The organism is Silvania confinis, from assembly GCF_025564085.1.
GTDB lineage: Bacteria > Pseudomonadota > Gammaproteobacteria > Enterobacterales > Enterobacteriaceae > Enterobacter > Enterobacter confinis.
Map to the genome: position 1 here is coordinate 171019 of NZ_JAMGZJ010000078.1, position 230686 is coordinate 401704.

210 protein-coding genes (2 of these 210 running past the window's edge) are annotated in these 230686 nt (G+C 56.1%); 129 read left to right on the top strand and 81 right to left on the bottom strand.

Annotated elements, in window-relative coordinates:
• The 3 genes from ybiX to mcbA form a co-directional block, all read right to left on the bottom strand.
• Positions 1 to 633: the 5' portion of a PKHD-type hydroxylase YbiX gene (ybiX, locus tag M8013_RS18565; RefSeq protein WP_271269257.1), read on the bottom strand. 45 nt of this gene lie to the left of the window's left edge; 633 of the gene's 678 nt are visible here — the first part of the coding sequence; the start codon lies at positions 631 to 633; its stop codon lies beyond the left edge, outside the window.
• Between the two features lie 41 nt (positions 634 to 674).
• Positions 675 to 2960: a catecholate siderophore receptor Fiu gene (locus tag M8013_RS18570; protein WP_271269258.1), complete on the bottom strand. Its 2286-nt coding sequence runs from the start codon at positions 2958 to 2960 to the stop codon at positions 675 to 677.
• 271 nt (positions 2961 to 3231) lie between these two features.
• A complete protein-coding gene (gene mcbA / locus M8013_RS18575) occupies positions 3232 to 3492 on the bottom strand; it encodes a DUF1471 family periplasmic protein McbA (protein WP_271269259.1) in 261 nt (86 codons plus the stop codon).
• Between the two features lie 241 nt (positions 3493 to 3733).
• Here mcbA and rlmF point away from each other — a divergent pair, with 241 nt between their 5' ends.
• Positions 3734 to 4648, top strand: coding sequence for a 23S rRNA (adenine(1618)-N(6))-methyltransferase RlmF (gene rlmF / locus M8013_RS18580; RefSeq protein WP_271269260.1), 915 nt, complete (start codon positions 3734 to 3736; stop codon positions 4646 to 4648).
• Between the two features lie 34 nt (positions 4649 to 4682).
• Here the strand turns inward: rlmF and ybiO are convergent, their stop codons facing one another.
• From ybiO to rhtA, 6 genes are all read right to left on the bottom strand, one after another.
• A complete protein-coding gene (gene ybiO, locus M8013_RS18585) occupies positions 4683 to 6887 on the bottom strand; it encodes a mechanosensitive channel protein (RefSeq protein WP_271269261.1) in 2205 nt (734 codons plus the stop codon).
• A gap of 141 nt (positions 6888 to 7028) precedes the next feature.
• Positions 7029 to 7751 (bottom strand): glutamine ABC transporter ATP-binding protein GlnQ, encoded by a 723-nt coding sequence (glnQ, locus tag M8013_RS18590; protein ID WP_271269262.1) that lies wholly within the window; start codon positions 7749 to 7751, stop codon positions 7029 to 7031.
• Entirely contained in the window at positions 7748 to 8407 is a 660-nt protein-coding gene (gene glnP, locus M8013_RS18595; protein WP_271269263.1) for a glutamine ABC transporter permease GlnP, read from the bottom strand. Before glnP ends, glnQ begins: the two co-directional genes overlap by 4 nt.
• A gap of 75 nt (positions 8408 to 8482) precedes the next feature.
• Positions 8483 to 9229 (bottom strand): glutamine ABC transporter substrate-binding protein GlnH, encoded by a 747-nt coding sequence (glnH, locus tag M8013_RS18600; protein ID WP_271269264.1) that lies wholly within the window; start codon positions 9227 to 9229, stop codon positions 8483 to 8485.
• Positions 9230 to 9591: 362 nt separating this feature from the next.
• Positions 9592 to 10095, bottom strand: a complete 504-nt coding sequence (dps, locus tag M8013_RS18605) for a DNA starvation/stationary phase protection protein Dps (protein ID WP_271269265.1) — start codon at positions 10093 to 10095, stop codon at positions 9592 to 9594.
• Positions 10096 to 10397: 302 nt separating this feature from the next.
• Positions 10398 to 11285, bottom strand: coding sequence for a threonine/homoserine exporter RhtA (rhtA, locus tag M8013_RS18610; protein ID WP_271269266.1), 888 nt, complete (start codon positions 11283 to 11285; stop codon positions 10398 to 10400).
• A 355-nt stretch (positions 11286 to 11640) separates the two neighbouring features.
• Between rhtA and ompX the strand changes: the two genes are divergently transcribed.
• Positions 11641 to 12159, top strand: coding sequence for an outer membrane protein OmpX (gene ompX / locus M8013_RS18615; protein WP_271269267.1), 519 nt, complete (start codon positions 11641 to 11643; stop codon positions 12157 to 12159).
• A 447-nt stretch (positions 12160 to 12606) separates the two neighbouring features.
• On the opposite strand, the gene M8013_RS18620 is transcribed toward ompX, so the two are convergent.
• Together M8013_RS18620 and mntS are read right to left on the bottom strand one after the other, a co-directional pair.
• Positions 12607 to 14190 carry a phosphoethanolamine transferase gene (locus tag M8013_RS18620; protein ID WP_271269268.1) on the bottom strand — a complete coding sequence of 528 codons (1584 nt, stop codon included), beginning with the start codon at positions 14188 to 14190 and terminating at the stop codon, positions 12607 to 12609.
• Between the two features lie 279 nt (positions 14191 to 14469).
• A complete protein-coding gene (mntS, locus tag M8013_RS18625; RefSeq protein ID WP_271269269.1) occupies positions 14470 to 14598 on the bottom strand; it encodes a manganase accumulation protein MntS in 129 nt (42 codons plus the stop codon).
• A gap of 184 nt (positions 14599 to 14782) precedes the next feature.
• Between mntS and mntR the strand changes: the two genes are divergently transcribed.
• Positions 14783 to 15256 (top strand): manganese-binding transcriptional regulator MntR, encoded by a 474-nt coding sequence (mntR, locus tag M8013_RS18630; protein ID WP_271269270.1) that lies wholly within the window; start codon positions 14783 to 14785, stop codon positions 15254 to 15256.
• Positions 15253 to 16368: an anion transporter gene (locus tag M8013_RS18635; RefSeq protein ID WP_271269271.1), complete on the top strand. Its 1116-nt coding sequence runs from the start codon at positions 15253 to 15255 to the stop codon at positions 16366 to 16368. Before mntR ends, M8013_RS18635 begins: the two co-directional genes overlap by 4 nt.
• A 51-nt stretch (positions 16369 to 16419) precedes the next feature.
• Here M8013_RS18635 and ldtB read toward each other — a convergent pair whose 3' ends face one another.
• A complete protein-coding gene (gene ldtB / locus M8013_RS18640) occupies positions 16420 to 17340 on the bottom strand; it encodes a L,D-transpeptidase (protein WP_271269272.1) in 921 nt (306 codons plus the stop codon).
• Positions 17341 to 17558: 218 nt separating this feature from the next.
• Between ldtB and M8013_RS18645 the strand changes: the two genes are divergently transcribed.
• Positions 17559 to 19154, top strand: coding sequence for an ABC-F family ATPase (locus M8013_RS18645; RefSeq protein ID WP_271269273.1), 1596 nt, complete (start codon positions 17559 to 17561; stop codon positions 19152 to 19154).
• A gap of 62 nt (positions 19155 to 19216) precedes the next feature.
• Here the strand turns inward: M8013_RS18645 and M8013_RS18650 are convergent, their stop codons facing one another.
• A complete protein-coding gene (locus M8013_RS18650; protein ID WP_271269274.1) occupies positions 19217 to 21580 on the bottom strand; it encodes a glycoside hydrolase family 31 protein in 2364 nt (787 codons plus the stop codon).
• A gap of 17 nt (positions 21581 to 21597) precedes the next feature.
• Positions 21598 to 22899, bottom strand: a complete 1302-nt coding sequence (locus M8013_RS18655) for an MFS transporter (protein ID WP_271269275.1) — start codon at positions 22897 to 22899, stop codon at positions 21598 to 21600.
• A 269-nt stretch (positions 22900 to 23168) separates the two neighbouring features.
• On the opposite strand from M8013_RS18655, the gene M8013_RS18660 reads away from it, so the two are divergent.
• Positions 23169 to 24242 (top strand): LacI family DNA-binding transcriptional regulator, encoded by a 1074-nt coding sequence (locus M8013_RS18660; protein ID WP_271269276.1) that lies wholly within the window; start codon positions 23169 to 23171, stop codon positions 24240 to 24242.
• On the opposite strand, the gene M8013_RS18665 is transcribed toward M8013_RS18660, so the two are convergent.
• The 4 genes from M8013_RS18665 to M8013_RS18680 all read right to left on the bottom strand — a co-directional run bounded on the left by M8013_RS18665 (position 24239) and on the right by M8013_RS18680 (position 30111).
• A complete protein-coding gene (locus tag M8013_RS18665) occupies positions 24239 to 25501 on the bottom strand; it encodes a DUF1479 domain-containing protein (RefSeq protein WP_271269277.1) in 1263 nt (420 codons plus the stop codon). The genes M8013_RS18660 and M8013_RS18665 overlap by 4 nt on opposite strands.
• Positions 25502 to 25651: 150 nt before the next feature.
• Positions 25652 to 26467 (bottom strand): Cof-type HAD-IIB family hydrolase, encoded by an 816-nt coding sequence (locus tag M8013_RS18670; RefSeq protein WP_271269278.1) that lies wholly within the window; start codon positions 26465 to 26467, stop codon positions 25652 to 25654.
• Positions 26468 to 26774: 307 nt separating this feature from the next.
• Positions 26775 to 29207 carry a formate C-acetyltransferase/glycerol dehydratase family glycyl radical enzyme gene (locus M8013_RS18675; protein WP_271269279.1) on the bottom strand — a complete coding sequence of 811 codons (2433 nt, stop codon included), beginning with the start codon at positions 29205 to 29207 and terminating at the stop codon, positions 26775 to 26777.
• 4 nt (positions 29208 to 29211) lie between these two features.
• Positions 29212 to 30111 carry a glycyl-radical enzyme activating protein gene (locus M8013_RS18680; protein ID WP_271269280.1) on the bottom strand — a complete coding sequence of 300 codons (900 nt, stop codon included), beginning with the start codon at positions 30109 to 30111 and terminating at the stop codon, positions 29212 to 29214.
• A gap of 127 nt (positions 30112 to 30238) precedes the next feature.
• Between M8013_RS18680 and fsa the strand changes: the two genes are divergently transcribed.
• Positions 30239 to 30901, top strand: coding sequence for a fructose-6-phosphate aldolase (fsa, locus tag M8013_RS18685; RefSeq protein ID WP_271269281.1), 663 nt, complete (start codon positions 30239 to 30241; stop codon positions 30899 to 30901).
• A gap of 131 nt (positions 30902 to 31032) precedes the next feature.
• On the opposite strand, the gene moeB is transcribed toward fsa, so the two are convergent.
• Both moeB and moeA read right to left on the bottom strand, forming a co-directional pair.
• Positions 31033 to 31785, bottom strand: coding sequence for a molybdopterin-synthase adenylyltransferase MoeB (gene moeB / locus M8013_RS18690; protein WP_271269282.1), 753 nt, complete (start codon positions 31783 to 31785; stop codon positions 31033 to 31035).
• A 2-nt stretch (positions 31786 to 31787) separates the two neighbouring features.
• Positions 31788 to 33020, bottom strand: coding sequence for a molybdopterin molybdotransferase MoeA (gene moeA, locus M8013_RS18695; protein ID WP_271269283.1), 1233 nt, complete (start codon positions 33018 to 33020; stop codon positions 31788 to 31790).
• 189 nt (positions 33021 to 33209) lie between these two features.
• Between moeA and iaaA the strand changes: the two genes are divergently transcribed.
• From iaaA to gsiD, 5 genes are read left to right on the top strand one after another with little or no spacing between them, the layout of a single operon-like run.
• Positions 33210 to 34148 (top strand): beta-aspartyl-peptidase, encoded by a 939-nt coding sequence (gene iaaA, locus M8013_RS18700; RefSeq protein WP_271269284.1) that lies wholly within the window; start codon positions 33210 to 33212, stop codon positions 34146 to 34148.
• A 10-nt stretch (positions 34149 to 34158) separates the two neighbouring features.
• Positions 34159 to 36030, top strand: coding sequence for a glutathione ABC transporter ATP-binding protein GsiA (gene gsiA, locus M8013_RS18705; protein WP_271269285.1), 1872 nt, complete (start codon positions 34159 to 34161; stop codon positions 36028 to 36030).
• A 35-nt stretch (positions 36031 to 36065) separates the two neighbouring features.
• Positions 36066 to 37604 carry a glutathione ABC transporter substrate-binding protein GsiB gene (gsiB, locus tag M8013_RS18710; RefSeq protein ID WP_271269286.1) on the top strand — a complete coding sequence of 513 codons (1539 nt, stop codon included), beginning with the start codon at positions 36066 to 36068 and terminating at the stop codon, positions 37602 to 37604.
• Positions 37605 to 37651: 47 nt separating this feature from the next.
• The gene (gene gsiC, locus M8013_RS18715) at positions 37652 to 38572 is read left to right on the top strand and encodes a glutathione ABC transporter permease GsiC (protein ID WP_271269287.1); all 921 of its coding nucleotides are present in this window, start codon (positions 37652 to 37654) and stop codon (positions 38570 to 38572) included.
• Between the two features lies 1 nt (position 38573).
• The gene (gsiD, locus tag M8013_RS18720; RefSeq protein ID WP_271269288.1) at positions 38574 to 39485 is read left to right on the top strand and encodes a glutathione ABC transporter permease GsiD; all 912 of its coding nucleotides are present in this window, start codon (positions 38574 to 38576) and stop codon (positions 39483 to 39485) included.
• A 52-nt stretch (positions 39486 to 39537) separates the two neighbouring features.
• On the opposite strand, the gene M8013_RS18725 is transcribed toward gsiD, so the two are convergent.
• Positions 39538 to 41967 (bottom strand): membrane-bound PQQ-dependent dehydrogenase, glucose/quinate/shikimate family, encoded by a 2430-nt coding sequence (locus M8013_RS18725; RefSeq protein ID WP_271269289.1) that lies wholly within the window; start codon positions 41965 to 41967, stop codon positions 39538 to 39540.
• A gap of 193 nt (positions 41968 to 42160) precedes the next feature.
• Here M8013_RS18725 and M8013_RS18730 point away from each other — a divergent pair, with 193 nt between their 5' ends.
• Entirely contained in the window at positions 42161 to 42598 is a 438-nt protein-coding gene (locus M8013_RS18730) for a GNAT family N-acetyltransferase (protein ID WP_271269290.1), read from the top strand.
• 117 nt (positions 42599 to 42715) lie between these two features.
• Here the strand turns inward: M8013_RS18730 and M8013_RS18735 are convergent, their stop codons facing one another.
• Together M8013_RS18735 and rimO are read right to left on the bottom strand one after the other, a co-directional pair.
• Positions 42716 to 43177, bottom strand: coding sequence for a hypothetical protein (locus M8013_RS18735; protein WP_271269291.1), 462 nt, complete (start codon positions 43175 to 43177; stop codon positions 42716 to 42718).
• A gap of 298 nt (positions 43178 to 43475) precedes the next feature.
• Positions 43476 to 44801 (bottom strand): 30S ribosomal protein S12 methylthiotransferase RimO, encoded by a 1326-nt coding sequence (gene rimO / locus M8013_RS18740; protein ID WP_271269292.1) that lies wholly within the window; start codon positions 44799 to 44801, stop codon positions 43476 to 43478.
• 335 nt (positions 44802 to 45136) lie between these two features.
• Here rimO and M8013_RS18745 point away from each other — a divergent pair, with 335 nt between their 5' ends.
• Positions 45137 to 45277 carry a glycine cleavage system protein T gene (locus tag M8013_RS18745; protein WP_271269293.1) on the top strand — a complete coding sequence of 47 codons (141 nt, stop codon included), beginning with the start codon at positions 45137 to 45139 and terminating at the stop codon, positions 45275 to 45277.
• Positions 45278 to 45283: 6 nt separating this feature from the next.
• Here the strand turns inward: M8013_RS18745 and M8013_RS18750 are convergent, their stop codons facing one another.
• The gene (locus M8013_RS18750) at positions 45284 to 46204 is read right to left on the bottom strand and encodes a LysR family transcriptional regulator (protein WP_271269294.1); all 921 of its coding nucleotides are present in this window, start codon (positions 46202 to 46204) and stop codon (positions 45284 to 45286) included.
• A 246-nt stretch (positions 46205 to 46450) separates the two neighbouring features.
• On the opposite strand from M8013_RS18750, the gene bssR reads away from it, so the two are divergent.
• Both bssR and M8013_RS18760 read left to right on the top strand, forming a co-directional pair.
• Positions 46451 to 46834: a biofilm formation regulator BssR gene (gene bssR, locus M8013_RS18755; RefSeq protein WP_271269295.1), complete on the top strand. Its 384-nt coding sequence runs from the start codon at positions 46451 to 46453 to the stop codon at positions 46832 to 46834.
• 104 nt (positions 46835 to 46938) lie between these two features.
• The gene (locus tag M8013_RS18760; RefSeq protein ID WP_271269296.1) at positions 46939 to 48057 is read left to right on the top strand and encodes a PQQ-dependent sugar dehydrogenase; all 1119 of its coding nucleotides are present in this window, start codon (positions 46939 to 46941) and stop codon (positions 48055 to 48057) included.
• Position 48058: 1 nt separating this feature from the next.
• Here M8013_RS18760 and M8013_RS18765 read toward each other — a convergent pair whose 3' ends face one another.
• On the bottom strand, positions 48059 to 48685 hold the full coding sequence (locus tag M8013_RS18765) for a glutathione S-transferase family protein (RefSeq protein ID WP_271269297.1): 627 nt from the start codon (positions 48683 to 48685) through the stop codon (positions 48059 to 48061).
• Between the two features lie 260 nt (positions 48686 to 48945).
• On the opposite strand from M8013_RS18765, the gene dacC reads away from it, so the two are divergent.
• Entirely contained in the window at positions 48946 to 50151 is a 1206-nt protein-coding gene (dacC, locus tag M8013_RS18770) for a serine-type D-Ala-D-Ala carboxypeptidase (protein ID WP_271269298.1), read from the top strand.
• Positions 50152 to 50428: 277 nt separating this feature from the next.
• Here dacC and M8013_RS18775 read toward each other — a convergent pair whose 3' ends face one another.
• Positions 50429 to 51058: a hypothetical protein gene (locus M8013_RS18775; RefSeq protein ID WP_271269299.1), complete on the bottom strand. Its 630-nt coding sequence runs from the start codon at positions 51056 to 51058 to the stop codon at positions 50429 to 50431.
• A gap of 246 nt (positions 51059 to 51304) precedes the next feature.
• Positions 51305 to 52468 carry an MFS transporter gene (locus M8013_RS18780; RefSeq protein ID WP_271269300.1) on the bottom strand — a complete coding sequence of 388 codons (1164 nt, stop codon included), beginning with the start codon at positions 52466 to 52468 and terminating at the stop codon, positions 51305 to 51307.
• Between the two features lie 177 nt (positions 52469 to 52645).
• Here M8013_RS18780 and M8013_RS18785 point away from each other — a divergent pair, with 177 nt between their 5' ends.
• Positions 52646 to 53557, top strand: a complete 912-nt coding sequence (locus M8013_RS18785; protein WP_271269301.1) for a LysR family transcriptional regulator — start codon at positions 52646 to 52648, stop codon at positions 53555 to 53557.
• A gap of 101 nt (positions 53558 to 53658) precedes the next feature.
• Here M8013_RS18785 and deoR read toward each other — a convergent pair whose 3' ends face one another.
• From deoR to M8013_RS18800, 3 genes are all read right to left on the bottom strand, one after another.
• The gene (deoR, locus tag M8013_RS18790; RefSeq protein WP_271269302.1) at positions 53659 to 54417 is read right to left on the bottom strand and encodes a DNA-binding transcriptional repressor DeoR; all 759 of its coding nucleotides are present in this window, start codon (positions 54415 to 54417) and stop codon (positions 53659 to 53661) included.
• Positions 54418 to 54484: 67 nt separating this feature from the next.
• Positions 54485 to 55093 (bottom strand): undecaprenyl-diphosphate phosphatase, encoded by a 609-nt coding sequence (ybjG, locus tag M8013_RS18795; protein WP_271269303.1) that lies wholly within the window; start codon positions 55091 to 55093, stop codon positions 54485 to 54487.
• A gap of 7 nt (positions 55094 to 55100) precedes the next feature.
• On the bottom strand, positions 55101 to 55829 hold the full coding sequence (locus tag M8013_RS18800; protein ID WP_271269304.1) for a phosphatase PAP2 family protein: 729 nt from the start codon (positions 55827 to 55829) through the stop codon (positions 55101 to 55103).
• A gap of 167 nt (positions 55830 to 55996) precedes the next feature.
• Between M8013_RS18800 and M8013_RS18805 the strand changes: the two genes are divergently transcribed.
• Positions 55997 to 57232 (top strand): MFS transporter, encoded by a 1236-nt coding sequence (locus M8013_RS18805; protein ID WP_271269305.1) that lies wholly within the window; start codon positions 55997 to 55999, stop codon positions 57230 to 57232.
• A gap of 89 nt (positions 57233 to 57321) precedes the next feature.
• On the opposite strand, the gene M8013_RS18810 is transcribed toward M8013_RS18805, so the two are convergent.
• Positions 57322 to 58134 (bottom strand): Cof-type HAD-IIB family hydrolase, encoded by an 813-nt coding sequence (locus M8013_RS18810; protein ID WP_271269306.1) that lies wholly within the window; start codon positions 58132 to 58134, stop codon positions 57322 to 57324.
• Positions 58124 to 59341: an MFS transporter gene (locus M8013_RS18815; protein ID WP_271269307.1), complete on the bottom strand. Its 1218-nt coding sequence runs from the start codon at positions 59339 to 59341 to the stop codon at positions 58124 to 58126. The genes M8013_RS18810 and M8013_RS18815 overlap by 11 nt, the downstream gene beginning before the upstream one ends.
• An 81-nt stretch (positions 59342 to 59422) precedes the next feature.
• On the opposite strand from M8013_RS18815, the gene M8013_RS18820 reads away from it, so the two are divergent.
• The 6 genes from M8013_RS18820 (at position 59423) to crtB (ending at position 65721) form a co-directional block, all read left to right on the top strand.
• Positions 59423 to 59968, top strand: coding sequence for a TetR/AcrR family transcriptional regulator (locus M8013_RS18820; RefSeq protein WP_271269308.1), 546 nt, complete (start codon positions 59423 to 59425; stop codon positions 59966 to 59968).
• A 238-nt stretch (positions 59969 to 60206) separates the two neighbouring features.
• Positions 60207 to 61127: a polyprenyl synthetase family protein gene (locus M8013_RS18825; RefSeq protein WP_271269309.1), complete on the top strand. Its 921-nt coding sequence runs from the start codon at positions 60207 to 60209 to the stop codon at positions 61125 to 61127.
• Positions 61124 to 62152 (top strand): type 2 isopentenyl-diphosphate Delta-isomerase, encoded by a 1029-nt coding sequence (gene fni, locus M8013_RS18830; RefSeq protein ID WP_271269310.1) that lies wholly within the window; start codon positions 61124 to 61126, stop codon positions 62150 to 62152. The genes M8013_RS18825 and fni overlap by 4 nt, the downstream gene beginning before the upstream one ends.
• Entirely contained in the window at positions 62152 to 63327 is a 1176-nt protein-coding gene (gene crtY, locus M8013_RS18835) for a lycopene beta-cyclase CrtY (protein ID WP_271269311.1), read from the top strand. The genes fni and crtY overlap by 1 nt, the downstream gene beginning before the upstream one ends.
• Positions 63320 to 64798: a phytoene desaturase gene (locus M8013_RS18840; RefSeq protein WP_271269312.1), complete on the top strand. Its 1479-nt coding sequence runs from the start codon at positions 63320 to 63322 to the stop codon at positions 64796 to 64798. The genes crtY and M8013_RS18840 overlap by 8 nt, the downstream gene beginning before the upstream one ends.
• Positions 64795 to 65721, top strand: coding sequence for a 15-cis-phytoene synthase CrtB (crtB, locus tag M8013_RS18845; protein WP_271269313.1), 927 nt, complete (start codon positions 64795 to 64797; stop codon positions 65719 to 65721). The genes M8013_RS18840 and crtB overlap by 4 nt, the downstream gene beginning before the upstream one ends.
• Here crtB and M8013_RS18850 read toward each other — a convergent pair.
• From M8013_RS18850 to M8013_RS18875, 5 genes are all read right to left on the bottom strand, one after another.
• The gene (locus M8013_RS18850; RefSeq protein ID WP_271269314.1) at positions 65660 to 66184 is read right to left on the bottom strand and encodes a sterol desaturase family protein; all 525 of its coding nucleotides are present in this window, start codon (positions 66182 to 66184) and stop codon (positions 65660 to 65662) included. The genes crtB and M8013_RS18850 overlap by 62 nt on opposite strands.
• A gap of 182 nt (positions 66185 to 66366) precedes the next feature.
• Positions 66367 to 67419, bottom strand: coding sequence for a phage integrase (locus M8013_RS23550; protein WP_336264385.1), 1053 nt, complete (start codon positions 67417 to 67419; stop codon positions 66367 to 66369).
• 91 nt (positions 67420 to 67510) lie between these two features.
• Complete coding sequence (locus M8013_RS18865; RefSeq protein WP_271269315.1) at positions 67511 to 68116, bottom strand: hypothetical protein; 606 nt, start codon at positions 68114 to 68116, stop codon at positions 67511 to 67513.
• A gap of 1 nt (position 68117) precedes the next feature.
• Entirely contained in the window at positions 68118 to 69170 is a 1053-nt protein-coding gene (locus M8013_RS18870) for a hypothetical protein (RefSeq protein ID WP_271269316.1), read from the bottom strand.
• A 2-nt stretch (positions 69171 to 69172) separates the two neighbouring features.
• Positions 69173 to 69736 (bottom strand): phage repressor protein CI, encoded by a 564-nt coding sequence (locus tag M8013_RS18875; RefSeq protein ID WP_271269317.1) that lies wholly within the window; start codon positions 69734 to 69736, stop codon positions 69173 to 69175.
• A gap of 146 nt (positions 69737 to 69882) precedes the next feature.
• Here M8013_RS18875 and M8013_RS18880 point away from each other — a divergent pair, with 146 nt between their 5' ends.
• The 9 genes from M8013_RS18880 (at position 69883) to M8013_RS18925 (ending at position 78060) form a co-directional block, all read left to right on the top strand.
• Entirely contained in the window at positions 69883 to 70086 is a 204-nt protein-coding gene (locus tag M8013_RS18880) for a regulator (RefSeq protein WP_135719108.1), read from the top strand.
• Between the two features lie 66 nt (positions 70087 to 70152).
• Positions 70153 to 70662 carry a phage regulatory CII family protein gene (locus tag M8013_RS18885; RefSeq protein WP_271269318.1) on the top strand — a complete coding sequence of 170 codons (510 nt, stop codon included), beginning with the start codon at positions 70153 to 70155 and terminating at the stop codon, positions 70660 to 70662.
• A gap of 7 nt (positions 70663 to 70669) precedes the next feature.
• Positions 70670 to 70870, top strand: a complete 201-nt coding sequence (locus tag M8013_RS18890) for a phage filamentation protein Fil family protein (RefSeq protein WP_271269319.1) — start codon at positions 70670 to 70672, stop codon at positions 70868 to 70870.
• A complete protein-coding gene (locus M8013_RS18895) occupies positions 70834 to 71175 on the top strand; it encodes a DUF5347 domain-containing protein (protein WP_007848792.1) in 342 nt (113 codons plus the stop codon). Before M8013_RS18890 ends, M8013_RS18895 begins: the two co-directional genes overlap by 37 nt.
• A 67-nt stretch (positions 71176 to 71242) precedes the next feature.
• Entirely contained in the window at positions 71243 to 71479 is a 237-nt protein-coding gene (locus M8013_RS18900; protein ID WP_271269320.1) for a DUF2732 family protein, read from the top strand.
• Positions 71479 to 71706: a TraR/DksA family transcriptional regulator gene (locus M8013_RS18905; protein ID WP_271269321.1), complete on the top strand. Its 228-nt coding sequence runs from the start codon at positions 71479 to 71481 to the stop codon at positions 71704 to 71706. Before M8013_RS18900 ends, M8013_RS18905 begins: the two co-directional genes overlap by 1 nt.
• 19 nt (positions 71707 to 71725) lie before the next feature.
• Entirely contained in the window at positions 71726 to 74107 is a 2382-nt protein-coding gene (locus tag M8013_RS18910) for a replication endonuclease (RefSeq protein ID WP_271269322.1), read from the top strand.
• 685 nt (positions 74108 to 74792) lie between these two features.
• Positions 74793 to 75875: an AAA family ATPase gene (locus tag M8013_RS18920; RefSeq protein ID WP_271269323.1), complete on the top strand. Its 1083-nt coding sequence runs from the start codon at positions 74793 to 74795 to the stop codon at positions 75873 to 75875.
• Positions 75868 to 78060: a S8 family peptidase gene (locus tag M8013_RS18925; protein ID WP_271269324.1), complete on the top strand. Its 2193-nt coding sequence runs from the start codon at positions 75868 to 75870 to the stop codon at positions 78058 to 78060. Before M8013_RS18920 ends, M8013_RS18925 begins: the two co-directional genes overlap by 8 nt.
• A gap of 48 nt (positions 78061 to 78108) precedes the next feature.
• Here the strand turns inward: M8013_RS18925 and M8013_RS18930 are convergent, their stop codons facing one another.
• Together M8013_RS18930 and M8013_RS18935 are read right to left on the bottom strand one after the other, a co-directional pair.
• The gene (locus M8013_RS18930; RefSeq protein ID WP_271269325.1) at positions 78109 to 79149 is read right to left on the bottom strand and encodes a phage portal protein; all 1041 of its coding nucleotides are present in this window, start codon (positions 79147 to 79149) and stop codon (positions 78109 to 78111) included.
• Positions 79149 to 80915 (bottom strand): terminase ATPase subunit family protein, encoded by a 1767-nt coding sequence (locus tag M8013_RS18935; RefSeq protein WP_271269326.1) that lies wholly within the window; start codon positions 80913 to 80915, stop codon positions 79149 to 79151. The genes M8013_RS18930 and M8013_RS18935 overlap by 1 nt, the downstream gene beginning before the upstream one ends.
• A gap of 139 nt (positions 80916 to 81054) precedes the next feature.
• On the opposite strand from M8013_RS18935, the gene M8013_RS18940 reads away from it, so the two are divergent.
• The 11 genes from M8013_RS18940 (at position 81055) to M8013_RS18990 (ending at position 86487) form a co-directional block, all read left to right on the top strand.
• Positions 81055 to 81888 (top strand): GPO family capsid scaffolding protein, encoded by an 834-nt coding sequence (locus M8013_RS18940; RefSeq protein ID WP_271269327.1) that lies wholly within the window; start codon positions 81055 to 81057, stop codon positions 81886 to 81888.
• A 15-nt stretch (positions 81889 to 81903) separates the two neighbouring features.
• The gene (locus M8013_RS18945; RefSeq protein ID WP_271269328.1) at positions 81904 to 82968 is read left to right on the top strand and encodes a phage major capsid protein, P2 family; all 1065 of its coding nucleotides are present in this window, start codon (positions 81904 to 81906) and stop codon (positions 82966 to 82968) included.
• A gap of 3 nt (positions 82969 to 82971) precedes the next feature.
• Positions 82972 to 83619 carry a phage terminase small subunit gene (locus M8013_RS18950; RefSeq protein ID WP_271269329.1) on the top strand — a complete coding sequence of 216 codons (648 nt, stop codon included), beginning with the start codon at positions 82972 to 82974 and terminating at the stop codon, positions 83617 to 83619.
• A gap of 94 nt (positions 83620 to 83713) precedes the next feature.
• Positions 83714 to 84178, top strand: coding sequence for a head completion/stabilization protein (locus tag M8013_RS18955; protein WP_271269330.1), 465 nt, complete (start codon positions 83714 to 83716; stop codon positions 84176 to 84178).
• Positions 84178 to 84381, top strand: a complete 204-nt coding sequence (locus M8013_RS18960) for a tail protein X (protein ID WP_271269331.1) — start codon at positions 84178 to 84180, stop codon at positions 84379 to 84381. Before M8013_RS18955 ends, M8013_RS18960 begins: the two co-directional genes overlap by 1 nt.
• 3 nt (positions 84382 to 84384) lie before the next feature.
• Positions 84385 to 84600 carry an HP1 family phage holin gene (locus M8013_RS18965; RefSeq protein ID WP_085960066.1) on the top strand — a complete coding sequence of 72 codons (216 nt, stop codon included), beginning with the start codon at positions 84385 to 84387 and terminating at the stop codon, positions 84598 to 84600.
• Complete coding sequence (locus M8013_RS18970) at positions 84581 to 85096, top strand: lysozyme (protein WP_271269332.1); 516 nt, start codon at positions 84581 to 84583, stop codon at positions 85094 to 85096. Before M8013_RS18965 ends, M8013_RS18970 begins: the two co-directional genes overlap by 20 nt.
• Positions 85093 to 85521 carry an Rz-like lysis system protein LysB gene (lysB, locus tag M8013_RS18975; protein WP_271269333.1) on the top strand — a complete coding sequence of 143 codons (429 nt, stop codon included), beginning with the start codon at positions 85093 to 85095 and terminating at the stop codon, positions 85519 to 85521. Before M8013_RS18970 ends, lysB begins: the two co-directional genes overlap by 4 nt.
• Complete coding sequence (gene lysC / locus M8013_RS18980; protein WP_271270157.1) at positions 85406 to 85654, top strand: Rz1-like lysis system protein LysC; 249 nt, start codon at positions 85406 to 85408, stop codon at positions 85652 to 85654. Before lysB ends, lysC begins: the two co-directional genes overlap by 116 nt.
• Positions 85617 to 86048 (top strand): phage tail protein, encoded by a 432-nt coding sequence (locus M8013_RS18985; protein ID WP_271269334.1) that lies wholly within the window; start codon positions 85617 to 85619, stop codon positions 86046 to 86048. Before lysC ends, M8013_RS18985 begins: the two co-directional genes overlap by 38 nt.
• Positions 86041 to 86487, top strand: coding sequence for a phage virion morphogenesis protein (locus tag M8013_RS18990; protein WP_271269335.1), 447 nt, complete (start codon positions 86041 to 86043; stop codon positions 86485 to 86487). Before M8013_RS18985 ends, M8013_RS18990 begins: the two co-directional genes overlap by 8 nt.
• A 2-nt stretch (positions 86488 to 86489) precedes the next feature.
• Here the strand turns inward: M8013_RS18990 and M8013_RS18995 are convergent, their stop codons facing one another.
• A complete protein-coding gene (locus tag M8013_RS18995) occupies positions 86490 to 87008 on the bottom strand; it encodes a hypothetical protein (protein ID WP_271269336.1) in 519 nt (172 codons plus the stop codon).
• A gap of 84 nt (positions 87009 to 87092) precedes the next feature.
• Here M8013_RS18995 and M8013_RS19000 point away from each other — a divergent pair, with 84 nt between their 5' ends.
• The 14 genes from M8013_RS19000 to M8013_RS19065 all read left to right on the top strand — a co-directional run bounded on the left by M8013_RS19000 (position 87093) and on the right by M8013_RS19065 (position 99934).
• Complete coding sequence (locus M8013_RS19000) at positions 87093 to 87671, top strand: phage baseplate assembly protein V (RefSeq protein WP_271269337.1); 579 nt, start codon at positions 87093 to 87095, stop codon at positions 87669 to 87671.
• Positions 87668 to 88027: a GPW/gp25 family protein gene (locus M8013_RS19005; RefSeq protein WP_271269338.1), complete on the top strand. Its 360-nt coding sequence runs from the start codon at positions 87668 to 87670 to the stop codon at positions 88025 to 88027. Before M8013_RS19000 ends, M8013_RS19005 begins: the two co-directional genes overlap by 4 nt.
• Positions 88014 to 88922, top strand: a complete 909-nt coding sequence (locus M8013_RS19010; RefSeq protein WP_271269339.1) for a baseplate assembly protein — start codon at positions 88014 to 88016, stop codon at positions 88920 to 88922. The genes M8013_RS19005 and M8013_RS19010 overlap by 14 nt, the downstream gene beginning before the upstream one ends.
• Positions 88915 to 89436, top strand: a complete 522-nt coding sequence (locus tag M8013_RS19015) for a phage tail protein I (RefSeq protein WP_271269340.1) — start codon at positions 88915 to 88917, stop codon at positions 89434 to 89436. Before M8013_RS19010 ends, M8013_RS19015 begins: the two co-directional genes overlap by 8 nt.
• Positions 89437 to 89438: 2 nt before the next feature.
• Positions 89439 to 92147, top strand: coding sequence for a phage tail-collar fiber domain-containing protein (locus M8013_RS19020; protein ID WP_271270158.1), 2709 nt, complete (start codon positions 89439 to 89441; stop codon positions 92145 to 92147).
• Between the two features lies 1 nt (position 92148).
• Positions 92149 to 92577, top strand: coding sequence for a tail fiber assembly protein (locus M8013_RS19025; RefSeq protein ID WP_271269341.1), 429 nt, complete (start codon positions 92149 to 92151; stop codon positions 92575 to 92577).
• A gap of 155 nt (positions 92578 to 92732) precedes the next feature.
• On the top strand, positions 92733 to 93905 hold the full coding sequence (locus M8013_RS19030; RefSeq protein WP_271269342.1) for a phage tail sheath protein: 1173 nt from the start codon (positions 92733 to 92735) through the stop codon (positions 93903 to 93905).
• A gap of 9 nt (positions 93906 to 93914) precedes the next feature.
• Positions 93915 to 94430: a phage major tail tube protein gene (locus tag M8013_RS19035; protein WP_271269343.1), complete on the top strand. Its 516-nt coding sequence runs from the start codon at positions 93915 to 93917 to the stop codon at positions 94428 to 94430.
• Positions 94431 to 94484: 54 nt separating this feature from the next.
• Positions 94485 to 94787: a phage tail assembly protein gene (locus M8013_RS19040; protein WP_271269344.1), complete on the top strand. Its 303-nt coding sequence runs from the start codon at positions 94485 to 94487 to the stop codon at positions 94785 to 94787.
• A gap of 14 nt (positions 94788 to 94801) precedes the next feature.
• Positions 94802 to 94921, top strand: a complete 120-nt coding sequence (locus tag M8013_RS19045; RefSeq protein ID WP_202694107.1) for a GpE family phage tail protein — start codon at positions 94802 to 94804, stop codon at positions 94919 to 94921.
• Positions 94914 to 98072 carry a phage tail tape measure protein gene (locus M8013_RS19050; RefSeq protein WP_271269345.1) on the top strand — a complete coding sequence of 1053 codons (3159 nt, stop codon included), beginning with the start codon at positions 94914 to 94916 and terminating at the stop codon, positions 98070 to 98072. The genes M8013_RS19045 and M8013_RS19050 overlap by 8 nt, the downstream gene beginning before the upstream one ends.
• Positions 98069 to 98554 carry a phage tail protein gene (locus M8013_RS19055; RefSeq protein WP_271269346.1) on the top strand — a complete coding sequence of 162 codons (486 nt, stop codon included), beginning with the start codon at positions 98069 to 98071 and terminating at the stop codon, positions 98552 to 98554. The genes M8013_RS19050 and M8013_RS19055 overlap by 4 nt, the downstream gene beginning before the upstream one ends.
• Positions 98551 to 99651 (top strand): phage late control D family protein, encoded by a 1101-nt coding sequence (locus M8013_RS19060; protein ID WP_271269347.1) that lies wholly within the window; start codon positions 98551 to 98553, stop codon positions 99649 to 99651. Before M8013_RS19055 ends, M8013_RS19060 begins: the two co-directional genes overlap by 4 nt.
• Positions 99652 to 99718: 67 nt before the next feature.
• Complete coding sequence (locus tag M8013_RS19065) at positions 99719 to 99934, top strand: ogr/Delta-like zinc finger family protein (RefSeq protein ID WP_012016760.1); 216 nt, start codon at positions 99719 to 99721, stop codon at positions 99932 to 99934.
• Between the two features lie 289 nt (positions 99935 to 100223).
• Here the strand turns inward: M8013_RS19065 and M8013_RS19070 are convergent, their stop codons facing one another.
• Positions 100224 to 101909, bottom strand: a complete 1686-nt coding sequence (locus tag M8013_RS19070; RefSeq protein WP_271269348.1) for an aspartate:alanine antiporter — start codon at positions 101907 to 101909, stop codon at positions 100224 to 100226.
• A gap of 272 nt (positions 101910 to 102181) precedes the next feature.
• Between M8013_RS19070 and M8013_RS19075 the strand changes: the two genes are divergently transcribed.
• Positions 102182 to 102577 carry an inner membrane protein YbjM gene (locus M8013_RS19075; protein ID WP_271269349.1) on the top strand — a complete coding sequence of 132 codons (396 nt, stop codon included), beginning with the start codon at positions 102182 to 102184 and terminating at the stop codon, positions 102575 to 102577.
• A 3-nt stretch (positions 102578 to 102580) separates the two neighbouring features.
• Here M8013_RS19075 and M8013_RS19080 read toward each other — a convergent pair whose 3' ends face one another.
• On the bottom strand, positions 102581 to 102850 hold the full coding sequence (locus M8013_RS19080) for a GrxA family glutaredoxin (protein ID WP_271269350.1): 270 nt from the start codon (positions 102848 to 102850) through the stop codon (positions 102581 to 102583).
• 181 nt (positions 102851 to 103031) lie between these two features.
• Here M8013_RS19080 and nfsA point away from each other — a divergent pair, with 181 nt between their 5' ends.
• From nfsA to M8013_RS19135, 11 genes are all read left to right on the top strand, one after another.
• A complete protein-coding gene (gene nfsA, locus M8013_RS19085; RefSeq protein ID WP_271269351.1) occupies positions 103032 to 103754 on the top strand; it encodes an oxygen-insensitive NADPH nitroreductase in 723 nt (240 codons plus the stop codon).
• Positions 103755 to 103827: 73 nt separating this feature from the next.
• Positions 103828 to 104730 (top strand): 30S ribosomal protein S6--L-glutamate ligase, encoded by a 903-nt coding sequence (gene rimK, locus M8013_RS19090; RefSeq protein WP_271269352.1) that lies wholly within the window; start codon positions 103828 to 103830, stop codon positions 104728 to 104730.
• Between the two features lie 61 nt (positions 104731 to 104791).
• Positions 104792 to 105268, top strand: a complete 477-nt coding sequence (locus tag M8013_RS19095; RefSeq protein WP_271269353.1) for a YbjN domain-containing protein — start codon at positions 104792 to 104794, stop codon at positions 105266 to 105268.
• A 349-nt stretch (positions 105269 to 105617) separates the two neighbouring features.
• Positions 105618 to 106730: a spermidine/putrescine ABC transporter substrate-binding protein PotF gene (gene potF / locus M8013_RS19100; RefSeq protein WP_271269354.1), complete on the top strand. Its 1113-nt coding sequence runs from the start codon at positions 105618 to 105620 to the stop codon at positions 106728 to 106730.
• 94 nt (positions 106731 to 106824) lie between these two features.
• Positions 106825 to 107958 carry a putrescine ABC transporter ATP-binding subunit PotG gene (potG, locus tag M8013_RS19105; protein WP_271269355.1) on the top strand — a complete coding sequence of 378 codons (1134 nt, stop codon included), beginning with the start codon at positions 106825 to 106827 and terminating at the stop codon, positions 107956 to 107958.
• A 9-nt stretch (positions 107959 to 107967) separates the two neighbouring features.
• Positions 107968 to 108918 carry a putrescine ABC transporter permease PotH gene (gene potH / locus M8013_RS19110; RefSeq protein ID WP_271269356.1) on the top strand — a complete coding sequence of 317 codons (951 nt, stop codon included), beginning with the start codon at positions 107968 to 107970 and terminating at the stop codon, positions 108916 to 108918.
• Positions 108915 to 109760: a putrescine ABC transporter permease PotI gene (gene potI / locus M8013_RS19115; protein ID WP_271269357.1), complete on the top strand. Its 846-nt coding sequence runs from the start codon at positions 108915 to 108917 to the stop codon at positions 109758 to 109760. The genes potH and potI overlap by 4 nt, the downstream gene beginning before the upstream one ends.
• 65 nt (positions 109761 to 109825) lie before the next feature.
• Positions 109826 to 110299 carry a YbjO family protein gene (locus M8013_RS19120; protein WP_271269358.1) on the top strand — a complete coding sequence of 158 codons (474 nt, stop codon included), beginning with the start codon at positions 109826 to 109828 and terminating at the stop codon, positions 110297 to 110299.
• A gap of 40 nt (positions 110300 to 110339) precedes the next feature.
• Positions 110340 to 111467: a 23S rRNA (uracil(747)-C(5))-methyltransferase RlmC gene (rlmC, locus tag M8013_RS19125; RefSeq protein WP_271269359.1), complete on the top strand. Its 1128-nt coding sequence runs from the start codon at positions 110340 to 110342 to the stop codon at positions 111465 to 111467.
• 170 nt (positions 111468 to 111637) lie between these two features.
• On the top strand, positions 111638 to 112330 hold the full coding sequence (locus tag M8013_RS19130) for a response regulator transcription factor (protein WP_271269360.1): 693 nt from the start codon (positions 111638 to 111640) through the stop codon (positions 112328 to 112330).
• A complete protein-coding gene (locus M8013_RS19135; RefSeq protein WP_271269361.1) occupies positions 112327 to 113796 on the top strand; it encodes a sensor histidine kinase in 1470 nt (489 codons plus the stop codon). The genes M8013_RS19130 and M8013_RS19135 overlap by 4 nt, the downstream gene beginning before the upstream one ends.
• Positions 113797 to 113885: 89 nt before the next feature.
• Here M8013_RS19135 and artJ read toward each other — a convergent pair whose 3' ends face one another.
• The 6 genes from artJ to M8013_RS19165 form a co-directional block, all read right to left on the bottom strand.
• Positions 113886 to 114617, bottom strand: coding sequence for an arginine ABC transporter substrate-binding protein ArtJ (gene artJ / locus M8013_RS19140; protein WP_271269362.1), 732 nt, complete (start codon positions 114615 to 114617; stop codon positions 113886 to 113888).
• 173 nt (positions 114618 to 114790) lie between these two features.
• Positions 114791 to 115459 carry an arginine ABC transporter permease ArtM gene (gene artM / locus M8013_RS19145; protein ID WP_271269363.1) on the bottom strand — a complete coding sequence of 223 codons (669 nt, stop codon included), beginning with the start codon at positions 115457 to 115459 and terminating at the stop codon, positions 114791 to 114793.
• On the bottom strand, positions 115459 to 116175 hold the full coding sequence (artQ, locus tag M8013_RS19150; protein WP_271269364.1) for an arginine ABC transporter permease ArtQ: 717 nt from the start codon (positions 116173 to 116175) through the stop codon (positions 115459 to 115461). The genes artM and artQ overlap by 1 nt, the downstream gene beginning before the upstream one ends.
• Before the next feature lie 6 nt (positions 116176 to 116181).
• Positions 116182 to 116913 (bottom strand): arginine ABC transporter substrate-binding protein ArtI, encoded by a 732-nt coding sequence (gene artI, locus M8013_RS19155; protein WP_271269365.1) that lies wholly within the window; start codon positions 116911 to 116913, stop codon positions 116182 to 116184.
• Positions 116914 to 116932: 19 nt separating this feature from the next.
• Positions 116933 to 117661, bottom strand: coding sequence for an arginine ABC transporter ATP-binding protein ArtP (gene artP, locus M8013_RS19160; protein WP_271269366.1), 729 nt, complete (start codon positions 117659 to 117661; stop codon positions 116933 to 116935).
• Between the two features lie 214 nt (positions 117662 to 117875).
• Positions 117876 to 118394 (bottom strand): lipoprotein, encoded by a 519-nt coding sequence (locus M8013_RS19165; protein ID WP_271269367.1) that lies wholly within the window; start codon positions 118392 to 118394, stop codon positions 117876 to 117878.
• Between the two features lie 117 nt (positions 118395 to 118511).
• Between M8013_RS19165 and M8013_RS19170 the strand changes: the two genes are divergently transcribed.
• The 3 genes from M8013_RS19170 (at position 118512) to M8013_RS19180 (ending at position 120556) form a co-directional block, all read left to right on the top strand.
• On the top strand, positions 118512 to 118835 hold the full coding sequence (locus M8013_RS19170; protein WP_271269368.1) for a heavy metal-binding domain-containing protein: 324 nt from the start codon (positions 118512 to 118514) through the stop codon (positions 118833 to 118835).
• On the top strand, positions 118832 to 119662 hold the full coding sequence (locus tag M8013_RS19175) for an N-acetylmuramoyl-L-alanine amidase (protein WP_271269369.1): 831 nt from the start codon (positions 118832 to 118834) through the stop codon (positions 119660 to 119662). Before M8013_RS19170 ends, M8013_RS19175 begins: the two co-directional genes overlap by 4 nt.
• A 270-nt stretch (positions 119663 to 119932) precedes the next feature.
• On the top strand, positions 119933 to 120556 hold the full coding sequence (locus M8013_RS19180; RefSeq protein WP_271269370.1) for a helix-turn-helix domain-containing protein: 624 nt from the start codon (positions 119933 to 119935) through the stop codon (positions 120554 to 120556).
• On the opposite strand, the gene M8013_RS19185 is transcribed toward M8013_RS19180, so the two are convergent.
• Positions 120550 to 121137 carry a hypothetical protein gene (locus M8013_RS19185; protein ID WP_271269371.1) on the bottom strand — a complete coding sequence of 196 codons (588 nt, stop codon included), beginning with the start codon at positions 121135 to 121137 and terminating at the stop codon, positions 120550 to 120552. The genes M8013_RS19180 and M8013_RS19185 overlap by 7 nt on opposite strands.
• A complete protein-coding gene (locus M8013_RS19190) occupies positions 121137 to 122714 on the bottom strand; it encodes a peptidoglycan-binding protein (protein ID WP_271269372.1) in 1578 nt (525 codons plus the stop codon). Before M8013_RS19190 ends, M8013_RS19185 begins: the two co-directional genes overlap by 1 nt.
• A 303-nt stretch (positions 122715 to 123017) precedes the next feature.
• Here M8013_RS19190 and gspC point away from each other — a divergent pair, with 303 nt between their 5' ends.
• The 14 genes from gspC to iagB all read left to right on the top strand — a co-directional run bounded on the left by gspC (position 123018) and on the right by iagB (position 137081).
• The gene (gene gspC / locus M8013_RS19195; protein WP_271270159.1) at positions 123018 to 123746 is read left to right on the top strand and encodes a type II secretion system protein GspC; all 729 of its coding nucleotides are present in this window, start codon (positions 123018 to 123020) and stop codon (positions 123744 to 123746) included.
• Between the two features lie 13 nt (positions 123747 to 123759).
• A complete protein-coding gene (gene gspD / locus M8013_RS19200) occupies positions 123760 to 125676 on the top strand; it encodes a type II secretion system secretin GspD (protein ID WP_271269373.1) in 1917 nt (638 codons plus the stop codon).
• 12 nt (positions 125677 to 125688) lie between these two features.
• Positions 125689 to 127167: a type II secretion system ATPase GspE gene (gene gspE / locus M8013_RS19205; RefSeq protein ID WP_271269374.1), complete on the top strand. Its 1479-nt coding sequence runs from the start codon at positions 125689 to 125691 to the stop codon at positions 127165 to 127167.
• Complete coding sequence (gene gspF, locus M8013_RS19210; protein ID WP_271269375.1) at positions 127167 to 128375, top strand: type II secretion system inner membrane protein GspF; 1209 nt, start codon at positions 127167 to 127169, stop codon at positions 128373 to 128375. The genes gspE and gspF overlap by 1 nt, the downstream gene beginning before the upstream one ends.
• A gap of 2 nt (positions 128376 to 128377) precedes the next feature.
• On the top strand, positions 128378 to 128821 hold the full coding sequence (gene gspG, locus M8013_RS19215; RefSeq protein ID WP_271269376.1) for a type II secretion system major pseudopilin GspG: 444 nt from the start codon (positions 128378 to 128380) through the stop codon (positions 128819 to 128821).
• Positions 128821 to 129306, top strand: a complete 486-nt coding sequence (gspH, locus tag M8013_RS19220) for a type II secretion system minor pseudopilin GspH (RefSeq protein WP_271269377.1) — start codon at positions 128821 to 128823, stop codon at positions 129304 to 129306. The genes gspG and gspH overlap by 1 nt, the downstream gene beginning before the upstream one ends.
• Positions 129299 to 129673, top strand: coding sequence for a type II secretion system minor pseudopilin GspI (gene gspI / locus M8013_RS19225; protein ID WP_271269378.1), 375 nt, complete (start codon positions 129299 to 129301; stop codon positions 129671 to 129673). The genes gspH and gspI overlap by 8 nt, the downstream gene beginning before the upstream one ends.
• The gene (gene gspJ / locus M8013_RS19230; protein WP_271269379.1) at positions 129670 to 130305 is read left to right on the top strand and encodes a type II secretion system minor pseudopilin GspJ; all 636 of its coding nucleotides are present in this window, start codon (positions 129670 to 129672) and stop codon (positions 130303 to 130305) included. The genes gspI and gspJ overlap by 4 nt, the downstream gene beginning before the upstream one ends.
• Positions 130302 to 131312 carry a type II secretion system minor pseudopilin GspK gene (gene gspK / locus M8013_RS19235; RefSeq protein WP_271269380.1) on the top strand — a complete coding sequence of 337 codons (1011 nt, stop codon included), beginning with the start codon at positions 130302 to 130304 and terminating at the stop codon, positions 131310 to 131312. Before gspJ ends, gspK begins: the two co-directional genes overlap by 4 nt.
• Positions 131313 to 131327: 15 nt before the next feature.
• Entirely contained in the window at positions 131328 to 132458 is a 1131-nt protein-coding gene (gspL, locus tag M8013_RS19240) for a type II secretion system protein GspL (RefSeq protein WP_271269381.1), read from the top strand.
• Positions 132455 to 132940 carry a type II secretion system protein M gene (locus tag M8013_RS19245; RefSeq protein WP_271269382.1) on the top strand — a complete coding sequence of 162 codons (486 nt, stop codon included), beginning with the start codon at positions 132455 to 132457 and terminating at the stop codon, positions 132938 to 132940. The genes gspL and M8013_RS19245 overlap by 4 nt, the downstream gene beginning before the upstream one ends.
• The gene (locus M8013_RS19250; protein ID WP_271269383.1) at positions 132937 to 133734 is read left to right on the top strand and encodes a prepilin peptidase; all 798 of its coding nucleotides are present in this window, start codon (positions 132937 to 132939) and stop codon (positions 133732 to 133734) included. Before M8013_RS19245 ends, M8013_RS19250 begins: the two co-directional genes overlap by 4 nt.
• 166 nt (positions 133735 to 133900) lie before the next feature.
• Positions 133901 to 136573, top strand: a complete 2673-nt coding sequence (locus tag M8013_RS19255; protein WP_271269384.1) for a glycosyl hydrolase family 18 protein — start codon at positions 133901 to 133903, stop codon at positions 136571 to 136573.
• A 67-nt stretch (positions 136574 to 136640) separates the two neighbouring features.
• Positions 136641 to 137081 (top strand): type III secretion system invasion protein IagB, encoded by a 441-nt coding sequence (gene iagB, locus M8013_RS19260; protein ID WP_271269385.1) that lies wholly within the window; start codon positions 136641 to 136643, stop codon positions 137079 to 137081.
• A gap of 16 nt (positions 137082 to 137097) precedes the next feature.
• Here the strand turns inward: iagB and M8013_RS19265 are convergent, their stop codons facing one another.
• The 4 genes from M8013_RS19265 to poxB all read right to left on the bottom strand — a co-directional run bounded on the left by M8013_RS19265 (position 137098) and on the right by poxB (position 142409).
• On the bottom strand, positions 137098 to 138111 hold the full coding sequence (locus M8013_RS19265; protein WP_271269386.1) for an NAD-dependent epimerase/dehydratase family protein: 1014 nt from the start codon (positions 138109 to 138111) through the stop codon (positions 137098 to 137100).
• A gap of 93 nt (positions 138112 to 138204) precedes the next feature.
• Complete coding sequence (locus tag M8013_RS19270; RefSeq protein WP_271269387.1) at positions 138205 to 139641, bottom strand: SDR family oxidoreductase; 1437 nt, start codon at positions 139639 to 139641, stop codon at positions 138205 to 138207.
• Positions 139642 to 139651: 10 nt separating this feature from the next.
• Positions 139652 to 140653: a low-specificity L-threonine aldolase gene (gene ltaE, locus M8013_RS19275; RefSeq protein ID WP_271269388.1), complete on the bottom strand. Its 1002-nt coding sequence runs from the start codon at positions 140651 to 140653 to the stop codon at positions 139652 to 139654.
• A gap of 37 nt (positions 140654 to 140690) precedes the next feature.
• Complete coding sequence (poxB, locus tag M8013_RS19280; protein WP_271269389.1) at positions 140691 to 142409, bottom strand: ubiquinone-dependent pyruvate dehydrogenase; 1719 nt, start codon at positions 142407 to 142409, stop codon at positions 140691 to 140693.
• 156 nt (positions 142410 to 142565) lie between these two features.
• Between poxB and M8013_RS19285 the strand changes: the two genes are divergently transcribed.
• On the top strand, positions 142566 to 143000 hold the full coding sequence (locus tag M8013_RS19285; RefSeq protein ID WP_271269390.1) for a DoxX family protein: 435 nt from the start codon (positions 142566 to 142568) through the stop codon (positions 142998 to 143000).
• A gap of 122 nt (positions 143001 to 143122) precedes the next feature.
• On the opposite strand, the gene hcr is transcribed toward M8013_RS19285, so the two are convergent.
• From hcr to aqpZ, 4 genes are all read right to left on the bottom strand, one after another.
• Positions 143123 to 144091: an NADH oxidoreductase gene (hcr, locus tag M8013_RS19290; RefSeq protein ID WP_271269391.1), complete on the bottom strand. Its 969-nt coding sequence runs from the start codon at positions 144089 to 144091 to the stop codon at positions 143123 to 143125.
• 10 nt (positions 144092 to 144101) lie between these two features.
• A complete protein-coding gene (gene hcp / locus M8013_RS19295; protein WP_271269392.1) occupies positions 144102 to 145754 on the bottom strand; it encodes a hydroxylamine reductase in 1653 nt (550 codons plus the stop codon).
• A 143-nt stretch (positions 145755 to 145897) separates the two neighbouring features.
• Entirely contained in the window at positions 145898 to 146797 is a 900-nt protein-coding gene (locus M8013_RS19300; protein WP_271269393.1) for a LysO family transporter, read from the bottom strand.
• A gap of 136 nt (positions 146798 to 146933) precedes the next feature.
• The gene (aqpZ, locus tag M8013_RS19305; RefSeq protein WP_271269394.1) at positions 146934 to 147665 is read right to left on the bottom strand and encodes an aquaporin Z; all 732 of its coding nucleotides are present in this window, start codon (positions 147663 to 147665) and stop codon (positions 146934 to 146936) included.
• A gap of 368 nt (positions 147666 to 148033) precedes the next feature.
• On the opposite strand from aqpZ, the gene M8013_RS19310 reads away from it, so the two are divergent.
• Positions 148034 to 149692 (top strand): ATP-dependent endonuclease, encoded by a 1659-nt coding sequence (locus M8013_RS19310; RefSeq protein ID WP_271269395.1) that lies wholly within the window; start codon positions 148034 to 148036, stop codon positions 149690 to 149692.
• On the opposite strand, the gene M8013_RS19315 is transcribed toward M8013_RS19310, so the two are convergent.
• A complete protein-coding gene (locus tag M8013_RS19315) occupies positions 149689 to 150636 on the bottom strand; it encodes a VirK/YbjX family protein (protein ID WP_271270160.1) in 948 nt (315 codons plus the stop codon). The genes M8013_RS19310 and M8013_RS19315 overlap by 4 nt on opposite strands.
• Positions 150637 to 150797: 161 nt before the next feature.
• Between M8013_RS19315 and macA the strand changes: the two genes are divergently transcribed.
• On the top strand, positions 150798 to 151913 hold the full coding sequence (macA, locus tag M8013_RS19320) for a macrolide transporter subunit MacA (RefSeq protein ID WP_271269396.1): 1116 nt from the start codon (positions 150798 to 150800) through the stop codon (positions 151911 to 151913).
• Complete coding sequence (gene macB, locus M8013_RS19325) at positions 151910 to 153850, top strand: macrolide ABC transporter ATP-binding protein/permease MacB (protein ID WP_271269397.1); 1941 nt, start codon at positions 151910 to 151912, stop codon at positions 153848 to 153850. The genes macA and macB overlap by 4 nt, the downstream gene beginning before the upstream one ends.
• 85 nt (positions 153851 to 153935) lie before the next feature.
• On the opposite strand, the gene cspD is transcribed toward macB, so the two are convergent.
• Positions 153936 to 154157: a cold shock-like protein CspD gene (gene cspD / locus M8013_RS19330; protein ID WP_271269398.1), complete on the bottom strand. Its 222-nt coding sequence runs from the start codon at positions 154155 to 154157 to the stop codon at positions 153936 to 153938.
• Between the two features lie 321 nt (positions 154158 to 154478).
• Between cspD and clpS the strand changes: the two genes are divergently transcribed.
• The 3 genes from clpS (at position 154479) to M8013_RS19345 (ending at position 158256) form a co-directional block, all read left to right on the top strand.
• Positions 154479 to 154799 carry an ATP-dependent Clp protease adapter ClpS gene (gene clpS, locus M8013_RS19335; protein WP_271269399.1) on the top strand — a complete coding sequence of 107 codons (321 nt, stop codon included), beginning with the start codon at positions 154479 to 154481 and terminating at the stop codon, positions 154797 to 154799.
• Between the two features lie 30 nt (positions 154800 to 154829).
• The gene (gene clpA / locus M8013_RS19340; RefSeq protein WP_271269400.1) at positions 154830 to 157106 is read left to right on the top strand and encodes an ATP-dependent Clp protease ATP-binding subunit ClpA; all 2277 of its coding nucleotides are present in this window, start codon (positions 154830 to 154832) and stop codon (positions 157104 to 157106) included.
• A 721-nt stretch (positions 157107 to 157827) separates the two neighbouring features.
• Positions 157828 to 158256: a hypothetical protein gene (locus tag M8013_RS19345; RefSeq protein WP_418939549.1), complete on the top strand. Its 429-nt coding sequence runs from the start codon at positions 157828 to 157830 to the stop codon at positions 158254 to 158256.
• A gap of 88 nt (positions 158257 to 158344) precedes the next feature.
• Here M8013_RS19345 and infA read toward each other — a convergent pair whose 3' ends face one another.
• The 6 genes from infA to M8013_RS19375 form a co-directional block, all read right to left on the bottom strand.
• Positions 158345 to 158563 (bottom strand): translation initiation factor IF-1, encoded by a 219-nt coding sequence (gene infA / locus M8013_RS19350; protein WP_002211347.1) that lies wholly within the window; start codon positions 158561 to 158563, stop codon positions 158345 to 158347.
• Positions 158564 to 158849: 286 nt separating this feature from the next.
• Entirely contained in the window at positions 158850 to 159554 is a 705-nt protein-coding gene (gene aat / locus M8013_RS19355) for a leucyl/phenylalanyl-tRNA--protein transferase (RefSeq protein WP_271269401.1), read from the bottom strand.
• A gap of 47 nt (positions 159555 to 159601) precedes the next feature.
• A complete protein-coding gene (cydC, locus tag M8013_RS19360) occupies positions 159602 to 161323 on the bottom strand; it encodes a heme ABC transporter ATP-binding protein/permease CydC (protein WP_271269402.1) in 1722 nt (573 codons plus the stop codon).
• A complete protein-coding gene (gene cydD, locus M8013_RS19365) occupies positions 161323 to 163089 on the bottom strand; it encodes a heme ABC transporter permease/ATP-binding protein CydD (RefSeq protein ID WP_271269403.1) in 1767 nt (588 codons plus the stop codon). Before cydD ends, cydC begins: the two co-directional genes overlap by 1 nt.
• 113 nt (positions 163090 to 163202) lie before the next feature.
• Positions 163203 to 164171, bottom strand: coding sequence for a thioredoxin-disulfide reductase (trxB, locus tag M8013_RS19370; RefSeq protein WP_271269404.1), 969 nt, complete (start codon positions 164169 to 164171; stop codon positions 163203 to 163205).
• The gene (locus M8013_RS19375; RefSeq protein ID WP_271269405.1) at positions 164149 to 164580 is read right to left on the bottom strand and encodes a hypothetical protein; all 432 of its coding nucleotides are present in this window, start codon (positions 164578 to 164580) and stop codon (positions 164149 to 164151) included. Before M8013_RS19375 ends, trxB begins: the two co-directional genes overlap by 23 nt.
• A gap of 142 nt (positions 164581 to 164722) precedes the next feature.
• Between M8013_RS19375 and lrp the strand changes: the two genes are divergently transcribed.
• From lrp to M8013_RS19420, 9 genes are all read left to right on the top strand, one after another.
• A complete protein-coding gene (lrp, locus tag M8013_RS19380) occupies positions 164723 to 165217 on the top strand; it encodes a leucine-responsive transcriptional regulator Lrp (protein WP_002439523.1) in 495 nt (164 codons plus the stop codon).
• Positions 165218 to 165350: 133 nt separating this feature from the next.
• On the top strand, positions 165351 to 169103 hold the full coding sequence (gene ftsK, locus M8013_RS19385) for a DNA translocase FtsK (protein ID WP_271269406.1): 3753 nt from the start codon (positions 165351 to 165353) through the stop codon (positions 169101 to 169103).
• 131 nt (positions 169104 to 169234) lie between these two features.
• The gene (gene lolA, locus M8013_RS19390; protein WP_271269407.1) at positions 169235 to 169849 is read left to right on the top strand and encodes an outer membrane lipoprotein periplasmic chaperone LolA; all 615 of its coding nucleotides are present in this window, start codon (positions 169235 to 169237) and stop codon (positions 169847 to 169849) included.
• Between the two features lie 9 nt (positions 169850 to 169858).
• Positions 169859 to 171202: a replication-associated recombination protein RarA gene (gene rarA, locus M8013_RS19395; protein ID WP_271269408.1), complete on the top strand. Its 1344-nt coding sequence runs from the start codon at positions 169859 to 169861 to the stop codon at positions 171200 to 171202.
• A gap of 93 nt (positions 171203 to 171295) precedes the next feature.
• Positions 171296 to 172588 (top strand): serine--tRNA ligase, encoded by a 1293-nt coding sequence (gene serS, locus M8013_RS19400; protein WP_271269409.1) that lies wholly within the window; start codon positions 171296 to 171298, stop codon positions 172586 to 172588.
• 207 nt (positions 172589 to 172795) lie between these two features.
• Positions 172796 to 175240, top strand: coding sequence for a dimethylsulfoxide reductase subunit A (dmsA, locus tag M8013_RS19405; RefSeq protein WP_271269410.1), 2445 nt, complete (start codon positions 172796 to 172798; stop codon positions 175238 to 175240).
• A gap of 10 nt (positions 175241 to 175250) precedes the next feature.
• On the top strand, positions 175251 to 175868 hold the full coding sequence (locus M8013_RS19410) for a DMSO/selenate family reductase complex B subunit (RefSeq protein WP_271269411.1): 618 nt from the start codon (positions 175251 to 175253) through the stop codon (positions 175866 to 175868).
• Between the two features lies 1 nt (position 175869).
• Positions 175870 to 176733 carry a DmsC/YnfH family molybdoenzyme membrane anchor subunit gene (locus M8013_RS19415; RefSeq protein ID WP_271269412.1) on the top strand — a complete coding sequence of 288 codons (864 nt, stop codon included), beginning with the start codon at positions 175870 to 175872 and terminating at the stop codon, positions 176731 to 176733.
• A 274-nt stretch (positions 176734 to 177007) separates the two neighbouring features.
• Positions 177008 to 178156, top strand: a complete 1149-nt coding sequence (locus M8013_RS19420) for an MFS transporter (RefSeq protein WP_271269413.1) — start codon at positions 177008 to 177010, stop codon at positions 178154 to 178156.
• A gap of 38 nt (positions 178157 to 178194) precedes the next feature.
• Here the strand turns inward: M8013_RS19420 and pflA are convergent, their stop codons facing one another.
• The 4 genes from pflA to ycaO form a co-directional block, all read right to left on the bottom strand.
• Complete coding sequence (gene pflA, locus M8013_RS19425) at positions 178195 to 178935, bottom strand: pyruvate formate lyase 1-activating protein (RefSeq protein WP_262663821.1); 741 nt, start codon at positions 178933 to 178935, stop codon at positions 178195 to 178197.
• Positions 178936 to 179138: 203 nt separating this feature from the next.
• Positions 179139 to 181421: a formate C-acetyltransferase gene (gene pflB, locus M8013_RS19430; RefSeq protein WP_271269414.1), complete on the bottom strand. Its 2283-nt coding sequence runs from the start codon at positions 181419 to 181421 to the stop codon at positions 179139 to 179141.
• A gap of 51 nt (positions 181422 to 181472) precedes the next feature.
• On the bottom strand, positions 181473 to 182330 hold the full coding sequence (gene focA, locus M8013_RS19435) for a formate transporter FocA (RefSeq protein ID WP_271269415.1): 858 nt from the start codon (positions 182328 to 182330) through the stop codon (positions 181473 to 181475).
• A 406-nt stretch (positions 182331 to 182736) separates the two neighbouring features.
• Positions 182737 to 184497, bottom strand: coding sequence for a 30S ribosomal protein S12 methylthiotransferase accessory factor YcaO (gene ycaO / locus M8013_RS19440; protein WP_271269416.1), 1761 nt, complete (start codon positions 184495 to 184497; stop codon positions 182737 to 182739).
• A 138-nt stretch (positions 184498 to 184635) separates the two neighbouring features.
• Here ycaO and M8013_RS19445 point away from each other — a divergent pair, with 138 nt between their 5' ends.
• The 13 genes from M8013_RS19445 to M8013_RS19505 all read left to right on the top strand — a co-directional run bounded on the left by M8013_RS19445 (position 184636) and on the right by M8013_RS19505 (position 199489).
• Complete coding sequence (locus M8013_RS19445; RefSeq protein WP_271269417.1) at positions 184636 to 185328, top strand: DUF421 domain-containing protein; 693 nt, start codon at positions 184636 to 184638, stop codon at positions 185326 to 185328.
• 162 nt (positions 185329 to 185490) lie between these two features.
• On the top strand, positions 185491 to 186579 hold the full coding sequence (serC, locus tag M8013_RS19450) for a 3-phosphoserine/phosphohydroxythreonine transaminase (protein ID WP_271269418.1): 1089 nt from the start codon (positions 185491 to 185493) through the stop codon (positions 186577 to 186579).
• Between the two features lie 70 nt (positions 186580 to 186649).
• Positions 186650 to 187933 carry a 3-phosphoshikimate 1-carboxyvinyltransferase gene (aroA, locus tag M8013_RS19455; protein WP_271269419.1) on the top strand — a complete coding sequence of 428 codons (1284 nt, stop codon included), beginning with the start codon at positions 186650 to 186652 and terminating at the stop codon, positions 187931 to 187933.
• A 183-nt stretch (positions 187934 to 188116) separates the two neighbouring features.
• Positions 188117 to 188800 (top strand): (d)CMP kinase, encoded by a 684-nt coding sequence (gene cmk / locus M8013_RS19460; RefSeq protein ID WP_032617356.1) that lies wholly within the window; start codon positions 188117 to 188119, stop codon positions 188798 to 188800.
• Between the two features lie 109 nt (positions 188801 to 188909).
• On the top strand, positions 188910 to 190583 hold the full coding sequence (gene rpsA / locus M8013_RS19465; RefSeq protein ID WP_271269420.1) for a 30S ribosomal protein S1: 1674 nt from the start codon (positions 188910 to 188912) through the stop codon (positions 190581 to 190583).
• A gap of 119 nt (positions 190584 to 190702) precedes the next feature.
• Positions 190703 to 190990 (top strand): integration host factor subunit beta, encoded by a 288-nt coding sequence (gene ihfB / locus M8013_RS19470; RefSeq protein WP_271269421.1) that lies wholly within the window; start codon positions 190703 to 190705, stop codon positions 190988 to 190990.
• 212 nt (positions 190991 to 191202) lie between these two features.
• On the top strand, positions 191203 to 193467 hold the full coding sequence (locus M8013_RS19475) for a ComEC family protein (protein ID WP_271269422.1): 2265 nt from the start codon (positions 191203 to 191205) through the stop codon (positions 193465 to 193467).
• Positions 193468 to 193503: 36 nt separating this feature from the next.
• A complete protein-coding gene (gene msbA / locus M8013_RS19480; protein WP_271269423.1) occupies positions 193504 to 195252 on the top strand; it encodes a lipid A ABC transporter ATP-binding protein/permease MsbA in 1749 nt (582 codons plus the stop codon).
• The gene (gene lpxK, locus M8013_RS19485) at positions 195249 to 196253 is read left to right on the top strand and encodes a tetraacyldisaccharide 4'-kinase (RefSeq protein ID WP_271269424.1); all 1005 of its coding nucleotides are present in this window, start codon (positions 195249 to 195251) and stop codon (positions 196251 to 196253) included. Before msbA ends, lpxK begins: the two co-directional genes overlap by 4 nt.
• 15 nt (positions 196254 to 196268) lie before the next feature.
• On the top strand, positions 196269 to 197498 hold the full coding sequence (locus M8013_RS19490) for a winged helix-turn-helix domain-containing protein (RefSeq protein WP_271269425.1): 1230 nt from the start codon (positions 196269 to 196271) through the stop codon (positions 197496 to 197498).
• 45 nt (positions 197499 to 197543) lie between these two features.
• Positions 197544 to 197726, top strand: coding sequence for a protein YcaR (ycaR, locus tag M8013_RS19495; protein WP_271269426.1), 183 nt, complete (start codon positions 197544 to 197546; stop codon positions 197724 to 197726).
• A complete protein-coding gene (kdsB, locus tag M8013_RS19500; RefSeq protein ID WP_271269427.1) occupies positions 197723 to 198469 on the top strand; it encodes a 3-deoxy-manno-octulosonate cytidylyltransferase in 747 nt (248 codons plus the stop codon). The genes ycaR and kdsB overlap by 4 nt, the downstream gene beginning before the upstream one ends.
• A 126-nt stretch (positions 198470 to 198595) precedes the next feature.
• On the top strand, positions 198596 to 199489 hold the full coding sequence (locus M8013_RS19505; RefSeq protein WP_271269428.1) for a YcbJ family phosphotransferase: 894 nt from the start codon (positions 198596 to 198598) through the stop codon (positions 199487 to 199489).
• Here M8013_RS19505 and elyC read toward each other — a convergent pair.
• Complete coding sequence (gene elyC, locus M8013_RS19510) at positions 199466 to 200245, bottom strand: envelope biogenesis factor ElyC (RefSeq protein ID WP_271269429.1); 780 nt, start codon at positions 200243 to 200245, stop codon at positions 199466 to 199468. The genes M8013_RS19505 and elyC overlap by 24 nt on opposite strands.
• Positions 200246 to 200369: 124 nt before the next feature.
• Between elyC and cmoM the strand changes: the two genes are divergently transcribed.
• The 7 genes from cmoM (at position 200370) to M8013_RS19545 (ending at position 211002) form a co-directional block, all read left to right on the top strand.
• The gene (gene cmoM / locus M8013_RS19515) at positions 200370 to 201143 is read left to right on the top strand and encodes a tRNA uridine 5-oxyacetic acid(34) methyltransferase CmoM (RefSeq protein ID WP_271269430.1); all 774 of its coding nucleotides are present in this window, start codon (positions 200370 to 200372) and stop codon (positions 201141 to 201143) included.
• Between the two features lie 3 nt (positions 201144 to 201146).
• Complete coding sequence (gene mukF / locus M8013_RS19520) at positions 201147 to 202469, top strand: chromosome partition protein MukF (protein ID WP_271269431.1); 1323 nt, start codon at positions 201147 to 201149, stop codon at positions 202467 to 202469.
• A complete protein-coding gene (gene mukE, locus M8013_RS19525; protein ID WP_271269432.1) occupies positions 202450 to 203154 on the top strand; it encodes a chromosome partition protein MukE in 705 nt (234 codons plus the stop codon). The genes mukF and mukE overlap by 20 nt, the downstream gene beginning before the upstream one ends.
• Positions 203154 to 207602, top strand: a complete 4449-nt coding sequence (mukB, locus tag M8013_RS19530; RefSeq protein WP_271269433.1) for a chromosome partition protein MukB — start codon at positions 203154 to 203156, stop codon at positions 207600 to 207602. Before mukE ends, mukB begins: the two co-directional genes overlap by 1 nt.
• Before the next feature lie 183 nt (positions 207603 to 207785).
• Entirely contained in the window at positions 207786 to 209609 is a 1824-nt protein-coding gene (ldtD, locus tag M8013_RS19535) for a L,D-transpeptidase (RefSeq protein ID WP_271269434.1), read from the top strand.
• A gap of 178 nt (positions 209610 to 209787) precedes the next feature.
• Complete coding sequence (mepK, locus tag M8013_RS19540; RefSeq protein WP_271269435.1) at positions 209788 to 210336, top strand: peptidoglycan L,D-endopeptidase MepK; 549 nt, start codon at positions 209788 to 209790, stop codon at positions 210334 to 210336.
• Positions 210337 to 210354: 18 nt separating this feature from the next.
• Complete coding sequence (locus M8013_RS19545) at positions 210355 to 211002, top strand: MBL fold metallo-hydrolase (protein ID WP_271269436.1); 648 nt, start codon at positions 210355 to 210357, stop codon at positions 211000 to 211002.
• A gap of 85 nt (positions 211003 to 211087) precedes the next feature.
• On the opposite strand, the gene M8013_RS19550 is transcribed toward M8013_RS19545, so the two are convergent.
• The 4 genes from M8013_RS19550 to pncB all read right to left on the bottom strand — a co-directional run bounded on the left by M8013_RS19550 (position 211088) and on the right by pncB (position 216921).
• A complete protein-coding gene (locus M8013_RS19550; protein WP_271269437.1) occupies positions 211088 to 212278 on the bottom strand; it encodes an amino acid aminotransferase in 1191 nt (396 codons plus the stop codon).
• A 183-nt stretch (positions 212279 to 212461) separates the two neighbouring features.
• On the bottom strand, positions 212462 to 213544 hold the full coding sequence (locus M8013_RS19555) for a porin (RefSeq protein ID WP_271269438.1): 1083 nt from the start codon (positions 213542 to 213544) through the stop codon (positions 212462 to 212464).
• A 611-nt stretch (positions 213545 to 214155) separates the two neighbouring features.
• Complete coding sequence (gene asnS, locus M8013_RS19560) at positions 214156 to 215556, bottom strand: asparagine--tRNA ligase (protein ID WP_271269439.1); 1401 nt, start codon at positions 215554 to 215556, stop codon at positions 214156 to 214158.
• A 162-nt stretch (positions 215557 to 215718) separates the two neighbouring features.
• Positions 215719 to 216921 (bottom strand): nicotinate phosphoribosyltransferase, encoded by a 1203-nt coding sequence (gene pncB, locus M8013_RS19565; protein WP_271269440.1) that lies wholly within the window; start codon positions 216919 to 216921, stop codon positions 215719 to 215721.
• Between the two features lie 271 nt (positions 216922 to 217192).
• On the opposite strand from pncB, the gene pepN reads away from it, so the two are divergent.
• Entirely contained in the window at positions 217193 to 219805 is a 2613-nt protein-coding gene (gene pepN, locus M8013_RS19570; RefSeq protein WP_271269441.1) for an aminopeptidase N, read from the top strand.
• Between the two features lie 100 nt (positions 219806 to 219905).
• On the opposite strand, the gene ssuB is transcribed toward pepN, so the two are convergent.
• Genes ssuB through ssuE form a run of 5 tightly spaced genes read right to left on the bottom strand, consistent with a single transcriptional unit; the run spans position 219906 to position 224146 of the window.
• Positions 219906 to 220676, bottom strand: coding sequence for an aliphatic sulfonates ABC transporter ATP-binding protein (gene ssuB, locus M8013_RS19575; protein ID WP_271269442.1), 771 nt, complete (start codon positions 220674 to 220676; stop codon positions 219906 to 219908).
• On the bottom strand, positions 220673 to 221464 hold the full coding sequence (ssuC, locus tag M8013_RS19580; protein WP_271269443.1) for an aliphatic sulfonate ABC transporter permease SsuC: 792 nt from the start codon (positions 221462 to 221464) through the stop codon (positions 220673 to 220675). Before ssuC ends, ssuB begins: the two co-directional genes overlap by 4 nt.
• Positions 221465 to 221473: 9 nt before the next feature.
• The gene (ssuD, locus tag M8013_RS19585; protein WP_271269444.1) at positions 221474 to 222619 is read right to left on the bottom strand and encodes an FMNH2-dependent alkanesulfonate monooxygenase; all 1146 of its coding nucleotides are present in this window, start codon (positions 222617 to 222619) and stop codon (positions 221474 to 221476) included.
• A complete protein-coding gene (locus tag M8013_RS19590) occupies positions 222616 to 223578 on the bottom strand; it encodes a sulfonate ABC transporter substrate-binding protein (RefSeq protein ID WP_271269445.1) in 963 nt (320 codons plus the stop codon). Before M8013_RS19590 ends, ssuD begins: the two co-directional genes overlap by 4 nt.
• The gene (ssuE, locus tag M8013_RS19595; RefSeq protein ID WP_271269446.1) at positions 223571 to 224146 is read right to left on the bottom strand and encodes an NADPH-dependent FMN reductase; all 576 of its coding nucleotides are present in this window, start codon (positions 224144 to 224146) and stop codon (positions 223571 to 223573) included. Before ssuE ends, M8013_RS19590 begins: the two co-directional genes overlap by 8 nt.
• Before the next feature lie 249 nt (positions 224147 to 224395).
• Here ssuE and pyrD point away from each other — a divergent pair, with 249 nt between their 5' ends.
• Both pyrD and zapC read left to right on the top strand, forming a co-directional pair.
• Positions 224396 to 225406 carry a quinone-dependent dihydroorotate dehydrogenase gene (gene pyrD, locus M8013_RS19600; protein WP_271269447.1) on the top strand — a complete coding sequence of 337 codons (1011 nt, stop codon included), beginning with the start codon at positions 224396 to 224398 and terminating at the stop codon, positions 225404 to 225406.
• Positions 225407 to 225569: 163 nt separating this feature from the next.
• Positions 225570 to 226112 carry a cell division protein ZapC gene (gene zapC, locus M8013_RS19605; RefSeq protein WP_271269448.1) on the top strand — a complete coding sequence of 181 codons (543 nt, stop codon included), beginning with the start codon at positions 225570 to 225572 and terminating at the stop codon, positions 226110 to 226112.
• On the opposite strand, the gene M8013_RS19610 is transcribed toward zapC, so the two are convergent.
• Entirely contained in the window at positions 226109 to 227218 is a 1110-nt protein-coding gene (locus M8013_RS19610) for a YcbX family protein (RefSeq protein WP_271269449.1), read from the bottom strand. The two genes, zapC and M8013_RS19610, sit on opposite strands and share 4 nt — an antisense overlap.
• Positions 227219 to 227317: 99 nt before the next feature.
• Between M8013_RS19610 and rlmKL the strand changes: the two genes are divergently transcribed.
• Both rlmKL and M8013_RS19620 read left to right on the top strand, forming a co-directional pair.
• Positions 227318 to 229426, top strand: a complete 2109-nt coding sequence (gene rlmKL / locus M8013_RS19615) for a bifunctional 23S rRNA (guanine(2069)-N(7))-methyltransferase RlmK/23S rRNA (guanine(2445)-N(2))-methyltransferase RlmL (RefSeq protein WP_271269450.1) — start codon at positions 227318 to 227320, stop codon at positions 229424 to 229426.
• 12 nt (positions 229427 to 229438) lie between these two features.
• Positions 229439 to 230686, top strand: the 5' portion of a protein-coding gene (locus M8013_RS19620; protein ID WP_271269451.1) for an ABC transporter ATP-binding protein. Its footprint extends 660 nt past the window's final position; only the first 1248 of its 1908 coding nucleotides appear in the window; the start codon lies at positions 229439 to 229441; its stop codon lies off the right edge, out of view.

Consider the following 230686-nt stretch of genomic DNA (forward strand, 5'->3'; position numbering starts at 1 on the left):
CAGCGACAACACCTCGTCGCTTTCGCCATGGCGGCTGCGCAGGGACTGAATATTGCGGTCCAGTTCGAACAGCATGTTGCGTTTTTTGTCGTCGCGGATCATCGACTGGATCCACATAAACGACGCCACGCGCACGCCGCGGGTCACCGGGGTCACGCAGTGAAGGCTACTGGACGGATACAGCACCAGATCGCCCGCCGGGAGCTTAACGCTGTGTTGACCGAAGGTGTCATTCACCACCAGCTCGCCGCCGTCGTAGCTGTCGGGGGCGCTTAAAAAGAGGGTGGCGGAGAGATCGGTGCGCATCCAGCCGGTCTGCGGATGGCTGCGTACTGCGCCGTCAACGTGAAAACCGTAGGTTTCCTGCTGCTGATAGCGGTTAAACAGCGGGCTGGAGATCTGCCGCGGCAGGGCGGCGGCAAAGAACAGCGGATGCTGATTCACCGCCTGCAGTACCGCTGCCTGGAGCGTCGCGTAAACGTCGCTCTGGGTATCCACCTGCTGATTATTTTTGACCTGCGCACCCTGGTTTCCCACGGTGGCTCGCCCGTCAACCCACGGGGCCTGATCCAACTGGGCGCGGAAGTGCGCCACCTCGTCGGCGTTCAGCACGCCCGGAATGTGATACATCATAAAGGATTCCTCAAAAAGTGGGGCCGAAGCCCCACTGTTGATCAGAAGTGCATGTTCGCCGTTAACATAAAGGTGCGTGGTTCGCCCGGATGGTAACGGTAGCCGCTCTTGTTGATGGAGGAGACATAATCTTCATCAAACAGGTTATAGACGTTCAGCTGCATATCGAGGTTGGCGTTGACGCGATAGCCCAGCTTCGTATCCGCCACCCAGTAGCCTTCAGTGAAGGAGGGGGTGCCGACCGCACCGTCGGAACCACGGTGCATACTGCCAATGTAGCGCGCGCCTGCGCCAACGGAGATAGCGTCCGTTGCCTGGTACTGGCTCCACAGGGTAAAGGCATGTTCCGGGGTGTACGGCAGCGATGAGGTACCGTCCTGCGCGACATTATTGCCGGTCTGCACGCTGGCACGCTGCTGGGTGTAGCCGCCAATCACCTGCCAGTTGGCGGTGATATTACCCGCCGCCGACAGCTCATAGCCTTCTACGCGTTTTTTGCCGTACTGGGAGTAAGTGCCATCGTCGTTCTGCTCGACTTCATTTTCGATGTCGGTGCGGAACACGGCGGCCGACAGCAGGAGGCGTTTATCCAGCACTTCCCACTTGGTGCCCAGCTCGCTGGTTTTGGCTTTCTGCGGTTTAAAGTCGGTGCGGTTGGCGCTGTTACCCGTCCCGCCCTGCGCCAGCGCAAAGTTATTGCCGCCCGGCGGTTGCTGGGAGATGGCGTAGTTGACGTACACGTTGCCGTGCTCGGTCAGGTGGTACAGCGCGCCAGCTTTCCAGTTAACCAGATTGCCTGAGGTGGCCGTGTCGACCGTGGTGATCGGCGAGCCTTTGGCCACGCCGGTTGGGCAGGCCACTGCGCCGCGCCCGGTGCCGCCGCAGATGCTGGCGCTGTCATAGTCGGTGTGATACGTGTCGAGACGAATGCCGCCGTTCAGCTCAAAATCACGGGTGACTTGCAGCGTATCGAAAGCGTAGATCCCGAAGGTATCAGTTTGGCCGTTGGCGTTGGCACCGTTGCGGGTCAAGCCGCCAATGCTGACGTTGCTGTTCGGGTGGTAGATATTCACCGGCGGCGGCGTCAGGGCATTCACGCCGTAGTTAGTCTGCGTTTCACGGGTGAATTCCACCCCGGTGCTGATGTCGTGACCCACGCTGCCGGTATAAAATTTGGTCGTCAGGTTGGTCTGGTTGGTCAGGATCTTGTTGCTGACATCTTTGGTGTTGGCGTTGCGCGACCAGGTCCAGGTATCGACGCTGTTGCGATCCGGCTGCGTGATGTTGGTGGCCCCACCCATGATCGCCGTCAGCAGATAGTCCTGCTTGACCCGCGACCAGCGTGTGGTGTTACGCACGGTAGTGGTGTCGTTAATGTCATGCTCAAAACGCATGGTGGCGGTGTCGGCGGTGGAGTCGTCGTAATCAGAATCCGTACCGTAGTAGTTATGGGTATCCACTTTACCGGAGCTGTTCAGCGCGGCGGTGCCTGCTGATGGTGCCGAGTAGCCCGGCAGACCGACAGTCGGGATGCCACCGTCCGGCGTGTTGTGCTGAGTGACATGCAGGTAGTTCAGGTACAGACGGTTTTCTGTTCCCAGACCGAAGGCCAGCGAGGGAGCCACGCCGTAGCGTTCGTTCTGGATATTGTCGCGCCCTTCGTCGTGGGTTTTCTCACCCATCAGGTTCAGACGGAAAGCAGAGGTTTCACCCATCGTCTGGTTGATATCGAGGGTGCCACGGCGCATATACGCGCTGCCGACGCTGGCGGAGGCATCAATGCCGGAGTCCAGACGCGGCTGCTTGCTGATCATATTGATCGAGCCGCTTGGCGCGCTGCGACCATAGTCGCTGCCGGATGGCCCTTTGATCACTTCGACCTGTTCAGTATTGAAGGTATCGCGGGTGGCACTGCTGATGTCGCGAATTCCATCCACATAAATACTGTTTGAGGTGTCCACCCCGCGCATATACACCGAGTCACCGGTGGTGGAGTTGCCGTTTTCACCGGCAAAGAACGCGCCCACGCCGGGGACGTTTTTCAGGGCGTCGGTCAGGTTGGTTGCCCCTTGATCCTTCAGCACCTGGTCAGAGATGACCGTGATAGTGCGAGTGGTATCGGCGACAGGACGGCTGAACTTAGGGTCAGCGGATTTGGCCGGGGCATACAGCGAAGGCTGCTGCGCTTCAACCACCAGCGTGTCGTCAGATTTTTTCTCCGTACTGTCCGCCGCGATAGCTGTCGCCACCGGGGAAAGGCCGATGCACAGGCCTGCAAAAAAGGTCAGTGAGTTGAAGCTGTTCGGAATGTTGCGATTTTTATCCATATTGTTTAGTAACTTATAATTTTTAGAATCAAAATTTCCATTACGTCAGGGCAGGTCTGAGCCCGTCTCCTGTGCCACGCTAATCTTCGTAATGAACCTGCAAATGATAATAATTGCGATAAACATTATCATTTAGCGTGACTTTTTATCATTCCTGTCACGAAAATGAAATACGTAAATTTACATTAACTACAAAAAATCTACACAAAGTGGAGGGCAGCGAAAAAACGAACTGCACCCAAAAGGATGCAGTATGCAGTGCAGGAGGGGATTACTTGTAGATGGTGGCAGTACCAAACATGCGGTCATCGCCGCTGGCAGAGTTAACAACGTAGCCTTTAGCGCCCTGTTCACGCGCTTTTTCAGCCAGTTTATCCTGCAGGTCATCAAGGCTACTAGCGCCAGAAGCCTGAACGGTTCCGGCTGGCCTGAGTTGACCCGTATCGCTGCTGGTGAGTGGTTCAATTGACCATGCCGTAAACGACGCGCCTGCGAGTGTAGCGGCAGCCAGCATTACCAGGTATTTTTTCATGATCACTTCCTCTGAATGGCAACGGGTGATGCACACTAAGTGTAGAACGGGTCAGAGTGTGATTTAGTGCAAAAAACTGATGATGATCTGCTTGTTTTTTGAACAACATATATTGACAATTTTATGACAAATCAGTGACATACAGGTATATGAATTTTCGCGATTTATTCTGCCGTGCAGAGATTTATTTACCCTGACGTCGGCAACGGGTATCTTACGCCGCTGTTTAAAGGAGAACGCCATGACATCCGAGAAGCCGGGGTTGCACCCACGCAACCGCCACCGCAGCCGTTACGACATGAAAGCCTTATGCGAGAGCTGTCCGGCGCTGCGCGAATTTATCACCCAGACGCCTACGGGCGAGCCGACGGTGAACTTTGCCGATCCACTGGCCGTGAAGACGCTGAACAAAGCGCTGCTGGCCCATTACTACGGCGTCGCGCAGTGGGATATCCCGGAGGGCTATCTCTGTCCACCAGTGCCGGGGCGTGCAGACTACATTCACCATCTCGCTGATTTACTGGCCGAAGGTAACGAAGGCACGGTTCCCGCGCAGGCGACTATCCTGGATGTCGGCACGGGCTCCAACCTCATCTATCCGCTGATTGGCGTACATGAATACGGCTGGCGCTTTACCGGCAGCGAAGTGGATCCTGAGGCGTTAGCCAACGCCAATGCCATCGTGAACGGCAATGCCGGGCTGACCCGCGCGATCCGTCTGCGTCGCCAGAAGGACGCCTCTGCGATTTTTACCGGGGTGATCCATAAAAACGAACAGTTTGATGCCACCCTGTGCAACCCACCGTTCCATGACTCTGCCGAATCGGCCCGGGCGGGCAGCGAGCGTAAGCGCCGCAACCTCGGCCAGGCGACCGACGCCGCAGCGAATTTTGGCGGCCAGCAGCAGGAGCTGTGGTGTGAGGGCGGTGAAGTGGCCTTTATCCTTAAGATGATTGCCGAGAGCGCCCAGTACGCTCGTCAGGTGAAGTGGTTTACCACGCTGGTGTCACGTGGCGAAAACCTGCCGCCGCTGTACCGCGCCCTGACAGAAGTCGGCGCGGTCAAAGTGGTGAAAAAAGAGATGGCGCAGGGCCAGAAGCACAGCCGCTTTATCGCCTGGACCTTTATGGACAACGCCAAACGCCGCCAGCGCTAAGCGCCTTTCCCCGGTGGCGCAACGCTTACCGGGGCTACAGGGTGGGTTCTTGCGGCGGCGCTGCGGGGCCCGGCGACGGTAACAGCTGGTACATCTGCACCGGCATTCGCACGTCGGCCAAATCGAAATGTTTTTTCACCATGCTGTCGAGGGCGAAGCGCACCGTCCACTGCTTCAGCGGCTGGGTGGTGAACGACACCCGCAGGGTAAAGGCGGTGCTGGTCAGCCCGACAATCCCGGCAAACGACGGGTCGCCGATAATCAGCCCGCGAATATCCTCTCTTTCCAGCAGCTCATCTACCGCCGCCTTCAGCGCCGCTTTCGCTTTCTCGGCATCCTCATGCCGGTCGACATCGTAATTGGCGACCACCGAGCCGATCCCGCGCACAAAGTTGGCGAAGGTGGTGATCGAAGACCACGGAATGATGTGGTATGCGCCGGTGTCCTGACGTACCCCCACGGATCGGATCGACATCCGCTCTACCGTGCCGGTCAGCGGCCCGATGGTGACCAGATCCCCGGTGTTCATCCCGTTTTCGAACTGGATAAAGACCCCGGTGATGATGTCCTTCACCAGCGTCTGTGAGCCGAACGAAATCGCCAGCCCCAGCGCCCCGGCACCCGCCAGCAGCGGAGCGATATTTACCCCGATTTCCGACAGCACAATCATGATGGTGATGGTGCTGATCACCACCGCCAGCGCGTTACGGAACAGGGTCAGCAGCGTGCGGGCGCGGGCGCTGGGCAGCGGGCGGCCATGAATATCCGAGGCCAGCCGGTTCTCTATCAGGCTTGCCAGCACCGTCCAGCCAACGGCGGAGAAGAACAGGATCAGCGCGATGCGGATCAGAATATCCACCGTTTTCTCGCCCGCGCCGTTGTGCAGCCAGTTCCAGAAATCAAACAGTCCCCAGGCGCTGAGCAGCATCATGATGGCGACACAGACCGTCAGGATGCGGGCCACTTTCAGCGATGCGGAGATCCAGCCGTTCAGGCGCTTTTGCAACTCGGGATAGCTGCGCTGAATCTGCGGCGACAGGGTGACGGTTTTGGCGATCCAGCGCGACAGCAGGCCCGAGATGAAGGCACCGATCCCGACGATCGCCAGGCTGTGGAAGGTCGCGCCCATCATAAACTTCAGGCTGTTTCCCGGATCGAACAGTGAGAAGAAGCACAGCACGATAAAGTAGGCGCAGGCCAGCCAGTGCCACACCAGCGCAAAGGCGCGAATAAACAGACTAAAGAAGGCGAGGGAGCGGTCGGCAAGGTGCAGCAACCCCGCGGTAATGGCATGTTTGTTATGGAAAATCAGGTACAGCGCCCAGACGGTGATGCCCAGCATAATCAACACGTTGGCCAGCGCACCAAACTGCACGTTAATCTGGTTAGAGATAATCGGCACCGCCACCGTCAGACCGTAGCCGATCAGGCCGCTCAGCACGCTCAGGCGTAGCGCCCAGTAGCGCGCCGTGCGATCGTCGATGACAAAGGGGCGCAGGTCGGGCACCCGCGGGCAAAATATCAGCCGCAGAATCGCTTTGAAGAACTCAATCAACGCAAAGGCATTCAGGAACAGCGCCTGCTGGAAGGCGATAGTCGGGTTGCCTGCATTCATGTTTTCACTCAGCACCTGGCCGACAAACAGGGTCAACGCCAGCAGCAGCAGGTCGATAATAAAGGCGCTGGTGATCATCAGCGGCAGGTGGAACCAGCTGCTCCTTTCGCGATTTCTCTTGCGTCCCCAGCTGCCCATTTTGCGATACAGCGGCCAGGCGCACAGACGCACCAGCCAGAAAAAGGCAAACACGGATCCGGCCAGCATTAAAAACTGACGCGCGGCGTGGCTGAAGGTATCCGGGTTGAAGGCTTTATGCGGAGAGCCGATCAGATTGCGGTACAGCTGGGCGAAGCGGGAGGAGAGCGCTTCACCGTAGTGGCGGCTGACGTCGGTGACGTTTTCCAGCACTGTTTTTTGTTCAGCGATCGCCGGCGGAGTAATGGTTGGCACCGGCGCTTCGGGTGGCGTGGCGGCCACGCTGCGCAGCTGGGTGATCAGCTCGTTGCGCGAGGCGTCGTTTTCCAGCACGTCTGCGAGGGCCGAATAGGCGGCTTTCTTCTGCTCTGCGTCAGGCTCAGCGGGCGGCGTGGTTTGCGTCGTGGACGCGGGCATGCCGGGCAGGGCGACGGCCTGGGCAGGCGTGCAAAACAGGCTAAACAGGAGCAGCAGGATCCACGGCACGGCGTCCTCCGGTGACAATATCGCGCAAAATGATAAGTATAGAAGGCTGACAGGGGCGGGAGGATTTTGAGAGGAATCTGGTGAAAATGCCGGGGGGCGGCTTCGCCTTACCCGGCATATAAAACATAAACGGTGCTGCGATTACGACACGTGCTGGAGGAATTCCTGCAAACGCTGGCTTGGCGGATTATCAATCAAGGTTTGCGGGTTACCGTCTTCGGCAATGCGGCCCTTATCGATGAAAATCAGTCGCGAGGCCACTTTTTCGGCAAAGCCGATCTCGTGGGTCACGATAACCATCGTCATCCCTTCTTCCGCCAGATCCTGCATGACCTTCAGCACTTCGTGGCGCAGTTCCGGGTCGAGCGCCGAGGTGGGCTCATCGAACAGCATCATCTTCGGCTTAACCGCCAGCGCACGGGCAATCGCCACGCGCTGCTGCTGGCCGCCGGAGAGCTCTGACGGGTAGTGATGAGAGCGCTCGGCCAGACCGACTTTCGCTAACAGCTCTTTCGCCAGCTTCTCTGCCGCCGCTTTGTTGGCCCCGCGCACGCGCAGCGGGCCAAACATCACGTTTTCCAGCGCCGTCAGGTGCGGGAACAGGTAGAACTGCTGGAACACCATGCCCGCTTCCTGGCGGATCAGGCGTTCGTCGACTTTCGGGTCGTTGACCTTCAGGCCATCGACAATCAGATCGCCGCTGGTAATCTCTTCCAGCTTGTTGATGCAGCGCAGCAGGGTCGATTTACCGGAGCCGGACGGTCCGATGATCACCACCACTTCACCCTGCTGGATGTTCAAATCAATATTGTGCAGCACCTGGGTTGGGCCAAAGTGCTTGGAGACGTTTTTAAATTCAATCACAGGATTTTCATCCTTCTTTCCAGACGACGCAGAACAAAGCTCAGAGCCAGCGTAATAATCAGATAGACCACCGCCACGGCGCTCCAGATTTCCAGTGCGCGGAAGTTACCGGCAATGATCTCCTGGCCCTGGCGGGTCAATTCTGCGACGCCGATAACAATGAACAGCGAGGTATCTTTGATACTGATGATCCACTGGTTACCCAGCGGTGGCAGCATGCGGCGCAGCGCCAGCGGCAGGATCACGTGGCGAATGGTTTCGCGACGCGACAGCCCTAACGCCAGGCCCGCTTCGCTAAAGCCTTTGTGGATCGACAGTACCGCACCGCGAGTGATCTCGGCGATATAAGCGCCGGAGTTGATCATGATGGTGACCACCGCCGCACTGAACGGGTCAATGCGCAGATCGTTAAACGCCATTGGCAGGGCGAAGTAGATAAACATCACCTGCACAACGATCGGCGTTCCGCGGATCACTTCGATGAAGACCAGTGCAACGTGGTTAGCAATCCAGCCGCCGTAGGTGCGGGCAAAACCGGCGACGAGGCCGATAAATAACCCGCCGATCAGACCGAGGACCGAAATCCACAGGGTCATTTTGGCGCCTTCAAGCAAAAGAGGAATGGCGGGCCAGATGGCGCTCCAGTCAAACTCCATGATGTGTTCCTGTATACCGTGGTGAAAATAACAGGGGGCGAAGGACGCCCCCAGGATAATGGCTTAGCTTAATTATTATTTTGGCTCAACGCCGAACCATTTTTTATAAATTTCGTTATAGGTGCCGTTGTCGCGCAGGGTTTTCAGCGCGCCGTTCACCTTGGTACGCAGATCGTCGCTGCCTTTCGGGAACGCGATACCGTATTCCTGCGCTTCCAGAGACTCACCTACTGCTTTGAACTTGCCATTACCGGCAGTTTTGATGAAGTACAGAATGTTTGGCGTGTCGTGCAGCACGGCGTCAGCACGGTTGGTGCCCAGTTCCATGTACGCGTTATCGATGTTCGGGAACTGACGCAGGTCTTTGGTTTTGATGTTGGCTTTCGCGTAATCAACAGAACCGGTGCCGCTCTTCACCGCGACCACTTTGCCGTCGAGATCTTTCGCGCTTTTCACGTCGTTGTTGTCGGCTTTCACCATCACCAGCAGGCCGCTTTTGTAGTAGCCGTCAGAGAAGTCGATAGCTTTTTTACGTGCGTCAGTAATGGTGATACCGGCCAGCGCCACGTCAACGTTTTTGGTTTGCAGTGCCGGGACGATACCGCTGAAGTCCATTGGCTTGAGGTCGTAATCCAGCTTCAGTTCTTTCGCGATGGCCGCCCACAGGTCGACATCAAAACCTACGTACTGGTCGCCTTGTTTAAATTCGAACGGTACGAAGGCGGTGTCGGTGGCGACAATCAGTTTTTTATCCGCAGCCTGAGAAGAAACCGCAAAAGCCAGGGTAAGTGCAGCCAGTGAAACTTTTAATACAGACTTCATAGCATTTCCTTTTATATCCACGGGGCGATCCCCTGCGAGAACGAACGGTTGTATGAAAAAATCGTGCCAACTTTATAACCGGTTGTTTTGCTGAGGGTAACACGCAATTCATTGCACAAAAAGTGTAGCAATAAGGGCTTGTTGCACCATGATGGAGCGCTATTTTGGTGCAATCCACCTTTATCACCAACGGTTATGCTATTTAGCGCAAATATTGACGGGAAAACAATCTTTCGTTAACGATTGTGTGAGGTGATTATTACAAATATTTTACGTTTACGGCGAGGAAGGGGGAAAGGGCTGCACTATAAAAGTGCAACACCCCCGCCGGAGGCGAGGGTGTTATCAACAAGAGTATTGGATTATTCGATATTAGATTCGATAAACCACAGGAACTTGTCGAGGTCGCGAGAGGCCGCAGTCAGGATATCGGCAGTGTCTTCGTCTTTCGCTTCGCCAATCGCTTTACGCACATCGTTGGCAACCACCGCGTAACGATCCGCCAGCTCTTTCAGGTGATCCTGCACGCTGTGAATATCCAGCGGGTAGCTTTTCAGCGCGGTTTTGCTGTTGATGACCTGAGTGGTACCCAGCGCCACGCCGCCGAGCTGCACCGCGCGCTCTGCCATGGTGTCCAGATGCTCGGTCAGCGCAGTACGGAAACCGTCCAGCATTTCATGCACCGCAATAAAGTTGGCGCCGCGCATATTCCAGTGGGCCTGTTTAGTAATCAGTGACAGGTCAATAAACTGGATCACCTGGCGATTCAGCAACTCAATCGTCGCTTTCTTTTCGCTGTCTGAGACATCGTTACGGGTGTAAAGCAGACTTGGTGCTTTGGTTTTGACCAGTTTAGCAGTACTCATAATGTCATATCCTCTTGATGTGTTGTCCCAGTAATTAACGAAATCAAGTATAGCACCGGCATCAGATATTGCGATTGGGTGCTGCCTATCGGTTTAATAGTGAGAAGGTGTTTGAAGTCGTTAAGGCTATGATTTTAAGTTGTAATTTATATTGAAGGGTAAAATTATCTTATTTATATAAGACGGGCTGGGGTGTGAGGAAATATTTCAGAGTGATGACAAATTATGCTGATAAATAAGGTGCTCGGGTATCAAACTGTTATTCTGCACGCGGATAATCCCGCATGCAGAATAACGTGCCGCTAGCGGATATCCACCTCTTCGACCTTGCTCTCCCGGCGCAGGGTGAGCGTTGAGCCCATCGAGGCGGCAATGATTGAACAGAGCGCCAGGGTCTGAGTAAAGGTCAGCGTTTCGCCAAGGAACACCATCCCGGACATTGCCGCAAGCGCAGGCTCCATGCTCATCAACGTGCCGAAAATCCGCGTCGGCAGACGCGTCAGGGCGATCATCTCCAGCGAGTAGGGCAGCGCGGTGGAGAGTATTGCCACGGCCAGCCCCACCGGCAGTATCGACCACTGCCAGATAGACTCCGTCGCCTGGGCCATGCCAAGGGGAACAAATACGATGGCGGCGATCAGCGACCCCAGCGCCACGGTGGCAGGGCCGTGCTCTTCCCCGGCGCGTTGCCCGGTGAGGATATAGACCGCCCAGCAGGCACCCGCCCCCAGCGCCAGCAGCGCGCCGGTTAAATCGATCTGCGAGACGTCCTGGCCCAGCGGCAGCAGGAACCACAGCCCCAGCACCGCCAGTATCACCCAGACAAAATCCACCGCCCGACGGGAGGAGAACAGCGCCACCGCCAGCGGGCCGGTAAACTCCAGCGCCACGGCAATCCCCAGCGGGACGGTCTGAATTGACAGGTAAAAGAGGTAGTTCATCGCCCCCAGCGACAGTCCGTACAGCAGCAGAGGCAAACGCTGCTCTTTCTTAAACCGCAGACGCCAGGGTTTGAAAATCACGATCAGGATCAGCGTACCTAACGCAATACGCAGCGCCGTCACGCCCTGAGCACCTATAACCGGGAAGAGCGATTTCGCCAGCGATGCACCGCTCTGGATTGAGAGCATGGCGATAAGAATAACGACGATAGGCAACCAGACTGGCGCCCTGCGAGACAACCCAGGCATCCTTTCTCCTGTCAATTTATGTCAAAGGGAGTAAAGGGAGGAGTGTAAAGGAAATAACGCCGGGCGGTTGAGACTTTGTTGAAAAAAAAGTCGCCAAGAATCCGTAGAATGGCGGCGGTCAGATGGATAATTCGCCAGACAGATTAGGAATTGTCTGGATGAATGTATCGTCACTGGCGCGCAAAATTAGTGTTTTGAAATATAAATTTAGTGTTTTTTGAAAGAGATAGCTGACAGTGGAAATGTTTAGTTACAGGAAAATCCGCGTTAGACATCACGATCGAGAAAGAGTTTCACCGGTTTATTTGATATATTTAAAACTTACGGATTTACTTGAAGCACATTTGAGGTGGTTATGAAAAAAATTGCATGTCTTTCAGCACTGGCTGCGGTTCTGGCTGTTTCTGCAGGTTCCGCTGTTGCGGCGACCTCTACCGTTTCTGGCGGTTACGCTCAGAGCGATATGCAGGGCGTGATGAATAAAACCAACGGTTTCAACCTGAAATATCGCTACGAGCAGGATAGCAACCCACTGGGTGTTATCGGTTCCTTTACCTACACTGAGAAAGATCGTTCTCACCAGGACGCTTATAACAAATCTCAGTACTACGGCATCACTGCTGGTCCTGCTTACCGTCTGAACGACTGGGCGAGCATCTACGGTGTTGTGGGTGTGGGTTACGGTAAATTCCAGAGCAATGAAAACCAGGCCCTGGCACACACTGAAAGCACCAGTGACTACGGCTTCTCTTACGGCGCAGGTCTGCAGTTCAACCCAATCGAAAACGTTGCGCTGGACTTCTCTTATGAGCAGAGCCGCATCCGTAGCGTTGACGTTGGCACCTGGATCGCTGGCGTAGGCTACCGTTTCTAATCACTTCGGTGAGCCAATTAAAAATCCGCCTCAAGGGGCGGATTTTTTTTTGCACGAACGTCTTCCTCTCCTCTTTGGGGTGTACAGGGAAGAGGGTTGGGGTGAGGGGGAACATGTGACTGAGGTGGCGGTTCCGTTCACTTTACGTTCCTTGCTACTCTGAACGTACCGAACCGGTGAACGTGCCATGGCGGCTCAATCGCCGCCGCCCGGGCTACCGGCAAGAAAATCGCCGCTGCGCGGATTATTCGCCCCATCCATGGGGCTCACCCCTCTCGGCGCGTCCCTGCGCCTCGCCCCGGCCTTACGAAAACGCTTCGGCGATTTACAGCCGGACCAGGGCGTCGCTGTAACCTTTTTGAATGTCTTAACGTTATTCGATTGCTTTAAGAGTAAAAATACTCGGACACTTCAGCCCCATGGGTGGGATTATCAGGTCGCACGACCCTACCGGCTTTTGGTCTCGAACACGTCGGTTCCCAGATGGTTATAGTCAACTTTCTGTAACTTGAAGTTGGTAACATAAACCGGCGGCGCTTTGTCATTCGACATAAACCGATAAGGGGTGTCGATCTCTTTCGCGCGGATCCCCGTCCACTGCGAGAAGAAGCTCAGGAAATCGTTCGCAGAACGGCGCGTTTTGATGATGCGATGCGCTTTGTCATCGCTGGAGAGCACCATAAACGGCACCTGGAAGTTCTGCTGGAAGCCGTCGTCGTGCGCCAGATACTGTACCTCTTTCCCGCGCTCTTTGAAGGCCAGCCCGTGATCGGAAAAATAGACCATCGAGAAGCTGTCGCCCGTGTTCTGCAGCCGGGTATACAGCTTGCTGAGCAGGTCGTCGGTCTGGGTCATGGTCTGCAGATAGCAGGACGTCTCTTTCGACTGCACAAACTCCGCGTATTTCCCCTGAGTGCGATCGCAGGCCTGCGGGTGTGAACCCATCAGGTGCAGCACGATCAGCTGCGGCTGAGTACGCTGGGTGCTGAACACCTGCGCGGTCATTTTCAGCAGCGCTGTATCCTGCGTATTCTTATCCGCTTCAAAATCCCCGCTTTTCAGGAACTGCGCTTCGTCTGCGCGGCGGGCGATACTGGCGATGGCGGTATCGTATTCGCCAATCTGTCCCTGATTAGAGAACCACCAGCTCTGGAATCCGGCGCGGTTGGCCAGGGTCACAAAGTTGTCCTGATACTGCGGCTTGTTGTCCACCACCCGATTAAGGGTCAACCCCAGCGACTTTTGCGTTGAACCGCTGGCGGCAATGTAATCGGTAAACAATGCACCGTTCACTTTGCTGGCAAACGGGGTGTTATCCCAGTGTCCGCCAAAGGCACCCAGCGCATCGCGACGAGCGCTTTCACCGATCACCACCATATAGATGTGGTATTTCGGTTTCACCGCCAGCACGTTCCAGGTGTCCTTGATCTGCGACAGGGCGCTCATCCGCGCCTGTTCATCCAGCACTTCCTGGTTGTTCACCACCACGTCTTTCACAAAGCGAAACACCGGGTAGCCGGTATCTTTCAGCTTGAACACGCCGCCCCAGGCCAGGTTCTGCACCGGCGCGACAAAAAAGGTCGCCACGCTGAACACCAGACACAGGGTATCTAATTTACCCCACACTTTTTTCGGCTGCGGCTTACGTCGCACGGCAATTACGCCAAGGGCAAAGATAAACAGGCCCACCACGTAGTTGTACCACGGGAAAATGGTCAGAATTTCCGTCGACTCTTCCATGTTGGTGGAGTGCATCGCCAACAGGGTATTAAAGTTTGGTGAGCCGTAGGCCTGAGAGAACGGGAAATACAACGCGGCGATCAGCGAGCACAGCCCAATCACGCCTTTCTGCAGGCGCGGTGTGCGCAACCAGAGCAGGTGCAAAATACAGGTGAACGCCACCGCATACAGCAGACTGAACGAATAGCCCGACGCAAAGTTAATCAGCAACGATTGTAAAAAATAGAATCCCGTCCACGGGCTTAAGGCCCGACTGCGGGTAATGAGCGTGTCTTTCAGGGTTAAATTCATAGGTCACTGTCGTGAAAACGCCATGTGCTCACCCTGGCGCCAAGGGTCAAAACCTGCCTGAGAATGCGTAGAAGGGGAAGTGAGGTCCGCGTCTGCGAGCCGCAAATAGTGCAGGGCTGCAAGAAGATAGAGCCAGTGGCGTTCCAGGTCAATAGTTATAAAGTGGGCGATATGAGAAGAGGATTACAATTCCGTAAAAAAGATCGGGGGATAACGTTCAAACGGACAGTTTACAGGGGGTTGATGACAAAAAAATGACGCGGCGTACCGGGACGCCGCTTAGCGTGAAGGTTTGTCGTTCTGCTGAGGTTTGCCGTTAATAATGTCGCAAATCATATTCAGCAGCATTAAGCGTACTTTAAAGGGAGAGTGGCTAAACACGTGCATACACCTCTTGAATTCGTTCATGTGACCTCCTGTTGAGTGATCCCTCCGATCCGTGAAGGGTGACTGCATTACATACAGATATAGCACAGGCTATATTGTATAGCCAAGGCTATTACGTTAATTTTTTGTGCTTGTGTAGTGATGGTTTACAATGGCCGCCCGTGTATTGATTTGCTGGATGCGTCATCCGCAAGAGGAAGCACCAATGAACCGCCGTGCAGGTAAACCAATAACTAAAAAAATGACGCAACTGGTCAATGTTGAAGAGCATGTCGAAGGCTTTCGTCAGGTCCGCGAAGCGCATCGTCGGGAGTTGATCGACGACTACGTTGAGCTGATTTCCGATCTGATCCGCGAAGTGGGCGAGGCCCGTCAGGTGGATATGGCCGCCCGCCTTGGCGTCTCCCAGCCAACGGTGGCAAAAATGCTCAAGCGTCTGGCGACGGTGGGGCTGATCGAACTGATCCCGTGGCGCGGGGTATTTCTGACCGCAGAAGGGGAGAAGCTGGCGCAGGCGAGCCGCGAACGCCATCAGATCGTCGAAAACTTTCTGTTGGTTCTCGGCGTCAGCCCGGATATCGCCCGCCGCGACGCCGAGGGGATGGAACACCACGTCAGCGAAGAGACGCTGCAGCAGTTTCACGCATTTACCCTTAAACACGGATCGTCCGCTGAATGACCCTTCCTGGCTTGCAGGCGCTGGCCCGCGATCGTTTCTTTCATCTTTTACTGGTTATCGGCGTGGGGCTCAGTTTTCTGGTTCCCTTTGCGCCGTCGTTGTGGCCTGCCGCCATCGACTGGCACACCATTATTACCCTCTCCGGGCTGATGATGCTGACCAAAGGGGTCGAGCAGAGCGGCTTCTTTGACGTTTTAGGCCGCAAGCTGGTGCGCCGTTTCGCCACCGAGCGGCGGCTATCGCTGTTTATGGTCTTCTCTGCGGCGCTGCTGTCGACTTTTCTGACTAACGACGTGGCGCTGTTTATCGTGGTACCGCTAACGTTGACGCTGCGTAAGCTGTGCGAGATCCCGGTCAACCGGCTGATCATCTTTGAAGCGCTGGCGGTCAATGCCGGGTCGCTGCTGACGCCGATTGGCAATCCGCAAAATATCCTCCTGTGGGGGCGATCCGGGCTGTCGTTTGCCGCCTTTAGCGGGCAGATGGCGCCGCTGGCGCTGGCCATGATGTTGACGCTGGGGCTGGTGTGCTGGTTTGCTTTTCCGGCAAAAGCGCTCAACTACCATAGCGGCGCGTCCGCGCCGCAGTGGAAACCGCGCCTGATCTGGAGTTGTCTGGTGCTGTATCTGGTCTTTCTGGCCGCCCTTGAGCTGAAGCAGGAACTGTGGGGAGCCTTGCTGGTGGCGGGCGGTTTCTTACTGCTGGCGCGACGGGTGTTGATCAACGTGGACTGGACGCTGCTGCTGGTGTTTATGGCGATGTTTATCGACGTGCATCTGTTGATTCAGGTTCCGGCGCTGCAGGGGCTGTTACACAGCGTCGGTGGGCTCTCGCAGCCGGGGCTGTGGCTGACGGCCATCGGCCTGTCGCAGTTTATCAGCAACGTTCCGGCCACTATTTTACTGCTTAACTACGTGCCGCCAACGGCGATGCTGGCGTGGGCAGTGAATATCGGGGGCTTTGGTTTGCTGCCGGGGTCGCTGGCTAATCTGATTGCCCTCAGGATGGCGAACAATCGCCGCATCTGGTGGCGTTTCCACCTGTGGTCGCTGCCGATGTTGCTCTGGGCGGGGCTGATGGGATACGGATTACACCTTCTTCTGCAGGCGTAAGATAAAAAAAAGCGGGCTATTCAGCCCGCTTTTTTATTGTCTGTAATGCAATTAGTTCAGACGAACCGGCATACCGGAGCGGTTCTGAATCGCCTGATCGACAACCGTGGTGTCCACATCCTGCTGGCTGGTGATGGCCTGCACGTTGCTGGTCAGGGTGACCGGGACGGTAACGTTGTTGTTGATCTGCTCTTCGCTGGTGGACAGCGGGTTATGCACTTCGAGGTAGCGGCTGCCATCCGGCTCGGTTGTCGCTTTCACCGGCTCGTTAATGAACTGCACGCGGGTGCCGACCGGCACGTTCTCGAACAGGAATTTGATATCGTCGTTACGCAGACGCACGCAGCCGTGGCTCACGCGCAGGCCGATACCGAAGTTCGCATTGGTACCGTGAATCGCGTACAGGCGACCGATATACAGCGCGTACAGACCCATAGGGTTATCCGGGCCAGCCGGAACAACGGCAGGCAGCGGCTCGCCTGCAGCGATGTATTCCGCGTGCATTTTGGCGGTTGGCGTCCAGGTTGGACCCGCTTTCTTACGCTCAACTTTGGTGGTCCAGTTCATCGGCGTATCTTTGCCTAACTGACCGATACCGATTGGCAGCACGATGACGGTGTTGGTGCCTTTCGGGTAGTAGTACAGACGCATTTCGGCGCTGTTAATGACGATGCCTTCATGGACAGTGTCCGGCAGGATCAGCTGCTGAGGAATGTTCAGCACCGTGCCGCCTTTTGGCAGGTACGGATCAACGCCAGGGTTGGCTTCCATCAGGTTGGAGAGGCCCAGCTGGTATTCAGCGGCAAAGTACTCAAGCGGCTGAGAATTGCCTTCCTCAATGGTCACGACCTGGTTCTGTCCGACCAGACGGCTACCGTCGGTTGGCAGTGGATAGGTGACAGCAGAAGCGGTCTTGCAAAACCCTACTACGGCAAACGCCACTGCAAAAAGCGATGTTAATTTCATATTCATGGTGTGCGAGGTATCTGTGCCACTACGGCATGTAGTTAAAGGTATGAACGGTTTAGCCGCGCATTATATGTGCATTCACCGCATCATGGAATTCGGATGTGTACTAAATCACACTTTTTTCGATATTAATAACCTTTAGACCCACGTTGTTACACGCGATCTCGTTCTGGAATTGTGGCATAATGCCGGGTTTATCACACTTCTTGCAGGAATTCCCCGTGTTAGTTACCAGCAACATCACTATGCAGTTTGGCAGTAAGCCGCTGTTTGAAAACATTTCCGTCAAATTTGGCGGCGGCAACCGTTACGGCCTGATTGGTGCCAACGGTAGCGGAAAGTCCACCTTCATGAAGATCCTCGGCAACGATTTAGAGCCGTCGCTGGGTAACGTTTCTCTCGATCCGAACGAGCGCATCGGTAAGCTGCGTCAGGATCAGTTTGCTTTTGAAGAGTTCACGGTGCTCGACACGGTGATCATGGGTCACGGCGAACTGTGGGAAGTGAAGCAAGAGCGCGACCGTATCTATGCGCTGGCCGAAATGAGCGAAGAAGACGGCTATAAAGTGGCCGACCTTGAAGTGCTGTACGGTGAGATGGACGGTTACTCTTCTGAATCCCGCGCGGGCGAACTGCTGCTGGGCGTGGGTATCCCCGTTGAGCAGCATTACGGTCTGATGAGCGAAGTCGCGCCGGGCTGGAAACTGCGTGTTCTGCTGGCGCAGGCACTGTTCTCCAATCCAGAAATCCTGCTGCTCGATGAACCGACGAACAACCTGGACATCGATACCATTCGCTGGCTGGAGCAGACGCTGAACGATCGCGACAGCACCATGATCATCATTTCGCACGACCGTCACTTCCTGAACATGGTTTGTACCCACATGGCGGATCTGGACTACGGCGAACTGCGCGTCTATCCGGGCAACTACGACGAATACATGACCGCGGCCACCCAGGCGCGTGAGCGTCTGCTGTCTGATAACGCCAAGAAAAAAGCCCAGATTGCTGACCTGCAATCCTTCGTCAGCCGCTTTAGCGCCAACGCCTCTAAATCGCGTCAGGCAACTTCTCGTGCGCGTCAGATCGATAAGATCAAGCTCGACGAAGTCAAAGCGTCCAGCCGTCAGAACCCGTTCATCCGCTTTGAGCAGGACAAGAAACTGTTCCGTAATGCGCTGACCGTCGAAGAATTGTCGAAAGGTTTCGACAATGGCCCACTGTTTAAAAAATTCAATCTGCTGCTGGAAGTGGGCGAGAAGATTGCCATTCTCGGCGCTAACGGCGTGGGTAAAACCACGATGCTGAAAACGCTGATTGGCGAGCTGGAAGCGGATCACGGTACCGTTAAATGGTCCGAGAATGCGCAGATTGGTTACTACGCTCAGGATCACGCGGACGAGTTTGATAACGATCTGACCGTCTTCGACTGGATGAGCCAGTGGAAGTCAGAAGGCGATGACGAGCAGGTGGTACGCAGCTTCCTCGGTCGCCTGCTGTTCAGCCAGGACGATATCAAAAAGCCGGCGAAAGTACTCTCCGGTGGTGAGAAAGGGCGCATGCTGTTCGGTAAGCTGATGATGCAAAAACCGAACATCCTGGTGATGGACGAACCGACCAACCACCTGGACATGGAATCGATCGAATCGCTGAACATGGCGCTGGAGATGTATCAGGGCACCCTGATCTTCGTCTCTCACGACCGTGAGTTTGTCAGCTCGCTGGCGACCCGCGTGATTGAAGTTACGCCGGAGCGCGTGGTGGACTTCACCGGTAACTACGAAGATTACCTGCGCAGCAAAGGCATCGACAACTAATTTCCCGTCGTCTTTCGCGCTGCAGCCAACCCAGCTGTAGCGCGAAATATTGTGGGATAGGGCTACACCACCCACTCACTCCCTTCAACGCCATTCACCCGCAGCTTGCGTTGTTCACCCGCCGTTAACGACACCTTCAGCGCTTTCCAGGCCGGACGATAATCCCCGCGAGAGGTCACGTTCAGGTTGATGGTTGCGCCATCGCACACCATTTCCCATTCTACCCACAGTGCGTTTCCTTTTTGATAACCCCAGCTTTCGCCGTCATCTTCAAACAGCAGACCAGACGTTGTACCGACGCCTTTCAGCGGGAACAGCTTCAGTTCACGGGCATCATCTTTCTCGGCTGACACATGAGTAATGCGTTCGCTCAGCGGTAAACCCGCCCCGGCACGCACCATTAACGGCAGTTTTTCCAGCGGGGCGTCACGGGTGATCCACTGGCCGCCGGAGAACCACTCATGGCTGTAAAAATCGTACCAGCCGCTTTCATTGTCCGGCAGCCAGATACGGCGTTCGCGCTGGGCGGCCTCGACGACGCTGGCGACTAACACATCGCGGCCCAGCAGGAAATCATCGCACTCTTCGAAGGTCTGCTGGTCATGCTCGTGATCGAGGAAGGTCGGACGCAGCATCGGCTCATCGTCGGCATGCGCTTGCCAGAGCAGGGTATACAGATACGGCAGCAGGCGATAGCGCAGCTCAATCGCACCACGAATGGCAGGGGTGACGCCCGGATACATCCACGGCTCGTTCACTGTGCGATCGTCATTCCACGAGTGAATGGTAAAGCGCGGATGCATCACGCCGTTTTGCACCCAGCGCACGAACAGTTCCGCGTCCGGTTTATCGCCGGAAAAACCGCCGACGTCGTGGCCCACGTTAAACAGACCGGACAGGCTCATACCCAGCCCCATGCGAGTGTTGTAGCGAAGCGTGTCCCAGTTGGTGCGGTTATCGCCGCTCCAGGTCTGCACGTAGCGCTGCATCCCGGCGCAGCCGGAGCGGGAAATCAGGTAAGGACGTTTTTCCGGCGCGAAACGCTGCTGCGCTTCCATCGAGGCACGCATCATCAGCAGCGGCATCACCGGGCGAATGTGCTTGATGGCAATTTCCTGACCAAAGCCGTGGCAGCGCGCTTCGCCATCCCACACTTCAAACTCGTTGTTATCGTTCCAGGTGGAATCGATGCCCATTTCCAGCAGCTGGGTGGTGACGCCGTTCTGCCACCACTCGACGGTTTTGGGATGCGTAAAGTCGAGGTGCGAACCTTCATCATCCCAGAAGCTGGAACGCTCTGGCGCGTCGGTTTCAGAATCGCGAATGAACAGTCCCTGTTCCGCCACTTCGTTGTAGCGCGGATGATCCTGCAGCAGGCACGGCTTGATGTTTGCGGCTAACTTCAAACCCGCATCGTGGAACGCCTGGCTCATCACCTTCGGCTGCGGCACTTTGTCATGGTTCCAGTTAAAGACGTAGCGCTTGCCGTTAATCGAGGTATAGCCGGATGAAAGCTGGAACGAATCGCACGGGATCGCGTGCTCTTCACACAGGCGGATAAAGTTCATCAGCTGGTTCTGTGCATCCGGCGCGTCGGTGTAGTGCATGGTCGAGCCACTGTAACCCAGGCTCCATTTTGGCCCGAACAGCGTTTTGCCAGTCAGACGGACAAAGGCTTTGGTCACATCCAGCACGCGTTTGCCGGTAAAGATATAGTAATCGATATCGCCCGCTTCGGCCTGCCAGCGACGGTAGGCGGTATGGTAGTTGTCGATTTCGTTGCCGAGATCCAGCCAGCAGCTGCTGAGGTTGTCGTAAAACAGGCCGTAGCTCACGTCGTCGCGGCGGGCGATGGTAAACGGAATGTGTTTGTACAGCGGATCGGTGCTGACCGCGTTGTAACCCATCGCATCGAGGTTACGCATCTCAAAGCGCTTGCCGTTACGCTGCAAATCACCCGCTTTCTCGCCCAGACCATAAAAGCGTTCGTCCTTGCGACGGCTCAGGTAGTGCGCCACGCCGTCGCCGTGCGCATTGAGCAGATAGGCGCTGGTGGGGCGGTCGTTAACCAGTTCCTGCCACGCACCGGCTTCATTGCGATACTGCCACTCCAGCCACAGCGGCTGATGGACGGTCACGCGCAGATGTTCAGTGGCGACGGTCAACGTCTCGTCGGTGTGGGTCAGCGTCCAGCAGGGGCAGGTAAAACCGCTGATATCGTCACGAGAACGGCCTTCCCACGGCACATCTTTTTGTGGGGCAATGCTCCAGGTTTTATCCAGTGCCAGCTCGCCTTTGCGCTTAATCAGCACGCGGAACAGGTTCTCTTCCAGCACATACAGGCACAGGCGATGCTGATTATCGACCAGCAGTTCCAGATGGTTCGCCGACTGCTTATCCAGGGTCCAGTTCTTCAGAGTTTTCATACGTCTCACATCCACTATCAGGCGCGCTTGGCGCGACGTTCAGCAATAAATGCCACCAGGAAACATGCGCCAATCAGGTCAAAGAAACCCATGGCAATAAAGAGCGGGTTAAAGCCGATTTTGTCGGCGGTCACACCAATTAACAGGGAGAACAGGAAGCTGGCGATCCACGCTGCCGAGCCGCGCATCCCGTTCACGGTCGCCATCTGGCCTTTGTCAAATGACTCGACGACCAGCGCACTCAGCATGCAGGAGATAATCTGGTGGCCAAAGCCGCCGATCGAGATCAGTGCAATGGTGATATACGGGTCGCGGGTAATGGCCACCGTTGCCAGGGAGATCATCAAAAATGCACCGGTGACGGAGCTGGCGACCACCGAGTTCACGCGGGAGCAGCCGAACAGGCGGGTGTAAAGACGGGTGAGATAACCGCTTGCGACGCTGCCAAGGTCGGCGGCCAGGAACGGCAGCCAGGCAAACATCGCTATCTGTTTCAGGTCCATACCGTGTTCTTTGGCGAGATACAGCGGAACCCAGAAGCTCAGTACGGCCCAGGCGGGTTCGGCCATAAAGGCCGGGATGGCGATACCGTAAAAGCGTTTGTTTTTTGAGACGGTTTTTAGCGCGGTCAGGAAAGGCAGTTTTACGGCAGGCGGCTCGTTATCCTGCTGGATGAAAGCCAGTTCGTCCTTGCCGAGGTTAGGGTGCTGTTCCGGGTTATGGTAGAACGCCCACCACAAAATCACCCACAGCAGAGCCAGTACGCCGGTAAACATAAACGCACCCTGCCAGCCGAAGGAGGCGTGGGCGAAGTAAATAATCGGCGGTGCCAGCATTGCACCAATCGAGAAGCCCACACCCGCCCAGCCAGCGGCGATCGGACGTTCTGATTTCGGGAACCATTCACCAATGGTTTTGGCGTTCGCAGGGGTGGCGGCCGCTTCCGACGCGCCCATAAAGAAGCGCAGGATCGCCAGATGCACCCAGCTGCCTGCACCGGCGTGGAAAATACACATCATTGCCCAGATACCGGCACACACCATAAAGCCAATCTTCAGGCCAATCACATCAATCAGCCACCCGCACAGCGGCTGGAAAATGGTGTAGGCAATCTGGAAGGCACCGACAATCCATGAATATTGTTCGGTGGTGATCCCCATACTCTCTTTCAGCTCGGGGGCGAGGATGCCTAACGAGTTACGGGTGATGTAGTTAACAGTGACGCCCAGCAAAAACAGCACCAGCACATACCAGCGCAGATTTTTAATGACGCGGCGGGTTTTCCCGACCGCGACGGTGTGATTAATGTCCTGACTCATTACTCGGTCTCCACATGACGGACTGCAGGGTACGTAGGTTAAGGTGTCACACCGATTTATCAGTTTTAGGTGTTGTTGCTATACAACTAGTATGGAAGGTGTGTGACCAATTGAACTTAAGACAGAAGATGAGCGAGAAATAGTGGGATTTGTGCAAGTTTTTTCATGAGTCTTAAAAATGATCGCTAATTATGATAATTAAATGAGTTATTACACGGTTTGCATGTTGTGAAAATTTATTCATTTAACATTTGGGGGAAGATCACATAATGGAGAAAAGGCTAAAAATCGCCGAAATCGCCGCCCGAACCCAGCTGTCGATCAGTACCGTTTCCAGGGTGCTGGCAGGGAAGGCGAACACCAGCGAAAAGGCGCGCAAAAAGGTGCTGGAATGTGCGCGCGAGCTGGGGGTGATGGACGGGATGGCCGCCGGGCGTTTGCTGCTCAACAGTTTGATGGTCTTCGCACCGCAGCGGGCGTTTGATGAGCGGTCCGACATCTTTTATTACCGGGTGATCCAGAGCGTGAGTAAAGCGCTGGTATCGCATGAAGTCAGACTGCGTTACTGCGCGCTGGAAGAGAACGACGGCGATGCCCAGCAGTTCCTGGCGCGCATGAACGAAGCAGACACGCAGGCGGCCATCTTGCTGGGGATCGACGATCCGCATATTCACGATCTGGCAGTGGATGTGGGTAAACCCTGCATGCTGATCAACTGTCGGGATCGGCGGATGCGTCTGCCTGCGGTGGCACCCGATCACCGTGCTATCGGCGAACTCGCGGCAGAATACCTGTTTGAAATGGGGCATCGTGAAGTGGTCAATGTGCTCTGCCTGCGCCGTTACACCATGGAGCTGCGTCTGGCGGGCATCCGGGATGCGTGGCAACAGCACAATCTCCGCTTCCAGGATAAACGCGATCTGCTGGTGGTCCCGAGCTTCAGCGCTAAAGAAACCGAGCAACGGGTCAGCGAATGGCTCAGTCAAACCCCGGCGAAAAACCTGCCGACCGCCTTTCTGGTGGGGGGCGATTTTATGGCCGCAGGCACCATCAGCGCGTTACAAAAGCACGGCTTGCGGGTGCCACAGGATGTATCGGTCATGAGCATTGATGGTTTTAATCTGGCGGCGATCCAGGATGTTCCCTTAACAGCTGTCCATGTCCCGCGGGATGAGCTGGGAGGTGAAGCGGTTCATCTGCTCCAGCAGCGGTTTTTGCGCCCGGAAGCGCCGGTCGGGACGTTACTTCTCAACGGCACGCTGGCGGTGCGGGAGTCGGTACGGCGGATACGTCAGGGAAAAAGACGCACCGCCGTTGATCGTGAAGGGCTGTACGACGATTAAGCCATGCCGAGGGCGCGCTTACCGTGGATGTTCAGATCGTCAACGGTAAAGCGTGACTGCCAGTCAGACTCATAATCTTCACGCGGGAAATCGCCCGGTGACGCACCGGTTTCCAGCGCCGCTTTGACCTTCTTCGCATAGGCGAGGTTTTTCTCGCACATTGGGGCCGCCGGAATGTACATCACGTTGCCCCAGCCCTGCTGGTCATCCACCGGTGCCACCGAGTGGATCACATCGCAATGCCACCATACGGAATCACCGGCTTCCAGCGCCGGAATACTGGTTAATGCGTCGATCAGCAGCGGATGCCACTGGGCGGAAATCGGCAGCACGCGACCCGGCGCCACGCCGCACAATTCATCTTCCGGCACATCATCCAGCAGCGGACGCAGCAGAATATAGGCCATCGCTTCCGGGATCGGCACCACGTGCAGCAGGCCCTGATCCGGGATCATGTCCGACAGCGCGGTCCAGCCCTGGAAGGTGCGGAACACCGAGCATTTGGTGGTGTTATCCACGGTGTACTCTTCCACGTCGGTACGGTGCGCGGCGTTCCATGGATCGTACTGATCGACATTGCCATCGAACACCCGGGCAAAGACCTGCTGATAGGCCGGGAGCAGCCAGCGCTCCAGCGCCCCGGAGTCGGTATGCGCCCCGAGCCCTTTGGAGGTGGTTCCCGGCGGGCGGCGGCGAATGCGGTCCGGGTAAATCACGCTGACGTCGGGGTTAAACCACTGCTTGCCGTTGCTCTCAAAGGTCCATAAACGGTTCAGGAACGATTGCACCTGGGCCATCTCTTCGCTCTGGCGCGCTTCCATCTGCGCGTGTGACCAGTAGATCGGGTAGATCTCCGGGCGGGAGGCGGTCAAGCTACCGAAGAAGTTATCCCCCGGGCCTTTATAAACGTCGTCGAAGCGGTTGAGATCCAGATAGTCGAGCATGGCGTTATCCCACGCCAGCGCCTGCTCACGCGGGAAATGACCTTTGATCACCGCGCAACCGCGACGCTTGACGGCCTCGCGCTGCGCCGGGCTGATGTTTCCGCTCTGCACATCGGCAAACGGGATCACCGGCCAGACGGCATCGCCTTTGCTTTTCAGCGCGTTAATCTCTGCCACCCGGCTGGCAATCTTGTCGCTCAGGCGATCAAACACCGCCTGCACGTCGCCAATCTGTGCGCGCAACTCGCGCTTCATCTGACGGATCGCCGCTTTGTGATCGGCAGGCAAGGTTTCACTGGTAAAGGTTACGCTCATAACAGCCTCGCTATCTTTCATTCGAAAGTTAATGTGATTACAAGTGATACTTTAGGTTAAAAATAAGTTAATGCAAGTTGAAAAACTTGATGGGGTGCACAGGCTGAGAAAAGAAAGGGAATAACGCCGGAGGGATCTCCGGCGGGACGATCAGAGGCTGAACGGCGGGGTGTTATCGAGGACGGCCTGAATCACATTCAGCGCGCCCTGCTGGTTGTTGTCGTCGGTCTGGAAGCGGGAAAGGGCTTTGATGCTGTCGCTGGCGTTGCCCATTGCGAACGAGTAGTTCACGAATTTGAGCATTTCAGCGTCGTTGCCGCTGTCGCCAATCGCCACGCAGGCCTGCGGGGAGACTTTCCAGCGTTTCAGCAGGCGACTGATACCGTTGGCTTTGTGCAGGCCGGGGATAATCAGATCGACAAAACCAAACCCGCTGGTGACCGGCTTCATGATCCCGTCGAGGGAGACATGCAGCGCATCGACCAGATTCGGGATATCGCTGTCGGGCAGGTTCAGCGAGAACTTAAACAGCACATCGTCGATCTCGCGGTAGTCGCTGACGCGCTGTAAGCGGTGGTAGTGCTTTGACATCAGCGCGACAAACGACTCCGGCGCTTTATCGCTTATATACGCACTCTCCAGCCCGCAGGCGACGAAGTTCAGCGACGTATCTTTCAGCAGCTCACCAAACACCACCTGCGATTCATGCTGCGTCAGTTCGCCATGGAAAATCTGCTCGCCGTGATCGAACACCAGCGCGCCGTTTTCGGCCACGAAGGAGATCTGCGATTTCAGTTCCGGGAAAAACGAGATCAGCTGGTAATACTGATTGCCGCTGGCGACAACGAATTCAATATTACGCGCCTGAAGTTGCTGGAATTGCGCCTGAAAGCGGTCACGATCGTACTGCTTGGCGTCATTGAGAAAAGTCCCGTCCATGTCTGTGACGATAACTTTAACGGTCATACATTGCGCTCCTGAATCACTGCGTTCGAAACATTCTAATAACAAGGTGACGGGGAGCACAAATTTAATTTCGAATGAAGGTAAAAGCGGGGTGGCGGAGGTAAAAGCAAAACGGCAACATCGTTGCCGTTTTTAGTGTTTGCTCCCTTTCCCTGTGGGAGAGGGCCGGGGTGAGGGCATCGGTGCGCACAGTCCCTCACTCACCCTCTGACCCTACGGGAGAGAGGATTGTTCCGGGCAGCGTTTTACAGAGTATGCACAGTAAATGTAGGCCCGGTAAGCGTAGCGCCACCGGGCATTGTCGAGGTTACAGCGTATGCTCGGTGCGGGCGATGATATCGTCCTGCGCATCCGGGGACAGGGCGGTGAAGAATGCCGAGTAACCCGCAACACGCACCACCAGGTCACGATACTGGTCCGGGTGTTGCTTCGCTTCCAGTAGCGTCTCGCGGGAGACGATGTTGTACTGAATATGCCAGCCTTTATGCTCCTCGAAGAAGGTGCGCAGCAGCACCATCAGCTTCTGCCGGTCGCTGTCGTTATCCAGCGTCGCCGGATTCAGCTTCTGATTCAGCAGTACGCCGCCGAGGATCGCCTCGGTCGGCAGCTTCCCGACCGAACCAATAACCGCTGTCGGGCCCAGATGGTCGGTGCCGGAAGCCGGGCTTGCGCCTTCGGCCAGCGGGGTATGGGCTTTACGCCCGTCCGGCGTCGCCATGGTTGCGGCACCAAACGGCACGTTAGCCGAAATAGACGACGTCCCGGCGTAGTAGTTGCCACCGATCGGGCCGCGGCCGTAGCGCGGGTTATGGTACTGCTTCAGCTCTTCGATGTAGGTCTGGTAAGCCCGGGCCAGCAGCAGATCCACGCTGTCATCGTCGTTGCCGTACTTCGGTGCACCGTTGATCAGACGCTGACGCAGCTGTTCGTGGGTCAGCCCTTCGTAGTCATCCGCCAGCGCGGCCGCCAGCTGTTGCTGACCGATAGCACCCTGCTCGAACACCAGCTTACGCACCGCGGCCAGGCTGTTGCCGAGGTTGGCGATCCCCACCTGCAGGCCAGATACCCAGTCGTACTTCGCGCCGCCCTGTTTGATGCTTTTCGCGCGCTCGATACAGTCATCGACCAGCGCCGAGCACAGGATGTCGTGGACGTTCTCTTCCAGCATGGTATCGACGACGTACTCAATTTCGATCGATTTACGGGTGTAGTACGTAATCTGGCGATCCCAGGCGGCCATCACTTCGTCGAAGTTGGCAAAGTTACCGGCAGAGAGCGCTTTTACCTGCGGCAGGAACACTTTGCCGCTGGTGGCATCGCGGCCGCCTTCCATTGCCGCCAGCATCACGCGGGCAAAGTTAATAAAGCTCATCCCGGTGCAGCGGTAGCTCCACTTGCCGCCGACGGCGGTTTCGATGCAGCCAATCGCCGCGTAATCATAGGCATCGGCTTTTTCGACGCCGAGCTTGATGAACTCTGAAATCACAATCTCATCGTTGTTAAACGCCGGCATCCCGAAGCCGCAGCGGATCACCTGCACGCAGGCATCGAGGAAGTCGTTGCTCATGCCCGCATGGTAACGCACGCTCAGGTTCGGCTGGGTGGAACGCAGGCGGCCGCAGGATTCCAGAATCGCGTAGGAGAGCGGGTTAACCGCGTCCATCGGCACATCGTTCACCAGCATCTGGCCGCCAATGGTGACGTTCTGATACAGCGGGCTCCCGGCAGAGGCTTTTGAGTGCGAACCAGAACGGATCTTGTTCACTTCCAGCAGTTTCAGCCAGCAGCTGTGCAGCAGCTCGATGGCGTGCTCGCGATCCAGAGACTGGCTCAGCTCTACGTCGCGGCGATAGTACGGGTAAAGATACTGGTCCATACGGGCAAACGACACCGAGTGGCCGTTGGATTCAATCTGCAGGATCAGCTGGATGAAGTAGCACAGCTGCAGCGCCTGCCAGAAGGTTTTCGGCGGCTCGTGGGCGATCACATCGCAGTTTTCGGCCATCGCCAGCAGCTCATCGCGGCGGCTTTCGCGGGTTTCGGTTTTCGCCATCTCACGGGCCAGATCGGCAAAACGTTCGATATGCAGGCTCACCGCTTCCAGCACGATATCCACCGCTTTCAGGAACTGGTCGCCGTGCAGATCGTCAAAGCAGGTGAGGTTAATGCGGGTGCGACGCTCATCCACCTTGTGGCGCATGCCGTCGAGGCCTTTTTCCAGCAACAGCGGGAAGTTCACCGCCAGGTGCGCATCACCGGAGGTCATGTTGCCTTCGGCTTTGATAATGCCGGTTTCCAGCAGGCCTTTTTGCTCATCGGTGAACATACCGTAGCAGCGATCCTGGACCGTCTGGCCGCGCCACCACGGGCACAGGGTATGCAGCACGCGCTTGTTCTCTTCGCTGACCGCAAAGCCCGCGCCCGGGCGATCCGCCAGATCGTCAATCTCTTTCTCAATCCACGAGACGGTGTATTCCGGGAAGATTGGCGCGGCGCGCACCTCGCTTGCCTGATTACCGATAATCAGCTCGTCATGTTTGATCCAGATGGTGCGCTCGGTCAGGTGATGGGCCAGCGCCAGCGCGCGACGCACCGGGATCGGCTTATCCATATGCTGCTGGTACATTTCGGTGTAGTGCTGCGCGCGTTCGGTACAGACCGGCGGCTTAACAATGTGGATCAGGGCCGATTTGTGCGCCTGAATGCGATCGCTCAGGGTAGTAAGATTCAGCTGTGTCATAACATTATCCTCGTAAGGTCGCGGTTAACCCTTTTTGGGCGGCATAGTGCCGGGCAAAATCCAGTAAGGCAGGGTTATCGAGCGGTTTATCTGGGGCAGAGTAAGGTTGGCCGAGCAGGTGATATTTGTTCATGCCAAGGGTGTGGTACGGCAGAAAATGGATGTCGTGGACGTTCAGTTCGTCGGCGGCAAAATTGGTGATAGCGGTAATGGAAGCTTCATCGGCGTTAAAGCCCGGGATCAGCGGTACGCGGATGGTGAGCTGTTTTCCGGCGGCGGCAAGGCGCTTGAGGTTGTCCAGCACCCGTTTGGCGGAGCCGTCGGTCCACTGTTTAAAGACCTTGCCGTCGACGTGCTTCAGGTCGGCCAGAAACAGATCGATAAAGGGTAATGAAGGTGCGATAGAGTGCCACGGCACATGCAGGCAGGTTTCTACCGTGGTGTGGATCCCCTGCGCATGGCTGCGCTCAAACAGCGCGCGGGCCAGCTCCGGGTTCATAAAGGGTTCGCCGCCGGAGAGGGTGATCCCGCCGCCGCTGCGGTCGTAAAACGGCTTATCGCGCAGGACGGTGGCCATGATATCCGCCACCTGCTGCTCTTCACCGCAGACGGTCAGCGCCTGCGTCGGGCAACAGTGGGTGAGGGCGTCGAGCCGCGGGGCGTCGAGTTTTTCCCGGTGGATAACCAGACCGGTCAGCGTGCGGTCGATAACCCCCGGCGCGGCCTGTTGGCAGAGGTCGCACCCTTCCAGGCACAGGCGAGCATCAAACAGCACCTCCCGGGCGCGGTCGCGGCTCTCCGGGTTTTGGCACCAGCGGCAGCTCAGCGAGCAGCCTTTCATAAATACAACGGTGCGGATACCCGGGCCGTCATGGGTGGAGTAGCGCTGAATGTTGAAGATCATAATGTCGCCTCTTATTGCGTATGAAGATTAAATTACTTTCGAATGAAAGTTATCTTGATGTGCATCAACTCTGAGGCAGGTTTTGCCGTGATAGGGTTACGGCAGATTCAATTTTGAGGACCACATCATGGAACTGTATCTCGACACATCCGACGTAGTAGCCGTTAAAACCCTGGCCCGCATCTTTCCGCTGGCAGGCGTCACCACTAATCCGAGCATTGTTGCTGCAGGCAAAACGCCGCTGGAGGTGTTACTGCCTCAGCTGCAGGAGGCGATGGGTGGTCAGGGGCGTCTGTTTGCTCAGGTGATGGCCACAACGGCCGAGGGCATGGTAGAAGACGCGCTAAAGCTGCGCGCCATCATTACCGATCTGGTGGTGAAAGTACCGGTGACGGCAGAAGGACTGGCGGCAATCAAAATGCTGAAAGCGCGGGGCGTGCCGACGCTGGGCACGGCGGTGTACAGCGCGGCACAGGGGTTGATGGCAGCGCTGGCGGGCGCGGAATATGTTGCCCCGTACGTTAACCGGGTCGATGCGCAGGGCGGGGATGGGATCCAGACGGTTGCCGAGCTGCAGCAGTTGCTGACGCTCCATGCGCCGCAGTCAAAAGTACTGGCGGCAAGCTTCAAAACCCCGCGTCAGGCGCTGGATTGCCTGCTGGCTGGCTGTGAATCCATCACCCTGCCGCTGGACGTGGCGCAGCAGCTTATCGCCTCTCCGGCGGTTGATGCGGCGATTGCTAAGTTCGAGCAGGACTGGCAGAACGCCTTTGGACGCACCTCAATTTAACGCGGCACCGAACAGTTCCCTCTCCCTTGAGGGAGAGGGAGAAACGTGCGCGCTGTTGCCCTCACCCCGCCCCTCTCCCACCGGGAGAGGGAGAAAACACTAAAAACGCCACCTGGCGGTGCCGTTTTGCTTTAACCTCCGCACACCTCACACCCCGGATTGCGCATCAGCTTCATCTCGCGGAACTGGCAGGTCATCGCGTCGTACATCACGATTTTCCCCGCTGCAGGCGTGCCGTAGTGCGTCAGCACTTTAATCGCCTCCATTGCCTGCAACGAACCGATTACCCCGACCAGCGGGGCCATCACGCCTGCCTCCACGCAGGTGAGGGCATTCTCGCCAAACAGACGGCTCAGGCAGCGGTAGCAGGGCTCGCCTTCGGTCCAGGTGAAGACGCTGATCTGACCTTCCATACGGATTGCGGCCCCGGACACCAGCGGCGTTTTATGGGTAAAGCAGCCCGCGTTGAGCTGATTGCGGATCGCGACGTTGTCGGTGCAGTCGAGCACCAGATCGTGATGGGCAATCTGCGCAAACAGCGAGTTTTCATCGAGCTGCGCATTGAGCAGGGTGAACCTGACGTTAGGGTTGATACGCGCCAGCGACGCATGGGCGGAGACCACTTTCGGCTCGCCGATCGTCGCGTCGCTGTGCAGCGTCTGACGCTGCAAATTGGACAGTGAAACAGTATCGAAGTCGAGCAGCGTCATGCGCCCCACGCCTGTGGCCGCCAGATACTGCGCCGCCGCGCAGCCCAGCCCACCAAGGCCCACCACCAGCACGTTAGCCGCTTTCAGCGCTTCCTGACCGTCAAAATCAAAGCCGCGCAGCACGATCTGACGGTTGTAGCGCAGCATCTCGTTATCGCTCAGTTCCACCGCCATAATTAGCCCCCAAACAGTGCGTTAAACGGCTCAACTTCCACCCATTCCCCGGCGTCGACGTTGCCGCGCTCGCGCTCCAGCACGATAAAGCAGTTGCCCTGGCTGAACGAACTGAAAATGTGTGAACCCTGATGGCCGGTGGTGCTCACCTCCAGCTCGCCGTTGGCGTTACGCGTCAGAATGCCGCGCTGGAAGTCGAGACGCCCCGGCGTTTTTTTCAGCCGGGTGGCTGCGCGCACGCGCTGACGGGCAGGCAGGCTATGGGCCGTATTGCCGGATAATTTCGCCAACAGGGGCTGCACCAGCTGATAGAAGGTAAAGGCCGCCGAGACCGGATTGCCCGGCAGGCCGCAGAACCAGCTGTCGGGCAGTTTGCCGAAAGCAAAGGGTTTACCCGGCTTGATGGCCAGCTTCCAGAAGCCAATTTCGCCCAGCTCATCCAGAATCGTTTTAGTGTAATCCGCTTCACCCACCGATACGCCGCCGGAGCTGAGCACCACGTCCGCCACGCGGTTGCCTTCGATAAATGCGGCGCGCAGCTGCTGGGGATCGTCGGGAATAATACCGAGGTTAGTCACCTCACAGCCGAGCTGCTCCAGCATCAAATGCACCGCCAGGCGGTTGGTGTCGTAGATTTGCCCTTCCGCCAGCGGTTGGCCTGGCAACTGGAGCTCATCGCCGGTTGAGAACAGCGTGACGCGCACTTTGCGGATCACCGCAACCTCAGCGATACCCAGCGAGGCCAGCACCGGCAGTTCAGCAACCGTCAGGCGGGTGCCCGCCGCAAACACGCTGGCGCCCTGGGTGATGTCTTCTCCGCTGCGGCGGATATTCTGGTCTGCCCTGACGCTGACGGTAAAGCGCACGCCGTCGTCAGTCTGTTCGGTCTCTTCCTGCATTACCACCGCGTCGCAACCTGCAGGGATTGGCGCGCCGGTCATAATGCGAATGCAGCTTCCCGCAGGCCATTCACCCTGGAAAGGCTGACCGGCAAAGGCTTTGCCCGCCACCGGCAGCGCCGTGCCTGCCACCAGATCCGCCAGACGCACGGCGTAACCATCCATCGCCGAGTTATCAAAACCCGGCACGTTAAGCGGAGAGACAATATCAGCGGCAGTCACGCGACCAAAACAGCTCAACAGCGGTAATGTTTCCTGTTCTGACAGTGGGGTAATGCTCGCGAGCATCTGGTTGAGAGCCGTCTCAAGCGGCATAAGTCCGGCGGTAAAATCCATGGGTTACTCCAGCGCGGTAGTAGCGAAGGCGCTCATTATGGCAGAAAAGTGCCGTTAACTGTATGACACCATGGGCTTACCCTTTACATCACTCCAGCGTCTTTCTATATTCAAAAATTATCTGAAACTCCTGCAACGATAATGATATTTATAGAAAAAGCGGCATCTCAGCGCGCAAAGGTAAAATGAATGGGTAATGCAGTCATCGCAATTCACGGCGGCGCAGGGGCGATTACCCGGGCGCAGCTCAGTCAGGCGCAAGAGCAGCGCTATATCGAGGCGCTGTCGTCGATAGTGGAAACCGGCCAGCGAATGCTGGAGGCGGGGGAGAGCGCGCTGGATGTGGTGACCGAAGCGGTGCGCCTGCTGGAGGAGTGTCCGCTGTTCAATGCTGGCATTGGCGCGGTGTTTACCCGCGACGGAACCCATGAGCTGGATGCCTGCGTGATGGACGGCATCACCCTGAAAGCCGGTGCCGTGGCGGGGGTCAGCCACCTGCGCAACCCCATCCTGGCCGCGCGGCTGGTGATGGAGCAAAGCCCGCACGTGCTGCTGGTGGGCGAAGGTGCCGAGAAATTTGCCGTTGACCACGGCATGGAATCCGTCTCACCGGATATCTTTTCTACCCCCGAGCGTTACCAGCAGTTGCTGACCGCGCGCGGTGCGAATGACATTGTTCTCGATCACGCGTCCCCGCTGGACGAATCCAGCAAAACGGGCACCGTCGGCGCGGTGGCGCTGGATAAGGCCGGTAACCTGGCGGCGGCGACCTCGACCGGCGGGATGACCAATAAACTGCCGGGACGGGTAGGCGACAGTCCCTTGCCCGGTGCGGGCTGTTATGCCAATAACGCCAACGTGGCGGTGTCCTGTACCGGTACCGGCGAGGTGTTTATTCGCACGCTGGCCGCCTATGACATCGCGGCGCTGATGGACTACGGTAGCTTAAGCCTGGCCGAAGCCTGCGAGCGCGTGGTGATGGAAAAACTCCCGGCACTCGACGGCAGCGGCGGCCTGATTGCCGTCGATCGTGAAGGCAACGTGGCATTACCTTTCAACAGTGAAGGAATGTATCGCGCCTGGGGCTATGCCGGAGATGCACCCAGCATCGGGATCTATCGTGAATAAGGGGAACCGGATGCCGAACAGCGATGCGCTGGACAGCCAGCAGGTGTTGGCCGTCAACAACCTGAATGTGGCCTTTTCTGACGGCAGGGCAGCTGTCCCGGCGGTCAACAATCTCTCTTTTTCGCTGAAGCGCGGCGAAACGCTGGCGATTGTCGGTGAATCCGGCTCCGGGAAGTCAGTTACCGCGCTGTCGCTGATGCGCCTGATTGACCAGTCCGGTGCCCAATTGACATGCGACAGCCTGCTGCTGCGACGTCGCAGCGGTCAGGTCAGCGACCTCACTGCCCTGAATTCGTCGCAGATGCGCAGCGTGCGTGGGGCCGATATCGCGATGATTTTCCAGGAACCGATGACCTCGCTCAACCCGGTATTTCCGGTGGGCGAGCAGATCGCCGAGTCGATTCGCCTGCATCAGGGGCTCAATGGCCCACAGGCGCTGGCTGAAGCTAAACGGATGCTGGAGCAGGTGCGGATCCCGGAGGCCGACGCCATTCTGACCCGCTACCCGCATCAGCTCTCCGGTGGTATGCGCCAGCGGGTGATGATCGCCATGGCGCTCTCATGTCGTCCGGCGGTGCTGATTGCCGATGAGCCGACAACTGCGCTCGACGTCACCATCCAGGCGCAGATCCTGCAGCTGATTAAAGTCCTGCAGGAGGAGATGGAGATGGGGGTGATCTTTATCACTCACGATATGGGCGTGGTGGCGGATATCGCCGATCGGGTGCTGGTGATGTACCAGGGCGAAGCGGTAGAAACCGGCCCGGTTGAACAGATTTTCCACGCGCCGCAGCATCCGTATACCCGGGCGCTACTGGCTGCCGTCCCGCGACTCGGGGCGATGAACGGCAGCGATCTTCCGCGACGTTTTCCGCTGATTTCACCCGCTCAACCGGACTTTCAGGAGGCCGAGACCGAGCAGAATACCGTGGTGCCGGGCGAGCCCATTTTGCAGGTCCGCGACCTGGTGACCCGTTTTGGGCTGCGCGGCGGGCTGCTGAACCGCATCAAGAGCGAAGTGCACGCGGTAGAGCACGTCAGCTTTGATTTGTGGCCCGGCGAAACGCTGTCGCTGGTGGGGGAGTCCGGCAGCGGAAAATCCACCACCGGGCGGGCGCTGCTGCGGCTGGTGGAGTCCCAGGCGGGCACCATCACTTTTAACGGCGAGCGCATCGACACGCTGCCTGCCAGCAAACTCCAGCCGCTGCGCCGTGATATTCAGTTTATCTTTCAGGATCCGTACGCCTCGCTCGATCCCCGCCAGACGGTGGGCTATTCGATCATGGAGCCGCTGCGGGTGCATAACCTGCTGAAAGGGGACGACGCCGAGCGTCGGGTCGCCTGGCTGCTGGAGCGGGTGGGGCTGAAACCAGAACACGCCTGGCGCTATCCGCATGAGTTTTCTGGTGGCCAGCGGCAGCGGATCTGCATTGCCCGCGCGCTGGCGCTCAACCCGAAAGTGGTGATTGCCGATGAGTCTGTCTCGGCGCTGGACGTCTCGATTCGGGCGCAAATCATCAACCTGCTGCTCGATCTGCAGCGGGATATGGGCATCGCGTTTCTGTTTATTTCACACGATATGGCGGTGGTTGAACGTATCAGCCATCGCGTGGCGGTGATGTATCTCGGGCAAATCGTAGAGATTGGCCCGCGCCGCGCGGTGTTCGAAAACCCACAGCACCCGTACACCCGTAAGCTGATGGCCGCCGTGCCGGTCGCTGACCCGGCTCATCGCCACGCCCGGCGGGTGCTGGTGCAGGATGAGCTGCCGGGCAATATTCGCAAGCGGGGAGAGTCTGCCGAGCGCGTGGCGCTTCGGGAGGTCAGCCCCGGTCATTTTGTCGCGCCGCCGCGCCAGGATAATGCGTTTTCACGTTTATAACCAACAACAACAGCAGAGAACAACAGGAGAATACAATGACAAAATTTGTTGCTCGCACATGGCTGTTAGCCGCGAGCGTCACGGCAGCACTGGCTGCCACCCCCGCGTTCGCGGCCAAAGACGTAGTGGTGGCGGTGGCATCGAACTTCACCACTCTCGATCCGTATGACGCCAATGACACCCTGTCGCAGGCGGTGGCCAAGTCGTTTTATCAGGGGCTGTTCGGCCTCGACAAAGAGATGAAGCTGAAAAACGTGCTGGCGGAGAGCTACACCGTTTCGGACGACGGGCTGGTTTATACCGTCAAGTTGCGCAGCGGGATTAAATTCCAGGACGGGACCGACTTCAACGCGGAGGCGGTGAAGGTTAACCTCGACCGCGCCAGCAATCCTGACAACAGCCTCAAACGCTATAACCTGTACAAAAATATCGCCAGCACCGAGGCGATCGATCCCACCACGGTGAAAATCACCCTCAAGGCGCCGTTCTCGGCGTTTATCAATATCCTGGCGCACCCGGCGACGGCGATGATCTCCCCGGAAGCGCTGAAAAAATACGGCAAAGAGATTGGATTCCATCCGGTGGGCACCGGGCCGTACGAGCTGGTGACCTGGAATCAGACCGACTTTGTGAAGGTGAAGAAGTTCGCCGGATACTGGCAGCAGGGGCTGCCGAAGCTGGACAGCATCACCTGGCGTCCGGTGGTGGATAACAACACCCGCGCGGCGATGCTGCAGACCGGTGAAGCGCAGTTTGCCTTCCCGATCCCTTACGAGCAGGCGGCAATCCTCGAGAAGAACAGCAAGCTGGAGCTGGTTGCCAGCCCGTCGATCATGCAGCGCTACATCAGCATGAACGTCACTCAGAAGCCGTTCGACAACCCGAAAGTGCGCGAGGCCATCAACTACGCCATCAACCGCCAGGCGCTGGTGAAGGTGGCTTTTGCCGGTTACGCCACCCCGGCGACCGGGGTGCTGCCGCCGTCGCTGGCGTATGCCCAGAGCTATCAGCCGTGGCCATACGATCCGGCCAAAGCGCGTGAGCTATTGAAAGAGGCCGGGTTCCCGAACGGCTTTAGCACTACGCTGTGGTCGTCGCACAATCACAGCACCGCGCAGAAAGTGCTGCAGTTCACCCAGCAGCAGCTGGCGCAGGTGGGCATTAAGGTGCAGGTGACGGCGATGGATGCCGGTCAGCGTGCGGCCGAAGTAGAAGGCAAAGGGCAGAAAGAGAGTGGGGTGAGAATGTTCTACACCGGCTGGTCTGCCTCGACCGGTGAAGCCGACTGGGCCCTGTCGCCGCTGTTTGCTTCCGGCAACTGGCCGCCAACCCTGTTTAACACCGCGTTTTACAGCAACCCACAGGTGGATAACGATTTAGTGGCGGCGCTAAAAACCACGCAGCCAGAAGAAAAAGCAAAACTGTACAAGGATGCACAGGATACTATCTGGAAGGAGTCACCGTGGGTGCCGCTGGTGGTCGAGAAGCTGGTGTCGGCGCATAACAAGGCGCTGACCGGGTTCTACATCATGCCGGATACCGGCTTTAGTTTTGACGACGCGGATCTGAAATAGAGCACTCATTCCCGCAGGTTTGCGCCTGCGGGATGAGAGGAATGTGCATGCTGAATTATGTGATTAAACGTTTGTTGGGGCTGATCCCGACGCTCTTGATTGTGGCGGTGCTGGTCTTTTTGTTTGTGCATATGCTGCCGGGCGATCCGGCGCGGCTGATTGCTGGCCCGGAAGCCGACGCCACGGTCATTGAGATGGTGCGTAAGCAACTGGGGCTGGATCAACCGCTGTATGTGCAGTTCTGGCACTACATTACCAACGTCCTGCAGGGCGATTTTGGCACCTCGATGGTGTCGCGCAGGCCGGTCTCGGAAGAGATTGCCAGCCGCTTTATGCCCACTTTCTGGCTGACGCTCACCAGCATGGCGTGGGCGGTGCTATTTGGTCTGGTGGCCGGGATTGTCGCCGCCGTCTGGCGCAACCGCTGGCCGGACCGGCTGGGGATGGCGCTGGCGGTCACCGGTATTTCGTTCCCGGCATTTGCGCTGGGGATGCTGCTGATGCAGGTCTTCTCCGTGGAGCTGGGCTGGTTGCCCACCGTGGGGGCCGACAGCTGGCAGCACTATATTCTGCCTTCTCTGACGCTGGGGGCGGCGGTGGCGGCGGTGATGGCGCGCTTTACTCGCGCCTCGTTTGTTGACGTGCTGAACGAAGATTACATGCGCACGGCCCGGGCGAAAGGGGTCAGCGAGAAGTGGGTAATCCTCAAGCACGGGCTGCGCAATGCGCTGATCCCGGTGGTCACCATGATGGGGCTGCAGTTCGGCTTTTTGCTCGGCGGCTCCATCGTGGTGGAAAAGGTCTTTAACTGGCCGGGGTTAGGGCGGCTGCTGGTCGATTCCGTCGACATGCGCGACTACCCGGTTATCCAGGCAGAAGTCCTGCTCTTTTCGCTGGAGTTTATCCTTATCAACTTAGTGGTGGACGTGCTGTACGCCGCCATTAATCCGGCTATCAGGTACAAGTAAGATGCGATTGTTAAACTGGCGGCGACAGGCCATGTTAAAGGCGATGCCGGGGCTTAAGCCGGATCAGATCCGCACCCCGTGGCACGAATTCTGGCGGCGCTTTCGTCGCCAGCCGGTGGCGATGACCGCCGGGCTGTTTGTGCTGCTGCTGATCGTGGTGGCGGTGCTGGCTCCGTGGATCGCGCCTTACGATGCGGCGAACTATTTCGACTATGACCGGCTGAACGAAGGCCCGTCGGCAATGCACTGGTTTGGTGTGGACTCATTGGGGCGCGATATCTTTAGCCGGGTGCTGGTGGGGGCGCAGATCTCGCTGGCGGCGGGGGTGTTTGCGGTACTGATTGGCGCGGCCATCGGCACGGTGCTGGGCCTGCTGGCAGGCTACTACGAAGGCTGGTGGGACCGCATTATCATGCGCATCTGCGACGTGCTGTTTGCCTTTCCCGGCATCCTGCTGGCGATTGCAGTGGTGGCGGTAATGGGCAACGGCATGGCCAACGTGATCATCGCCGTCGCCATCTTCTCGATCCCGGCCTTTGCCCGGCTGGTGCGCGGCAACACCCTGGTGCTTAAGCAGCAGACCTTTATCGAATCGGCGCGCAGCATCGGTGCCAGCGACGCGACCATCCTGTTCAGCCATATTCTGCCGGGAACGGTGTCGTCGATTGTGGTCTATTTCACCATGCGTATCGGGGTGTCGATTATCTCGGCTGCCAGCCTGTCGTTTTTGGGCCTTGGCGCGCAGCCGCCGACCCCGGAATGGGGGGCGATGCTCAACGAGGCGCGGGCTGATATGGTGATCGCCCCGCACGTGGCGCTGTTCCCGAGCATGGCGATTTTCCTCACCGTTCTGGCGTTTAATTTGCTGGGCGATGGGCTGCGCGATGCGCTGGATCCGAAGATTAAGGGCTAAAAAAAACAGCCATTCCCTGCGGAATGGCTGTTTGCCGGGTACTTCAGTCTGATTAAGGCAGCTTATACGCAATCACATAGTCACCGCGATCCGGCGAATTACGCGCCCCGCCCGCGGTGATCAGCAGATACTGCTTCCCATCCACCGGCGATTTGTAGCTGATTGGCGTGCTCTGACTGCCCACCGGCAGGCGGGCTTTCCACACTTCTTTCCCCGTTGACGTATCGAACGCGCGCAGGTAGTAATCCTGCGTTGCAGCGATAAACACCAGGCCGCCCTGGGTCGCCATGGTGCCACCGATGGTCGGCATACCAATCGGGATCGGTAATCCCATCTTCACGCCAAACGGACCGGTATCTTTCACCGTGCCTACCGGCACCTGCCAGGCAACTTTCTGCGTTTTCAGATCCACTGCCGTCAGGGTGCCAAACGGTGGTTTCTGACAAGGGATCTCAATCGGCGACATAAAGCGCACTTTGGCGTTGATGGCGTACGGCGTGCCGGATAACGGTACCGGACGGCTGATGGCAGCGGCTTCGTTGCCGTCATTCTTCGCGCCCTGGATTTCCGGCGAGGCCGGGATTAGCTGCACTTCCAGCCCGACGCGCATGTCGTTAATAAACAGGTACTGATTCACCGGGTCAATCGACAAACCGCCCCAGTTCATACCGCCTAACGAGCCCGGCAGGTTCAGCGACGGGTCATCGCCCGGCGGGGTAAACAGGCCGTTGTAACGCTTGGATTTAAACTCGATACGGCAGATCAGCTGGTCAAACGGCGTGGCACCCCACATGTCGGACTCTTTCAGTACGTCTGCGCCAATGGTCGGCATCCCGACAGAGAAAGGCTGCGTCGGAGAATAGATCTCTTTCGGGATCTGACCCTGGGTGACGTTGCGCTCTTCGACTTTGGTCAGCGGCTGACCGGTGGCGCGATCCAGCACAAAAAGCTGGCCGGATTTGGTGCCAAAAATCAGCGCCGGGGTGGTTTTGCCATCCTTAGCCGGGAAGTCGGTAAAGGTCGGCTGCATCGGGACGTCAAAGTCCCAGAGATCGTTATGAACGGTCTGGTAAACCCATTTCACCTTACCGGTGCTGGCGTCTACGGCCACCATCGAGGCACCAAACTTACGATCCAGGGCGTTGTGCTTCACGCCCCACAGATCCACTGCCGCGCTGCCGGTCGGCATATAGACGGTATTGGACTGCGGATCGTAAGACATCGGCGCCCACACGTTCGGGGTGGAACGGGTGAAGGTCTCGTTACTGGCAGGCGCTTGCTGGTCGTCCGGCTTGCCCGGATCGAAAGCCCAGCGCAGTTCGCCGGTGATCACGTCAAAACCGCGCACCACGCCGCCCGGCATATCGGTGGCGACGTTATCCGCGACGCGACCGCCAATCACCACGGTGGTGCCGGCTAATGTTGGGGCGGAGGTCGGATAGTAGAGGCCGGTATCCGCGCCTTTACCCATCTGCGCGCTCAGGCTGACGCGGCCGTGATTGCCGAAGTCTTCGCAGAACGCACCGGTATCCGCATCCAGGGCAACCAGTTCCGGGGTCACGCTGTTCATGATGATGCGGCGTGTGCACTGGGCATCCGCAGGCATCGAAACAGCGGCCACCGGGGAGGAGCCCGGCAGGGTCGGCTGCTGTAGCGGGGCCTGGGCATCAAAGTAAGCCAGCCCGCGACAGCGCATCCACTTTTTCTGTTTGGCGTTGATCTCGGTTTTCCACCGCTCTTTGCCGGTGGTGGCATCGACCGCAATCACGTTGTTGTGTGGCGTACAGAGGAACAGCGTGTTGCCAATCTGCAATGGTGTCTGCTGATCTTCCGCGCCGCCGCCGTTCGGGCTGACAGGAATATCGCCGGTGCGGTAGGTCCAGGCCACCTGCAGGTCTTTAACGTTATCGCGGGTGATCTGGTCCAGCGCCACAAAGCGTGATGCGCCCGGGGTGTTGCCGTAGTTGGCCCAGTCGCGCTGTTCTTCGCCAGGTTTGACCGGAGTGAGCGGCAACGGCGCGCCCGAGGCGGTGACTGGATCGTGCGGGACAAACATGCCCCCCACGGTGGCGGCAAAGGCAATTGCCAGCACCGCCGCAATCGCGCCTGCACCTTTCCAGCACGGCGTTTTACCGGCGCGGCGTAACAGCGCAGGTAAGGACAGCGCCACCAGAATGCCAATGCCCGCGAGGGTTAACAGACGCGAGACCAGCGGCCAGAAATCGAAGCCGACATCCCACAAGGCCCAGATGGCGGTGCCCACTAACACCACGAAGTAGAGAATGGCACCGCTCAGGCGCTGGCGCAGAAGTTGCACACCGGAGATAACCAGCAGGCAACCGCTGATCAGAAAGTAGGGGCTGCCCTTAACGCTGACCAGCTTCCCACCGTAGTAAGCGAAGAATATCCCCATCGCCAGGATGACGACGCCCAGAATCCCCAGCAGCACGGCTGCGGTTCTGGATAATTTTTGGACGGACATAAATGTTCCCTGATGTTGGCAAAAGTGCTTGAGTGAAATCACTCAAAAGTGATGATTTATAATCTAAGGCGCGCGATTGTACAACAACCAGGTAACAATATATTTACCAGAATTAGCCTTCTCAACGGCCGGGCAGAGAGGCGGCAACCTTGCTATCATCGGGCTATCTCAGGCAGATCAAGGAATAACAGCGATGGTTAACGTGCGTGAAGCAAGGGCGGAGGATTACGACGCATGGCTCGCCCTGTGGAAGGGTTATCTGAGTTTTTACGGCACCGACCTCGAAGCGGCGGTGACCGTCGCGACCTGGCGTCGGGTGTTGTCCGCGGATTCGGGTCTGTTCTGCCGACTGGCTGAAAGCGAGCAGGGCGTGGTGGGTTTCGCGATTTGTGTGCTGCACGAAGGAACCTGGGTGACAACGCCGCTGTGCTATCTGGAAGATTTGTTCGTGGCTGACGCGGCGCGCGGCAAGGGGGCGGGCAGGGCGTTGATTGAAGCAATCATTGAGGAGGCCCGGGAAAAATCATGGTCTAAGGTCTACTGGGTCACGCGGGAAGGCAATCCGGCCCGCGCGCTGTATGACCAGTTGGCGGTTGTGGATGATTACGTTCGCTACCGGGTGACGATTTAATCTTCACACCGAGGGGTGAGGGGGGTTGTAGGCCGGGTAAGGCGTAGCCGCCACCCGGCGATGTCGCACTCCCTTTTTAAAGCGCCGGGCGGCACTGCGTTTGCCCGGCCTACGTGGTTAGTCAATCAACGCATCAATCGCCACGCGGCCGTCCAGCGTTTGCAGCCAGCGCGGGGCGTTCAGCGTGTCAGCGTAGAAGTTCACCAGTTCATACAGCAGTCCTTCCATCACCTTTGCCATATCGCTTGGCAGTGCATTGCTGATGAGCAGCTGCGTGAGCGTCTGACAATACTGCCCAAGCTGCTCGCTTTCTGGTTCAAATGCGGGAAGACGGGAAGGGAGATCGTTAAGAGTGAAACGCTCTACCAGATGCGGCGGAATGGGCTCGTTGAGCGTCGGCTGTAATAAAGCGAGACAGGCAGAAAGACGGGCGCAGAGCGCCAGCTTTTCGGCGGGATCGTCGCTTTCCAGTAGGGTGTGGGCAAAGCGCTCACAGTGATCTGCCAATTCGGTGAAGTCGGTGGTGTGGGAGAACGGGGCGGTAAATAAAGAATGATCAAGGGTGGTGATAGTCGCCATAGTGGCAGCCTCCGATAAAGTAAGTGGATCCTGTGACTTTATCGGGAGGTCAATCCCGGCGCCTGATTTTGCAGGCGCAACAGGAAGATACTGCGGGGAGATCGCAGCGACAAGCCGCAAAAGACATTCCCTGAAGGAGCCTCGCAAAAATTTTGATGCGCTGTTTTCAGACGTTGTAGGCCCGGTAAGGCGAAGCCGCCACCGGGCGCTGCCGCGCTCCTCGCATAAAGCGCCGGGCGGCACTGCGTTTGCCCGGCCTACGGTTTTGTAGGCCTGATAAGCGCAGCGCCATCAGGCGTTAAACCCGCGAACCCCACAGGTCATATTCGTCAGCGTTTTCAACTTTTACGCGCACGATATCACCCGGTTTCACCTTAGTTTCACCGTTCAGGTACACCGCGCCGTCGATTTCCGGGGCATCGGCCATGCTGCGGCCAATTGCGCCTTCTTCGTCCACTTCATCGATGATGACCAGAATTTCGCGGCCCACTTTTTCCTGCAGACGCTCAGCAGAGATCTGCTGTTGCAGCTGCATAAAGCGGTTCCAGCGCTCTTCTTTCACCTCTTCCGGCACCTGATCGGCCAGCTCGTTGGCGGTCGCGCCTTCGACCGGGCTGTACTTGAAGCAGCCCACGCGATCCAGACGCGCTTCGACCAGGAAGTCGAGCAGCATCTGGAAGTCTTCTTCGGTTTCACCCGGGAAGCCGACGATAAAGGTCGAGCGCAGGGTCAGATCCGGGCAGATTTCACGCCATTGCTTAATGCGCGCCAGCTGGCGATCGACAGAGCCAGGACGCTTCATCAGCTTCAGGATACGCGGGCTGGCGTGCTGCAGCGGGATATCCAGATACGGCAGGATCTTGCCTTCGGCCATCAGCGGGATCACGTCGTCGACGTGTGGATACGGATAGACGTAGTGCAGACGGGTCCAGATGCCCAGCTTAGACAGCTGTTCGCACAGGCCGACCATGCTGGTTTTCACCGGCTCGCCGTTGTGGAAACCGGAGCGGTGTTTGACGTCCACGCCGTAAGCAGAGGTGTCCTGGGAGATCACCAGCAGCTCTTTCACGCCCGCATCGGCCAGACGTTTGGCTTCTGCCAGCACTTCACCAATCGGGCGGCTGACCAGATCACCACGCATAGAGGGGATGATGCAGAAGGTGCAGCGATGGTTGCAGCCTTCGGAAATTTTAAGGTAGGCGTAGTGACGCGGGGTCAGCTTCACGCCCTGTTCCGGCACCAGGCTCAGGAATGGGTTGTGCTGTGGTTTTGGCACATAGTGGTGCACATGTTCCAGCACCTGCTCGTAGCTGTGCGGGCCGGTAATTTCCAGCACCTTCGGGTGGACTTCGCGGATTTGATCCACTTTGGCACCCAGGCAGCCAGTGACAATCACTTTGCCGTTTTCGGTGAGGGCTTCACCGATGGCTTCCAGTGACTCCTGAACGGCGCTGTCGATAAAGCCGCAGGTGTTAACGATCACCATGTCGGCGTTTTCGTAGGTGGGTACCACGTCATAGCCTTCGGTGCGCAGTTCCGTCAGGATCCGTTCGGAGTCCACCAGGTTTTTCGGGCAGCCGAGAGAGACGAAGCCGATTTTCGGCTGGTGTGTAACATTGCTCATAGGTTAAAAATTCATCATTTATAGTGTTATCAGGGCGGGATTTTACAGAGTTCCACGGCGGATTTATAGCGATCTGTGCATTGGATGAACCGGAAAGACCTTTACCGGGCAAAATTGCATGCCATAAAAGTGCGATTTACATGTAAGCAGTAAATGCTGTAAAAATTAATAATTTAAAATCAATGTATTATAAGAATATTGGGCGGCTTAGAATTACTTATCCCGGCTTTAAGCCCCCCTTATTGGATAAGCCAAACAGATATTTTATCTTTCACTCCGTCGCTAACCCCTACGAGGTATATATGAGAGATGTTTATCTGCAATCGAAATTAGAAATGGCCAAAACCCTTCATGCGTACGGTGTGGAGTTGTCCTGTATCTCTGTCGCAACAGGTCTGACCCAGCCCAAAATAATGGCTGAATTAAAAATTGTGGCGGAAGATGAGTTTACTAAGCATAAAGTGAAAAAATACTAAATGTATTCAGTGGGATACGTTAACGCTAAAGTCGCCCAGCAAGGCAGAGATGATTTTGTCGATCTCTTTTCTGGCACTGGAGTAAAGGCTGAACTGCGGCAGAGTAAATGGCGTATCCACTCTTTTCAGGCCATACATGTCGGCATAGGTCGAAAAGATCATCTCGGGAATTATCCCTAAGCAGTTGGTCTTTGAGACAATAATCAGTATCGAGGCAAAAGAGGTGGTAAGCAGGCAGCGCTCACTGGAGCGAAATTTTTTATCGACGATGCTGCGGTGATAAATAATCTTTTCGTTTTTGGTGTTGTAGCCCACCAGGTTGGCATTTCTGAATATCTCTTCGCTGATCATATCCGGGTAGTGGGAATGCTCCCGAGAGGCAATAAGCACCAGTTTCATATCATAAATCTTATGGCACACGATATTGCTGTTCTCCACCGAAAACGTCGAAAACACCACATCGGCCTGGCGCATGTTCAACAATTCGGTGATTTTCGCTTCGTTCAGATCCGCTGTGCGGTGCAGCAGGCTGATCTCAGAATTGATGGCGAGGATCTTCTGGGTGAGTTCCGGCACCACCAGAGGCGAAATAAACGCCTCGGTATAAAGCGTCAGCCTTTTCTTTTTGACCAGCGAAGAGAGCGGCTGCAGGGTCGACAGCTTGTCGATAATCGGCAGAATATTATCGTACAGTTCATCTGCATAGACGGTGGGCAGCAGGATGTTGCCGCTGCGCACAAACAAATTATCCCCCATCAGTTCTCGCAGTTTTCGCAGCGACTGGCTGACCGCCGAGGCCGAAATATCCAGCATATCGGCCACTTTCGAGATGCTTCCCACGCTGTAAATCAGACAAAAGAGCGTCAGCAAATTCAGATCGATTTTGGTTAACGAACAGATTTTGTCTGATACCGGGATCGTTGCCATAGGCTCCTCTGACCTGCGCCGTAGTGACCACCTGTAAAAATAGCCGACGGTAACGCCCCACGCGGTGCAAAGAAAGTATGATTTTATCCGACCAGAGGGCTTGCCCCTGCGCTTGCCGCGCCGCTCCTCTGTTGTAACATTGTAAATTATGTTAAGCAGTTACGATTTATTGATGTGAAGCATTAAACTGTACGAAAAATAGACATACTCTGATCTTGTTCAAAGCTGACAAAGGGGGGAAAAAGCATGACCGTTGACAGACTGAAACGCGATCTTCTTAACAAGATGATTAACGCCCGCATCGATCTCGCGGCGTATCTGCAGTTAAGGAAAGCGAAAGGGTATATGTCAGTCAGCGAAAGCGACCATCTGCGTGATAATTTCTTTGAATTGTGTACATATATGCGTGAGAAAGCACCTGTCCTGAGAGAGCATTGCGACGCCGACGAGCAGGCTATCCTGTATCGTGCCGCCGGAGCGCTCACCACCGCAGGTGTTTGCATGATGACGGGTTGTCATGACTGCCCGACATATATCGCCGTCAACGCAGAGAAGCTGGAAAACTGTCTGAATGAATTAACGCTCTGCATCCAGTATCTGAAATCACATACTCCTCTGATTCAGATCTGATCCCGGGGGAGGCAACTCCCCCATCTGCTTAAGCTTTTGTAAAAGTGATATCGCCCCTTCCCTGAATGGCTAACCTTATGCCATACATCGAAAAGGAGTGCGTTATGCGTCGAACCTCGCTTATTTCCCTGCCATTGTTGCTTATTTCCGCCTCGCTGTTTGCCGCGCCTGCCGAGGTTAAGGTCGCGGTTCTGCAAAATAAACTCGATCATCCCTGGGCGCTGGCCTTCCTGCCGCAGGATCAGGGGATGTTGATCACCCTGAAAGGCGGCCAGCTTAAGCGCTGGCAGGCCGGGAAAGGGCTGTCCGAGCCCATTGTGGGGGTGCCTAAAGTGTGGGCCACCGGGCAGGGGGGCTTGCTCGACGTGGCGCTGGCACCAGACTTTGCCACCTCCCGCAAAGTCTGGTTGAGCTATGCCGAAGCAGGCGATGACGGCAAAGCGGGCACCGCGGTCGGCTTCGGTCGTTTGAGCGAGGATAACTCCCGGCTGGAGGCCTTTAAGGTCGTCTTCCGCCAGCAGCCAAAACTCTCTACCGGCAACCACTTTGGCGGCAGGCTGGTGTTCGACGGCAAAGGCTACCTGTTTATTGGCCTCGGCGAAAATAACCAACGGCCGACCGCACAGGATCTGGATAAGCTGCAGGGCAAAGTCGTGCGTCTGACCGAGCAGGGCGCAGTGCCCGACGACAACCCGTTTGTGAACCGCCAGGGCGCACGCCCGGAAATCTGGTCGTACGGTATTCGTAACCCGCAGGGGATGGCGATGAACCCGTGGAGCAACACCCTGTGGCTCAACGAGCACGGGCCGCGCGGCGGGGACGAGATCAACATCCCGGAGAAGGGTAAAAACTACGGCTGGCCACTCGCCACTCACGGCGTTAACTACAGCGGGTTGGCCATACCGGAGGCAAAAGGTGAAACGGCCCCGGGCACCGAGCCGCCGCTGTTCGTCTGGAAAAAATCTCCGGCGGTCAGCGGAATGGCGTTCTATAACAGCGACGTGTTCCCGCAGTGGAAAAACAAATTGTTTATCGGTGCCCTGAAAGAGAAGGATGTGATTGTGCTGAACGTCAGCGGCAATACGGTGACGGAGGAGGGGCGCATTCTCGGCGATCGCGATCAGCGGATCCGCGATGTGCGGGTCGGGCCTGACGGCTATTTATACGTGCTGACCGATGAATCGGACGGGCAGCTGTTAAAAGTCAGCCCGTCCGGGACCTGAATCAGGTGACCGGGATCATCACCACCTGACGGTACGCTGGGCGCTCTGTCAGCAACGCCAGCCAGCGTTGCAGATGTGGGCGCTCGGTCCACTGCAGGTCGACGTTGGTCAGGTTCCAGATTAATGGCGCGATGGCAATATCACCCACGCCAAACTCGTCGCCCGAGAACCACGGCTGGGTTGCCAGCACCGCATCTAACTGCGCGAACAGGGGTTCACAGGCCTCTTTGGCGGCATGAATGGCCGGGTAATTACGCTCGGCTTCCGGGGTGCGGACCAGCCCCATCAGGATCCCGCGATGAGCCGGGGAAAGCGTCTGGCTGGCCCAGTCCATCCACTTATCGCCCTCGGCGCGTTTCGCCGGCGCATCAATCCACAGGCGGCCCTGACCATACTGTGCCGCCAGATAGCGCACGATGGTGTTGGATTCCCACAGCGTAAGGTCGGTTTCATCATCGCGCAGCAGCGGCACCAGCCCGTTCGGGTTCATTGCCAGATAGTCGGCTTCTTTATTCACCCCGTGCTGCAATCCCGCCAGAATCTGCTTGTACGGTAAATCCAGCTCTTCCAGCGTCCAGAGCACCTTCTTAACGTTGGTTGAATTATTCCTGCCCCATAGCGTAATCATAATTACCCCTTATAAGTGAAAGACGAATTCCGGATGTGCGTTCGCGCATGTGGCTCACATGGTGGGATAAACCTAACAATTACGCAACAGATGAGAAAAAAATCGACCTGGTCAAAGCGTATCGGGTTGTTATTGCATAAACTTTAAAAACTTTACGTGGTTAAGGTTTTTTTAAGTTCATTAGTACGTTATTACTCTTCGCTTCTTGCGACACGGTAATGGTGTGGCGTGATTTTTGGAAAGGACATTCGGGTGGCTTTATGATGCGAAAAACAACTTCTTTACGTGGTCTGGTGGCGGGTTCTGCGCTGCTGGTCCTTTTTGCACCTTCGCTGTACGCAGCGGAAACGGCGGCACCAGAAGCCCCGCCCGTTGATGCGCGCGCCTGGATATTGATGGACTACGCCAGCGGCAAAGTGCTGGCAGAAGGTAATGCGGATGAAAAACTCGATCCGGCCAGCCTGACCAAAATCATGACCAGCTATGTCGTGGGGCAGTCGCTGAAGGCGGGCAAGATCAAGCTCACGGACATGGTGACGATCGGTAAAGACGCGTGGGCGACCGGCAACCCGGCGCTGCGCGGTTCGTCGGTGATGTTCCTCAAGCCTGGCGATCAGGTTGCCGTTTCTGACCTCAATAAAGGGGTGATTATTCAGTCGGGCAATGACGCCTGTATCGCGCTCGCGGACTATGTCGCCGGCAGCCAGGACTCCTTCATTGGTTTGATGAATGGCTACGCACAGAAGTTAGGGCTGACCAACACTACCTTTAAAACCGTCCACGGGCTGGACGCGCCGGGCCAGTTCAGTACTGCCCGCGATATGGCGCTGCTGGGCCGGGCGTTGATTCATGACGTGCCGGAAGAGTACGCCATCCACAAAGAGAAAGAATTTACCTTCAACAAGATCCGTCAGCAGAACCGCAACCGTCTGCTGTGGAGCAGCAACGTCAACGTCGACGGGATGAAAACCGGCACCACCGCAGGGGCAGGGTATAACCTCGTAGCCTCCGCGACGCAGGGCGATATGCGTCTGATCTCGGTGGTGCTGGGCACCAAAACCGACAGGATCCGCTTTAACGAATCGGAAAAACTGCTGACGTGGGGCTTCCGCTTCTTCGAAACCGTCACGCCGATTAAACCGGATGCCACCTTTATCAGCCAGCGCGTGTGGTTTGGCGACAAGAGCGAAGTTAATCTTGGCGCGGGCGAAGCGGGCTCGGTCACCATTCCGCGCGGCCAGCTTAAAAACCTGAAAGCCAGCTTCACCCTGACCGACAAGCAACTGACTGCGCCGCTGAAAAAAGGCCAGGTGGTTGGCACGATCGACTTCCAGCTGAACGGTAAATCTATTGAGCAGCGTCCGTTGATGGTGATGGAAGCGGTCGAAGAGGGCGGGTTCTTTAGCCGGATGTGGGATTACGTGCTGATGAAATTCCACGGCTGGTTTGGAAGCTGGTTCTCGTAAAAAATGAAAAACGGCAACGTCGGTTGCCGTATCATTGTGTGCGTGGGTTATCCCGCTTAAAAATTAAAATCGCGGTAGACGTCTGGGATGATGAACCCGTCTCCGCGCATGCGTAGCATCAGGTTAATCAACGCATGATTGAACATATAAAGTCGTCCATCTGCCCCATCTTCTACCTGCGTAAGATTGTCGATCATCCAACTGATGGCTGACTTGTTTTCGTAGCAAGCCGAAGGTTCAAAAAGCTTATGTGCATGCCCAGCCTCACCCAGCATCGTTAGCGCATAGGCCAAAGTGTAGGGGCGGTTGATTTCATCTTCCCCTTTAATGAGGTTAGCGCCTCGTTCAACTCCTTTTCCCTGCCTCGTAACGCGATGACATAATAGAGTTCAGAAACCAAAGCCTGTTCTTTAAACGTCGAGGGGTAATAATCAATGATGGCCTGGCTGAAAGGGTCGTCATAACTTTCTGATGCGAGCAAAATATACGGGGTGAAAAAATTAGCGTTTTTTACGCCGTCACCAATGCTTAACGCGCCGCTGGCCACTGCGGCGTTAATCATGCCGAAACTCTCTCCACCGTACGCAATAAACTGAATATGCTGATTTTGCTGTTGCGCCTCGGCATAAAATCGGGCTGCCAGGGCGAGATTATGGGTGAGGAAGCTGGCACCGATAAACCCCTGTCGTTCCATTTTACCTTCAGGTAGTGTTTCCGGCGTAATCAGCATCTTTCTGGGCTGGTCTCCGTACCCCATTGCTACCGCCGCGTCACGGTATATTTTCTCGATGACTTTATTTCCTGTTTGCAGCAGACTATCGCCAATATCCTGATAACCCGCTCGACTTCCTAAATCCGGAAAAAAACCTACTATATTATTTCCGTTTGTCACATACTTTTCATTCATTTTTAAACACCCCGTGTATATTACAGATTAGCATTGACCTTCTATAAGGAAGGTGCATTTCCGTCAGCCAAAACCAGAATGTAGATAAAGCATGGAATAAAAATACTGTTATAATGTTCTATCGTGCGTTATGTATTAAAATGTTGTTAAGCAGGTGAGGGTTGTTATTTTACTCTCACCCGATTTATAGAGTTGCGGGGACTAATTATCCAAATAAAGCATTATCAGGTGGGCTGCCCGTAAAATTTAGCCTTTTACCTGGCTGGTTTTCAGAACGCTACTAAAGCTGCCAAGAATAACCACCATCAATGCAATCAAACTCAGCAACGCGCCTACCCATAACGGTGAGACAAAACCATAACCTTTATCCAGAGCCATGCCGCCAAGCCAGGCACCGAGGGCGTTACCGATATTAAACGCGGCAATGTTGGTTCCGGAGGCAACCGTCGGCGCATCGCTGGCATACTTCATCATGCGCAGTTGCAGCCCCGGCGCGGTGGCTAATCCAACGGTTCCCATCATCAACAACAGGATGACGGTCATTATTTGGCTCTGGGCAAACAGAGCGAACGCCGCCATCACCAGTGTGAGAAGCAGTAGAATGGTACCGAGCGATTTGTTCAGCGATTTGTCTGCGGCTTTGCCGCCATAGATATTCCCCACAAAGGTTCCTAAGCCAAACAGAACCAGCAGCCACGGCACCATCTGCGCGGTAAAACCAGAAACCTGCGTCAGAGTAAAAGCAATGTAAGTAAATCCACCGATGACACCGCCGAAAGACAGCACACTTAGCAGGGCGGAAACCCACACCTGCGGACGATTGAAGACGGCGAACTCGCGGCCCAGGTTAGTATCACGATGGGCAGGCATAACCGGTATTAACGTCCGGATACCGACTATGGTTATTAGACCAATGATCGCCAGTGCCCAAAAGGTCGTGCGCCAGCCTAGTTGCAGTCCGACGAAGGTTCCCAACGGGACGCCTACAATATTGGAGACGGTTAGTCCCGCAAACATTAGTGAAATAGCCGCACCTTTTTTATCGGCCGCTACCATGTCAGAGGCCACCACCGCACCGATACTGAAGAAGGCACCGTGACACAGTGCCGCTACAACTCGGCCAAGGAGCAGCGTTTCGTAACTGGCAGAGAGTGCGGAAATAAGATTACCAACAATAAATAAGCCGCTTAAAAGCAACAACGTTAAGCGGCGCTCCATGCGGATCATCACTGCGGTTAACAGAATGGCACCTAGCGCTACACTGATTGCATAACCGGAGACTAAATATCCCGCTACTTGCTCAGTGACATTAAACTCAGCGGCAATTTGCGGCAGTAAACCTACAATACCAAACTCTGTCAGACCGATCCCAAACGCACCAAGCGCTAAGGCAAAAAGTCCCGTAGGCATTTTTCTACTCCTGTTTTTTAGGTGGTAATTTAAATAAGGATGAATAATTCAGGCCACTATTTAACTGGCTTTAAAATAATGGTGTCGCTTACGCTTCTCATTAGGGCTAAGGAAGAATGAATATTATGAATTTGTTAGGTATAGTAGAAATTAATTATTATAATAGCTGGTATTACAATGGATAATCTTAAGAGACTGGATTTGAATCTGCTGTTGACGCTGGATGCTTTACTAAAAGATCCGAACGTCACGCATGTAGCCCGCAAACTGAATCTTTCACAGCCCACCATCAGCGTGCAACTGGCGAAGCTGCGTAAAAGTCTTGACGATCCGCTGTTTTTACCGGGCCCACGAGGTATGCGTCCTACCGCTCGGGCTGAACTGTTGCGCGCGCCGCTCGGCCAGGCACTGGCGCTGCTTGATAAAGCGATCTCTTCTCCCGGTCCATTTATTCCCGGCGAAGCTCTCAATACCTGGCAGGTGATTGCGGCGGATTATTGTGAAAATACAGTACTGCTGCCAGTGCTGAAAAATTTACGTTTTGAAGCCCCAGGCACCCGGCTGGCCGTGTTGGAAAATGCCAATTCACAGATTGCTCAGGTTGCCGGTCAGGATAAGGTCGATCTGTTCTTTCATATTCGGGAGGAGTCACCGCAGGGTCTGCGCTGTCGAATGCTATTTAGCGAACGCTACGTGCTGGTTAGCCGGGCCGGTCATCCATGGCTAAAATCAACACCTTCGCTCAGGCAATTTCTCGAACTGGATTTTGTGATGATTTCACCCGATGGCGGCGGTTTTTGGGGAAACACCGATATCGTGCTGTCGCAGATGGGATTAAGCAGGAAAGTGGTGCTGTCGGTTCCGCATTTTATGTTTGCGTTATTTACCATCGCCACCACGGACCTGGTCGGTATGTTACCGTTACGGTTGGTCAGAGATAATCCGCAGCTACAATACTTCGCTCCGCCGGTCGACATTCCAGGCTTTGAGATGAATATGCTCTGGCACGAACATCTGCATCGTGAACCTGCGCATAAGTGGCTGCGGGAGCTGGTGGTGCGGTCTCTGCAAGAGAGCGAAAATGGATGAAGTGCGATCGGCAGCATTGCCGGGTGGCGGCTCCGCCTTGCCCGGCCTACAAAACCCTGTAGGCCCGTGCAAGCGTAGCGCCGCCGGGTAATAAACCGCACTCAGTACATCAATTTAATCTGCTGCGCCTTCGCGTAGGTCACCATTTCCTCATCCGGGCGGCAGTCGCTGACGATCGCATCAAAGTGCGAGAGATCGCCCATTCGTGCCGGGCGCACTTTGCCGATCTTGCTGTGATCGACCACCAGTACATGATACTGCGCCATGCTCATTGCCCACTGTTTTACCGGCAGCTCATCCAGATTGAAGCAGGTCGCACCCTGGCGGACATGCACGCCCGCCGCCGAATAAAAAGCGATATCGGGGCACAGGTTATTGAGCGTGTCCTGCAGGTTGAGCGGTTTGAAAATAGCGTTGCTGGCATGGAATTCGCCGCCGCAGAGAATAACCCGGCACTCGGGCTTTTCCTGCAGGGCGAGAAAGGTGTTCAGGGAGTAACAGACCCCGGTAAACGGCAGGTCGCTATCAATGGCTTCGATGATCCACGGCGTGGTGGTGCCGCAGTCAAAAAACAGCGTCTGATGGGGCTGCACCAGCCCGGCGGCCAGACGCGCCGCTTTGCGCTTCTCTTCTACCAGACGGGTCTTTTGATCGCTCAGTAGATAGTGGCCGGCGCTGCGTGGCTCAAGGACAATATAGCCCCCAAGCAGCACAACCGGCCCACTCTCACTGTTGAGGTCGCGACGAATAGTCATTTCCGAGACACCCAGCAGCGCGGCGGCTTCTTTCAGGTGCAGTTTATCGCTGCGCTTGAGCGCATTTATCAGTTGCGTCAGGCGTTCGTCGCGTCGTGTTTCCATAGTTCCTCGGAGCAGTATATGAACCCCCGCTGCGCAGGGGGCTCAAGTGTAACCTGCGGGACCCGATTTAGTCACGTATCCACCCTTTGCGGATCGGCAGCGCAAAGCAGATACGATACAGCTGTGACAGCCGCTGATAGAGGGCGTTGCCGCAGACATTCCACAGGATCTGCGCGCTCAGACAGCCCAGCAGCCCGACCATCATTCCGCCCAGCATATCCATCGGCCAATGGACCCCAAGATAGACGCGGGACCAGGCGATAGTGCAGGCAACCATCATCAGTAGAATGCCTGACCACACCCGATGCCAGAACAAAAACGCCAGCGCAAAGGTAAAAATGACGGTGCCATGATCGCTCGGGAAGGAGTCGTCCGCAGCGTGATGCAGGAAGTTATAGCCTACGTGATCGACAAACGGCCGGTCGTGAGGGAACAGGTGCCCCAACAGCCACGAGGCCAGCAGGCTTATCGCTAACGCCATCGCAATTTTAATCACCAGTTGGCGCTGGGCGGCAACCTGCCTGCGTGGCCCCCACAGCCAGAGGATCACCACCAGCGCAGGCACGATGGTGATCAGATCTTTGGCAATAAAAATCGCCAGTCTGATACCCCATTCGGGCGACGCCGGGGTGGCGTTAATCAGATTAAACAGTCCGTAGTTGAGATTCTCTAACATAGCCTCGTCACTTTTTTGCAAACCAGGTGGAGATCAGGCCGTAGGCCACCACCTGAGAAAACCAAACCCACCAACCTGCCCACAGGTTATGGGAGAAAAAATGCGCCCCGCGCATCACCTGGCCATAGCCCATCACCAGGCCAAGCACCACACCGGCCGCCACCATGCACCACGCCAGACGCGGACGCTCGCGCCAGAAGGCGAAAAACAGCCCCATCACTATAAAGCCGCTGGAGGAGTGCCCGCCGGGGAAACAACGACCCGGGCCGCTGTGCTCGGGTACCGCGCCAAACAGGGGATACGACACCGCGTCACCGCCGTACTCGAGCAAATCCCAGGGGCAGCTGTGATGGCTAACCGCCTTCAATGCGCCGACAACCAGCGCCCCGAGCCCCATCAGCAGAGCGGCGGTGACCAGCCGGGCATTGCGTCGGTACGCCCCGTATAGCAGCGTGCAGGCCGCCACGGCGATGATCAGATATTTCGCCAGGCGATGGTTTATCAGATCCAGCAGGGCATTATTCTTCAGCGGAAAGTGCAGGCTCGCGGCGTCAAACCAGTATCCGGTCAGCAGCCTGTCAAAGCCCTCATCCCGCGATAGCCAGCTGAAAACGGCCGCCAGCAGCACCAGCGTGAGCAGCTGAACACCATAAAAACGCAGCGGCAAAGGGTAAAGCGATTTTGTCTTAATTGTCTTTAACTTAGACAATTCTGAAGCGGAAGCCATTTGTGTCATAATCAGGGTCGACGACGGGAAAAACCCAAGCATACGGATGCCAACTTAAGGAAACCTTAAACGACGGCGATTTGTGCGTTATTTCTGAAGGCCCGCGCGAATCTGCTATCGCTGGCTCAGCCATTTCATTACACTCTGCGCGATTTTTTATCGGATATTGAGACTCCATGCAAAACCGTTCTTCTGCCGGCACTCGCCTTGGGCGCCAGGCGTTGTTGTTCCCCCTGTGTCTGGTGCTTTACGAATTCTCCACCTATATCGGCAACGATATGATCCAGCCCGGTATGCTGGCAGTCGTAGCGCAGTACAACGCCGGGATCGAGTGGGTGCCGACGTCGATGACCGCCTACCTGGCGGGGGGCATGTTTTTACAGTGGCTGCTCGGGCCGCTGTCGGATCGTATTGGCCGCCGTCCGGTGATGCTGACCGGGGTGGTGTGGTTTATCGTCACCTGCCTGGCAACCCTGCTGGCGCAGTCGATCGAACAGTTTATGGTGCTGCGATTCTTGCAGGGCGTCAGCCTGTGCTTTATCGGCGCAGTCGGTTACGCCGCAATCCAGGAGTCTTTCGAAGAGGCGGTGTGCATCAAAATCACCGCCCTGATGGCCAACGTGGCGCTGATTGCGCCGCTGCTGGGCCCGCTGGTGGGGGCGGCGTGGGTTCACGTTGCGCCGTGGGAGGGGATGTTTGTGCTGTTCGCGGCGCTGGCGGCGATCTCGTTTTATGGCCTGTACCGCGCGATGCCTGAAACCGCTACCCGCCTCGGTGAAAAACTGTCGATGCAGGAGCTGGGACGCGACTATAAAGCGGTGCTGAAAAACGTCCGTTTTGTGGCGGGCGCGCTGGCGATCGGCTTTGTCTGCCTGCCACTGCTGGCGTGGATTGCCCAGTCGCCGGTGATCATCATCAGTGGCGAGAAGCTCAGCAGCTACGAATACGGCCTGCTGCAGGTGCCGATTTTTGGCGCACTGATTATTGGCAACGTGGTGCTGGCTCGCCTGACCTCGCGGCGGACCGTGCGCTCGTTAATCATCATGGGCGGCTGGCCGATTATGATCGGGCTGGCGGTAGCGGCGGTGGCGACGGTCGTGTCGTCCCACGCGTATCTGTGGATGACTGCCGGGCTGAGTATCTATGCGTTCGGGATTGGGCTGGCGAATGCCGGGCTGGTGCGTCTGACGCTGTTTGCCAGCGATATGAGTAAAGGCACGGTGTCGGCGGCGATGGGCATGTTGCAGATGCTGATCTTCACCGTAGGAATTGAAGTGAGCAAACACGCCTTCAGCAGCGGCGGCAACGGCCTGTTCAGCCTGTTTAATCTGGTAAACGGCATCCTGTGGCTGGGGCTGATGTTTGTGTTCCTGAAAGACAAGCAGGTGGGCGGGTCGTTACAGCCGGAGTAAGTCGACGTTTTGCCGGGTGGCGGCTTCGCCTTACCCGGCCTACGCAACCCGTAGGCCTGTGCAAGCAACGCGCCGCCAGGCACTGCTCCTTAGTTGAACGGGGCTTCGCGTTTCAACACTTTATCTATCACCGCCAGCACCCCTTCGTCATTGTTGTGCGGCGCTTCATAGCGGGCGACCGCTTTGATATGATCCCGGGCATTGGCCATGGCAAAGCCAAACCCGGCCTGGCCCAGCATTTCAATGTCGTTACCGCTGTCGCCAAAGGCGACCACTTCGTGGTCTTCAATCCCCCACAGCTGTTGCAGCAGACGCAGGCCATTGGCCTTATGCACGCCCGGCAGGATCAGGTCGATACTGCCGTACCCGGTGGCTACCGGCACCATAATGTCACTCAGCTTCTCGTGAATCATGGCCTGGATACGCGGGATCTCGTCGTCGGGCACGTTCAGCCCAAACTTGAAGAAGATGTCGTTGAAGTGCTCGAAGTTATCCACCTTTTCCAGCCGGTGATAATACTTCGCCGCGATATCGTGGAACGCGTCGTCATAGGTTTTCAGGGTGTAGGCACTGCCTTTACCGCAGGCGATCACTTCCACTTCCGGTATGGAGCAGAGGAATGCTGATACGGTGTTGAACTGCGCCTGGGTCAGCTCGCCGTTGAAAACATCTTCCCCGGCATTGACCACCCAGCCGCCATTTTCGGCGACAAAAGCGATTTCATGCGCGATCTCCGGGAAAAAGGAGATCAGCTGGTAGTACTGGTTGCCGCTGGCGACCACAAACCGTATGCCCTGTTCCTTCATCTGCGCGTACTGACGCAGAAAACGCGCGCGATTGTACGCTTTCGCGTCGTTCAGGAAGGTACCATCCATATCAACTGCAATCAGTTTAACGCTCATATCCATTCTCCATGGCAGATTTAGCCTGCGAATCCGGTTTGGCAACCGCTCTGGCGACCAGGGCGGCAATCATCACTAATCCTAATACCACTAACATGGCGCTGCGCAGCCCGTAATGTTCGCCGAGGAAGCCCAGCAGCGGCGGGCCAACCAGGAAGGCGAGATAGCCGGTGGTGGCCACTACGCTGACGCGGGTTGGCGCATCCGGGCCGGTATCGCTGGCGGCGGAGATGGTCAGCGGGAACCCGAGCGAAGCACCCAGCCCCCACAGAATTACCGACACGCCCGCCACCCAGTCGACATCGACAAAGATGATTAACGCAATTCCCAGCCCGCCCATCAGGGCACTGGCGCGCACCACCGCAACCCGGCTATAGCGGTCAATAAACCAGCCGCCGGTAAAGCGACCTACGGTCATGCCAAGCGTAAACCCGGCGTAAATCAGCGAGCCGGAGGTCGGGCTAAAGCCGTGGCCGTCCACCATCAGCAGCGGCAGCCAGTCGTTGGCAGAGCCTTCGGCAAAGGCCATCGCCAGCACCACCACGCCAATCAGCATCAGCTGCATATCGCGATAAAACGGTAATCCTTTCTCACCGGCCTGGGCCTCATCCACCGGGTTTTTGCCGGTGCCGTCCGGAATGTAGACGATCCCCAGCAGGACAGGGGCAAGACAGACCAGACCCGCCAGCAAAATATGGATATTGGCGGCGATGCCTGAAGCCGTCAGCGCCATGCCGACGCCCGCGCCCGCCAGCGTACCGAGGCTGTAAAAACCGTGCATCATCGGCAGCACGGTTTTGTTCATCTCGCGCTCGATGGTGGCACCTTCAACGTTAATCGCCACTTCGGCGGCACCAAAGCTACCGCCGAATACCGTCAGCCCGAGAGCAAAAATCAGCGGCGAGGCCATCCACAGTGCGGCGCTGAGAATAATCATACCGACTATCGCGCAGCACATGGTGGTGCGAATCACTTTCCGCGTGCCGTAGCGCTTAACCAGCCACGCCGAACAGAGGATGCCACTCATCGAACCGACAGACAGGCCAAATAATACGATGCCCATTTCCGCCGTTGAGACCGACAGAATATCGCGAATAGCGGGGGTACGCGTGGCCCAGGAGGCCATTAACAGACCGGGGATAAAGAAGAACATAAACAGCGCCCACAGGCGGCGCTGCAGGATTTTGCGCGATGAGATGACGGTCATGATTTCAGCACCAGAAGGAAAACACTGGCGACAACACTAGCAAGTTTGTGTACATTTGTACATAAATGCGCTGAGGTAAAAATGAACAGAAGACCTAACGATCCGCTGCGGCGGGAAAGGATCCTGCAGGCCACGCTGGACACCATCGCCGAACACGGCCTGAACGCCGTCACCCATCGCAAAATCGCCAGCTGTGCCGGCGTACCGCTGGGATCGATGACCTACTATTTTACCGGGATGGATGCGCTGCTCGAAGAGGCTTTCACGTGGTTTACCCGGCAGATGTCGGTTCAGTATCGTGAGTTTTTTGCCGGCGTCAGCGGCCCGGAAATGGCCTGCGATTCTATCACCACTCTGATTTATAGCTCTGAAGTTACCACCCCGCGCAGCATGGAGCTGATGTATCAGCTTTACGCCTTTATGAACCGTAGCGCGTCGTTAAAAGCCGTGATGCAGGACTGGATGAAAACCAGCCAGACCACGCTGGAGCAGTGGTTTGACCCGGTCACCGCCCGGGCGCTGGATGCCTTTATCGAGGGGATGACGCTGCATTTTGTCACCGACCGACAACCGCTCACGCGGGAGGAGTTAAGGGCGATGGTGGGGCGGATTGCGGGCGAGGGATAGTTGTCACGGGAAGGGCTGCCCAAAAAAAAATCTCCACAAATGTAAATTTCTGTGCAATTTATCGCTGCGGACTATTTTCAATCCTCTGATTTTTCTGCATTAAAAATCCACTTCAGGTTTCTCTTCTCCCGGCAGGCAACAAAACGCAGAGGGATACGCTACGCTTTTTAAAACCACCCTGCGGCAAGCGTTTTTACCTCTTCTGCGGAAGTCGCGACCCTAACACCGGGAAGTCCCTATGACCCAAAGTCATGAAGATGATGTAAAAGTGCTGCTGTCGGCGTTTGAACGGCGTCTTGAACAACTGTTGCCCGAGGGGCAGCAAGAGGGCCTGGTCTACGCCGCCATGCGTGACGCCACGCTGGTCGCCGGCAAGCGAATGCGCCCCTTGTTGCTGCTGCTGGCAGCGACGGATATGGGCTACAAAACCGAGCAAACGGGCCTGCTGGATCTGGCCTGCGCCATTGAGATGGTGCACGTAGCTTCCCTGATTCTGGATGACATGCCCTGCATGGACAATGCGATGCTCAGACGCGGGCGTCCGACGGTGCATTGTCAGTATGGTGAACACGTCGCGATCCTCGCGGCGATCGCGCTGCTGAGCCACGCTTTTTGCGTCATCTCACGCGCGCCTGCGCTGACGGCCGAGGCAAAAGCGCGGGCTATTGCTGAACTCTCGGCGTCGGTGGGCCACATGGGGCTGGTGCAGGGCCAATTTCGCGATCTGAATGGCGGCCGGCAGAGCCAGAATCCCGATGAGATACTGCTGACCAATGAGTTGAAAACCAGCAGTCTGTTCAACGCGACCCTCCAGCTGGCGGCCATTGCGGCCGACGCCTCGCCTCAGGTCAGCGAGCGCCTGCGCTTTTTCGCCCGCGATCTCGGTCAGGCTTTCCAGCTAATTGATGACCTGACGGACGGCTCCACGGCCACCGGCAAAGACCCCAATCAGGATAAAGATAAATCGACGCTGGTCGCGGTGCTCGGAGCGGAAAGCGTTTTTCTGCAACTGCGAGAGCATGTGCGCAGCGCCGACCAGCATATCGCTAGCGCCTGTCAGCCGGGAAATACCACCCGGCACTTTGTTCACGCCTGGTTTGAAAAACAGCTCACGCTTATCAGTCAGAGCCTGTCGTTATCCCTGTCGGAGTGCCAATGAGCAGCCTGTCGCAACGTAAAAGCGATCATCTCGATATCGTCCTGAACAGCGCACCCGGCGCAAAAAAGTGTACTAACGGCTTTGAAAAATGGCGCTTTGGACACTGTGCCCTGCCCGAACTGCATCTTGATGATATCGATCTCTCGACCTCGCTGTTTGGCCGAACCCTTAACGCGCCGCTGCTGATAAGTTCTATGACTGGCGGCACCCGGCGAGCGAGCCAGATCAACCAGCATCTGGCCCTTGCCGCTCAGGCGCTGGGGCTGGCGATGGGGGTAGGCTCTCAGCGCGTGGCGCTGGAGAGTGAAACGAATTATGGCCTGACGCGCGAACTGCGCGCTTTTGCGCCGGACGTGGTGCTAATGGCCAACCTCGGCGCGGCGCAAATCGCCGGTCGACAGGGCATCGACTACGCGCAACGTGCCGTTGAGACGCTGACGGCAGATGCGCTGATTATCCACCTCAACCCGCTGCAGGAGGCGCTCCAGCACGGGGGCGATCGCAACTGGAGCGGGGTGATCGATGCCATTCAACGTACCGTCGAGGCGCTGCATGTCCCGGTGGTGATTAAAGAGGTGGGCAGCGGGCTGTCGGTGCCGGTTGCCCGCCAGCTGGCGGCGGCAGGCGTGGCGATGCTGGATGTCGCCGGGGCGGGCGGTACCAGTTGGGCGGCGGTCGAGGGTGAACGCGCTGTTAACGCGCACGACCGGGCGGTGGCGATGGCCTTTGCCGACTGGGGGATGCCGACCGCGACGGCATTACAGGATCTGCACCAGGCGCTGCCCGATATGCCGCTGGTGGCCTCGGGCGGCATCGTCGACGGTATTGAGGTGGCCAAAGCGATCCGCTTAGGTGCCAGCGTGGTGGGGCAGGCGGCCGGGGTGCTGCAAAGCGCGTTAACCTCCAGCGAGGCGGTCATTGACCACTTTCAGGTGATCATCGCCCAGCTGCGCGTCGCCTGTTTCTGCACCGGTAGCGCCAACCTGGCGCAGCTGCGTCAGGCCACGCTGATGGCGCAATCGTAATGGCGCAAGTGTGGGACATTATTTTAGCCGGCGGCGGGCTGGCCAACGGGCTGATCGCGTTACGCTTGCGCCAGCAGCGCCCGGAACTGCGCGTCCTGCTTCTTGAAGCCGACAGCCAGCCCGGAGGGAATCACACCTGGTCGTTTCATCAGGGCGACATTACCCCCGCGCAGCAGCAGTGGATTGCGCCGCTGGTCGTGCATCGCTGGCCGGGATACGACGTCCGTTTTCCTGGCCTGAACCGGACGCTCGCCGGGGAGTATTGTAGCGTCACGTCCGCGCGGTTTGCCGCCGTCCTGACCGAAGCCATCGGCATCAACCTGCACACCCACGCCGTGATCACTGCGCTCACCCCGGAAAGCGTCACGCTCGTCGACGGCACACAGCTGCAGGCCCGGGCGGTGATCGATGGCCGGGGCTACACGCCGGACAGGCATCTCACCATCGGCAGCCAGTCATTCCTCGGCCAGCAGTGGAATCTGAGCCAGCCTCACGGCCTGACGCGGCCGATACTGATGGACGCCAGGGTCGATCAGCAGGGCGGGTATCGTTTTGTCTATACGCTTCCGCTTTCTGCCAATGAACTGCTGATCGAAGATACGCACTACCTTGACGCCGCCCGGCTGGATCTCAGCGCTGCGCGGCACAACATTGCGGATTATGCCCGCCAGCAGGGCTGGTGCCTGGAGAGCCTGGTCCGCGAAGAGCAGGGCCATCTGCCGATAATGCTGGCGGGAGATTTCCCGGCGTACTGGGATGCGCGGGATAAGCAGCCGTGCAGCGGCCTGCGCGCGGGGCTGTTTCACGCCACCACCGGCTATTCGTTGCCGCACGCGGTGGCGCTGGCCGATGCCATTGCTGCAAGCGAAGACATCAACGCCGCCGCACTCTTTTCGGTGATTCATCTTTACGCTCTGCGCCAGTGGTACACCCAGCGCTTTTTCCGCACCCTGAACCGGATGCTCTTCCTGGCGGGAAAGCCCGATCGGCGCTGGCGGGTGATGCAGCGTTTTTACACGCTTAACGCCGGGCTGATTGCCCGCTTTTACGCCGGACAGCTGACGCTGGTCGATAAAGCGCGGATCCTCGCCGGTAAGCCCCCGGTTCCTGTCGGCGAAGCGATACTCGCCATCCTCAAACTCACTCCCCGGCTGCGAGCGTTTCACCATGAATAAAACAGTGATTATTGGTGCCGGTTTTGGCGGATTAGCGCTGGCCATCCGACTGCAGGCGCAGGGCATCGCCACGCTCCTGCTGGAGCAGCGGGATAAGCCCGGCGGACGGGCGTATGTTTATCACGATCAAGGGTTCACCTTTGACGCCGGGCCGACGGTCATCACCGATCCCAGCGCCATCGAAGAGTTATTTACCCTGGCGGGAAAGCGGATGAAGGATTACGTCGAACTGCTGCCGGTGACCCCGTTTTATCGCTTGTGCTGGGAGACGGGCGAAGTCTTTGATTACGATAATGTTCAGGCGCGGCTCGAAGAGCAGATCGGCCGCTTTAATCCGCGCGACGTGGAAGGCTACCGTAAGTTTCACGCCTACTCGCGGAAGGTGTTTAAAGAGGGGTATCTCAAGCTCGGCACGGTGCCGTTCCTCTCTTTTCGCGATATGCTCCGCGCCGGGCCGCAGCTTACCCGCCTGCAGGCCTGGCGCAGCGTCTACAGTATGGTCTCGCGCTTTATCGAGAACGAACAGCTGCGCCAGGCGTTCTCTTTTCATTCCCTGCTGGTGGGCGGCAATCCGTTTGCCACCTCGTCGATTTATACCCTGATCCACGCCCTTGAGCGTGAGTGGGGGGTCTGGTTTGCCCGCGGCGGCACCGGGGCGCTGGTGCAGGGACTGGTTAAGCTCTATCAGGATCTGGGCGGCGAGCTGCAGCTGAATGCACAAGTGACCCGGCTGGTGGCCGAGGGCGAGCGCATCAGCGCCGTGGAGTTAAACGACGGCCAGACCATCCCGACCGCGGCGGTCGCCTCAAACGCCGACGTGGTGCATACCTATGAAAAGCTGCTGGGGCATCATCCGGTGGGGGCGTCGCGCGCGGCGTCGCTCAAGCGCAAGCGCATGAGCAATTCATTGTTTGTGCTCTATTTTGGTCTTAATAAGCAGCATGACCTTGCGCACCACACGGTCTGTTTCGGGCCGCGTTATAAAGAACTGATCGACGATATTTTTCATAAGAATGCGCTGGCGGAGGATTTTTCGCTCTACCTGCATGCCCCCTGCGTCACCGATCCGTCCCTGGCTCCGCCGGGCTGCGGCAGCTATTACGTATTAGCGCCGGTGCCACACTTAGGCACGGCGGATCTCGACTGGAACACAGAAGGGCCGCGCCTGCGCGACCGAATTTTTGCTTATCTTGAAGCCCATTACATGCCGGGGCTGCGCAGCCAGCTGGTGACCCATCGCATGTTCACGCCTTTTGATTTTCGCGACCAGCTGGGGGCCCATCTGGGCTCTGCTTTTTCGATCGAACCGATCCTGCGCCAGAGCGCCTGGTTCCGACCGCACAATCGCGACAGTCGGATCCCCAATCTTTACCTCGTCGGGGCCGGAACCCATCCGGGAGCCGGTATTCCCGGCGTGATCGGTTCGGCCAAAGCGACCGCAGGATTAATGCTGGAGGCACTTTCCCGATGAACACCACCCTGATGGATCACGCGACCGACACCATAACCGTAGGGTCGAAAAGCTTTGCCACCGCTGCGAAGCTCTTTGACCCGGCGACGCGACGCAGCGTGCTGATGCTCTACGCCTGGTGCCGCTACTGCGACGACGTTATCGATGGCCAGCAGTTGGGGTTTAATGCCGCCCCGGTGGACAGCGTTCAGGCCGAGCTGCGCCTGGATATGCTTAAAATTCAGACCCAGCGCGCGTGGGAGGGGGCCGAGATGCGCGAGCCCGCCTTTGCCGCCTTTCAGGAGGTGGCGCTGGGCCACAGCATCCCGCTCCAGTTGGCTTACGATCATCTTGATGGCTTTGCCATGGACGTGCGCGAAACGCGATACCACACCTTTGATGACACCCTGCAATATTGCTATCGCGTGGCGGGAGTGGTGGGGTTGATGATGGCCAGAGTGATGGGCGTGCGCGATGAAGCGGTGCTCGACCGCGCCTGTGATTTGGGTCTGGCGTTTCAGCTGACCAATATCGCCAGGGATATCGTCGAGGACGCCCGGGTTGGCCGCTGTTATCTGCCCGCGCAATGGCTGGCCGAGGCCAACATCAACCCGCAGGCACTGGCCGAACCCACGATGCGCGAGCCGCTCGCGGGACTTGCCCGGCGGCTGGTGGCAGAAGCTGAGCCTTACTATGCCTCGGCCCGACAAGGTCTGGCCGGACTGCCGCTGCGATCTGCCTGGGCGATAGCTTCGGCGCACGGGGTGTATCGCGAGATTGGCGTGAAGGTGAGCGCAGCAGGTCCTCGCGCCTGGGATAAACGGCAGGGAACCAGCGGTGTTGAGAAGGCGGGATTGCTGTTAAAAGGGGCCAGGCTGGCGCTTACTTCTCGTTTTGCGACACAGTCTCCGCGCCCGCCTGAGCTCTGGCAGCGACCGCGCTAGCCTTGCGCTGGCGCAACGTGGCCTGCAATTTTTCGATCGACGGCGCATAGAGGAACCCAAAGGAGACGCAGTCCTCTTTGCCCCGCACCGCGTGGTGCAGTCGGTGCGCCAGATACAGCCGCTTGAGATATCCCCGGCGCGGGATGTAGCGAAACGGCCAGCGCTGGTGCACCAGCCCATCATGGACCATAAAATAGAGCGCGCCGTACAGCGTCATCCCGGCCCCAATCCACTGTAGCGGCCAGATGCCCCACGTCCCCAGCGCAATCAGCGCAATCGCCAGTACGGCAAACACCATCGCGTACAGGTCGTTCACCTCAAACCAGCTCGTGCGCGGCTCGTGGTGGGACTCATGCCATCCCCAACCCCAGCCGTGCATGACGTACTTGTGCGCAAGGGCGGCGACTAACTCCATGGCGGCAACGGTTAAAAGCACGATTACGGTGTTGTATAGGGCGAGCATGGGGGGCCTTTGGGTGGGTGGTTTCAGGTATTAAGCGTAACAGGTAATTGGGGGGGGAGGGATGGAGTGGGGGATTTAATGCTGAACAGCAGAAAACAAAAAACCCATTTATGTAAACGGGTTAGTGAAAACAATGACTTGCAAGATAATCAATAAGTTAGGTTAGTGGTAAGGAGTGGCGATTACGGGGCAATGCCAACCGCTGCCGCCACTTTGTCGCCACTTGGCAGGGTCGCTAACGGGTTGAAGCGCAGGGCAGTTTCAAGGTGATCAGGAGCCAGGTGAGCATAGCGCATGGTCATTTTGATGTCGTGGTGACCGAGAATTTTTTGTAGGGCAAGAATGTTTCCGCCCGACATCATAAAATGCGCTGCAAATGTGTGGCGCAGAACGTGGGTAAGCTGGCCGCGCGGAAGCACAATGGAGGTTTTGTCCATCACTGACAAGAACTGGAAGTAGCAATCCGTAAAGAACTTGAAGCCGTCCAGGGCAATGATTTCCTCGTAAAGCTCTTTGCTAATCGGAATGCTTCGGTTCTTTTTGCCTTTGGTCCTGACGAATGTGATTCGGTATTTTGTGACCTGAGAACGGGTCAGATTCACAGCTTCACGCCAGCGTGCCCCTGTGCTTAAGCATATTTTAACAACCAGAGCGAGCAGGGGGTTTTGGTGATTGCAGTCGTACAAAAGCTCAGTAATTTGTTCATGCGTTAGCCAGGCCATCTCCTTTTCTGCGATGGTGAACTTGCGCATGTTCTCCAGTGGGTTCGGTGCTGTCCATTCTCCGAGTCGGGCCAGCTCGCTAAAAACACCGCTCAGATAGCTTTGTTCAAGGTTGATTGTTACCGGGCTGGCACCTTTCTTCCACTTCTCACTGAAATAGATTTCACCCGTTAGGCGTTTGTCACGGTAATGCGCGAACAATTTCGAGCTGAGATCAGTAGCAAGAGGGTTTCCGAGTGCATCGACCATCAGGACCAGCTTGTCGTAAACATGTTCACCAGCGGTAAGAGATTTGCCGTGCAGTTTGAACCAGAGTTCAACCACGTCTTTCAGAGTCCGACGGTCTACCGATTCACCTAGCCAGGGCTTAGCCTCTGCCTCATCCATCGTGTGACGCTCAAAGGACAATGCTTCGCCTTTGGTGGCGAACTGCTTGCGTACACGACGCCCGCTGCGCCCGGCGGGGTAGCATTCACAAATCCATTTTCCTGTGTCGAGTTTTCGTACTGCCATAAAAAAAGCCCTCATGTCTGAGGGCTAAATTTAACTGTATGTTTGGACAGGGGTCAATGTTTGATATATTTTTTGTATACATCGTATATTTTTACTTCTGCATTTCCCATCTCAGCGACTGCATCAACATTGTATAAATGTTAAATAAAAATGTTTTTAAGGTGAGAACAAGAAAAACAGCACTGCTGCCAACTATTATATACACTATTTTAACTCCAATTATTTTTTCACAATGAGGGATCATTAGCGCTTTAAGTATTTTTGTAATTAAACCATTTTCCTGTCCAAACATGAGAATGATTAAGTAAATAATAGACCATGTGATAAAATGGATGAAAACTCGCATGAAAACGCCATAAACATATTTCAAATAACTAAGGTTGTATTTAGGGTGCTTAACTTCCATTAGAGCAAGGAAAAGTTCGGGTTTGTTTATTGTAGCAAAAATAGTAAATCCTGTTATCAGAAAGCCAAGGGTTGTAGTGGTGAAACCAAATATTAAAGGAGCCCATTGTCTTACTGATGATATTAACTCTACAGATGAAGAAAGCCAGAACGCATTGAAAATTAATGCCAAAGATAATGCTAATGTAAAATAGAAATCAAAGGTATTTATTTTTATTTCTCTTGTTAGTCTATATACATCAAACAAAGATGTCTCTTTAACTAACTCATTTGGGTCAAATGTATATTTCATGCTAGAGCCACCTATTAATGATAGATGTTATCTTTGATATAATATTAGCACGATCTGGACGATTAGGCACAATAATATCCCCCTCTTCCTTTAATTCATTAAATGAGATATACGCCTCTCTAGACGCTTTTTCTAAATCTGAATCTAAATCAGGTTTAGGTGTTTTGAGAGTAAAGCTCTCATTATTCCCAGAGAGTGTAGCACCATTTTCATCTTTCCCTGAGATAACAACTTTTGAATTTGCCATTTGTGTTGCGCTTGTTGTTTTTTCGACAACTGCACTTGAGTTTAATCCATCTTCTGTTCTGTTTGTATATACCAATTGAGCCTTATTACTGTTCAGGTCCTCTTTTTCTCTTTCAATTTTACGCCAAAAATCATCAAGAGATATATTTTCACTATTTGTAGGAAGAAGTTCTATGGATAATCTATTTACGACTGAAAAGAGTTCCACGAAGTTATTTAAAGTTCTAGGATCAGTCAATGGTGTTACACGTAGTTTTGGTACCCCAAGTTTTTCATAAATATCTTTCTTGTAAATTCTTTTAACATGAGGTTTTTTCTTTCTGGTTCTTTTATTTTTAAGAATCTCATAGTCAACGAAAGAGTTGTAGCGTTTTGCTAAACAGTGTTTACTCGTATTTTCAAACTCTTCAAGAGTTGGTGCGCCAGCAACTTCTTTGCATAGCATTAATCTATGGTCATTAAGAATTAGGATGAATATTGAGCTGGGATGGCTTTCAAGTGTTTGGTGATCTTGAATTATCACACCATCTCGGAATATTTGATCACGTTTTAATGTGGTTTTTTTTATTATTCTTCCGCAAATGGCAATTGTAGGAAAAGGCAATGGGCCTTCAAACTGAGCATCAATAGTGTCTAAAGAGATTAAGCGTGTTTCTGTAAAGAAATACTCTGTATCTTTAAATTTCCTAATGTATTTTTCATCTGAGAATGAAGGTAAAACTATGCTTTCAAAAGCATCCAATAGTACTTTATCTGTACCAAAATTCAATGTGTAGTTAGCAAATTCAATTGTTTTTGTGAAACTCATGCTTAAACCCTTCTTTTTATTATGCCTTTAATGTGGTTATTAATTTCTATATCAGCTGCACCACACTCAAAACTATATTTTTCATTTTCAACTCGGATGCGATTGTTTGGTAGTTTGTAAACACTTCTTAAACTAAATTGACCATCAATCGATATTAACCATAGTCCATCAACGAGATTATACTCTTTACTTATAATATAAGATTCGTAATTGTCATTAACAATATAAGGCTGGTTTAGGATCTCAGGTAAAAGCTCTCGAGAAATAGAACGCTGTTGAATATTGATTAGTTCTCCATCATGCAGGTCAAAGGAGTCTAGTGTGATGAGTTCAGTGGTGCTGATTTGATTCAGCACGCCCTTACCTGATGTTAACCATTCGAGTGAAACACCGGTTTCCAATGAGCATCTTATAACCCAGTCAGCGGGGAATATATCTCGCATGTAGCGAGTAGCCATAGTGCTCTTAGATACGCCTAAATGGTCACATAGAGCTTGACGGGTTGAGAACCCGTATGCCTCAACCAGACGTTCAATTGCTTTCTTTCCGCCGGAATTGAAATCCAAAAGTCCTCCAAAACAATCTGAATTGCATTGACAGATTCCAAAAGCGATCTTAAAGTTGAACTCGAAGTGTTCTTTTGGAGCCTTCACAACTAATCACGATAAACAACGGCTCGCCACAAGCCGAACTAAAGAAGGAATGTTGCACCATGACCCCAAACATTTCAATCACTCTGAATACACCGCACGTCACAATTGAGCGCTATAGCGAACTTACAGGCCTGCCAGTCGATACGATCAATGACATGTTGGCTGATGGTCGCCTTCCGCGCCATCGTCTCCGTAAAGATAAAAAGCGCGAAAAAGTCATGATTAACATTGCTGCTCTGACTGTGGATGCACTATCGGCTTAAGAAATTTTTTGCTTATCGCACTCATCTTTAAGGTTCGATATTGCGATAAGTACGGAGATGAAAACTATGTTTGATTATAAAGTTTCCAAACACGGACACTTTGATGAAGCTTGCCGCACCTTCGCTCTACACCACAACATGGCGAAGCTGGCAGAACGTGCAGGTATGAACGTTCAGACCCTGCGTAACAAGCTCAACCCGGAGCAACCGCATCAGCTCACAGCGCCCGATATTTGGCTGTTAACCGATCTCACCGAAGATTCAACGCTGGTTGATGGATTTCTGGCGCAGATTCATTGCCTGCCATGCGTACCTACCAATGAAGTCGCACGGGACAAAATGCCGCAGTACGTCCTGAAAGCCACCGCCGAGATCGGTCGTGTAGCTGCAAGTGCGGTTTCTGGTGTTCAGCTAAATGCGACCACCCGCCGGCAGGTCGTCGAAAGCGTCAATTCTGTTACTCGTCTAATGGCACTTACCGCTATTTCTCTGCAGGCTCGTTTACAGGCTAATCCTGCAATGGCCAGTGTCGTCGATACCGTGACGGGCCTTGGTTCTTCGTTTGGGCTGAGCTGAGGTGTTTATGCTGAACAATGAACCCTCATTTGCGTCTCTTCTAGTTAAGCAAAGCTCGGCAATGCACTGCGGCCATGGCTGGATCATGGGGAAAGATGGTAAGCGCTGGCATCCGTGCCGCTCGCAGGATGCACTGTTGGCCGACCTGTCCACTATCCAACAGGGGAAACCATGGCTATTGAAGGTCCTGCAGCGACTGTTCCACTGAGTACCGGTCAGCGCCTGAATGGGCTGAACCACATCGCGGAGCTGAGAGCAAAAGTGTTTGGTCTGAATATTGAGCGAGAGCTGGAACGGTTTATTAATGAGATGCGCGATCCCCGCGACATTAACCACAAACAAAACGAGAGGGCACTGGCCGCCATATTCTTCATGGCAAAAATTCCGGCAGAACGTCACAGCGTCAATATTAATGAGCTGACCACTGACGAAACGCGGGAGCTGATTAAAGCAATGAATCATTTTCGTGCAGTGGTGAGCTTATTTCCCAAACGGCTAACCATGCCGAATTAACCCAAAACAGAAATTAATGGCGTAAACCCGCCGGGCATTCTTTTGCCCTAATTCAGGAGAATTGATTATGCGAAATAGTGAAACCCGCACCACCAAAACCGGACCGGATGATGCTGGTTTATTCCAGCTGTTTAACGAGACTCGCCTGGATGAGCGTAAAAGCTGCGCCTTTGCCTTTTCCATCCGCATGGAGGCACTGGCGCTTCACATCCTACAGAAGGAAATGAATGGAGTGGAGGCAGCGGAATTACTGCGCCGTGAAGTTGCCCGTTATGAAGCTGAATCACGCGGGGACTGGCACTGATGGCTGATTCCATGGATCTCGTACAGCAGCGCGTCGAAGAAAACCTGCAGCGCCATATTCATAACGCCCGCACCAGAAAGCCAGGCATTGCTCGCGTTCTTTGCATCGACTGTGACGCGCAAATACCAACGGCTCGCAGACAAGCCATTCCGGGCGTGCAGTGTTGCGTGACGTGTCAGGAAATCGCAGAACTGAAAGGCAAGCACTACACCCGAGGCGTGCTGTGAGCTTCGGAGCCTGTCAGTGATGCCTGAGTTAACAAAAGACAAAGGTGGCCCTACAGAGGCCGCCGGGGTTTTCCCATGGAACGCCCCGAAAAAAGCAGTAAACCCCTATCTGGACCCGGCGGAAGTTGCGCCGGTGTCTGCGCTTTCAAACCTGATCACTCTTTACGCTGCGGACAACGAGCAGAAACAGCTGCGCCGCGAGGCGCTGAGTGATGAGGTCTGGGAACGCTATTTCTTCAATGAATCCCGTGATCCTGTTCAGCGTGAAATGGAACAGGACCAGCTCATCAGTCGCGCCAAAATGGCCCGCGAGCAGCAGTGCTTTAATTCCGATTTAATCATTCTGGCCAACGTCAGCGCCGAACCCGCCCACGTCAGCAAACCGCTACTGGAAAGGATTAAATTCTTCCAGGGCTTAGGAAGGCAAAAAGCATATTCCCGCTATCTGCGTGAAACCATCAGGCCTTGTCTTGAGCGACTGGAGTGTGTGCGTGAAAGTCAGGTGTCTGCCTCGTTTCGTTTTATGGCGAGTCATGAAGGACTTGAGGGCCTGCTGGTTCTGCCTGAAATGAACCAGGAGCAGGTCAAGCGTCTGTCTACGCTGGTTGCGGCACATATGAGCATGTGTCTCGATGCTGCCTGCAGCGATCTGTTTGTGACTGATGACGTCAAGCCGGAACAAATCCGCCAGTCATGGGAAAAGGTGGCCGCTGAGGCTATGCGCCTTGATGTGATTCCTCCCGCCTTTGAGCAGCTGCGCCGCAAGAAACGCCGTCGTAAGCCGGTGCCCTATGACCTTATTCCGGGTTCGCTGGCACGTATGCTGTGTGCAGACTGGTGGTATCGCAAGCTGTGGCAGATGCGCTGTGAGTGGCGGGAAGAACAGCTGCGCGCTGTTTGCCTTGTCAACAGGAAAGCGTCCCCATATGTCAGCTATGAAGCCGTGATCCACAAACGCGAGCAGCGCCGCAAATCGCTGGAGTTTTTCCAGTCGCATGAGCTGGTCAATGCCGACGGTGACACGCTGGATATGGAAGACGTGGTGAACGCCAGCAGCAGTAATCCTGCGCACCGCCGTAATGAAATGATGGCCTGCGTAAAAGGTCTGGAGCTGATCGCAGAAATGCGCGGCGACTGCGCTGTGTTTTATACCATCACCTGCCCGTCACGCTTCCATGCGACCCTCAATAACGGCAGGCCCAATCCGAAGTGGACCAGCGAAACGGTCCGGCAGAGCAGTGACTATCTGGTCGATACATTCGCGGCATTCCGCAAAGCCATGCACAAAGCCGGGCTGCGCTGGTATGGCGTGCGCGTTGCCGAGCCGCATCACGACGGCACAGTGCACTGGCATCTGCTGTGCTTTATGCGCAAGAAAGACCGCCGCACCCTCACTGCGCTGCTACGTAAATTCGCCATTCGTGAAGACCGCGCCGAGCTGGGCCACAATACCGGCCCGCGATTCAAGTCTGAACTCATCAATCCACGTAAAGGCACGCCGACCAGCTACATCGCCAAATACATCAGCAAGAACATCGACGGGCGCGGACTGGCAAAAGAGATCAGCAAGGAAACCGGCAAATCACTGCGCGACAGTGCCGAGCACGTCAGCGCCTGGGCATCGCTTCACCGTGTTCAACAATTCCGTTTCTTTGGTATTCCAGGACGTCAGGCATACCGCGAGCTGCGACTGCTGGCCGGGCAGGCCGCGAGAGCGCAGGGTGACAAAAAAGCCGGCGCGCCGGTTCTGGAAAATCCGCGACTCGATGCCGTGTTGGCCGCCGCTGATGTGGGCTGTTTTGCCACCTACATCATGAAGCAGGGCGGCGTTCTGGTTCCCCGTAAAAATCACCTTATCCGAACCGCATACGAGCTTAACGACGAACCAGGCACCTACGGCGATCACGGCATCCGCATCTATGGCATCTGGTCCCCGATTGTTGAGGGCACGATCTGCACGCACGCGATGAAGTGGAAAATGGTTCGTAAGGCCGTTGACCTTCGGGAGGCGACAGCCGACCAGGGCGCTCGCGCCCCTTGGACTCGTGGCAATAACTGTCCCCCTGTTGAAAAAATGTACCAAACAGGGGGCGAAATACCGGGCAGCGAAGAACCTGCAGCGCTGCCAGACTTCGAGAACATGAGCAAAAAGGAACTGCGCGAGCTAACGGCCAGGCTGAGACTGGTCAAACCGAAGCGGCGGAAAGGGTACAAACAGGAAATTACAGAATACCAACGGCTGCAGCTCGAAGCGGAGCTGAGGTCGCGAGGGTTTGACGCCAGCGAAACGGAAGTGGATCTGCTCCTGCGTGGCGGAAGTATTCCCTCCGGGGCGGGGCTGCGTCTTTTCTATCGGAATCAACGTCTACAGGAAGATGACAAATGGCGTCAGTGGTACTGAGAAAGACAGGATTGAGGCTATCTATTAATCAAAGGGTTAGCTGAGTAAAAAACCATTTCAGCTTTAAATACATATGTTGTACTGTATATATAAACAGTAACAAGGGGAGGGAGTTGTGAACGATTTGTTCATGGAGTCACTTGCATTGCAGCGGATAGAACTTATGGCCCGGCTGGTCGCCAGCTCAGATTGTAGCGATGACGACAAGGAGGTTGCGATTTCGTGGCTTTCGGAGCTGACGAGCGATCTGGTTACCAGGCTGAATGAGTATGGAGTGAGGCAAGATGAAAGTACGCATTAGTGATTTTGCACCGTGGGAAGCTCCCTCCCGTACGGCAATCCGCTGCACGACGATGCTGTGCATGCCTATGGTGCATGGATTCGCATGATCCAAATATGATCTCTACGGGCTGGAGCCGCCAGAACTGGCGCGCTTTTCGGCCCGTCATGCACCTGCATGAAAACCACTACACAAAGCGGGCAGGCGTGGCGGGGATACGAGCGCGCGGTGGTGGTGGTAATTGCGTGCAATTTTCAAACCATTCTCGAGGTATCTGTGATGTGGTTCGATTTTTGGTCAAACTGGTTCAATTATTCGGTTTTTGGGTCTGTTGTGGCTGCTATTTAGCATTATTGGTGTATGATTGTTTTCATTGTGGTTGGCGTTTGCCGTAAAGGTGGTTGAATGATTAATGTTACGAATGAAATGCTCATTGATGTAGTCAGTGATGCACTTGCAGGGAAGAGAGAAAGCCTTCTCATGCGACTGAGAGTTATGGCAAAAAAACTCAAGAAAGAATCTCCTGAGTTAGCGAACAAACTTGAAAGCCTGCTTCTGCATACCAGCGGTGCTGTCGCTGTTGAGCGCGCCCAGCCTCTGATACCTAAAGCAGCTCCAGTTGATGCTGACAGTAGGCAAAAGTTGTTAGTTGAAACTTATCCTGTGGTTATTGATGTAGAACCTGTTTGGCCTAGCAAAACTGATGTGCAATTAAATCGATTTGTGATCGAATGGGAAATGAAAGAACGTCTTTATAAGGAGGGGCTTCACCCTTCCAGGTCTCTTCTTATGGGGGGACCTCCGGGAGTTGGAAAGACGTTAGCTGCAAAATGGTTGGCTAGTAAGCTTGATATGCCGCTTCTTACACTGGATCTTGCGAGTGTAATGAGCAGCTATTTAGGTAAAACCGGAAATAACATAAAAGCGGTTCTTAATTATGCTTCGTCATTTCCATGTGTGCTGTTACTTGATGAATTTGATGCAATTGCTAAAAAAAGAGATGATGCAACGGATGTAGGAGAACTCAAGCGATTAGTTACTGTGCTTTTACAAGCTATTGATGAGTGGCCTAATACCTCTGTACTAATTGCTGCTACAAACCATTCAGAATTACTCGATCCTGCTGCATGGAGACGATTTGATAGGGTGATTGATTTTGACTATCCAACAAAAGATCTAATTCAAAAATATTTAATATCTAAAGATATTGGCGATAATTTGGCTGGGTATATTTCGGCTAGATTGGATAAGGTATCTTATGCTGTAATTGAAAGAGCTATCAATCAGGCTAAGCGTAATTCTATTATAGAAAACTCTCCGTTAAGTTCATCGTTGATTGATGAGTTATTAGAAGGGGAGTCTATTGAAGATGTTATTAGAACAATGTTAGCTGAAAATGTTGCGCAAAGGAAAATTTCACGCGACCTAGGCATACCTAGAACTCAGGTCAGTAAATTTGTGAAGACAGAGGACGAAGGAAATGAATGACAAGAATATGTTGTTAGGATATGGGGAAACTCTAACTGGTTCAATAAAATTGAATCGGGGTGGCGGTGGTAAAAATAAGCCTTATACCTACTCTGAAAATAAACCTGTTATTTCCGAGCAATTGAGTGAGTTAATTTCTGAAATCAATAAAATTCCGCTTTCAGCAATGCCTGAGGGCAAGGCTGTGGCGAAATTTGTACTGCATCCAACATTTCTAGCTAAAAGCTATTTCCCTGTAGGACTGCTGGATAGATTTTCTCTTGGTAGTATCGGTAGTAAAGCTATTAAAATTAAGCCTAGAAAGGATATCAAAAAGAAAGGCCGGAAAGATGAATATACAACGGCCTGTATTTATGTTTCCGGTAAGCAGGAAAGCTTTCAGCAATTTCTTGATGCTGTCAATAAAGATGCGCTAACGAAAGGACAGCAGGATGACTTTATTACGCTGGAAAGCATTTCAATGCTTGAAGTGTCTGATAAAGTAAAATCAATCAATAATCATGAAATGATGAATATTGAGGTGGCTCTTCATACTCCAGAAAACACCTCAAACGTAATTGATTCTTTTGAATCCTTCGCTTTGCAAAATGGTGCTTTCATTGATACAGCAAGAAGTATAAAAGTTAAAGGCTTAACCTTTATGCCAATTAAGGCAAGTAAAGATGTTGCTTTAAAATTGGCTGAGTTTTCTTTCCTTAGAACGCTTAGAGAACTTCCTGAATTAAGATTAAGCGAACCAGTTATATCGCGCTCTGTGTCACAAACTTCGCATCTTAGTTTGCCTACTGAGGGGGCTGTGAATCCACATTTAAAGGTAGCTATATTCGACGGTGGCCTAGGTGTGGATGATTTCAGCCCATGGGTTACTGAGTACACCTTTAATGGCAACTCTGCCACAAGTGCTAAGCTGCTTTCTCACGGTCAGGATGTAACGTCCACAGTTCTGTTTGGCGTTCTGGGTATGGACACCGAGAAATTGATGGTGCCCTTTTGCAATATAGATCATTACCGTGTTTTGGATTCGAATATTAATAATACGGATGTTGATCTCTTTGATGTTTTGATTCGAATTAAAAGTGTTTTAGAACAAAATCATTATGATTATGTGAATTTAAGTTTAGGGCCAAGATTACCAGTTGATGATGATGATGTTCATGTGTGGACTTCTACGCTAGAGGAAATTCTTGCAACTGGTGAAACGCTTTGCACTATTGCAGTAGGCAATGATGGTCATCTCCCTGCTCAATTAAACAGAATCCAGCCTCCAGCAGACTTGGTTAATGGGTTGTCTGTCGGTGCGGCGACATCTTTATCTGAAGACTGGGAGCGGTGCTCCTACAGTTGCATTGGGCCAGGACGAAGCCCCGGTTTTGTAAAACCAGATGGGGTCGCATTTGGTGGGAATGAGGATGAACCTTTTCAGGTATACAGTCCAATGCTTAATGGGCTTGCTAGCACTGCCGGAACGAGTTTTTCAGCACCGTTGGTGTTGCGACAGGCTATAGCGTTAAGTTCATCGCTGCAATATAACATCACGCCTCTGACTGCTAAGGCACTTCTTATACATCACGCTGAATGTAAAAAAATTAACCGCCACGAGGTAGGTTGGGGTCGTTTCCCTCATGAGCTGAGTGAAGTGATATTCTGCGGGGATGATGAGGTAAAAGTTATCTATCAAGGAAAACTGAAGCCATCCCAACACATGCGAGCGCTTATTCCTGTTCCCGAAATTCTGATGAAAGGCCGAGTGAATTTGAGGGCAACATTCTGCTTCTCAAGTCCAGTAGATGCTGAGCATCCTTTAAACTACACCAGAAGTGGATTGGAAGTGACTATGCGTAAGGGCATATCGGATAGTGATGGACTAACGTTCCCTCTTTTCAACCTGAAAAATGTTTATGCTGATGAAAATGAGCAGCGCATTGATGCCCATAAATGGGAGACGACGCTAAGAAGCGAACATACCTTTAAAGAAGGTGAGTTAACTAATCCTTGCTTTGACATCGCTTATTATGGTCGCGATTGCGGGATGCCTGTTGATGTGGATGAGTTAGATGAATTGCCTTATGTTCTTATTGTAACTTTATCAGCTGAGGAAATGCCTGATTTATATAACCTGATAAGGCAAAAATATCAGACATTGCAGCCTATCCAGGTTCAGCAGCAAATTATTTTGCGTGCTTAATGTAAAAGGGGCTTATGCCCCTCTTTTTTTAATGTCGACTGTTTTTTATCATTCGCTCTGAATGTCCAAGGTATAAGGCTCAAAGCGGAGTAGCTCCTCCCCAATCCAGTCATTCAGCCCCTGCAGCCGTTTCTGTAATGGCATCAGCTCGTTGCGGACAAAGACGAGGCTGGCCTTCTCCACATCCCCAAACCCCCCAACATTGCTTGGCATGATCCCCATCATCTGCGGCGGTACGCGGTGCGCTGCCATCATGTCGTCCCGGCTCACGTTCTTGATATTCAGAAACTCATCCTTTGCCGCCACCTCTGACAGAGGGATGATCTGAATACCGTCCTTTTTGCCGTTGGGCGAGTACATAAACAAGTTGCGGAAGTTGCCCGGCCCTTTGGCGCTTTTCATCGCTTGGCGGATGTTGTTCACATCCTCCTGATTCTGCGCTGCATCGGTCATATACATGATGAACCCTGCATGACTGCCGTTGATGTAATACTTGCGGCGAAACAGCGTGGCGGACTCATTCAGCAGGGCGGAGGGAATGGCGGACAGGTATTCCGGCAGGCCGTATATCTCCTGGTTCAGGTCAGGCTCCATCAGGTGAAAAATGCTGCCTTTGGTGAACTCGTACGGCTGCGTGGTCATCCCGTATTGTACAAACCAGTAGGTATCCAGATCCACGCCACGCCGGGTGTATTTCGCCAGCGAAGGCTCCAGCGACAGAATGCCGCCGAGGCGGTTGGTGCGCTTCTCAAGATAGGCGTTTCCGAATACCAGATAGTCCTGCACAAACCGGCTGAACGCCTGCTGGCTGAGCAACGAGTGCGGGATAAAGGTGCTGGTCAGAATGTTGCGCTTCACTGCAATCGGTGAACTGTGATGCACGGCGGCGCGATAGGTGCGCGCCAGCCCGTCAAAGCTGACCGGCGGCTCATACCAGCGGTCCATCTGCACACACTCCACATAATCCAGTAGCTCGCGGCGGTCCAGCACCGGGATCGGGTCGCCAAAGCTGAATGCTTCTGCCGATGCGCCGCTGCTGTGCTGAACGCTTTGCGCCGCTGCAGCGCGGTTTTTCTTACTCTTGCCCATCAAAAAATCTCCACAATATTGCTGGTATTGGCGGATTCGCCCTGCAGCGGTTCGTTAAACAGTGCGTGCATCGTCGCCCACGCCAGATCGGCATGGCTGGCTTCTTCGCTGCGGCTGGCTTCGTAGGTAGGGCGGTTACCGCTGGCGGTGGTCGCCCTGCGGATTGCCATGAATGACTGCGCGATGTCGGTGTGTCCGGCGTCAAACTCCAGACGGCGGTGGCTGATAATGTCGTACGCCTTGAGCACCAAGGCGTTTTTGACGTTAGGGTTGTAGACGAACTCACGCACGGCCGGGAAGAACGCCTTCACGTTCTCATACACGCCGTGTCCGACGCCGGTGGAATCGATGCCGATATAGGTCACGTTGTACTGCTGCGTCAGCTTCTTGATGGCGTCCGCCTGGGCGCGGAAGTCCATCCCGCGCCACTGATGGCGCTCCAGAATGCGGAATTTACCGCCCGGCACCGTCGGCGGAGCCATGACCACGCAGCCTGCGCTGTCACCGTTCTGCGTACCTTTCGCCGGATCGTAACCAATCCACACTTCGCGCCAGCCAAACGGACGCAGCGCCAGCGCGTGAAAATCGGACCAGACCTCCCAGCTGTCCACCATGCACGCCTGCAGCTCGCTGAGCGGAAACACGGACGCCAGATCGTCGATAAACTCGCACATCAGCAGGTTCTGGTATTCGTCCGGGCTGTACTCCATGCGCAGCTGGTCGATGTCGAACAAATTACAGCCGCCGCGCACCGCATCTTCCACGGTGACAATCTGGCGATATTGTCCGTCCGGGCAGAGCAGACCAGGGGCGAGACTGCCGTGGGTCAGGTCAATATCCACCTTGTCCGTTTTGGCGCGGCCCCGGTTGAACAGGGCACCGGACCAGAACGGATAGGCGCTGTGGGTCAGGCTGGACGGCGTTGAGAAGTAAGTCTGTCGCCATTTTTTGTGAATGGCCATCCCGGAAGCGACTTTGCGCAGCTCCTGGAATTTCGGGATCCAGAAATATTCATCCAGGTAAAGGTTGCCGTGGTAGCTCTGCGCGGTGCGGGCGTTAGTGCCGAGGAAGTAAAGACACGCACCGTTGCTGAGCGTCATCGGGTCGCCTTTCAGCTCCACGTCGACCTCTTTGGCAAAGTCGATGATGTATTGCTTAAAGACGTGCGCCTGCGCTTTGCTGGCGGAAAGGAAAATCTGGTTGCGCCCGGTGGTGATGGCGTCAATCAGCGCCTCACGGGCAAAGAAGTAGGTCGCCCCAATCTGGCGCGACTTAAGCAGATTGCGAATACGGTGGCGGTTGCCGGCCTCCCACCAGTGGCGTTGGTAGGCAAACATCGAGTCGTGGAAAACCTCATGCAGTTTTTCGATCTGCTCGTCGGTAAACAGGTTCTTTTCCGGTGGTTTGCGCGGGCCTTTGTTGCGGTTCGCCACGTTAGGGTTGAGGTCGGCTTCGTTGCCGCCATCGTTGAATTTGCCGATGCGGGCGTGTCGCTCGGACTGGCGCGCCAGCAGGTCAATCTCCTTGAAGTCTTTCCCTTCTTTCTGCTCCTTCATGATGAGCTGGCAGTAGCGCGCGGCGGTGGTGAGCTGCATCTGATCCAGCGGCCCGTACTCGCCCCATTTGTCGCGTTTCTTCCAGCTGTGAACGGTTGCAACTTTCTCGCCCAGCATTTCAGCAATGCGGGCTACGCGGTATCCCTGAAAGTACAGCAGCATAGCCTGCCGACGGGGATCGAGATCTGCGGGGGTCAGTGTCATATCCATGACACAAGCCTACGGGCTTGAATGACCTCTTTCTTCGGCTTCGTTTTGTATGGCGAAAGGCACAAGCGCCGCGCGTTGTCTCACTCCTCCCATCCCGCAACCATAAGGCTCCAGACAGTTTTCTAACGGAGCACGGCTCATGACAGTGAAAGCAAAGCGTTTCCGCATCGGGGTGGAAGGTGCCACCACCGACGGACGCGAAATCCAGCGTGAATGGCTGGAACAGATGGCGGCGAGCTACAACCCGACGGTCTACACCGCGCTCATTAACCTTGAGCACATCAAATCTTATTCCCCGGACAGCGCTTTTAACCGTTACGGCCAGGTGACAGCGCTGGTTGCCGGAGAAATCAAGGACGGTCCGCTGGCAGGCAAAATGGCGTTGTACGCTGACGTGGAGCCGACCAGCTCCCTGGTGGAACTGGTCAAAAAAGGCCAGAAGCTGTTCACCTCCATGGAGGTCAGCCCGAAATTTGCCGACACCGGCAAAGCCTATCTTGTCGGGCTTGCCGCGACGGACGATCCGGCGAGCCTCGGCACGGAAATGCTGGCGTTCAGCGCCAGTGCAGCCCACAACCCGCTGGCGAACCGCAAGCAGAAACCGGACAACCTGTTTTCTGCCGCCGAAGAAACCCTTATCGAGCTGGAAGAAATGCAGGACGACAAACCCTCCCTGTTTGCCCGCGTTTCCGCGCTGTTCACCAAAAAAGAGCAGACCGACGACGCGCGATTTTCTGACGTGCATCAGGCCGTGGAACTGGTCGCTACCGAGCAGCAAAACCTGAGCGAGCGCACCGCTAAAACCCTGACCGAAAACGGAGAACGTCTGTCCGTGCTGGAGTCCTCCCTGCAGGAACAGCAAGCCGCCTTTGCCGAGCTGGAACAGAAGCTGAACCGCGAAGACAGCCGCCGGGACTACCGCCAGCGCGCGCCGGGCGGTGACGCCCCGGCAGGCACCGTGACCAATTGCTGAGGAGCAAAAACACCAATGAAACAGAAAACCCGCTTTGCCTTTAACGCCTACCTGCAGCAGCTGGCGCGCCTGAACGGTGTGGCCGTGACCGAGCTTGCCAGCAAGTTCACCGTGGAGCCGACGGTGTCGCAGACGCTGGAAGATGAAATTCAGCAGTCCGCCGCGTTTCTGACGCTGGTTAACGTGATGGGCGTGGCTGAACAGTCCGGCCAGCTGCTGGGGCTGGGCGTCGGCAGCACCATTGCCGGCACCACCGACACCACCACTAAAGAGCGCGAGCCAACCGATCCGACGCTGATGCCCGACGTGGAATACAAATGCGAGCAGACCAACTTTGACACGGTGCTGACTTACGCGAAGCTGGACCTGTGGGCGAAGTTCCAGGACTTCCAGGTGCGTATCCGCAACGCCATCGTCAAGCGCCAGGCACTGGACCGTATCATGATCGGCTTTAACGGTGTGAAGCGCGCCAAAACGTCTAATCGTGCCGAGAACGTCCTGCTGCAGGACGTGAACAAAGGCTGGCTGCAGAAAATTCGCGAAGACGCACCGGACAACGTGCTGGGCATTAAAACGGCAGGCGACGGCACCGTGACCATCGAACCGGTGAAAGTAGGTAAAGGCGGTCTGTACGCCAACCTGGACGCGCTGGTGATGGATGCGGTCAACGAGCTTATCGATCCGATTTTCCAGGACGATGATGAGCTGGTTGTGGTCTGCGGCCGCGAGCTGCTGTCCGACAAGTATTTCCCGCTGGTCAACAAAGAGCAGGAGAACAGCGAGAAAATCGCCGCCGATCTGATCATCAGCCAGAAACGCATGGGCGGCCTGCAGGCCGTGCGTGCGCCTTACTTCCCGGCGAACGCTGTGCTGATCACCCGTCTGGATAACCTGTCCATCTACTGGCAGGAAGATACCCGACGCCGCTCGGTTATCGATAACCCGAAACGTGACCGCATCGAAAACTTCGAATCGGTGAACGAGGCCTATGTGGTCGAGGACTACCGCTGCGCCGCCCTGGTGGAAAACATCACTATTGGTGATTTCAGCGCACCTGCTGCGCCGGAAGCAGGGGAGTAACGCATGAGCCTGAGTCCCGCACGGCAGCACCGCCTGCGCATTCAGGCTGAGCAGGCCGCCCGCGAGGGCGGCAGTGTTCGCCATGCGTCGGGTTATGACCTGATGCTGCTCCAGCTGGCAGAAGATCGTCGCCGCCTCAAGGGCATCCAGTCCACGGTGAAAAAGGCGCAAATCAAGGTGGAATTATTACCGCGATACACCGCCTGGGCGGATGGCGTGCTGGCCGCTGGCGGCGCGCAGCAGGATGACGTGCTGATGTACGTGATGCTGTGGCGTATTGATGCCGGTGATTATGCAGGTGCGCTGAAAATCGGGCGTCATGCCCTGCGCCATGGCTGGGTGATGCCGCTCGGCAACCGCAACGTGCAGACCGTTCTGGCCGAGGAAATGGCCGACGCGGCACAAAGCGCGATGCTTGCCGCTGCTCCTTTCGATGCCGATCCACTGCTGCAGACGCTGGACCTGACCACCGGGCAGGATATGCCGGACCAGTCACGGGCGCGTCTGCACAAAGCCATCGGCGCAGTGCTGAGCGAGAACCATCCAGCCTCAGCCCTGAATCACCTCACTCATGCGCTCCAGCTGGACGCCCGCTGCGGTGTGAAGAAAGACAAAGAGCGGCTGGAGCGCAGACTGCGCAACGACCGCTGACGGAACGTGCCCCGCGCACGGGCGGCACGGGATGGCGACAGGCGCTGCCTTATCAAAATCCCGTCCACCGCCCACTTATTCAGGAGAACACCGCATGAAGTTTGTTGCGCCCGAACCGGCACCGGAACAGGCGGAGGTCATAAAAAACACGCCGTTCTGGCCGGATGTGGACCTGTCGGAATTTCGCAGTGTGATGCGTACTGACGGCACGGTGACGCAGCCGCGCTTAAAGCAGGTGCTGCTGACCGCCATTTCAGAGGTGAACGCAGAGCTGTTCGACTTCCGTAACCGCCAGCGAATGCTGGGTTATCAGGCGCTGGCAGAGGTGCCAGCGGATGTGCTCGACGGCAAAAGCGAGCGTATCCGGCATTACCACAACGCTGTCTATTGCTGGGCGCGCGCCGTGCTCAATGAGCGTTATCAGGACTATGACGCCACGGCGTCCGGCGTGAAACGCGGGGAGGAGCTGGCGGAAGCAAGCGGTGACCTGTGGCGCGATGCGCGCTGGGCCATCAGCCGGGTGCAGGATGCGCCGCACTGCACGGTGGAGCTTATCTGATGAAAGTGCGTGCGCACCAGTATGACACGGTGGACGCGCTGTGCTGGCGTCACTACGGGCGCACGCAGGGTGTCACGGAGCAGGTATTACGTGCCAATCCGGGGCTGGCTGAACACGGCCCCTTTTTACCGCACGGGCTGCAGGTGGAGCTGCCGGATATTACGACAGCGACCACCGTGCAGACCGTCCAGCTATGGGACTGAATGATGACGCTCGAACGACTCAGCGCCTTTATCACTTACTGCATCGCCGTGCTGCTGGCCTGGCTGGGCGACCTGTCGCTCAAGGATGCGTCCACGGTCGGCGGCGTGCTGATTGGCGTACTGATGCTGGCGATCAACTGGTACTACAAACACCAGTCTTTCAAACTGCTGCGCGGCGGCAAAATCTCGCGGGGGGAGTATGAGTCCTTCAATCGTTAAGCGCTGCCTGGTCGGGGCGGTACTGGCTGTTGCCGCCACGCTGCCCGGCTTTCAGTCGCTGCATACCTCCGTGGAAGGACTGAAACTGATTGCCGATTACGAAGGCTGCCGCCTTCAGCCGTACCAGTGCAGCGCAGGCGTATGGACTGACGGCATCGGTAACACGTCCGGCGTCACGCCCGGCAAAACTATTACCGAACGGCAGGCGGCGCAGGGGTTGATCAGCAACGTGCTGACGGTGGAGCGGGCGCTGGAAAAATGCGTTGTGCCGCCGGTGCCGCAAAAGGTCTATGACGCGGTGGTGTCGTTTGCCTTTAACGTTGGCACCGGCAATGCCTGCAACTCCACGCTGGTGAAACTGCTCAATCAAAAGCGCATGGCAGAAGCTTGCCGACAGTTGCCGCGTTGGGTTTACGTCAAAGGCGTGTTTAATCAGGGGCTGGATAACCGCCGCGTGCGTGAAATGGCCTGGTGTCTTAAAGGGGCTGGGGTATGACGCGCACGCTGGCGATAGTGCTGGCGCTGATTATTGCGGCGCTGGGCTGGCAGTCGTGGCGGCTGAACAATGCCCGCCACACCATCGAGTCGCAGGGTACTGCGCTGGAGGTTAAAGCGCAGGAGCTGTCGAAGAAAAACAGCCAGCTCATCGGCCTGTACATTCTGACTGAAACGAACAGCCGGGAGCAGATGCGGCTTTATGCGGCTGCGGAGCAAACCACAATTCTGCTGCGCAACCGGCAGCACCGGATAGAGGATTTAAAACGTGAAAACGAGGATTTACGCCGCTGGGCTGACACTCCTTTGCCTGCTGACATTATCCGGCTGCGGGCGCGTCCGGCCCTCGCCGGAGGTGCAGCTTACCGTCAATGGCTGTCCCAGAGTGACGCCGTGCAGCCTGAACCCGTCAGCGCTGCGCACTAACGGCGACCTGAACGTGGTACTGGATGAAACCGAGGCCGCCTGGGCGGTCTGTGCCGACAAAGTGGACACGATAGTGACGTGTCAGGAGCGAAACAGTGAACAAGCCGCAGTCCTTACGCCGCGCCCTGAATAAGGCGGTGCCTTATGTCCGCGATAACCCGGACAAGCTGCATCTGTTTGTGGATAACGGCTCCCTGGTGGCAACCGGTGCGCGGTCCATGTCGTGGGAATACCGCTACACCCTCAACGTGGTGATCGAGGATTTCAGCGGCGACCAGAATCTGCTGATGGCCCCGGTGCTGCTGTGGCTGAAAGCCAATCAGACGGATGCCATCAACAACCCAGACCTGCGCGAAAAGCTGTTCACCTTTGAGGTGGATATTCTGCGCAACGACGTGTGTGATATCAGTCTGAACCTGCAGCTGACGGAGCGAGTGCTGGTCAGCACTGATGGCGGTATCTCAACGGTTGAGGCGGAGCCAGAACCTGACGAGCCAGAAGAAATGTGGACGGTGAAACGTGGATAATCTGCATAAGGTCGATGAGTGGCTGGCAGCACTGCTGGCGAATCTGGAGCCTGCCGCACGTCAGCGCATGTTGCGGGAGCTGGCGCAGGAGCTGCGCCGCAGGCAGCAGCAGAATATCCGGCTGCAGCGCAACCCTGACGGCAGAGGATACGAGCCGCGAAAAGTGACTGCCCGGACTAAAAAGGGGCGCATTAAGCGGCAGATGTTCTCGAAACTGCGCACGGCTAAATATCTGAAAACTGCAGCCAGTGCGGATTCTGCCAGCGTGCAGTTTGAGGGTAAGGTGCAGCGTATTGCCCGTGTTCACCACTACGGCCTGCGTGACCGTGTCAGCCGCAAAGGCTTGGATGTCCGCTACTCACAGCGCCGCCTTCTGGGTTTGAATGACGAGGAGGAAAATATGATCCATAACACCATGATGCGCTGGCTTATGGAGTAGCTTCATTTTTTTCTTCTTTTGCTTGACTGAGTTTTAATTTTTTTAGGCTCTTTAATCGGTTTTACTAAAGCTGATGCCTCAAGTGGCAGTGTTTTCATTATTGGCGCCTTGAAAATTTCTGCTACAGAGTATCCCGCTCTTGCTACACAAATAATGCTAAAGAAAATTATGGTTAAAATAAAAACTTCACTGTTATCTACTGACCATTGCGCAAAAGGTAATTTAATTTGTGATGCAGTGTTGGAATACTCCAAAACAACATACATTCCATAGAGAAACGTAGCTGCTGTTTCTATATTCCATAAGGCGTTGAGAATGTTTTTATAAATCTCAAACTTACCCATTCTTATAAGCAATGCTCCCTGCACTATTGAGAGTGCAAGCATGAAACCTATGTAATTTATCAAGTCTTTCGTATCTGTAGCGTCTACGTTGTCCCAAATGTAAGTTGCAATTATGAGAAGGACCAAAATGGATGCGTATATACCCCATGGCAAATTTAAGCCAAATTTAAACTTCATCGAATCTCTCTTTTTCACATTGTGCGATTTGCTAAACAATGTTCAAAACATGCCTCAATTTGCTTAGGCTGGCAAATTAAAAACATGAACGCACAACTTACAGAAATCATGCGCCTTATCACCAACCTGATCCGCACCGGCACCGTGACCGAAGTGGACCGGGAGAACTGGCTGTGCCGGGTAAAGGTGGGCGACCTCGAAACCAACTGGATTAACTGGCTGACACTACGTGCCGGGGGCGGTCGCACCTGGTGGTGCCCGTCGCCGGATGAACAGGTGGTGGTGCTGAGCCTGGGCGGCAATCTGGAAACCGCTTTTGCACTTCCCGCTATTTACTCCAATCAGTTTGCGCCGCCATCGGATTCAGTGGACGGCAGCGTGACGGAATACCCTGACGGGGGCTGGTTTGAGTACGAACCCGCCACCGGGCGCTGGCACGTCAGGGGTATTAAATCCATGGTTATCGAGGCTGCTGACAATATCACCTTCAAAACCCCGGAGTTTGTCGTGGAGGCCGGCACCACACGCATCAACAGCGAAGTGGTGATAAACGGCGGCGTCACCCAGGGCGGCGGCGCGATGAGTTCCAACGGGATCGTGGTGGATAAACACGGTCACATCAGCGTTAAGTCCGGCGGCGACACGTCAGGAGGCCCTGTATGACGCTGTATATCGGCATGAGTCAGAGCAACGGCAGGGCTATCACTGATACGGACCATCTGCGCCAGTCGGTGCGCGATATTCTGCTGACGCCACAGGGGAGCCGTATTGCCCGCCGGGAATACGGCTCCCTGCTCTCTGCCCTGATAGACCAGCCCCAAAACCCGGCGCTGCGCCTGCAGATCATGTCTGCGGTCTATGTGGCCCTGAGCCGATGGGAGCCACGTCTTACGCTGGAATCCATCACTATCAGCAGCAGCTTTGACGGCTCAATGGTGGTTGAGCTAACCGGGAAGCGCAATAACGGCGCGCCTGTTTCCCTTTCAGTACCAACAGGAGCAGATAATGGCGGTCATTGACCTTTCCCAGCTCCCGGCACCGCAGATCGTTGAGGTGCCGGACTTTGAGGCGCTGCTTGCTGAGCGTAAGGCAGCTTTTGTGGCCCTTTATCCTGCAGATGAACAGTACGCGGTGCGGCGCACGCTTGAGCTGGAATCTGAACCCATCACCAAATTGCTGCAGGAAAACACATACCGGGAAATTCTGCTGCGCCAGCGAATTAATGAGGCCGCGCAGGCGGTCATGGTGGCTTATGCCATTGGCGGCGATCTCGATCAGCTGGCGGCCATCAATAACGTACCACGACTGATGATCATCCCTGATGACCCGACGGCGGTTCCGCCGGTTGAAGCGGTGATGGAGTCTGATACTGATCTGCGCCAGCGCATTCCTGCAGCCATGGAGGGATTGAGTGTTGCAGGCCCGTCTGCGGCCTATGAATTTCACGCGCGCAGTGCTGATGGCCGTGTGGCTGATGCATCAGCTGTCAGTCCGTCACCGGCAAATGTCACCGTTACCATACTATCCCGCGAAGGAGATGGAACGGCAGCAACAGACCTGCTCGCTGTGGTGGCTGCCGCGCTTAACGATGAAAGTGTGCGGCCAGTGGCTGACCGTGTATTGGTGCAGTCTGCCTCCATCGTGAATTACACCATTAACGCAAAGCTCTATCTCTATCCGGGGCCGGAGGCGGAACCTGTTAAAGCGGCCGCGATTGACCGACTGGAGACCTACATTAAAGCCCAGGCACGGCTGGGGCGTGATATACGCAAATCCGCCATTTACGGTGCACTGCATGTGGAAGGGGTTCAGCGCGTAGAACTCATCGCGCCTGTAGTTGATGTGGTGCTGGATAAATCAAAGGCGGCTTACTGCACAGCGTCAACAGTAACTATCGGGGGAACGGATGAATAGCCTGCTCCCGCCGGGATCGTCTGCCCTTGAGCGTCGCCTGGCGCAGGCCTGCAGCGATATCAGCAATCTCGACGTGCCGCTGCGCGACCTGTGGAATCCGTGGAAATGCCCTGTGAAGTTTTTGCCGTATCTGGCCTGGGCGTTTTCGGTTGACCGTTGGGATGAAGCCTGGGCCGAGAACGTGAAACGAAAGGCTGTCAGCGATGCCTTTTTCATCCACAGCCGCAAAGGCACCCTGGCTGCTATCCGCAGTGCCGTTGGTCCACTTGGCCGCATTATCGGTATTACAGAGTGGTGGGAAAACAACGCCACGCCAGGCACGTTCGAACTGGATATCGGGGTGCCTGATAGTGGCATGACGCCGGACATGAACACGGAAATGGACAGGCTGATCAGTGATGCCAGACCCGTCAGTCGTCACTGTTCCATCAACATCGTGCAGGAGGTGCCGGGTTATCTGTATACCGGCGGCATCGTTTATGACGGCGACATTATTACGGTTTACCCAGGGTAATTATCATGGCGAAATTTAAAACTATTATCACCACTGCAGGAGCCGCAAAAATCGCGGCGGTTCTGGCTGGTACTGCCAGCATTGTTCTGGACAATACCGCAAAAATGGCCGTGGGTGACGGTAACGGCACGTTGCCCACCCCATCACCGGCCCAGACAAAGCTGGTTAAAGAGGTGCATCGTGCCCCGATAAACCGCGCGAGTATTGACGCCAGCGACCCGAAAAATATCGTAGCCGAACTGGTGATCCCGCCGGAAACGGGCGGTTTCTGGATCCGGGAAATGGCGCTCTATGATGCGGCAGGAACGCTGCTTGCCGTCGGTAACATGGCCGAAACCTACAAACCTTCACTGAGTGAAGGGGCCGGGCGCAAAATGGTCATTCGCATGGTGATCGCGGTCAGCGAGGTGTCTGCGATTACCATTACCATGGACACTACCACGGTGATGGCTACTCAGGATTATGTCGACAGTGAAATCGACAAGCATGCTAAATCCCGCAGTCACCCGGACGCCACTCTGACCGCCAAAGGGTTTACGCAGCTCAACAGCGCCACGAACAGCGCGTCAGAAGCGCAGGCCGCCACGCCTAAGGCGGTTAAAACCGTCATGGATGCGACCAATCTTAAAGCGCCGATAGCCAGTCCGGCGCTGACCGGAAAACCAACAGCACCAACAGCAGCGCAGACGGTGAGCGATACCCAGATTGCCACCACCGCCTACGTAAAAGCCGCTGTGGCGGCGCTGATTAACTCTTCGCCGGATGTGCTGGATACCCTGGGAGAACTGGCAGCGGCGCTGGGCAATGATGCAAACTTTGCCACCACCATGACCAACCAGCTTGCGCTGAAAGCTCCATTGGCCAGCCCAGGACTCACCGGGTTACCGACAGCGCCAACAGCGGCCGCGGGAACCAACACAAAGCAGCTTTCCACAACGGAATTTGTGCAGTCTGCCATTGCTGTACTGAATGCCGCTGTCACCTCAGCTCTGGCATTAAAAGCCCCTCTTGCGAGTCCAGCCTTAACTGGTGCACCGACGGCACCGACGGCAGCGCAGACGGTTAATAACACGCAGATCGCCACCACGGCCTTTGTGAAAGCTGCTGTCACTGCGCTTGTTAACAGTTCACCCGCTGCACTGGATACACTGAAAGAATTAGCTGATGCGCTCGGCAACGATGCAAACTTTGCCACCACGATGACCAACCAGCTGGCGCTGAAAGCGCCGCTTGCCAGCCCGGTACTGACCGGTGCACCGACTGCCCCAACGGCGGCGGCAGGAAACAATACTACCCAGCTCGCAACCACTGAGTTTGTAAGCCGTGCAGTGTCACCTGCATTGCTTATGCGCGGAGATCTTCCGGCAAATGCCAACCTTAACAATTATGGCCCAACCCCGGATTTCATCGGTAAATGGGGAAAATACAGCTCAGTAGGTGCAACTATTGCTAATGGATTTCCCGAAGATGGCGCGGTTGGGGATGTGGAGATTTTGCCTTATAACCAGTTTGGTGGAGGCCAGCGTTATACGGTGCGCGGTGGGAGAATGTATCTCCGTAACCTGACGGGTGTCTGGAACGGCCTTGATGGGCCATGGTCTGACTGGTTCGAGATTGGCGGGCTGAGTTCGAATAAGGTTTTACCCGGCACAGTAACGAGCCTGTCTGACGCAGCCTGGTTCGCTCAAAATACTACATATATTTTGTCTGGCGCCCGTGGTGATGGGCCTGTTGGACTCACTGCTGGACAGAGCAATGCTGTTATTCTTTCATTGCGTCGATCAGGTGGCACCATCATGGGCCTTTGCCAACTGATGTTTACCCCGGCTGGAACCTATGAGCGTCGAGGAGAGCCTAATGCTGCCGCGAAGTGGACAGCAGTTACATGGTATCCGGGCGGTGATGCTAACGGCTGGCGTCTGGTTGGTGCGGATGCGATGGCGGCGATTGGACAGGGTATTTCAAGCCAAAATTACACAACCCTCGATTGGCAGCAGTTCGATTTTGTATCTGGCCAAAATATTATGGTCAACGTTTCACAGTGGGCGAATGCTCCTGCGGGTTTACCGTATGTAGCAGGAGATATCGTAACTGTTGAATGTATTATTGCGCGCAATAACGCTGACCGCTACGTAGTCAACGTTACCTCACAGTCCACTGGGAATGGTAACCGCAAAGACTATCGTGTGGTTATTTATGGAGCAAAAGGCTCTCGCGCATTTGGAGTAGATCAGTTATTCACCAGTGATTCATCAACTGTCATTCCCATTATAAATGGCGGTACGGGCGGCAAAACAGCTGCTGAGGCGCGAACCAACCTTGAGCTAAAAACGGCAGCATTACGGGATGTCGGTATCGGGGCAAACCAGATACCCGACATGTCGTTTTTTACAGGGGTAAAAGCCGATACCGGATACCAGAAGCTGCCATCCGGGATCATCATCCAGTGGGGCCTCGCGGCTGCGACTATCGGTGTTCTGAGTCAGAAAGCCTATCCAGTCGCATTTCCAAATGCAGCCCTGCACGTTTTCCTCACCCACAACGTGCCAAACGATGTGGCCGGTGTTGGCCTTAGCGGCGCGAGAACGCAGGGTTCAACGACGCTCTTCGATTACCAGATACAGTCGCTTAAGGTAAACGGAACGGATGTTACAGCGGCGGCATCAGGCTCTGCGGCGATGTCCATGCACTTCTTAGCTATCGGGTATTAACATGAGCAAAATTTATTTTAGTGCAGCAACTTCCGGTTTTTATCCAGAAGAACTGAAAGAGAACTATGAAGAGGGCACCGGATGGCCGGATGATGCTGTTGAGATTACGCACGAACAATGGACTGAGTTTACAGGCGCGACCCCGGCAGGATATTGCCTTGCGGCAGGGAGTGATGGATTTCCATACTGGAAGGCAATCCCGCCGCTTACAGCAGAAGAGCTGATCGCGCTGGCAGAAATTGAGAAACAATCACGGCTGCAATATGCGAATTCTTTAACAGCTGACTGGCGTACAGAATTGTCACTGGGCATCATCAGTGATGAAGAGAAGGAGAAGCTCATTTTATGGATGAATTATATCAAAGAGGTTAAAGCGGTCGAAACAACAGACCCGAACCACATCGACTGGCCTGCAACGCCTGTTATGTAGGTAAACGGAATCGCACCCATTTTATCGAACCAGCACGGCCTCCGAAGCGAGGCCTTTTATGGTTGCTGTGTGGGGCGTGATACAACGGGCAACAAGTGAACGCGAAATAAAATGCCAGCACCATGTAGCGGAAACCTCATGAGGAGAACCGCTACATGACTCAGGATTATCACCACGGGGTGCGCGTTGTTGAAATCAACGAAGGCACCCGATCCATTACCACGATGAGCACCGCCATCGTGGGCATGGTCTGCACCGGCGATGATGCCGATGCGTCCATGTTCCCCCTTAATAAGCCTGTTTTATTGACCGACGTGCTGACTGCCAGCGGAAAAGCGGGTGAGTCCGGCACGCTGGCCCGCTCGCTGGATGCGATTGCAGACCAGGCAAAACCTGTGACGGTTGTCGTACGCGTGGCGCAGGGCGAAACCGAAGCGGAAACCACCTCCAACATTATCGGCGGCGTAACCGCTGACGGTAAAAAAACCGGCATGAAAGCCCTGCTTTCGGCGCAGTCGCAGCTCGGCGTCAAGCCGCGCATTCTTGGCGTGCCCGGCCATGACACGCAGGCGGTGGCCACTGAGCTGCTCAGTGTGGCGCAGAGCCTGCGCGGGTTTGCCTACCTGTCTGCCTACGGCTGCAAAACGGTGGAGGAAGCTATTGCCTACCGCGATAACTTCAGCCAGCGCGAAGGGATGCTGATCTGGCCTGATTTCATCAACTTTGACACCGTGCTGAATGCCGATGCGACGGCTTACGCCTCCGCCCGCGCGCTCGGTCTGCGCGCCAAAATTGACGAGCAGACCGGCTGGCACAAAACCCTGTCCAACGTTGGCGTCAACGGCGTCACCGGCGTTTCTGCTGATGTGTTCTGGGATCTGCAGGACCCGGCCACCGATGCGGGACTGCTTAACAAGAACGATGTGACCACGCTGATCCGCAAAGACGGCTTCCGCTTCTGGGGTTCCCGTTGCCTCAGTGACGATCCGCTGTTTGCCTTTGAAAACTACACCCGCACGGCGCAGGTGCTGGCCGACACCATCGCAGAGGCGCACATGTGGGCGGTGGATGGCACGCTCAACCCGTCGCTGGCGCGTGACATTATCGAAGGTATCCGCGCCAAACTGCGCAACCTGAAAACACAGGGCTACATCATCGGCGCAGACTGCTGGCTGGATGAATCCGTGAACGATAAGGACTCCCTGAAGGCCGGGAAACTCACTATCGACTACGACTACACGCCGGTGCCACCGCTTGAAAACCTGATGCTGCGCCAGCGCATCACCGATCAATACCTGCTGGATTTCTCCAGCCGTGTTAGCGCGTAAGGGGACCCCATGGCTTTACCACGCAAGTTAAAACACCTGAACCTGTTTAACGACGGGAACAACTGGCAGGGGATCGTCGAGTCGCTCACCCTGCCGAAATTCACCCGCAAGTTTGAGAAGTATCGTGGTGGCGGGATGCCTGGCGCGGTGGATGTGGATATGGGGCTGGATGACGGCGCTATTGATACTGAGTTTTCCATCGGGGGCACCGAGCTGCTGCTGTTCAGACAGATGGGCAAAACCACGGTGGATGCCATCCAGTTGCGCTTTACCGGTTCCATTCAGCGCGATGACACCGGCGAAGTGCAGGCGGTGGAGCTGGTTGTGCGCGGGCGTCACAAGGAACTGGACTCCGGCGAGTGGAAAACGGGCGAGAGCAGCACCACCAAAGTCACCAGCACCAACAGCTACGCGAAGCTGACCATTAACGGCGAAGTGCTGTATGAGGTCGATCTGGTCAACATGATTGAAATCGTGGGCGGCGTGGACCTGATGGAAGCGCACCGTAACGCCCTCGGCCTCTGATTCACATCAACGGCGCGGGCAGCCGCGCCAGTACCCCACTAACAGGACACGAACATGAGCGATAAACCAACCGAAAAGGCCGTACAGCTGGATACTCCGATCAAGCGCGGTACAACCGAAATCACCGAAATCATTCTGCGAAAGCCTCAGTCAGGCGCGCTGCGAGGCACCCGCCTGCAGGCCATCATGGATATGGATGTGGGCGCGATGATGACCGTTATCCCACGTATCTCCACGCCGACCCTGACCGCGCAGGAAATGGCCGAGCTGGACCCCGCCGATCTCACCGCGCTGTCGGTTGAGGTGGTCACTTTTTTATTGAAGAAGTCGGTGCTTGCCGGTTTGCCGACAGCCTGACGGTTGATGATCTGGTGGCGGACATTGCCACCATCTTTCACTGGTCGCCGTCCGTCACTGACGTTATGCCGCTAACGGATGTGCTGGAGTGGCGACATAAAGCCATTCTGCGAAGCGGGGCCAGCGATGAGTGACAAAAACCTGCGCCTGCAGGTGATTCTGAATGCGGTTGATAGGCTCACCCGCCCCTTCCGTTCCGCGCAGGCCAGCTCGAAAGAGCTGGCAGCGGCCGTCCAGCAAAGCCGCGCCCGCCTTAAAGAGTTAGATACCCAGGCGGGAAAAATTGAGGGTTTTCGCAAGGCCAGCGCGCAGCTGGCAGTCACCGGCAACAGTCTTAAAGCCGCACGCGAAGAAGCGGCGAAACTCGCCACGCAGTTTAACGCCACCAGTCGCCCGACAGCAGCGCAGACCCGACTCCTTGAGCAGGCAAAAAGCCGCGTAACGGATCTGCAGGGCAAATACAACGGCCTGCGCCAGTCGGTCCAGCGTCAGCGTCTTGCGCTGAATGAAGCCGGGCTGGACACGAAAAAGCTCAGCAGCGCGCAGCGTGAACTCCGGCAGAACGCCGACGAAACCCGCCAGGCGCTGGACCGTCAGATGAAATCCCTGAAACGCCTGGGCGAACAGCAGGCGCGGATGAATGCGGTCCGCGATCAGTATTCCCGCCGTCTCGAAGTGCGGGACAGGATTGCCGGTGCCGGGGCCACAACAACCGCAGCCGGGCTGGCGATGGGCGCGCCGGTGATGGCGGCGGTGAAAAGCTACGCCAGCATGGAAGATGCCATGAAAGGCGTGGCGAAGCAGGTCAACGGCTTGCGTGATGACAACGGCAACCGCACCGCCCGGTTCTATGAAATGCAGGACGCCATCAAGGCTGCCAGTGAACAGCTGCCGATGGAAAACGGCGCGGTGGATTATGCCGCGCTGGTTGAAGGCGGGGCACGCATGAACGTGGCGAACCCGAATGATTCCTGGGCGGATCAGAAGCGCGACCTGCTGGCGTTTGCCAGCACGGCGGCTAAGGCATCTACGGCGTTTGAACTGCCGGCCGATGAGCTGTCCGAGGGGCTGGGGAAAATCGCCAGTCTGTATAAGGTGCCGACCCGCAACATTGAACAGCTGGGTGATGCACTGAACTATCTGGACGATAACGCCATGTCCAAAGGGGCAGACATTATCGACGTGCTGCAGCGTATGGGGGGCGTGGCTGACCGTCTCGACTATCGCAAGGCCGCCGCGCTCGGCTCCACGTTCCTGTCTTTAGGTGCTGCGCCGGAAATCGCTGCCAGTGCGTCAAACGCCATGGTGCGTGAGTTGTCCATTGCCACTATGCAGAGTAAGCGCTTCTTCGAAGGCATGGACCTGCTGAAGCTCAATCCGGCAGAGATTGAAAAGCAGATGACCACCGACGCCATCGGCACCATCCAGCGCGTGCTGGAAAAGGTTAACCGTCTGCCGCAGGACAAACGCCTGTCTGCCATGACCATGTTATTTGGCAAAGAGTTTGGCGATGATGCGGCGAAGCTCGCCAATAACCTGCCGGAGCTGCAGCGCCAGCTCAGACTCACCTCCGGCGGGAGTGCGAACGGCTCCATGCAGAAAGAATCCGATATCAACAAGGATTCATTATCCGCGCAATGGTTGCTGGTTAAGACGGGGGCGGCCAATACGCTCAGCAGCCTGGGAGAAACCCTGCGTGCGCCACTGATGGAAATCATGGACGCAGTTAAGCGCGTGACGGGTGTAATGCGTCGTTGGGTTGAAGCCAACCCGGAACTGGCGGGCCGGTTAATGAAGATTGCCGCCGTTGTGGCGTCGGTAACGCTTGCCCTGGGCACGCTTGCTATCGCCATGGCCGCCGTTCTGGGACCGATAGCCCTACTCCGCTTTGGTATGAAGTCACTCGCTATTACCGGGCTGGGCAGGCTCAGTCCTTTGCTGGGGCGTCTGAGCCAGGTATTAACATCCTTCGCGCCGGGGCTTTTTAGCTCTGGCGAGGCATTTAAAAAGTTATTCGCATTGTTCTCAGGAAACGATGCCGGCGATACCGTCAGCTGGATAGGACGTATCCGCGAAGCACTCAGCGGTGGCGGTAATGATGACGATGGGGGCGGGATCCTTGATGCTTTTCGTGATGGCGCTCTGGACAAAATTAAGGAACATGCCCAGCAGGCGGGGGAAGTTCTGGTCTCGTCTTTCCGTAACCCTGGCGAAGCCGTTCGACAGCTTTCAACCCGAATCAGTGGGTTAGCCAGTGCAGCCTTCGCTCCGTTGATAGCCTCGGTTCGGGGGGCGGGTGGCGTGCTCAGGTGGCTGGTCATGTCGCCGTTTGCGCTATTGCGTGCGGCTATCATCGGCATTGGTAGCCTGTTGGGCGTATTGCTAAGCCCTGTAGGACTTGTTATCGCAGCGCTTGCCGGGGTGGCACTGGTTGTCTGGAAATACTGGCAGCCTATCAGCGCATTTTTGGGTGGCGTGGTGGAAGGATTCAAAGCCGCTGCTGCGCCCATCAGCGCTGCCTTTGAGCCGCTCAGGCCTGTGTTTCAGTGGATAGGTGACAAGGTGCAGGCGCTGTGGGGATGGTTCACGGATTTGTTAGCGCCGGTAAAAGCGACCTCCGAGGAACTGAGCAGCGCGGCGGCGATGGGGCGACGGTTTGGTGAAACGCTGGCGGAAGGTCTCAGTATGGTGATGCACCCCCTTGAGTCGCTGAAATCTGGCGTGTCGTGGCTGCTGGATAAGCTCGGTATTGTCAGCCAGGAAGCGGCAAAAGCCAGACTGCCTGAGCAGGTCACTCGCCAGCTTCCCGCCACGGTGAATGCTGACGGCAAGGTCATGCTGCCGCCTGGCGGATTTCCGTCAATGGGCTTTGCGGGTATGTACGACAACGGCGGAGCCATTCCTCGCGGCCAGTTTGGCATCGTGGGGGAGAACGGCCCGGAAATCGTAAACGGACCGGCCAGTGTGACCAGCAGGCGGCGCACGGCGGCGCTGGCGTCCGTGGTGGCCGGAGCGATGGGTGTGGCGGCTGCACCTGCAGAGGCGGCACCGTTGCACCCGTTCAGCCTGCCAGTCAGGGCATATCAGGTGCAGCCGGTGAAGGCTGAAAGCCCGCAACCGGTGATCCGCTATGAGATTAACGCGCCGATTCATATCACCACTCAGCCCGGACAAAGTGCGCAGGACATTGCGCGTGAAGTAGCACGGCAGCTTGATGAGCGCGAACGGCGGGGCAGAGCGAAAGCGCGCAGCAATTACAGCGATCAGGGGGGATACGATTCATGATGATGGTGTTTGGTTTGTATGTGTTTATGCTGCGCACCGTGCCGTATCAGGAGCTGCAGTACCAGCGCAGTTGGCGGCACGCGGCTAACAACCGGGTGAACCGCCGTCCGTCCACGCAGTTTCTTGGCCCGGATAACGACTCACTGACGCTTTCCGGCGTGCTGCTGCCGGAAGTCACCGGCGGCAGGCTGTCACTGCTGGCGCTGGAGCAGATGGCGGAGCTGGGCAAAGCGTGGCCCCTGATTGAGGGCAGCGGCACTATCTACGGCATGTATGTAATCGAAAGTCTGAGTCAGACCAAAACGGAGTTTTTTGAAAGCGGGATGCCGCGCCGAATTGAGTTCACGCTGACTCTGAAACGGGTGGATGAGTCGCTGTCGGAGATGTTTGGCAGCCTGAGCGACCAGCTTAGCAACCTGCAGGACACGGCAGCGTCTGCCATTGGCAAAGTGAAAAATATGGCGGGAGGGTTGCTCTCATGACTCTGAGTAGCCGTCTCCAGAATCTGACCAGCAAAAGCCCGGCGTTCAGCATCACCATCGAAGGCAAAGACGTGACGACGGTGATGGACGCGCGCCTGATGAGCCTGACATTGACCGATAACCGGGGCTTTGAAGCGGACCAGCTCGATCTGGAGCTGGACGACGCCGACGGCCTGGTTGCCCTGCCGCGTCGCGGAGCGGTGATCCATCTGGCGCTGGGCTGGAAAGGCCAGCCGCTGTTCCCGAAAGGGGCATTCACCGTGGATGAGATTGAGCATTCCGGCGCACCTGACCGGCTGACTATCCGTGCGCGCAGCGCTGACTTTCGCGAAACCCTGAACACCCGCCGTGAAAAGTCCTGGCATCAGACCACGGTGGGCGAGGTGGTGAAGGACATTGCCGTACGCCACAAGCTGAAACTGGCGCTGGGCAAGGACCTGACAGAGAAAGCGCTGGACCATCTGGATCAGACCAATGAAAGCGACGCGAGTTTCCTGATGAAGCTGGCGCGCCAGTACGGGGCGATTGCGTCCGTGAAAGACGGGAACCTGCTGTTTATCCGACAGGGGCAGGGCAGAACGGCCAGCGGCAAACAGCTGCCGGTTATCACCATCACCCGCCAGGCTGGCGACGGTCATCGGTTTAGCCTGTCTGACCGTGGTGCTTATACCGGCGTTATTGCCAGCTGGCTGCATACCCGTGAGCCGAAGAAGAAAGAGACCATGCAGGTAAAGCGACGGCGAAAGAAAACCGCCGCACCCAAAAAGCCGGAGGCGAAGCAGGGGGATTATCTGGTGGGCACGGATGAAAATGTGCTGGTTCTGAACCGCACCTATGCCAACCGCAGCAATGCAGAACGTGCAGCAAAGATGCAGTGGGAGCGTCTGCAGCGCGGGGTGGCGTCGTTCTCCCTGCAGCTCGCAGAAGGGCGGGCGGATCTCTATACCGAAATGCCGGTGAAGGTCAGCGGATTCAAGCAGCCGATTGATGATGCGGAGTGGACTATCGCCACACTGACGCATACGGTCAATCCGGATAGTGGATTTACGACCAGTCTGGATCTCGAAGTGAAAATTGATGAGTTCGAAATTGAATGATTAGTTCCAAATTGAGAACAGTAATGTATCATTATTGCGAACTGGTTAAGAGTGAGGGCTGAACGAAATGATGAATTGTCCGATGTGCGGCCAGGCCGCGCATACACGCAGTAGCTTTCAGGTTTCCAGTGAAACCAAAGAACGATACAACCAGTGCACCAATATTGAGTGCGGGCATACATTCGTGACACATGAGACTTTTGTGCGATCTGTCTGCCGACCGCAAAAAATCAGCGCCGCACCGCCTCATCCGAAAGGAATGCAGGAACAATTAGCTTACTGATACTGACCCGCCGCTGGCGGGTTTTTTATTACCTGTTGCCGCCATGGCAAAAGCGCTGCCGCCACTTTGTCGCCACACAGGAAAGAGTGACGACATAAGTGATTGATTTTACGGAGTATGAATTTCAGGCAACAAAAAACCCATCAACCTTGAACCAAAAATGGCGGGGTTGATGGGCTCCACAAATTGGGGGACATCAAAGAAAAGCAGTGGCAATAGTTATGACTGACGTATGAACGAAAAGTTCTGCGCATCACGAATTTTTTTTCGTCACGCGCGCGGCTCTTCGTTACCCCAACCCTGGCCAGATGATGATGATTAAGGTCCCCGCCAGCGTTAACAGCACGTTAGCGATAGCATAGGTGCCTGCGTACCCCAGCGCCGGAATGTTGCTGCGCGCGGTGTCGCTGATGATTTCCATCGCTGGCGCACAGGTGCGCGCGCCCATCATCGCGCCAAACAGCATGGCGCGGTTCATGCGCAGCACGTAAGCGCCAAACAGGAAACAGATCACTACCGGCACCAGACTGACGATCAGCCCGGCCACCAGCATCTGCCAGCCGACGGCACCCAGGCTGTGGCTGATGCCGCTGCCCGCGCTTAAGCCTACGCCCGCCATAAACACCATCAGGCCAAACTCTTTCACCATATTCAGCGCACCCTGGGGGATATAGCCGAAGGTCGGGTGGTTAGCACGCAGGAAGCCGAGCATGATCCCGGCGAACAGCAGGCCCGCGGCGTTACCGATACCGAAGCTAAAGTTGCTGAACTGGAATGTGATCATCCCAATCATCAGGCCGACGATAAAGAAGGCGCAGAAAGCCAGCAGATCGGTCACCTGACTGTGGATGGAGATAAAGCCGATGCGGTCGGCGACGGTTTTAACGCGGCGCGTGTCGCCGCTCACCTGCAGCACATCACCCTTGTTCAGCACGATGTTGTCGTCGATTGGCATCTCAATCTGGCTGCGGATCACCCGGTTTAAGAAACAGCCGTGATCGGTCAGCTTAAGCTGTCCCAGGCGGCGGCCGACGGCGTTGTGGTTCTTGACCACGATCTCTTCGGTGACGATGCGCATGTCCAGCAGGTCGCGGTCGAACACCTCTTTACCGTTACGGAAGCTCGGGTCGAGGCGCGCGTGTGCATCCGGGTAGCCCACCAGCGCAATATCGTCGCCCATCTGCAATACCGCGTCGCCATCCGGGTTCGCCAGGATGCCGTTACGGCGAATACGTTCGATGTAGCAGCCGGTCTGACGATAAATGCCCAACTCGCGCAGGTTTTTACCGTCGGCCCAGGCCACCAGCTCTGGCCCCACGCGATAGGCGCGGATCACCGGGAGATACACTTTGCGTTTGCTGTCGGTGTCCAGGCCGCGCTCGCGGGCGATTTGCTGGGCGCTGGTCTGCAGATCCTGGTGCTGGAGTTTGGGTAAATAACGCGCGCCAACAATCAAGCTGACGAGGCCAATCAGATAGGTCAGGGCATAGCCCAGGCTTAAGTGGTCCAGCGCCAGCGACAATTGGGCATCACTCAGGCCGAGATGGCGTAGCGTATCTCCCGCGCCCACCAGCACCGGCGTCGAGGTCATCGAACCGGCCAGCATGCCCGCCGTTAATCCGATATCCCAGCCAAACAGTTTGCCTAAGCCAAGCGCAATAAGCAGGGCGCTGCCGACCATAACCAGCGCCAGCATCAGATAATTCTTACCGTCGCGGAAAAAAATAGAAAAAAAGTTGGGGCCGGCTTCAACACCTACGCAAAAAATAAACAGCATAAAACCGAGGTTCAGGGCGTCGGTGTTAATACTGAAATGCTGCTGGCCTAATAATAACGAAACCACTAAAACGCCAATGGAATTACCGAGTTGGATCGATCCCAGACGTAATTTCCCCAGGCAAAGACCCAGAGCCAGTACCACAAATAATAACAGGATGTAATTCCCGTTTAACAATTCTGCGACGTTTATGTTCACGGAGGATAACTTTTCGTTTACCAGTAAGTGGTTGAATGAATGGACTATTTAGGCTATGTTTTCGCTGTAGGGAGAGCAGGCTACACCTGATCGCGCATTATAGTTAGCTCACAAAAAAATATCAAATAATTAGTTTATTTTTAACAGTTCCCGGTATTCGATGGCGATGAAATCATCACCGGCTGTTTCAGGCATGGAATGCCGCTTTACTCATCTAATTGGATGTCTACGTGAAGAAAAATGTATTTGCCTGACAGGGCAGGAGGGAGAGTTTGAATATTAAACGTAACTGGCCGGGGATCGCGTGCTGCTTTTTAGTGTTTACGGCGGTGTGTATCGGCCTGACATTCAATATGCAAGGCGCATTTATCGCCTCCGGACATCCTGAGCTGGGTCTGCTGTTCTTTACCCTGCCGGGGATTGCGGCAAGCGTTGTGTCGCGCGGTGGAGAAGTGGTCAGATCGCTGGTTGGGGCGATTCTTGCTGCACCAATATGCCTGGTGGTGATGCGTCTGGTGTTTAACCCCTCGCGCACGATAGTGCAGGAGCTGGCGTGGCTGTTGAGCGGGGTATTCTGGTGTGCGCTAGGGGCGCTGTTCTTTCTGTTTGTACGCCGGGTGTTCGAGCATCGTCGCGAAAACAAAAACGCCCTCCGGGGAGGGCGCTAACAGCTACTGGGCAGCGAACAGCCCCAGGTGCTCTTTGGCGTAGGCTTCAAAATCGGTAAAGCCGCCGATGTGGGTCTGGTCGAGGAAGATCTGCGGCACGGTTTCAACCGGTTTACCCACGGTCTTCTCCAGGTCGGCTTTGGAAATGCCTTCCGCGTGAATGTCCACGTAGCGGTAGTTAAAATCTTCACGCTCGGCGGTCAGTTTTTCTGCCAGATCTTTAGCGCGCACACAGTAAGGGCAACCCGGACGTCCAAAAATTACTGCAAACATTTCTCTCTCCTGAATCTAAGCCTGACGGCGAATGCTGCCTATATTGCCGATAACACCCGGTAATGAAAAGCAGGTTCTGCCTGTTGCATTGATATCTACAGGCTATATTTGGCCAATTACAGCGCCGTTATCTTTGCCTATACTGGCCAATATTGTCAGTTAAGCCGTAAAGAGAGACCCGATGACGCCAGTAATAGATTTGCTTCGTTCCCACCGCTCGATCCGCCATTACACCGACCAACCTATCAGCGATGCTCAGCGCGAGGCGATTATTGCCAGCGCGCAAGGCACCTCCAGCTCCAGCTTTTTACAGTGCAGCTCGATCATTCGGGTAACCGACCCGGCGATGCGTGAACAGCTAGTGACGCTCACCGGCGGGCAACAGCACGTGGCGCAGGCAGCAGAATTTTGGGTGTTCTGTGCCGATTTTAATCGTCATCTGCAGATTTGCCCTGAGGCCCAGCTCGGCCTGGCAGAACAGCTGCTGCTCGGCGTGGTGGATACCGCCATGCTGGCGCAAAACGCGCTGACGGCAGCAGAGTCACTGGGGCTGGGTGGGGTCTATATCGGCGGGATTCGTAACAGCATCGAGGCGGTGACCGACCTGCTGCAACTGCCAAAACACGTTCTGCCGCTGTTCGGTCTGTGTCTGGGCTGGCCGGCAGATAACCCGGACGTTAAGCCACGCCTGCCTGCAGCGATGGCGGTGCATGAAAACCACTACCAGCCGGTCGATCCCGCCGTGCTGGCGCAGTACGACGAGGAGCTGGCGAACTACTATCTCGCCCGCGCGACCAATAATCGTCGCGATACCTGGAGCGATCATATCCAGCGCACCATCATTAAAGAGAACCGCCCGTTTATTCTTGATTATTTGCATAAACAGGGCTGGGCGACGCGATAAGTCCATTTTTCCTGCGCCTGCCTGCGTGTATGATACGCAGGCTTTTGACCAGATCTTATCTGAGAGGTGCAGGGTGAAAATTGCCATATTGTCCCGGGATGGAACGCTCTATTCGTGTAAGCGCCTGCGTGAGGCAGGACATAAACGCGGCCATCTGGTAGAAGTTCTCGATCCGCTGTCGTGCTATATGAATATCAGCCCGGCGGCCTCCTCCATTCATTATAAAGGCCGCCAGCTGCCGCATTTCGACGCGGTCATTCCGCGCATTGGTTCGGCAATCACCTTTTACGGCACTGCTGCACTGCGCCAGTTCGAGCTGCTGGGCAGTTATCCCCTGAATGAATCCGTTGCTATTACCCGCGCGCGCGACAAGCTGCGCTCCCTGCAGCTGCTGGCTCGCCAGGGAATTGACCTGCCGATCACCGGCATTGCCCACTCCCCCGACGACACCAGCGACCTGATCGAGATGGTAGGGGGGGCGCCGCTGGTGGTGAAGCTGGTGGAAGGCACCCAGGGGATCGGCGTGGTACTGGCCGAAACGCGGCAGGCGGCAGAGAGCGTAGTCGACGCTTTTCGTGGCCTGAATGCGCATATCCTGGTGCAGGAGTACATTCAGGAGGCCAAAGGGCGCGACATTCGCTGTCTGGTGGTGGGCGACGAAGTGGTCGCTGCCATTGAGCGTCAGGCAAAAGAGGGCGATTTTCGCTCCAACCTGCATCGCGGCGGCGTGGCGCGGGTGGCGGAAATCACCGGGCGCGAACGTGAAATCGCACTGCTTTCGGCCCGCACCCTGGGGCTCGATATTGCCGGTGTCGATATTTTACGTGCCGATCGCGGGCCGCTGGTGATGGAAGTCAACGCCTCGCCGGGTCTCGAAGGCATCGAAAATACCACCGGGGTTGATGTCGCCGGGAAGATGATCGACTGGATTGAACGTCATGCCACGCCGGAGTTTTGCCTGAAAACGGGCGGATAAATGGTATGACGCACACTTTTTGCGTAAGCTAGCGGATTAATTCTTAAGGGGCTCCACGGTTATGGATTCACTCGTCGTACCGACACTTGATACGTTACGCCAATGGCTCGACGATATGAGCATCAGCTTTTTTGAATGCGATACCTGTCAGGCGTTGCACCTGCCGCACATGCAAAATTTTGACGGTGTGTTCGATGCCAAGCTCGATGTGATTAATGACGTCATTCTTTTTTCTGCCCTGGCGGAGGTCAAACCCTCAGCGCTGCTGGCGTTAGCATCGGATCTGTCGGCTATCAATGCCAGTTCTTTGACGGTAAAAGCATTTCTCGATATACAGGATGATAATCTGCCAAAACTGGTCGTTTGCCAGTCTTTGTACGCTGCCACCGGCTTAACGTATGAGCAGTTTGCGGGCTTTTTCCAGCAGAGCGAAGAGCAGATTTCGATGGTGATGCTGGAAGCCAGCGCACATCATCTGCTGTATAGCACCGAAGACGAGCCCGAAAATCCTGACGCTGCCACCTCTTTTCTGCACTGATCTCGTCTGACATTCAGGCAGTCGCTGTCGCGGCGGCTGCATAACTCCCGCGTTTGTGCTGCATTTAACCTTTCTTTAAAGAATTATTCACCGCCTTCCTCGCATTTCGGCTTATCACATAGACAAAACCTGCATAAAAAATTGATAAAAGGCGTTTTTTAATCTGGGCTATAGCCGCGAAGACAAGCTACAGTTTATTCTTGCGACGCTGTTAATTGCGAGCAGATACTGCCAACAGAGCAATATCTTCTGCTGCTGGCAGAGTGATAAATTATGCACGATTCTTGCATAGACTAAGAGTGTTCATTTTTAGTGCGTTTGTTAACGCGCTTTCAGAAGGATTAACGCTATGATCGCTTTAAAAAAAACCTGGGTCGCAGGGCTGATTGCGGGTGCTCTGATGGCTGTCTCTGCTGGTACGCTCGCTGCGGAACAAAAAACGCTGCATATCTATAACTGGTCTGATTATATTGCGCCGGACACCGTCGCTAATTTTGAAAAAGAGACCGGCATTAAAGTCGTTTATGACGTCTTTGATTCCAACGAAGTGCTGGAAGGCAAACTGATGGCGGGCAGCACCGGCTTTGATCTGGTGGTGCCGTCGGCCAGTTTCCTTGAGCGTCAGCTCTCGGCCGGTGTCTTCCAGCCGCTGGATAAAAGCAAACTTCCGGGCTGGAAAAACCTCGATCCCGAGCTGCTGAAACTGATTGCGAAACACGACCCGGACAACAAATACGCGCTGCCGTACATGTGGGCGACCACCGGTATTGGTTATAACGTCGAGAAAGTGAAAAAAGCGCTCGGTACCGATGCACCGGTGAACAGCTGGGATCTGGTGCTGAAGCCAGAAAACCTCGAAAAACTGAAGAGCTGCGGCGTCTCGTTCCTTGATGCGCCAGAAGAGATTTTTGCCACCGTGCTGAACTACCTCGGTAAAGATCCGAACAGCAGCAAAGCGGATGACTACACTGGCCCGGCGACCGATCTGCTGCTGAAGCTGCGCCCCAACATCCGTTACTTCCACTCCTCCCAGTACATTAACGACCTGGCAAATGGCGACACCTGCGTAGCGATCGGCTGGGCAGGGGATATTCTGCAGGCCTCTAACCGTGCGAAAGAAGCCAAAAATGGCGTGAATATTGCCTATTCAATCCCGAAAGAGGGGGCGCTGGCCTTCTTCGACGTCTTCGCGATGCCTGCGGATGCGAAGAACAAAGACGAAGCCTACCAGTTCCTGAACTATCTGCTGCGCCCGGAGGTGATTGCCCATATCTCGGATCACATCTTCTACGCCAACGGCAACAAAGAAGCCACTGCGCTGGTGAGCGCCGAAGTGCGTGACAATCCGGGCATTTACCCGCCGGCTGACGTGCGCGCCAAAATGTTCACCCTCAGCGTGCAGGAACCGAAAATCGACCGCGTGCGTACCCGTGCGTGGACCAAAGTGAAAAGCGGTAAATAACAAGAAACAGGCCGGGCAGTTGCACTGTCGCCCGGCATCAGGCGCACCGTAATGGTGCGTCTGCACCCGTTTGATCAATGCCGGAGAGCACCCCGTGAACGACGCGATCCCCCGCCCGCAGGCGAAAGTCCGTAAAGCGCTAACCCCGCTTCTTGAAATCCGCAACCTGACTAAATCCTTCGACGGGCAACATGCCGTGGATGATGTCAGCCTGACTATCTACAAAGGCGAAATCTTTGCCCTGCTCGGCGCGTCCGGCTGCGGGAAATCGACGTTGCTGCGTATGCTCGCCGGGTTTGAACAGCCTACCGCCGGGCAGATTGTGCTCGATGGCGTGGATTTGTCACAGGTGCCGCCTTATCAGCGGCCGATCAATATGATGTTCCAGTCTTACGCGTTGTTCCCGCACATGACCGTCGAGCAGAACATCGCCTTTGGTCTGAAGCAGGACAAGCTGCCAAAAGCCGAAATCAGCGCGCGGGTTGCTGAAATGCTGAGCCTGGTGCATATGCAGGAGTTCGCAAAGCGTAAGCCGCACCAGCTTTCTGGCGGTCAGCGTCAGCGCGTGGCGCTGGCCCGCAGCCTGGCCAAGCGGCCAAAACTGCTGCTGCTGGATGAGCCGATGGGGGCGCTGGATAAAAAGCTGCGCGACCGCATGCAGCTCGAAGTGCTGGATATTCTTGAACGTGTCGGCGCGACCTGCGTAATGGTCACCCACGATCAGGAAGAGGCGATGACCATGGCCGGACGGATAGCGATCATGAATCGCGGCAAGTTCGTGCAGATTGGCGAGCCTGAAGAGATTTATGAGCATCCGACCACCCGCTACAGCGCAGAATTTATTGGCTCGATGAATGTGTTCGAAGGGCTGCTGAAAGCGCGCGAAGAAGACGGACTGGTGATTGACTCCCCGGGTCTTATTCATCCGCTGAAAGTGGCCGTCGATAACTCGGTGGTGGATAACGTGCCGGTGTACGTGGCGCTGCGCCCGGAAAAAATCACCCTCTGTGATGCGCCGCCTGCCGATGGCTATAACTTTGCCGTGGGCGAAGTGGTGCATATCGCCTATCTCGGCGACCTCTCCATCTATCACATCCGCCTGAAAAGCGGGCAGATGATCAGCGCCCAGTTGCAGAACACCGATCGCTATCGTAAAGGGCTCCCAACCTGGGGCGACGAAGTGCGTCTGTGCTGGGATGCGGACAGCTGCGTTGTGCTGACGGTATAAGGAAGGGCGATGAACAAACCTGAACCTGCGGCCCGCACCCAAACGGGCACGGAAACTCGCTGGCTGACCCGGATGCAGATGGCGCACGGGCGCAAGCTGGTGATTAGCCTGCCGTACCTGTGGCTGATCCTGCTGTTCCTGCTGCCGTTCCTGATTGTGTTTAAAATCAGCTTCTCGGAGATGGCGCGCGCGATCCCGCCGTACAGCGATCTGATGGAGTGGGCCGACGCCCAGCTGTCGGTGACCCTTAATCTGGGCAACTACCTGCAGCTGACCGACGATCCGCTCTATTTCGAGGCCTATTTGCAGTCGCTGCAGGTGGCGGGCGTGGCGACCCTTTGCTGCCTGCTGCTCGGCTACCCGCTGGCCTGGGCCGTGGCGCACAGTAAGCCGTCGACGCGCAATATCCTGCTGCTGCTGGTGATTTTACCGTCGTGGACCTCGTTCCTGATCCGCGTGTATGCCTGGATGGGGATCCTTAAAAACAACGGCGTGCTGAATAACTTTTTGCTCTGGCTGGGGGTTATCGATCAGCCGCTGACCATCCTGCACACCAATCTGGCGGTCTATATCGGGATTGTGTACGCCTACCTGCCGTTTATGGTGCTACCGATTTATACCGCCCTGACGCGCATTGACTACTCACTGGTTGAGGCGGCGCTCGATCTCGGTGCCCGTCCGCTGAAAACCTTTTTCAGCGTGATTGTCCCGCTGACCAAAGGCGGGATTATCGCCGGGTCGATGCTGGTGTTTATTCCGGCGGTCGGGGAGTTTGTGATCCCGGAACTGCTCGGTGGCCCGGACAGCATCATGATTGGCCGCGTGCTGTGGCAGGAGTTCTTTAATAACCGTGACTGGCCGGTGGCCTCGGCGGTGGCGATCGTGATGTTGCTGCTGCTGATCGTGCCGATCATGTGGTTCCACAAATATCAGCAGAAACAGATGGGAGATAACGGATGAACAACTTACCGGTAGTTCGCTCTCCGTGGCGGATCCTGATCCTGGTGATCGGCTTTACCTTCCTGTATGCGCCGATGCTGATGCTGGTGATCTACTCGTTCAACAGCTCCAAACTGGTGACAGTCTGGGCAGGCTGGTCCACGCGCTGGTACGGGGAGCTGTTTCGCGATGACGCGATGATGAGCGCCGTCGGCTTAAGCCTGACCATTGCCGCCTGTGCCGCAACGATGGCGGTCATTCTCGGCACCATCGCGGCGGTGGTGATGGTGCGTTTTGGCCGTTTTCGTGGTGCTAACGGCTTTGCCTTTATGATCACCGCCCCGTTGGTGATGCCCGATGTGATCACCGGTCTGTCGCTGCTGCTGCTGTTTGTCGCCATGGGGCACGCCATTGGCTGGCCGTCGGATCGCGGGATGCTGACCATCTGGCTGGCGCACGTCACCTTCTGTACCGCCTACGTGGCGGTGGTGATCTCGTCCAGGCTGCGCGAGCTGGACCACTCGATTGAAGAAGCGGCGATGGATCTGGGCGCTACGCCGGTTAAAGTATTCTTTATCATCACCTTACCGATGATCATGCCGGCGGTGGTTTCCGGCTGGCTGCTGGCGTTTACCCTGTCGCTCGACGATCTGGTGATCGCCAGCTTCGTCTCCGGCCCGGGGGCTACCACGCTGCCGATGCTGGTCTTCTCCAGCGTCAGAATGGGGGTCAATCCGGAGATCAACGCCCTGGCATCGCTGATTCTTGGCGTGGTGGGGATTATCGGTCTTATCGCCTGGTATCTGATGGCGCGTTCTGAAAAGCAGCGCGTGCGTGATATCCAACGTGCAAGGCGTCACTGAAACGATTAAAATTTCCAGTGAAGTGCCGCGCTTGTCGCGGCACTGTTTTTCAGGGAAGTTAAACATTGGGATTCTTTAAAAAAACACGTCATACCCATGCCCGACTGAACGTCCCTGCCCTGGTGCAGGTGGCGGCGCTCGCCATTATTTTGATCCGCTGCCTCGATATGGTGATGATTTTCAGCACCCTCGGGGTGCACGGCATCAGCGAATTCATTCACCGCAGCGTGCAGAGCTGGAACTTAACGCTGGTCTTTTTAAGCAGCCTGCTGCTGGTTTTTGCCGAGATCTACTGTGCGTTTTCGCTGGTCAAGGGACGTAACTGGGCGCGCTGGGTCTATATGCTGATCCACGCGATCACCACCGCGTACCTGTGGGCTTCGTCGCTGGGTTACGGCTATCCCGAGCTTTTCAGCATCCCCGGGGAGACGAAACAGGAAATTTTCCGCACCCTGATGATGCAAAAACTGCCCGATGTACTGGTGCTGGCCCTGCTGTTTATTCCGCCTTCCAGCCGACGGTTTTTCCGTCTGCAATAACGTGTATAATCGCTGCCCCCAGACGTATTAAGGTTTTGTTATGCAGTGCGCACTCTATGACGCCGGTCGCTGCCGCTCCTGTCAGTGGATTGAACAGCCGGTCTCTTCTCAGCTTTCCGCCAAAATGTCCGACCTGCAGACGCTCCTGTCTGGCTTGCCGGTGGCGGAGTGGTGCGCGCCTGTCGGCGGGCCGGAGCAGGCTTTTCGTAATAAAGCCAAAATGGTAGTCAGCGGCAGCGTCGAAAAACCGCTGTTCGGGATGCTGCACCGTGACGGCACCCCCGTCGATCTGACCGACTGTCCGCTTTATCCGTCCTCTTTCGCGCCGGTCTTTGCCGCCCTGAAACCCTTTATCGCCCGCGCGGGTCTGACGCCTTACAGCGTCGAGCGCAAGCGCGGTGAGCTGAAATACCTGTTGCTGACCGAAAGCCAGCAGGATGGCGGGATGATGCTGCGATTTGTGCTGCGCTCCGAGGCCAAGCTGGCGCAGCTGCGCGCAGCCCTGCCGTGGCTGCAGGAACAGCTGCCGCAGCTGAAGGTCATCACCGCAAACATTCAGCCGGTGCATATGGCGATCATGGAAGGCGAAGAAGAGATTTTTCTGACCGACGCTCAGGCGCTGGCCGAGCGCTTCAACGACGTGCCGCTGTGGATCCGCCCGAAAAGCTTTTTCCAGACCAACCCGACGGTGGCCAGCCAACTGTACGCCACGGCGCGCGACTGGGTACGCCTGCTGCCGGTGAATCATATGTGGGATCTGTTTTGCGGCGTCGGCGGCTTTGGTCTGCACTGCGCCACCCCGCAGATGCGCCTGACCGGGATCGAAATCTCCGCCGAGGCGATTGCCTGTGCGACGCAATCGGCGAGCGAGCTGGGGCTAACCAATCTGCATTTCCAGGCGCTGGATTCAACCCGGTTTGCCACCGCCCAGCAGGATGTGCCGGATCTGGTGCTGGTTAATCCGCCGCGTCGCGGGATTGGTCGCGCATTGTGCGACTACCTCAGCCAGATGGCCCCGCCGTTTATTATTTATTCCAGCTGTAATGCTCAGACGATGGCCAACGATCTCCGGGATCTGCCCGGCTATCGCATTGCCCGCGTGCAGCTGTTCGATATGTTCCCGCATACCGCGCACTACGAAGTGCTGACCCTGTTAGTTAAGTCCTGACAACATTGCCCGGCGGCGCTGCGCTTGCACGGGCCTATGGATCCCGTAGGCCGGGTCAGGCGCAGCCGCCACCCGGCAAAACCCCCCTCCCAATGTTAAACAAAATGTGAACGTTTCCGCTGCCCAAAATCAGGTAAGCTTTATCTAACTGGGCTGGAGACGATTGACCGATGAAACACATTTTACTGGTGGAGGACGACGGCGATATTGCCGCGCTGCTGCGCCTGAACTTAGAGGACGAGGGCTACCAGATAACCCACGAGGCGGACGGGGGCAGGGCGCAGCATCTGCTCGGACAAGCCCACTGGGATGCGGTGATCCTCGACCTGATGCTGCCCAACGTTGACGGGCTGACCCTCTGCCGGGCGATCCGGGCACGTGACCACTACCTGCCGGTGATTATTATCAGCGCCCGCAGCAGCGAAACCGAACGCATTCTCGGGCTCGAAACCGGGGCCGATGATTACCTCGCCAAACCCTTCTCGGTGCAGGAACTGTTGGCGCGCATCCGGGCGCTGTTCCGCCGTCAGCAGGCGATGGGCCAGCAGACCGTCGGGCTGATTACCGCCCACGGCCTGACCATCGACCCGCTGGCCCGCAGCGTCCTGCTGCGTGGCGAAGTTATCGATCTGACACCGCGTGAATTCGATCTGCTCTACTTCTTTGCCCGCCATCCCGGGGAAGTGTTCTCCCGGCTGGCGCTGCTCGAAAAGGTGTGGGGATACCAGCACGAAGGCTACGAACATACCGTCAACACCCACATCAACCGTCTGCGGGTCAAGATTGAAGCCGACGCCGCCGAGCCGCAGGTCATTCGCACCGTCTGGGGGAAAGGCTATCTCTTCGCGGAGCGCCCGCTATGATCCGCCGTCTTACCCTCAGCCAGCGCCTGACGCTGCTGTTTATCGCTCTGCTGAGCCTGTGCGCCATCGTCGCCTGTGGCGTGCAGCTGTGGGCCAGCAACCAGTACGGCAATGCGATGGTGCAGCGGCTTTCCGGCGGGCTGGCGCAGCACATCGTCCAGCGCGAGCCGCTGCTGGATAAGCAGGGGAAAGTTGAGCGCAGTGCGCTCCAGCCGCTGTTTAATCGCCTGATGACCTTCAACCCCAGCGTCGAGCTGTACGTCCTCTCCCCGCAGGGTGAGCTGCTGGCCGATGCCGCGCCGCCGGGGCATATTAAACGCCAAAGCGTCTCTATTGCGCCGGTTTTGCAGGCGCTGAACGGGGCCACGATGCCGGTTTACGGCGACGATCCGCGCAGCGATAAGCAGAAGGTGTTCAGCGTTGCCCCCCTGCGCCAGAACGGTGAGTTACGCGGATATCTGTATATCATTCTGCAGGGGGAAGAGCTGAATGCGCTGGCGGATCAAGCGTGGCAGAAAACCCTGTGGAGCACGGTGCTGTGGTCCCTGCTGCTGGTGGCGCTGTTTGGTGCGCTGGCCGGGGGGCTGGTCTGGTACTGGGTCACGCGCCCGGTCAGGCTGCTGACGCACGAGGTCAGCGGCCTGGAGCAGGACAGTATCAGCGCCATCAAACAGCTGGCCGCTCAGCCGCTTGAGCCGCAGCCCGCGGGTGAAGTGGCGCTGCTGCGCAATACCTTTATTGAGCTGGCGCAAAAGATTGCCAGCCAGTGGGATCAACTGGCCGACAGCGACCGTCAGCGACGGGAGTTTATCGCCAATATCTCCCACGACCTGCGTACCCCCCTGACCGCGCTGCTCGGGTATCTGGAAACCCTGTCGCTAAAATCTGCCACCTTGTCCGCAGAGGAGAGCCAGCATTACCTGGCGATTGCGCTGCGCCAGGGGCATAAGGTCCGCCACCTGTCGCAGCAGCTGTTTGAGCTGGCGCGACTCGAACACGGCAGCATCAAACCGCAGCGCGAGCGTTTTGCCATTGGCGAGCTTATCTCCGACGTGGCGCAGAAGTTTGACCTGGCCGTCGAAACCCGTCAGTTAAAGCTGCATATTGAGGTGCCACGCCCGCTGCCGATGATCAACGCCGATCTGTCGATGATCGAGCGGGTGGTGACCAATCTGCTGGATAACGCCATTCGTCATACCCCGCCTGGCGGTGAGATTGGCCTGAAGGTGTGGCAGGAGGGCGAGCAGCTGCAGGTGGAGGTAAACGACAGCGGACCGGGGATAGATAAGCCTCTGCGCGAGACGCTTTTCCAGCGGCCATCGGCGCTTAACCTGCAGGCGTCACGGGATAATCGGGGCGGACTGGGGTTGTTGATTGTGAAACGGATGCTGGAACTGCATGGGGGCGAGATCAGGTTGATGGAGGTGGCGAGAGGGGCGAGTTTTCGTTTTTATGTGCCACTGTGAGAGTGCCAGGCGGCGCTCATGATTACCTGGCCTACAAAATCCCCACCCTGTAGGCCGGGTACGGCGAAGCCGCCACCCGGCAAAAAATCTTACTGTGGGAACCACTTATCGCTGATTTTCTGATAGGTGCCGTCAGCTTTAATCGCTTTCAGCGCGCCGTTCAGTTTCTCCAGCAGGGCTTTGTTATCCGGACGAACGGCAATGCCCAGACCGGTGCCGAAGTATTGCGGATCGGTCACTTTTTCGGTGGCGGTACCCAGCTGCGGGTTGGTTTTCAGCCACTCGTTGACCACCGCCGTGTCACCAAACACGCCGTCGATACGGCCATTTTTCAGGTCGATAATCGCGTTCTGGTAGCTATCGTACGCAACGGTTTTCACTTCGGTATGCTTATCCTGCAGATACTTCTGGTGCGTGGTGCCGTTTTCCATGCCGATGCGCTTGCCTTTCAGCTGGTCAAAAGAGGTGTACGCCCCTTTTTTGGCGATCACCACCGCCGAGTTAGCGTAGTACGGCTCGGTGAAGGAGACCTGCTTGCTACGCTCCGGGGTGATATCCATACCGGAGATCACCGCGTCATATTTCTTGAATTTCAGCGCCGGGATCAGGCTGTCAAACGCGTGGTTAGTAAAGGTGCAATCGGCCTGCATCTGGGTACAGAGCGCTTTCGCCAGGTCAATATCAAAACCGACGATCTGGTTGCTGGCATCCAGCGATTCGAACGGCGGATACGTAGCAGAAACGCCAAAGCTGATTTTATCGGCGGCGGTGGCGCCCGCGGCGAAGGTTGCCAGTAATGCGGCCAGAACTAACTTTTTCATTGTGAAGCTCCCGTCTGTCAATCTTGTCATTATATGCCGTGTCTGCGGCTGGGGGTTACAATGCCACTTAATGAATTTGTATGCAATAAAAATGATTAACTATTGTTTATGGATTAAAAAAAAGCGGACAGTCGTTAGACTTGTCCGCCTTTAATGCATTGGTTTATGCAGTTCTAGTTGCGACGCTCAAACGCCAGCGCTTTGCGCTCAACCACACGCATCAGCAGCGTCAGCAGGCCGTTCACCACCAGGTAAATCAACCCCGCCGCACCAAACACCATCACGTCGTAGGTACGTCCGTACAGCAGCTGTCCATGACCCATGACTTCCATCAGGGTGATGGTATAGGCCAGCGAGGTACTTTTGAACACCAGCACCACTTCGTTGGAGTACGACGAGAGCGCGCGCTTGAAGGCGTACGGCAACAGGATCGCCAGGGTGTCTTTCTTGCTCATCCCCAGCGCACCGCAGGATTGCCACTGTCCTTCCGGGATAGCGCGGATCGCCCCATAGAACAGTTGGGTAGTATACGCGGCACTGTTCAGCGACAGGGCCAGCAGTGCGCACAGCCACGGCTCAGAGAGCAGATGCCACAGCACCGGATATTCCTGCAGTGACGGGAACTGACCCGGGCCGTAATAAATCAGGAAGATCTGCACCAGCAGCGGCGTGCCGGTAAACAGGGTGATGTAGCCGCGCACGATCCACACCACTACCGGCGTTTTCAACGTCAGCACGACGGTGAAAATCAGCGCCAGCACCAGCGCCACGAGGATCGAGGCCACCGTCAGCGTCAGGCTGGTGTGCAGCCCTTTCATCAGTTCGGGTAAATACTCCAGCATCAGCCTGGTCTCCGTTCAAAGCGCGTTGCACGCAGGTCAATACGCTTGAGGATGTACTGACTGAGCAACGTGATCACCAGGTAGATGGCCGCCGCCACGATGTACCAGGTAAACGGCTCCTGGGTACGCGTAGCAATGCTTTTGGTCTGCAACATCAGGTCGTTGACGCTGATTAAGCTCACCAGCGCGGTATCTTTCAGCAGCACCAGCCACTGGTTACCCAGCCCCGGAAGGGCATGACGCCACATCTGCGGCATCACCAGACGGAAGAAAATCGCCGTTTTCGACAGTCCCAGCGCCTGACCCGATTCCCACTGTCCAATCGGCACCGCTTTCAGCGCCCCGCGCAGCGTTTGCGACGCGTAGGCGGAATAGAGCAGGGAGAGGGCAATCACGCCGCACAGGAACGGACTGACGTCGAAGTTTTCGATCTGCATCTGAATCGGGATTTGCACCACGCCCAGATTGAGCGTAAAGCCGTCCGACAGCATCAGCAGCAGCTGTGACGAGCCGAAATAGATAAACAGCACCACCAGGATTTCCGGCAGGCCGCGAAGGAGGGTCACCAGTGCAGAGCCGGTCCAGGCGACAGGGCGCCACTTAGCCGACTCCCAGACCGCAAAGACCATCGCCAGCACCAGGCCGATGATCAGCGCACAAACGGCAAGGCCGACGGTCATCCCGGCGGCGCTTGCTAATGGAAAAAATTCGTTCATCAGGTCTTACTTCTGAAACCATTTTTTGTAGATGGAATCGTACGTGCCATCTTTCTTCACTTTTTCCAGCGCAGCGTTGAATTTCTGCTGCAGCTCGGTGTTGCCCTGGCGGACCGCGATACCCAGGCCGGTGCCAAAGTAGTCTTTATCGGTCACTTTGTCGCCGACGGACGCCAGCTTGTCGTTGGCTTTCAGCCACTCGGTCACGACCGCGTTGTCGCCAAATACCGCGTCAATACGGCCATTCTGCAGATCCAGACGGGCGTTTTGATAGCTGTCATACGGCACGGTGGTGATTTCCGGGTGCTTATCCATAATGAATTTCTGGTGAGTGGTGCCGTTCTGCACGCCCACTTTTTTGCCTTTCAGCGCGTCAATCGAGGCGATTTTGCCTTTCTGACCGATGAACAGGGCCGAGTTCTCATAGTACGGGGTGCTGAACAGAACCTGCTTTTCACGCTCAGGGGTAATGTCCATCCCGGCCATGACTGCATCAATACGGCGGAATTTAAGGCTTGGGATCAGGCTGTCGAAAGACTGATTAGTAAAGGTACAGGTGGCGTCGATCTCTTTGCACAATGCGTTCGCCAGGTCCACGTCGAAGCCGACAATCTTGTTGTTGGCGTCGATAGACTCAAATGGAGGATAAGACGCTTCCGTAGCAAAACGAATGGTCTGAGCGGCTGTTGCAGAAAGGCTAATGCTGGCAAGCAGCGCGGCAATCACTATTTTTTTCATTGTCGTTCTCTCGATTCGATTAGTGAGACAGATAATTTCTGAACGCGTCGGTCTGCGGCTGAGTAAAGCAGCTCGCATCGCCTTGCTCGACGATATAACCGTTTTCCATATACACCACGCGGCTGGCGGTTTTACGCGCCACTTCCACTTCGTGGGTCACGATAACCTGCGTAATCTTCGTTTCAGCCAGCTCACGAATGATGCTGACGATTTGGGCGGTGATTTCTGGATCCAGCGCGGCGGTCGGTTCGTCAAACAGCAGCACGGCAGGCTCCATCATCAGGGCGCGGGCAATCGCCACACGCTGCTGCTGGCCGCCGGAGAGGTGCAGCGGATAGCGATCGCTGTACGGTTTCAGGCGCAGACGTTCCAGCAGCTTCTCAGCACGGGCCAGCGCTTTCTCTTTCGACAGACCCAGCACCCGGCACGGGGCTTCAATCAGGTTTTGCTGTACGGTCAGGTGCGGCCAGAGATTGTACTGTTGGAAGACCATGCCGACGTTCTGACGCAGATCGCGGATCGCTTTTTCAGACGGCGATTTGGCAAAATCAAAGTGATTGCCAGCAATATCCAGCGTACCGGAGCGGGGCATTTCAAGCAGATTGAGGACGCGAAGCAGCGAGCTTTTGCCGGCGCCGCTGGGGCCAAGCAGGACCAGCGTTTCGCCCTCAGGGCAATTTAAGGTGATATCGAACAGCGCCTGGTGTGCGCCGTAGAAGCAGTTAATGCCGTTTAGTTGAATACTCATCGGGGCAGTCTTTACTCATCCAGGCTGTTTATAGCTATTGAGGCCGCAAATAGTACCGTCGGCAGAATAGTTATGCAATATTTCTGCGTTAAAAGTTAAATATAAACCGTGGGAATACCTAAACATAGCACAAAATAGCGAGCGGGAAGGGCGGTGAGAATAAATGTCGGCATTCCTCACGAAATGCCAGACATTTTGCGGGGTTTTTACCTGCTTAACGGTTCTCTATCGACTGGCGCAGGGTGCCTGCCGGGGCATGAACGCTGCCGCCGAGGTAGCGCACATCGTCAATTGCCCAGCACTGACCCTCACGGATCATCAGCACTTCATCCTGCCAGCTCTGGCTACCCTGAGTCAGTTTGACGCGCAGCGGGATATTGCGCGCATCGGTATTCGGGATCGTCGAGGCGCTGGCGACTTCCGCTTTTTGCGGGGCGGTGGTCCGGCTGGAGAACGGATCGTCTTTCAGCAGGTTTTTATGCTGCGGATCGCGGCTGGCATCGGTCAGCAGCTGCGCCAGCCCGTCGCTCAGATACGGGCGCAGGGCGGTCATGTCATTGCTGCGGTGGCTGATGCGGTAGTCGTAGAACTGTTGAGCCACGGCATCCGGGCCGCCGACAATGCAGCTGCCGCTGCGGGTTCCGATATCCTTAAAAGCCGGGGTGACGGGGGTGGTGCAGGCGCTGAGCAGCAGCGCGCACGGCACTAAAAGCGTCAAAGCAGAATAGCGCATGTTGATTTCCTTATTGGGCTGCAATAATTAACTAACCTTTAAATGATAGCGTAACGATCCGATAATGGTTTTGTTCTTATACGCTTAGCCCCACCACGCACCATTAAGGAGAAGCAGATGCAATTTTCAACCACCCCAACCCTGGAAGGGCAGCCAATCAGCGAATACTGCGGTGTAGTCACCGGAGAAGCCATTCTCGGCGCCAATATCTTCCGTGACTTTTTTGCCGGTATCCGCGACATCGTCGGCGGCCGCTCCGGTGCCTATGAAAAAGAGCTGCGAAAAGCCCGAGAGATCGCTTTTAAAGAGCTGGGCGAGCAGGCCAAGGCGCTGGGTGCCGACGCGGTGGTCGGTATCGATATCGATTATGAAACTGTCGGCAAAGACGCCAGCATGCTGATGGTCAGCGTCAGCGGCACCGCGGTGAAAACGCGCCGATGAAGCGTGCGCTTTCGCTAAGCCTGCTGGCGCTGTTGCTGGCAGGCTGCGCCGCCGAAAAGGGCATTGTCGATAAAGGGGCCTATGAGCTGGACGCCCGGCGCCAGGCACAGGCGGCGTATCCGCGCATCAAAGTGCTGGTGATTCACTATACCGCCGACGATTTTGACAGCTCGCTCGCCACCCTGACCGATAAAAACGTCAGTTCACACTATTTGATCCCGGCGATCCCGCCTCTGCACCAGGGCAAACCGCGGATCTGGCAGCTGGTGCCGGAGAACGCGCTGGCCTGGCACGCGGGGGTCAGCTTCTGGCGCGGTGCCACGCGCATCAATGACACCTCGATTGGCATTGAGCTGGAAAACCGTGGCTGGCAGAACAGCGGCGGTCAGAAACGCTTTGCGCCGTTCGAACCGGCGCAGATTGCGGCGCTGATCCCGCTGGCGAAGGACATTATCCAGCGTTACGACATCAAGCCGCAGAACGTGGTCGCCCATGCCGATATCGCCCCACAGCGTAAGGACGATCCGGGGCCGCTGTTTCCGTGGCAAACGCTGGCGCTGCAGGGGATAGGGGCCTGGCCAGATGCCGCCCGGGTGGCTTTTTATCTGAATGGAAAGCCACCTTCTCAGCCTGCGGATACGCCAACCCTTCTCGATCTATTATCGCGCTACGGCTACAACGTCCCGGAGAACATATCGTCCGCGCAGCAAAAGCGGGTGATTATGGCCTTTCAGATGCATTTCAGGCCGCAGCGCTGGGACGGCGTAGCGGATAACGAAACGCAGGCAATCGCTGAAGCATTGCTCGAAAAGTATGGCCAGGGGTGAAGCCAATCACCCCGCTTTTCAACCGCTTGAATTAAAGTGCTTAAGATTAATCTTAAGTACATCTCCAATGAATCTTTACTTAATTGACTTAAAATTATCTGTATTTAATATGTACACATAGCTTGCTAAGCATTTAGGAAGGTTAACGCACCGTTTTCAGCTGATTTCCTTAGCGTCTTATCATCATTTAATTTAGTGGTGTCATTTTCACTATGCGGCATTTCTGCTGCACTCAAAAATTTAATAATAATCGATAACAGGCATAGACAAATGTTAAGTATTTACGCAAATAAACTGCGACCGCAGCGGGAGCTTGACGCCATTAATGAGGCGACCCGTCACTGTCCGGAAAAAACATTGAAGAAATGGCAGAAAATTACCACCCATGATTGCGACCATGTTTATTTCATCCTGAATGGCGTGGTTGAAGTGCGCCGCAATTCCGATGAGTTGTGCATGTTCACCTCGCGAAGTCAGAGCATTTTTGGTTTGGCCGGACTCTTTTACGATACCAGTCACATCTACGGCATCGCCCGTACAGATACGCAAGTTCGCATTATCCCGAAAGAGGACTTTCTGCGTATTATCAATGAACAAAGCCTGTGGCCAGAAATCACCAAAATATTTTCCTGGTACATCTGCATGTTAAACAAACGTGATGACATCCTGATCGCGCGCAGCGCTTACTCCGTAGTGCTTGAATTCTTACTCGAAATCAATGAGCTTATCGTCCACCAGAATCGTGATATTAATGTTTATGACTATATTCAGGAATACACCAACCTGGCGCGTAGCACCATTATTAAAATTCTCTCCGACCTGAAAAAAGGCAAATATATTGTGGTGGAGAAAGGACGGCTAATAAATATCAGTGCCCTGCCAGAACGCTACTGAGTATCAAATCTAAGGTCTCCATTGGTCATCGCCCGTGGAGGCTTTTTCACGTCTACAGTCTCATCCACCGGATCGTCCGGCACTTTCCCCTGCGAATAATCCTGCTGCTGTTCCTGTAACGCCTGCATAAAGCGCGCTTTTAACGACACGGTTTGTTCGTTACGGGTTTCTGCCTCTGCGCCGGGAAGGGGTTCACCGGAGAGATCGCCATCCGGCGCCTGCTGCCAGTCAGCATCGTTATCCATAATCGGCCGTTCCGCCAGCGGCGGCAGCGGGTCGGGGTGAACCGGTGCCGCGGGTTTCGGCTGCGGGAACGGTTTAGACACATAGACGTAGTGCATATCAGAAATCTGGGTATCGGGCTTCACTACGTGGGCCGGATCCGGTTTGGGTTCAGGCTGCGGATGGCGAAGATCCCAGTAAATGTGCGCATACATCCCGGCGATCGCCAGCGCGCACAAACAGACAACGGCTGCCAGCGCGCGGGTCAGGATCCGCTTTAGCGAGGGAAGGCGGTACGAAAACCAGACCGCCTCGCCGGTCTGATAGCTGCGCTGGGCAGCCAGACAAATCGTGGACATTAGTTATGCTTCCCTTCAGCCTGCGCCTGAGAGGCAGGATCGGCAACCGGCGTCAAAATCGCCGGCGTGGTGTTATTGAACCGCATCAGCTGCATCACGGTCTCTTCCCCCGCCATCCCATCGACGGACAGTCGGGCCAGCGTCTGGAACTGGCGGGTGCGCTTCACCAGCTCCGGGGTCCAGGTTTTGGCATGGGTTTCGGGTTCGTGCAGCGCCTGGCTGAGCTGGGTATCGATCCAGTTCAGATCCTGGCTGCTGCTGGCGGCGCTGATGCCATCTTTACCCGTCGGGGTCAGGCGGTGCAGCAGGGTGAAGTGGCCGGTGGCATGGTCGGTAAACCAGCTGCGTTTAACCTGCCAGGTACGATTGTTCATCAGTAAGTCGAGGGAGTCCGCGCCGACGCGGGCCACCACGGCATAATTAAGATGGTTGCCGGTTTTGAGTTCGCTCACCCACGGGTAGCCCTCTTTTTCCAGCTCGGGCAGCGTCGCGCTCCCCTGCTGACAGCTCAGGTTGACGCGGCTGGCATTCTGGCACAGCGCCTCTTCTGCCGAGGCATCGTATCCCCATATGGTATACAGCTGATGCATGGCATCCGGCTGATTCACCACCTCGCGATCAATCGCCGGCTGCAGCGCGACTGCTGGCGTGTGCATCACCTGTTTCCAGCGGGCGGGCACCGGCGGTGGCACCGGGAGCCTGGTGGTGATGGCGGCAGAAAAATACCAACCGCAGGCGGAAAATAGCACGCTGGCGAACAGGCCCACCGCCGCCAGGCGCTTGCCGTGGCGTTTGCGCGGCACCACTTCGCCGGCGGCGAGGCGTAAGTGGCGCGGGCCCACCACGGGGGCGCGTTCGGTCCATGTCGCCAGCAGCGACAGGTGCGCCAGCGCGTTCAGTTGGCTAATGCACCCGCGGGTCAGGCGGTGCATCCGACGGATGCGGGCGAGGCTAAACGGGCAAACCTCTGCGCCGTGATCCTGCGTCTGGGTCTGGACATAGCCCAGAGACTCGCGGCAGGTCAGGGCACGCAGGGTATGGCGGGTATGAACCCGCGACGCCAGCCCGGAGTGCTGCATCAGGCGCGGCTCCTGATCGGGCGTACCGGTCAGCACCAGCGTCAGCGGCAGGGCAAACTCCTGAGCGCGGGTCAGCAGCATGCCCAGCACTTCCCAGCCGCTGTCCCGCATTGCCTGAACGGCGCTGATGCACAGCACCAGTCCGTGCGTTTTGCAGGAAGGATAACTTTCCAGCCAGTGGTGCAGGACGGTATCAACGGCATGCAGGCGCTGTTTCGAATCCTGGGTTGCGGCGCAAAGCTTGTACAGCAGCGCGTTGGCGTTCAGCTTCGGGAATGCGTTGATGGCCGTCGCCGCAGGCGATGCGGTCTGCAGCGCGGCGGTGAACGCGTTAAGCAACTCTTCGTCATCCGAGAACAGCGCGGCAATACCGGCCACTTTCGACGTCTGCATCAGCATGCCGTAGACATCCTGATGGTATGCCACGCAAAAGTCGCCTGACGGGCGGATCACGCTCCTGAAAGGCTGGCGGGTAAATTTAAAATGACTTAAGTACATAACGCTTCACCGTAGTAATTCATAAACCGACATTCAGCGCCAAAAAATAGGGGAAGCCCCCCGGTGGGTCAATTTATCCGCAGGAGAAAAATAACCTGAGCTTGTCGGCTAACACTGCTTATTTTCACGGTCAATATTTTTGTTCATTAAAGTTAATGGCAAATCACGTGGAGGACGCAGAGGGGTCTTATTACTATTTGCCGGTGTTTTGGGGCAGCAACAGGCTGCACATTTCTGCATTTGCAAAAAGGCCAGTCGATAATGAGGATGCAGCTCTATTCCCGGTTCATTGCACCCTGTGTAATGTTTGTGCTGCTGATATTCAGCGGCCAGCAGGGGTACGTTGTCTTTAAAGAATATAAGAAGGCTACCCGCCCGGCGCCCTCTGATACCCATGAGACAGCCCGCTCGCTGGAGGACCAGCCATTCGCGCTTTTCCAGCCGGCCGTTTATCACACTGCGCCGCAGCAGGTGGCGACAAAACCGATGGTCGCCGAGGTAGAAGGCATCATCAGCAGCGATGAAGCCTGGATGTCATTTGCGGTGATTAAAACCCCCTCCGGCCAGCAGAGCTACCGGGAAGGCGAGAGTCTGCAGGGCTATTCCGACGCCTGGATAGACGAGATCAACCGCGACAGCGTGGTGATTAACTACCAGGGGGCGCCCCAGACGCTGGCGATTAAACGCCCGGATTATTTTAAAAACGATGTGAATGCCCCGCCGGTTGCCAGACCGCTGGCCGACGCGGGGTTAGATAATTTACATCTCAATGACTATTTCGTGCTGAAACCCTGGTTCGACAACGGCCATCTCGAGGGATATCAAATTAAGCCGAAAAATGCGTCTGCCTTTTTTAGCCAGAGTGGGCTGAAAAAAGGCGATGTGGTTGTGCAAGTGAATTCCGTCGATATGACGAAACAAGAACAGGCGAAAAAGATTATCGCCAGCTGGTCGAACATGAGAGAAGCGGAAGTTGTCGTCAGACGTCACGCTCACCTTGAAAATATTCGGGTTAATGTTTTAAACAATTAACAAGTGTAAAACCATGAAGAAAGTTCCCTGGGCGTGTATCGCGCTGACAGCTGCGTCATTGATTTCCAACTCCGTGATGGCGGCCAATTTTAGCGCCAGTTTTAAAAACACCGACATTCGAGAATTTATCGACACGGTGGGCCGCAATCTGAATAAAACCATTCTGGTCGATCCGTCCGTACAGGGCATCGTTTCTGTCCGAACCTACAACGTGCTCACCGAGGACGAGTATTACCAGTTTTTCCTCAGCGTGCTGGACGTGTACGGTCTGTCGGTGATCCCGATGGATAACGGGATGGTGAAAGTGGTGCGTTCCGCCGTGGCGCGCACCGCTGGCGTGCCGGTGGCCGACAGCAAGCACCCCGGCAAGGGCGATGAAATCATCACCCGCGTGGTGCGCATGGAAAATGTGCCAGTGCGCGAGCTGGCCCCGCTGCTGCGCCAGCTGAACGACGCCTCCGGGATCGGTAACGTGGTGCACTTTGAGCCGTCCAACGTCCTGCTGTTGACCGGGCGCGCCTCGGTGGTCAACCGGCTGGTGGATCTGGTCGAGCGGGTCGATCGCTCCGGGATGCAGCGCCGGGAAATTGTCCCCCTGCGCTATGCCTCCGCCAAAGGGCTGGCCGAGATGTTGAACAATCTCAACAACGAAGAGCAGAAAGGGCAGAACGCGCCGCAGCTGGCCACCAAAGTGGTGGCCGATGACGAAACCAACAGCCTGATCATCAGCGGGTCGGAAGAGGCCCGCGGGCGGACCCGATCGCTGATTGGCCAGCTCGATCGCGAACAGAATAACGAGGGCAACACCCGCGTCTTCTACCTGAAATACGCCAACGCCAGCAAAGTGGTGCCGGTGCTGACCGGCATCGGCGAGCAGCTGAAAGACAAAGCCGGCGCGGCGAAAAGCAAAACCACCTCAGCCAGCAATGACCTGAATATTACCGCCGACGAAGCCACCAACTCGCTGGTGATCACCGCCCAGCCTAACGTCATGAACTCGCTAGAAAAAGTGATCGACAAGCTCGATATCCGCCGCCCGCAGGTGCTGGTCGAAGCGATCATTGCGGAAGTGCAGGACGGCAACGGCCTCGATCTGGGCGTGCAGTGGAGCGGCAAGCACGGCGGCGTGCAGTTTGGCGCAACCGGCCTGCCAATCAGCCAGGTGAAGAACGGGACGACGAAAGGTACCAGCTTCACCGGCCTGGCAACCGGCTTCTTTAACGGCGACTTTGGCGCACTGATGACCGCGCTCTCCACCGACGGCAAAAACGACATTCTGTCGACGCCAAGCGTGGTGACGCTGGATAACAAAGAGGCGTCGTTTAACGTCGGCCAGGATGTGCCGGTGCTGTCGGGTTCCCAGACCACCAGCGGCGACAACGTCTTTAACTCGGTGGAGCGCAAAACCGTCGGCACCAAGCTGAAAATTGTTCCGCAGATCAACGACGGGGACATTATTCACCTCAAGATTGAGCAGGAAGTCTCCAGCGTGGACGCCAGCGCCACCGAAGATGCCAGCCTCGGCCCGACCTTCAACACCCGCACCATCAATAACGAAGTGATGGTACACAGCGGGCAGACGGTGGTACTCGGCGGCCTGATGGAGAATGTCACCAAACAGAACGTTTCGAAAGTGCCGCTACTGGGGGATATTCCGCTGGTGGGACAGCTGTTCCGCTACACCTCGCAGGACACGTCAAAGCGTAACCTGATGGTCTTTATTCACACCACCGTGCTGCGCGATGACGATACCTACAGCGCCTCGTCGAAAGAGAAATACGACCAGATCCGCGCCCGTCAGCAGCAGCGCATGGAAGAGAAAAAACTGGGGATTGTTGAGAACAGCGAGACGCCCGTTCTGCCGGTTTATCCGTCTGCGACAGCCTCTGCGAAGCCGTCGGCGGCGACGCGCAATCCGTTTAAACAATAGGGCGGGTGGAGCATGGACGAACTTAGCAACTACCTATGCACCAGCAGCTACGCCAAAGATCACGGAGTGCTGTTGTATCAGGACCAGGTCTTTATCCGCGATAACACCCCGGCATTTGCCCTGCTGGAGATGCGCCGGGTGCTGGGGCGCGCTTTTACCCCGAGCGTCCTGACGGCCGACGCCTTTGACGAGCTGCTGACCAAAGTCTGGCAGCAGAACAGCGGCGTTTCCCAGCAGCTGGTGGACGACATGGATGCCGACATCGATCTGCTGGCGTTAACCGAGGAGATCCCCGACAACGAGGATCTGCTGGATAACGACGAAAACTCGCCGGTGATCCGCCTGATCAACGCCATTCTCGGCGAGGCGGTGAAAGAGGGCGCCTCGGATATTCATATCGAAACCTTCGAGCGCTCCCTGAGCATTCGCTTTCGCGTCGACGGCGTGCTGCGCCCGGTGCTGCAACCGGCGCGCAAGCTCGCGCCGCTGCTGGTGTCGAGGATCAAGGTGATGTCGAAGCTTGATATTGCCGAAAAGCGTTTACCGCAGGATGGGCGTATCTCGCTGCGCATCGGACGCAAGGCTATCGACGTGCGCGTCTCCACCATTCCCTCCCAGTATGGCGAGCGGGTGGTGATGCGTCTGCTCGACAAAAGCAACCTCCAGCCGGACATCAACAAGCTTGGGCTGATCGACGACGAGCTGACGCAGCTGAAAGCGCTGATCGCCCGTCCGCACGGCATCATCCTGGTGACCGGCCCGACCGGGTCCGGGAAAAGTACCACTCTGTACGCCATTCTGTCGGCGCTGAACGGTCACGAGCGCAATATTCTCACCGTCGAAGATCCGATCGAGTACGAGCTGGAAGGGGTCGGCCAGACCCAGGTCAACCCGCGCGTGGACATGACCTTCGCCCGCGGCCTGCGCGCCATTTTGCGTCAGGATCCGGATGTGGTGATGATCGGTGAGATCCGCGACGGTGAAACCGCGCAGATCGCGGTGCAGGCCTCGCTGACCGGGCACCTGGTGATGTCGACCCTGCACACCAACAGCGCCGCCGGGGCCATCACCCGCCTGCGCGATATGGGGCTGGAGTCCTTTTTAATCGGATCATCGCTGCTGGGGGTCATTGCCCAGCGTCTGGTGCGTCGGCTGTGCCCGCACTGCCGCACCACCAGCCCGCTGGATGACAATGAACGGCAGCTCTTCAGCTTTATGGCGACCCCGCCTGCGGCCCTCTACCGCGCCGTCGGCTGCGAAAAATGCCGCCAGGGCGGCTATCAGGGACGCGCCGGTATTCATGAATTCCTGGTGGTCGACAGCGGTATGCGTCGCGCCATCCACGAAGATAAAGATGAGATGTCGATTGAGACCCAGCTGTTTAAGCAGGCCTACAGCCTGCGGGAAAACGGCCTGATGAAAGTGATTGACGGCGTAACGTCGCTGGAAGAGGTGATGCGCGTCACCGCCGAACGCGGAGGGGATGAATAATGGCCTGGTATGCGTGGACGGCAACCAACCCCGCGGGTAAAACCCAGCGCGGTACGCTGCAGGCCGAGGGGCAAAAGCAGGTGCGCCAGGCGCTGCGAGAGCAAAAGCTGATGCCGCTGAGCATTACGCTCACCCGCGAAGCCAGCGCCGTCGGGAGCGCGCAAAAAGGGATCAAACTCACTACCCCGGTGCTGTCGATGTTTACCCGCCAGCTGTCGACGCTGGTCAACGCCGCGCTGCCGCTGGAGAGCGCCCTGAAGGCGATTTCAAAGCAGTCGGAAGACAAAAAGCTGGCGGCAATGGTGACCGAGATCCGCGACAAAGTGGTGGAAGGGCACACCCTGTTCGACGCCTTTAGCCAGTTCCCGCGCACCTTTGACAAGCTGTACTGCACCCTGGTGATGGCCGGGGAAAAAACCGGCCACCTCGGCGAGGTGCTGGAAAAACTGGCCGAATACAACGAGCAGCGCCAGAAGATGAAAAGCAAGCTCACCCAGGCGATGGTCTATCCGATCACCCTGACGGTGGTAGCGACCGCGGTGATCTGCATTCTGTTGGTGGCGGTGGTTCCGCAGGTGATCGAGCAGTTCACCCATATGAAACAGCAGCTGCCGATGACGACCCGCACGCTGATTGCGGTGAGTGACTTTCTGCAGGCGTACGGCGTGTTTATCGGCGGCGGGCTGGTGGCCGGTTTTATCGGCTTTAAAAGCTGGCTCAAAAAAACGCGCAACCGCTTTATCTGGAACCGCTGGCTGGTGAACGGTTCGCCTGTCAAAAAGCTGGTCTGCGCCATCAACAGCGCGCGCTATATCCGCACGTTGAGCATTTTGCAGGCCAGTAGCGTTCCGCTGCTGGAAGGGATGTATATCGCGATGGACGGGATCGAAAACCTGTATGCCCGCCAGGTGCTGGAGCAGGCGGCCGATACCGTGCGCCAGGGGGCGTCATTATATGCTGCGCTGGAGCAGGCGAAATTATTCCCGCCCACCATGCTGTATATGATCGCCTCCGGCGAAGAGAGCGGGGAATTAGGCAGTTTAATGGATCGGGCGGCTGAAAATCAGGAGTCGGCATTACAGCATCGCATTACCTTAACGCTGTCGGTATTTGAACCGGCGCTGGTGGTGTCAATGGCGACCATTGTTTTATTCATTGTGATGTCAATATTACAACCGCTTCTGCAACTTAATAACATGGTAGGTTAATTATGGCTATGAAACGAAATACCCTGGCGCGCCAGGGGGGCTTTACGCTGCTCGAATTAATGGTGGTGATTGTTATTCTCGGCGTACTGGCGAGTATGGTGGTGCCGAATTTAATGGGCAATAAAGAGAAAGCAGACACCCAGAAAGCGACCAGCGATATCGTGGCTCTGGAAGGGTCGCTGGATATGTACAAGCTGGATAACCACCGCTATCCGACCACCGATCAGGGCCTGCAGGCGCTGGTCACCAAACCTGAAATCGCCCCGATCCCGAACGGCTACCGCGCCGACGGCTATATTCGCCGCCTGCCGCAGGATCCGTGGAGCAATGATTATATTCTGGTCAGCCCTGGCGAGCATGGCGCTATCGATGTGTTTTCTGCCGGCCCGGATGGCGAAGCCAATACCGCCGATGATATTACCAACTGGTCGCTCGATAAAAAATAATGACGAAACAACGCGGCTTTACTTTGCTGGAAATTATTCTCGCGCTGGTGATATTCGCCAGCTGCGCCATGATGGTGGTCTCAACGATACCGTCGCGCAGCGGCGCGGATATATTTGGCCAGCAGCTTAAAGCTCTTGTTGAATACGGTTCCGATCGCGCGGTGATGGACGGCAATATTGTCGGCCTGACGATCGCCCCGGAGCAATATCAGCTGGTGACCGTCGAAGAGAAAGACGGCAAACGTCGCTGGGTGCCGTTAACCGCCGGGCGCATTACGACCCACGGCGCGTTCCCGGAGGCGATGCATGTCTCGCTGTCGCCGCAGCGGCTGGCGGCCACCGTCGACTGTGAACCGCAAATCCTCTTTTTACCGGATGGTGAAATCAGCCGTTTTACCCTTGCGCTGCAAAGCGACGATAAACAGCACATCTTCCGGGTGGTCTCCCAGGGCGCGTCCCCGGTAACGGTAGAAAACAATGGCTAAAGCGCAGCAACAGGGCATGACGCTGCTGGAGGTGATGGTCGCGCTGGTGATCTTCTCCACCGCCGCGCTGGCGCTGATGAACTCCGTCTCGCTGAACGTGCGCTTTACCTACGGTCTGGCCGATACCCTGCAGGCCAGCTGGGTGGCTGAAAACCAGCTGGCAGAAGCCCAACTGACGCAAAGCGACTTCCCCGATGCCGAAGAAGAGGGCAGCGAAACCCAGGGCGGGCGCAGCTGGACCTGGCATAAGCAGCGGGTGAAAAGCGCCGAACACGGAGAGATTAACAGGATCCAGGTGTGGGCCGAAGGCGACGACAGCCAGCCAGTCATCACCCTGTCTGTCGTGCCGCCAGGAGAGAAAAAGTGAAGCACACCCGGCATCAGCAGGGCTTTACCCTGCTGGAAATCATGATTGCCCTGACCATCTTCGCGGTGATCAGCACCCTGGCGTGGCAAATTCTCGACGGGGCGATGCGCACCAGCGCCGCCACCGATGCCAGTGCGGCGAAACTCAACCAGCTCCAGCGCGCCTGGAATCTGCTGGAGCGTGACTTTTTTCAGCTGCAGGCGCGTGCGCCGCGCCACGGGAGCGATCGCTTTCACTTTAACGATCGGGGGCTGGAATTTACCACCCTGAACGGCGTCAGCGGCCAGATCCAACTGGAGCGCGTGCGCTGGCGGCTGGACGGTGGACGCCTGTGGCGCGACGTCTGGCCCGCCATCGATGGCCCGGCAAAGGTCAAGCCGGACGAAGTGCCGATCGTCAGTGACGTCAAAGCGGTGCAGTGGCGCTTCTGGCAGGGCGAGTGGCAGAAGGACTGGACCGACACCGACCAGCAGCCGGACGGCGTTGAACTGACGCTGACCATGGAAAGCGGCGAGACCTGGCGCTGGGTCTTTATCACTCCGGGCGATCTGCCGCCGGTCGAGGCGGCTCCGGCTGCGGTGGAACCACCGGCAGCAGACGCCGCACCCGCTGGCGCAGAGGCCCAGCCATGAGCCGGGTTGGCAAACAGCAGGGCGTGGCGCTGCTGGTGGTGCTGATCCTGCTGGTGTTGATGTCGGCGCTGGCGGCGAAAATCAGCCAGCAGTTCTGCCGTAATTTGCAGAAAACCCACTACCAGGTGAGCCAACAGCAGCTGCGCTGGGCGATGCAGGCCCAGGAGACGGCGATTAAGGCACGTCTTCTGACGGCGACCCGCGGTGAAAACAACGTGCTGACGCTGGACGGCGACTGGCACCAGCCGCTGGAAACCCAGGGCGATGACTACACGGTCATCGGCCAGGTCGAGGATGCGCAGGACTGTTTTAACGTCAACAACCTGCTGGCGGCACCCGCTGAGGCGGAAAAGACCGACGCGCCTGCGGTGAGCGAAAAGCCGCGCCAGCAGCAGATCCTGGAGCAAATTTTTACCGACAGCGGGCTGAGCAGCACCCGCGCGGAAGAACTCTATAGCCAGCTGGTGGACTCTCTCGATGAAGACACCGTCACGGCAAAAGACGGCCAGGAGGACGATGCCTGGGCAGGCCTGCAGCCCGCGCGCCTGCCCGCCAACCAGTTAATGCAAACCCTGAGCGAAATCAGACAGCTACCGGCGTTCCCCGCGGCCGCTTGGCCGACGGTGAGTGCGCTGCTGTGCGCTCTGCCAACCACGGCCAGTAAGGTTAACGTCAACACGTTGACGGCGAAACAGGCGCGGCTGCTGGCGGCCTTGTTCCCCGGAAAGCTGAGCGAAGAAGAGGCGAAGCGGATCATTGAATCGCGCCCGGAAGCGGGCTGGGAGAGCGTGGCGACCTTCAGCGAGACGCTGGAGCGTGATGCCCCGCAGCTAAAAGACGACCTGAAAATGGCGGGCGAGCAGCTCGCCGTCACCAGCCGCTATTTCCGCGTGAATTATACCGGCAATACCGATGCGCTCACGCTGCGCGTGGTCAGCCAGCTGCGGGCAGAAAGCGAAACGGGCGCGATCCGAACGTGGCAGCGCCGTTACCGAATGATTGAATAACACAAGTCTGAGGCTATGAAACAGGTAATTTTTGTGCGTCCCGACACTCGCGAGGATGCAAAGGTATGGTGGTGTGAATCGGGCAGTCAGCAGGTGATGATCCTGGACGGGCATCAGGCCCTGAGCGCGCTGGCAGAACACCCGCTGGCGGCGCGGGTGTGTCTGCTCTTGCCCGCCAGCGAGATGATTTTCCGTCACTTCACGCTGGCGAAAAAGAGCCAGGCGACGCCGTTCTCGTGGATGGCGGAAGAGACGCTGATCGGCGACGTGGACGACCTCCACTGGACGGTGCTGCACAAAGCCGGCTGCGAGGTGGATGCCGTCGCCATCGACAGCGCGCGTCTTCAGCAGTGGCTGGCACGCTTTAATGCGGCGGGCCTGACGGTGACCCAAATACTGCCGGATGCCTGGCTGCTGCCCGGCGAGCCCGACAGCAGTACCCTGGTGGCCGTGGAGGATCAGGTCTGGCTGCGCGGCCCCGAGGTGGGGGCCTGCAACGTGGACGCGGCGATGCTGCCGCTGCTGCTGGCAAACGATGCCGGAACCGTCTGCTGCTACGGCGACGCGCCCGACGGCGTAACCTGCACGGAAACACTCCCCTGGCAGCATCCGCTGACGTTAATCCAACCGCGCTGGAAAAGCGTGCGCGTCAATCTGCTGCACGGTGACTTCAGCGCGCGGGCCAACGGCGGGGCGGCGAAAACACTCCGACGGGCAACGGCCGCGATGGCGCTGCTCTGCGTGGGGCTGTTGACCGGGCCGCGCGTGGCGACGGCGTGGATGCTGGTGCAGGAACAGAACCAGATGCAGCAGGCGATCGTGCAGATTTACCAGCACCATTTCCCCAGCCTGCGCCAGCAGAGCAACATCAAATACCATTTTGGTCAGAACCTAAAAAAACAGCGGAAAGGGCTTTTTCAGCAAATTGATGAGCTGGAAGCGATCCGGCGCAGCGTGCCGGGGATCGAAATCGAGCGCGTCGAATATGACGGGACGCAAAACAGCCTGATCCTGAGCGTTAAAACGCAGGATCAGCCGCAGCTTCAGCAGTTCGTGCAGCAGGCGAACAGCCGTTTTGCCTTTGTCTTACAGCCGGTTTCCACGGCTGCGCCTTATACCGCCATGGTGACAGGGAAATATAAATGAAAGTAAAGGTCGCGCAGTTAAAAGCCCGCTATCAACAGTACAGCGCCCGCGAACGCAATCTGATCGCACTGTGCAGCGCCGCACTGTGCTGCGCCGGGCTGTATTACGCTGCCCTGATGCCGCTGGATACCATGATCGCCAGCAGCCAGTCTACGCTGGCCCGCCAACAAGAGACGCTGCGATGGATGCGCGACGAAATTCAGAAAAACCACCTGCAGGTACAGCAGTTGAAAACCAGTAATCCGCGCAGCGCGGTGGAAAACAGCGCCCACGAAATTAACCTGACCCTGAATGACGTGCGCCAGGAGGGTCAGTCCCTGCACTTTGCTATCAATCGGGTGAATGTGTATGTGCTTAAAAACTGGCTGCGCGAAATGAACCTGACCACCGGCGTGCGGCTGGAGAAGATGACCATGACCCCGGCGGATCACGTCAGCGATGTCAAAGTGGAGATCCAGCTCACCTGGAAAACCGGGGTATGAATGCCCTGACCGTGCTGCATGCGCAGGCTCTGCCGGGGTTATGTGCCGCCAGCATGCTGCTGGGGGCGATTTTTGGCAGCTTTCTCGGGGTGGTGGCCGAGCGGCTGCCCGCGTGGGTTCGCGAGGAAGCGGGCGCGGGGAACCTGCTTTATCCGCCGTCGCACTGCCCGGCCTGCCAGCACAGGCTAAGCGCGTGGGAGAACATTCCGCTGCTCAGCTGGCTGTGGCTGCGCGGACGCTGCCGCCATTGCCGGACGCCCATTCCTCTGCGTCTGCTGATGCTGGAGCTGCTGAGCGCGCTCTTTTTTGCCCTCAGCGCCGGGTTGGCCCCATCCGTCGGCATGATGCTGTGCCTGTGGGTGCTGTGGTGCGGCCTGCTGCCGCTGGCGCTTATCGATCTGCGTGAGCAACTCCTGCCCGACTGCCTGACCCAGCCGCTGTTGTGGGTTGGGCTCCTGATAAACCTGCACCTGCACTTTCTACCGCTGGCCGACGCCCTGTACGGGGCGGTGGCAGGCTATCTGGCGCTGTGGCTGGTCTACTGGGGCCATCGGCTGGCGACCGGGCGGGAAGGGCTGGGCTACGGTGACTTTAAGCTGCTGGCGGCGCTCGGGGCCTGGTGCGGCTGGCAGGCGCTGCCGTCAATCCTGCTGCTGGCGGCGCTGGGCGGCATCGTCGGCTGGGCGCTTTTTTTCCAGCGCCAGGACAGGGACCACGCGATCCCCTTCGGGCCTTTTCTCGCCTTCGCCGGTTTAACAATCTTTATTCTGCAGCACCTGTTCTTCACTTTTTAATTCGCCAGGTCAAGTTATTCCTGAGCTTTTTTCGTGAAAGGGAAAGCGCGAAAAATAACGCGGCGAACGATATCGTAATTCCGGGTTAATAAACCGTACCCTTTTTTTCCATGCCGTATGGAACGCATGGGCTTTTTATGTTCACGTTTATCTAAAGGAATGATTAATGAAAATTATGCAGCCGAAATATTTGGCTTTATTTGTCGCTGCGGCGGTCAGTCCGGTATTTGCCGCCGCGCCGGCAAAACCGAGCCTCACGAACGGAAATGACAAATTTGCCATTGTGGAGGTGGATCAGTCCGCACAGGAATATAACTCGCTGATCAAGGTCAAAGACGGCGTGGATGTGACCGTTGAGTGGAATGTCTGGAGCGGCGATGCCCCAACCTCGGCCAACGTGCTGCTGGACGGCAAGGTTGTGTGGAGCGGGGCGGGGAGCGCCGCCGGTAAGGCCACCTTCAAGGTCAATAAAGGTGGACGCTACCAGGAGCAGGTGCAGCTGTGTAACGACAGCGGCTGTAGCACCAGCGACAGCAAACTGGTGATTGTGGCTGATACCGACGGTAGCCATCTGCTGCCGCTGAGCACCCCAATGCTGGAAAATAATAAATCCTATGCCAAACACTCTGACAAAGTGGTGGCAGCGTATTACCCGGAGTGGGGCGTATACGATCGTCAATTCAGCATTGATAAAATTCCTGCCGATAACGTGAACCATATTATTTATGGCTTTATTCCGATCTGCGGCGACGATATTAACGCCAGTGCCGGAAATGCACTGGAAGCGCTGAAAAAAGCCTGTAAAGGTCGTGAAGATTATACCGTGGCCATCCACGATCCCTGGGCTGCGCTGCAAATGCCGCAGAAGGGCGTGGCAAATTACGATGATGCCTATAAAGGCACCTACGGCCAGATGATGGCGCTGAAAAAAGCGCATCCGGGCCTGAAAATTCTGCCGTCGATTGGCGGCTGGACGCTCTCCGATCCGTTCTTCCGCATGCACGATAACGTGCTGCGCGCGCGCTTTGTCTCCTCGGTGAAAGAGTTCCTGCAAACCTGGAAGTTCTACGACGGTGTCGATATCGACTGGGAATTCCCGGGCGGCGGCGGCGAAAACCCCGCCCTCGGCAACCCGGCGGTGGATAAAGAAACCTATACCCTGCTGATGCACGATCTGCGCGCGATGCTCAACGAGCTGTCTGCCCAGACCGGCCGCACCTATGAGTTAACCTCCGCCATCGGCGCGGGCCCGGCTAAAATCGCCAATGTCGATTACAACGCGGCGCAGAAGTACATGGATTACATCTTCCTGATGAGCTATGACTTCTACGGCTCCTGGAGCATGTCCGATCTTGGCCACCAGACCGGGGTGTATGCGCCTTCCTGGAAACCGGACAGCATCAACACCGACGGCAGCGTCAACGCGATGCTGGCCCAGGGCGTCCAGCCGGGCAAAATTGTCGTCGGCGCCGCAATGTACGGCCGCGGCTGGACCGGCGTCCACGGTTATACCGGCAACAATCCGTTCACCGGCACCGCCACCGGCGCGATCCCGGGCACCTGGGAGAGCGGCATCGTTGACTATCGTCAGATTGTCAACAAATACAAAGGTCAGCCGGGCTGGGAATATCATTACGACACCGAAGCCGAAGCGCCATACCTGTTCAACAAGAGCAGCGGCATGCTGATCACCTATGACGATGCCCGTTCCGTAGCGGCGAAAGGCCAGTACGTGCTGAACAAAAACCTTGGTGGCCTGTTTGCCTGGTCGATGGAGTCCGATAACGGCGACATCCTCAATGCGATGAACGAAAGCCTGGTTAACGGCACGTCCGGCAGTGATGAGCCAGTGGTGACCAACCGTGCGCCAGTGGCCTCCGCCAGCGATCTGTCGGTGACCGGTCCGGCGACCGTGACCCTTGATGGTTCGGCCTCAACCGATCCCGACGGCGACGCGCTGAGCTGGAAATGGACGCAGACTTCCGGTGCGACCGTAACGCTGGCTAACAGCACCCGCGCCAAAGCCACCTTCCCGGTTGCCGCCGTTGCCAGCAATCAGACGCTGGGCTTCCGCCTGACGGTGACTGACAGCAAAGGCCTGAGCAGCACCGCTGACGTGCAGGTGGTGAATCATGCGCCAAAAGCCAACCAGGCTCCGGTGATCAACACCCTCGCACCGGTTTCGCTTGAAGCGGGCCAAACCCTGTCGCTGCATGCCCAGGCGGTTGATCCGGATGGCGATACCCTGTCCTACGCCTGGAGTGTACCGGGCGACATGAACGCCAGCGGCCTGAATACGGCTAACCTCAACATTACCGCCCCGGATGTCAGCAGCGAGACGGCGTACACCCTGAGCGTGGTGGTGAGTGACGGTAACACCAGCGTGCAGTCTAACGTGCAGGTCACGGTGACGCCAAAAGCGGTGGTGCCTGACGAGGCGGGGGTACCGGATGACGAAACCCCGGCTGCCGACGATGAAACGTCCCCGGCAGACGACGCGGCAACCGGCAGCTGTGACAGCACTCCGGTCGATGTGACCGCCGGTCAGTATCCGTCCTGGAGCAGCAGCAAGGTGTACACCGGCGGCAATATCGTGAGCTTCGATAATCTGGTGTGGAAAGCGAAGTACTGGACGCAGGGCAACCAGCCGGGCTTCGGTGTGGATGCCTGGGATCTGGTGAGCAAGGTCCAGCTTGGCTGGCAGCCGACCATAGTCTACAACGGCGGTGACACCACCACCTTTGAAGGCAATAGCTACCGCGCACAGTGGTGGACAAAAGGTGATAAACCTGGCCAGAACAACGTCTGGGTGAAAACCGGCACGGCTGACTGCCAGTAATCGCTGATGCTTGACTCGTGACCACGCCCGCAACGGCGTGGTCACGGTCATTTCTGGAACGTGCAACATGAAACGCTTACTTCTTCTGTGGCTGCTGCTCAGTCAGGGCGCACTGGCAAACTGCTGGGACAGCGCCGGACACCGCTATCACGTCGACCCGTATTTGCTGTTTGCGATTGCGAAAGTGGAGTCGGGGATGAACCCCCACGCGGTAGGCTGGAATCGGGATGGCACCCGGGATGTCGGGCTGATGCAAATTAACAGTATCCACTTTCCCGAGCTGCAGCGTGCCGGTATCGATGAGGCGCGTCTGATGAGCGAACCCTGCACCTCAATCCGGGTCGGGGCATCGATTCTGTCGGGAATGATCAACGTGTACGGCAATAACTGGGAGGCGGTGGGGGCCTATAACGCGGGCCTGAAAAAAGAGAACTATCCGCAGCGCATGGTTTACGCCCGCAAGGTGTGGCAGACCTATCAGCACATCAAAACCCGTCCAGCATACTGACGGGCCTGATATTCCTTCAGCGATGCAGCTTGCCGTGATCCCGCAGCCACGCCGCGGTGCGCACAATGCCGTCATCCAGCGTCACCACCGGCTTATAGCCCAGCTCACTCTCTGCGCGCTGCGTATTAAGGGTAAAGTCAAAATTGAGTTTCGACACCCCGTAGTGGGTCAGCGCAGGCTCTTTTGCTGCTTTATTGCCTAACCGCTCCATGCTGCGGGCAATGATATCCAGCATCGGATAGGGCACCGAGCGGATCCGGCAGTGAATATTCAACTCGTCGATCAGCCGCTGCACAATGCTGCGCAGCGAGCGCGGTTCGCCGTTGGTGATGTTATACGCCCGACCGGACGGCAGGCCGTCGCAGCCGCTCTGGCTGGCCAGCCACATGGCGTGAATGGCATTGTCGAAGTAGGTCATGTCCACCAGCGCATCGCCGCCGCGCGGCAGCAGCACGCTGCCGTAGTGGTGCATCATCTGCGCCAGGCGCGGAATAAACACTTTGTCGTGCGGGCCAAACAGGCTTTGCGGGCGCAGCACCGTAAAACGGGTGTGCGGATTCGACTGAGCCAGCAGATCGATAACCTCTTCGCTGGCGGCTTTGCTGCGGGCAAACTCGCAGGCGAAGCGCGTCGGGCGGAAATCTTCCTGAATATCGCGATGGTGGTGATAGTCAAAATAGAGCGACGGGGAGGAGATATGCACGAAGTTACGCACCCCCCAGGCCACGGCCCACTCGCCCAGACGGCGGGTGGCGCGGACGTTCGCCAGATCGAAGGCCTGCTGGGTTCCCCACGGCGAGGTAAAGCTCGAGCAGTGCCACAGCGTATCGATCCCGGCGAGCATCGCTTTTGCCTGAGAAGAGACCAGTTCCGTCAGGTCGGCATGGACAAACTCTACGCCCATTTTTTGCAGCAATTTACCCACCGCTTCATTACGGCCGGTGGCTCGGACGCTGATGCCTTTATTGCGCAAAAACTCCACCGCATTGCGGCCTAAGCCGCTGGTGGCGCCGGTAACCAGTACCTTCATATCGATCCACTGTGTAGATAAAGAATTTCGTGCGCATTCTTCCGTGAATTACGCCTGCATGCAATGGGAAACGTGAAAGATTCGGAGTTTTAATTAGACTTTTTCTGTCTTTTGTTCTGCCTGAAGAGCAATACGCCGCGCCATCCCCCGGAAGATAAACAGGTGCGCCGGGATCATCAGCAGCCAGTAGAACAGACCCGGCATTCCGTGCGGATGCCACCACGCGCGCACGTCCAGCTCCCGATGGGTGCCTTTATCCTTTAGCGTAAAGCACAGCCGCCCGAGGCCGGGGGCTTTCATGCCGAACAGCATCGCCAGCTGTTTCTCCGGCTCGACGATGATCACCTTCCAGCTGTCGACCGTATCGCCGGTTTGCAGATACGGCGCTTCCGGGCGGCCTTTCGCCAGCTTATGCCCGACCAGCAGATCCATCATTGCCCGGGTCTGCCACAGGGCGTTGCCAAAGAAGTAGCCCTCTTTGCCGCCAATCTGATTTACCACCTGCCACAGCGCGCTGAGGCTGGCGGAGGTTTTCACCGTACAGCCCGCCTGCTTCGGGTAATAGCCGTACTCCGGTCGCCAGCGGGCGAAGGCCTGCGCGTCGTAGCCCCAGTCGCTGGAGTTCACCAGCTTCTCTTCTTCTTTTAGCGTGTTGCGCACCGCGTCGTCGAAGCGGATCAAATCCTGCGGGATCAGCGCCCGGAGCTCGCGGTCGTCCGCCAGCAGATCGTGCTTCAGCCCCTGGATTAACGCTTTGGCGGTGGTGGGGGGTACCGAGGTGATGACGTTTAAAAACCACACCGAGATCCAGCGAGTCGGGAAGGGGATCGGAACCAGCCAGCGGCGGCGACCGCTGACCTGCATAAAGTGTTCGAACTGTTGCTGGTAGCTCAACACTTCGGGCCCGGCGGCCTCCAGCACCCGGTGCTGGTCGGTCGGATGGTTGAGCAACTCCACCAGATAGTGAAGCAGATTTTCCAGCGCAATCGGCGTGGTGCGCGAGCGCACCCAGCGTGGCGGGGTCAGCACCGGCAGGTTATAGACCATGTCGCGCATCACTTCGAAGGCGGCAGATCCTGCCCCGACGATGATCCCGGCCCGCAGCTCGGTGAGTGGAATACCGGCGCTGCGCAGCGTCTCGGCGGTCAGCTGGCGGGCGCGCAGATGGTCGGATTGTTCATGCTCCGGTGCCTGCAGGGAGCTGAGGAATATTACCTGTTTAACCGGATGCGCCAGCAGCACGTCGCGCACGTTCATTGCCACCTGGCGCTCGTGAGCAATAAAATCGCCCCCTTCGCCCATGCTGTGCACCAGATAATAGAGGGTGTCGACGCCTTCAAGCAGGGCTGCCAGATCCTGCGGCCAGTTGAGATCGATGGCGTGGCAGGTGACGTTGGGCAGATCCAGCTTCTGCAAGCGTTCAACGTTGCGTGCCGCCGCCAGCACCTGATGCCCACGCTGACTCAGCGCCGTCACCAGATGCTGACCGATATACCCGCTGGCACCCAGCACCAGAATACGTTGCGGCACGTTTTGCTCCTTAGCGCTGTAAAAACGCCTGCCAGTGGGTCACCACTTCGGCAAGCTGGTTACGGTTGGCGTCCAGATGCATCACCAGGCGTACCACCGGAGAGGCGTTAATCAGTACGCCACGGGCTTTCATAAATTCACCCAGCGCGGCGGCGTTGTCGTCACCGACGCGGATAAACAGCATGTTGGTGTCGTGACGCATCACATCGGCGCCCACTTCACGAAGCTGGGTGGCCATCCACGCGGCGTTGTCGTGATCGTCCTTCAGACGCGACACATTATTTTTCAGGGCATACAGACCCGCCGCGGCGAGGATCCCGGCCTGGCGCATGCCGCCGCCGGTCATTTTACGCCAGCGGTTGGCGCGCTTGATGTAGTCGGCATCGCCCACCAGCAGGGAGCCAACCGGCGTGCCCAGCCCTTTGGAGAGGCAGATAGTGAACGAGTCGCAGTACTGAGTGATTTCTTTGAGCTCGCAGCCATACTCCACCACGGCGTTAAAGATACGCGCCCCGTCAACGTGCAGTCCCAGCTTGCGCTCGCGGGTGAAATCCCACGCTGATTTCAGGTACTCACGCGGCAGCACTTTGCCGTTATGGGTATTTTCCAGACTCAGCAATTTGGTGCGGGCGAAGTGAATATCGTCGGCTTTGATTTTGGCGGCCACTTTATCCAGCGGCAGGGATCCGTCCGGGGCTGCATCGATGGGCTGCGGCTGAATGCTGCCGAGCACCGCTGCGCCACCCGCTTCGTACAGGTAGTTATGCGCCCCCTGGCCGACAATGTACTCTTCGCCGCGCTCGCAGTGGCTGAGCAGCGCCACCAGGTTGGCCTGGGTTCCGGTCGGCAGGAACAATGCCGCCTCTTTGCCGCTTAACTCAGCGGCATAGCGCTGGAGTTCATTGACGGTCGGATCGTCGCCGTACACGTCGTCCCCGACCGGCGCGGCCATCATTTCATTGAGCATGGCCTGCGTCGGGCGAGTAACGGTGTCGCTGCGTAAATCAATCATGGCATTTCCTTATTTATTAAAGGCGATGCCGATTGTTTTACCTGAGCCAGTTGGTTTTTGCCAGCTCCAGAACTTCGTCGCCGCGTCCGCTGATAATCGCGCGCAGCATATACAGGCTAAAGCCCTTCGCCTGCTCGAGCTTGATTTGCGGCGGAATAGCCAGTTCATCTTTGGCGACCACCACGTCCACCAGCACCGGACCATCGGTGGCAAAGGCCCGCTGCAGCGCCCCGTCCACCTCGGACGCTTTCTCCACCCGAATGCCGGTGATGCCGCAGGCTTCGGCTATTCTCGCGAAGTTGGTGTCGTGCAGGTCAGTGCCGTCGGTCAGATAACCCCCGGCTTTCATCTCCATCGCCACAAATCCCAGCACGCTGTTATTAAAAACGATAATTTTGATTGGCAGTTTCATCTGCACCACCGACAGGAAATCACCCATCAGCATGCTGAATCCCCCGTCGCCGCACATCGCCACCACCTGCCTGTCCGGGGCGGTGGCCTTGGCCCCCAGCGCCTGCGGCATGGCGTTGGCCATTGAGCCGTGGTTAAACGAACCCAGCAGGCGGCGCTTGCCGTTCATTTTCAGGTAGCGGGCGGCCCACACGGTGGGTGTGCCCACGTCGCAGGTAAAGATCGCGTCTTCGTCGGCGTAGTGGCTGATTTGCTGCGCCAGATACTGCGGGTGCAGGGCTTTGTCGCCAGGTTTGGCGAGATCGTCCAGCCCTTTGCGCGCATCGCGATAGTCGCTGAGCGCTTTATCGAGGAACTTACGCTCGGTTTTCTCCTCCAGCAGCGGCAGCAGGGCGCTCAGTGTGGATTTGATGTCGCCCACCAGCGCCATGTCCACTTTGCTGTGCGCGCCGATGCTGGCGGGATTGATGTCGATCTGAATGATTTTGGCGTCGGTAGGGTAGAACGCGCGATACGGGAACTGGGTGCCGAGCAGCACCAGCGTGTCGGCGTTCATCATGGTGTGGAACCCGGACGAGAAGCCGATAAGCCCGGTCATCCCCACGTCAAAGGGGTTATCGTATTCCACGTGCTCTTTGCCGCGCAGGGCGTGAACAATCGGCGCTTTCAGGGTACTGGCAAATTCCAGCAGCTCGTCATGCGCGCCTGCACAGCCGCTACCGCACATCAGGGCGATATTGCTGGAGTAGCGCAGCAGCTGGGCCAGTTTTTTTAGCTCGGCATGCGTGGGGGTGACCACCGGCTGCGGGGCCGGATACCAGTGGCTGCTGGCGCTTTCTGGAGCAGGCTGAAGCGCCACGTCGCCGGGCAGCACAATCACCGACACACCGCGGTTCAGAATAGCGTTGCGCAGCGCCAGCGCCAGCACCTGGGGGATCTGCTCCGGCGTGGAGACCAGTTCGCAATAGTGGCTGCATTCACGAAACAGCTCCTGAGGGTGCGTCTCCTGAAAATAGCCGCTGCCGATCTCGCTCGACGGAATGTGGGCCGCAATCGCCAGCACCGGGACATGGTTGCGATGGCAATCAAACAGGCCGTTGATCAGATGCAGGTTGCCCGGCCCGCAGGAGCCTGCGCAGACTGCCAGCTCGCCGGTTAACTGCGCTTCTGCCCCGGCGGCAAAGGCGGCGACCTCTTCATGGCGGGTGGGCATCCAGTCGATGGTGCCCATCCGGTTCAGGCTGTCGCTCAGGCCGTTGAGCGAATCGCCGGTCACGCCCCAGATCCGTTTTACGCCGACCTGTTCGAGCATTTTCGCAATGTAGTTTGCCACGGTTTGTTTCATGGTTGTCCGTCTCCTGATTGTGATCACGCTAACAAGCTTAGATGAAACTCACCGCTGTGCCCGCGAAAGGCTCCCCCCTCATTAATAGCTGCTTTCATTGAGCAACATTTCGTCATATTGTGATGCGACACAGGATAAAAACAGGAATCAATTCAAATGGTTAAATCATTGTTAATGGCTGTTAATAAAACGCTAACGAACGACGATTTCGGTAAGCTGTTGTTACGTCTGGCGGTTGGGGGATTGATGCTGTTTCACGGCATGCATAAAGCCATCGATGGGGTCGGTGGTATTGCCGGAATGCTGGCGGCGAAAGGGCTGCCGGGCTTTATTGCTTACGGGGTGCTGGTGGGTGAAGTGCTGGCCCCGATCCTGATTATCCTCGGGATCCTCACGCGTCCGTCGGCGCTGGTGCTGGCCTTTACCATGGTGGTCGCCTGGTTGATGGTCGGAACGGGTAAAACCTTCGCGCTGGATGCGGTAGGGGCGTGGGCGATTGAAAGCCTGGTTTACTTCTTCGTGGGCGCGCTGGCGGTGGCGTTCTTAGGGGCGGGGCGGTATTCGGTAGTGAGCGATCCTGTCTGGAAGTAACGCCGGGCGGCACTGCGTTTGCCCGGCCTACAAGACCCGTAGGCCCGGTAAGCGAAGCGCCACCGGGCAGTAGAGCACGGACTTTTAGGCCCGGTAAGCGCGAGCGCCACCGGGCTTTTTTATCAGGCCAGAACCAGATCGCCCTGCGGATGGCAGGAGCACGCCAGCACGTAACCTTCGGCAATTTCGGCATCGGTCAGCGTCATGGTGCTGCTGACTGTGTAGTTGCCGTCGACCACTTTCGTTTTGCAGCAACCGCACACGCCTGCACGACAGGCGGCCACGATCGGCACGTCATTGCTTTCCAGCGCTTCCAGCAGGGTGCTGCCGACGCGGCCAAAGAAGGTCTTCGCCGGCTGCAACTTAGTGAACTTAAGCCCGCTGGTGGCCGCCTCCGCTACGGGGGTAAAGAACTGCTCTTTAAAGAAGCGGCTCACGCCCAGGGCTTTCACCTCTTCTTCAACGATGTCCATATACGGTGCCGGGCCACAGGTCATGACGGTGCGCGCGGCGATATCCGGCACGCGCTGCAGCAGCTCGCGGTTCAGACGACCGGCCACAAAGCCGTCGGTAGCGTTGTTTTCAGCGACCAGCGTCACCGGGTAATTACGCCATTCGTCAGCAAAAATCACATCCTCTGGCGAACGCACGCTGAAGATCACTTCCACGTCGGCCTGCGGACGGTTTTTTGCCAGCCAGCGACGCATCGACATCACCGGCGTCACGCCACAGCCGGCGGCCAGCAGCAGGAATTTATCTTCCGGCTTGTCGTCACAGGTGAAATCACCCTGTGCGTCGGAAAGCCAGATGTAATCCCCACGCTTCACGTCACCGGTCAGCCACTGCGAACCTGCCCCCTCATCAATGCGACGGATGGTCAGCGTAATGTACTCGCTGATGCCTGGCGTTGAGGAGATCGTATACGCACGCAGCGTCTCGGCTGAGTTGCGTACGCTGACCAGCGCATACTGCCCGGCACGGTAGGGATAATAGTCGTGACACAGCAACGAAATCGTCCAGACATCCGGCGTTTCCTGATGGATGTGATGAACCTGCATCCGCCACGGGCACTGATGGGTTGGCATTGTCATTACAGGCTCCTTACGCGCTCAGCAGTTGCTTCATGTCTTCTTCAACGGTGGTCACGGAACGCAGACCAAATTTCTCGTTGAGGATGGCCAGCAGATCCGGCGTAAAGAAGCCTGGTGCCGTTGGACCGGTGACGATGTTTTTCACGCCCAGCGACAGCAGGGTCAGCAGGATCACAATCGCTTTCTGTTCGAACCAGGAGAGCACCAGCGACAGCGGCAGGTCGTTCACGCCACAGCCCAGTTTTTCTGCCAGGGTAACGGCCAGAATGATCGCCGAGTAAGCATCGTTACACTGACCGGCATCCACCAGACGCGGCAGGCCTTCGATATCCCCGAAATCGAGTTTGTTGAAACGGTATTTACCGCAGGCCAGGGTCAGGATCAGGCAGTCGTCCGGGACGCTGGTGGCGAAATCGGTGAAGTAGTTACGTTCGCCGCGCGCGCCGTCACAGCCGCCGATCAGGAAGATGTGGCGCAGTTTTTCGCGGCTCACCAGGTCAATCAGGGAATCGGCTGCGCCCAGCAGGGTCTCACGGCCGAACCCGACGGTGATCAGGTGCGGGATTTCGCTGTACGGGAAGCCAGCCATCTGCTGTGCCTGGGCAATCACTGGCGCAAAGTCGTCGCCTTCGAGGTGACTCACGTCCGGCCAGCCGACGATGCTGCGGGTCCAGATGCGGTCATCGTAAGCACCCACGGTAGGGTCGATGATGCAGTTAGAGGTCATTACGATTGGGCCAGGGAAACGGGCAAACTCAACCTGCTGGTTCTGCCAGCCGCTGCCGTAGTTACCGATCAGGTGTTTGAATTTACGCAGCTCCGGGTAGCCGTGGGCGGGCAGCATTTCGCCGTGGGTATAGATGTTAACGCCGGTGCCTTCGGTTTGTACCAGCAGGTTGTACAGATCTTTCAGGTCATGGCCGGAGATCAGGATGCACTTCCCTTCGGTGGCTTTGACGTTCACCTGCGTTGGGGTCGGGTGGCCGTATTTGTTGGTTTCACCGGCGTCCAGAATGCTCATCACTTTGAAGTTCATCTGGCCGATTTCCATGGAACACTCCAGCAGAGCGTTCATATCGGACGGCCAGGTGCCCAGCCACGCCATAATTTTGTGGTACTGGGCGTAGATGTCGTTGTCGTACTGATCAAGAACGTGGGCGTGTTCCATGTAGGCCGCCGCACCTTTAAGACCGTACAGGCACAGCAGGCGCAAGCCGAGAATGTTCTCGCCAATCGCGGCTTTGTCTTTGTTCGGGGTAAAGTCTGCCGCCTGACGCTGCAGGTCGCCCAGATCGTCGCTGACCAGCTGCAGGTCTGCCATTGGGTTATCGACGGTGGCGTTAGCATCCATGTTCAGAGACTGCGCTTTCAGCGCTTCACGCAGGGCGATGGCTTCGCGCGCGTAGCCGACGATACGGGGGGAATCGAAGTTAACGTTAGTCAGGGTGGAGAAAAACGCGCGTGGCGCGAAATTGTCTACGTAGTGGTCGACAATGCCGTATTCACGGGCTTTTACCGCCCAGGCAGATAAACCCTGCAGGGAGGCGATCAGCAGATCCTGCAGATCGGAGGTTTGTGCGGTTTTACCGCACATACCCTGCGCGTAAGAGCAGCCGTTGCCGACCGGGGTACGGATGGTTTGTTCACATTGCACACAAAACATAATCACACCTGTTAAAGTTATATTTTAAATACATGTTCAAGATTATGCTGGTGCCAGAGCGGAGGGAAGGTCTTTCTGCTACAAAATAGAGGGAGATTGATTTAGCGCAATTTTGGCGGTAGCAGGCTACCGCCGAAGAAGTATCAGGCCGAGAAGAACGCCATCATTACCGGGACCAGCAGGCTTAAAATAAAGCCGTGGACGATGGCGGCAGGCACCATTTCCAGCCCGCCTGAACGCTGCAGGACCGGCAGGGTAAAGTCCATCGAGGTGGCCCCGCACAGACCCAGCGCCGTGGAGCGACTGCGGCGCACCAGCCCGGGGATCAGCATAATGGCGATCAGCTCGCGTCCCAGGTCATTAAAGAAGGCGGCGCTGCCAATCACCGGACCAAAGGATTCGGTTAACAGAATGCCGGACAGAGAATACCAGCCAAAACCGGAGGCCATCGCCAGCGCGGTGTTCAGCGGCAGGTCGAGAATAAAGGCATTGATCACGCCGCCTACCATTGAACTGCCCACCACGACGACGGCGACCATCATTCCCCGACGGTTGAGCACGATCTGTTTTAAGGTCATGCCGTTATTACGCAGCTGAATACCAATCAGGAACAGCAGGAAGATGAGGGTATATTCGCTGGCCTCGGTGGCGTGTTGTAAAAAATCCAGCCCGCTGAGCCCCAGCAAAAAGCCAATCAGCACCACGCCGCACAGTTTTAATGACTCCAGCGCCATCGCGATACGCGAGGGTAATTTTTCCTGCTGATGGTGGTTTTTCCACGGAATAGTGCGCTCCAGCCAGAACAGGGCCGCAATATTGCACAGCAAAATAACCACAATAGTAATAATGGAATAATGCAGGATAGCCAACAGGTTGCTCGCCAGATTATCGAGGAAGGCGAGGCTTATCCCCATGAAAAACAAAATGACGTAGACAATCCAGCTCAGGAAGCGATTGATGAGTTTTAACGCTGATAGCTGGCGAAGAGGAATGAGATAGCCCACGATCAGCGGGATCAGAATGATTAAGAGTCCTGAAAACATGAACAACCGGGTCCTTTTTTTGAGTGGCGCAATAGCGGCAGAGACACTACCCAATTAAGGCTGTTCAGTAAAGGTGCAAAATAAAAGCCGGGTAGCGTTAACGCTGACCCGGCCTGGTATTTTTTATTTGGATACGTTATGCGTTATCTGACACCGTGTCACCCGAACGGGACGTCGCTCTTTTTTCGAGCAGGATGCGATACAGCAGGCCGCCAATAATACCGCCTACAATCGGCATCACCCAGAACAGCCACAGCTGCTGCAGTGCCCAGCCACCCTGGAAAATGGCCACCGCGGTGCTGCGCGCCGGGTTAACCGAAGTGTTGGTCACTGGAATGCTGATCAGGTGGATCAGGGTCAGCGCCAGGCCAATCGCAATCGGGGCAAAACCGGCAGGGGCGTGTTTGTCGGTTGCGCCGTGGATCACCAGCAGGAAGCCCGCTGTCAGCACAATTTCAATCACGATAGCAGACAGCATTGAGAAGCCGCCCGGGGAGTGTTCGCCAAAACCATTCGACGCAAAGCCGCTGGCCGCCGCGTCAAAGCCGGCTTTACCGCTGGCAACGACGTACAGAATGGCGGCGGCGATAATCCCGCCGATCACCTGGGCGATGATATAGCCAAGCACCTCTTTCGCCGGGAAACGACCGCCCGCCCACAGGCCGAGGGTCACCGCCGGGTTGAAATGACCGCCGGAAATATGGCCCACGGCATAGGCCATGGTTAACACGGTTAAGCCAAATGCCAGTGACACACCGACAAAGCCAATACCTAACTCTGGAAAACCTGCTGCCAGAACGGCGCTACCGCAGCCACCAAATACAAGCCAGAACGTACCAAAACATTCAGCTGCTAGCTTTCTGAACATAACCACCTCAATAAAATAGCGCTTACCTGCGCAAGAATTGTTTATCGCCAAAATAGGGCGACGATATTTAAAGCGTCACTATTCTAAAAATGCGGCACCTTGCTAACCAGTTAAATAAATAAGGTAAGTTTGATTTAGGGCAATGAGTTGCTGAACCTTTTTTACAAAGTCAGTCGAAAAAGCATAGTGCATTTTTGACAGGTCCGACATTTACCTCTTTTTATTTATTTCAAGTGAAAGCGGCTGATAAAAATCTTAATTTTCGCGGGTACTGTTCACTATTCGACAGACATCGCGTGTCGCTTGCGTGGGCTGGCGCTATACTCCTGATAACTTGAAGGAAAAAGTTGATCTCTCCCGGAGGGTACATGCTGCTTGAACGTGTGGAAATCGTCGGGTTTCGCGGCATTAATCGTTTGTCGCTGATGCTCGAGCAAAACAACGTCCTAATCGGTGAAAACGCCTGGGGCAAGTCCAGCCTGTTGGATGCGCTGACCCTGCTGCTGTCACCGGAATCCGACCTGTATCATTTTGTCCGTGACGACTTCTGGTTCCCGCCCGGCGATGTGCAGGGACGCGAACACCATCTGCATATCCTGTTGACCTTTTGCGAATCGGAGCCTGGCCGCCATCATGTCCGGCGCTATCGCCCGCTGGCCGACTGCTGGGCGAAATGTCCGGACAACCTTCACCGTATTTTTTATCGCCTCGAAGGCTCGCTGGCCGATGATGACAGCGTCCTGACCCTGCGCGAGTTTCTGGATGCCGAGGGTAACCCGCTGTCGCTCTCGACGATCGACGACCTGGCGAGCCATCTGGTGCGGCTGATGCCGGTTTTGCGCCTGCGCGATGCCCGCTTTATGCGGCGGATCCGCAACGGTACGGTGCCGCACATGCCCGACGTGGAGGTCACCGCCCGCGAGCTGGACTACCTGGCCCGTGAGCTGGTGGCCCGTCCGCAAAACTTAACCGACGGGCAGATCCGCCAGGGGCTGTCGGCGATGGTGCAGCTGCTGGAGCACTATTTCTCCGAGCAGGGCACTTCCCCGGTTCGCAACCGGCTGATGCGGCGCCGCTCGCACGATGAACAGCGCAGCTGGCGCTATCTCGACATCATTAACCGGATGATCGATAAGCCCGGCGGCCGTTCGCACCGGGTGATCCTGCTGGGACTGTTTTCCACCTTGCTGCAGGCGAAAGGCACCGTCCGGCTGGATCGCGATGCCCGTCCGCTGCTGCTGGTGGAAGATCCCGAGACCCGCCTGCACCCGATCATGCTGTCGGTGGCGTGGCATTTGCTCAACTTGCTTCCTTTACAGCGCATTACCACCACCAACTCCGGGGAGCTGCTGTCGTTAACGCCCGTAGAACACGTCTGCAGGCTGGTGCGTGAATCGTCCCGCGTCACCGCATACCGCCTTGGACCAGGAGGAATGAGTGCCGAAGACAGCCGCCGGATCGCCTTTCATATTCGCTTTAACCGCGCGTCGTCGCTGTTTGCCCGCTGCTGGCTGCTGGTGGAAGGGGAGACCGAAACCTGGGTCATCAACGAACTGGCCCGTCAGTGCGGTCATCACTTCGACGCCGAGGGTATAAAGGTGATTGAGTTCGCCCAGTCGGGCTTAAAACCGCTGGTGAAATTTGCCCGGCGAATGGGTATCGAGTGGCATGTGCTGGTGGACGGCGACGAGGCGGGCAAGAAATATGCCGCCACCGTGCGTGGGCTGCTTAACAATGATCGGGAAGAGGAGCGCGAACATCTGACGATATTGCCCGCCATGGACATGGAGCATTTCATGTACCGGCAGGGGTTTTCCGACGTGTTCCACCGGGTGGCGATGCTGCCGGAAAATATTCCGATGAACATCCGCCGGGTCATCATCAAGGCTATCCACCGTTCGTCTAAACCGGATCTGGCGATTGAGGTGGCGATGGAGGCCGGGCGCAGAGGGGTGGATTCCGTTCCCACCCTGCTGCGCAAAATGTTCTCCCGCGTGCTGTGGCTGGCGCGCGGCAGAGCGGATTAACGAAACAGCCCGGACATTTGCGCCGGGATCGTATCCAGCAGCTGATGGCGGCGGCGATACTCCGCGCGTTTTTTGCTGGCGATCTCGGCCTCGTTTTTACGCGCGACGGTGCCGGGAATATGGAAATAGCCGTCGGTATCGCACTCACCGCCGACGGTCTCCCAGAAGCTGCTATAGTCGGCGTGAATCTGTTCTTTTTTATCGCGGTAGCGCAGGCTGCGATAGATATGCGTTTCGTTGCTCACCGCCAGGATCTGCGTGACCCCGAAGCGGGCGGCAAACTGGCAAACCGCCTCCATTACCAGACGTTTCGGGAACAGCCCGTGGCAGGCTTTGGTCGCCTTCTGGATCTCCTCATGCGGCAACTCGCGTTTGCCGCCCTGCAAACCGCCAATAAATAACGTCGCCTGGTTCTGGTACTGACAGAGCGTGAAGGTCATTTCCGCCAGCGTTTCGCCCTCCTCATTACGCATCAGGATCGTGCTTTCCCCTTCTTTATCCAAGGTGATCATCATGGTGAGTTCGAGGGTGTATTTTTCGCCGTTTTTGCCTTCCAGCTGCGACAGCATTAACTCGCTGCCCCTCAGGTAGCCGCGCAGCTCCTCAGGCGTCAGGGTGTCATACAGCCGGCTGTAGTGGTAGCGGATGGCCTCCAGCAGCTGCTTGCGGTCAAGATTGACGGCCAGATAGGGGCGATGCAGACGCACGGGCAAGCGGGGCTGGCGGATCAACAGCTCGTTGAGATCCGGAAACTGCGCCAGCTCTGTCATCCATGCCAGGCTTAAGCGCGGCATCAGCAATGAGCGCAGCAGGAATTTCAACCGGAAGCTGCGACGGTGCCAGAACTCACCTGGACGCCATTTACCGCTAAACAGATTGAAGAACAATCCCAGACGGGTCATGGAGCGGGGCGGGATAAACGCGTGGTCGGTAAGCTGTGACATAGTGAAACCATCCAGTAGAATTGATGTATTCATTTCACCACCCGTATACTTAACCAAATATCAATAAGTCTGATACTCTCATCACCTTTCAAATTTTGTTTAACCGCAGTTGAAGTTATCCTTCTCATTTTGATGGATCACACGAAGGACTCAGGATCGCTATGAATATCAGGAAAAAGCTGAAAAAACGGTATGTGATAGCCGCGCTTATCATTATCGTTGCGCTGATTACCGCCTGGAGAACGCTGAATGCGCCGGTGCCGCACTATACGACGCTGATTGTCCGTCCGGGCGAACTGCAGCAGAACGTGCTGGCGACTGGCAAGCTGGACGCGCTCCGTAAAGTTGATGTCGGCGCACAGGTCAGCGGGCAGTTGAAAACGCTGTCGGTTGAAATTGGCGATAAGGTCAAAAAAGGGCAGCTGCTGGGGGTTATTGACCCGGAGCAGGCTGAAAACCAGATCAAAGAAGTGGAAGCGACACTGATGGAGCTGCGCGCGCAGCGTAGCCAGGCCGAGGCTGAGCGCAAGCTGGCACAGGTGACGCTGAACCGTCAGCGCAAGCTGGCCACCACTCAGGCTATCTCGCAGCAGGAGCTGGATACCGCGGCCACCGAGCTGGCGGTAAAACAGGCGCAGATTGGCACCATCGATGCGCAGATTAAACGCAATCAGGCCACGCTGGACAGCGCTAAAACCAACTTCGATTACACCCGCATTGTGGCCCCGATGGGCGGAGAAGTGACGCAAATCACCACCCTGCAGGGCCAGACGGTGATTGCGGCTCAGCAGGCGCCAAATATTCTGACGCTCGCGGACATGAGCACCATGCTGGTGAAGGCGCAGGTGTCGGAAGCCGACGTTATCCATCTTAAGCCGGGGCAAAAAGCCTGGTTTACGGTGCTGGGCGATCCGCAGACCCGCTACGAAGGCGTGCTGAAAGACATTCTGCCGACGCCGGAAAAAGTCAACGACGCCATTTTCTACCATGCCCGCTTTGAAGTGCCTAACCCGCAAGGGGTGCTGCGTCTGGAGATGACGGCCCAGGTGCATATCCAACTGACCGGAGTGAAGAACGTGCTCACCATTCCGCTGGCGGCGCTGGGCGAATCCGCAGGCGACAACCGCTATAAAGTGAAAGTGCTGCGCAATGGGGAGACCCGCGAGCGCGAAGTCAGCCTCGGTGCGCGCAACGACACCGACGTAGTGGTGGTAAAAGGGCTGGAAGAGGGTGAAGAAGTGGTCACCAGCGAGAGCCTGCCTGGGGCGGCGAAATGACCGCACTGCTTGAACTGAATGACATTCGCCGCAGCTATCCCTCCGGGGATGGACCGGTGGAGGTGCTGAAAGGCATTACCCTGCGGGTGGAAGCGGGGGAAATGGTGGCGATTATCGGTGCCTCGGGCTCCGGTAAATCGACGCTGATGAATATCCTCGGCTGCCTGGATAAACCCACCAGCGGCACCTATCGCGTCGCCGGAACCGATATCGCCACGCTGGACAGCGACGCGCTGGCGAAACTGCGCCGGGAGCATTTCGGCTTTATCTTCCAGCGCTACCATTTGCTGTCGCATCTTAGCGCCGTGCAAAACGTCGAAGTGCCTGCGGTGTACGCGGGCGTGGAGCGCAAAAAGCGCCTTGAACGCGCCCAGGCGCTGTTAACCCGGCTGGGGCTGGGCGAGCGGGTGGATTACCAACCTTCGCAGCTCTCCGGCGGGCAGCAGCAGCGCGTGAGTATCGCCAGGGCGTTGATGAACGGCGGCCAGGTGATCCTCGCCGATGAACCGACCGGGGCGCTGGACAGCCACTCCGGCGAAGAGGTGATGGCGATCCTTCACCAGCTGCGCGATCAGGGGCACACGGTGATCATCGTGACCCACGATCCGCAGGTCGCAGCGCAGGCCGGGCGGATCGTCGAGATCCACGACGGTGAATTAGTCAGTAATCCCCCGCCCAACAGCAACGCCACCCGGCGACAGGACGTTGTGCTACCGCCGCCGTCCGGCTGGGGGCAGTTCGTCAGCAGCTTTCGCGAGGCGCTGACCATGGCGTGGCTGGCGATGGCCGCCAACAAGATGCGTACCCTGCTGACGATGCTGGGGATCATTATCGGCATCGCCTCGGTGGTGTCGATTGTGGTGGTGGGCGATGCCGCTAAACAGCTGGTGCTGGCGGACATTCGCGCCATCGGCACCAATACTATCGATGTTTATCCCGGCAAAGATTTTGGCGACGACGAGCCGCAGTTTCAGCAGGCGCTGAAATATGACGATCTCGCCGCCATCCAGAAGCAGCCGTGGGTTAACTCCGCCACGCCTGCGGTGTCGCAGAGCCTGCGGCTGCGCTACGGGAACATTGACGTGGCGGCCAGCGCGAACGGCGTCAGCGGCGACTATTTTAACGTCTACGGCATGACCTTCAGCCAGGGAACCACCTTTAACGCCGAGCAGCTGTCAGGCCGGGCGCAGGTGGTGGTGCTGGATGCCAACTCCCGGCGGCAGTTGTTCCCCAACAAAGCCAATGTCGTGGGGGAGATTATCCTGGTGGGGAACATGCCTGCGACGGTGATCGGGGTGGCAGAAGAGAAGCAGTCGATGTTTGGCAGCAGCAAAATTTTGCGCGTCTGGCTGCCTTACTCGACCATTTCCGGGCGCATTATGGGCCAGTCGTGGCTGAACTCGATCACCGTCCGGGTGAAGGAGGGCTACGACAGTACGCTGGCGGAACAGCAGCTCGAACGGATGCTGTTGCTGCGCCACGGCAAGAAAGATTTCTTCACCTGGAACATGGACGGTCTCTTGAAAACGGCTGAAAAGACCACACGTACTTTACAGCTCTTTCTCACGCTGGTGGCGATCATCTCCCTGCTGGTGGGGGGCATTGGGGTGATGAATATCATGCTGGTGTCAGTGACCGAGCGCACGCGTGAAATCGGCATCCGCATGGCGGTCGGGGCCCGGGCCAGCGACGTGCTGCAGCAGTTTTTAATCGAAGCGGTGCTGGTGTGTCTGGTGGGCGGTGCGTTGGGGATTTCGCTCTCGCTGATGATCGCCTTTACGCTGCAGCTGTTTTTACCCGGCTGGGAAATTGGCTTCTCGCCGATGGCGTTGCTGACCGCGTTCCTCTGTTCAACCTTTACCGGGGTATTGTTCGGCTGGCTACCGGCGCGCAATGCGGCGCGACTGGATCCGGTGGACGCACTAGCCCGGGAGTGAGTTTTTGCCGGACAAGATGGCAATAAAAATGCCAGCCGATCGGGCTGGCATTTTGAGTGCAGGGTGTACACAATAAAACAGAGAGCTAAGCCACCGCTTCTGCTTCGAAAGGCACAATGACGCTGGCATGATTGCCTTTTGGCCCCAGGTGCACATCGAACCGGACGGCTTGCCCGGCTTTTAACGTTCTGTAACCATCCATCTGAATGGTGGAGTAATGGGCGAAGATATCTTCGCCGCCGCCTTCAGGGCAAATGAAACCAAACCCTTTGGCGTTGTTGAACCACTTAACAGTACCCGTTTCCATGCTTCGACATCCTTCGAAATCTTATTAGTAAGATGTAATGAACCGGTGGTGGAGCGGGAGTTGGTCAAAACCTCGCCAACTCACGCCTGTACAATTTAGATAAACCAAATAGATCGTCAAGCATTTGCCGGGTTTGTGAGGGTAAAAATGAATCAAAATTTGAAGCAGTTAACGCTATTGGCAGGTATTGTGACAGATATCGCGGATGACAATAATCGATGTGAGTTATCTGACATCTGAGGTAGATTCAAGGTATGCATAGCCTTCGAACAGTGTCAGAGCACGCCACCGAAGACCATAAATCGATGATGACGACAGACAATGGGTAAGACGAACGACTGGCTGGATTTTGACAAGCTGGCGGAAGATAAAGTGCGCGACGCGCTAAAACCGCCATCTATGTATAAAGTTATGTTAATGAACGATGACTACACGCCGATGGAATTTGTTATTGACGTGCTACAAAAGTTCTTTTCTTATGATGTAGAACGTGCAACGCAACTGATGCTTACGGTTCACTATCACGGCAAAGCGATCTGCGGTGTTTTTACAGCAGAAGTCGCCGAAACCAAAGTGGCGATGGTGAACGAGTACGCGAGGGAGAACGAGCATCCGTTGCTGTGTACGCTGGAAAAAGCCTGAATAAGGCAATGAAAATTGGGGGAGGTGCCTATGCTCAATCAAGAACTGGAACTCAGTTTAAACATGGCTTTCGCCAGAGCGCGTGAGCACCGACATGAATTTATGACGGTCGAGCACTTGCTGCTTGCACTGCTTAGCAATCCATCCGCCCGTGAAGCGCTGGAAGCGTGCTCGGTTGATCTTGTCGCATTGCGCCAGGAGCTCGAAGCCTTCATCGAACAAACCACACCGGTGCTGCCTGAAAGCGGTGAGGAGCGCGACACTCAGCCGACGCTCAGCTTCCAGCGCGTCCTGCAGCGCGCGGTATTCCACGTCCAGTCTTCAGGACGTAGCGAAGTCACCGGCGCGAACGTGCTGGTTGCCATCTTTAGCGAGCAGGAGTCACAGGCCGCGTATCTGCTGCGCAAACACGAAGTCAGCCGCCTCGACGTGGTGAACTTCATCTCTCACGGAACACGTAAAGACGAGCCGAATCAGGCCTCGGATTCCAGCAGTCAGGTCAACAGCGAAGAGCAAGCAGGCGGGGAGGAACGTATGGAAAACTTCACCACCAATCTCAATCAGCTTGCCCGTGTCGGCGGTATCGATCCGCTGATTGGCCGCGATAAAGAGCTGGAACGGGCGATTCAGGTACTGTGCCGCCGCCGCAAGAACAACCCGCTGCTGGTGGGTGAATCGGGTGTCGGTAAAACGGCCATCGCCGAAGGCCTGGCCTGGCGTATCGTGCAGGGCGACGTGCCGGAAGTGATCGCCGATTGCACCATTTACTCGCTCGATATTGGCTCTCTGCTGGCCGGCACCAAATACCGCGGTGATTTTGAAAAACGCTTCAAAGCGCTGCTCAAGCAGCTGGAGCAGGACACCAGCAGCATCCTGTTTATTGATGAGATCCATACCATCATTGGTGCCGGTGCGGCATCGGGTGGCCAGGTCGATGCTGCCAACCTGATCAAACCGCTGCTCTCCAGCGGCAAGATCCGTGTGATGGGCTCGACCACCTATCAGGAGTTCAGCAACATTTTCGAGAAAGACCGTGCGCTGGCACGTCGCTTCCAGAAAATCGACATTACTGAGCCTTCTGTTGAAGAGACTGTCCAGATAATCAACGGCCTGAAACCTAAGTACGAAGCGCACCACGACGTGCGTTATACCGCAAAAGCGGTCCGTGCGGCGGTGGAGCTGGCGGTGAAATACATCAACGACCGTCATCTGCCGGATAAAGCGATTGATGTGATCGACGAAGCGGGCGCGCGTGCGCGTCTGATGCCGGTCAGCAAGCGTAAAAAAACGGTCAACGTGGCGGATATCGAATCTGTGGTAGCGCGTATCGCGCGTATCCCTGAGAAGAGCGTTTCTCAGAGCGACCGCGACACGCTGAAAAACCTCAGCGATCGTCTGAAAATGCTGGTCTTTGGTCAGGGCAAAGCCATCGAGGCGTTAACCGAAGCCATTAAGATGGCCCGCGCCGGGCTGGGGCACGATCATAAACCTGTGGGGTCTTTCCTGTTTGCCGGTCCGACCGGGGTAGGGAAAACCGAGGTTACGGTGCAGCTCTCCAAAGCGCTGGGCATTGAGCTGCTGCGTTTTGATATGTCGGAGTATATGGAGCGTCACACCGTCAGTCGTCTGATTGGTGCGCCTCCAGGATATGTTGGCTTTGACCAGGGCGGTCTGCTCACCGATGCGGTGATCAAGCATCCTCACGCGGTTCTGCTGCTCGATGAAATCGAGAAAGCGCACCCGGACGTCTTTAACCTGCTGCTGCAGGTGATGGACAACGGCACGCTGACCGACAACAACGGGCGCAAGGCGGACTTCCGCAACGTGGTGATGGTGATGACCACCAACGCCGGGGTGCGTGAAACCGAGCGTAAATCCATTGGCCTGATCCACCAGGATAACAGCACCGATGCGATGGAAGAGATCAAGAAGGTCTTTACGCCGGAGTTCCGTAACCGTCTGGACAACATTATCTGGTTCGATCACCTTTCTACCGAGGTGATCCATCAGGTAGTGGACAAGTTCATCGTCGAGTTGCAGGTTCAGCTGGATCAGAAAGGCGTGTCGCTGGAAGTGAGTCAGGAAGCGCGCGACTGGCTGGCAGAGAAAGGCTACGACCGTGCAATGGGTGCCCGTCCGATGACGCGTGTGATTCAGGATAACCTGAAGAAACCGCTGGCCAACGAGCTGCTGTTTGGCTCACTGGTGGACGGCGGCCAGGTGACGGTTGCGCTGAACCCGGAGAAGGGCGAGCTGACGTACGATTTCCAGAGCGCGCAGAAACATAAGCCGGAAGCGGCTCACTAAGATTTTGTATTGATGGTAAAAACCGGGCGCAAGCCCGGTTTTTTTATGCCTGTTGATACCTAAAGCAAAACGAATATTAAAAACACCTTACAGCGTTACAGCGGCTCCCTGGTCCGGCTGAAAATCGCCGAAGCGTTTCCGTAAGGCCGGGGCGAGGCGCAGGGACGCGCCGAGAGGGCATAGCCTGCAGGGATGCAGGCTGGTGCCCGACCCGATAGCCTGAAGGAATAAGCTGAGGGAACCGCGCAGCGACGATTTTCTTGCCGGTAGCCCGGGTTGCCAGGATGGTGGCGATTGAGCCACCCTGGCACGTTCACCGGTTCGGTGATTTCAGAGTAGCAAGGAACGCAAAGTGAACGGAATCACCTCATTTGCCACATATTTCATAAACCACGTCAAAACTTTGCGAGGCGTTATCCAGAGCTAAAATAAAGATATTGCTGGATAAAATCACAGTAATAAAATGGCGGCGCACCTGCAAAATCAGGTGTCAGGATTGGCGTTCTGAATTACATATATGGGAATGATGTTGCCATAGGCAGCAGCACCACAGGTTTCGTTCACACTTTTGAAAGTTGCGAATATAATAGGCTTCTTCAATTATGGTGGGCTGAACCGGGGCTTCTTTTGAAGCGCCGATTTCCATATTGTCGGTACGCCAATCCGGTTCAGTCTGCCACCCGAAGTTGGCGTTTCTGGTGGTGGTTTTTCAGCATTTAATATGGAAATTATGAATATGGAAAATCAAAATCTTCTCCAGCTTTACAGCGAACTCGAACTCAACACCCCCGATCTCGCCACCCTTGCAGCGCGCTGCAACCTGCTGACTGAAATCCTGGTCGATTGCGACTCGCTGCCGCAGACGCAGCCCATCGCCCGCTGCCTTGCCGCATATCTTGACGCATTCAACGCTGAGCTCGAAAAATCGATGACCGATTTTCGCGTGCTTGATGACGATGAATTACAACCATTGCCGAGAAAAGAGTGGCTGCTGGACAGCACAGAAACCCAGTGCGATTACTGCCGGGCCTTAAATCATGTGTTGCTGGTGTCGCATTTCGATCGCGATCAGCTCCCGCATCTCACCGGCCTGCTGCACGATATTACCCATACTATGCTGGCGGATATGACGGTGCTACGCATTCACTGATGCCTGAAGCAGGCCGTTTTGTAAAAAACAAAAGGCCGGGAAAACCCGGCCTTTATTATTCTCTGTACGCCATCACCGGCGAAAACTCTTAGCGACTACGGAAGACAATGCGGCCTTTGCTCAGGTCGTACGGGGTCAGCTCAACAGTCACTTTGTCGCCCGTCAGAATACGGATATAGTTTTTACGCATTTTACCGGAGATATGCGCGGTAACGACGTGACCGTTTTCCAGTTCTACGCGAAACATGGTGTTAGGTAACGTATCAAGTACGGTACCCTGCATTTCAATATTGTCTTCTTTGGCCATCTAATCCTCTGGGGTATCACTACCAAGTTTTGAACCGGCAAGATAATGCCGAAATTCATCAATTAAGTAAAGATTTGTGCGTTCAAAACGCAACAAAGCAGTTTCAGCGTATTACCCGGACGTCACGGTTCGACCGTACGAAAAGCGCATACGTAAAGGGGAGGTGGCAGGATAAACGGAAGGGCGTTATCGGATGCGAACTATTCCCAAACGGCGGCGGGGCAACAGGCAGAAGCTACTCTGCGGCACAATTATAGCATCATAGGGAAAAATATGCGGAAAACATTTACCCCTGCGGTATAAATAACGTTGTGGGTACCCAGAAGTTTTGCGGTAATTTTTGTACTCGCAGGCTATCCAGATGCTCAAGATATTCGCGTCGCGAGATTTCCATCGCACCCAGTGAGGCGGTATGTTCGTTCAGGACCTGGCAATCAACCAGTTTGCCGCCGCTCTCAGCAAAGCGGGCGCAAAAGACCAGCAGGGCAGTTTTAGAGGCATTCACGGCGCGACTGAACATCGACTCGCCACAAAACAACGCCCCCTGTGCAACCCCGTACATGCCGCCAACCAGCCGATCGTTTTCCCACACTTCTATCGAGTGCGCGTACCCCAGTTCATGCAACCGGTGATAAGCGGCAATGACTTCAGGCGTAACCCAGGTACCCTCGGTGCGATCGTCGGCGCACCCTTCAATCACCTGACCAAAGGCGTGATTAAGGGTAACGCGATACGGAGAGCGGGCGTGAAAGCGCTTCATGCTGCGGCTAACGTGAAAATGCGCGGGCCACAGGATGGCTCGGGGGTCGGGCGACCACCATAAAATCGGGTCGCCGGGAGAAAACCATGGAAAGATGCCGCGCTGGTAAGCCATCAGTAAACGCGATGGGCTCAGGTCGCCGCCCAGGGCCAGCAAACCATTAGGTTCACGCAGCGCCCCTTCCGGAGAAGGGAACGCCAGAGAATGACGAGAAAGCTGGACCAGGCGCATGACAACAAAACTCCAGTACGCGAAGCAGGGATCGGTTCAAATATAGACTACAGACGTTGTTTAAACTGGTAGTAGCGGCCCTGTTTCGCCAACAGCTCTGCATGACTACCTTGCTCAATAATTTTTCCGTTGTCCATCACAATAATTTGATCGAAATCCGCCAGCCCGCGCAGACGGTGCGTCACCATCAGCAGCGTTTTGCCCTGCATCTCTTTCGCCAGTAAATCAAGGATTTGTCGCTCAGTTGTTGCATCCAGACCCTCGGTAGGTTCATCCAGCAGCATTAGCGGCGCATCATGCAGCAACGCGCGTGCAATCGCCAGCCGACGCAGTTCACCGCCAGAAAGCTGACGTCCGCCTTCGCCGAGCCAGCTGTTCAAACCTTCGTCTTCCAGCAGCTTGTGTAAACCCACTTTGGCGAGCATCGCGCTTAATTCGCTATCCGCTGCGCCGGGGGCAGCTAACAGCAGGTTATCGCGCAGGGTCGCGCTGAAAAGATGCACGCGCTGCGGCACTACGCTCACCGACTGACGCAAAGCCTGTTCGCCGATCTGCATCAGCGGTGTGTCGTTGAAGTGAATCTGGCCCTGCGCAGGGTCCCAGGCGCGGGTCAGCAGCTGTAACAGCGTCGATTTGCCACAGCCGGTACGTCCTAACACCGCGACGTGTGCGCCAGCGGGGATCGTCAGATTAACGTTGTCCAACGCCTGCTGCGTCTGACCTTCGTAGGCAAAGCTGACGTCCGTCAGTTGCAGCGCCAGTCGCTCAGGCACGTCGGAGGAGGTGGTGCTGAACTGCACTTCTGGTTGCTGGCTGGTGATTTGCGTGATGCGCAATGCAGACGCCACGACCTGCCCCAGATGCTGAAACGAACCGGTAACGGGCGCGAGGGCTTCAAATGCGGCCAAAGCACAGAACACAAACAAGGCGATCAAAGCACCCGGTTGCGCATTCCCACCCACGCCACCAGAGGCCATCCACAGCATAGCGATCACCGCAAAACCACCAATCAACAGCATCAAAGCCTGGGAGAGGGCGCTCAGTTCTGACTGCTTACGCTGAGCCTCGTGCCAGCTCATCTCGATATTTTCCATCTGCGCACGATAGCGGCGGCTGGCACCGAAAATCGTCAGCTCCGCCTGACCCTGCAACCAGGAGGTGAGCTGCTGGCGGTATTCGCCACGCAGACGGGTCAGATTTTCTCCGGTCGATTTCCCGGCGCGATAAAACAGCGGCGGCAGTAAAAACAGGGTCAACAGCATGATCCCGCCGAGCGCCAGTGCAAGGGTAGCATCCAGCATGCTGAGCCCCAGCGTGACCACCACGATCACCACAAACGCGCCCACCAGTGGGGAGATCACGCGCAGGTATAGGTGATCGAGCGTATCCACATCCGCGACCACGCGGTTCAGCAGTTCGCCCTGGCGATAGCGCGCTAGCCCGGCAGGGGAGAGGGGCAGCAGATTGCTGAAAGTGGTGATGCGCAGATGCTGTAGCACCCGGAATGTGGCGTCATGGCTGACCACTCGCTCGAAATAACGCCCGGCAGTACGGGTTATCGCCGTTCCGCGTACGCCTGCAGCAGGCAGCATATAGTTGAAGCTGTAAAGCCCGGCAAACCCGGCCACCGCGGAGGCCGACAGGAACCAGCCGGAGAGCGTCAGCAGGCTGATACTGGCCAGTAGCGTAATGATTGCCAGCACGATGCCGAGGGTGAGCATCCATTTGTGGCGCATATACAGCGCCAGGTAAGGCAGTAAGGCACGCATCAGATGTCCTCCTGACGGTTGGCCAACAGGGCAGCAAAAGGCCCCTGCGCCGCAGCGAGCGTTGCGTAGTCACCCTGCTCGACGAGGCGACCATTCTCCATCACCCAGATCTGATCCCAGTGGGCGATGCCTTCCAGCTGGTGAGTTACCATGAGCGTGGTTTGCTGCCGGGATGCTTCATCCAGCGCCAGCATCACGCGCTGTTCACTGTGCGCATCCAGGCTGGCGGCGGGCTCATCCAGCAGTAACAGCTGGCAAGGGTTAAGCAGGGCGCGGGCGAGGGCGATACGCTGCGCCTGACCCACGGACAGACCGGCGGCCTGATCGCCGACCACCGTATCGACGCCTTTCGGCAGCAGGGGTAGAAATTCGCTGACCCAGGCACGGTCAAGGACCGACTGCAGTTCGTCGTCTCGTGCATCCGGGCGCGCCAGCAGCACGTTTTCGCGCAGGGTTGACGCCGGAAGCTGCGGGTTCTGGCCGACCCAGCTCAGGTGCTTGCGCCATTCATCAGGATCCAGAGCCGACAGCTCGGTCTGATTAATGCGCAGCGAGCCGCTGTAGGCCATAAAGCCGGATAACGCATTCAGCAGGGAGCTTTTGCCCGATCCGCTGGTGCCGACCAGCACCACGCGTTGACCTGCAGAAAGGGTAAAATTAAGCGGCCCGGCCAGCACTTTACCTTCTGGCGACAGGACGCAAAAATCCTCTGCTTCAACGCTGACCGGACTGTTGGCGTTCAGCGTCACGTCGCCACGCTGCGGATGGGCGAGGGGCGTTTCAAGGAACGTTTTGAGGCTATCCGCGGCGCCAACCGCCTGCGCTTTAGCATGGTAAAAGGTGCCTAAATCGCGTAGCGGCTGGAAAAACTCCGGTGCGAGGATCAGCGTCAGGAAACCTGCAGAAAGGGTGACCGCCGTGCCGTAGTGGCCAAAATCAAAGGCTCCCAGATAGGAGAAGCCGAAATAAACCGCTACCAGGGCTATACACAGTGAGGTGAAGAACTCCAGCACCCCGGAAGATAAGAAGGCCAGACGCAGCACTTCCATGGTGCGCTGACGAAAATCCTGCGACGCCTGACGAATGTTCTCAGTTTCGGCTTCACCGCGACCGAAGATGCGCAGCGTGTCCATCCCGCGCAGGCGGTCGAGGAAGTGGCCGCTGAGACGACCCAGCGCCAGGAAGTTGCGGCGGTTAGCATCTGCGGCACCCATCCCGACCATCGCCATAAACATCGGGATCAGCGGGGCGGTCCCGAGCAGGATCAGCGCGGCAACCCAGTTGTAAGGCAAGATGGCGAGCACGATCAGCACTGGCACAAACACCGCCAGTGCCATCTGTGGCAGATAGCGGGCATAGTAATCATGCATATCATCGATTTGCTCGAGAATAAGCGTTGCCCAGCTTCCGGCAGGTTTGCCCTGAATCCAGGCGGGCCCTGCATCATGCAGCCTGTCGAGCACCTGGCGGCGGATTTCGTAGCGGATATTTTGTCCGGCGTGGAAGCCCACGTGCTCACGCAGCCAGACCACCCAGGCACGCAGGATAAACACCAGGATCAGCACGATAAACGGCAGGAGCAACGCTTCTCGCGGAATATTTTCCATGATCATGTGATTAAGAATGCGGGCCAGAAGCCAGGCCTGACCGACAATCAACAGGCCGCTGATAAACCCCAAAAGGCGGGAGATATTCAGCCAGCGGCGGGAAAGTACACTTTGCTGCTTGAGCCAGCGAGTCAGCTCTTGTTGACGGGTTTTTTCCATTGCGTGCTTAGCAGGTGACGTTATTAGGTATTGGGCACGGCAATGTTACAACGCAGAGACAATAAAGGCGACTTATCGCCGCCTTTTTTACGTTTGTAGCTGACTTGTAAAGATTATTTACGTTGGTCGGCTAATCCGTCGAGATAACGTTCGGCATCCAGCGCCGCCATACAGCCGGTTCCGGCAGAGGTGATTGCCTGACGGTAAATATGGTCCATCACATCGCCTGCGGCGAAAACGCCAGGGATGCTGGTCTGGGTGGCGTTGCCATGGATCCCGGACTGCACTTTGATGTAGCCGTTTTCCAGTTCCAACTGACCGTCAAAAATCCCGGTATTCGGGCTGTGGCCGATGGCAACAAACAGACCGGCAACTTCCAGGGTCTCGACGTTGTCCGTGTTTTGCGTGTCACGAATACGCAGACCCGCCACGCCCATCTGATCGCCGGTGACTTCTTCCAGCGTGCGGTGGGTGTGCAGCACAATGTTGCCGCTGGCCACTTTATCCATCAGACGTTTGATCAGGATTTTTTCAGCGCGGAAAGTATCGCGGCGGTGGATCAGGTGCACTTCAGAGGCGATGTTCGCCAGATAAAGCGCTTCTTCAACCGCGGTGTTGCCGCCGCCGATGACCGCCACTTTCTGATTGCGGTAGAAGAAACCGTCACAGGTCGCACAGGCAGAAACGCCACGGCCTTTGAACGCCTCTTCGGAAGGCAGACCCAGGTAACGGGCAGAAGCGCCGGTGGCAATGATCAGCGCGTCACAGGTGTACTCTGCGTTGTCGCCGATCAGGCGGAACGGACGGTTCTGCAGATCGACCTTGTTGATGTGGTCAAAAATGATTTCGGTATCAAATTTGGCAGCGTGCTCATGCATACGTTCCATCAGCAGCGGCCCGGTCAGGCCTTCAGGATCGCCTGGCCAGTTTTCTACTTCAGTGGTGGTGGTCAACTGACCGCCTTTTTCCATGCCCGTAATCAGTACCGGTTGCAGGTTAGCGCGTGCAGCATAGACCGCTGCGGTATATCCCGCAGGTCCAGAACCAAGGATGAGCAGTTTACTGTGTTTGGCCGTGACCATGAGATCCCCATTGTTGTTTGCAGATATTTTCACGGATTGTAGGGAATTTGTTGCCGTAAAAAAAGAGCACTGCGATTTTGTTAACGATGGTTGTAATAGAGGAGGGCAATGAGTCGCTGTTGAGAGGTGGTGATTTTATCGCCAGCCCCGCCGGGCAATCGGTCGAAACGTCGTCGATAAGGTGAGGATTAATCGCCGGTCGCAATGAATATCCGGCATGTTGTACTAAAATTCGATGTTTTGCTTTGACAATCCCCTGCGCTTTTGCGAAAACATTGAAGGAAGAAAAAAAAGCGGTCTTTGTGTAACGCATAGTCATGCACAAAATCACCATTTTTACCGGGTCAGCGAAATCTACGCATGGTGTGGACAGATGCCATACGTGATGTTGATGGCTGCCTTTGGGCACGGTCTTCTTACCACATAACCCCAATCGACATCGCGCAAACTAAAACACAGGTGATGCGATTAATAACGGGGAAAGACTCTGAACAGTGAAGTGCACAGGGTCCTGGCAGGAGTTAGGGAAGGAATACAGAGAGACAATAATAATGGTAGATAGCAAGAAGCGCCCTGGCAAAGATCTCGACCGCATCGATCGTAACATTCTTAATGAGTTGCAAAAGGATGGGCGTATTTCCAACGTCGAGCTTTCAAAACGTGTGGGACTTTCCCCGACGCCGTGCCTTGAGCGTGTGCGCCGACTGGAAAGACAGGGTTTTATTCAGGGCTATACAGCTCTGCTGAACCCGCATTATCTGGATGCCTCACTTCTGGTATTTGTTGAGATTACTCTGAATCGTGGCGCCCCGGATGTGTTTGAGCAATTTAACTCCGCTGTGCAAAAACTTGAAGAAATTCAAGAGTGTCATCTGGTTTCCGGCGATTTCGACTACCTGTTGAAAACCCGTGTACCTGATATGTCCGCTTATCGTAAGCTGCTGGGTGAAACCCTGCTGCGACTGCCTGGCGTGAACGACACCCGTACCTATGTGGTAATGGAAGAAGTCAAACAGAGCAATCGTCTGGTTATTAAGACGCGCTAACACGGAACAGGTGCAATATGAGCGTACTTTGATTACACTCCTGTTAATCCATACAGCAACAGTGTCGGGATCCCGGCACTGTTGTCCGTTTTAGCACTCAGGCCGGAAATGCCTGATACCTGGAGAGCCTTTCTTGAGCCAGGAATACACCGAAGACAAAGAAGTCAATTTAACCAAACTGAGCAGTGGACGCCGACTCCTTGAGGCGTTATTGCTGCTTGTTGCCCTGTTTGCCGTCTGGCTGATGGCGGCCTTACTCAGTTTCAATCCTTCCGATCCCAGCTGGTCGCAAACCGCATGGCATGAGCCTATCCATAATCTGGGTGGCGTTCCTGGTGCCTGGCTTGCCGATACGCTGTTCTTTATTTTTGGCGTGATGGCCTACACCCTGCCGGTGATCATTATCGGCGGCTGCTGGTTTGCCTGGCGCCATCGTCAGAACGATGACTATATCGACTATTTTGCCGTCTCGCTGCGCCTGATTGGTGCGCTGGCATTGCTTCTGACTTCCTGCGGCCTGGCGGCAATTAACGCCGACGATATCTGGTATTTCGCCTCGGGTGGCGTGATCGGCAGCCTGCTGAGTACCGCGCTGCAGCCGATGCTGCACAGTAGCGGCGGTACCATTGCACTGCTATGCGTCTGGGGCGCAGGGTTGACGCTGTTCACCGGCTGGTCCTGGGTCAGCATTGCCGAAAAGCTCGGCAGCGTGATCCTCAATATCCTGACCTTTGCGAGTAATCGCACCCGTCGTGATGACACCTGGGTCAACGACGAAGAGTATGAAGATGACTACGATGAAGATGAGCCGGCCGTTGAGCACCGGGAATCTCGTCGTGCCCGCATTCTGCGTGGCGCGCTGGCGCGCCGTAAAAGCGTGGCCGAGAAATTTTCCAATCCATTAGGTCGCAAAACGGATGCCGCGCTGTTTTCCGGTAAACGTATGGACGACGACGAGGTGGCGTACAGCGCCCGTGGCGTCGCGGCCGATCCGGATGACGTGCTGTTTTCCGGCAACCGCGCGCTGACGTCTGACTATGATGAGTACGATCCGCTTCTGAACGGCCACTCGGTCGCTGAACCGATCGCGGCCGCTGCTGCCGCAACTGCGGCCACCCAGGTGTATGCCGCACCGGTAGATCCGGTGATCCCTGCGCCGAGTATTCCTGATGCACCATTGCAATCGCCGGTGGTTGAATGGCAAACCGTCCCTGGGGTGCCTGTCTCTGACGCGGTCATTGCGCCCGAGCCAGAGCAGTGGCAGCCACCTTACCAGCCTGAGCCGGTTTACCAGCCAGAGCCGGTATATACACAGTACGAACCGCTGCAGCCCGAGCCCGTTATGGCTCCGCCGACGGTGGAAGAACCGCCTGTCGAAGAGGTGAAAGCGACCCGTCCGCCGCTCTACTACTTTGAAGAAGTGGAAGAAAAGCGCGCCCGCGAGCGCGAACAGCTGGCGGCCTGGTATCAGCCGATTCCCGAGCCGGCTCAGGAACCTGCCGTGGTAAAACCGGCTGAGATCCCTTCTGTTCCTGTACCGGCGTTTGATCCGGTATCTGCCGCTGCTGCGGTGGCACCTGTGGCCGCAAGCGTGCAGCAGGCGACCGCTGCGGCAAGCGCCGCCGCGCCGTTATTTAACCTGGCGTCAAGTGGCGCACCGCGTCCGCAGGTCAAAGAGGGCATTGGCCCGCAGCTGCCGCGCCCTAACCGTGTGCGCGTCCCGACTCGCCGTGAGCTGGCCTCTTTTGGCATTAAACTGCCTTCGCAGCGCATGGCTGAAGAGGAGAAAGCACGTGAGGAGGGGCGTCAGCAGTACGACGACGACCAGTACAATGATGATGCGGATGAGATGCAGCAGGATGAGCTGGCGCGCCAGTTTGCCCAGCAGCAACAGCAGCGTTATGGCGAAGAGTCTCAGCCTGAGCCAAAGCATTATCAGCAGGAAGAAGATGACGACGCCGCAGAGCAGGCGCTGGCGCGACAGTTCGCCGCGACGCAGCAGCAGCGCTATGCCGGGGAACAGCCCAAAGGGGCGAGTCCGTTCTCGCTGGCAGACTTCGAATTTTCACCCATGAAAGATCTGGTGGATGATACCCCAAGTGAACCGCTGTTCACTCCGGGCGTGATGCCAGACGCCGAGCCGCCGCGCCAGGCTTATACGCCACCGCAGCCTGCCGTGGCCGCGCCGCCGGTGCAGCAACCGCAGCAATATGCGCAGCCGCAGCCATTCGCTCAGCCGCAACAAGTCACACAACCGCAGCAGCCTGTGCAGATGCCGCAGCCGCAGGTTCAGCCACCGCAGCCGCAGGTTCAGCCACCGCAGCCGCAGGTTCAGCCGCAGCAGAGCCTGATTCACCCGCTGCTGATGCGTAACGGTGACAGTCGTCCGCTTCAGAGACCGACCACGCCGCTGCCGTCGTTTGATCTGCTTACGCCGCCGCCGACGGAAGTCGAACCGGTTGATACCTTTGCACTGGATCAGATGGCACGTCTGGTTGAGCTACGTCTTGCCGACTTCCGTATTAAAGCGGACGTGGTGAACTACTCTCCGGGCCCGGTGATCACCCGCTTTGAGCTGAACCTTGCGCCAGGTGTTAAAGCCGCGCGTATTTCAAACCTCTCCCGTGACCTGGCGCGTTCGCTGTCGACCGTTGCCGTGCGCGTGGTCGAGGTCATTCCAGGTAAACCGTATGTGGGACTGGAACTACCGAATAAAAAGCGCCAGACCGTTTACCTGCGTGAAGTCCTCGATAACGCCAAATTCCGTGATAACCCATCGCCGTTGAGCGTGGTGCTGGGTAAAGATATTGCCGGTGAACCGGTGATTGCGGATCTGGCAAAAATGCCGCACCTGCTGGTGGCCGGTACCACGGGTTCCGGTAAGTCTGTCGGCGTGAACGCCATGATCCTCAGCATTCTGTACAAAGCCCAGCCGGAAGATGTGCGTTTCATCATGATCGACCCGAAAATGCTGGAACTGTCGGTTTATGAAGGGATCCCGCATCTGCTGACCGAAGTGGTCACCGATATGAAAGATGCGGCCAACGCCCTGCGCTGGAGCGTCAACGAGATGGAACGCCGCTACAAGCTGATGTCGGCACTGGGCGTGCGTAACCTCGCAGGCTATAACGATATTATTGCGGAAGCGGCCAAGATGGGACGTCCAATCCCGGATCCGTACTGGAAACCGGGTGACAGCATGGATGCCCAGCATCCGGTGCTGGAAAAACTGCCGTATATCGTGGTGCTGGTGGATGAATTTGCCGACCTGATGATGACTGTCGGCAAGAAAGTGGAAGAGTTGATTGCCCGACTGGCGCAAAAAGCGCGTGCGGCAGGGATCCACCTGGTGCTGGCGACGCAGCGTCCGTCTGTAGACGTGATCACGGGTCTGATTAAAGCCAACATCCCGACCCGTATCGCCTTTACCGTATCGAGCAAAATCGACTCCCGCACCATCCTCGATCAGTCCGGTGCGGAATCACTGCTCGGCATGGGGGACATGCTCTATTCCGGGCCGAACTCCACCTCGCCGGTGCGTGTTCACGGCGCGTTTGTCCGTGACCAGGAAGTGCATGCCGTGGTGCAGGACTGGAAGGCACGTGGCCGTCCACAGTACGTTGATGGCATCACCTCTGACAGCGAAAGCGAAGGTGGCAGTGGCGGCGGTGTTGACGGCGGTGAAGATCTCGATCCGTTGTTCGACCAGGCCGTCAATTTCGTCACCGAAAAACGCAAAGCGTCGATCTCCGGGGTCCAGCGCCAGTTCCGCATCGGCTACAACCGTGCGGCGCGTATTATCGAGCAGATGGAAGCGCAGGGGATCGTCAGCGAGCAGGGCCATAACGGTAACCGTGAAGTGCTGGCACCGCCACCGTTTGAGTGATTCGCCCGCGATTGCAAAGATGGGTAAATCAGCAAAATTTAAGCATTTTCTTCTGTCGCCTGCCTGCGGGCAGGTCCAGAATAGTTGACAGAAAGCTCCCATATCGGGATGACGTCTTGTAAGGAATAACAATGAAAAAAATCGCTATCACCTGTGCATTACTGACCAGCCTCGTGGCAAGCAGCGTCTGGGCTGATGCCGCCAGCGATCTGAAAAGCCGTCTGGATAAAGTCAGCAGCTTCCACGCCAGCTTCACTCAGAAAGTGACTGACGGCAGCGGTAACGCTGTGCAAGAAGGTCAGGGCGATCTGTGGGTTAAACGTCCGAATCTGTTCAACTGGCATATGACGCAGCCGGATGAAAGCATTCTCGTCTCTGACGGACAAACCCTGTGGTTCTTTAACCCGTTTGTTGAGCAGGCTACGGCGACCTGGCTGAAAGATGCCACCAGCAACACCCCGTTTATGCTGATCGCCCGTAATCAGACCAGCGACTGGCAGCAGTACAACATTAAACAGAATGGCGATGACTTTATCCTGACGCCAAAAGGCGGCAGCGGCAACCTGAAGCAGTTCACCATCAACGTTAGCGCGAATGGCACCATCAATCAGTTCAGCGCCGTTGAGCAGGACGAACAGCGCAGCAGTTATCAGCTGAAATCACAGCAAAACGGTGCCATTGATGCATCAAAATTCACCTTTACTCCGCCGAAGGGCGTAACGGTGGATGACCAACGTAACAAGTAAGAGGCGTGAGTGGGTAACCTGTCGCTCGATTTTTCAGATAATGCGTTTCAACCTCTGGCCGCCCGTATGAGGCCAGAAAATTTAGCGCAATACATCGGCCAGCAGCATCTGCTGGCTGCGGGCAAACCCTTGCCGCGTGCTATAGAGGCCGGGCATCTGCATTCGATGATCCTGTGGGGGCCGCCGGGTACCGGTAAGACCACGTTGGCCGAAGTCATCGCCCGCTATGCGGATGCTGACGTCGAGCGCATTTCTGCCGTCACTTCCGGGGTGAAAGAGATCCGTGAAGCGATTGAACGTGCGCGCCAAAGCCGCAATGCCGGTCGCCGCACAATCCTCTTTGTCGACGAAGTCCACCGCTTCAATAAGAGCCAGCAGGATGCATTCCTGCCGCATATCGAAGACGGCACCATCACCTTTATCGGCGCCACCACCGAAAATCCCTCGTTTGAACTGAACTCTGCGCTGTTGTCACGCGCCCGCGTGTACCTGCTTAAATCGCTCACTGCCGAAGACATTGAACGAGTGTTAACGCAGGCGATGGACGATAAAGCGCGCGGCTACGGCGGGCAAGATATCGTTCTGCCTGACGAAACCCGCCGCGCTATCGCGGAGCTGGTCAACGGCGATGCACGTCGGGCGCTGAACACGCTGGAGATGATGGCCGACATGGCCGAGTCTGATACCAGTGGCAAGCGTGTGCTACTACCGGCCCTGCTCACTGAAATCGCCGGGGAGCGCAGCGCGCGTTTTGACAATAAAGGCGACCGTTTCTACGACCTGATCTCCGCGCTGCATAAATCGGTGCGCGGCAGTTCACCTGATGCCGCCCTGTACTGGTATGCGCGCATTATTACCGCCGGGGGCGATCCGCTGTACGTTGCGCGCCGCTGTCTGGCTATTGCCTCGGAAGATGTCGGTAACGCCGATCCGCGCGCCATGCAGGTGGCGATATCCGCCTGGGACTGTTTTACCCGGGTAGGGCCTGCGGAAGGTGAACGCGCCATTGCGCAGGCGATTGTTTATCTGGCCTGTGCGCCAAAAAGTAATGCCGTTTATACCGCATTCAAGGCCGCGATGTCCGACGCCCGCGAGCGGCCTGACTACGACGTGCCGGTCCATCTGCGCAATGCCCCGACCAAACTGATGAAAGAGATGGGGTACGGTCAGGAGTATCGCTACGCGCATGATGAACCCAACGCGTATGCTGCCGGAGAAGCCTATTTTCCGCAGGAAATGGCACAAACGCGTTATTATCATCCATCAAACAGGGGGCTTGAGGGCAAGATTGGCGAAAAGCTCGCCTGGTTGGCCGGACAGGATCAAAATAGCCCTATAAAACGCTACCGTTAGGGCAATCGTTGCGGTAATGTTGGTAACCTATCGGATGATCGCAGGCTGCGGTCATTTCCTCCTATTTTTTAATTCGATAAGCACAGGATAAGCATGCTCGATCCCAATCTGTTGCGTAACGAGCCAGACGCAGTCGCTGAAAAACTGGCACGCCGGGGCTTTAAGCTGGATGTAGATAAGCTGGGCGCTCTCGAAGAGCGTCGTAAAGTTTTGCAGGTACAAACCGAAAACTTGCAGGCAGAGCGTAACTCTCGATCGAAATCCATCGGCCAGGCAAAAGCGCGCGGGGAAGACATTGAGCCATTGCGTCTGGAAGTGAACAAACTCGGTGAAGAGCTGGACCAGGCGAAGGCTGAGCTGGAAGAACTGCTCGCGGAAATCCGCAACATCGCGCTGGCTATCCCGAACACCCCTGACGACAGTGTGCCTGTCGGTAAAGACGAAAATGACAACGTCGAAGTGAAACGCTGGGGCACGCCTCGCGAGTTCGATTTTGACGTGCGCGACCATGTCACCCTCGGCGAAATGCACGCAGGCCTCGATTTTGCCGCGGGTGTTAAGCTGACCGGTTCCCGTTTTGTAGTGATGAAAGGGCAGATTGCCCACCTGCATCGCGCGCTGGCCCAGTTCATGCTGGATCTGCACACCGAGCAGCACGGCTACAGCGAAACTTACGTTCCGTATCTGGTTAACCACGATACGCTGTACGGCACAGGCCAGCTGCCGAAATTTGCCGGCGATCTGTTCCACACCCGTCCGCTGGATGAAGAAGCCGACAGCAGCAACTATGCGTTGATCCCAACCGCAGAAGTGCCGCTGACCAACCTTGTTCGCGACGAAATCATCGACGAAGACGATCTGCCGATCAAACTGACTGCACACTCACCGTGCTTCCGTTCTGAAGCGGGTTCCTATGGTCGCGATACCCGTGGTCTGATCCGTATGCACCAGTTCGACAAAGTCGAAATGGTCCAGATCGTACGCCCGGAAGAGTCTATGGCTGCGCTGGAAGAGATGACCGGTCATGCTGAAAAAGTGCTGGAGCTGCTGGGTCTGCCATACCGCCGCCTGGCGCTGTGTACTGGTGACATGGGCTTTAGCGCCTGCAAAACCTTCGACCTGGAAGTCTGGGTTCCGGCGCAGGGCACCTACCGTGAAATCTCCTCCTGTTCCAACGTCGGGGATTTCCAGGCTCGCCGTATGCAATCGCGTTGCCGCAACAAGTCTGACAAGAAAATCCGTCTGGTTCATACTCTGAACGGTTCGGGTCTGGCTGTTGGACGTACGCTGGTAGCGGTGCTGGAAAACTATCAGCAGGCTGACGGACGCATCGAAATTCCTGAAGTACTGCGCCCTTACATGAAAGGCCAACAGTACATCGGTTAATCTGCTTTAACGAAAAAAGCGCCTGCGGGCGCTTTTTTTATGCCCCGCTTTTGACATCAGGCAATACCGCTTACTTCCAAAGTAGTAATACTTCCCCCGCAGAGTATTAGCACAATTCACTGCTAACGCTCTCATTCATTATATAAATAACTATATAGCGGTTACTGCCGCACATTTGATCTTTGTGAGCAATCAAAGTGAGAGCCTATGAAACTGAAAACGCCTGAAGCCTTGCTGGCTGCCGAGGTGAGCCGTCGCGGGCTAATGAAAACGACCGCGATTGGCGGCCTGGCAGTGGCCAGCAGCGCATTCACATTGCCTTTTTCACGTCTGGTTTCGGCCACTGATATCGTACCGGCGGTAAAACCGGCTGAAAAAGTGGTCTGGAGTGCCTGCACGGTAAACTGCGGCAGCCGCTGCCCGCTGCGGATGCATGTCGTCGACGGTGAAATTAAGTACGTTGAGACGGACAACACCGGGGATGATAATTACGACGGGCTGCACCAGGTCCGGGCCTGCCTGCGCGGGCGTTCAATGCGCCGTCGCGTTTACAACCCTGACCGCCTGAAATACCCGATGAAGCGCGTAGGCAAACGCGGTGAAGGCAAGTTCGCGCGCATCAGCTGGGATGAAGCCTTTGAGACCATCGCCAGCAATATGCAGCGTTTGATTAAAGATTACGGTAACGAATCGATCTATCTGAACTACGGCACCGGCACCCTTGGCGGCACCATGACACGCTCCTGGCCGCCGGGAAAAACGCTCATTGCCCGTCTGATGAATTGCTGCGGGGGTTACCTTAACCACTACGGCGATTACTCCACTGCGCAAATTGCCGCTGGCCTGAACTACACCTACGGTGGCTGGGCGGATGGCAATAGCCCGTCGGATATCGAAAACAGTCAGTTAGTCGTGCTGTTCGGTAACAACCCCGGTGAAACCCGCATGAGCGGTGGAGGCGTGACGTACTACATTGAACAGGCGCGACAAAAATCCAATGCCCGGATGATCATCATTGACCCACGCTATACCGACACTGGAGCGGGGCGAGAAGATGAGTGGATCCCGATCCGTCCCGGTACCGATGCGGCGCTGATCTCTGCGCTGGCGTGGGTGATGATCCGCGAAGATCTTGTTGACCAGCCGTTCCTTGATAAATATTGCGTCGGCTACGACGAAAAAACGCTGCCGGAAGGTGCACCTGCCAACGGCCACTATAAAGCCTATATCCTCGGTCAGGGCAATGACGGTATCGCCAAAACCCCGGCATGGGCGGCGGCCATCACCGGTATTCCCGAGGCGCGTATTGTGCAACTGGCACGGGAAATTGCCAGCGCAAGACCGGCCTTTATTTCGCAAGGCTGGGGCCCGCAGCGTCATGCTAACGGCGAACTGGTATCCCGGGCGATCTCCATGCTGGCGATTTTGACCGGCAACGTGGGCATCAATGGCGGTAACAGCGGCGCACGAGAAGGCTCATATTCTCTGCCGTTTGTCCGCATGCCAACCCTGGAAAACCCGGTTCAGACCAGTATCTCTATGTTTATGTGGACCGATGCTATCGAGCGTGGCCCGCAGATGACCGCCACCCGTGACGGCGTGCGCGGTAAAGACAAGCTCGACGTGCCGATCAAGATGGTCTGGAACTACGCGGGTAACTGCTTGATCAACCAGCACTCTCAGATCAACCGCACCCATGACATCCTGCAGGATGACAAAAAATGCGAGTTGATTGTGGTGGTGGATTGCCATATGACCTCGTCAGCGAAATATGCCGATATCCTGCTGCCGGACTGCACCGCCTCTGAGCAGATGGACTTCGCGCTGGATGCCTCCTGCGGCAACATGGCGTATGTGATTTTTGCCGATCAGGCGATCACCCCACGCTTCGAATGCAAAACCATCTATGAGATGACCTCCGAGCTGGCAAAACGGATGGGTGTGGAGCAGCAGTTCACCGAAGGCCGCACCCAGGAAGGGTGGATGCGCCATCTGTATGAACAGTCACGCGCGGCTATTCCTGAGCTGCTGCCGTTTGATGAATTCCGCCAGCACGGCATGTTCAAACAATGCGATCCTGAAGGGCATCACGTGGCTTATAAAGCCTTCCGCGCCGATCCGCTCGCTAACCCGCTCACCACGCCGTCCGGCAAAATCGAAATCTACTCCGCGCAGCTGGCGCAGATTGCCGCCAGCTGGGAGCTGGAGCAGGGCGATGTGATCGATCCGCTTCCGGTTTACAGTCCGGGCTTTGAAAACTACGACGATCCGCAGAGTAAAGACTATCCGCTGCAGATGACCGGCTTTCACTACAAAGCGCGTACCCACTCGACTTACGGCAATGTGGATGTGTTGCAGGCGGCCTGCCGCCAGGAGATCTGGATCAATCCGCTGGACGCGCAAAAGCGCGGGATTAAAAACGGCGAACGGGTGCGGATCTTCAATGGTCGCGGGGAAGTGCACATTGAAGCCAAGGTGACGCCGCGTATTCTGCCTGGCGTTGTCGCCTTAGGCGAAGGAGCCTGGTACAACCCGGATGCCAGCCGTGTCGATCAGGCAGGTTGCATTAACGTGTTGACCACGCAACGCCCGTCGCCGCTGGCGAAAGGCAACCCGTCCCACAGTAACCTGGTTCAGGTTGAAAAGGCATAAGGAGTAGCCAATGACCACTCAGTATGGATTTTTTATTGATTCCAGCCGCTGCACCGGGTGTAAAACCTGCGAGCTGGCGTGCAAGGATTACAAAGACCTGACCCCGGACGTCAGCTTCCGCCGCATTTACGAGTACGCGGGCGGCGACTGGCAGGAAGATAATGGCGTCTGGCAGCAGAACGTCTTTGCCTACTACCTGTCGATTGCCTGCAACCACTGCGAGGATCCGGCCTGTACCAAGGTCTGCCCGAGCGGGGCAATGCACAAGCGTGACGACGGCTTTGTGGTGGTAAACGAAGAGGTCTGTATCGGCTGCCGCTACTGCCATATGGCCTGTCCGTACGGCGCGCCGCAGTACAACGCTGCCAAAGGCCATATGACCAAGTGCGACGGCTGCCACGACCGGGTGGCCGACGGCAACAAGCCAATTTGCGTCGAATCCTGCCCGCTGCGGGCGCTGGACTTTGGCCCGATTGACGAGCTGCGCAAAAAGCACGGCAAGCTGGCCGCCGTTGCGCCGCTGCCGTCCGCGCACTTCACTAAGCCAAGTATCGTGATTAAACCCAATGCCAACAGCCGACCGACGGGTGATACCACCGGCTATCTGGCCAATCCAAAGGAGGTGTGAGATGGGGAGTGGATGGCATGAATGGCCGCTGATGATTTTCACGGTCTTTGGGCAGTGCGTTGTGGGTGGTTTTATGGTGCTCGCCCTGGCGCTGTTCAAAGGGGATCTGTCGCGCGATAAGCAGCAGCGCCTGCTTATCAGTATGCTGGTGCTGTGGGTGCTGATGGGGGTGGGTTTTGTCGCCTCCACGCTGCATCTCGGTTCGCCGCTGCGCGCCTTTAACTCGCTTAATCGCGTGGGGGAGTCCGCGCTGAGCAACGAAATTGCCAGCGGCGCGCTGTTCTTCGCCGTTGGCGGACTGGGCTGGCTGCTGGCGATACTCGGGAGAATGCCTGCGGGGTTACGCTCCCTGTGGCTGATGGTGACCATGGTACTGGGCGTCATCTTTGTCTGGATGATGGTCCGGGTTTACAACACTATCGACACCGTGCCGACCTGGTACAGTATCTGGACGCCGCTAAGCTTCTTCCTGACGATGTTTATTGGCGGGCCGCTGCTCGGCTATTTACTGCTGCGCGTAGCAGGTATTGAGGGCTGGGCGATGCGCCTGCTGCCGGTGGTGACGCTGTTGGCATTGACCGTTAGCGTGGTGGTGGCGCTGATGCAGGGTGCGGAGCTGGCGACAATTTCCAGTTCTCTCCAGCAGGCGTCTAGCCTGGTGCCAGATTACGGTTCGTTAATGGCCTGGCGCGTGGTGTTGCTGGTGGCTGCGCTGGCGTGCTGGATCGTACCGCAACTGAAGGGCCATCGCCCGGCGTTACCGCTGCTGTCGCTGGCGTTAGTACTGATGCTGGCGGGCGAACTGATCGGTCGCGGCGTGTTTTACGGGCTGCATATGACGGTGGGTGTGGCCGTGGCCAGCTAAGCGCGTATTACGTTATAACCAGCCGGGACAATGTGCCCGGCTTTTCATTTGCCAATCATGAAATTTTTCAACTGAACCTTTGGCTCTGGTTTAATTTTATATCAATAAAAACAGACAGATATTAAATGTGTGTCGTGCCGCTAAGCGAAGCAGGATAAGTTTTTCAAATCGATAGCGTGCAAATCGTGCGAGCGGCGTAAGTGGATGGATTGACTTTGTTTTTGCCAGTGGCATGATGCGCACGAAATCTGAACATCCTCACGGTTTTTAATCCATGTCTACCTATTCCCGCCCAGTGCAGCTGTTGCTCTGTGGCCTGCTTTTGCTGACCCTGGCGATCGCGGTGTTAAACACCCTGGTCCCGCTTTGGCTCGCCCATGAAAACATGCCTACCTGGCAGGTTGGCATGATTGGCTCGTCCTATTTTACCGGCAACTTGCTGGGCACGGTGATCGCCGGTAAGATGATTAAGCGCCTGGGCTTTAATCGCTGCTATTACCTGGCGTCGCTGATTTTCGCCGTCGGCTGTGTCGGTCTGGGGCTGATGATGGGCTTCTGGAGCTGGATGAGTATGCGCTTCGTTGCCGGAGTAGGCTGCGCGATGATCTGGGTGGTGGTTGAAAGCGCCCTGATGTGCAGCGGGACGGCGCATAACCGCGGGCGCCTGCTGGCCGCTTATATGATGGTTTACTACGTGGGTACCGTACTCGGTCAGGTGATGGTCAGTAAATTACCGACCGATCTGATGAGCGTGCTGCCGTGGGTCACCGGTCTGGTACTGGCTGCGATCCTGCCGCTGCTGTTCACCCGTATTCTCAATCAACACAATGACCATCAGGAACCGGCTCGCGTCTGGCCAATGTTCCGCCTTCGCCAGGCCCGTCTTGGTGTGAACGGCTGCATTATTTCCGGGATTGTGCTCGGGTCACTGTATGGCCTGATGCCGCTCTACCTGAACCACCAGGGCGTCAGCGATGCCGGGATTGGTTTCTGGATGGCGGTGATGGTGAGCGCCGGGATCGTCGGGCAATGGCCGATTGGCCGTCTTGCCGACAAATTTGGCCGTCTGCTGGTACTGCGCGTTCAGGTATTTGTGGTGATCATGGGCTGTATGGCAATGCTTGGTAACGCGTCGATGGCACCTGCGCTGTTCATCCTCGGTGCGGCGGGCTTTACGCTCTATCCGGTGGCGATGGCCTGGGCTTGCGAAAAAGTGGAACAGCATCAGCTGGTGGCGATGAACCAGGCGCTGCTGTTGAGCTATACCATCGGCAGCCTGCTGGGGCCGACATTGACGGCGATGCTGATGCAGAACTATTCCGACAATCTGCTGTTTGTCATGATTGCCAGCGTGTCGTTTATCTATCTGTTAATGCTGCTGCGTAAAGCGGGGGAACATCCTACGCCCGTGGCACATGCCTGATGCCAAAAAAAGCCCGGCTGAATGAGCCGGGCTTTTTGTTAATACATCACTTTGTGACCGTACTGCTCCAGAATGCCTTTCACCCGCTCCATGGTCTCTTTCTTCGGCGGCTTAACGCCATCGAGCTTGTACTCCTCGCCCATTGCCACCCACTTGTGTTTGCCCAACTCGTGATACGGCAGCAGTTCGATCTTTTCAACGTTGCCCATGTCGCGGGTGAACTCACCCAGGCGGTGCGCGGAGTCGTCATCGTCTGACCAGCCCGGAACCACCACGTAGCGGATCCAGGTTTTGATGCCTTTACCCGAAATGTATTTCGCGAACTCAAGGGTACGGTGGTTAGACACGCCCACCAGGTTCTGGTGGATTTCGTCGTTCATCTGTTTGAGATCCAGCATCACCAGGTCGGTCACTTCCAGCAGTTCATCAATCACCGGATCGTAACGACGCACAAAGCCGTTGGTATCCAGGCAAGTATGAATACTCTCTTTACGACAGGCGCGGAACCAGTCGCGCACAAATTCGGCCTGCAGGATTGCTTCACCACCTGATGCGGTCACGCCGCCGCCGGAAGCATTCATAAAGTGGCGGTAGGTCACCACCTCTTTCATTAATTCATCAACGGTGACTTCTTTGCCGCCGTGGGTATCCCAGGTATCGCGGTTATGGCAGTACAGGCAGCGCATCAGGCAGCCCTGGAAGAAGGTAATGAAGCGGATGCCCGGGCCATCGACGGTGCCACAGGACTCAAAGGAGTGAATGCGACCAATAGTTGACATTGCGGTGATATCTCCAGATTCGGCCCGTCCGGGGCCTGTTTATGTGCACAACTCAAACGGCTGTGTCGAGTCTGTTTTGGCTGTTATCCATTCAGTATAGATAGCGGACAAAAGAGACTGTGGGGCGGGGGGTGTTAAAAAGGCCCCACTTGTGTGGAGCCTTTATTGTACGCTTTTTACTGCGTGATTTCAGTCAAATCCAATTACATGGATTGAGTGAAAGTACGGGTAATAACGTCTTTCTGCTGTTCTTTAGTCAGCGAGTTGAAACGTACTGCGTAGCCAGATACACGAATGGTCAGCTGCGGATATTTTTCCGGATGTTCCATCGCATCGAGCAGCATTTCACGGTTCATGACGTTCACGTTCAGGTGCTGACCACCTTCGATGGACGCTTCGTGATGGAAGTAACCGTCCATCAGACCCGCGAGGTTGGTTTTACGCACTTCGTCGTCTTTACCCAGCGCGTTCGGCACGATAGAGAAGGTATAAGAGATACCATCTTTTGCGTAAGCAAACGGCAGTTTAGCCACGGAGGTCAGAGAGGCAACAGCACCTTTCTGGTCACGACCGTGCATTGGGTTAGCACCTGGTCCGAATGGCGCGCCAGCACGACGACCGTCTGGGGTGTTACCGGTTTTCTTACCATACACAACGTTAGAGGTGATGGTCAGAACAGACTGAGTCGGGATTGCATCACGGTAGGTAGTCAGTTTCTGAATTTTCTTCATGAAACGTTCAACCAGGTCAACCGCCATGTCATCAACGCGAGAGTCGTTGTTACCAAACTGCGGGTATTCGCCTTCGATTTCGAAGTCGATAGCCAGACCGTCTTCGTCACGAATCGGTTTAACTTTCGCATATTTAATAGCAGACAGGGAGTCAGCTGCAACGGACAGACCTGCGATACCACATGCCATGGTGCGAACCACGTCACGGTCGTGCAGAGCCATCAGAGAGGCTTCGTAGCTGTACTTGTCGTGCATGAAGTGAATGACGTTCAGTGCGGTGACGTACTGTTTAGCCAACCAGTCCATGAAGTGATCCATGCTGTCCATCACTTCGTTGAAGTCCAGCACGTCGCTTTTGATTGGTTCAGACTTAGGACCAACCTGGATTTTCAGTTTTTCATCAACGCCGCCGTTGATAGCATACAGCATGGTTTTCGCGAGGTTAGCGCGAGCACCGAAGAACTGCATTTGCTTACCAACAATCATCGGGCTAACGCAGCAAGCGATAGCGTAATCGTCGTTGTTGAAGTCAGGACGCATCAGGTCATCGTTCTCGTACTGCAGAGAAGAGGTGTCGATGGACACTTTAGCGGCATATTTTTTGAAGTTCAGTGGCAGTTTTTCAGACCACAGAATGGTGATGTTCGGCTCTGGAGACGGCCCCATGGTGTACAGGGTGTTCAGGAAGCGGAAGCTGCTTTTGGTCACCAGAGTACGGCCATCTACACCCATACCGGCGATAGATTCTGTTGCCCAGATTGGGTCACCAGAGAACAGCTCATCGTATTCTGGGGTACGCAGGAAGCGAACCATACGCAGTTTCATGACCAGGTGGTCAATCATTTCCTGTGCGTCGATTTCAGTGATTTTGCCTGCTTTCAGGTCACGTTCGATGTAAGCATCCAGGAAGGTGGATACGCGACCGAAGGACATTGCTGCACCGTTCTGAGACTTAACAGCGGCCAGGTAGCCGAAGTAGGTCCACTGAATAGCTTCCTGAGCGTTGGTTGCTGGAGCAGAGATATCGCAACCGTATTTAGCCGCCATCTCTTTGATCTGACCGAGTGCACGATACTGCTCGGAGATCTCTTCACGCAGACGGATAGTCGCTTCCAGGTTTACGCCGTTTTCCATGTCAGACTGCAGAGACAGGAACTGTGCGTATTTGTCTTTCATCAGGTAGTCGATACCGTACAGCGCGACGCGACGGTAGTCACCGATGATACGGCCACGGCCATAAGCATCTGGCAGACCGGTCAGCACGCCAGATTTACGGCAGTTCAGGATGTCTTTGGTGTAAACGTCAAACACGCCCTGGTTGTGGGTTTTGCGGTATTCGCTGAAGATTTTTTTCAGCATTGGGTCCAGTTCGCGATTGTACGCTTTGCATGAACCTTCAACCATTTTGATGCCACCGAACGGAATAATGGCACGTTTCAGTGGAGCTTCAGTCTGCAGACCAACGATCTTCTCGAGGGACTTCTGGATATAGCCCGCGTCGTGAGAAGTGATGGTAGAGGCAATGGAGGTGTCGAAATCAACAGGCGCGTGAGTGCGGTTTTCCTGTTTAACACCTTCCATAACGTTGTCCCACAGGGTCGTGGTTGCGTCGGTTGCACCGGCCAGGAAGGATTCGTCACCTTCATATGGAGTGTAGTTTTTCTGGATAAAGTCACGGACGTTGACTTCGTTCTGCCAATCACCTTTGGCAAAACCTTCCCAGGCTGTGGCTAACTTTTCATTAAGCTCGGACATGTGATACCTACCTTCTTAAGTGGATTTTTTATTTACTGCCTGAGATAACCATTAATGATGGCTATCGCCACGCAGGTAAATGACCCAGTATGTCAACCCAACCAGCAGACCCCCGCCGATAATGTTCCCGATTGTGACTGGGATCAGATTATCAGTGATGAAGTTCATAACGGTTAAGTGAGAGAAATTTTCCGGGCTGGAACCAACTGCGGTCCAGAATTCCGGGCTGGCAAAGTCGCGGATTACGATACCGAAAGGGATCATAAACATGTTTGCGATACTGTGCTCAAAGCCGCTGGCAACGAACATACCGACAGGCAGAACCATAATCATGGCCTTGTCCATCAGGCTGCGTCCGGAGTAGCTCATCCAGACGGCCAGGCAAACCATCAGGTTGGCGAGGATGCCCAGAGCGACGGCTTCGATAAAGGTGTGATGTACTTTATGGTCAGCGGTTTGCAGGACGTTCAGTCCCCATGCGCCGTTGGCGGTCATGTATTCACCCGACAACCACATCAACAGGACAAACAGCAGGCAGCCAATCAGGTTTCCAACGTAAACGTTGAGCCAGTTTTTTGCCAGTTGACCCCAGGTAATCCTACCGCTGGCTTTCGCCACCACGATGAGCACCGTCGAGGTAAAGAGGTCGGCACCGCAAATGACGCATAGAATCAGACCCAGCGAGAAACAGATACCGCCAATCAGCTTAGCGATGCCGAAAGGCATCCCGGCAGTGCCGGTGGTGGCGGTGATATAGAACACAAACGCAATGGAGATGAACACACCGGCGGTTATCGCCAGGAAGAACGTCGTCAGCGGTTGTTTCGTAGCTTTATAGACACCCGCTTCTTCGGCCACTTTGGCCATTGCAGCTGGGAGTAAAAGATCAAAAGGGTTGTCAGCTTTCACACTAACTCTCTCTTTATTAAGTCGGCGACGAGATACTAACAAAGCATTATAGAAGAGAAATTGATGTAGATCATATCTCGCCTGGCTTATAGGCCCGCACAGTGCGTGGTTTTCCAGCAAAAGCAGGGTAAGTGTTTGATTATCCGTATAAAAATAAATTTTAAAAGTTACAAAATGATTTGATTTTTTTCTCCCGACTCCCTCCAGGCCAGTTAATTACTATGGAGTATTTAACATGAAAAGTAACAATAAGCCTCAGGCAGCCATTATTGTAGTCACTCTTCCTTAACTTAATTATTACATTTGAATTTTATTGCCAAAGAAATAAAAAAACGGGGCAATTAAATTGCCCCGTAATATAACGTAGGTGATTGTATACGCCTACAGTTTGTAATACTAATCGCCGCTATTTTGCCCAGTAAACGCTTTTCGCTTTCTGCAGTTTCTCATAGGCTTTCAGCAGTGACTGGTGAGCAGGGAAGGCTTTAAGATCGCTATCAACAGCCTGCAAGCCGTGGAAAGGTGCTTCGCCGCTCAGGGCCGCGCTGGCGGTGTCCACGGCTTCTGCACCGTACATACGCACAAATGCGTTGAGATACTGCAGCGGTTGACGCTCTTCTTCCTGGGCCAGTAACAGCAGCGTTTGCAGGCAACGGTAGTAATTTGCGCGTTCTGCACTGAAGATAGAGGCGTTAAATTCGATGGTCCATTCGGTCCAGATCAGCGCCTGTTCCAGATCGCCACCCGCCAGCGCCAGCATCGCCTTCAGCTCGCCAATGCGCAGGGTGTACCAGCCGTTATCTTTGCCTGTTGCCAGACCCAGCAGCTCACGCACGCGCGTAAAGTCGTCGTGGCCTTCGTCATCCAGTTGGGTGATAAGGTTCAGGTAATCCTCTTTCTCCCAGCTGCTTTCAGGCAGGGCCAGCAGCGTTTCGCGCAGATGGGCGCCCATGCTGTTATTGGCGAGCCACAGATCTTCTACCGGATAGATGTCGGACATGCCCGGCACCAGAATACGGCACGCGTAAACGCTCAGGTGCTCGTAATCGGCGATGTACACTTCCTGATCTTCTGCAGCGAAGATTGCCATCAGCGTAGCGAACTCTTCTTCGGTGGTGCCTGAGAAGCTCCAGTCAACAAACGGATAATCCGCATCCTGCTTGAACATATCCCAGGAAATGGAACCGCTGGAATCGATGAAGTGGGTTTCCAGGTTGGCATGCTCACCCACTTCTTCATCATCGAAGGTAGGGGCAGTAAAGACGTCGAGATCTTTCAGGCTACGGCCCTGCAGCAGCTCGGTGACGGTACGCTCCAGCGCCACGCCAAAGTCCGGGTGCGCGCCAAACGAGGCGAAACAGGTACCGTTAGCTGGGTTGAACAGCACGACGCAGATGACCGGATAGTTGCCGCCCAGCGAGCCATCATAAGCAAAGATCGGGAAGCCTTCGGCTTCGAGTTTTGCGATGGACTCCACTACGCCAGGGTAACGCGCCAGCACATCGGCTGGGATTTCCGGCAGGCTAATGGATTCGGCGATAATACGGTTTTTGATGTAGCGTTCGAAGACTTCAGACAGGCCCTGAACACGCGCTTCGTTGCGGGTGTTGCCTGCTGACATGCCGTTGGAGACATACAGGTTGCCGATGATATTCATCGGGATATACACCGTTTGCTCATCAGACTGACGGGTAAACGGCAGGGCGCAGATACCACGCTCATCGTTACCTGACTGCAGATCCACCAGCATGCCGGCGGTCAGCTGGTTGTCCAGATCGTAAAACGCACGCAGACGATCGTCGAGAATGCCTTCCGGCAGCTCGTCATCTTCGGTCAGTGGGAACCATTTTTCATTCGGATAGTGAACAAACGGGCCATTTGCCACGGTGTCACCCAGCCAGAAATCAGCAAAGAAATAGTTGGTGGACAGACGTTCAAAATATTCACCCAGCGCGGAGGCCAGCGCCGCTTTTTTGGTGGCGCCTTTACCATTGGTAAAGCACAGCGCGCACTCTTTATCGCGGATATGAACTGACCAGACGTGAGGAACCGGGTTGAGCCAGGAGGCTTCTTCGATGTTAAAGCCCAGGTCGGTCAGTTTTTGCTGGAAGCGAGCGATGGAATATTCCAGGGCGGCGTCTTTGCCGGGGATAAACGTTTGAGTCATGGCATTCACTTATATCGTACGGAAAGCGCGCAATGATACGGGTTTTGCATGACAGGCGCTATCCTCCCGGCGGTTTCAACGAAAATAAAAGCCTCGTCTATGCTTACTGGCAGTAACCTACTGTTAAGGCATAAAAAAATGAAAGCGTTCGATCTGCACCGAATGGCATTTGATAAGGTCCCGCCCGACTTTTTATGGGAAGTAGCGCTGCGCAGCCTGTACACCTTTGTTTTGGTCTTTCTGTTCCTCAAAATTACCGGTCGTCGTGGCGTGCGGCAAATGTCGCTGTTCGAGGTGCTGATTATTCTGACGCTGGGCTCGGCAGCCGGGGACGTTGCCTTTTATGATGACGTACCGATGCTCCCGGTGCTGATCGTGTTTGTTACCCTGGGCCTGCTGTACCGGCTGGTGATGTGGCTGATGTCGAAAAGCGAAAAGCTGGAAGATTTGTTAGAAGGCAAACCCGTGGTCATCGTGGAAGGTGGCCAGCTTGCCTGGGAAGAACTAAACCACGCCAATATGACGGAGTTCGAATTCTTTATGGAGCTCCGCCTGAACAGCGTCGAACAGCTGGGGCAGGTGCGGCTGGCGATTATGGAGACCAACGGGCAAATCAGCGTCTATTACTATATTGACGACGAGGTAAAACCGGGGCTGTGCATTTTGCCCGACAAGTGCATTGAGCGCTTTGTGCGTGTACCGGATGAGGGGGAATATGCCTGCATTCGCTGTAGCCACGTCCTGACCCTGTCCGCCGGGGAGCAACGTTTATGCCCACGCTGCAAACACCCGCAGTGGACAAAGGCCAGCCGGGCGAAACGCATCACCTGATAGCCATTATGTCGGTTTTGTTACCGCTGCACGGTGGAATGTGTTGTGTGAAGCAGCGCACATTTTACTGCTCGTCAGTTTTAGTCATTGCGGCGCGTGTGACTGAATGATAAAACCGATATCCACAGTTATAACTTATGGCTTTTAGCGTGGTGAGGGGAAATGGCTCAGGTCTTTAATTTTAGTTCAGGTCCGGCAATGTTACCGGCAGAGGTGCTCAAACAGGCTCAACAGGAGCTGTGTGACTGGAACGGTCTGGGCACGTCGGTGATGGAAGTCAGCCACCGTGGTAAAGAGTTTATTCAGGTGGCGGAAGAGGCAGAAGCGGATTTTCGTTTTCTGCTGAATATCCCCTCAAACTACAAAGTTTTGTTCTGCCACGGCGGCGGTCGCGGCCAGTTCGCAGGGCTCCCGCTGAACCTGCTGGGTGACAAAACCACCGCAGACTATGTGGACGCCGGCTACTGGGCGGCAAGCGCAGTGAAAGAGGCCCACAAATACTGTTCACCGAATGTCATTGACGCTAAAACCACGGTTGACGGTTTGCGTGCCGTGAAACCGATGAACGAATGGCAGTTATCCCGCGATGCGGCATATCTGCACTACTGCCCGAATGAAACCATCGACGGTATTGCGATCCACGAAACGCCAGACTTTGGCAACGACGTGGTGGTCGCGGCCGATTTCTCGTCGACCATCCTCTCTGGCCCGCTTGATGTTAGCCGCTTTGGCGTGATTTACGCCGGCGCGCAGAAAAACATCGGCCCGGCTGGTCTGACGCTGGTGATTGTGCGTGAAGACCTGCTGGGTAAAGCCCATAAAGCCTGCCCGTCGATTCTCGATTACAGCGTTCTGAATGAGAACGATTCGATGTTCAACACCCCGCCGACGTTTGCCTGGTATCTTTCTGGTCTGGTCTTTAAATGGCTGCGTAATAACGGTGGTGTGGCGCAGATGGATAAGATCAACCAGCAGAAAGCTGAGCTGCTGTATGGCACGATCGACGCCAGCGACTTCTATCGCAATGACGTGGCCAAAGCGAACCGTTCACGCATGAACGTGCCATTCCAGCTGGCAGACAGCAATCTGGATAAGCTGTTCCTCGAAGAGTCGTTTGCTGCAGGCCTGCATGCGCTGAAAGGCCACCGCGTTGTGGGCGGTATGCGTGCTTCTATTTATAACGCTATGCCGCTCGAAGGCGTTCAGGCTCTGACCGCGTTCATGACAGACTTCGAACGTCGCCACGGTTAAGCCCGCCCGTGTTCACCCCCGTAGCTCGGCTGCGGGGTTTTTTATTATGTTGAGTTGAGAGTTAAGCTTCATGGAATCCCTGACGTTACAACCTATCGCGCGGGTAGATGGCACCATTAATCTGCCTGGTTCAAAAAGTGTCTCGAACCGCGCCTTGCTGCTGGCAGCGCTGGCAAACGGTACCACTGTCCTCACCAATCTGCTGGACAGCGATGACGTTCGCCATATGCTCAATGCGCTGAAAGCGTTGGGCGTTCAGTTTACCCTGTCTGCCGACCGTACCCGTTGTGAAGTGACCGGTAATGCCGGTGCGCTGCAGTCAGCCGACGCGCTGGAGCTGTTCCTCGGTAACGCCGGTACGGCGATGCGTCCGCTGGCGGCGGCACTGTGTCTGGGCAGCAATGATATCGTGCTGACCGGTGAGCCGCGGATGAAAGAGCGTCCAATCGGCCATCTGGTGGATGCCCTGCGTCAGGGTGGCGCACAGATTGATTATCTGGAGCAAGAAAATTACCCGCCGCTGCGCCTGCGCGGTGGCTTTACCGGTGGCGACGTGGCGGTAGACGGTAGCGTCTCCAGCCAGTTTCTGACCGCGCTACTGATGACCGCGCCACTGGCTCCGCAGGATACCGTCATCACCATCAAAGGTGAGCTGGTATCGAAACCGTATATCGACATCACGCTGCATCTGATGAATACCTTCGGCGTCGAGGTCGAAAACCAGAACTACCAGCGCTTTGTGGTACGCGGTGCGCAGCAGTATCAGACCCCGGGCAACTATCTGGTAGAAGGCGATGCCTCGTCTGCGTCCTACTTCCTTGCGGCAGGCGCCATTAAAGGTGGCACTGTCAAAGTCACCGGGATCGGTCGCAACAGCGTGCAGGGCGACATTCGCTTTGCTGATGTGCTGGAAAAGATGGGCGCGGTTGTCACCTGGGGCGATGACTTCATCTCCTGTACTCACGGCGAGATGAATGCTATCGATATGGACATGAACCATATCCCTGATGCGGCAATGACCATTGCTACGGCGGCGCTGTTTGCCAAAGGGACCACGACCCTGCGCAACATCTATAACTGGCGCGTGAAAGAGACTGACCGCCTGTTCGCGATGGCAACGGAATTGCGTAAAGTGGGTGCAGAAGTGGAAGAGGGTGAGGATTACATTCGCGTGACCCCACCTGCCCACCTGCAGGTGGCTGAAATCGGCACCTACAACGATCACCGTATGGCAATGTGCTTCTCGCTGGTGGCGCTGTCGGATACCCCGGTCACTATTCTTGATCCGAAATGCACCGCGAAAACCTTCCCGGACTATTTCGAACAGCTGGCGCGCATCAGTACGCTTGCCTGATGAACCTGTGCCGCATCGCCCGATGCGGCCTTTCCTTACGCTTCCTGACGTTGTCATCGTCCATTTCTTCTACACTCAGCTTCATTCATTCTGCAATTTGCACGCAAAGGTAACAGTTGTGCGGTCAGGCGCGTATAATGCGCGGCGTTCATACATCAGTATGCCTACATTAAGGAGATAAAGATGACGGCAATTGCCCCGGTAATTACCATTGACGGGCCGAGTGGTGCGGGTAAAGGCACGCTGTGCAAAGCGATGGCGGAAGCATTGCAATGGCATCTTTTAGATTCGGGAGCAATCTATCGCGTGCTGGCACTGGCCGCGTTGCACCATCACGTGGATGTGGCGTCGGAAGAGGCCCTTGTGCCGCTGGCGGCCCACCTGGATGTGCGCTTTGTCTCCACCAATGGCAATCTTGAAGTGATCCTGGAAGGGGAAGACGTTAGCGGAGAAATTCGCACCCAGGACGTGGCCAATGCGGCCTCTCAGGTGGCGGCATTCCCGCGCGTTCGCGAGGCACTGTTACGTCGCCAGCGTGCGTTCCGCGATGCACCAGGCCTGATCGCCGATGGACGCGATATGGGGACCGTTGTTTTTCCTGATGCGCCGGTAAAAATCTTCCTTGATGCCTCTTCGGAAGAGCGTGCGCAACGCCGCATGCTACAGTTGCAGGAAAAAGGCTTTAGTGTTAACTTTGAACGTCTTTTGTCCGAGATAAAAGAACGTGACGATCGCGACAGAAATCGCGCCGTTGCGCCGCTTGTTCCAGCAGATGATGCATTAGTTCTGGATTCTACCAGTTTAACTATTGAGCAAGTGATTGAAAAAGCGCTACAATACGCGCGCCAAAAACTGGCAATCGCGTAACCGCGACAGATTTGAAGTACCCCCGCTGCAATGGATTGTCGGCGGGTATGTGAAACAACCCCATCCGGCATGGAGCTGCGTGGACGTTATATTAACCTGAAGATTAAACATGACTGAATCTTTTGCTCAACTATTTGAAGAATCCTTAAAAACAATCGAAACCCGTCCGGGTTCCATCGTTCGTGGTGTTGTTGTTGCTATCGACAAAGATATCGTACTGGTTGACGCCGGTCTGAAATCTGAGTCTGCCATTCCGGCAGAGCAGTTCAAAAACGCCCAGGGCGAGCTGGAAATCCAGGTTGGTGACGAAGTTGACGTTGCTCTGGATGCAGTAGAAGACGGCTTCGGTGAAACCTTGCTGTCCCGTGAAAAAGCTAAACGTCACGAAGCTTGGATCACGCTGGAAAAAGCTTACGAAGAAGCTGAAACTGTAGTCGGTGTTATCAACGGCAAAGTTAAAGGTGGCTTCACTGTTGAGCTGAATGGTATTCGCGCGTTCCTGCCAGGTTCACTGGTAGACGTTCGTCCAGTCCGTGACACCCTGCACCTCGAAGGCAAAGAGCTTGAGTTCAAAGTCATCAAGCTTGACCAGAAGCGTAACAACGTTGTTGTTTCCCGTCGTGCTGTTATCGAATCCGAAAACAGTGCAGAACGCGATCAGCTGCTGGAAAACCTGCAGGAAGGCATGGAAGTCAAAGGTATCGTTAAGAACCTCACTGACTACGGCGCATTCGTTGATCTGGGTGGCGTTGATGGCCTGCTGCACATCACCGACATGGCGTGGAAACGCGTTAAGCACCCAAGCGAAATCGTGAACGTTGGCGACGAAATCACTGTTAAAGTGCTGAAGTTCGACCGCGAGCGTACTCGTGTGTCCCTGGGCCTGAAACAGCTGGGCGAAGATCCATGGGTCGCTATCGCTAAGCGTTACCCAGAAGGTACCAAACTGACTGGCCGCGTGACCAACCTGACTGACTACGGCTGCTTCGTTGAAATCGAAGAAGGCGTTGAAGGCCTGGTGCACGTTTCCGAAATGGACTGGACCAACAAAAACATCCACCCATCCAAAGTTGTTAACGTTGGTGACGTAGTGGAAGTTATGGTTCTGGATATCGACGAAGAACGTCGTCGTATCTCCCTGGGCCTGAAGCAGTGCAAAAACAACCCATGGCAGCAGTTCGCGGAAACCCACAACAAGGGCGACCGTGTTGAAGGTAAAATCAAGTCAATCACTGACTTCGGTATCTTCATCGGCCTGGACGGCGGCATCGACGGCCTGGTTCACCTGTCTGACATCTCCTGGAACGTTACAGGCGAAGAAGCAGTACGTGAATTCAAAAAAGGCGACGAAATCGCAGCTGTTGTTCTGCAGGTTGACGCAGAGCGTGAGCGTATCTCCCTGGGCGTTAAACAGCTCGCAGAAGATCCGTTCAACAACTGGGTTGCAGTGAACAAGAAAGGCGCAATCGTAAACGGTAAAGTCACTGCAGTTGACGCTAAAGGCGCAACCGTAGAACTGGCTGATGGCGTTGAAGGTTACCTGCGTGCTTCCGAAGCTTCCCGTGACCGCGTTGAAGATGCAACTCTGGTTCTGAGCGTAGGCGACGACGTTGAAGCTAAATTCACCGGCGTTGATCGTAAGAACCGTGCAATCAGCCTGTCTGTTCGTGCTAAAGACGAAGCTGATGAGAAAGATGCAATCGCAACTGTTAACAAACAGGAAGATGTAGGTTTCTCCAACAACGCAATGGCTGAAGCTTTCAAAGCAGCTAAAGGCGAGTAAGTTACTCTCTGAGTGACTTGACAGATTGCAGGATTCGTCCTGTAATCAATAACAAAGGGCGGCTACGGCCGCCCTTGTTTAAGCTGTTTAGCTCATTTGTTGAAGGAACCGGAGGAATCATGACCAAGTCAGAATTGATTGAGAGACTTGCCAGTCAGCAATCGCATATCCCTGCTAAAGCAGTGGAAGATGCGGTAAAAGAGATGTTGGAGCATATGGCCACCACTCTTGCACAGGGCGAGCGCATTGAAATCCGCGGTTTCGGTAGTTTCTCTCTGCACTATCGTGCTCCACGTACCGGGCGTAACCCGAAGACTGGCGATAAAGTCGAGCTGGAAGGTAAGTACGTTCCACACTTTAAGCCGGGTAAAGAACTGCGCGATCGCGCCAACATTTACGAAGACTGAGTTTTCCCTTCGGGTAAAACTGAGTTGTCAAAAGAAAGCACCTGCGGGTGCTTTTTTTGTGGCTGTTTTACTATCCTGACGTTACGCTGCAATTCTTGTCTGCGATTGCTGCAAACCAATAAACACTCGCCAGCCTTCCTCGTACTCTTGCATTTTCCAGCCTGACACTCCGTATCCGAAGCCGCACACTTGCCCGAAACAGGGAGGTGTGAATGAATTTGTCTGCCCTGGCGACATGTCTGATTCTCGCCATTTTGCCGCTACTGTGGTTGCCCGCGCTGCCCGAACTGCCCGTCATTCACGCTACTGTTTTCGTTGGGGCGGTGCTGGCCTTGACGTGTGGGAAAGCCGCTCGCTGTACCGGCCTCTGGCTGCTCTTTTTTGCCTGGGGAGCACTGGCTGCGCTGAGTGCCGTCTGGCCGATGCAGCATCTGACCACGGGGCCGCAGAAGGCAGAGGTGGAGATCATCACCAGTGATGGCGCGACGGAGCATCAGGCGAGGATCGTTCGACTCAACGGTAAGAGGATGATACCGGCGCTGGGTCTCACCTTGTATGGCAATGCTTTGCCGCAGGTGGGATGTGCCGGGCAACGCTGGAACATGACCTTATCGCTACGGGCCGTTCACGGTCAGCTCAACGAGGGAGGATTCGATTCTCAGCGCTTTGCCCTGGCGCAGCATCAACCCTTGACCGGGCGTTTTACCCAGGCTGAGGTGAAGCAGAGCCGCTGCAGCCTGCGCGCGCGTTATCTCGCATCGCTAACGACGACGCTCGCCCCCTATAGTTGGGGGCCGGTGTTGCTGGGACTGGGCATGGGGGAGCGCCTGGCGGTGACGCCGGAGATTAAAAATCTGATGCGCGAGACCGGTACCGCACATCTGATGGCAATCTCGGGTTTGCATATCGCACTGGCCGCCTCGGTTATTTGGTTGGTGGTGCGGGGCATTCAGTTTTTTTTGCCCAGTCGCTGGGTGGGCTGGCGCATGCCGCTGGTGGCGGGATTTTGCTTTGCGGCCTTTTACGCCTGGCTAACGGGTATGCAGCCGCCGGCGTTGCGCACGGTGGTCTCCCTGGCGGTGTATCTGGCGCTGCGACTGAGCGGTCGCCGCTGGTCATCGTGGCAGGTCTGGCGGGTTTGCGTTGCGGCGATTTTGCTGGTCGATCCGCTGGCGGTGCTCTCACAGAGCCTTTTGCTTTCTGCCTTTGCAGTGGCGGCGCTGATTTTCTGGTATCAGTGGGTGCCAAAACAACGCTGGTCATTGCCGTGGATCCTCCGTGCAGGGGTTAACCTGTTGCATCTGCAGCTCGGGATGCTGCTGCTATTGCTGCCGGTGCAGGTGGTGGTCTTTCATGGGTTTAGCCTGTCTTCGCTGGTGGCGAACTTGATTGCGGTCCCGCTGGTGACCTTTATCTCGGTGCCGCTTATTTTGTTGGGGATGTGGCTGCACCTCTGGCCATTCCCTGGTGTGGAAAACGCAGTCTGGATGCTCGCTGACCGCTCCCTGTCGCTGCTGTTTAGTTTTTTAACCACGCTGCCAGACGGCTGGATAACGGTCGATAAACGCTGGCTGTGGCTGACTTTACTGCCCTGGGTGGCGATCATTGGCTGGCGAATGCGCGTCGTCCGGGTCTACCCGATAGTCTGCCTTTCAACCCTGATAATGCTTACCTTCCCGCTATGGCACAGCAGTAAAACGGAGGGATGGGCCGTACATATGCTTGATGTCGGCCAGGGGTTGGCGATAGTTATCGAACGACAGGGCAGGGTAATTTTGTATGATACCGGTCCCGCATGGCCCGGCGGTGATAGCGCCCAGCAGCAGATTATCCCCTGGCTGCGCTGGCATCACTTGCGTCCGGAGGGTGTGATTGTCAGCCATGAGCATCTGGACCATATCGGTGGGCTGGATTCATTACGCAAAGCGTGGCCGAAAATGTGGATACGCAGTCCGCTGGGTTGGCCCGGTCATGATCCCTGCTTTCGCGGTCAGCGCTGGCAGTGGCAGGGGCTGACGTTCACTGCGCATTGGCCCATTGCCGCCTCAGCGCAGCGCGGTAACAACGGCTCCTGCGTGGTCAAAATTGAGGATGGCGTGCACAGCGTGTTGTTAACTGGCGATATTGAAGCACAGGGCGAAAAAGCGCTGCTCAGTCGTCACTGGCAATATCTTGCGTCTACACTTATCCAGGTGCCGCACCATGGCAGCAATACCTCGTCGTCACTGCCGCTGGTACAGCGTGCGGGCGGGCAGATTGCGCTGGTGTCAGCCTCCCGCTATAACGCCTGGCGGTTGCCTTCGGTAAAGGTGGCCCGACGTTACAAAAATGAGGGATACCTTTGGCTTACAACCCCCCGATATGGACAAATAACGGTGACGTTTTCACAACAAGGCTGGCAAATCCGACGCTTACGGGAACAAATTTTACCTCGTTGGTATCATCAGTGGTTTGGCGTGCCCGGAGATAACGGGTAGAATATGCGGCTATTTCAACAAATGCTGGTTTTTTGAATGCATAACGACAAAGATCTTTCCACGTGGCAGACCTTCCGGCGACTCTGGCCGGTGATTGTTCCTTACAGAACGGGGCTTATCGTGGCAGCCGTAGCGTTAGTCCTGAACGCAGCCAGCGATACCTTCATGTTATCGCTCCTCAAACCGTTACTGGATGATGGTTTTGGTAAAACGGATCGCTCGGTATTGCTTTGGATGCCTCTGGTGGTTATTGGTCTGATGGTCGTTCGCGGCATCACCAGCTACATTTCCAGCTATTGCCTCTCCTGGGTTTCGGGCAAAGTGGTGATGACTATTCGTCGCCGCCTGTTCAGCCATATGATGGGCATGCCTGTCGCTTTCTTCGATAAGCAGTCAACCGGGACCTTACTGTCGCGTATTACTTACGATTCCGAGCAGGTGGCTGCGTCGTCATCTAATGCGCTGATTACCGTGGTACGTGAAGGGGCTTCCATCATTGGCCTGTTCATTCTGATGTTCTGGTACAGCTGGCAGCTGTCGCTGATCCTTATCGTGCTGGCCCCGGTGGTGTCGATTGCTATTCGCGTGGTCTCCAGGCGTTTTCGTAACATCAGTAAGAACATGCAGAATACGATGGGGCAGGTGACCACCAGCGCCGAGCAGATGCTGAAAGGGCACAAAGAAGTGCTGATTTTTGGTGGCCAGGAAGTTGAAACTCAACGCTTCGATAAGGTCAGCAACAAAATGCGTCTGCAGGGTATGAAGCTGGTTTCAGCCTCTTCTATCTCTGACCCGATCATTCAGCTTATCGCCTCCCTGGCGCTGGCGTTTGTGCTTTATGCTGCCAGCTTCCCAAGCGTCATGGAAACCTTAACCGCCGGTACCATCACCGTCGTCTTCTCGTCCATGATCGCACTGATGCGCCCGCTGAAGTCGCTGACCAACGTGAATGCCCAGTTCCAGCGTGGGATGGCAGCCTGCCAGACGCTGTTCGCGATCCTCGATTCCGAGCAGGAAAAAGATGACGGTAAACGCGTGATTGAGCGTGCAACCGGTGATATCGAATTCCGCAACGTGACCTTTACCTACCCTGGCCGCGACACCCCTGCGCTGCGCAACATCAACCTGACCATTCCGGCAGGGAAAACTGTCGCGCTGGTGGGCCGTTCGGGCTCGGGTAAATCCACTATCGCCAGCCTGATCACCCGTTTCTACGACATTGACGAAGGTCAGATCCTGATCGACGGACACGACTTGCGTGAATATTCCCTGCGGTCGCTGCGTAATCAGGTCGCACTGGTGTCTCAGAATGTGCATCTGTTCAATGATACGGTTGCCAATAACATCGCCTACGCCCGTACGGAAGAGTACAGCCGCGAGCAGATCGAAAATGCCGCGCGGATGGCCTATGCGATGGACTTTATTAATAAGATGGATAACGGCCTGGACACCCTGGTGGGTGAGAATGGCGTGCTGCTTTCCGGCGGTCAGCGTCAGCGTATCGCCATTGCGCGCGCACTGCTGCGTGACAGCCCGATCCTGATCCTTGATGAAGCCACCTCTGCGCTGGATACCGAATCTGAACGTGCGATCCAATCCGCTCTGGACGAACTACAAAAGAACCGCACTTCACTGGTCATTGCGCACCGCCTGTCGACAATCGAAAAAGCCGACGAAATTGTGGTGGTGGAAGATGGTTATATCGTCGAACGGGGCAGCCATGAGGATCTGCTGGCCCATCGCGGTGTATATGCGCAGCTTCATAAGATGCAGTTTGGCGAATGATTGCCCGCATCTGGTCCGGTGAGTCTCCGCTCTGGCTGCTGCTGTTGCCGCTCTCCTGGCTGTATGGCCTGGTCAGCGGCTTGATCCGCCTCAGCTATAAAGTGGGGATCAAGCGGGCCTGGCGTGCACCGGTGCCGGTCGTGGTGGTGGGTAATCTTACCGCAGGCGGTAACGGTAAAACGCCGGTGGTGATTTGGCTGGTAGAACAGTTGCAAAAGCGCGGAATTCGCGTGGGAGTGGTCTCACGCGGGTACGGCGGTAAGGCGGATAAATATCCGCTGCTGCTAACTGCGGATACCACCACGGCACAGGCGGGGGACGAGCCGGTACTGATCTTTCAGCGCACGGGTGCGCCCGTCGCAGTTTCCCCCGTGCGCAGCGAAGCGGTACAGGCGTTGTTGACGCAGGCGCAGGTGCAAATCGTCATTACTGATGACGGCCTGCAGCACTACGCGCTGGCGCGGGACAAAGAGATTGTGGTGATTGATGGTGTGCGTCGCTTCGGCAATGGCTGGTGGCTACCTGCTGGTCCCATGCGTGAGCGCGCTGCCCGTCTGCGTTCCGTCGATGCCATTATTGTTAACGGCGGCACGGCGCAGCCGGGGGAAATCCCGATGCAGCTGCGTCCATCGCAGGCCGTCAATCTGCTGACCGGCGAACGCCGGGACGTTACGCAACTGAATAATCTGGTGGCGATGGCCGGTATTGGCCATCCACCGCGCTTTTTTAGCACGCTGGAAGTCTGTGGGGCCCGGCTAATTAACACGATTGCACTGGCCGATCATCAGGCGCTGAGCCTGGAACAGGTTTCGGCATTAACTGAGCCGGGTCAGACGCTGATCATGACCGAAAAAGATGCGGTGAAGTGCCGGACATTTGCCCGCGAGAGCTGGTGGTATCTGCCGGTTGACGCCCAACTGCAGGGCGAACAGCCAGAAATACTCCTCCAGGAACTGATTGCGCTGGTGGGGCAGGTCGATAAGGTTTCCCCCGCGCACTAACTGACAGGAACAGGCATGGCTTTACCGCAACTCACGCTTAAGGCCGCACGTCATCTCCATCTTGCCGCACAGGGGCTGTTAAAAAAGCCCCGTCGCCGCGCCCGGCCCGCCGATATTCTTCCCACCATCCAGCGCATGTCGCTGCTGCAAATTGACACCATCAATATTGTCGCCCGCAGTCCGTATCTGGTGCTGTTTAGCCGGCTTGGCCACTATCAGCCCGAGTGGCTGGATAATGCCCTTCGCCACGGGGAACTGATGGAATACTGGGCGCACGAAGCCTGCTTCCTGCCGCGCAGCGATTTTGCGCTGGTGCGCCACAGAATGCTCTCCCCGGATAACATGGGCTGGAAATACCGCCAGGCGTGGATGCAGGAACATGCGGTGGAGATTGATCGACTGATCGCGCATATCCAGCACCATGGCCCTGTCCGTTCCGCCGATTTTGCCCATCCTCAAAAAGGGACCAGCGGCTGGTGGGAATGGAAGCCGCATAAACGCCACCTCGAAGGGCTTTTTACCGCCGGTAAAGTGATGGTCGTCGAACGGCGTAATTTTCAGCGCGTTTACGATCTCACGCACCGGGTCATGCCTGAATGGGACGACAGCCTGGATACGCTGACCCAGGCGGCGGCAGAAGAGATGATGCTGGAAAACAGCGCCCGCAGTCTGGGCATTTTCCGCCCGCAGTGGTTAGCCGATTATTACCGCTTACGTCAGCCTGCGTTGGCAGTGCTGCTTGAGCGCTGGCAGACGCAGCAGCGGGTGGTTCGCGTTGAGGTCGAGACCCTGGGTGAGATGTGGCTGCATACCGATCTGCTTGTGCTGCTGGCAGAGGCGCAGGAAGGCAAACTCACCGCCAGCCACAGCGCGGTGCTCTCGCCGTTTGATCCGGTGGTCTGGGATCGCAAGCGTGCGGAGCAGCTGTTTAACTTCAGCTATCGGCTGGAATGCTACACCCCGGCACCGAAGCGTCAGTACGGTTATTTCGTCCTGCCGCTGCTGCATAAAGGTCAGTTGGTAGGAAGAATGGATGCCAAAATGCACCGCAAAAATGGCGAGCTGGAAATTATTGCCTTGTACCTGGAAGAGGGTGTGAAGGTCAGCGCCGGGCTGGAAAAAGGGCTCTACAGCGCGATAAGCGATTTTGCGGGCTGGCAGGGGGCAGCACAGATCCGCCTGGGACATCTTCCTGACGCACTTTTCGCCACCTGTCGACAGGGCTGGGAAATAGGCGCGGCCTGAAAAAGGAATATGGTAAACTTGAATCATTATTTGTACGGAGGAACTATGGATCACCGTTTACTTGAAATTATTGCCTGCCCGGTGTGCAACGGCAAACTCTACTACAGCCAGGATAAGCAGGAACTGATCTGCAAACTGGACAGCCTGGCCTTTCCACTGCGTGAAGGGATCCCCGTTCTGCTGGAAACTGAAGCCCGCTCGCTGGCCCCAGAAGAGAGCAAACCATGAGTTTTGTGGTCATTATTCCCGCGCGCTACGCGTCCACCCGTTTGCCGGGCAAACCGTTGGTGGATATCAACGGTAAGCCGATGATTGTGCATGTCCTTGAACGTGCGCGTGAGTCAGGTGCCGATCGGGTGATTGTCGCGACCGATTATGAAGAGGTTGCCCGTGCAGTCGAAGCCGCTGGCGGTGAAGTCTGTATGACCCGCGCCGATCACCAGTCCGGCACCGAACGTCTGGCGGAAGTGGTAGAAAAATGCGGCTTTAGCGACGACACCGTAATTGTTAACGTGCAGGGCGATGAGCCGATGATCCCGGCGGTTATCATTCGCCAGGTAGCTGAAAACCTGGCCCAGCGTCAGGTGGGCATGGCAACGCTGGCGGTGCCGATTCACAGTGCAGAAGAGGCATTTAACCCCAACGCGGTAAAAGTGGTGCTGGATGCCGAAGGCTATGCGCTTTATTTCTCGCGCGCCACCATCCCGTGGGATCGCGATCGTTTTGCCGCGTCCCGGGAGAACATCGGCGATAATATCCTGCGCCATCTGGGTATTTACGGCTACCGTGCCGGCTTTATTCGCCGTTACGTGACCTGGCAGCCAAGCCCGCTGGAAAATATCGAAATGCTCGAGCAGCTTCGCGTGCTGTGGTATGGCGAGAAAATTCACGTCGCCGTGGCGCAGCAGGTGCCGGGCACGGGCGTTGATACGCCAGAAGATCTTGAGCGCGTTCGCGCTGAGCTTCGCTAATCCCCGCTATCCCCTCCGCTGAGGGGATTTTTTTTGCCTATCTCATACAGATTCGTCTCATAAGAGTGACATCCGCCTGCCAGACGCTCATTATAAAAACAGCATTCTTAATGGGGGTAATGTCAAATGGAACAGCTGCGAGTCGAGCTCAGCCATCTGCTGGGCGAAAAACTGAGCCGTGTGGAATGTGTGCATGAAAAGGCCGATACCACGCTGTGGTCGTTATACGACAGTCAGGGAAACCCCATGCCGCTGCTGGCGCGAAGCTTCTCGACACCGGATGTTGCCCGACAGCTGGCGTGGAAAATCTCGATGCTTGCCCGTAGCGGCACGGTAAGAATGCCAACCGTGTACGGTGTGATGACTCATGAAGAGCATCCCGGTCCTGACGTGTTGCTGATTGAGCGCCTGCGCGGCGTCTCAGTTGAAGCGCCGGCGCGCACCCCGGATCGCTGGGCGCAGCTAAAAGATCAGATTGTCGAGTCTCTGCTGGCCTGGCATCGGATGGACAGCGGTGGGCTGGTGGGGGCCGTGGATAACACCCAGGAGAATCTCTGGCCGCTCTGGTATCGCCAGCGAGTGGAAGTGCTGTGGGGAACCCTCAATCAGTACCGCAATACTGGCCTGACCATGCAGGACAAACGGATCCTGTTTCGCACCCGAGAGTGCCTGCCCGCGTTGTTCGAGGGGTTTAACGATAACAGCGTGCTGATCCACGGCAGCTTCACCTTACGCAGTATGCTCAAAGATCCGCGTAGCGATCAGCTGCTGGCGATGGTGGGCCCAGGGGTGATGTTATGGGCCCCGCGTGAGTATGAACTGTTTCGCCTGAGTGAGAGTGGACTGGCGGAGGATTTGCTCTGGCACTATTTACAGCGCGCGCCGGTTTCAGAATCGTTCCTCTGGCGGCGCTGGCTATACCTGCTGTGGGATGAAGTGGCCCAGTTAGTGAATACCGGGCGTTTTAACCGGGCCAACTTCGATCTGGCGTCGAAATCACTGCTCCCCTGGCTCGTCTGAGGGGCCTTTCAGCCACTGCCAGACGCGTCCGAGCGTCTCGTACCCCACGCGATCGCTGTGCATCAGCCATACCGGGGACGGAATAATCCGTTCCCAGGGGTTGAGCGGCGCGGTGATGGCCAGCTGATTGGCGGGCGCAGGTAACGGGTGTAAGCCTGCCTGCTCAAAGAAGATCATCGCCCGCGGCAGATGTGAGGCCGATGTCACCAACAGGAACGGCGCGTCACCAATGGCCTGCTTCACCGCTGCGGCTTCCTCTTCGGTATCTTTTGGGCTGTCGAGGGTAATGATCACCTCAGGCGGAACCCCCAGCGACTGGGCCACGCGCGCCCCGGCTTCTGCGGTACTCACCGGATTGGTTTTTGCCGCCGCACCCGTGAAGATCATCTTCGACCCCGGATTGGCGAGCCACAGCCGGATGCCTTCATTGAGACGCGGCAGGCTGTTGTTAATCAGGTTTGAGCTTGGCGCCCACTGCGGATCCCAGGTATAGCCCCCGCCAAGCACCACAATGTACGCCACCTTCTGATTTCCCTGCCAGGTCGGGTACTTATCTTCAATCGGGCGCAACAACCCGTCGGCGACCGGTTGCAGGCTCAGCAACAGCAGTATCAGCCAGCCTGCGCTGGTGATGATTCTACCGGTTTTCTGAAAGCGGCTGAACCAAAGCAACCCCAGGCCCAGCGCGATAAACAGCAGCAGGAGAGGGAGAGGCAGCATCATGCCGCCAATATATTTTTTTAGGGTAAAAAGCATCCTTCCTGGTTCCTTTTTTGAGCATACAGCTGACGAATACTCGCGATATTACACCAGAGAGGTTCATTCTCCGCCCGGCTGTGACAAAATAGCGGTTTTGCCGTAAGTGGCTGGAGCTCTCCCAATGCGGGATCGCAATTTTGATGACATCGCGGAAAAGTTTTCCCGCAACATCTATGGCACGACCAAGGGGCAGCTGCGTCAGACGATCCTCTGGCAGGATTTGGATATCCTGCTCGCCCGCTTCGGGACGCAAAAACTGCGCGTGCTCGATGCCGGAGGCGGTGAAGGTCAAACGGCGATAAAAATGGCCCAGCTCGGTCATCATGTCATTCTGTGCGACCTGTCGGCAGAGATGATCGTCCGGGCAGAACAGGCTGCGGTAGAAAAAGGTGTGAGCGATAACATGCAATTTATACATTGCGCCGCTCAGGACATCGCCCAACATTTGGAAAGCCCGGTTGATCTGATATTGTCTCATGCGGTGCTGGAGTGGGTGGCCGATCCGCAGGCGCTGTTGCAGACGCTGTGGTCAATACTGTGCCCCGGCGGCGCGCTGTCGCTGATGTTCTACAATGCTAACGGCCTGCTGATGCGTAACGTGCTGGTGGGTAATTTTGGTTATGTGCAGCAGGGTATGTATAAAAAGAAACGGCGCACGCTTTCACCGGACTTTCCGCGCGATCCTCAGCAAGTCTATGGCTGGCTGGAGGCGATCGGCTGGCAGATTACCGGGAAAACCGGCATAAGGGTGTTTCATGATTATCTGCGTGATAAGCAAAAACAGCATGACTGTCTGGATGCCCTGACAGAAATAGAAACGCGGTATTGCCGCCAGGAGCCGTATATCAGCCTTGGCCGTTATATACACGTCACCGCGCAAAAGCCGCAAGGATAACCTATGAGTGAATTTTCCCAGACAGTCCCCGAACTGGTTGCCTGGGCCCGAAAAAACGATTTCTCCCTCTCACTGCCGGTAGACAGACTCTCTTTTCTGCTGGCGGTTGCCACGCTGAACGGCGAACGGCTGGATGGAGAAATGAGCGAGGGCGAACTGGTGGATGCGTTCCGCCATGTCAGTGATGCGTTTGAGCAAACCAGCGAAACCATTAACGTGCGTGCCAATAACGCGATCAACGATATGGTGCGTCAACGTCTGCTGAACCGCTTTACCAGCGAACTGGCGGAAGGGAATGCCATCTATCGCCTGACGCCGCTCGGTATCGGGATCACCGACTATTACATTCGCCAGCGTGAATTCTCGACGCTGCGCCTCTCAATGCAGCTCTCGATTGTGGCGGGCGAGCTAAAGCGTGCGGCCGATGCCGCAGATGAAGGCGGCGACGAATTCCACTGGCATCGCAACGTCTATGCGCCATTGAAGTACTCGGTGGCCGAAATTTTCGACAGTATCGATCTGACTCAGCGCATCATGGATGAGCAGCAACAGCTGGTGAAAGATGATATCGGCCAGCTGTTGAACAAAGACTGGCGCGCAGCGATTTCCAGCTGTGAAATGCTGTTATCAGAAACATCCGGAACACTGCGTGAACTGCAGGATACGCTGGAAGCTGCAGGCGATAAGCTGCAGGCTAATCTGCTGCGTATTCAGGATGCGACCTTGAGCCACGACGACCTGCATTTCGTTGACCGTCTGGTGTTCGATCTGCAAAGCAAACTCGACCGTATTATCAGTTGGGGGCAGCAGGCGATCGATCTGTGGATCGGTTACGACCGCCACGTGCACAAGTTTATCCGTACCGCGATCGATATGGATAAGAACCGCGTGTTTGCGCAGCGTTTACGCCAGTCTGTCCAGACCTACTTCGATGCGCCGTGGGCGCTGACCTACGCCAGTGCCGACCGTCTGCTCGATATGCGTGACGAAGAGATGAGCCTGCGTGACGAAGAGGTGACCGGTGAACTGCCGGAAGACCTGGAATATGAAGAATTTAACGAGATTCGGGAACAGCTCGCCGCGATGATCGAGGCGCAACTGGCGGTGTATAAAGCCCATCAGACACCGCTCGATCTCGGCCTTGTGGTACGCGACTACCTCGCGCAATACCCGCGCGCGCGACATTTCGATATCGCCCGCATTGTGGTCGATCAGGCGGTACGCCTGGGCGTCGCGCAAGCAGATTTCTCCGGCCTGCCGCCGCAATGGCAGCCGATTAACGATTACGGAGCCAAGGTACAGGCGCATGTCATTGACAAATATTGAACACGTGATGCCCGTTAAGCTGGCCCAGGCGCTGGCAAATCCGATCTTTCCGGCGCTGGACAGCCAGCTGCGTGCCGGTCGTCATGTCAGTCTCGACGAGCTGGATAATCACGCTTTTTTGATGGATTTTCAGGAATACCTGGAAGAGTTTTATGCCCGCTATAACGTGGAGCTGATCCGCGCCCCGGAAGGCTTCTTCTACCTGCGTCCGCGCTCCACCACGCTTATTCCGCGCTCGGTGCTTTCTGAGCTGGATATGATGGTCGGTAAGATCCTGTGCTACCTGTATCTCAGCCCCGAACGTCTGGCTAATGAAGGCATCTTCACCCAGCAGGAGCTGTACGATGAGCTGCTATCGCTGGCGGATGAAAGCAAACTGCTGAAGCTGGTGAATAACCGCTCCACCGGTTCAGACGTGGATCGCCAGAAGCTGCAGGATAAAGTTCGCTCTTCACTGAACCGCCTGCGCCGTCTGGGGATGGTCTGGTTTATGGGTCACGACAGCAGCAAATTCCGTATCACTGAATCCGTCTTCCGCTTTGGCGCCGACGTGCGTGCTGGCGATGATGCGCGTGAAGCCCAGCTGCGGATGATCCGTGATGGCGAAGCGATGCCGGTAGAAAACAATTTGCAGCTCAATGACGAGCATGAAGACAATCAGCCGGATAGCGGGGAGGAAGAATAATGATTGAACGCGGTAAATTTCGCTCACTGACGCTGATTAACTGGAACGGTTTCTTTGCCCGCACCTTCGATCTTGATGAGCTGGTCACCACGCTCTCGGGCGGTAACGGGGCAGGGAAGTCCACCACCATGGCGGCGTTCGTCACGGCGCTGATCCCCGATTTGACGCTGCTGCACTTTCGTAACACCACCGAAGCGGGTGCCACAAGCGGCTCGCGCGACAAAGGTCTGCACGGCAAGCTGAAAGCCGGGGTCTGTTATTCCGTGCTGGACGTGATCAACTCCCGTCATCAGCGCGTGGTCGTTGGTGTGCGCTTACAGCAGATTGCCGGGCGCGATCGTAAAGTGGACATCAAACCGTTCGCCATTCAGGGCCTGCCGACCTCCGTACAGCCGACCTCGCTGTTAACGGAAACCCTGAACGATCGCCAGGCGCGCGTGTTGACTCTCCAGGAATTGAAAGAAAAACTGGAAGGCATCGAAGGCGTGCAGTTCAAGCAGTTCAACTCTATTACCGATTACCACTCGCTGATGTTCGATCTGGGCGTGGTGGCACGACGTCTGCGTTCCGCGTCGGATCGCAGTAAATACTATCGTCTGATTGAGGCCTCGCTGTACGGCGGGATCTCCAGCGCAATCACCCGTTCTCTGCGCGACTATCTGTTGCCGGAGAACAGCGGCGTGCGTAAGGCCTTCCAGGATATGGAAGCCGCGCTGCGCGAAAACCGCATGACGCTGGAAGCGATTCGCGTGACCCAGTCCGATCGCGATCTGTTTAAACACCTGATCAGCGAAGCGACCAACTACGTGGCGGCGGACTATATGCGCCACGCCAATGAGCGACGTATCCATCTCGATCAGTCGCTGGAGTATCGCCGCGAGCTGTTTACCTCACGCCAGCAGCTGTCATCTGAGCAGTATAAGCACGTTGAGATGGCGCGCGAGCTGGGTGAGCAAAACGGTGCTGAAGGGGATCTGGAGGCCGATTATCAGGCCGCCAGCGATCACCTGAACCTGGTGCAAACCGCCCTGCGTCAGCAGGAAAAAATTGAGCGCTATGAAGCGGATCTCGATGAACTGCAAATTCGTCTGGAAGAGCAGAACGAAGTGGTGGCCGAAGCCACCGATAAGCAGGAAGAGAACGAGGCCCGTGCCGAAGCCACCGAGCTGGAAGTGGATGAGCTGAAAAGCCAGCTTGCCGACTACCAGCAGGCGCTGGACGTCCAGCAAACTCGCGCCATTCAGTACACCCAAGCGCTGCAGGCGTTAAACCGTGCGAAAGAGCTGTGTCATCTGCCGGATTTAACCCCGGAAAGCGCCGATGAGTGGCTGGAAACCTTCCAGGCCAAAGAGCAAGAAGCCACCGAAAAACTGCTGAATCTCGATCAGAAAATGAGCGTGGCGCAAAGTGCGCACAGCCAGTTTGAGCAGGCATACCAGCTGGTGGCGGCGATTAACGGCCCGCTGGCGCGTGCTGAAGCGTGGGGCGTGGCGCGCGAACTGCTACGTGACGGCGTTAACCAGCGCCATCAGGCGGAGCAGGTCCAGCCGCTGCGCATGCGTCTGAACGAACTGGAACAGCGTCTGCGCGAACAGCAGGAAGCTGAACGCTTACTGGCGGAGTTCTGTAAACGCCACGGCAAACGGGTTGATATCGACGATCTGGAAGCCCTGCATCAGGAGCTGGAAGCGCGTATCGCCTCGCTCTCTGACAGCGTCTCCAGTGCCAGCGAGCAGCGCATGCAGCTGCGTCAGGAGCTGGAACAGCTGCAGTCGCGTGTTCAGACCCTGATGAAACGCGCGCCTGTCTGGCTGGCGGCACAAAGCAGCCTTAGCCAGCTCAGCGAGCAGTGCGGCGAAGAGTTTGAATCCAGCCAGGACGTCACGGAATATCTGCAGCAGTTGCTGGAGCGCGAGCGCGAAGCGATTGTTGAACGTGATGAAGTGGGCGCCCGTAAACGGGCCGTCGACGAAGAAATTGAACGCTTAAGCCAGCCGGGCGGTGCGGAAGACGCACGCCTGAATACCCTGGCTGAACGCTTTGGCGGCGTGTTGCTGTCAGAAATTTATGACGATGTCAGCCTTGAAGATGCGCCGTACTACTCCGCGCTGTACGGCCCGTCGCGCCATGCGATCGTGGTCCCGGATCTGTCACTGATTGCCGACCAGCTCGCCGGGCTGGAAGATTGCCCGGAAGATCTCTACCTGATCGAAGGCGATCCGCAGTCGTTCGATGACAGCGTTTTCGGCGTCGACGAGCTGGAAAAAGCGGTGGTGGTGAAGATTGCCGATCGTCAGTGGCGTTACTCGCGCTTCCCGACGCTGCCGCTGTTTGGCCGCGCCGCGCGTGAGAGCCGCATCGAAAGTCTGCATACCGAGCGTGAATCCCTGTCTGAGCGCTTTGCCACGCTGTCGTTTGACGTGCAAAAAACCCAGCGTCTGCATCAGGCGTTCAGCCGCTTTATTGGCAGCCATCTGTCCGTGGCCTTTGATGCTGACCCGGAAGCAGAGATCCGCCAGCTCACCACTCGCCGTGGCGAACTGGAACGTGCGCTCTCGAATCACGAGAACGACAACCAGCAGAGCCGCGTGCAGTTCGAGCAGGCAAAAGAGGGCGTGTCGGCGCTTAACCGCATTCTGCCGCGCCTCAATCTGCTGGCGGATGACACGCTCGCCGATCGCGTCGATGAAATTCAGGAACGTCTGGATGAAGCGCAGGAAGCCGCACGCTTTGTTCAGCAGCATGGCAATCAGCTGGCGAAACTCGAGCCGCTGCTTTCGGTCCTGCAAAGCGACCCGGAGCAGTTTGAACAGCTGAAAGAAGATTATGCCTGGTCGCAGCAGGTGCAGCGTGAAGCGCGTCAGCAGGCGTTTGCCCTGACGGAAGTTGCCCAGCGTCGCGTGCACTTTAGCTATTCCGATTCGGCAGAAATGCTTAACGGCAACAGCGATCTGAACGAAAAACTGCGCCAGCGCCTGGAACAGGCGGAGATGGAACGGACCCGCGCCCGTGAAATGCTGCGCAGCCATGCCGCGCAGCTCGGCCAGTACAATCAGGTGCAGGCGTCGCTGAAGAGCTCGTACGACACCAAGAAAGAGCTGCTAACCGACCTGCATAAAGAGCTGCAGGATATCGGCGTGCGTGCCGACAGCGGGGCAGAAGAGCGGGCGCGCATTCGTCGTGACGAACTGCATGCCCAGCTCAGCAACAACCGTGCGCGCCGTAATCAGCTGGAAAAAGCGCTGACCTTCTGCGAAGCGGAGATGGATAACCTGACCCGTCGCCTGCGCAAGCTGGAACGCGATTACCACGAGAAGCGCGAGCAGGTTGTTACCGCCAAAGCGGGCTGGTGTGCAGTGATGCGGATGGTGAAAGATAACGGCGTTGAGCGTCGTCTGCATCGTCGCGAGCTGGCCTACCTCTCCGGCGATGAACTGCGTTCGATGTCGGATAAGGCGCTGGGTGCGCTGCGTCTGGCGGTGGCGGATAACGAACATCTGCGCGATGTACTGCGGGTGTCGGAAGATCCCAAACGTCCTGAGCGCAAAATTCAGTTCTTCGTGGCGGTGTATCAGCATCTGCGGGAACGTATTCGTCAGGATATTATTCGCACCGACGACCCGGTCGAAGCCATCGAGCAGATGGAGATTGAGCTGGGCCGTCTGACGGAAGAGTTAACCTCCCGTGAGCAGAAGCTGGCGATCAGCTCCCGCAGCGTGGCCAATATTATCCGTAAGACCATTCAGCGCGAACAGAACCGTATCCGCCAGCTCAACCAGGGCTTGCAGAACGTGTCATTCGGTCAGGTCAACAGCGTGCGCCTGAACGTCAATGTCCGTGAAGCCCACGCCACCCTGCTGGATGTGCTGGCAGAGCAGCACGAACAGCATCAGGATCTGTTTAACAGCAATCGCCTGACCTTCTCGGAAGCGCTGGCGAAGCTGTATCAGCGTCTGAATCCGCAGATCGACATGGGGCAGCGTACGCCGCAAACCATCGGCGAAGAGCTGCTGGACTACCGCAACTATCTCGAGATGGAAGTCGAAGTTAACCGGGGTTCCGACGGCTGGTTGCGTGCGGAATCCGGCGCGCTGTCGACCGGTGAAGCGATCGGTACCGGGATGTCGATTCTGGTGATGGTGGTGCAGAGCTGGGAAGACGAATCCCGCCGTCTGCGTGGCAAAGACATTTCGCCATGCCGTCTGCTGTTCCTCGACGAAGCGGCGCGTCTTGATGCCCGATCTATCGCCACGCTGTTTGAGCTGTGCGATCGTCTGGATATGCAGCTCATCATTGCGGCACCGGAAAACATCAGCCCTGAAAAAGGGACGACCTATAAGCTGGTGCGTAAGGTGTACCAGAATAGCGAGCATGTTCACGTTGTCGGGCTGCGCGGATTTGCGCCACAGCCGCCAGAATCCTTTCCCGGAACGGCTGATGCCTCCTGAGGAATCTGAAAAATAGCAAAAGCGGCCGTTGTGCCGCTTTTTTTATCTCTTGAACGTGTACGTGCGGCTGCGTTAACTTTAAAATTCTTTATATAAGGTAACGCTACCGCTTGCCTTACTTTCTATACTGAAGAGAAGCCCCGGATGATAAGGGCGCGACAAATAGCAAACAGGGGGCAAGGGATGTTGCTAAATAAAATGTATGGTCGTCAGCTGTCAGTGCTGAGTTTATGCCTGGCCGCGATTGTTGCTCCACTGTTTAGTGCGCAGGCAGATGAGCCCGAGCTGGTGCCGATTGACGGTTCTGCCAGTGTGGGCGAACAGCCTACGGCGCTGTCGCAACCGCTGGCTCAATCGCCAGCAACCGCCATGATGGCCGGTATTCTACCGCTGCCTGCCGATGTCAACGCCGAACAACGCCGCCAGCAGTTGCTGTCAGCGCTGCCTGCGGGGTACACGCCGGCTTATCTTAATCAACTTACGCTGCTGTATGCCGCCCGCGACATGAAACCCATGTGGGAGGATCGCGATGCCGTGCGCGCGTTTCAGCAGCAGCTGGCCGAAGTCGCCATTGCAGGCTTTCAGCCGCAATTCACCGCCTGGGTTGAACTGCTGACCCAGCCTGAGGTGAGCGGGATGGCGCGTGATGTGATCCTGTCTGATGCGATGATGGGTTACCTGCAGTTCGTGGCCGGGATCCCGGTTAACGGCAACCGCTGGCTCTACAGCAATAAGCCGTACAAGCTGGCCACGCCGCCGCTGTCGGTCATTAACCAGTGGCAGCTGGCGCTCGACAACGGCACGGTGCCGCGTTTTGTTGCGAGCCTTGCGCCTGCACATCCGCAGTATCCTGCCATGCATCAGTCGATGCTGACGCTGGTGGCTGATACCCAACCCTGGCCACAGATGCAGGGAACCGCGACTTTGCGCCCGGGTCAGTGGAGCAGTGATGTTCCTGCGCTGCGGGAGATCCTGAAACGCTCCGGCGTGCTGGACGGCGGGCCAAAAATTGCCCTGCCGGGTGACGATCCGCAGAGCGTGGTGGTCAGCCCGTCGGCACCTGCTGTTGAGAAGAAAGCAAAATCTGTCGTCGGTAAACCGGCGGCGTATGAACGTGGGCTGGTTGATGCCGTCAAAGCCTTCCAGACCACCCAGGGGCTGGCCGCCGATGGCGTCATTGGCCAGTCGACGCGAGACTGGCTGAATGTGACGCCAGGACAGCGTGCCGGGGTACTGGCGCTGAATATCCAGCGTCTGCGCCTGCTGCCGGGAACGCTCTCCACCGGTATTATGGTCAATATTCCGGCCTTTTCGCTGGTCTATTACCAGAATGGCAGCGAAGTATTGGCTTCAAGGGTGATCGTCGGGCGTCCGGATCGCAAAACGCCGATGATGAGCAGCGCGCTGAATAACGTGGTGGTCAATCCGCCGTGGAACGTACCGCCAACTCTGGCCCGTAAAGATATCCTGCCTAAGGTGTGGGACGATCCGGGTTATCTGGAACGTCACAACTATACGGTGCTGCGGGGCTGGAACAGCAAAGAGGCGATTGACCCCTGGCGTGTAGACTGGGCGACCATCACGCCATCCAATTTACCGTTCCGCTTCCAGCAGGCGCCAGGTGCGCATAACTCGCTGGGTCGCTACAAATTTAATATGCCAAGCTCTGACGCAATCTATCTGCACGATACGCCTAACCACAACCTGTTCCAGAAGGATGGTCGCGCACTTAGCTCCGGCTGCGTGCGTGTGAATAAGGCGTCTGAACTGGCGAATATGTTATTACAGGATGCGGGCTGGAATGACACACGTATTTCCGATGCCCTTAAGCAGGGCGATACGCGATATGTGAATATCCGCCATAACATTCCGGTTAATCTGTACTATCTCACCGCGTTTGTGGGTGAGGATGGACGGACGCAGTATCGTACAGATATTTACAATTACGATGAGACTGCGCGATCGGGCGCACAAATCCTGGCGAAAGCCGAGCAATTGATCAGGTAAATGAAGCAGTTCTGGAAATTCAGTTGTCGTAACTGAGGGAGAAAACGGGGCGTTGCTGCTGCAAGCCCCGTCTTTCCTGGGTTTGGGTGCCTTGACGTTGGCGGTTTTGCCCGGTAATGTGCCCATCGTGCGCTGAAGTGCATACTTACGATAACATTGACCTGTAGACTTGATCATAATGGACAAATTCGACGCTAATCGCCGCAAGTTGTTGGCATTAGGGGGTATTGCGCTGGGCGCTGCCATTATTCCAACGCCAGCGTTTGCCACCCTCTCGACCCCTCGACCACGTATTTTGACACTGAATAACCTGCATACCGGTGAATCGCTTAAAGCCGAGTTTTTTGATGGCAAAGGCTATATTCAGGATGAGTTAGCCAGGCTGAACCATTTTTTCCGTGATTTCCGCGCGAATAAAATCAAAGCCATCGATCCAGGATTATTTGACCAGCTTTTCCGTCTGCAAGGCCTTCTGGGAACCCGCAAACCGGTACAGCTCGTCTCAGGGTATCGTTCCCTGGACACCAATAATGAACTGCGTGCCCACAGCCGCGGGGTAGCCAAAAAAAGCTACCACACTAAAGGGCAGGCAATGGATTTTCATATTGAAGGCGTTTCGTTAGCCAATGTTCGCAAAGCTGCGTTATCTATGCGCGCAGGTGGTGTAGGATATTACCCACGTAGCAACTTTGTGCATATTGATACCGGGCCGACGCGGCACTGGTAATAACAAATCAGGAGCAGTATGAACCATCGTATTATTCCGGTCACCGCCTTCGCCCAGAACTGTTCGCTTATCTGGTGTGAGCAAACCAAACTCGCCGCCCTGGTCGATCCAGGTGGCGATGCCGAGAAAATCAAACAGGAAGTCGCTGCCTCAGGCGTGACCTTAATGCAGATTTTACTGACCCACGGTCATCTCGACCATGTGGGTGCGGCGGCAGAGCTGGCGCAACATTTTGGTGTGCCGGTGATTGGCCCGGAAAAAGAAGATGAGTTCTGGCTGCAAGGATTGCCTTCCCAAAGCCGCATGTTCGGTCTTGATGAGTGTCTCCCCCTGACGCCCGATCGCTGGCTGAATGAAGGCGAGAGCGTTAGCGTTGGGAATGTAACGTTGCAGGTATTGCATTGTCCGGGACATACGCCTGGTCATATCGTCTTCTTTGATAACCAGTCGCGTCTGCTGATCTCCGGCGACGTGATCTTCAAAGGTGGGGTAGGGCGTAGCGATTTCCCGCGCGGCGACCATGGTCAGCTGATTCGCTCAATTAAAGAGAAGTTGTTGCCGCTCGGCGATGATGTGACGTTCCTGCCGGGGCATGGCCCCATGTCGACGCTGGGGCATGAGCGTTTGCACAACCCTTTCCTGCAGGATGAAATGCCGGTCTGGTAAAAACCAATTAAAAAAGCCTGCTTTGAGCAGGCTTTTTTTTGCCCGGCGGCGCTAACGCTTGCACGGGCCTACGCTACAGGTCGCCTTACAGTACGGCGACAATCGCTTCGCACAGTGGCGCCATGTTATCTGGCGTCATGCCTGCCACGTTAACACGACCGGATGCGACCGCATACACGCCAAACTCTTCACGCAGACGCAGAACCTGTTCTTTAGTCAGGCCGCTGAATGAGAACATGCCGTTCTGTTTGATGATAAAGCTAAAGTCGCGATCTGCGCCTTTCTCCGCCAGGGTGTTCACGAACAGCAGACGCATACGCTGAATGCGCTGACGCATGTCGTTCAGTTCCTGTTCCCAGATGGCGCGCAGGGCGTCGTTGCTGAGGATGGTGGCAACCACTGACGCGCCGTGTGCTGGCGGGTTGGAGTAGTTAGCACGAATGACGGATTTCATCTGGCTGAAAGCGCGGTCAACGGTTTGTTCGTCAGACGCGACCAGCGTACAGGCACCTACGCGCTCATTGTACAGACCGAAGTTCTTGGAGTAGGAGCTGGCAACGATCAGTTCTTTGTGCAGCGCGGCAAACGCGCGCAGGCCTTCTGCATCTTCTTCCAGGCCACGGGCAAATCCCTGATAGGCGAAGTCGAACAGCGGCAGCCAGCCTTTCTCAACGGAGAGCTTCGCCAGCTGTTCCCACTGTTCCAGTGTTGGATCGATACCGGTTGGGTTATGGCAGCAGCCGTGGAACAGGACCACATCACCCGCCTGCGCTTCGCTCAGGCTGGCCAGCAGGCCGTCAAAGTCCAGAGAGTGGTTCGCCGCGTCGTAGTAGGCGTATTCACGCACTTCCAGACCCGCTGAGTTGAAGACGCTTTTGTGGTTAGGCCAGCTTGGATTGCTCACCCAGACGGTTTTAACGTCAGTATTTTTAGCCAGGAAATCCGCCGCAACGCGCAGTGCGCCGGTACCGCCAGGGGTCTGTGCTGTACGGGCACGCTTATCATTAATGATCGGGTTGCCTTTGCCAAACAGCAGCTCCTGCGTGCAATGACCAAATTCCGGAATACCGTCGATGCCAAGGTAGTTTTTTGTGTTTTCATTTTCCAGCAAGAATTGCTCGGCTTTTTTCACGCTGGTCAGCACCGGGGTTTTGCCGGTTTCATCTTTATAGACACCAATACCCAGGTTGATTTTACTTGGGCGGTCATCGACACGAAACAGATCGGCCAGGCCCAGAATTGGGTCGGCAGGGGCGGCAGTAATGTTCTCAAACATGACGAAGTTCCATTGTGGTTACAGAAGTGAAATCCGCTATCAGGTTAACGATAGTTATACAAAATGCCAACCGTTTGCGACGAAAAGCGTGCGGCTTTTCAAAAGTCGCCACTTTTTGCTTTCAGACATAAAAAAACAGGGCCGAAGCCCTGTTTTTAAACATTTAACAAAGTGCTGTACTGATTAGAACTGGTATACCAGACCCAGAACGTAGGTGTCGTCAGTTGCCAGCTCAACGCTGCGGCTGTAGTTGTTCTCATCCAGCAGGTTGAAGCGGTATGCACCGTACACGTTCATGTTCTTGTTGAAGTAGTACCAGGTACCCACTTCTACGTATTTAACCAGGTCAGCATCGCCGCCGGTGAAGGTGCCGCGTGCTTCCAGGTCTTTACCTTTGGACTGCACGTAACCCACGGATGGACGCAGACCGAAATCGAACTGGTACTGAACTACAGCTTCGAAGTTCTGCGTTTTGTTAGCGAAGGTATCGTCGTTTTCACGAGTCATGTTGTTTGATTCGCCGTACATTACTGCAGCGTAAACGTTGTTGGCATCATACTTAGCAGAAGTTGCCCAACCTTCAGCGCGAGAACCTTTACCATCAGTTTCCTGAGCGTTAGTACGGTCAGAGTTGGTGTAAGCCGCGGTAACGTTGAAGCCTTCCAGGAAGTCATAGCCTAAAGAGTAGCTGTTGCCGTCGCCGTTCTGGCGCTCAGTGCCGTGACCGCTAACGTTTTTGCCCTGGTACTGCAGACCCAGAGACAGGCCATCAACCAGGCCGAAGAGGTTAGAGTTACGATAGGTCGCAACGCCAGTGGTACGGCAGGTCATGAAGTTGTCGGTCTGGCACAGGGTGTCGCCGCCGTATTCAACCAGCATATCGGTAGATGCCAGCGCATCATAGAACACGCCATAGTTACGGCCGTAATCGAATGAGCCGTAGTCGCCCGCTTTCAGACCTGCGAAGGCCAGACGGGTTCTGGTGTCCTGAGAACCTTCAGCTTTGCTTGCGTTCAGGTTGTATTCCCACTGGCCGTAACCGGTCAGCTGGTCGTTAACCTGAGTTTCGCCTTTGAAACCAATACGTGCATAGGAGTCGTCAGCACTGTTGCTGTCGCCGCCAGATTTGTCCCAAACGTGTTTACCAACAACTTTGCCGTACAGATCCAGCTTGTTAGCGTTTTTGTTGTAGATCTCTGCAGCGTTAGCTGCACCGGCTACCAGCAGAGCAGGGATAACCACTGCCAGGATATTGCGCTTCATCATTATTTATTACCCTCATTTGTTTTTTTATGACACTCGCCACTGCCGCCAATAAATTCTGTCAATAAATATTTCCGGAACTATTGATGAGAGTTTGGTGTCTTTATGTGTCTGACAGGCATCTTTCCATTCAAACTACCGTTTCGCTAGCCTGAAAGTGCTACAAACATCAAGAATGAGTTACAAAAAGAAAATATGTGTAACTAAGTGTGTATTTTGCGGAACTTTGTGAACTATCTCAAAGTTCAGAGTTGAGTGGCGATAATTAAACCTCCTCCTTTTCTATCTATATGAATTGCTTATCATAATTTTATCTAACACCTTTTTTTATGCCGCGAAGCATTTGCACCCGGTTTTTCTTATTGTTAAAGATGGACTTCTGGATAGCCATGTGGTTGGTGGGAAAGTATGCTAAAGCATAAGAAAAATAGTAGTCGCAATAAAAATACGGTTTATTTTTTATTCAGAGATATTTCGTGGAAACAATACGTAACAGAGGAGTGGATCTGGCGGGGTTGCACTTTAAGGATGCTGACTTTCAACTGACATTAGTTGACAGTGCAGAATAAAATAATGGCCAGCAAGTGCTGGCCATGACATCCGGTTGGGACAAATCAGAATGTAGCGCTGCGCGGGGTACGCGGGAACGGAATAACGTCACGCACGTTCTGCACGCCGGTCACATAGGCGATCAGACGCTCAAAACCGAGCCCGAAGCCTGAGTGAGGTACGGTGCCGTAACGACGTAAATCGCGATACCACCAGTAGTCCTCTTTGTTCAGGCCCATTTCAGCCATACGGGCATCCAGTACATCCAGACGCTCTTCACGCTGAGAACCCCCGATAATTTCACCGATGCCCGGCGCAAGCACGTCCATCGCCGCAACGGTTTTACCGTCTTCGTTAAGGCGCATATAGAACGCCTTAATGTCTTTCGGATAGTTTTTCACGACCACTGGCGCTTTGAAGTGCTTCTCGGCCAGGTAGCGTTCGTGCTCGGAGGAGAGGTCAACACCCCAGTAAACCGGGTTCTCGAATGTCTGACCGCAGTTTTCGAGGATCGCCACCGCATCGGTGTAGTCCACCTGCGCAAAGTCAGCCGAAACGAAACGTTCCAGACGGGAGATGGCATCGCTGTCGACGCGTTCTGCGAAGAACTTCATGTCGTCTGCGCGCTCGGTCAGGACGGCATTAAAGGCATACTTCAGCATCGCTTCTGCCAGACCTGCAACGTCGTCGAGGTTAGCAAAGGCCACTTCCGGCTCCAGCATCCAGAATTCCGCCAGGTGACGGCTGGTGTTGGAGTTCTCTGCACGGAAGGTTGGACCAAAGGTATAGACTTTGGACAGCGCGCACGCATAGGTTTCGCCGTTCAGCTGACCCGAAACGGTCAGGAAGGACTCTTTACCAAAGAAATCTTTGTCGAAGTCCACTTTGCCTTCTGGCGTGCGCGGCAGGTTTTCCAGGTCCAGCGTGGAAACGCGGAACATTTCACCCGCGCCTTCGGTATCGGAGGCGGTGATCAGCGGAGTAGAGACCCAGAAATAGCCCTGCTCGTGGAAGAAGCGATGCAGCGCCTGGGCGAGGGTATGACGCACGCGCGCGACGGCACCAATCATGTTGGTACGCGGACGCAGGTGGGCGACTTCGCGCAGATACTCAATACTGTGGCGTTTTGCCGCCATCGGATAGGTATCTGGATCTTCAACCCAGCCTGTCACTTCAATTGATGACGCCTGCAGTTCAAAGCTCTGGCCCTGACCCTGAGACGCCACAACTTTGCCGGTGACAACCACAGAACAGCCCGTCGTCAGACGCAGCACTTCCTGATTGTAATTGGGCAGAGAATTATTAATGACGGCCTGTACAGGATCAAAGCAGGAACCGTCATAGACGGCCAGGAAAGAAAAGCCAGCTTTTGAATCTCGGCGGGTACGCACCCATCCGCGCACGGTGACTTGGCTGTCAACGGCTACGCGGCCCTGGAGTACGTCGGCTACAGGCACAACGCTCATAATAGTCTCTCTATGTAGTCCAAAAATAAAATCTGTATCCCCTTCAATGGGGGATATCTATGTTACCTGGCATCTGCCATCAGACAAGCAGATTTCGCAATGATAAGGGAAGAAATAAGAAATAAATAAAAGGAAGGGAGCGCGAACGGCTCCCTTAGACGATCAACTGGCGATTTTTATCTGCGGCAGGTCGAAGGCTTTTCGCAGCGCGCGTACGAAAGCTTTGTCATGGCAAATGGTTTTGCCCGGACTGTCGGAAAGTTTCGCGACCGGCTTGCCGTTACATTCCACCAGTTTAATCACGATATTCAGTGGTTTTACCTGGGGGATATCGCAGGTCAGGCGGGTGCCAATGCCAAAACTCAGGTTAACCCGCGAGGAGAAATGCCGGTATAAGGCTACTGCTTTTGGCAGGTCCAGATTATCGGAAAAGACCAGCACTTTGCTCTGCGGGTCGATGCCCAGCTGTTGATAGTGGGCGATAGCTTTCTCACCCCACTCCTGCGGATCCCCGGAGTCATGACGCAGCCCCTGATAAACCGTGGCGAATTCCGGCCCGAAATCGCGCAGGAAGGCGTCCATGGTAATGCAGTCGGTTAAGGCGATGCCGAGCTGAGTAGGATACTCGGTTAGCCAGGCGGCGAGCGCTGCACGCTGGCTGGTGGCAAGCTCTGGGCTGATCTGCTGGTGCGCCTGGAACCATTCGTGTGCCTGGGTGCCCATTGGGGTCAGATCCAGGCGGCGGGCCAGGTCGTAATTGCTGGTGCCGACAAACCACGGCTCCTGCTGCAGACGTTCGACGATGGCCTGCTGCACCTCGCGGGAAAAACGCCGCCGGGTGCCAAAATCCATCAGATGAAAACGCGACATATCCAGCGAATCGGTCAGACGCGAGAACGCAACGAGTTTGCACTCCAGCGTTTCCAGAGCCTGCTCGACATTTGTGTCAGGCGAACGATAGCGGTGCACCAACTCGCTGATCACCGCCAGCAGCGGCACTTCCCACATGATCACTTCGCGCCACGGGCCTTCGAGGCGAATATGCAGTTTGCCATTATCGTTGGTGATGGTGACCTGACGCGGATCGTAGCGGAATTCCCGCAGCCAGTGCAGGTAATCTTCTTTAAAGAAGGGCAGGCCGGAAAGCCACTGGAATTCATCGTCACACAGGCGGAGATGCTGCATCGCATCAACCTGCTCACGGATGGCATCGGCATAGATCCCAAGCAGATCATCACCCCGGCAGCGGAACTCGGCCGCGACCTGTACGTCGTAGTATTGGTGAAAAACGGCTTGCTGCATATGCAGTTTATACGCATCGGTATCCAGCAGCGTATGCAGAACAGGAGAAGCGAATTGAGTCATAAGGCCGCAGTAGCATCCTCTCACGGAAGCGTTTAGTACAATAAACAACTATTGAAACCGCTGGAGTATACCTTGTTTAGCGATTTATTGAACCCCGATCACACCATAAGCCTGGGGGAGGGTCGAGGGCATTTTGTGCCTCATGTTATATAAATGTAGCAATTAGGGTGTTCGTACCTGAAAAGATAAACATTCTGCGTAGCGCGATCTACACAACAGGAATAGACTGGTTCGCTATTCGACATTCGACAAACGATGCAAAAGGTTTTCTATGACACAACAGCCTCAAGCCAAATACCGCCACGACTACCGTGCGCCGGATTACCTGATTAGCGATATCGATCTGACTTTTGACCTGGATGCCACTAAAACCGTTGTCACGGCGGAAAGCCAGGTGACGCGCCATAACGCCACCGCAGTGCCGCTGCGCCTGAATGGTGAGGATCTGACGTTGATTTCGGTACAGGTGAACGACCAGGCCTGGACTGACTATAAAGAAGAAGACAACCAGCTGGTGTTGGATAACCTGCCGGAACACTTTACATTGCGCATCGTTAACGAAATCAGCCCGGCCGCCAATACCGCGCTGGAAGGGCTTTACCAGTCCGGTGAAGCGCTGTGTACCCAGTGCGAAGCGGAAGGCTTCCGCCACATTACCTGGTATCTGGATCGCCCGGACGTACTGGCGCGCTTTACTACCAAAATTATCGCCGATAAAACTAAATACCCGTTCCTGCTCTCCAACGGCAACCGCGTCGGGCAGGGCGATCTGGACAATGGCCGTCACTGGGTGCAGTGGCAGGATCCGTTCCCGAAACCGTGCTACCTGTTTGCTCTGGTCGCTGGCGATTTTGACGTTCTACGCGACACCTATACCACCCGTTCTGGTCGCGACGTGGCGCTGGAGCTGTTTGTCGATCGCGGCAATCTCGATCGTGCCCCGTGGGCGATGACCTCGCTTATCAACTCCATGAAGTGGGATGAAGAGCGCTTTGGCCTCGAATACGATCTCGACATCTATATGATCGTCGCCGTCGACTTCTTTAATATGGGCGCGATGGAGAACAAAGGCCTCAACGTCTTTAACTCCAAATACGTGCTGGCGCGTACCGATACCGCTACCGATAAAGACTACCTGGATATCGAGCGGGTGATCGGTCACGAGTATTTCCACAACTGGACCGGCAACCGCGTAACCTGCCGCGACTGGTTCCAGTTGAGCCTGAAAGAGGGCTTAACCGTGTTCCGCGATCAGGAGTTCAGCTCCGATCTCGGTTCCCGTGCGGTTAACCGCATCAGTAACGTGCGCACCATGCGCGGGTTACAGTTTGCCGAAGACGCCAGCCCAATGGCGCACCCGATCCGTCCGGATAAAGTGATCGAAATGAACAACTTCTACACCCTGACGGTGTATGAGAAAGGTTCTGAAATTATCCGCATGATCCATACCCTGCTGGGTGAAGAGAACTTCCAGAAAGGGATGCAACTCTATTTTGAGCGTCATGACGGCAGCGCCGCCACCTGCGATGACTTTGTGCAGGCGATGGAAGATGCCTCCAACGTCGATCTGTCACACTTCCGCCGTTGGTACAGCCAGGCCGGTACGCCGATTGTCACCGTGAAGGATGACTACAACCCGGAAACCGAACTGTATACCCTGACCATCAGCCAGCGCACGCCGCCGACGGCTGAGCAGGAAGAGAAGCACCCGCTGCACATCCCGTTTGCGATTGAACTGTACGATAACGAAGGCCAGGTTATCCCGCTGAAAAAAGGCGGCCACCCGGTGCATAACGTCCTCAACGTGACCCAGGCCGAGCAGACGTTTGTCTTTGATAACGTTTACTTCCAGCCGGTGCCTGCGCTGCTGTGCGAATTCTCCGCGCCGGTTAAGCTGGAGTACAAGTGGAGCGATCAGCAGCTGACCTTCCTGATGCGTCACGCCCGTAACGACTTCTCGCGTTGGGATGCAGCTCAGAGCCTGCTGGCGACCTACATCAAGCTGAACGTTGCGCGTCATCAGCAGGGCCAGCCGCTGTCGTTGCCGGCTCACGTTGCCGACGCCTTCCGTGCTATTCTGCTGGATGAGAAGATCGATCCGGCGCTGGCCGCCGAAATCCTCACTCTGCCGTCGGCGACTGAAATCGCCGAGCTGTTTGATATCATCGATCCGATTGCCATTACCATCGTGCGTGAAGCCCTGACCCGTACCCTGGCGACCGAGCTGGCGGATGAGTTCCTGGCGCTTTATCACCATAACAAGCTGGATGCGTACCGCGTTGAGCATGCCGATATCGGCAAGCGCACGCTGCGTAACACCTGCCTGCGTTACCTGGCGTTTGGCGACACCGAACTTGCTAATGATCTGGTCAGCAAGCAGTACTACAGTGCGGACAACATGACCGATGCCCTGGCGGCGCTGGCGGCCAGCGTAGCGGCGGAACTGTCTTGCCGCGATGCGCTGATGCAGGCGTATGACGACAAATGGCATCAGGATGGTCTGGTGATGGACAAGTGGTTTATTCTGCAGTCCACCAGCCCGGCCACTGACGTGGTCAACACCGTTCGCAGCCTGCTCAAGCACCGTTCGTTCACCCTGAGCAACCCTAACCGCGTGCGTTCGCTGATTGGCGCCTTTGCCAGCGGCAACCCGGCTGCCTTCCACGCGGAAGACGGTAGCGGCTACCAGTTTATGGTGGAGATGCTGACGGAACTCAACAGCCGTAACCCGCAGGTGGCGTCACGTCTGATTGAGCCGCTGATCCGCCTGAAACGCTACGATGCACAACGTCAGGCGAAGATGCGTGCGGCGCTGGAGCAGCTGAAAGGGCTGGAAAATCTGTCCGGCGATCTGTACGAGAAGATCAGTAAGGCGCTGGCCTGATAAAAATGCCGGGCGGCAAGGTAAAAGCGAAAAGGCAACGTAAGTTGCCTTTTTTAATGTTTGTACCCTATCCCGGTGGGAGAGGGCCAGGGTGAGGGCATCAGCCATTTGCCATCGCTAACTGCCGCTCCGCTACCCCGCGCTTCATCACCCGATCCAACACTTCCGCTTCCAGCTCTGCCAGCCGCGCGGAACCCACACGGCGAGGGCGTGGCAGGTCAACCGTCACATCCAGCCCGATCTTACCCTCCTCAATCAACAATACTCGATCGGCCATTGCCACGGCTTCGCTGACGTCGTGCGTCACCAGTAGCACCGTAAAGCCGTGCTCCTGCCATAACGAGACAATCAGATCCTGCATTTCGATCCGCGTCAGGGCATCCAGCGCACCCAGCGGCTCATCCAGTAACAGCAAACCCGGGCGATGAATCAGTGCCCGGGCGAGAGCCACGCGCTGTTTTTGTCCGCCAGAAAGTGCCGCAGGCCATTCTTTGGCCCGGTTTTCCAGACCGACTGCGGCGAGTGCGCTGCCTGCGGCCTCGCGCCAGTTGCGTTTCAGCCCCAGGCCGACGTTATCAATCACCGTTTTCCACGGCAGCAGGCGTGCGTCCTGGAACATCAACCGGGTATCGTCCTGGATCTCGGCCAGCGGCGTATTGCCTGCCAGAATCTCGCCAGCGTTCGGTTTTTCAAGCCCGGCCAGCAGGCGCAGGAGTGTGCTCTTACCGCCGCCGCTGCGGCCCACCACCGCCACAAATTGCCCGGCGGGAATATGCAGTTCAAGTTCGTTCAGAATGGTGTTATCGCCGTAGCGTTTAGTGACGCCATTGAGCAGCAGCGGCGTCCCCTGATTTAAGCGGGCAGTATTCATGCGTGTTCCTCCTTCTTCGAGTAGGCCGGATTCCAGCGCAGCCAGCTGCGTTCGATCCACTGGGCACTGACGTCAGCCAGCTTGCCCAGTAGGGCGTAAAGAATAATGGCGACCACCACCACGTCCGTTTGCAGGAATTCGCGGGCGTTCATTGCCAGGTAGCCTATCCCTGAGTTCGCTGAAATGGTTTCCGCCACAATCAGCGTCAGCCACATCAGCCCGAGAGCGAACCGTATCCCGACCATAATGGATGGCAGTGCGCCGGGTAAAATAACGTGCAGGAACAGCGAGAAACCGGATAAACCGTAGCTGCGCGCCATCTCCACCAAACCACGGTCGATATTGCGGATGCCGTGCCAGGTATTGATATAGACCGGGAACAGCGTGCCCAGCACCACGAGGAAAATCTTGGCGGTTTCGTCGATGCCGAACCACAAAATTACCAGCGGGATCAGCGCCAGATGCGGCACGTTACGCAGCATCTGAATCGAGGTATCCAGCAGCCGTTCACCCCAGCGTGACAGACCGCTGATTAATCCCAGCGTCAGCCCAATCGATCCGCCGATAGAGAACCCGACAGCCGCACGCCAGGAGCTGATCGCCAGATGCTGCCACAGCTCGCCGCTGGAACTCAGCGCCCAGAACGCCTCTACAACGCCTTCCGGGGAGGGCAGAATGCGGCTGGACAGCCAGCCCGTTGACGAGGCGACCTGCCAGATCAGCACGATCCCGACGGGTAAAAACCAGGGCGCCATGCGCAGCAGCCATTTTTGGGCAGGTTTAGCCATGCGTCCTCCTTAGCTCTGGGCGACTTTGCGCGGGATAAAATCGTTAGCCACTGCCTCGCCCTGAAGCTGGAGCGGCTGCGGCTGCGGGATCTCGGGGATCGCAACGTCAAGATGCGGGAACAGCAGCTCGCCGACCTTGTAAGCTTCTTCGAGGTGTGGATAACCGGAAAGAATAAAGCTGTCGATCCCGAGATCGGCATATTCGTTAATCCGCGCCGCCACGGTTGGGCCATCCCCCACTAAAGCGGTGCCTGCGCCGCCGCGCACCAGCCCGACGCCAGCCCACAGGTTTGGGCTGATCTCGAGGTTTTCGCGTTTACCGTTGTGCAGCGAAGCCATCCGCTGCTGGCCGACGGAATCGGTTCTGGCAAAGGCGGCCTGCGCTTTGGCGATGGTCTCATCGTCGAGATGGGAAATCAGGCGGTCAGCGGCCTGCCAGGCTTCGTCGTTGGTTTCACGCACAATCACGTGCAGGCGAATGCCGAAGCGCACCTTACGGCCATGCGCCGCGGCTTTGGCACGCACCTGGGCGATCTTCTCTTTGACCAGCTCCGGCGGTTCACCCCAGGTGAGATACAGATCAACCTGTTCGGCGGCAAGATCCTGTGCAACGTCCGACGATCCGCCAAAATAGAGCGGGGGACGCGGCTGTTGGATCGGCGGGAAGAACAGCTTCGCATCGCGAACGTGAATATGTTTGCCCTCAAAGGTGACATTCTCCCCCTCCAGCAGACGACGCCAGACGTGGGTGAATTCTGCAGAAGCTTCGTAACGCTCGGTGTGATCTAAAAAGACGCCGTCACCCGCCAGCTCCTGCGGATCGCTGCCGGTCACCAGATTAAACAAAGCACGACCGTTCGATAAGCGATCGAGGGTGGCGGCCTGACGTGCGGCCACCGTCGGGGACGTTACGCTCGGACGCAGGGCCACCAGGAACTTCAGTCGCTGGGTCACCGGGATTAACGATGCCGCGACCAGCCATGCGTCTTCGCAGGAGCGGCCAGTGGGGATCAATACCCCGGTAAAGCCAATCCGGTCTGCTGCCTGAGCAATCTGCTGCAGATAAGCATGATCGACCGGGCGCGCACCCGTTTCGGTGCCAAGATAATGCCCATCACCGTGAGTAGGTAAAAACCAGAACAGATTCAGACTCATGACTTATCTCCTTGAGGCGCTGTGGGGTGCCAGATACGGTCGCGGATATCGATTTTTTTCGGCACCAGGCGATTGGCGTAGAACAGGTCAGCAGTTTCCTGCTGCAAAGCCGCGGTGTGGTCATCGACCGGCTTGATAATGCCCGGCGGACGGTGGTCGAGATAGCTGGCGATCACCGGCTCCGGCAGACCGAGGGTTTTCGCCAGCAGGGTGATGCTGGCCGGACGCTGGCTTTGGGTAAGGGCATCGGCCTCACTGAAGAGGTTCAGCACGCCCTGCACAAACTCACCGTTTTTTTCTGCGTAAGGACGCGCAGCAAGATAGAAGGAACCGGTCTTTTTCAGGTCTTCACCGTCTTTCAACACCTTCACGCCGCCCTGCAGCAGGGCCGCCGAGTAGTAGGGATCCCATATCGCCCAGGCGTCCACGTTGTGTTGCTGAAACGCTGCGCGGGCATCCGCCGGGGAGAGGTAAATCGGTTGGATATCTTTAAAGGTCAGGCCCGCCTGCTGGAGTGCGCGCAGGATCAGATTGTGCGCGCTGGAACCTTTCTGGAAGGCGATTTTACGGCCCTTCAGATCGGCCACGGTTTTGATTGGGCTATCTTCAGGAACCAGGATGACTTCGGCTTTGGGTTTGGGCGGTTCAGCCCCGACGTACAGCAGATCTGCCCCGGCGGCCTGGGCGAAGATTGGCGGGATATCGCCGGTGCTGCCGAGATCAATACTGCCGACGTTCAGCGCTTCCAGCATCTGCGGGCCTGCCGGGAACTCGACCCACGAAAAATGGGTGTCCGGGTAGCGTTTTTCCAGCAACTGATGGCTTTTGGCCAGCACCATGCTTACGCTACCTTTCTGATAGCCAATGCGCAGGCTCTCGGGCGTGGGTTCTGCGGCGTATGCCAGGCCAGAAAGGGCGACGAAACCCAGCAGGCTCAAACGGGCAAGGGATTTAAACATGGGCGACTCCTTTCAGATGACCAAAGGCGGGAACCTGAACGTCGCGACGGTGCAGCGCTTGCCAGAACGTCTCCAGCGCGCTGTCGAGACGGGTTTGCAGGTTCGGGGTAAAGTGCGGCTTGTGCTGGTAATCGATCACCTGTGAGTCATCGGCAAATACACCGTGCAGGATCTCCTGTGCCTTCAGGGCGCTGAGCACCGGCTTCAGGGCGTAATCCACCGCCAGTAAATGCGCCACGGTGCCGCCGGTGGCCAGCGGCAGTACCACTTTGCCCTCCAGCGCGCGCTCCGGTAGCAGATCGAGCAGGGTTTTCAGCGCACCGGAAAACGATGCTTTATAGATTGGGGTCGCCACAATCAGCCCGTCGGCGTCTTTGAGCTGCTCATTAAGAGCCTTTAGCGCCGGGCTTTCGAAGCGGGCATAGAGTAAATCTTCTGGCTCAAAGTTGTGCAGATTCCAGTGGCACACCTCCACATCCAGCGACGTGAGTTGTTCACGGGCATATTCCAGCAGGGCGCTGGAGCGTGAGGGGAATCGCGGACTTCCGGCCAGAGTGATAATGCGCATAGCTGCTCCTTATAACGAATTGTTTGCTTTTATCTAACATTGATAACATTTACAGGCAGTGTGTCACCGCGGGCTTATTCCGCTAAATGATTTATCCGCAAGAGAAATGCTAAAAAACGAATAACGCGTGGCGTGAAAAGTAAACGATTGCGTCTACAAACGATTTTTTTGCCTCAGGTCAATTCCCTTTCCGGCCGCGATCGCTGATAATTCGCCCCCGGTTTGCACACCGGGAATCCAGGAGAGTTCATGTACTACCCCTTCGTTCGTAAAGCCCTTTTCCAGCTCGATCCTGAGCGCGCTCATGAATTTACATTCCAGCAATTACGCCGTATCACAGGAACCCCACTCCAGGCGCTGGTGCGCCAGAAGGTGATGGAAAAACCTGTCACTTGTATGGGGTTGACCTTTAAAAACCCACTGGGACTGGCGGCTGGCCTGGATAAAAACGGCGAGTGTATTGATGCACTTGGCGCGATGGGTTTTGGCTCCATCGAAATCGGCACAGTCACGCCGCGTCCTCAGCCAGGTAACGACAAGCCGCGCCTGTTCCGATTGGTGGAGGCCGAAGGTCTGATCAACCGCATGGGCTTTAATAACCTCGGTGTCGATCATCTGGTCGAGAATGTGAAGAAAGCGCATTTCGACGGCATTTTGGGTATTAATATCGGCAAGAACAAAGACACCCCGGTCGAGCAGGGTAAAGATGACTATCTGATTTGTATGGAAAAAATCTACGCCTACGCCGGTTATATTGCGGTCAATATTTCATCGCCAAATACCCCGGGCCTGCGTTCGCTGCAATACGGCGAAGCGCTCGACGACTTATTAGTTGCCATCAAAAATAAGCAAAATGAACTCCAGGTTAAGCATCATAAATATGTGCCTGTGGCCGTTAAAATTGCGCCGGATCTTACTGAAGAAGAGTTGGTGCAGGTGGCCGACAGTTTAGTGCGTCATAATATTGATGGGGTTATTGCCACCAATACTACGCTCGATCGTACGCTTGTTCAGGGGATGAAACATTGCGATGAAATGGGTGGTCTGAGCGGGCGACCGGTACAATTAAAAAGCACCGAAATTATTCGCCGTCTGTCAGTTGAATTAAATAGTCGCCTGCCGATTATTGGCGTGGGTGGTATCGACTCGGTTGTGGCTGCTCGCGAGAAAATGGCTGCGGGGGCGTCGCTGGTGCAGATTTACTCTGGCTTTATTTTTAAAGGTCCACCGCTGATCAAAGAAATCGTTAACCATCTCTGATCTCTCGCTAATAGCAACCAGGGCTTTATTTCCGGCTCTGGTTGTTTTATATTCCGTGATTGTTGCTAATTTAGACATACTAGTCTTTTATTATTGAAGTCGAATAAGCGAAGCGTAATGAGGACTTTCTTACAACAGGACGTTGCGAGGATGGGAGAGGCAAATGCGAATTAAACCTGACGATAACTGGCGCTGGTATTTCTGTGACGAGCACGATCGTATGATGCTCGATTTAGCCAATGGCATGTTATTTCGTTCTCGTTTTGCGCGTCGGATGCTGACTCCGGATGCCTTTACTAATACCGGCTTTTGCGTTGATGACGCTGCTCTTTATTTCTCCTTTGAAGAAAAGTGCCGCGATCTCGAATTGTCCAAAGAACAACGTGCTGAACTGGTGCTGAATGCGCTGGTGGCGATCCGCTTCCTCAAACCTCAGATGCCAAAAAGCTGGCACTTTCTTACCCACGGCGAGAGCTGGCTGCCGCTTACCGGCGATGCCGTTTGCGCCAGCCTCAGCGAGAGCGCCGAACAGGTGAATTTGCTGGTGGTCGAACCGGGTGACAACGCCGCGCTGTGCTTGCTGGCCCAGCCGGGCGTGACGATTGCCGGGCGCACCATGCAGCTGGGCGACCCGATCAAAGTGATGAACGACAGGCTTAAACCTCAACCGCTGAGCAGCAGTTTCAGCCTTGAGCAGGCGGTTTAAGCCTCGAGCTGTAACGAGGTTTTGGGTATACAGCTGCAGCACAAAATAGTGCCGTCACCGCCAATTGCCGATTTCTTCAATGCACTGACTTCCCCATCGACCAGCATGATGCGACAGTATCCGCAAATACCGGCTCGACACGAGTAGGGGATGCGAATGCCTGCTTGTTCAAGCTGCTCCAGTAACACTTGCTGATTGTTGCCGCGAAGCGTTTGCCCCTGCCACTGGATCGTCACCGCTGTTTCCGGCTGTACTTCCACTACTGTTATTTCTTCTTCTGCACCTGCACCGTAGAGCCGACCGGGTGCGATGGCGAGAATTTCTACTTCATCGCCAACGCGAATCACGCCGCTGGAGCGGGGGATCAGATTCTGACCGAAATCGACATCGCCGTTATCCTGCGCGGTACGGAACGACTGCAAGGTTTTTAGCGGCTCGCCGGAAGGGTGCTTCTGACCTTTTTCCGGGCTGACGGTGGTAAAGATGCAGCGGCTGCAGGGTTTAACCACGTCAAAAATCACGCTGCCAATGCGGATCACTTTCCAGGTATCTTCTTCCCAGGCCGCGCTGCCTGTCACCACCAGATTTGGCCGGAACTGCTCCATTTGCACGCTGGCCGGGCAGCGGTTTTGCAGGTCGCGCAGAGACGATTCGCTGGTCAGCAGGAACGGGAATCCATCGGCAAACGACAGCGGCACTGCGGCAAACTTGTTTACGCGGCGCGTCAGTTCGGGTCCCACCCAGCGTAACTGGACCGGGCGCGAAAAATAGTTGCTGAGCCAGAGGTTAATCTCATCGGGCGCAATGCGGGCGGTGAAATGATTTCCCCACACTTCGGTGGGCGCATCAACTGGCGCAAAATCGCTGAAGCGAACAATACTACTGGAACCGTCTGGCGCGGTGAGGTGCAGACCATCCTGAACCGGTACCGGAGTAAAGCGCACCATCTGCGGGAACTGGCGGGCGGTGATGAATGTGCCGTCGGGTTCGGTCACCATAAAAATGCGATCAAAGGCAAAACCGCTGGCATCTGCAAGGGCATGAGTGAGCCCAATTCCGCGCATTGATTTGACCGGATGAATGAAAAGCCTGGATAACGTCGCCACGGCACAGTTCCTGAAATGAAAATAAGCCTTCAACTTTATGACATAGAGCCCAGATTGGCTATAATGCGCAGCAATTTTCTAAGAGTAATAAGTGACGATATGAATTCTCTGTTTGCCAGTACGGCCCGCGGGCTGGAAGAGCTGTTAAAAACTGAACTGGAAAACCTGGGCGCGCAAGAGTGCCAGGTGGTTCAGGGTGGGGTCCATTTTCAGGGCGACACACGGCTTATTTACCAGAGCCTGATGTGGAGTCGCCTGGCCTCACGCATCATGTTGCCGATGAGAGAGTGCAAGGTATACAGCGATCTCGATCTTTACCTGGGCGTGCAGACAATCAACTGGACAGAGATTTTCGCGCCAGGTGCTACCTTCGCGGTGCACTTCAGTGGCCTGAACGACGAGATCCGCAACAGTCAGTACGGTGCGCTGAAGGTGAAAGATGCCATCGTCGACAGCTTTACCCGTAAAAATCTGGAGCGCCCGAACGTCGATCGCGAAAACCCGGATCTGCGTATCAACGTGCGTCTGAACAAAGAGACGGCCAGTATCGCGCTGGATCTGTGCGGCGAAGGCCTGCATCAGCGTGGCTACCGCGATCGTGCGGGGATCGCGCCCATCAAAGAGACCCTGGCGGCCGCCATTGTCATGCGCTCCGGCTGGCAGCCTGGTACGCCGATGCTGGATCCGATGTGCGGTTCCGGCACGCTGCTGATCGAAGCAGCGATGTTAGCCACCGACCGCGCGCCGGGTCTGCATCGCGGCCAGTGGGGCTTTAAGGGCTGGGCACAGCACGACGAAGCGGTCTGGCAGGAAGTGAAGGCCGAAGCGCAGACGCGTGCGCGTCTGGGACTGGCAGCCTATGAAGCTCATTTCTACGGCTCCGACAGCGATGCTCGCGTGATTGAAAGCGCCCGCAGCAACGCCCGTCGCGCTGGTATTGCCGATCTGGTGACCTTCGAGGTGAAGGACGTAGCACAGCTCACCAATCCGCTGCCAAAGGGCCCGTACGGCACGGTGATCAGCAACCCACCTTACGGCGAACGTCTGGACAGCGAACCGGCACTGATTGCTTTGCACAGCCTGCTGGGTCGCACCGTGAAAGACTACTTTGGCGGCTGGAACCTGTCGCTGTTCAGTGGTTCGCCAGAACTGCTGAGCTGCCTGCAGCTGCGCGCCGAACGCCAGTTCAAAGCCAAAAACGGCCCGCTGGACTGCGTGCAGAAGAACTACCATCTGACGGAAAAAGAGGCCGACAGCAAGCCTTCCAGCGTGGCGGAAGATTACGCTAACCGTCTGCGCAAGAATCTGAAGAAATACGAAAAATGGGCGAAGCAGGAGAAACTTGAATGCTATCGCATCTATGACGCCGACCTGCCGGAATACAACGTGGCGGTCGATCGTTACGGCGAGTGGGTGGTGGTGCAGGAATATGCCCCGCCAAAAACCGTCGATCCACAAAAAGCGCGTCAGCGTATGCTCGACATTATCGCTGCCACCATCAGCGTGCTGAATATCGCCCCGAACAAGTTGATCCTCAAAACCCGTGAGCGTCAGAAGGGCAAAAATCAGTATGAGAAGATGAACAGCAAGGGCGAGTTTATCGAAGTGGGCGAATACAATGCGCGCCTGTGGGTCAACCTGACTGATTATCTCGATACCGGTCTGTTCCTCGACCACCGTATCGCCCGCCGCATGCTGGGGCAGATGAGTAAGGGTAAAGACTTCCTCAACCTCTTTGCTTACACCGGCAGCGCCAGCGTTCACGCAGGTCTGGGCGGGGCGCGTACCACCACCACCGTGGATATGTCCCGTACCTATCTGGAGTGGGCAGAGCGCAACCTGCGCCTTAACGGCCTGACCGGGAAGGCGCATCGCCTGCTGCAGGCCGACGTACTGGGCTGGTTGCGTGAGTCTGACGAGCAGTTCGACCTGATCTTTATCGATCCGCCGACCTTCTCCAACTCCAAGCGCATGGAAGAGTCTTTTGACGTCCAGCGCGACCACCTGGCGCTGATGAAAGATCTCAAACGTATGCTGCGTAAAGGCGGCACGATTATGTTCTCGAACAACAAGCGCGGCTTCCGCATGGATCATGAGGGACTGGCAGAACTGGGACTGAAAGCACAAGAAATCAGTCAAAAAACGTTATCCCAGGATTTTGCCCGTAACCGTCAGATCCACAACTGCTGGCTGATTACCGCCGCCTGAAAGGAAAAGTAAATGTCATTAATTAGTATGCATGGTGCATGGCTGTCATTCAGTGATTCACCGCTTCTCGATAATACTGAACTGCACATCGAAGACAATGAACGCGTGTGTCTGGTGGGTCGTAACGGCGCGGGCAAATCGACGCTGATGAAGATCCTGAACCGTGAACAGGGTCTGGATGACGGACGTATTATTTACGAGCAAGACCTGATTGTTTCTCGTTTGCAGCAGGATCCGCCGCGTAACGTCGCGGGCAGCGTGTATGATTTTGTGGCTGAAGGGATCTCTGAGCAGGCCGAGTATCTGAAGGGCTATCACGAGATTTCGCACCTGGTGATGACCGACCCAAGCGAAAAAAACCTCAATGAAATGGCGCGTCTCCAGGACCTGCTCGATCATCATGGTCTCTGGCAGCTTGAAAGTCGCATCACCGAAGTTCTGGAGCAGTTAGGTCTGGAAGCGGACACCGAACTGGCATCACTCTCCGGCGGCTGGCTGCGTAAAGCCGCGTTGGGTCGTGCGCTGGTCAGTGGTCCGAAAGTGCTGTTACTTGACGAACCGACCAACCACCTGGATATCGAAGCGATCGACTGGCTGGAAGGGTTCCTCAAAACCTTTAACGGCACCCTTATCTTTATTTCGCATGACCGTTCATTCATTCGCAATATGGCCACCCGTATTGTCGATCTCGACCGCGGCAAGCTGGTGACCTATCCGGGTGATTACGACACATATCTGTTGGAAAAAGAAGAAAATCTGCGCGTAGAAGATCTGCAAAATGCCGAGTTTGACCGCAAGCTGGCGCAGGAAGAAGTCTGGATCCGTCAGGGCATCAAAGCACGTCGTACCCGTAACGAAGGCCGCGTGCGTGCACTGAAAGCCATGCGTAATGAGCGCAGTGAGCGTCGTGAAGTGATGGGCACTGCGAAAATGCAGGTGGAAGAAGCGTCTCGCTCCGGCAAGATTGTCTTCGAGATGGAGAACGTTGATTACCAGGTAGATGGCAAAGTCCTGGTGAAAGATTTTTCTGCTCAGGTACAGCGTGGTGACAAAATTGCGCTTATCGGCCCGAACGGCTGTGGCAAAACCACGCTGCTGAAGCTGATGCTGAGCCAGTTGCAGGCCGACAGCGGACGCGTCCATTGCGGTACCAAACTTGAAGTGGCGTACTTTGACCAGCACCGTGCGGAACTTGATCCGGACAGAACGGTGATGGACAACCTCGCGGAAGGCAAACAGGAAGTATTGGTAAACGGCAAA

What these genes read in the sequence shown, in the direction of transcription:
- M8013_RS18635 (WP_271269271.1), top strand. Translation starts at nt 15,253, where the DNA reads ATGACCCTTCCTGGCTTGCAGGCGCTGGCCCGCGATCGTTTCTTTCAT.
- glnH (WP_271269264.1), bottom strand. Translation starts at nt 9,229, where the DNA reads ATGAAGTCTGTATTAAAAGTTTCACTGGCTGCACTTACCCTGGCTTTT.
- gspC (WP_271270159.1), top strand. Translation starts at nt 123,018, where the DNA reads ATGTTTGTGCTGCTGATATTCAGCGGCCAGCAGGGGTACGTTGTCTTT.
- M8013_RS19255 (WP_271269384.1), top strand. Translation starts at nt 133,901, where the DNA reads ATGAAAATTATGCAGCCGAAATATTTGGCTTTATTTGTCGCTGCGGCG.
- pflB (WP_271269414.1), bottom strand. Translation starts at nt 181,421, where the DNA reads ATGTCCGAGCTTAATGAAAAGTTAGCCACAGCCTGGGAAGGTTTTGCC.
- aqpZ (WP_271269394.1), bottom strand. Translation starts at nt 147,665, where the DNA reads ATGTTCAGAAAGCTAGCAGCTGAATGTTTTGGTACGTTCTGGCTTGTA.
- rpsA (WP_271269420.1), top strand. Translation starts at nt 188,910, where the DNA reads ATGACTGAATCTTTTGCTCAACTATTTGAAGAATCCTTAAAAACAATC.
- rhtA (WP_271269266.1), bottom strand. Translation starts at nt 11,285, where the DNA reads ATGCCTGGGTTGTCTCGCAGGGCGCCAGTCTGGTTGCCTATCGTCGTT.
- cydD (WP_271269403.1), bottom strand. Translation starts at nt 163,089, where the DNA reads ATGGAAAAAACCCGTCAACAAGAGCTGACTCGCTGGCTCAAGCAGCAA.
- rlmF (WP_271269260.1), top strand. Translation starts at nt 3,734, where the DNA reads ATGACATCCGAGAAGCCGGGGTTGCACCCACGCAACCGCCACCGCAGC.
- M8013_RS18840 (WP_271269312.1), top strand. Translation starts at nt 63,320, where the DNA reads ATGAATAAAACAGTGATTATTGGTGCCGGTTTTGGCGGATTAGCGCTG.
- gspK (WP_271269380.1), top strand. Translation starts at nt 130,302, where the DNA reads ATGAGCCGGGTTGGCAAACAGCAGGGCGTGGCGCTGCTGGTGGTGCTG.
- moeA (WP_271269283.1), bottom strand. Translation starts at nt 33,020, where the DNA reads ATGGATTTTACCGCCGGACTTATGCCGCTTGAGACGGCTCTCAACCAG.
- M8013_RS19590 (WP_271269445.1), bottom strand. Translation starts at nt 223,578, where the DNA reads ATGTTTAAATCCCTTGCCCGTTTGAGCCTGCTGGGTTTCGTCGCCCTT.
- M8013_RS18800 (WP_271269304.1), bottom strand. Translation starts at nt 55,829, where the DNA reads ATGACACAAATGGCTTCCGCTTCAGAATTGTCTAAGTTAAAGACAATT.
- rimO (WP_271269292.1), bottom strand. Translation starts at nt 44,801, where the DNA reads ATGAGCAATGTTACACACCAGCCGAAAATCGGCTTCGTCTCTCTCGGC.
- M8013_RS19055 (WP_271269346.1), top strand. Translation starts at nt 98,069, where the DNA reads ATGATGATGGTGTTTGGTTTGTATGTGTTTATGCTGCGCACCGTGCCG.
- M8013_RS18780 (WP_271269300.1), bottom strand. Translation starts at nt 52,468, where the DNA reads ATGCCTACGGGACTTTTTGCCTTAGCGCTTGGTGCGTTTGGGATCGGT.
- M8013_RS18850 (WP_271269314.1), bottom strand. Translation starts at nt 66,184, where the DNA reads ATGCTCGCCCTATACAACACCGTAATCGTGCTTTTAACCGTTGCCGCC.
- ldtD (WP_271269434.1), top strand. Translation starts at nt 207,786, where the DNA reads ATGTTGCTAAATAAAATGTATGGTCGTCAGCTGTCAGTGCTGAGTTTA.
- M8013_RS18810 (WP_271269306.1), bottom strand. Translation starts at nt 58,134, where the DNA reads ATGAGCGTTAAACTGATTGCAGTTGATATGGATGGTACCTTCCTGAAC.
- M8013_RS18895 (WP_007848792.1), top strand. Translation starts at nt 70,834, where the DNA reads ATGGCTATTGAAGGTCCTGCAGCGACTGTTCCACTGAGTACCGGTCAG.
- M8013_RS18725 (WP_271269289.1), bottom strand. Translation starts at nt 41,967, where the DNA reads ATGTCCGTCCAAAAATTATCCAGAACCGCAGCCGTGCTGCTGGGGATT.
- mntR (WP_271269270.1), top strand. Translation starts at nt 14,783, where the DNA reads ATGAACCGCCGTGCAGGTAAACCAATAACTAAAAAAATGACGCAACTG.
- M8013_RS18730 (WP_271269290.1), top strand. Translation starts at nt 42,161, where the DNA reads ATGGTTAACGTGCGTGAAGCAAGGGCGGAGGATTACGACGCATGGCTC.
- crtY (WP_271269311.1), top strand. Translation starts at nt 62,152, where the DNA reads ATGGCGCAAGTGTGGGACATTATTTTAGCCGGCGGCGGGCTGGCCAAC.
- aroA (WP_271269419.1), top strand. Translation starts at nt 186,650, where the DNA reads ATGGAATCCCTGACGTTACAACCTATCGCGCGGGTAGATGGCACCATT.
- mntS (WP_271269269.1), bottom strand. Translation starts at nt 14,598, where the DNA reads ATGAACGAATTCAAGAGGTGTATGCACGTGTTTAGCCACTCTCCCTTT.
- lpxK (WP_271269424.1), top strand. Translation starts at nt 195,249, where the DNA reads ATGATTGCCCGCATCTGGTCCGGTGAGTCTCCGCTCTGGCTGCTGCTG.
- M8013_RS18880 (WP_135719108.1), top strand. Translation starts at nt 69,883, where the DNA reads ATGACCCCAAACATTTCAATCACTCTGAATACACCGCACGTCACAATT.
- M8013_RS19130 (WP_271269360.1), top strand. Translation starts at nt 111,638, where the DNA reads ATGAAACACATTTTACTGGTGGAGGACGACGGCGATATTGCCGCGCTG.
- M8013_RS19080 (WP_271269350.1), bottom strand. Translation starts at nt 102,850, where the DNA reads ATGTTTGCAGTAATTTTTGGACGTCCGGGTTGCCCTTACTGTGTGCGC.
- hcr (WP_271269391.1), bottom strand. Translation starts at nt 144,091, where the DNA reads ATGACAATGCCAACCCATCAGTGCCCGTGGCGGATGCAGGTTCATCAC.
- M8013_RS19050 (WP_271269345.1), top strand. Translation starts at nt 94,914, where the DNA reads ATGAGTGACAAAAACCTGCGCCTGCAGGTGATTCTGAATGCGGTTGAT.
- M8013_RS18905 (WP_271269321.1), top strand. Translation starts at nt 71,479, where the DNA reads ATGGCTGATTCCATGGATCTCGTACAGCAGCGCGTCGAAGAAAACCTG.
- artQ (WP_271269364.1), bottom strand. Translation starts at nt 116,175, where the DNA reads ATGAACGAATTTTTTCCATTAGCAAGCGCCGCCGGGATGACCGTCGGC.
- M8013_RS18945 (WP_271269328.1), top strand. Translation starts at nt 81,904, where the DNA reads ATGAAACAGAAAACCCGCTTTGCCTTTAACGCCTACCTGCAGCAGCTG.
- M8013_RS19170 (WP_271269368.1), top strand. Translation starts at nt 118,512, where the DNA reads ATGCAATTTTCAACCACCCCAACCCTGGAAGGGCAGCCAATCAGCGAA.
- gspH (WP_271269377.1), top strand. Translation starts at nt 128,821, where the DNA reads ATGACGAAACAACGCGGCTTTACTTTGCTGGAAATTATTCTCGCGCTG.
- ompX (WP_271269267.1), top strand. Translation starts at nt 11,641, where the DNA reads ATGAAAAAAATTGCATGTCTTTCAGCACTGGCTGCGGTTCTGGCTGTT.
- M8013_RS18965 (WP_085960066.1), top strand. Translation starts at nt 84,385, where the DNA reads ATGACGCTCGAACGACTCAGCGCCTTTATCACTTACTGCATCGCCGTG.
- M8013_RS19555 (WP_271269438.1), bottom strand. Translation starts at nt 213,544, where the DNA reads ATGATGAAGCGCAATATCCTGGCAGTGGTTATCCCTGCTCTGCTGGTA.
- dps (WP_271269265.1), bottom strand. Translation starts at nt 10,095, where the DNA reads ATGAGTACTGCTAAACTGGTCAAAACCAAAGCACCAAGTCTGCTTTAC.
- dacC (WP_271269298.1), top strand. Translation starts at nt 48,946, where the DNA reads ATGATGCGAAAAACAACTTCTTTACGTGGTCTGGTGGCGGGTTCTGCG.
- kdsB (WP_271269427.1), top strand. Translation starts at nt 197,723, where the DNA reads ATGAGTTTTGTGGTCATTATTCCCGCGCGCTACGCGTCCACCCGTTTG.
- lrp (WP_002439523.1), top strand. Translation starts at nt 164,723, where the DNA reads ATGGTAGATAGCAAGAAGCGCCCTGGCAAAGATCTCGACCGCATCGAT.
- cmoM (WP_271269430.1), top strand. Translation starts at nt 200,370, where the DNA reads ATGCGGGATCGCAATTTTGATGACATCGCGGAAAAGTTTTCCCGCAAC.
- M8013_RS18745 (WP_271269293.1), top strand. Translation starts at nt 45,137, where the DNA reads ATGGCCAAAACCCTTCATGCGTACGGTGTGGAGTTGTCCTGTATCTCT.
- M8013_RS18660 (WP_271269276.1), top strand. Translation starts at nt 23,169, where the DNA reads ATGGAGAAAAGGCTAAAAATCGCCGAAATCGCCGCCCGAACCCAGCTG.
- M8013_RS19095 (WP_271269353.1), top strand. Translation starts at nt 104,792, where the DNA reads ATGGATTCACTCGTCGTACCGACACTTGATACGTTACGCCAATGGCTC.
- hcp (WP_271269392.1), bottom strand. Translation starts at nt 145,754, where the DNA reads ATGTTTTGTGTGCAATGTGAACAAACCATCCGTACCCCGGTCGGCAAC.
- mcbA (WP_271269259.1), bottom strand. Translation starts at nt 3,492, where the DNA reads ATGAAAAAATACCTGGTAATGCTGGCTGCCGCTACACTCGCAGGCGCG.
- M8013_RS19025 (WP_271269341.1), top strand. Translation starts at nt 92,149, where the DNA reads ATGAGCAAAATTTATTTTAGTGCAGCAACTTCCGGTTTTTATCCAGAA.
- M8013_RS18785 (WP_271269301.1), top strand. Translation starts at nt 52,646, where the DNA reads ATGGATAATCTTAAGAGACTGGATTTGAATCTGCTGTTGACGCTGGAT.
- gspE (WP_271269374.1), top strand. Translation starts at nt 125,689, where the DNA reads ATGGACGAACTTAGCAACTACCTATGCACCAGCAGCTACGCCAAAGAT.
- M8013_RS18680 (WP_271269280.1), bottom strand. Translation starts at nt 30,111, where the DNA reads ATGATCTTCAACATTCAGCGCTACTCCACCCATGACGGCCCGGGTATC.
- M8013_RS19545 (WP_271269436.1), top strand. Translation starts at nt 210,355, where the DNA reads ATGAACCATCGTATTATTCCGGTCACCGCCTTCGCCCAGAACTGTTCG.
- gspI (WP_271269378.1), top strand. Translation starts at nt 129,299, where the DNA reads ATGGCTAAAGCGCAGCAACAGGGCATGACGCTGCTGGAGGTGATGGTC.
- ssuE (WP_271269446.1), bottom strand. Translation starts at nt 224,146, where the DNA reads ATGCGCATTATCACTCTGGCCGGAAGTCCGCGATTCCCCTCACGCTCC.
- M8013_RS19490 (WP_271269425.1), top strand. Translation starts at nt 196,269, where the DNA reads ATGGCTTTACCGCAACTCACGCTTAAGGCCGCACGTCATCTCCATCTT.
- moeB (WP_271269282.1), bottom strand. Translation starts at nt 31,785, where the DNA reads ATGGCGGTGGAACTGAGCGATAACGAGATGCTGCGCTACAACCGTCAG.
- M8013_RS19005 (WP_271269338.1), top strand. Translation starts at nt 87,668, where the DNA reads ATGACGCTGTATATCGGCATGAGTCAGAGCAACGGCAGGGCTATCACT.
- gsiA (WP_271269285.1), top strand. Translation starts at nt 34,159, where the DNA reads ATGCCGAACAGCGATGCGCTGGACAGCCAGCAGGTGTTGGCCGTCAAC.
- M8013_RS18815 (WP_271269307.1), bottom strand. Translation starts at nt 59,341, where the DNA reads ATGACCGTCATCTCATCGCGCAAAATCCTGCAGCGCCGCCTGTGGGCG.
- M8013_RS18940 (WP_271269327.1), top strand. Translation starts at nt 81,055, where the DNA reads ATGACAGTGAAAGCAAAGCGTTTCCGCATCGGGGTGGAAGGTGCCACC.
- M8013_RS18665 (WP_271269277.1), bottom strand. Translation starts at nt 25,501, where the DNA reads ATGAGCGTAACCTTTACCAGTGAAACCTTGCCTGCCGATCACAAAGCG.
- M8013_RS19315 (WP_271270160.1), bottom strand. Translation starts at nt 150,636, where the DNA reads ATGTCACAGCTTACCGACCACGCGTTTATCCCGCCCCGCTCCATGACC.
- M8013_RS19245 (WP_271269382.1), top strand. Translation starts at nt 132,455, where the DNA reads ATGAAAGTAAAGGTCGCGCAGTTAAAAGCCCGCTATCAACAGTACAGC.
- M8013_RS19550 (WP_271269437.1), bottom strand. Translation starts at nt 212,278, where the DNA reads ATGTTTGAGAACATTACTGCCGCCCCTGCCGACCCAATTCTGGGCCTG.
- artI (WP_271269365.1), bottom strand. Translation starts at nt 116,913, where the DNA reads ATGAAAAAAATAGTGATTGCCGCGCTGCTTGCCAGCATTAGCCTTTCT.
- M8013_RS19265 (WP_271269386.1), bottom strand. Translation starts at nt 138,111, where the DNA reads ATGAAGGTACTGGTTACCGGCGCCACCAGCGGCTTAGGCCGCAATGCG.
- clpA (WP_271269400.1), top strand. Translation starts at nt 154,830, where the DNA reads ATGCTCAATCAAGAACTGGAACTCAGTTTAAACATGGCTTTCGCCAGA.
- M8013_RS18930 (WP_271269325.1), bottom strand. Translation starts at nt 79,149, where the DNA reads ATGGGCAAGAGTAAGAAAAACCGCGCTGCAGCGGCGCAAAGCGTTCAG.
- M8013_RS19180 (WP_271269370.1), top strand. Translation starts at nt 119,933, where the DNA reads ATGTTAAGTATTTACGCAAATAAACTGCGACCGCAGCGGGAGCTTGAC.
- M8013_RS19285 (WP_271269390.1), top strand. Translation starts at nt 142,566, where the DNA reads ATGGTTAAATCATTGTTAATGGCTGTTAATAAAACGCTAACGAACGAC.
- M8013_RS18655 (WP_271269275.1), bottom strand. Translation starts at nt 22,899, where the DNA reads ATGAGTCAGGACATTAATCACACCGTCGCGGTCGGGAAAACCCGCCGC.
- M8013_RS18935 (WP_271269326.1), bottom strand. Translation starts at nt 80,915, where the DNA reads ATGGATATGACACTGACCCCCGCAGATCTCGATCCCCGTCGGCAGGCT.
- gspF (WP_271269375.1), top strand. Translation starts at nt 127,167, where the DNA reads ATGGCCTGGTATGCGTGGACGGCAACCAACCCCGCGGGTAAAACCCAG.
- poxB (WP_271269389.1), bottom strand. Translation starts at nt 142,409, where the DNA reads ATGAAACAAACCGTGGCAAACTACATTGCGAAAATGCTCGAACAGGTC.
- fni (WP_271269310.1), top strand. Translation starts at nt 61,124, where the DNA reads ATGAGCAGCCTGTCGCAACGTAAAAGCGATCATCTCGATATCGTCCTG.
- crtB (WP_271269313.1), top strand. Translation starts at nt 64,795, where the DNA reads ATGAACACCACCCTGATGGATCACGCGACCGACACCATAACCGTAGGG.
- M8013_RS19015 (WP_271269340.1), top strand. Translation starts at nt 88,915, where the DNA reads ATGAATAGCCTGCTCCCGCCGGGATCGTCTGCCCTTGAGCGTCGCCTG.
- M8013_RS18900 (WP_271269320.1), top strand. Translation starts at nt 71,243, where the DNA reads ATGCGAAATAGTGAAACCCGCACCACCAAAACCGGACCGGATGATGCT.
- gsiC (WP_271269287.1), top strand. Translation starts at nt 37,652, where the DNA reads ATGCTGAATTATGTGATTAAACGTTTGTTGGGGCTGATCCCGACGCTC.
- cydC (WP_271269402.1), bottom strand. Translation starts at nt 161,323, where the DNA reads ATGCGTGCCTTACTGCCTTACCTGGCGCTGTATATGCGCCACAAATGG.
- M8013_RS18870 (WP_271269316.1), bottom strand. Translation starts at nt 69,170, where the DNA reads ATGAGTTTCACAAAAACAATTGAATTTGCTAACTACACATTGAATTTT.
- ycaR (WP_271269426.1), top strand. Translation starts at nt 197,544, where the DNA reads ATGGATCACCGTTTACTTGAAATTATTGCCTGCCCGGTGTGCAACGGC.
- ssuB (WP_271269442.1), bottom strand. Translation starts at nt 220,676, where the DNA reads ATGAATACTGCCCGCTTAAATCAGGGGACGCCGCTGCTGCTCAATGGC.
- M8013_RS18670 (WP_271269278.1), bottom strand. Translation starts at nt 26,467, where the DNA reads ATGACCGTTAAAGTTATCGTCACAGACATGGACGGGACTTTTCTCAAT.
- pflA (WP_262663821.1), bottom strand. Translation starts at nt 178,935, where the DNA reads ATGTCAACTATTGGTCGCATTCACTCCTTTGAGTCCTGTGGCACCGTC.
- M8013_RS19345 (WP_418939549.1), top strand. Translation starts at nt 157,828, where the DNA reads ATGGAAATTATGAATATGGAAAATCAAAATCTTCTCCAGCTTTACAGC.
- M8013_RS18920 (WP_271269323.1), top strand. Translation starts at nt 74,793, where the DNA reads ATGATTAATGTTACGAATGAAATGCTCATTGATGTAGTCAGTGATGCA.
- glnP (WP_271269263.1), bottom strand. Translation starts at nt 8,407, where the DNA reads ATGGAGTTTGACTGGAGCGCCATCTGGCCCGCCATTCCTCTTTTGCTT.
- M8013_RS19190 (WP_271269372.1), bottom strand. Translation starts at nt 122,714, where the DNA reads ATGTACTTAAGTCATTTTAAATTTACCCGCCAGCCTTTCAGGAGCGTG.
- M8013_RS18910 (WP_271269322.1), top strand. Translation starts at nt 71,726, where the DNA reads ATGCCTGAGTTAACAAAAGACAAAGGTGGCCCTACAGAGGCCGCCGGG.
- M8013_RS18885 (WP_271269318.1), top strand. Translation starts at nt 70,153, where the DNA reads ATGTTTGATTATAAAGTTTCCAAACACGGACACTTTGATGAAGCTTGC.
- M8013_RS18650 (WP_271269274.1), bottom strand. Translation starts at nt 21,580, where the DNA reads ATGAAAACTCTGAAGAACTGGACCCTGGATAAGCAGTCGGCGAACCAT.
- M8013_RS18805 (WP_271269305.1), top strand. Translation starts at nt 55,997, where the DNA reads ATGCAAAACCGTTCTTCTGCCGGCACTCGCCTTGGGCGCCAGGCGTTG.
- M8013_RS19505 (WP_271269428.1), top strand. Translation starts at nt 198,596, where the DNA reads ATGGAACAGCTGCGAGTCGAGCTCAGCCATCTGCTGGGCGAAAAACTG.
- M8013_RS19065 (WP_012016760.1), top strand. Translation starts at nt 99,719, where the DNA reads ATGATGAATTGTCCGATGTGCGGCCAGGCCGCGCATACACGCAGTAGC.
- lysB (WP_271269333.1), top strand. Translation starts at nt 85,093, where the DNA reads ATGACGCGCACGCTGGCGATAGTGCTGGCGCTGATTATTGCGGCGCTG.
- M8013_RS18950 (WP_271269329.1), top strand. Translation starts at nt 82,972, where the DNA reads ATGAGCCTGAGTCCCGCACGGCAGCACCGCCTGCGCATTCAGGCTGAG.
- gspD (WP_271269373.1), top strand. Translation starts at nt 123,760, where the DNA reads ATGAAGAAAGTTCCCTGGGCGTGTATCGCGCTGACAGCTGCGTCATTG.
- M8013_RS18995 (WP_271269336.1), bottom strand. Translation starts at nt 87,008, where the DNA reads ATGAAGTTTAAATTTGGCTTAAATTTGCCATGGGGTATATACGCATCC.
- ltaE (WP_271269388.1), bottom strand. Translation starts at nt 140,653, where the DNA reads ATGATTGATTTACGCAGCGACACCGTTACTCGCCCGACGCAGGCCATG.
- infA (WP_002211347.1), bottom strand. Translation starts at nt 158,563, where the DNA reads ATGGCCAAAGAAGACAATATTGAAATGCAGGGTACCGTACTTGATACG.
- rlmKL (WP_271269450.1), top strand. Translation starts at nt 227,318, where the DNA reads ATGAATTCTCTGTTTGCCAGTACGGCCCGCGGGCTGGAAGAGCTGTTA.
- bssR (WP_271269295.1), top strand. Translation starts at nt 46,451, where the DNA reads ATGACCGTTGACAGACTGAAACGCGATCTTCTTAACAAGATGATTAAC.
- iaaA (WP_271269284.1), top strand. Translation starts at nt 33,210, where the DNA reads ATGGGTAATGCAGTCATCGCAATTCACGGCGGCGCAGGGGCGATTACC.
- pepN (WP_271269441.1), top strand. Translation starts at nt 217,193, where the DNA reads ATGACACAACAGCCTCAAGCCAAATACCGCCACGACTACCGTGCGCCG.
- potF (WP_271269354.1), top strand. Translation starts at nt 105,618, where the DNA reads ATGATCGCTTTAAAAAAAACCTGGGTCGCAGGGCTGATTGCGGGTGCT.
- ldtB (WP_271269272.1), bottom strand. Translation starts at nt 17,340, where the DNA reads ATGAATATGAAATTAACATCGCTTTTTGCAGTGGCGTTTGCCGTAGTA.
- M8013_RS18825 (WP_271269309.1), top strand. Translation starts at nt 60,207, where the DNA reads ATGACCCAAAGTCATGAAGATGATGTAAAAGTGCTGCTGTCGGCGTTT.
- M8013_RS19000 (WP_271269337.1), top strand. Translation starts at nt 87,093, where the DNA reads ATGAACGCACAACTTACAGAAATCATGCGCCTTATCACCAACCTGATC.
- M8013_RS19165 (WP_271269367.1), bottom strand. Translation starts at nt 118,394, where the DNA reads ATGCGCTATTCTGCTTTGACGCTTTTAGTGCCGTGCGCGCTGCTGCTC.
- M8013_RS19010 (WP_271269339.1), top strand. Translation starts at nt 88,014, where the DNA reads ATGGCGGTCATTGACCTTTCCCAGCTCCCGGCACCGCAGATCGTTGAG.
- M8013_RS19060 (WP_271269347.1), top strand. Translation starts at nt 98,551, where the DNA reads ATGACTCTGAGTAGCCGTCTCCAGAATCTGACCAGCAAAAGCCCGGCG.
- M8013_RS18760 (WP_271269296.1), top strand. Translation starts at nt 46,939, where the DNA reads ATGCGTCGAACCTCGCTTATTTCCCTGCCATTGTTGCTTATTTCCGCC.
- cspD (WP_271269398.1), bottom strand. Translation starts at nt 154,157, where the DNA reads ATGGAAACGGGTACTGTTAAGTGGTTCAACAACGCCAAAGGGTTTGGT.
- M8013_RS19445 (WP_271269417.1), top strand. Translation starts at nt 184,636, where the DNA reads ATGAAAGCGTTCGATCTGCACCGAATGGCATTTGATAAGGTCCCGCCC.
- M8013_RS19420 (WP_271269413.1), top strand. Translation starts at nt 177,008, where the DNA reads ATGTCTACCTATTCCCGCCCAGTGCAGCTGTTGCTCTGTGGCCTGCTT.
- ycaO (WP_271269416.1), bottom strand. Translation starts at nt 184,497, where the DNA reads ATGACTCAAACGTTTATCCCCGGCAAAGACGCCGCCCTGGAATATTCC.
- serS (WP_271269409.1), top strand. Translation starts at nt 171,296, where the DNA reads ATGCTCGATCCCAATCTGTTGCGTAACGAGCCAGACGCAGTCGCTGAA.
- pyrD (WP_271269447.1), top strand. Translation starts at nt 224,396, where the DNA reads ATGTACTACCCCTTCGTTCGTAAAGCCCTTTTCCAGCTCGATCCTGAG.
- potH (WP_271269356.1), top strand. Translation starts at nt 107,968, where the DNA reads ATGAACAAACCTGAACCTGCGGCCCGCACCCAAACGGGCACGGAAACT.
- gsiB (WP_271269286.1), top strand. Translation starts at nt 36,066, where the DNA reads ATGACAAAATTTGTTGCTCGCACATGGCTGTTAGCCGCGAGCGTCACG.
- trxB (WP_271269404.1), bottom strand. Translation starts at nt 164,171, where the DNA reads ATGGTCACGGCCAAACACAGTAAACTGCTCATCCTTGGTTCTGGACCT.
- ybjG (WP_271269303.1), bottom strand. Translation starts at nt 55,093, where the DNA reads ATGTTAGAGAATCTCAACTACGGACTGTTTAATCTGATTAACGCCACC.
- fsa (WP_271269281.1), top strand. Translation starts at nt 30,239, where the DNA reads ATGGAACTGTATCTCGACACATCCGACGTAGTAGCCGTTAAAACCCTG.
- M8013_RS18675 (WP_271269279.1), bottom strand. Translation starts at nt 29,207, where the DNA reads ATGACACAGCTGAATCTTACTACCCTGAGCGATCGCATTCAGGCGCAC.
- M8013_RS23550 (WP_336264385.1), bottom strand. Translation starts at nt 67,419, where the DNA reads ATGGCAGTACGAAAACTCGACACAGGAAAATGGATTTGTGAATGCTAC.
- macA (WP_271269396.1), top strand. Translation starts at nt 150,798, where the DNA reads ATGAATATCAGGAAAAAGCTGAAAAAACGGTATGTGATAGCCGCGCTT.
- M8013_RS18570 (WP_271269258.1), bottom strand. Translation starts at nt 2,960, where the DNA reads ATGGATAAAAATCGCAACATTCCGAACAGCTTCAACTCACTGACCTTT.
- M8013_RS19135 (WP_271269361.1), top strand. Translation starts at nt 112,327, where the DNA reads ATGATCCGCCGTCTTACCCTCAGCCAGCGCCTGACGCTGCTGTTTATC.
- M8013_RS18865 (WP_271269315.1), bottom strand. Translation starts at nt 68,116, where the DNA reads ATGAAATATACATTTGACCCAAATGAGTTAGTTAAAGAGACATCTTTG.
- M8013_RS18620 (WP_271269268.1), bottom strand. Translation starts at nt 14,190, where the DNA reads ATGAATTTAACCCTGAAAGACACGCTCATTACCCGCAGTCGGGCCTTA.
- gspG (WP_271269376.1), top strand. Translation starts at nt 128,378, where the DNA reads ATGGCTATGAAACGAAATACCCTGGCGCGCCAGGGGGGCTTTACGCTG.
- M8013_RS19185 (WP_271269371.1), bottom strand. Translation starts at nt 121,137, where the DNA reads ATGTCCACGATTTGTCTGGCTGCCCAGCGCAGCTATCAGACCGGCGAG.
- ssuC (WP_271269443.1), bottom strand. Translation starts at nt 221,464, where the DNA reads ATGGCTAAACCTGCCCAAAAATGGCTGCTGCGCATGGCGCCCTGGTTT.
- M8013_RS19250 (WP_271269383.1), top strand. Translation starts at nt 132,937, where the DNA reads ATGAATGCCCTGACCGTGCTGCATGCGCAGGCTCTGCCGGGGTTATGT.
- M8013_RS18775 (WP_271269299.1), bottom strand. Translation starts at nt 51,058, where the DNA reads ATGAATGAAAAGTATGTGACAAACGGAAATAATATAGTAGGTTTTTTT.
- macB (WP_271269397.1), top strand. Translation starts at nt 151,910, where the DNA reads ATGACCGCACTGCTTGAACTGAATGACATTCGCCGCAGCTATCCCTCC.
- M8013_RS19030 (WP_271269342.1), top strand. Translation starts at nt 92,733, where the DNA reads ATGACTCAGGATTATCACCACGGGGTGCGCGTTGTTGAAATCAACGAA.
- artM (WP_271269363.1), bottom strand. Translation starts at nt 115,459, where the DNA reads ATGCTGGAGTATTTACCCGAACTGATGAAAGGGCTGCACACCAGCCTG.
- M8013_RS19040 (WP_271269344.1), top strand. Translation starts at nt 94,485, where the DNA reads ATGAGCGATAAACCAACCGAAAAGGCCGTACAGCTGGATACTCCGATC.
- dmsA (WP_271269410.1), top strand. Translation starts at nt 172,796, where the DNA reads ATGAAACTGAAAACGCCTGAAGCCTTGCTGGCTGCCGAGGTGAGCCGT.
- mepK (WP_271269435.1), top strand. Translation starts at nt 209,788, where the DNA reads ATGGACAAATTCGACGCTAATCGCCGCAAGTTGTTGGCATTAGGGGGT.
- mukE (WP_271269432.1), top strand. Translation starts at nt 202,450, where the DNA reads ATGTCATTGACAAATATTGAACACGTGATGCCCGTTAAGCTGGCCCAG.
- M8013_RS19035 (WP_271269343.1), top strand. Translation starts at nt 93,915, where the DNA reads ATGGCTTTACCACGCAAGTTAAAACACCTGAACCTGTTTAACGACGGG.
- M8013_RS18735 (WP_271269291.1), bottom strand. Translation starts at nt 43,177, where the DNA reads ATGGCGACTATCACCACCCTTGATCATTCTTTATTTACCGCCCCGTTC.
- M8013_RS18925 (WP_271269324.1), top strand. Translation starts at nt 75,868, where the DNA reads ATGAATGACAAGAATATGTTGTTAGGATATGGGGAAACTCTAACTGGT.
- M8013_RS18955 (WP_271269330.1), top strand. Translation starts at nt 83,714, where the DNA reads ATGAAGTTTGTTGCGCCCGAACCGGCACCGGAACAGGCGGAGGTCATA.
- M8013_RS18820 (WP_271269308.1), top strand. Translation starts at nt 59,423, where the DNA reads ATGAACAGAAGACCTAACGATCCGCTGCGGCGGGAAAGGATCCTGCAG.
- artP (WP_271269366.1), bottom strand. Translation starts at nt 117,661, where the DNA reads ATGAGTATTCAACTAAACGGCATTAACTGCTTCTACGGCGCACACCAG.
- serC (WP_271269418.1), top strand. Translation starts at nt 185,491, where the DNA reads ATGGCTCAGGTCTTTAATTTTAGTTCAGGTCCGGCAATGTTACCGGCA.
- M8013_RS19310 (WP_271269395.1), top strand. Translation starts at nt 148,034, where the DNA reads ATGCTGCTTGAACGTGTGGAAATCGTCGGGTTTCGCGGCATTAATCGT.
- M8013_RS19175 (WP_271269369.1), top strand. Translation starts at nt 118,832, where the DNA reads ATGAAGCGTGCGCTTTCGCTAAGCCTGCTGGCGCTGTTGCTGGCAGGC.
- M8013_RS19300 (WP_271269393.1), bottom strand. Translation starts at nt 146,797, where the DNA reads ATGTTTTCAGGACTCTTAATCATTCTGATCCCGCTGATCGTGGGCTAT.
- potI (WP_271269357.1), top strand. Translation starts at nt 108,915, where the DNA reads ATGAACAACTTACCGGTAGTTCGCTCTCCGTGGCGGATCCTGATCCTG.
- gsiD (WP_271269288.1), top strand. Translation starts at nt 38,574, where the DNA reads ATGCGATTGTTAAACTGGCGGCGACAGGCCATGTTAAAGGCGATGCCG.
- gspL (WP_271269381.1), top strand. Translation starts at nt 131,328, where the DNA reads ATGAAACAGGTAATTTTTGTGCGTCCCGACACTCGCGAGGATGCAAAG.
- asnS (WP_271269439.1), bottom strand. Translation starts at nt 215,556, where the DNA reads ATGAGCGTTGTGCCTGTAGCCGACGTACTCCAGGGCCGCGTAGCCGTT.
- nfsA (WP_271269351.1), top strand. Translation starts at nt 103,032, where the DNA reads ATGACGCCAGTAATAGATTTGCTTCGTTCCCACCGCTCGATCCGCCAT.
- rlmC (WP_271269359.1), top strand. Translation starts at nt 110,340, where the DNA reads ATGCAGTGCGCACTCTATGACGCCGGTCGCTGCCGCTCCTGTCAGTGG.
- M8013_RS18970 (WP_271269332.1), top strand. Translation starts at nt 84,581, where the DNA reads ATGAGTCCTTCAATCGTTAAGCGCTGCCTGGTCGGGGCGGTACTGGCT.
- artJ (WP_271269362.1), bottom strand. Translation starts at nt 114,617, where the DNA reads ATGAAAAAGTTAGTTCTGGCCGCATTACTGGCAACCTTCGCCGCGGGC.
- ssuD (WP_271269444.1), bottom strand. Translation starts at nt 222,619, where the DNA reads ATGAGTCTGAATCTGTTCTGGTTTTTACCTACTCACGGTGATGGGCAT.
- M8013_RS18890 (WP_271269319.1), top strand. Translation starts at nt 70,670, where the DNA reads ATGCTGAACAATGAACCCTCATTTGCGTCTCTTCTAGTTAAGCAAAGC.
- aat (WP_271269401.1), bottom strand. Translation starts at nt 159,554, where the DNA reads ATGCGCCTGGTCCAGCTTTCTCGTCATTCTCTGGCGTTCCCTTCTCCG.
- cmk (WP_032617356.1), top strand. Translation starts at nt 188,117, where the DNA reads ATGACGGCAATTGCCCCGGTAATTACCATTGACGGGCCGAGTGGTGCG.
- mukB (WP_271269433.1), top strand. Translation starts at nt 203,154, where the DNA reads ATGATTGAACGCGGTAAATTTCGCTCACTGACGCTGATTAACTGGAAC.
- M8013_RS19475 (WP_271269422.1), top strand. Translation starts at nt 191,203, where the DNA reads ATGAATTTGTCTGCCCTGGCGACATGTCTGATTCTCGCCATTTTGCCG.
- iagB (WP_271269385.1), top strand. Translation starts at nt 136,641, where the DNA reads ATGAAACGCTTACTTCTTCTGTGGCTGCTGCTCAGTCAGGGCGCACTG.
- lolA (WP_271269407.1), top strand. Translation starts at nt 169,235, where the DNA reads ATGAAAAAAATCGCTATCACCTGTGCATTACTGACCAGCCTCGTGGCA.
- clpS (WP_271269399.1), top strand. Translation starts at nt 154,479, where the DNA reads ATGGGTAAGACGAACGACTGGCTGGATTTTGACAAGCTGGCGGAAGAT.
- ihfB (WP_271269421.1), top strand. Translation starts at nt 190,703, where the DNA reads ATGACCAAGTCAGAATTGATTGAGAGACTTGCCAGTCAGCAATCGCAT.
- deoR (WP_271269302.1), bottom strand. Translation starts at nt 54,417, where the DNA reads ATGGAAACACGACGCGACGAACGCCTGACGCAACTGATAAATGCGCTC.
- M8013_RS18750 (WP_271269294.1), bottom strand. Translation starts at nt 46,204, where the DNA reads ATGGCAACGATCCCGGTATCAGACAAAATCTGTTCGTTAACCAAAATC.
- elyC (WP_271269429.1), bottom strand. Translation starts at nt 200,245, where the DNA reads ATGCTTTTTACCCTAAAAAAATATATTGGCGGCATGATGCTGCCTCTC.
- M8013_RS18960 (WP_271269331.1), top strand. Translation starts at nt 84,178, where the DNA reads ATGAAAGTGCGTGCGCACCAGTATGACACGGTGGACGCGCTGTGCTGG.
- mukF (WP_271269431.1), top strand. Translation starts at nt 201,147, where the DNA reads ATGAGTGAATTTTCCCAGACAGTCCCCGAACTGGTTGCCTGGGCCCGA.
- msbA (WP_271269423.1), top strand. Translation starts at nt 193,504, where the DNA reads ATGCATAACGACAAAGATCTTTCCACGTGGCAGACCTTCCGGCGACTC.
- zapC (WP_271269448.1), top strand. Translation starts at nt 225,570, where the DNA reads ATGCGAATTAAACCTGACGATAACTGGCGCTGGTATTTCTGTGACGAG.
- M8013_RS19410 (WP_271269411.1), top strand. Translation starts at nt 175,251, where the DNA reads ATGACCACTCAGTATGGATTTTTTATTGATTCCAGCCGCTGCACCGGG.
- M8013_RS18765 (WP_271269297.1), bottom strand. Translation starts at nt 48,685, where the DNA reads ATGATTACGCTATGGGGCAGGAATAATTCAACCAACGTTAAGAAGGTG.
- M8013_RS19415 (WP_271269412.1), top strand. Translation starts at nt 175,870, where the DNA reads ATGGGGAGTGGATGGCATGAATGGCCGCTGATGATTTTCACGGTCTTT.
- pncB (WP_271269440.1), bottom strand. Translation starts at nt 216,921, where the DNA reads ATGACTCAATTCGCTTCTCCTGTTCTGCATACGCTGCTGGATACCGAT.